Origin of the sequence: Halorhabdus sp. SVX81, from assembly GCF_029207715.1 — an archaeon.
GTDB lineage: Archaea > Halobacteriota > Halobacteria > Halobacteriales > Haloarculaceae > Halorhabdus.
In genome coordinates, this window is sequence record NZ_CP104322.1 from 901385 (window position 1) to 1122433 (window position 221049).

The 221049-nt window shown below is 63.1% G+C and carries 222 protein-coding genes, 1 tRNA gene and 5 pseudogenes (2 of these 228 only partly in view); 120 read left to right on the top strand and 108 right to left on the bottom strand.

Features of this window, described 5'->3' with window-relative positions:
• The 3 genes in view from SVXhr_RS04445 to SVXhr_RS04455 are tightly spaced (at most 60 nt apart) and all read right to left on the bottom strand, a layout consistent with a single transcriptional unit that may run on beyond the window.
• Window positions 1-694, bottom strand: the 5' portion of a protein-coding gene (locus SVXhr_RS04445; RefSeq protein WP_275739819.1) for a hypothetical protein. It extends 626 nt beyond the left edge of the window; 694 of the gene's 1320 nt are visible here — the first part of the coding sequence; the start codon lies at window positions 692-694; its stop codon lies off the left edge, out of view.
• Window positions 691-1359, bottom strand: coding sequence for a hypothetical protein (locus SVXhr_RS04450; RefSeq protein ID WP_275739820.1), 669 nt, complete (start codon window positions 1357-1359; stop codon window positions 691-693). Before SVXhr_RS04450 ends, SVXhr_RS04445 begins: the two co-directional genes overlap by 4 nt.
• 60 nt (window positions 1360-1419) lie before the next feature.
• On the bottom strand, window positions 1420-2574 hold the full coding sequence (locus SVXhr_RS04455) for a pyridoxal phosphate-dependent aminotransferase (protein ID WP_275740872.1): 1155 nt from the start codon (window positions 2572-2574) through the stop codon (window positions 1420-1422).
• 164 nt (window positions 2575-2738) lie between these two features.
• Here SVXhr_RS04455 and SVXhr_RS04460 point away from each other — a divergent pair, with 164 nt between their 5' ends.
• The 10 genes and pseudogenes from SVXhr_RS04460 (at window position 2739) to SVXhr_RS04500 (ending at window position 11608) form a co-directional block, all read left to right on the top strand.
• Window positions 2739-4610, top strand: coding sequence for a flippase activity-associated protein Agl23 (locus SVXhr_RS04460; RefSeq protein WP_275739821.1), 1872 nt, complete (start codon window positions 2739-2741; stop codon window positions 4608-4610).
• Window positions 4611-4711: 101 nt separating this feature from the next.
• Window positions 4712-5908, top strand: a complete 1197-nt coding sequence (locus SVXhr_RS04465) for a 5-(carboxyamino)imidazole ribonucleotide synthase (RefSeq protein ID WP_275739823.1) — start codon at window positions 4712-4714, stop codon at window positions 5906-5908.
• Window positions 5909-5975: 67 nt separating this feature from the next.
• The gene (gene purE / locus SVXhr_RS04470; protein WP_275739825.1) at window positions 5976-6614 is read left to right on the top strand and encodes a 5-(carboxyamino)imidazole ribonucleotide mutase; all 639 of its coding nucleotides are present in this window, start codon (window positions 5976-5978) and stop codon (window positions 6612-6614) included.
• Between the two features lie 137 nt (window positions 6615-6751).
• The gene (locus tag SVXhr_RS04475; protein ID WP_275739827.1) at window positions 6752-7159 is read left to right on the top strand and encodes an NADH-quinone oxidoreductase subunit A; all 408 of its coding nucleotides are present in this window, start codon (window positions 6752-6754) and stop codon (window positions 7157-7159) included.
• Between the two features lies 1 nt (window position 7160).
• Entirely contained in the window at window positions 7161-7856 is a 696-nt protein-coding gene (locus SVXhr_RS04480; RefSeq protein WP_275739829.1) for an NADH-quinone oxidoreductase subunit B, read from the top strand.
• On the top strand, window positions 7853-9532 hold the full coding sequence (locus SVXhr_RS04485; RefSeq protein ID WP_275739831.1) for an NADH-quinone oxidoreductase subunit D: 1680 nt from the start codon (window positions 7853-7855) through the stop codon (window positions 9530-9532). The genes SVXhr_RS04480 and SVXhr_RS04485 overlap by 4 nt, the downstream gene beginning before the upstream one ends.
• Window positions 9532-10599 carry a complex I subunit 1 family protein gene (locus tag SVXhr_RS04490; protein ID WP_275739833.1) on the top strand — a complete coding sequence of 356 codons (1068 nt, stop codon included), beginning with the start codon at window positions 9532-9534 and terminating at the stop codon, window positions 10597-10599. The genes SVXhr_RS04485 and SVXhr_RS04490 overlap by 1 nt, the downstream gene beginning before the upstream one ends.
• A 49-nt stretch (window positions 10600-10648) precedes the next feature.
• On the top strand, window positions 10649-11110 hold the full coding sequence (locus tag SVXhr_RS04495) for an NADH-quinone oxidoreductase subunit I (RefSeq protein WP_015788468.1): 462 nt from the start codon (window positions 10649-10651) through the stop codon (window positions 11108-11110).
• 130 nt (window positions 11111-11240) lie between these two features.
• Window positions 11241-11327, top strand: a pseudogene (locus SVXhr_RS14630) (NADH-quinone oxidoreductase subunit I); the annotation flags it as partial.
• A gap of 107 nt (window positions 11328-11434) precedes the next feature.
• Window positions 11435-11608 (top strand): DUF4177 domain-containing protein, encoded by a 174-nt coding sequence (locus tag SVXhr_RS04500; RefSeq protein WP_015788467.1) that lies wholly within the window; start codon window positions 11435-11437, stop codon window positions 11606-11608.
• Window positions 11609-11660: 52 nt separating this feature from the next.
• On the opposite strand, the gene SVXhr_RS04505 is transcribed toward SVXhr_RS04500, so the two are convergent.
• Window positions 11661-12146, bottom strand: a complete 486-nt coding sequence (locus tag SVXhr_RS04505) for a DUF456 domain-containing protein (RefSeq protein WP_275739836.1) — start codon at window positions 12144-12146, stop codon at window positions 11661-11663.
• Window positions 12147-12304: 158 nt separating this feature from the next.
• Between SVXhr_RS04505 and SVXhr_RS04510 the strand changes: the two genes are divergently transcribed.
• The 10 genes from SVXhr_RS04510 (at window position 12305) to SVXhr_RS04555 (ending at window position 22577) form a co-directional block, all read left to right on the top strand.
• Window positions 12305-13411 carry an ABC transporter ATP-binding protein gene (locus SVXhr_RS04510; protein WP_275739838.1) on the top strand — a complete coding sequence of 369 codons (1107 nt, stop codon included), beginning with the start codon at window positions 12305-12307 and terminating at the stop codon, window positions 13409-13411.
• Complete coding sequence (locus tag SVXhr_RS04515; protein ID WP_275739840.1) at window positions 13408-14238, top strand: ABC transporter permease; 831 nt, start codon at window positions 13408-13410, stop codon at window positions 14236-14238. Before SVXhr_RS04510 ends, SVXhr_RS04515 begins: the two co-directional genes overlap by 4 nt.
• Window positions 14239-14385: 147 nt before the next feature.
• Window positions 14386-14658, top strand: coding sequence for an NADH-quinone oxidoreductase subunit J (locus SVXhr_RS04520; RefSeq protein ID WP_275739842.1), 273 nt, complete (start codon window positions 14386-14388; stop codon window positions 14656-14658).
• Entirely contained in the window at window positions 14655-14975 is a 321-nt protein-coding gene (locus tag SVXhr_RS04525) for a hypothetical protein (protein ID WP_275739843.1), read from the top strand. Before SVXhr_RS04520 ends, SVXhr_RS04525 begins: the two co-directional genes overlap by 4 nt.
• Window positions 14975-15277 carry an NADH-quinone oxidoreductase subunit NuoK gene (nuoK, locus tag SVXhr_RS04530; protein ID WP_275739845.1) on the top strand — a complete coding sequence of 101 codons (303 nt, stop codon included), beginning with the start codon at window positions 14975-14977 and terminating at the stop codon, window positions 15275-15277. Before SVXhr_RS04525 ends, nuoK begins: the two co-directional genes overlap by 1 nt.
• Window position 15278: 1 nt before the next feature.
• Window positions 15279-17297, top strand: a complete 2019-nt coding sequence (nuoL, locus tag SVXhr_RS04535) for an NADH-quinone oxidoreductase subunit L (protein WP_275739847.1) — start codon at window positions 15279-15281, stop codon at window positions 17295-17297.
• The gene (locus tag SVXhr_RS04540) at window positions 17297-18829 is read left to right on the top strand and encodes an NADH-quinone oxidoreductase subunit M (protein WP_275739849.1); all 1533 of its coding nucleotides are present in this window, start codon (window positions 17297-17299) and stop codon (window positions 18827-18829) included. The genes nuoL and SVXhr_RS04540 overlap by 1 nt, the downstream gene beginning before the upstream one ends.
• Complete coding sequence (locus SVXhr_RS04545; protein ID WP_275739851.1) at window positions 18829-20319, top strand: NADH-quinone oxidoreductase subunit N; 1491 nt, start codon at window positions 18829-18831, stop codon at window positions 20317-20319. Before SVXhr_RS04540 ends, SVXhr_RS04545 begins: the two co-directional genes overlap by 1 nt.
• 70 nt (window positions 20320-20389) lie before the next feature.
• Entirely contained in the window at window positions 20390-21361 is a 972-nt protein-coding gene (gene mvaD / locus SVXhr_RS04550; RefSeq protein WP_275739853.1) for a phosphomevalonate decarboxylase MvaD, read from the top strand.
• Between the two features lie 52 nt (window positions 21362-21413).
• Entirely contained in the window at window positions 21414-22577 is a 1164-nt protein-coding gene (locus tag SVXhr_RS04555) for an FAD-dependent oxidoreductase (RefSeq protein WP_275739855.1), read from the top strand.
• Here the strand turns inward: SVXhr_RS04555 and SVXhr_RS04560 are convergent.
• Window positions 22564-23571 (bottom strand): chemotaxis protein CheW, encoded by a 1008-nt coding sequence (locus tag SVXhr_RS04560; protein WP_275739857.1) that lies wholly within the window; start codon window positions 23569-23571, stop codon window positions 22564-22566. The genes SVXhr_RS04555 and SVXhr_RS04560 overlap by 14 nt on opposite strands.
• On the bottom strand, window positions 23568-24479 hold the full coding sequence (locus SVXhr_RS04565; RefSeq protein ID WP_275739859.1) for a ParA family protein: 912 nt from the start codon (window positions 24477-24479) through the stop codon (window positions 23568-23570). Before SVXhr_RS04565 ends, SVXhr_RS04560 begins: the two co-directional genes overlap by 4 nt.
• Before the next feature lie 201 nt (window positions 24480-24680).
• Here SVXhr_RS04565 and SVXhr_RS04570 point away from each other — a divergent pair, with 201 nt between their 5' ends.
• Entirely contained in the window at window positions 24681-25178 is a 498-nt protein-coding gene (locus tag SVXhr_RS04570) for a FlaD/FlaE family flagellar protein (protein ID WP_275739861.1), read from the top strand.
• A 326-nt stretch (window positions 25179-25504) separates the two neighbouring features.
• Here the strand turns inward: SVXhr_RS04570 and SVXhr_RS04575 are convergent.
• Window positions 25505-25804 (bottom strand): annotated as a pseudogene (locus SVXhr_RS04575) (IS5/IS1182 family transposase); the annotation flags it as partial.
• 124 nt (window positions 25805-25928) lie between these two features.
• Between SVXhr_RS04575 and SVXhr_RS04580 the strand changes: the two are divergent.
• The gene (locus SVXhr_RS04580; RefSeq protein ID WP_275739862.1) at window positions 25929-26660 is read left to right on the top strand and encodes a hypothetical protein; all 732 of its coding nucleotides are present in this window, start codon (window positions 25929-25931) and stop codon (window positions 26658-26660) included.
• Between the two features lie 390 nt (window positions 26661-27050).
• Here the strand turns inward: SVXhr_RS04580 and SVXhr_RS04590 are convergent.
• From SVXhr_RS04590 to tenA, 4 genes and pseudogenes are all read right to left on the bottom strand, one after another.
• Window positions 27051-27499: pseudogene (locus SVXhr_RS04590) on the bottom strand (thiaminase II); the annotation flags it as partial.
• Between the two features lie 44 nt (window positions 27500-27543).
• Window positions 27544-29067 carry a sodium:solute symporter family protein gene (locus SVXhr_RS04595; RefSeq protein ID WP_275739868.1) on the bottom strand — a complete coding sequence of 508 codons (1524 nt, stop codon included), beginning with the start codon at window positions 29065-29067 and terminating at the stop codon, window positions 27544-27546.
• A complete protein-coding gene (locus SVXhr_RS04600) occupies window positions 29061-29810 on the bottom strand; it encodes a TenA family protein (protein ID WP_275739870.1) in 750 nt (249 codons plus the stop codon). The genes SVXhr_RS04595 and SVXhr_RS04600 overlap by 7 nt, the downstream gene beginning before the upstream one ends.
• Window positions 29807-30472, bottom strand: a complete 666-nt coding sequence (gene tenA, locus SVXhr_RS04605; RefSeq protein ID WP_275739872.1) for a thiaminase II — start codon at window positions 30470-30472, stop codon at window positions 29807-29809. Before tenA ends, SVXhr_RS04600 begins: the two co-directional genes overlap by 4 nt.
• A gap of 422 nt (window positions 30473-30894) precedes the next feature.
• Here tenA and SVXhr_RS04610 point away from each other — a divergent pair, with 422 nt between their 5' ends.
• The 5 genes from SVXhr_RS04610 to SVXhr_RS04630 all read left to right on the top strand — a co-directional run bounded on the left by SVXhr_RS04610 (window position 30895) and on the right by SVXhr_RS04630 (window position 35971).
• Window positions 30895-32385, top strand: a complete 1491-nt coding sequence (locus tag SVXhr_RS04610) for an NAD(P)/FAD-dependent oxidoreductase (protein ID WP_275739874.1) — start codon at window positions 30895-30897, stop codon at window positions 32383-32385.
• The gene (locus SVXhr_RS04615; RefSeq protein ID WP_275739876.1) at window positions 32378-33730 is read left to right on the top strand and encodes an FAD-dependent oxidoreductase; all 1353 of its coding nucleotides are present in this window, start codon (window positions 32378-32380) and stop codon (window positions 33728-33730) included. Before SVXhr_RS04610 ends, SVXhr_RS04615 begins: the two co-directional genes overlap by 8 nt.
• The gene (locus SVXhr_RS04620) at window positions 33731-34126 is read left to right on the top strand and encodes a DUF1667 domain-containing protein (RefSeq protein WP_015788447.1); all 396 of its coding nucleotides are present in this window, start codon (window positions 33731-33733) and stop codon (window positions 34124-34126) included.
• A 115-nt stretch (window positions 34127-34241) separates the two neighbouring features.
• Window positions 34242-34787 carry a hypothetical protein gene (locus SVXhr_RS04625; RefSeq protein WP_275739878.1) on the top strand — a complete coding sequence of 182 codons (546 nt, stop codon included), beginning with the start codon at window positions 34242-34244 and terminating at the stop codon, window positions 34785-34787.
• Window positions 34788-35503: 716 nt separating this feature from the next.
• Entirely contained in the window at window positions 35504-35971 is a 468-nt protein-coding gene (locus tag SVXhr_RS04630; RefSeq protein WP_275739880.1) for a hypothetical protein, read from the top strand.
• A 152-nt stretch (window positions 35972-36123) separates the two neighbouring features.
• On the opposite strand, the gene SVXhr_RS04635 is transcribed toward SVXhr_RS04630, so the two are convergent.
• Window positions 36124-37071, bottom strand: a complete 948-nt coding sequence (locus SVXhr_RS04635) for a zinc-dependent metalloprotease (protein WP_275739882.1) — start codon at window positions 37069-37071, stop codon at window positions 36124-36126.
• Between the two features lie 95 nt (window positions 37072-37166).
• On the opposite strand from SVXhr_RS04635, the gene SVXhr_RS04640 reads away from it, so the two are divergent.
• The 6 genes from SVXhr_RS04640 to purF all read left to right on the top strand — a co-directional run bounded on the left by SVXhr_RS04640 (window position 37167) and on the right by purF (window position 41995).
• Window positions 37167-37583, top strand: a complete 417-nt coding sequence (locus tag SVXhr_RS04640) for a cupredoxin domain-containing protein (RefSeq protein WP_275739884.1) — start codon at window positions 37167-37169, stop codon at window positions 37581-37583.
• Window positions 37576-38718: a YeeE/YedE thiosulfate transporter family protein gene (locus tag SVXhr_RS04645; protein WP_275739886.1), complete on the top strand. Its 1143-nt coding sequence runs from the start codon at window positions 37576-37578 to the stop codon at window positions 38716-38718. Before SVXhr_RS04640 ends, SVXhr_RS04645 begins: the two co-directional genes overlap by 8 nt.
• 341 nt (window positions 38719-39059) lie before the next feature.
• The gene (locus SVXhr_RS04650) at window positions 39060-40139 is read left to right on the top strand and encodes a M20/M25/M40 family metallo-hydrolase (protein ID WP_275739888.1); all 1080 of its coding nucleotides are present in this window, start codon (window positions 39060-39062) and stop codon (window positions 40137-40139) included.
• Between the two features lie 64 nt (window positions 40140-40203).
• The gene (locus SVXhr_RS04655) at window positions 40204-40389 is read left to right on the top strand and encodes an LSM domain-containing protein (RefSeq protein ID WP_275739890.1); all 186 of its coding nucleotides are present in this window, start codon (window positions 40204-40206) and stop codon (window positions 40387-40389) included.
• Entirely contained in the window at window positions 40386-40559 is a 174-nt protein-coding gene (locus tag SVXhr_RS04660; RefSeq protein ID WP_275739892.1) for a 50S ribosomal protein L37e, read from the top strand. The genes SVXhr_RS04655 and SVXhr_RS04660 overlap by 4 nt, the downstream gene beginning before the upstream one ends.
• Window positions 40560-40567: 8 nt before the next feature.
• Window positions 40568-41995 (top strand): amidophosphoribosyltransferase, encoded by a 1428-nt coding sequence (gene purF / locus SVXhr_RS04665; protein ID WP_275739894.1) that lies wholly within the window; start codon window positions 40568-40570, stop codon window positions 41993-41995.
• 49 nt (window positions 41996-42044) lie between these two features.
• Here purF and SVXhr_RS04670 read toward each other — a convergent pair whose 3' ends face one another.
• From SVXhr_RS04670 to SVXhr_RS04720, 11 genes are all read right to left on the bottom strand, one after another.
• Complete coding sequence (locus tag SVXhr_RS04670; RefSeq protein WP_275739896.1) at window positions 42045-42599, bottom strand: DUF420 domain-containing protein; 555 nt, start codon at window positions 42597-42599, stop codon at window positions 42045-42047.
• A gap of 56 nt (window positions 42600-42655) precedes the next feature.
• Window positions 42656-42805, bottom strand: a complete 150-nt coding sequence (locus tag SVXhr_RS04675) for a hypothetical protein (protein ID WP_275739898.1) — start codon at window positions 42803-42805, stop codon at window positions 42656-42658.
• Between the two features lie 113 nt (window positions 42806-42918).
• Complete coding sequence (locus tag SVXhr_RS04680; RefSeq protein WP_275739900.1) at window positions 42919-43932, bottom strand: deoxyhypusine synthase; 1014 nt, start codon at window positions 43930-43932, stop codon at window positions 42919-42921.
• A gap of 66 nt (window positions 43933-43998) precedes the next feature.
• Entirely contained in the window at window positions 43999-44568 is a 570-nt protein-coding gene (locus SVXhr_RS04685) for a SprT-like domain-containing protein (RefSeq protein WP_275739902.1), read from the bottom strand.
• Between the two features lie 106 nt (window positions 44569-44674).
• On the bottom strand, window positions 44675-47767 hold the full coding sequence (locus SVXhr_RS04690) for a glycosyl hydrolase (protein ID WP_275739904.1): 3093 nt from the start codon (window positions 47765-47767) through the stop codon (window positions 44675-44677).
• A gap of 441 nt (window positions 47768-48208) precedes the next feature.
• A complete protein-coding gene (locus tag SVXhr_RS04695; RefSeq protein ID WP_275739906.1) occupies window positions 48209-48976 on the bottom strand; it encodes a Nif3-like dinuclear metal center hexameric protein in 768 nt (255 codons plus the stop codon).
• Between the two features lie 66 nt (window positions 48977-49042).
• Window positions 49043-49801, bottom strand: coding sequence for a hypothetical protein (locus SVXhr_RS04700; protein ID WP_275739908.1), 759 nt, complete (start codon window positions 49799-49801; stop codon window positions 49043-49045).
• Window positions 49802-49860: 59 nt separating this feature from the next.
• Complete coding sequence (gene speB / locus SVXhr_RS04705) at window positions 49861-50682, bottom strand: agmatinase (RefSeq protein ID WP_275739910.1); 822 nt, start codon at window positions 50680-50682, stop codon at window positions 49861-49863.
• The gene (locus SVXhr_RS04710) at window positions 50682-51056 is read right to left on the bottom strand and encodes a translation initiation factor IF-5A (RefSeq protein ID WP_275739912.1); all 375 of its coding nucleotides are present in this window, start codon (window positions 51054-51056) and stop codon (window positions 50682-50684) included. Before SVXhr_RS04710 ends, speB begins: the two co-directional genes overlap by 1 nt.
• Window positions 51057-51131: 75 nt before the next feature.
• Window positions 51132-52874, bottom strand: a complete 1743-nt coding sequence (locus SVXhr_RS04715; RefSeq protein ID WP_275739914.1) for an AarF/ABC1/UbiB kinase family protein — start codon at window positions 52872-52874, stop codon at window positions 51132-51134.
• 16 nt (window positions 52875-52890) lie between these two features.
• A complete protein-coding gene (locus SVXhr_RS04720) occupies window positions 52891-53247 on the bottom strand; it encodes an Hsp20/alpha crystallin family protein (protein ID WP_275739916.1) in 357 nt (118 codons plus the stop codon).
• A gap of 201 nt (window positions 53248-53448) precedes the next feature.
• Between SVXhr_RS04720 and SVXhr_RS04725 the strand changes: the two genes are divergently transcribed.
• From SVXhr_RS04725 to SVXhr_RS04745, 5 genes are all read left to right on the top strand, one after another.
• On the top strand, window positions 53449-54360 hold the full coding sequence (locus SVXhr_RS04725) for a hypothetical protein (protein ID WP_275739918.1): 912 nt from the start codon (window positions 53449-53451) through the stop codon (window positions 54358-54360).
• 222 nt (window positions 54361-54582) lie between these two features.
• Window positions 54583-56430, top strand: coding sequence for an ABC transporter substrate-binding protein (locus SVXhr_RS04730; protein WP_275739919.1), 1848 nt, complete (start codon window positions 54583-54585; stop codon window positions 56428-56430).
• A 59-nt stretch (window positions 56431-56489) separates the two neighbouring features.
• Window positions 56490-57500, top strand: coding sequence for an ABC transporter permease (locus SVXhr_RS04735; RefSeq protein WP_275739921.1), 1011 nt, complete (start codon window positions 56490-56492; stop codon window positions 57498-57500).
• Entirely contained in the window at window positions 57481-58638 is a 1158-nt protein-coding gene (locus tag SVXhr_RS04740) for an ABC transporter permease (RefSeq protein ID WP_275739923.1), read from the top strand. Before SVXhr_RS04735 ends, SVXhr_RS04740 begins: the two co-directional genes overlap by 20 nt.
• Entirely contained in the window at window positions 58635-60848 is a 2214-nt protein-coding gene (locus SVXhr_RS04745) for an ABC transporter ATP-binding protein (protein WP_275739925.1), read from the top strand. The genes SVXhr_RS04740 and SVXhr_RS04745 overlap by 4 nt, the downstream gene beginning before the upstream one ends.
• Before the next feature lie 103 nt (window positions 60849-60951).
• Here the strand turns inward: SVXhr_RS04745 and SVXhr_RS04750 are convergent, their stop codons facing one another.
• Window positions 60952-61212, bottom strand: coding sequence for a hypothetical protein (locus SVXhr_RS04750; protein ID WP_275739927.1), 261 nt, complete (start codon window positions 61210-61212; stop codon window positions 60952-60954).
• Between the two features lie 128 nt (window positions 61213-61340).
• Complete coding sequence (locus tag SVXhr_RS04755) at window positions 61341-62108, bottom strand: hypothetical protein (RefSeq protein ID WP_275739929.1); 768 nt, start codon at window positions 62106-62108, stop codon at window positions 61341-61343.
• A 119-nt stretch (window positions 62109-62227) separates the two neighbouring features.
• On the opposite strand from SVXhr_RS04755, the gene SVXhr_RS04760 reads away from it, so the two are divergent.
• The gene (locus tag SVXhr_RS04760) at window positions 62228-62401 is read left to right on the top strand and encodes a hypothetical protein (RefSeq protein ID WP_275739931.1); all 174 of its coding nucleotides are present in this window, start codon (window positions 62228-62230) and stop codon (window positions 62399-62401) included.
• Window positions 62402-62470: 69 nt separating this feature from the next.
• Here the strand turns inward: SVXhr_RS04760 and SVXhr_RS04765 are convergent, their stop codons facing one another.
• Together SVXhr_RS04765 and SVXhr_RS04775 are read right to left on the bottom strand one after the other, a co-directional pair.
• Window positions 62471-62665, bottom strand: coding sequence for a cold-shock protein (locus tag SVXhr_RS04765; protein WP_008526685.1), 195 nt, complete (start codon window positions 62663-62665; stop codon window positions 62471-62473).
• Window positions 62666-62774: 109 nt separating this feature from the next.
• Complete coding sequence (locus tag SVXhr_RS04775) at window positions 62775-63947, bottom strand: lycopene cyclase domain-containing protein (protein ID WP_345799502.1); 1173 nt, start codon at window positions 63945-63947, stop codon at window positions 62775-62777.
• 137 nt (window positions 63948-64084) lie between these two features.
• Between SVXhr_RS04775 and SVXhr_RS14635 the strand changes: the two are divergent.
• The 5 genes and pseudogenes from SVXhr_RS14635 to SVXhr_RS04805 all read left to right on the top strand — a co-directional run bounded on the left by SVXhr_RS14635 (window position 64085) and on the right by SVXhr_RS04805 (window position 67662).
• Window positions 64085-65504: pseudogene (locus tag SVXhr_RS14635) on the top strand (DASH family cryptochrome).
• A gap of 111 nt (window positions 65505-65615) precedes the next feature.
• Window positions 65616-65831, top strand: coding sequence for a hypothetical protein (locus tag SVXhr_RS04790; protein WP_275739937.1), 216 nt, complete (start codon window positions 65616-65618; stop codon window positions 65829-65831).
• 125 nt (window positions 65832-65956) lie between these two features.
• Window positions 65957-66262 carry a hypothetical protein gene (locus SVXhr_RS04795; protein WP_275739939.1) on the top strand — a complete coding sequence of 102 codons (306 nt, stop codon included), beginning with the start codon at window positions 65957-65959 and terminating at the stop codon, window positions 66260-66262.
• A complete protein-coding gene (locus SVXhr_RS04800) occupies window positions 66259-66477 on the top strand; it encodes a hypothetical protein (RefSeq protein ID WP_275739941.1) in 219 nt (72 codons plus the stop codon). The genes SVXhr_RS04795 and SVXhr_RS04800 overlap by 4 nt, the downstream gene beginning before the upstream one ends.
• Before the next feature lie 243 nt (window positions 66478-66720).
• On the top strand, window positions 66721-67662 hold the full coding sequence (locus SVXhr_RS04805; protein WP_275739943.1) for an alpha/beta hydrolase: 942 nt from the start codon (window positions 66721-66723) through the stop codon (window positions 67660-67662).
• A 30-nt stretch (window positions 67663-67692) separates the two neighbouring features.
• On the opposite strand, the gene SVXhr_RS04810 is transcribed toward SVXhr_RS04805, so the two are convergent.
• On the bottom strand, window positions 67693-68049 hold the full coding sequence (locus SVXhr_RS04810) for a DUF5811 family protein (RefSeq protein WP_275739945.1): 357 nt from the start codon (window positions 68047-68049) through the stop codon (window positions 67693-67695).
• Window positions 68050-68142: 93 nt separating this feature from the next.
• Window positions 68143-68616, bottom strand: coding sequence for a pyruvoyl-dependent arginine decarboxylase (locus SVXhr_RS04815; RefSeq protein WP_275739947.1), 474 nt, complete (start codon window positions 68614-68616; stop codon window positions 68143-68145).
• A 193-nt stretch (window positions 68617-68809) separates the two neighbouring features.
• On the opposite strand from SVXhr_RS04815, the gene SVXhr_RS04820 reads away from it, so the two are divergent.
• The 6 genes from SVXhr_RS04820 (at window position 68810) to SVXhr_RS04845 (ending at window position 74531) form a co-directional block, all read left to right on the top strand.
• Window positions 68810-69847 carry a 4Fe-4S dicluster domain-containing protein gene (locus SVXhr_RS04820; protein ID WP_275739949.1) on the top strand — a complete coding sequence of 346 codons (1038 nt, stop codon included), beginning with the start codon at window positions 68810-68812 and terminating at the stop codon, window positions 69845-69847.
• Entirely contained in the window at window positions 69840-70700 is an 861-nt protein-coding gene (locus SVXhr_RS04825) for an FAD/NAD(P)-binding protein (RefSeq protein ID WP_275739951.1), read from the top strand. Before SVXhr_RS04820 ends, SVXhr_RS04825 begins: the two co-directional genes overlap by 8 nt.
• Window positions 70697-71497, top strand: coding sequence for an NADH:ubiquinone oxidoreductase (locus tag SVXhr_RS04830; RefSeq protein ID WP_275739953.1), 801 nt, complete (start codon window positions 70697-70699; stop codon window positions 71495-71497). Before SVXhr_RS04825 ends, SVXhr_RS04830 begins: the two co-directional genes overlap by 4 nt.
• A complete protein-coding gene (locus SVXhr_RS04835) occupies window positions 71494-72813 on the top strand; it encodes a Ni/Fe hydrogenase subunit alpha (RefSeq protein WP_275739955.1) in 1320 nt (439 codons plus the stop codon). Before SVXhr_RS04830 ends, SVXhr_RS04835 begins: the two co-directional genes overlap by 4 nt.
• 34 nt (window positions 72814-72847) lie before the next feature.
• Window positions 72848-73300: a hydrogenase maturation protease gene (locus SVXhr_RS04840; protein WP_275739957.1), complete on the top strand. Its 453-nt coding sequence runs from the start codon at window positions 72848-72850 to the stop codon at window positions 73298-73300.
• A gap of 88 nt (window positions 73301-73388) precedes the next feature.
• Window positions 73389-74531, top strand: coding sequence for a CBS domain-containing protein (locus SVXhr_RS04845; protein WP_275739959.1), 1143 nt, complete (start codon window positions 73389-73391; stop codon window positions 74529-74531).
• Window positions 74532-74832: 301 nt separating this feature from the next.
• On the opposite strand, the gene SVXhr_RS04850 is transcribed toward SVXhr_RS04845, so the two are convergent.
• The 3 genes from SVXhr_RS04850 to SVXhr_RS04860 all read right to left on the bottom strand — a co-directional run bounded on the left by SVXhr_RS04850 (window position 74833) and on the right by SVXhr_RS04860 (window position 77064).
• Window positions 74833-75030, bottom strand: a complete 198-nt coding sequence (locus tag SVXhr_RS04850; RefSeq protein ID WP_275739961.1) for a XapX domain-containing protein — start codon at window positions 75028-75030, stop codon at window positions 74833-74835.
• A gap of 85 nt (window positions 75031-75115) precedes the next feature.
• Window positions 75116-75829 (bottom strand): type 1 glutamine amidotransferase, encoded by a 714-nt coding sequence (locus tag SVXhr_RS04855; RefSeq protein ID WP_275739963.1) that lies wholly within the window; start codon window positions 75827-75829, stop codon window positions 75116-75118.
• 71 nt (window positions 75830-75900) lie between these two features.
• Complete coding sequence (locus SVXhr_RS04860) at window positions 75901-77064, bottom strand: glutamate-cysteine ligase family protein (protein WP_275739965.1); 1164 nt, start codon at window positions 77062-77064, stop codon at window positions 75901-75903.
• 480 nt (window positions 77065-77544) lie between these two features.
• Here SVXhr_RS04860 and SVXhr_RS04865 point away from each other — a divergent pair, with 480 nt between their 5' ends.
• On the top strand, window positions 77545-77964 hold the full coding sequence (locus tag SVXhr_RS04865) for a sterol desaturase (protein ID WP_275739967.1): 420 nt from the start codon (window positions 77545-77547) through the stop codon (window positions 77962-77964).
• A 331-nt stretch (window positions 77965-78295) separates the two neighbouring features.
• On the opposite strand, the gene SVXhr_RS04870 is transcribed toward SVXhr_RS04865, so the two are convergent.
• The 4 genes from SVXhr_RS04870 to SVXhr_RS04885 all read right to left on the bottom strand — a co-directional run bounded on the left by SVXhr_RS04870 (window position 78296) and on the right by SVXhr_RS04885 (window position 83608).
• Window positions 78296-80524 (bottom strand): CDC48 family AAA ATPase, encoded by a 2229-nt coding sequence (locus SVXhr_RS04870; RefSeq protein WP_275739969.1) that lies wholly within the window; start codon window positions 80522-80524, stop codon window positions 78296-78298.
• 147 nt (window positions 80525-80671) lie between these two features.
• Window positions 80672-80959: a rubredoxin-like domain-containing protein gene (locus SVXhr_RS04875; RefSeq protein WP_275739971.1), complete on the bottom strand. Its 288-nt coding sequence runs from the start codon at window positions 80957-80959 to the stop codon at window positions 80672-80674.
• A 130-nt stretch (window positions 80960-81089) separates the two neighbouring features.
• Window positions 81090-82316 (bottom strand): homoserine O-acetyltransferase, encoded by a 1227-nt coding sequence (gene metX, locus SVXhr_RS04880; RefSeq protein ID WP_275739973.1) that lies wholly within the window; start codon window positions 82314-82316, stop codon window positions 81090-81092.
• Window positions 82313-83608, bottom strand: a complete 1296-nt coding sequence (locus SVXhr_RS04885) for an O-acetylhomoserine aminocarboxypropyltransferase/cysteine synthase family protein (RefSeq protein WP_275739975.1) — start codon at window positions 83606-83608, stop codon at window positions 82313-82315. Before SVXhr_RS04885 ends, metX begins: the two co-directional genes overlap by 4 nt.
• A gap of 193 nt (window positions 83609-83801) precedes the next feature.
• Between SVXhr_RS04885 and SVXhr_RS04890 the strand changes: the two genes are divergently transcribed.
• From SVXhr_RS04890 to SVXhr_RS04910, 5 genes are all read left to right on the top strand, one after another.
• A complete protein-coding gene (locus SVXhr_RS04890) occupies window positions 83802-84914 on the top strand; it encodes an alanine--glyoxylate aminotransferase family protein (protein WP_275740876.1) in 1113 nt (370 codons plus the stop codon).
• A 127-nt stretch (window positions 84915-85041) separates the two neighbouring features.
• Entirely contained in the window at window positions 85042-86106 is a 1065-nt protein-coding gene (locus tag SVXhr_RS04895) for a 2,3-butanediol dehydrogenase (protein WP_275739977.1), read from the top strand.
• Window positions 86107-86483: 377 nt separating this feature from the next.
• On the top strand, window positions 86484-87638 hold the full coding sequence (locus SVXhr_RS04900) for a Fic family protein (protein ID WP_275739978.1): 1155 nt from the start codon (window positions 86484-86486) through the stop codon (window positions 87636-87638).
• Window positions 87639-87914: 276 nt separating this feature from the next.
• Window positions 87915-89996: an NAD-dependent DNA ligase LigA gene (ligA, locus tag SVXhr_RS04905; protein WP_275739980.1), complete on the top strand. Its 2082-nt coding sequence runs from the start codon at window positions 87915-87917 to the stop codon at window positions 89994-89996.
• Window positions 89997-90090: 94 nt separating this feature from the next.
• Complete coding sequence (locus SVXhr_RS04910) at window positions 90091-90843, top strand: pirin family protein (RefSeq protein ID WP_275739982.1); 753 nt, start codon at window positions 90091-90093, stop codon at window positions 90841-90843.
• Between the two features lie 38 nt (window positions 90844-90881).
• Here the strand turns inward: SVXhr_RS04910 and SVXhr_RS04915 are convergent, their stop codons facing one another.
• The gene (locus SVXhr_RS04915) at window positions 90882-91718 is read right to left on the bottom strand and encodes an ABC transporter permease subunit (RefSeq protein ID WP_275739984.1); all 837 of its coding nucleotides are present in this window, start codon (window positions 91716-91718) and stop codon (window positions 90882-90884) included.
• Window position 91719: 1 nt separating this feature from the next.
• Complete coding sequence (locus SVXhr_RS04920) at window positions 91720-92625, bottom strand: ABC transporter ATP-binding protein (RefSeq protein WP_275739987.1); 906 nt, start codon at window positions 92623-92625, stop codon at window positions 91720-91722.
• Window positions 92626-92878: 253 nt separating this feature from the next.
• Between SVXhr_RS04920 and SVXhr_RS04925 the strand changes: the two genes are divergently transcribed.
• Genes SVXhr_RS04925 through SVXhr_RS04935 form a run of 3 tightly spaced genes read left to right on the top strand, consistent with a single transcriptional unit; the run spans window position 92879 to window position 95961 of the window.
• Window positions 92879-93826, top strand: coding sequence for a hypothetical protein (locus tag SVXhr_RS04925; RefSeq protein ID WP_275739989.1), 948 nt, complete (start codon window positions 92879-92881; stop codon window positions 93824-93826).
• Between the two features lie 6 nt (window positions 93827-93832).
• Complete coding sequence (locus tag SVXhr_RS04930) at window positions 93833-95452, top strand: nickel-dependent hydrogenase large subunit (protein ID WP_275739991.1); 1620 nt, start codon at window positions 93833-93835, stop codon at window positions 95450-95452.
• Window positions 95449-95961, top strand: coding sequence for a hydrogenase maturation protease (locus tag SVXhr_RS04935; RefSeq protein WP_275739993.1), 513 nt, complete (start codon window positions 95449-95451; stop codon window positions 95959-95961). The genes SVXhr_RS04930 and SVXhr_RS04935 overlap by 4 nt, the downstream gene beginning before the upstream one ends.
• 35 nt (window positions 95962-95996) lie before the next feature.
• Here SVXhr_RS04935 and SVXhr_RS04940 read toward each other — a convergent pair whose 3' ends face one another.
• Window positions 95997-96836 carry an ABC transporter permease subunit gene (locus tag SVXhr_RS04940; protein ID WP_275739995.1) on the bottom strand — a complete coding sequence of 280 codons (840 nt, stop codon included), beginning with the start codon at window positions 96834-96836 and terminating at the stop codon, window positions 95997-95999.
• Window positions 96833-97747, bottom strand: coding sequence for an ABC transporter ATP-binding protein (locus tag SVXhr_RS04945; protein WP_275739997.1), 915 nt, complete (start codon window positions 97745-97747; stop codon window positions 96833-96835). Before SVXhr_RS04945 ends, SVXhr_RS04940 begins: the two co-directional genes overlap by 4 nt.
• Before the next feature lie 129 nt (window positions 97748-97876).
• Here SVXhr_RS04945 and SVXhr_RS04950 point away from each other — a divergent pair, with 129 nt between their 5' ends.
• Complete coding sequence (locus tag SVXhr_RS04950; RefSeq protein ID WP_275739999.1) at window positions 97877-98221, top strand: helix-turn-helix domain-containing protein; 345 nt, start codon at window positions 97877-97879, stop codon at window positions 98219-98221.
• Complete coding sequence (locus SVXhr_RS04955) at window positions 98218-98586, top strand: hypothetical protein (protein ID WP_275740001.1); 369 nt, start codon at window positions 98218-98220, stop codon at window positions 98584-98586. The genes SVXhr_RS04950 and SVXhr_RS04955 overlap by 4 nt, the downstream gene beginning before the upstream one ends.
• Window positions 98587-98897: 311 nt before the next feature.
• Here the strand turns inward: SVXhr_RS04955 and SVXhr_RS04960 are convergent, their stop codons facing one another.
• From SVXhr_RS04960 to SVXhr_RS04995, 8 genes and pseudogenes are all read right to left on the bottom strand, one after another.
• Window positions 98898-99137, bottom strand: a complete 240-nt coding sequence (locus SVXhr_RS04960) for a thioredoxin family protein (protein WP_275740003.1) — start codon at window positions 99135-99137, stop codon at window positions 98898-98900.
• 67 nt (window positions 99138-99204) lie between these two features.
• A pseudogene (locus SVXhr_RS04965) lies at window positions 99205-99852 on the bottom strand (permease); the annotation flags it as partial.
• A gap of 77 nt (window positions 99853-99929) precedes the next feature.
• Window positions 99930-101153, bottom strand: coding sequence for an ACR3 family arsenite efflux transporter (arsB, locus tag SVXhr_RS04970; RefSeq protein WP_275740005.1), 1224 nt, complete (start codon window positions 101151-101153; stop codon window positions 99930-99932).
• Window positions 101146-101571 carry a metalloregulator ArsR/SmtB family transcription factor gene (locus tag SVXhr_RS04975; protein ID WP_275740007.1) on the bottom strand — a complete coding sequence of 142 codons (426 nt, stop codon included), beginning with the start codon at window positions 101569-101571 and terminating at the stop codon, window positions 101146-101148. The genes arsB and SVXhr_RS04975 overlap by 8 nt, the downstream gene beginning before the upstream one ends.
• 422 nt (window positions 101572-101993) lie before the next feature.
• Window positions 101994-102338 carry a DUF5615 family PIN-like protein gene (locus SVXhr_RS04980; protein ID WP_275740009.1) on the bottom strand — a complete coding sequence of 115 codons (345 nt, stop codon included), beginning with the start codon at window positions 102336-102338 and terminating at the stop codon, window positions 101994-101996.
• A 1-nt stretch (window position 102339) separates the two neighbouring features.
• Window positions 102340-102633, bottom strand: coding sequence for a DUF433 domain-containing protein (locus SVXhr_RS04985; protein WP_275740011.1), 294 nt, complete (start codon window positions 102631-102633; stop codon window positions 102340-102342).
• Window positions 102634-103183: 550 nt separating this feature from the next.
• Window positions 103184-103738: a CBS domain-containing protein gene (locus SVXhr_RS04990; RefSeq protein ID WP_275740013.1), complete on the bottom strand. Its 555-nt coding sequence runs from the start codon at window positions 103736-103738 to the stop codon at window positions 103184-103186.
• A 216-nt stretch (window positions 103739-103954) separates the two neighbouring features.
• Window positions 103955-104251 (bottom strand): DUF5785 family protein, encoded by a 297-nt coding sequence (locus SVXhr_RS04995; protein WP_275740015.1) that lies wholly within the window; start codon window positions 104249-104251, stop codon window positions 103955-103957.
• Between the two features lie 181 nt (window positions 104252-104432).
• On the opposite strand from SVXhr_RS04995, the gene SVXhr_RS05000 reads away from it, so the two are divergent.
• The 3 genes from SVXhr_RS05000 to SVXhr_RS05010 all read left to right on the top strand — a co-directional run bounded on the left by SVXhr_RS05000 (window position 104433) and on the right by SVXhr_RS05010 (window position 107140).
• Window positions 104433-105491: an NAD(P)-dependent glycerol-1-phosphate dehydrogenase gene (locus SVXhr_RS05000; RefSeq protein WP_275740017.1), complete on the top strand. Its 1059-nt coding sequence runs from the start codon at window positions 104433-104435 to the stop codon at window positions 105489-105491.
• Window positions 105492-105542: 51 nt separating this feature from the next.
• Window positions 105543-106601 (top strand): glycosyltransferase family 4 protein, encoded by a 1059-nt coding sequence (locus SVXhr_RS05005; RefSeq protein WP_275740019.1) that lies wholly within the window; start codon window positions 105543-105545, stop codon window positions 106599-106601.
• A gap of 155 nt (window positions 106602-106756) precedes the next feature.
• On the top strand, window positions 106757-107140 hold the full coding sequence (locus SVXhr_RS05010) for a hypothetical protein (protein WP_275740021.1): 384 nt from the start codon (window positions 106757-106759) through the stop codon (window positions 107138-107140).
• A gap of 184 nt (window positions 107141-107324) precedes the next feature.
• Here the strand turns inward: SVXhr_RS05010 and folP are convergent, their stop codons facing one another.
• The 6 genes from folP to SVXhr_RS05040 all read right to left on the bottom strand — a co-directional run bounded on the left by folP (window position 107325) and on the right by SVXhr_RS05040 (window position 115578).
• On the bottom strand, window positions 107325-109766 hold the full coding sequence (folP, locus tag SVXhr_RS05015; protein ID WP_275740023.1) for a dihydropteroate synthase: 2442 nt from the start codon (window positions 109764-109766) through the stop codon (window positions 107325-107327).
• Between the two features lie 88 nt (window positions 109767-109854).
• On the bottom strand, window positions 109855-111228 hold the full coding sequence (locus SVXhr_RS05020) for a hypothetical protein (RefSeq protein WP_275740025.1): 1374 nt from the start codon (window positions 111226-111228) through the stop codon (window positions 109855-109857).
• A gap of 68 nt (window positions 111229-111296) precedes the next feature.
• Window positions 111297-112214 carry a hypothetical protein gene (locus SVXhr_RS05025; protein WP_275740027.1) on the bottom strand — a complete coding sequence of 306 codons (918 nt, stop codon included), beginning with the start codon at window positions 112212-112214 and terminating at the stop codon, window positions 111297-111299.
• A 139-nt stretch (window positions 112215-112353) separates the two neighbouring features.
• Window positions 112354-113934 carry a bifunctional phosphoribosylaminoimidazolecarboxamide formyltransferase/IMP cyclohydrolase gene (gene purH, locus SVXhr_RS05030; protein WP_275740029.1) on the bottom strand — a complete coding sequence of 527 codons (1581 nt, stop codon included), beginning with the start codon at window positions 113932-113934 and terminating at the stop codon, window positions 112354-112356.
• A gap of 100 nt (window positions 113935-114034) precedes the next feature.
• Window positions 114035-114418: an OB-fold domain-containing protein gene (locus tag SVXhr_RS05035; RefSeq protein WP_275740031.1), complete on the bottom strand. Its 384-nt coding sequence runs from the start codon at window positions 114416-114418 to the stop codon at window positions 114035-114037.
• Window positions 114415-115578: a thiolase domain-containing protein gene (locus SVXhr_RS05040; protein WP_275740033.1), complete on the bottom strand. Its 1164-nt coding sequence runs from the start codon at window positions 115576-115578 to the stop codon at window positions 114415-114417. Before SVXhr_RS05040 ends, SVXhr_RS05035 begins: the two co-directional genes overlap by 4 nt.
• 343 nt (window positions 115579-115921) lie before the next feature.
• Between SVXhr_RS05040 and SVXhr_RS05045 the strand changes: the two genes are divergently transcribed.
• The 3 genes from SVXhr_RS05045 (at window position 115922) to SVXhr_RS05055 (ending at window position 117976) form a co-directional block, all read left to right on the top strand.
• Complete coding sequence (locus SVXhr_RS05045; protein WP_275740035.1) at window positions 115922-116506, top strand: 2Fe-2S iron-sulfur cluster-binding protein; 585 nt, start codon at window positions 115922-115924, stop codon at window positions 116504-116506.
• An 89-nt stretch (window positions 116507-116595) separates the two neighbouring features.
• Window positions 116596-116668: transfer RNA gene (locus tag SVXhr_RS05050), tRNA-Arg, on the top strand.
• A 702-nt stretch (window positions 116669-117370) separates the two neighbouring features.
• Window positions 117371-117976 (top strand): hypothetical protein, encoded by a 606-nt coding sequence (locus SVXhr_RS05055; protein WP_275740037.1) that lies wholly within the window; start codon window positions 117371-117373, stop codon window positions 117974-117976.
• Between the two features lie 71 nt (window positions 117977-118047).
• Here SVXhr_RS05055 and SVXhr_RS05060 read toward each other — a convergent pair whose 3' ends face one another.
• A complete protein-coding gene (locus SVXhr_RS05060; protein ID WP_275740039.1) occupies window positions 118048-118245 on the bottom strand; it encodes a hypothetical protein in 198 nt (65 codons plus the stop codon).
• A 268-nt stretch (window positions 118246-118513) separates the two neighbouring features.
• A complete protein-coding gene (locus tag SVXhr_RS05065) occupies window positions 118514-119245 on the bottom strand; it encodes a DUF1028 domain-containing protein (protein WP_275740041.1) in 732 nt (243 codons plus the stop codon).
• 166 nt (window positions 119246-119411) lie between these two features.
• Here SVXhr_RS05065 and SVXhr_RS05070 point away from each other — a divergent pair, with 166 nt between their 5' ends.
• The 3 genes from SVXhr_RS05070 to SVXhr_RS05080 all read left to right on the top strand — a co-directional run bounded on the left by SVXhr_RS05070 (window position 119412) and on the right by SVXhr_RS05080 (window position 122218).
• Window positions 119412-120668, top strand: coding sequence for a Glu/Leu/Phe/Val dehydrogenase (locus tag SVXhr_RS05070; RefSeq protein ID WP_275740043.1), 1257 nt, complete (start codon window positions 119412-119414; stop codon window positions 120666-120668).
• A 77-nt stretch (window positions 120669-120745) separates the two neighbouring features.
• Window positions 120746-121237, top strand: a complete 492-nt coding sequence (locus SVXhr_RS05075; RefSeq protein ID WP_275740045.1) for an SRPBCC family protein — start codon at window positions 120746-120748, stop codon at window positions 121235-121237.
• A gap of 72 nt (window positions 121238-121309) precedes the next feature.
• The gene (locus tag SVXhr_RS05080) at window positions 121310-122218 is read left to right on the top strand and encodes a DMT family transporter (RefSeq protein WP_275740047.1); all 909 of its coding nucleotides are present in this window, start codon (window positions 121310-121312) and stop codon (window positions 122216-122218) included.
• A gap of 126 nt (window positions 122219-122344) precedes the next feature.
• On the opposite strand, the gene SVXhr_RS05085 is transcribed toward SVXhr_RS05080, so the two are convergent.
• The 3 genes from SVXhr_RS05085 to SVXhr_RS05095 are packed head-to-tail and all read right to left on the bottom strand — an operon-like array spanning window position 122345 to window position 124584.
• Window positions 122345-123175: an alpha/beta hydrolase gene (locus SVXhr_RS05085; RefSeq protein ID WP_275740049.1), complete on the bottom strand. Its 831-nt coding sequence runs from the start codon at window positions 123173-123175 to the stop codon at window positions 122345-122347.
• Between the two features lie 35 nt (window positions 123176-123210).
• Window positions 123211-124008, bottom strand: a complete 798-nt coding sequence (locus SVXhr_RS05090) for an RIO1 family regulatory kinase/ATPase (RefSeq protein ID WP_275740051.1) — start codon at window positions 124006-124008, stop codon at window positions 123211-123213.
• A gap of 39 nt (window positions 124009-124047) precedes the next feature.
• Window positions 124048-124584, bottom strand: a complete 537-nt coding sequence (locus SVXhr_RS05095; protein WP_275740053.1) for a GNAT family protein — start codon at window positions 124582-124584, stop codon at window positions 124048-124050.
• Between the two features lie 104 nt (window positions 124585-124688).
• Between SVXhr_RS05095 and nth the strand changes: the two genes are divergently transcribed.
• Entirely contained in the window at window positions 124689-125375 is a 687-nt protein-coding gene (gene nth, locus SVXhr_RS05100; RefSeq protein WP_275740055.1) for an endonuclease III, read from the top strand.
• A 30-nt stretch (window positions 125376-125405) separates the two neighbouring features.
• Here the strand turns inward: nth and SVXhr_RS05105 are convergent, their stop codons facing one another.
• A complete protein-coding gene (locus SVXhr_RS05105) occupies window positions 125406-125903 on the bottom strand; it encodes a hypothetical protein (protein ID WP_275740056.1) in 498 nt (165 codons plus the stop codon).
• 148 nt (window positions 125904-126051) lie between these two features.
• On the opposite strand from SVXhr_RS05105, the gene SVXhr_RS05110 reads away from it, so the two are divergent.
• The 8 genes from SVXhr_RS05110 (at window position 126052) to SVXhr_RS05145 (ending at window position 131183) form a co-directional block, all read left to right on the top strand.
• Entirely contained in the window at window positions 126052-126870 is an 819-nt protein-coding gene (locus tag SVXhr_RS05110; protein WP_275740058.1) for a hypothetical protein, read from the top strand.
• 127 nt (window positions 126871-126997) lie between these two features.
• On the top strand, window positions 126998-127636 hold the full coding sequence (locus SVXhr_RS05115; RefSeq protein WP_275740060.1) for a halocyanin domain-containing protein: 639 nt from the start codon (window positions 126998-127000) through the stop codon (window positions 127634-127636).
• Window positions 127636-128034, top strand: coding sequence for a hypothetical protein (locus SVXhr_RS05120; protein WP_275740062.1), 399 nt, complete (start codon window positions 127636-127638; stop codon window positions 128032-128034). The genes SVXhr_RS05115 and SVXhr_RS05120 overlap by 1 nt, the downstream gene beginning before the upstream one ends.
• Before the next feature lie 2 nt (window positions 128035-128036).
• Entirely contained in the window at window positions 128037-128906 is an 870-nt protein-coding gene (locus SVXhr_RS05125; RefSeq protein WP_275740064.1) for a ubiquinol-cytochrome c reductase iron-sulfur subunit, read from the top strand.
• A 4-nt stretch (window positions 128907-128910) separates the two neighbouring features.
• Window positions 128911-129714 carry a cytochrome bc complex cytochrome b subunit gene (locus tag SVXhr_RS05130; protein WP_275740066.1) on the top strand — a complete coding sequence of 268 codons (804 nt, stop codon included), beginning with the start codon at window positions 128911-128913 and terminating at the stop codon, window positions 129712-129714.
• Window positions 129715-129716: 2 nt separating this feature from the next.
• A complete protein-coding gene (locus tag SVXhr_RS05135; protein ID WP_275740068.1) occupies window positions 129717-130559 on the top strand; it encodes a cytochrome bc complex cytochrome b subunit in 843 nt (280 codons plus the stop codon).
• Window positions 130556-130927, top strand: coding sequence for a hypothetical protein (locus SVXhr_RS14640; RefSeq protein WP_345799503.1), 372 nt, complete (start codon window positions 130556-130558; stop codon window positions 130925-130927). Before SVXhr_RS05135 ends, SVXhr_RS14640 begins: the two co-directional genes overlap by 4 nt.
• The gene (locus SVXhr_RS05145) at window positions 130920-131183 is read left to right on the top strand and encodes a hypothetical protein (protein WP_015788343.1); all 264 of its coding nucleotides are present in this window, start codon (window positions 130920-130922) and stop codon (window positions 131181-131183) included. The genes SVXhr_RS14640 and SVXhr_RS05145 overlap by 8 nt, the downstream gene beginning before the upstream one ends.
• A 155-nt stretch (window positions 131184-131338) precedes the next feature.
• On the opposite strand, the gene SVXhr_RS05150 is transcribed toward SVXhr_RS05145, so the two are convergent.
• The 3 genes from SVXhr_RS05150 to SVXhr_RS05160 form a co-directional block, all read right to left on the bottom strand.
• Window positions 131339-131872 (bottom strand): hypothetical protein, encoded by a 534-nt coding sequence (locus tag SVXhr_RS05150; RefSeq protein ID WP_275740071.1) that lies wholly within the window; start codon window positions 131870-131872, stop codon window positions 131339-131341.
• Between the two features lie 80 nt (window positions 131873-131952).
• Entirely contained in the window at window positions 131953-132390 is a 438-nt protein-coding gene (locus SVXhr_RS05155; protein ID WP_275740073.1) for a hypothetical protein, read from the bottom strand.
• A 171-nt stretch (window positions 132391-132561) separates the two neighbouring features.
• Window positions 132562-133338 carry an NAD(+)/NADH kinase gene (locus tag SVXhr_RS05160; RefSeq protein ID WP_275740075.1) on the bottom strand — a complete coding sequence of 259 codons (777 nt, stop codon included), beginning with the start codon at window positions 133336-133338 and terminating at the stop codon, window positions 132562-132564.
• Between the two features lie 287 nt (window positions 133339-133625).
• Here SVXhr_RS05160 and SVXhr_RS05165 point away from each other — a divergent pair, with 287 nt between their 5' ends.
• From SVXhr_RS05165 to coaBC, 7 genes are all read left to right on the top strand, one after another.
• Window positions 133626-134255: a halocyanin domain-containing protein gene (locus SVXhr_RS05165; RefSeq protein WP_275740077.1), complete on the top strand. Its 630-nt coding sequence runs from the start codon at window positions 133626-133628 to the stop codon at window positions 134253-134255.
• Between the two features lie 294 nt (window positions 134256-134549).
• Window positions 134550-134927 carry a type IV pilin N-terminal domain-containing protein gene (locus SVXhr_RS05170; RefSeq protein ID WP_275740079.1) on the top strand — a complete coding sequence of 126 codons (378 nt, stop codon included), beginning with the start codon at window positions 134550-134552 and terminating at the stop codon, window positions 134925-134927.
• Between the two features lie 24 nt (window positions 134928-134951).
• Window positions 134952-135449: a type IV pilin N-terminal domain-containing protein gene (locus SVXhr_RS05175; protein ID WP_275740081.1), complete on the top strand. Its 498-nt coding sequence runs from the start codon at window positions 134952-134954 to the stop codon at window positions 135447-135449.
• A gap of 179 nt (window positions 135450-135628) precedes the next feature.
• Window positions 135629-136792 (top strand): tryptophan synthase subunit beta, encoded by a 1164-nt coding sequence (trpB, locus tag SVXhr_RS05180; RefSeq protein ID WP_275740083.1) that lies wholly within the window; start codon window positions 135629-135631, stop codon window positions 136790-136792.
• Between the two features lie 71 nt (window positions 136793-136863).
• A complete protein-coding gene (locus tag SVXhr_RS05185) occupies window positions 136864-137112 on the top strand; it encodes a hypothetical protein (protein WP_275740085.1) in 249 nt (82 codons plus the stop codon).
• Window positions 137113-137343: 231 nt separating this feature from the next.
• Window positions 137344-137553, top strand: coding sequence for a hypothetical protein (locus SVXhr_RS05190; protein WP_275740087.1), 210 nt, complete (start codon window positions 137344-137346; stop codon window positions 137551-137553).
• 88 nt (window positions 137554-137641) lie between these two features.
• Window positions 137642-138802, top strand: a complete 1161-nt coding sequence (gene coaBC / locus SVXhr_RS05195; RefSeq protein WP_275740089.1) for a bifunctional phosphopantothenoylcysteine decarboxylase/phosphopantothenate--cysteine ligase CoaBC — start codon at window positions 137642-137644, stop codon at window positions 138800-138802.
• 16 nt (window positions 138803-138818) lie between these two features.
• On the opposite strand, the gene mnhG is transcribed toward coaBC, so the two are convergent.
• From mnhG to mbhE, 7 genes are read right to left on the bottom strand one after another with little or no spacing between them, the layout of a single operon-like run.
• Window positions 138819-139178 (bottom strand): monovalent cation/H(+) antiporter subunit G, encoded by a 360-nt coding sequence (gene mnhG, locus SVXhr_RS05200; protein WP_275740091.1) that lies wholly within the window; start codon window positions 139176-139178, stop codon window positions 138819-138821.
• A complete protein-coding gene (locus tag SVXhr_RS05205) occupies window positions 139175-139465 on the bottom strand; it encodes a monovalent cation/H+ antiporter complex subunit F (RefSeq protein WP_275740093.1) in 291 nt (96 codons plus the stop codon). The genes mnhG and SVXhr_RS05205 overlap by 4 nt, the downstream gene beginning before the upstream one ends.
• A complete protein-coding gene (locus SVXhr_RS05210) occupies window positions 139455-140051 on the bottom strand; it encodes a Na+/H+ antiporter subunit E (protein WP_275740095.1) in 597 nt (198 codons plus the stop codon). The genes SVXhr_RS05205 and SVXhr_RS05210 overlap by 11 nt, the downstream gene beginning before the upstream one ends.
• Window positions 140048-141667 carry a proton-conducting transporter membrane subunit gene (locus SVXhr_RS05215; RefSeq protein WP_275740097.1) on the bottom strand — a complete coding sequence of 540 codons (1620 nt, stop codon included), beginning with the start codon at window positions 141665-141667 and terminating at the stop codon, window positions 140048-140050. The genes SVXhr_RS05210 and SVXhr_RS05215 overlap by 4 nt, the downstream gene beginning before the upstream one ends.
• Entirely contained in the window at window positions 141667-142050 is a 384-nt protein-coding gene (locus SVXhr_RS05220; protein ID WP_275740099.1) for a sodium:proton antiporter, read from the bottom strand. Before SVXhr_RS05220 ends, SVXhr_RS05215 begins: the two co-directional genes overlap by 1 nt.
• Window positions 142047-142604 carry an MnhB domain-containing protein gene (locus SVXhr_RS05225; RefSeq protein WP_275740100.1) on the bottom strand — a complete coding sequence of 186 codons (558 nt, stop codon included), beginning with the start codon at window positions 142602-142604 and terminating at the stop codon, window positions 142047-142049. Before SVXhr_RS05225 ends, SVXhr_RS05220 begins: the two co-directional genes overlap by 4 nt.
• Window positions 142601-145006 carry a hydrogen gas-evolving membrane-bound hydrogenase subunit E gene (gene mbhE / locus SVXhr_RS05230; protein ID WP_275740101.1) on the bottom strand — a complete coding sequence of 802 codons (2406 nt, stop codon included), beginning with the start codon at window positions 145004-145006 and terminating at the stop codon, window positions 142601-142603. The genes SVXhr_RS05225 and mbhE overlap by 4 nt, the downstream gene beginning before the upstream one ends.
• Before the next feature lie 219 nt (window positions 145007-145225).
• Between mbhE and hpt the strand changes: the two genes are divergently transcribed.
• Window positions 145226-145795, top strand: a complete 570-nt coding sequence (gene hpt, locus SVXhr_RS05235; protein ID WP_015788325.1) for a hypoxanthine/guanine phosphoribosyltransferase — start codon at window positions 145226-145228, stop codon at window positions 145793-145795.
• A gap of 32 nt (window positions 145796-145827) precedes the next feature.
• Here hpt and SVXhr_RS05240 read toward each other — a convergent pair whose 3' ends face one another.
• The 5 genes from SVXhr_RS05240 to SVXhr_RS05260 form a co-directional block, all read right to left on the bottom strand.
• Window positions 145828-146214: an FUN14 domain-containing protein gene (locus SVXhr_RS05240; RefSeq protein ID WP_275740102.1), complete on the bottom strand. Its 387-nt coding sequence runs from the start codon at window positions 146212-146214 to the stop codon at window positions 145828-145830.
• A 51-nt stretch (window positions 146215-146265) separates the two neighbouring features.
• Window positions 146266-147258 (bottom strand): transcription initiation factor IIB, encoded by a 993-nt coding sequence (locus SVXhr_RS05245; protein WP_275740103.1) that lies wholly within the window; start codon window positions 147256-147258, stop codon window positions 146266-146268.
• A 249-nt stretch (window positions 147259-147507) separates the two neighbouring features.
• Window positions 147508-147792: a DUF357 domain-containing protein gene (locus SVXhr_RS05250; protein WP_275740104.1), complete on the bottom strand. Its 285-nt coding sequence runs from the start codon at window positions 147790-147792 to the stop codon at window positions 147508-147510.
• Between the two features lie 54 nt (window positions 147793-147846).
• Complete coding sequence (amrA, locus tag SVXhr_RS05255; RefSeq protein ID WP_275740105.1) at window positions 147847-148482, bottom strand: AmmeMemoRadiSam system protein A; 636 nt, start codon at window positions 148480-148482, stop codon at window positions 147847-147849.
• Window positions 148483-148578: 96 nt separating this feature from the next.
• Entirely contained in the window at window positions 148579-150330 is a 1752-nt protein-coding gene (locus tag SVXhr_RS05260; protein WP_275740106.1) for a DNA mismatch repair protein, read from the bottom strand.
• Between the two features lie 126 nt (window positions 150331-150456).
• Here SVXhr_RS05260 and SVXhr_RS05265 point away from each other — a divergent pair, with 126 nt between their 5' ends.
• Window positions 150457-150825, top strand: coding sequence for a hypothetical protein (locus tag SVXhr_RS05265; RefSeq protein ID WP_275740107.1), 369 nt, complete (start codon window positions 150457-150459; stop codon window positions 150823-150825).
• A gap of 74 nt (window positions 150826-150899) precedes the next feature.
• Entirely contained in the window at window positions 150900-151508 is a 609-nt protein-coding gene (locus SVXhr_RS05270; RefSeq protein ID WP_275740108.1) for a hypothetical protein, read from the top strand.
• A 23-nt stretch (window positions 151509-151531) separates the two neighbouring features.
• Here the strand turns inward: SVXhr_RS05270 and SVXhr_RS05275 are convergent, their stop codons facing one another.
• Complete coding sequence (locus tag SVXhr_RS05275; RefSeq protein ID WP_275740109.1) at window positions 151532-154363, bottom strand: DEAD/DEAH box helicase; 2832 nt, start codon at window positions 154361-154363, stop codon at window positions 151532-151534.
• 136 nt (window positions 154364-154499) lie between these two features.
• On the opposite strand from SVXhr_RS05275, the gene SVXhr_RS05280 reads away from it, so the two are divergent.
• Complete coding sequence (locus tag SVXhr_RS05280) at window positions 154500-155270, top strand: creatininase family protein (RefSeq protein WP_275740110.1); 771 nt, start codon at window positions 154500-154502, stop codon at window positions 155268-155270.
• 31 nt (window positions 155271-155301) lie between these two features.
• Here SVXhr_RS05280 and SVXhr_RS05285 read toward each other — a convergent pair whose 3' ends face one another.
• The gene (locus tag SVXhr_RS05285; RefSeq protein ID WP_275740111.1) at window positions 155302-156699 is read right to left on the bottom strand and encodes an ATP-binding protein; all 1398 of its coding nucleotides are present in this window, start codon (window positions 156697-156699) and stop codon (window positions 155302-155304) included.
• 142 nt (window positions 156700-156841) lie between these two features.
• Between SVXhr_RS05285 and SVXhr_RS05290 the strand changes: the two genes are divergently transcribed.
• Window positions 156842-158098 carry an MgtC/SapB family protein gene (locus SVXhr_RS05290; protein ID WP_275740112.1) on the top strand — a complete coding sequence of 419 codons (1257 nt, stop codon included), beginning with the start codon at window positions 156842-156844 and terminating at the stop codon, window positions 158096-158098.
• Between the two features lie 26 nt (window positions 158099-158124).
• On the opposite strand, the gene SVXhr_RS05295 is transcribed toward SVXhr_RS05290, so the two are convergent.
• Genes SVXhr_RS05295 through SVXhr_RS05305 form a run of 3 tightly spaced genes read right to left on the bottom strand, consistent with a single transcriptional unit; the run spans window position 158125 to window position 161815 of the window.
• Window positions 158125-158880 carry a metallophosphoesterase gene (locus SVXhr_RS05295; RefSeq protein WP_275740113.1) on the bottom strand — a complete coding sequence of 252 codons (756 nt, stop codon included), beginning with the start codon at window positions 158878-158880 and terminating at the stop codon, window positions 158125-158127.
• A complete protein-coding gene (locus SVXhr_RS05300) occupies window positions 158880-160547 on the bottom strand; it encodes a hypothetical protein (RefSeq protein ID WP_275740114.1) in 1668 nt (555 codons plus the stop codon). The genes SVXhr_RS05295 and SVXhr_RS05300 overlap by 1 nt, the downstream gene beginning before the upstream one ends.
• Window positions 160544-161815, bottom strand: a complete 1272-nt coding sequence (locus tag SVXhr_RS05305) for a Single-stranded DNA binding protein (RefSeq protein ID WP_275740115.1) — start codon at window positions 161813-161815, stop codon at window positions 160544-160546. The genes SVXhr_RS05300 and SVXhr_RS05305 overlap by 4 nt, the downstream gene beginning before the upstream one ends.
• A 502-nt stretch (window positions 161816-162317) precedes the next feature.
• On the opposite strand from SVXhr_RS05305, the gene SVXhr_RS05310 reads away from it, so the two are divergent.
• Window positions 162318-162980, top strand: coding sequence for a 2,5-diamino-6-(ribosylamino)-4(3H)-pyrimidinone 5'-phosphate reductase (locus SVXhr_RS05310; RefSeq protein WP_275740116.1), 663 nt, complete (start codon window positions 162318-162320; stop codon window positions 162978-162980).
• Window positions 162981-163015: 35 nt separating this feature from the next.
• Here the strand turns inward: SVXhr_RS05310 and SVXhr_RS05315 are convergent, their stop codons facing one another.
• The gene (locus SVXhr_RS05315) at window positions 163016-163309 is read right to left on the bottom strand and encodes a hypothetical protein (protein ID WP_275740117.1); all 294 of its coding nucleotides are present in this window, start codon (window positions 163307-163309) and stop codon (window positions 163016-163018) included.
• Window positions 163310-163452: 143 nt separating this feature from the next.
• Between SVXhr_RS05315 and SVXhr_RS05320 the strand changes: the two genes are divergently transcribed.
• Both SVXhr_RS05320 and aglG read left to right on the top strand, forming a co-directional pair.
• Window positions 163453-163779, top strand: coding sequence for a ferredoxin family protein (locus SVXhr_RS05320; RefSeq protein WP_275740118.1), 327 nt, complete (start codon window positions 163453-163455; stop codon window positions 163777-163779).
• 71 nt (window positions 163780-163850) lie between these two features.
• Entirely contained in the window at window positions 163851-164813 is a 963-nt protein-coding gene (gene aglG / locus SVXhr_RS05325; RefSeq protein WP_275740119.1) for a glucosyl-dolichyl phosphate glucuronosyltransferase, read from the top strand.
• Between the two features lie 99 nt (window positions 164814-164912).
• Here the strand turns inward: aglG and SVXhr_RS05330 are convergent, their stop codons facing one another.
• Together SVXhr_RS05330 and SVXhr_RS05335 are read right to left on the bottom strand one after the other, a co-directional pair.
• Window positions 164913-166268: a sulfatase gene (locus tag SVXhr_RS05330; protein ID WP_275740120.1), complete on the bottom strand. Its 1356-nt coding sequence runs from the start codon at window positions 166266-166268 to the stop codon at window positions 164913-164915.
• Between the two features lie 61 nt (window positions 166269-166329).
• On the bottom strand, window positions 166330-167757 hold the full coding sequence (locus tag SVXhr_RS05335) for a flippase (protein ID WP_275740122.1): 1428 nt from the start codon (window positions 167755-167757) through the stop codon (window positions 166330-166332).
• Between the two features lie 219 nt (window positions 167758-167976).
• Between SVXhr_RS05335 and SVXhr_RS05340 the strand changes: the two genes are divergently transcribed.
• The gene (locus SVXhr_RS05340) at window positions 167977-168882 is read left to right on the top strand and encodes a formyltransferase family protein (protein ID WP_275740123.1); all 906 of its coding nucleotides are present in this window, start codon (window positions 167977-167979) and stop codon (window positions 168880-168882) included.
• A complete protein-coding gene (locus SVXhr_RS05345) occupies window positions 168882-169538 on the top strand; it encodes a PIG-L family deacetylase (RefSeq protein ID WP_275740125.1) in 657 nt (218 codons plus the stop codon). The genes SVXhr_RS05340 and SVXhr_RS05345 overlap by 1 nt, the downstream gene beginning before the upstream one ends.
• A 33-nt stretch (window positions 169539-169571) precedes the next feature.
• Here the strand turns inward: SVXhr_RS05345 and SVXhr_RS05350 are convergent, their stop codons facing one another.
• A complete protein-coding gene (locus SVXhr_RS05350) occupies window positions 169572-170663 on the bottom strand; it encodes a hypothetical protein (protein WP_275740128.1) in 1092 nt (363 codons plus the stop codon).
• A gap of 80 nt (window positions 170664-170743) precedes the next feature.
• Between SVXhr_RS05350 and SVXhr_RS05355 the strand changes: the two genes are divergently transcribed.
• A complete protein-coding gene (locus SVXhr_RS05355; RefSeq protein ID WP_275740130.1) occupies window positions 170744-171478 on the top strand; it encodes a formyltransferase family protein in 735 nt (244 codons plus the stop codon).
• A 96-nt stretch (window positions 171479-171574) separates the two neighbouring features.
• On the opposite strand, the gene SVXhr_RS05360 is transcribed toward SVXhr_RS05355, so the two are convergent.
• A complete protein-coding gene (locus tag SVXhr_RS05360; protein ID WP_275740132.1) occupies window positions 171575-172567 on the bottom strand; it encodes an NAD(P)-dependent oxidoreductase in 993 nt (330 codons plus the stop codon).
• A 139-nt stretch (window positions 172568-172706) separates the two neighbouring features.
• Between SVXhr_RS05360 and SVXhr_RS05365 the strand changes: the two genes are divergently transcribed.
• A complete protein-coding gene (locus SVXhr_RS05365) occupies window positions 172707-173669 on the top strand; it encodes a hypothetical protein (RefSeq protein ID WP_275740134.1) in 963 nt (320 codons plus the stop codon).
• Here the strand turns inward: SVXhr_RS05365 and SVXhr_RS05370 are convergent.
• On the bottom strand, window positions 173657-174835 hold the full coding sequence (locus SVXhr_RS05370) for a DegT/DnrJ/EryC1/StrS family aminotransferase (protein ID WP_275740137.1): 1179 nt from the start codon (window positions 174833-174835) through the stop codon (window positions 173657-173659). The two genes, SVXhr_RS05365 and SVXhr_RS05370, sit on opposite strands and share 13 nt — an antisense overlap.
• 150 nt (window positions 174836-174985) lie before the next feature.
• On the opposite strand from SVXhr_RS05370, the gene aglJ reads away from it, so the two are divergent.
• Window positions 174986-175933 carry an S-layer glycoprotein N-glycosyltransferase AglJ gene (gene aglJ / locus SVXhr_RS05375; RefSeq protein ID WP_275740139.1) on the top strand — a complete coding sequence of 316 codons (948 nt, stop codon included), beginning with the start codon at window positions 174986-174988 and terminating at the stop codon, window positions 175931-175933.
• Between the two features lie 28 nt (window positions 175934-175961).
• Here the strand turns inward: aglJ and SVXhr_RS05380 are convergent, their stop codons facing one another.
• Window positions 175962-176285 carry a hypothetical protein gene (locus SVXhr_RS05380; RefSeq protein WP_275740141.1) on the bottom strand — a complete coding sequence of 108 codons (324 nt, stop codon included), beginning with the start codon at window positions 176283-176285 and terminating at the stop codon, window positions 175962-175964.
• Between the two features lie 143 nt (window positions 176286-176428).
• Here SVXhr_RS05380 and SVXhr_RS05385 point away from each other — a divergent pair, with 143 nt between their 5' ends.
• Window positions 176429-178153 carry a rhomboid family intramembrane serine protease gene (locus tag SVXhr_RS05385; protein ID WP_275740143.1) on the top strand — a complete coding sequence of 575 codons (1725 nt, stop codon included), beginning with the start codon at window positions 176429-176431 and terminating at the stop codon, window positions 178151-178153.
• A 16-nt stretch (window positions 178154-178169) separates the two neighbouring features.
• Here the strand turns inward: SVXhr_RS05385 and SVXhr_RS05390 are convergent, their stop codons facing one another.
• Together SVXhr_RS05390 and SVXhr_RS05395 are read right to left on the bottom strand one after the other, a co-directional pair.
• Complete coding sequence (locus tag SVXhr_RS05390) at window positions 178170-178805, bottom strand: METTL5 family protein (protein ID WP_275740145.1); 636 nt, start codon at window positions 178803-178805, stop codon at window positions 178170-178172.
• A gap of 403 nt (window positions 178806-179208) precedes the next feature.
• Window positions 179209-179346, bottom strand: coding sequence for a hypothetical protein (locus SVXhr_RS05395; RefSeq protein WP_021029398.1), 138 nt, complete (start codon window positions 179344-179346; stop codon window positions 179209-179211).
• Window positions 179347-179543: 197 nt separating this feature from the next.
• On the opposite strand from SVXhr_RS05395, the gene SVXhr_RS05400 reads away from it, so the two are divergent.
• On the top strand, window positions 179544-180473 hold the full coding sequence (locus SVXhr_RS05400; protein WP_275740149.1) for a hypothetical protein: 930 nt from the start codon (window positions 179544-179546) through the stop codon (window positions 180471-180473).
• A gap of 22 nt (window positions 180474-180495) precedes the next feature.
• Here SVXhr_RS05400 and SVXhr_RS05405 read toward each other — a convergent pair whose 3' ends face one another.
• The 3 genes from SVXhr_RS05405 to SVXhr_RS05415 are packed head-to-tail and all read right to left on the bottom strand — an operon-like array spanning window position 180496 to window position 181885.
• On the bottom strand, window positions 180496-181200 hold the full coding sequence (locus SVXhr_RS05405) for an RNase P subunit p30 family protein (RefSeq protein WP_275740151.1): 705 nt from the start codon (window positions 181198-181200) through the stop codon (window positions 180496-180498).
• Window positions 181200-181631 (bottom strand): RNA-binding protein, encoded by a 432-nt coding sequence (locus tag SVXhr_RS05410; protein WP_275740152.1) that lies wholly within the window; start codon window positions 181629-181631, stop codon window positions 181200-181202. Before SVXhr_RS05410 ends, SVXhr_RS05405 begins: the two co-directional genes overlap by 1 nt.
• Window positions 181632-181636: 5 nt before the next feature.
• Window positions 181637-181885: a DUF1918 domain-containing protein gene (locus SVXhr_RS05415; RefSeq protein ID WP_275740154.1), complete on the bottom strand. Its 249-nt coding sequence runs from the start codon at window positions 181883-181885 to the stop codon at window positions 181637-181639.
• 230 nt (window positions 181886-182115) lie between these two features.
• Between SVXhr_RS05415 and SVXhr_RS05420 the strand changes: the two genes are divergently transcribed.
• Entirely contained in the window at window positions 182116-182679 is a 564-nt protein-coding gene (locus SVXhr_RS05420) for an NUDIX domain-containing protein (protein WP_275740156.1), read from the top strand.
• A gap of 255 nt (window positions 182680-182934) precedes the next feature.
• Here the strand turns inward: SVXhr_RS05420 and pyrI are convergent, their stop codons facing one another.
• Window positions 182935-183393 (bottom strand): aspartate carbamoyltransferase regulatory subunit, encoded by a 459-nt coding sequence (gene pyrI, locus SVXhr_RS05425; protein ID WP_275740158.1) that lies wholly within the window; start codon window positions 183391-183393, stop codon window positions 182935-182937.
• A complete protein-coding gene (pyrB, locus tag SVXhr_RS05430; RefSeq protein WP_275740160.1) occupies window positions 183390-184307 on the bottom strand; it encodes an aspartate carbamoyltransferase in 918 nt (305 codons plus the stop codon). The genes pyrI and pyrB overlap by 4 nt, the downstream gene beginning before the upstream one ends.
• A 211-nt stretch (window positions 184308-184518) precedes the next feature.
• On the opposite strand from pyrB, the gene SVXhr_RS05435 reads away from it, so the two are divergent.
• Entirely contained in the window at window positions 184519-185148 is a 630-nt protein-coding gene (locus tag SVXhr_RS05435; protein WP_275740162.1) for a transcriptional regulator, read from the top strand.
• Window positions 185149-185532: 384 nt separating this feature from the next.
• Here the strand turns inward: SVXhr_RS05435 and SVXhr_RS05440 are convergent, their stop codons facing one another.
• The 3 genes from SVXhr_RS05440 to SVXhr_RS05450 form a co-directional block, all read right to left on the bottom strand.
• Window positions 185533-185958, bottom strand: coding sequence for a PQQ-binding-like beta-propeller repeat protein (locus tag SVXhr_RS05440; protein WP_275740164.1), 426 nt, complete (start codon window positions 185956-185958; stop codon window positions 185533-185535).
• Between the two features lie 319 nt (window positions 185959-186277).
• A complete protein-coding gene (locus SVXhr_RS05445) occupies window positions 186278-186793 on the bottom strand; it encodes an NUDIX hydrolase (protein WP_275740166.1) in 516 nt (171 codons plus the stop codon).
• A 77-nt stretch (window positions 186794-186870) separates the two neighbouring features.
• On the bottom strand, window positions 186871-187836 hold the full coding sequence (locus tag SVXhr_RS05450) for a peptidylprolyl isomerase (RefSeq protein WP_275740169.1): 966 nt from the start codon (window positions 187834-187836) through the stop codon (window positions 186871-186873).
• Window positions 187837-187947: 111 nt separating this feature from the next.
• Here SVXhr_RS05450 and cyaB point away from each other — a divergent pair, with 111 nt between their 5' ends.
• The 4 genes from cyaB (at window position 187948) to SVXhr_RS05470 (ending at window position 191674) form a co-directional block, all read left to right on the top strand.
• The gene (gene cyaB / locus SVXhr_RS05455; protein WP_275740171.1) at window positions 187948-188490 is read left to right on the top strand and encodes a class IV adenylate cyclase; all 543 of its coding nucleotides are present in this window, start codon (window positions 187948-187950) and stop codon (window positions 188488-188490) included.
• Window positions 188491-188556: 66 nt separating this feature from the next.
• Window positions 188557-189759, top strand: coding sequence for a methionine adenosyltransferase (locus SVXhr_RS05460; protein WP_275740173.1), 1203 nt, complete (start codon window positions 188557-188559; stop codon window positions 189757-189759).
• A gap of 91 nt (window positions 189760-189850) precedes the next feature.
• Window positions 189851-191101: a tRNA sulfurtransferase gene (locus SVXhr_RS05465; protein ID WP_275740175.1), complete on the top strand. Its 1251-nt coding sequence runs from the start codon at window positions 189851-189853 to the stop codon at window positions 191099-191101.
• Window positions 191102-191140: 39 nt separating this feature from the next.
• Complete coding sequence (locus SVXhr_RS05470; protein WP_275740177.1) at window positions 191141-191674, top strand: DUF5804 family protein; 534 nt, start codon at window positions 191141-191143, stop codon at window positions 191672-191674.
• Between the two features lie 28 nt (window positions 191675-191702).
• Here SVXhr_RS05470 and SVXhr_RS05475 read toward each other — a convergent pair whose 3' ends face one another.
• Together SVXhr_RS05475 and SVXhr_RS05480 are read right to left on the bottom strand one after the other, a co-directional pair.
• Window positions 191703-192137: a response regulator gene (locus SVXhr_RS05475; protein WP_275740179.1), complete on the bottom strand. Its 435-nt coding sequence runs from the start codon at window positions 192135-192137 to the stop codon at window positions 191703-191705.
• A 70-nt stretch (window positions 192138-192207) separates the two neighbouring features.
• Window positions 192208-193116, bottom strand: a complete 909-nt coding sequence (locus SVXhr_RS05480) for a PLP-dependent cysteine synthase family protein (RefSeq protein ID WP_275740180.1) — start codon at window positions 193114-193116, stop codon at window positions 192208-192210.
• A gap of 117 nt (window positions 193117-193233) precedes the next feature.
• Here SVXhr_RS05480 and SVXhr_RS05485 point away from each other — a divergent pair, with 117 nt between their 5' ends.
• Window positions 193234-193608 (top strand): thioredoxin family protein, encoded by a 375-nt coding sequence (locus tag SVXhr_RS05485; RefSeq protein ID WP_275740182.1) that lies wholly within the window; start codon window positions 193234-193236, stop codon window positions 193606-193608.
• Between the two features lie 7 nt (window positions 193609-193615).
• Here SVXhr_RS05485 and SVXhr_RS05490 read toward each other — a convergent pair whose 3' ends face one another.
• The gene (locus tag SVXhr_RS05490) at window positions 193616-195769 is read right to left on the bottom strand and encodes a thioredoxin domain-containing protein (protein ID WP_275740184.1); all 2154 of its coding nucleotides are present in this window, start codon (window positions 195767-195769) and stop codon (window positions 193616-193618) included.
• A 122-nt stretch (window positions 195770-195891) separates the two neighbouring features.
• Here SVXhr_RS05490 and purD point away from each other — a divergent pair, with 122 nt between their 5' ends.
• The 3 genes from purD (at window position 195892) to SVXhr_RS05505 (ending at window position 198447) form a co-directional block, all read left to right on the top strand.
• Window positions 195892-197184: a phosphoribosylamine--glycine ligase gene (gene purD / locus SVXhr_RS05495; RefSeq protein WP_275740186.1), complete on the top strand. Its 1293-nt coding sequence runs from the start codon at window positions 195892-195894 to the stop codon at window positions 197182-197184.
• 149 nt (window positions 197185-197333) lie between these two features.
• A complete protein-coding gene (locus tag SVXhr_RS05500; protein ID WP_275740880.1) occupies window positions 197334-197744 on the top strand; it encodes a DUF302 domain-containing protein in 411 nt (136 codons plus the stop codon).
• A gap of 121 nt (window positions 197745-197865) precedes the next feature.
• The gene (locus SVXhr_RS05505; RefSeq protein ID WP_275740188.1) at window positions 197866-198447 is read left to right on the top strand and encodes a hypothetical protein; all 582 of its coding nucleotides are present in this window, start codon (window positions 197866-197868) and stop codon (window positions 198445-198447) included.
• A gap of 22 nt (window positions 198448-198469) precedes the next feature.
• On the opposite strand, the gene SVXhr_RS05510 is transcribed toward SVXhr_RS05505, so the two are convergent.
• Window positions 198470-200332, bottom strand: a complete 1863-nt coding sequence (locus SVXhr_RS05510; protein WP_275740190.1) for a PINc/VapC family ATPase — start codon at window positions 200330-200332, stop codon at window positions 198470-198472.
• 143 nt (window positions 200333-200475) lie between these two features.
• On the opposite strand from SVXhr_RS05510, the gene SVXhr_RS05515 reads away from it, so the two are divergent.
• On the top strand, window positions 200476-201654 hold the full coding sequence (locus SVXhr_RS05515) for an AGE family epimerase/isomerase (protein WP_275740192.1): 1179 nt from the start codon (window positions 200476-200478) through the stop codon (window positions 201652-201654).
• 69 nt (window positions 201655-201723) lie between these two features.
• The gene (locus tag SVXhr_RS05520) at window positions 201724-202686 is read left to right on the top strand and encodes a carbohydrate kinase (RefSeq protein WP_275740194.1); all 963 of its coding nucleotides are present in this window, start codon (window positions 201724-201726) and stop codon (window positions 202684-202686) included.
• 31 nt (window positions 202687-202717) lie between these two features.
• Here SVXhr_RS05520 and SVXhr_RS05525 read toward each other — a convergent pair whose 3' ends face one another.
• Both SVXhr_RS05525 and SVXhr_RS05530 read right to left on the bottom strand, forming a co-directional pair.
• Entirely contained in the window at window positions 202718-203896 is a 1179-nt protein-coding gene (locus tag SVXhr_RS05525) for a Xaa-Pro peptidase family protein (RefSeq protein ID WP_275740196.1), read from the bottom strand.
• A 31-nt stretch (window positions 203897-203927) separates the two neighbouring features.
• Window positions 203928-204533 (bottom strand): TetR family transcriptional regulator C-terminal domain-containing protein, encoded by a 606-nt coding sequence (locus tag SVXhr_RS05530; protein WP_275740198.1) that lies wholly within the window; start codon window positions 204531-204533, stop codon window positions 203928-203930.
• A gap of 193 nt (window positions 204534-204726) precedes the next feature.
• Here SVXhr_RS05530 and SVXhr_RS05535 point away from each other — a divergent pair, with 193 nt between their 5' ends.
• Together SVXhr_RS05535 and SVXhr_RS05540 are read left to right on the top strand one after the other, a co-directional pair.
• Window positions 204727-205809, top strand: coding sequence for an ATP-binding cassette domain-containing protein (locus SVXhr_RS05535; protein ID WP_275740200.1), 1083 nt, complete (start codon window positions 204727-204729; stop codon window positions 205807-205809).
• The gene (locus tag SVXhr_RS05540) at window positions 205806-206666 is read left to right on the top strand and encodes an ABC transporter permease (protein ID WP_275740202.1); all 861 of its coding nucleotides are present in this window, start codon (window positions 205806-205808) and stop codon (window positions 206664-206666) included. Before SVXhr_RS05535 ends, SVXhr_RS05540 begins: the two co-directional genes overlap by 4 nt.
• Window positions 206667-206704: 38 nt before the next feature.
• Here SVXhr_RS05540 and SVXhr_RS05545 read toward each other — a convergent pair whose 3' ends face one another.
• Window positions 206705-209032 (bottom strand): ATP-binding protein, encoded by a 2328-nt coding sequence (locus SVXhr_RS05545; protein ID WP_275740204.1) that lies wholly within the window; start codon window positions 209030-209032, stop codon window positions 206705-206707.
• A gap of 124 nt (window positions 209033-209156) precedes the next feature.
• Between SVXhr_RS05545 and aroA the strand changes: the two genes are divergently transcribed.
• Together aroA and SVXhr_RS05555 are read left to right on the top strand one after the other, a co-directional pair.
• Window positions 209157-210443, top strand: coding sequence for a 3-phosphoshikimate 1-carboxyvinyltransferase (gene aroA, locus SVXhr_RS05550; protein WP_275740206.1), 1287 nt, complete (start codon window positions 209157-209159; stop codon window positions 210441-210443).
• 91 nt (window positions 210444-210534) lie between these two features.
• Window positions 210535-211116, top strand: a complete 582-nt coding sequence (locus SVXhr_RS05555; RefSeq protein ID WP_275740208.1) for a DUF2391 domain-containing protein — start codon at window positions 210535-210537, stop codon at window positions 211114-211116.
• 15 nt (window positions 211117-211131) lie between these two features.
• Here the strand turns inward: SVXhr_RS05555 and mutS are convergent, their stop codons facing one another.
• Window positions 211132-213870, bottom strand: coding sequence for a DNA mismatch repair protein MutS (gene mutS / locus SVXhr_RS05560; RefSeq protein WP_275740210.1), 2739 nt, complete (start codon window positions 213868-213870; stop codon window positions 211132-211134).
• A gap of 119 nt (window positions 213871-213989) precedes the next feature.
• Here mutS and SVXhr_RS05565 point away from each other — a divergent pair, with 119 nt between their 5' ends.
• A complete protein-coding gene (locus SVXhr_RS05565; protein ID WP_275740212.1) occupies window positions 213990-216584 on the top strand; it encodes a CARDB domain-containing protein in 2595 nt (864 codons plus the stop codon).
• A gap of 4 nt (window positions 216585-216588) precedes the next feature.
• Here the strand turns inward: SVXhr_RS05565 and thiD are convergent, their stop codons facing one another.
• The gene (gene thiD, locus SVXhr_RS05570) at window positions 216589-217932 is read right to left on the bottom strand and encodes a bifunctional hydroxymethylpyrimidine kinase/phosphomethylpyrimidine kinase (RefSeq protein WP_275740214.1); all 1344 of its coding nucleotides are present in this window, start codon (window positions 217930-217932) and stop codon (window positions 216589-216591) included.
• 104 nt (window positions 217933-218036) lie between these two features.
• Here thiD and SVXhr_RS05575 point away from each other — a divergent pair, with 104 nt between their 5' ends.
• Complete coding sequence (locus SVXhr_RS05575; protein WP_275740216.1) at window positions 218037-218357, top strand: cupin domain-containing protein; 321 nt, start codon at window positions 218037-218039, stop codon at window positions 218355-218357.
• A gap of 14 nt (window positions 218358-218371) precedes the next feature.
• On the opposite strand, the gene SVXhr_RS05580 is transcribed toward SVXhr_RS05575, so the two are convergent.
• Window positions 218372-219409: an AIR synthase family protein gene (locus SVXhr_RS05580; RefSeq protein ID WP_275740218.1), complete on the bottom strand. Its 1038-nt coding sequence runs from the start codon at window positions 219407-219409 to the stop codon at window positions 218372-218374.
• A gap of 150 nt (window positions 219410-219559) precedes the next feature.
• Between SVXhr_RS05580 and amrS the strand changes: the two genes are divergently transcribed.
• On the top strand, window positions 219560-220600 hold the full coding sequence (gene amrS / locus SVXhr_RS05585; RefSeq protein ID WP_275740220.1) for an AmmeMemoRadiSam system radical SAM enzyme: 1041 nt from the start codon (window positions 219560-219562) through the stop codon (window positions 220598-220600).
• A 54-nt stretch (window positions 220601-220654) separates the two neighbouring features.
• Here the strand turns inward: amrS and SVXhr_RS05590 are convergent, their stop codons facing one another.
• A protein-coding gene (locus SVXhr_RS05590; RefSeq protein WP_275740222.1) for a hemolysin family protein crosses the window boundary here: on the bottom strand, window positions 220655-221049 show its 3' portion. 928 nt of this gene lie beyond the right edge of the window; the window shows 395 of its 1323 coding nt (coding positions 929-1323); its start codon lies off the right edge, out of view; it ends in the stop codon at window positions 220655-220657.

Here is a 221049-nt window from a genome sequence, read left to right on the forward strand (position 1 = left end):
CGTAGCGGTCCCGAACGAATCCGGCTGCGGTCGTCCTCGCCCAGGCGCGCTCGTTTGTCGCGGCGTATCGGCCGATGCGGAGGGGACTCGTGGTGCCCCCGGGGAGCATGTCGTGATCTGTCTCGGAGAGCCCGGACTCCAGGGCACCGTAGACGACGACCGCCGACTGGGTGTCGGCGGCCCGGCCCGGTAGCGCTTCTTCGGCCCGTTGTACCCTGTCTTCCGCCTGGGTGTTCGTGAGAACGACGTCGGCCGGCGACCGGTCGACAAGGACGGCTGCCCAGATGGCCGCCGCGCGCCCGGCGTGTGCCGCGGCATGGGCGGCGGCCTCGACAGTCCTGACAGTTCCGGACGCCGATCGCATCCCCTTGAGGGCCGATCGCGCTTCAGCCCGATGATCCACGATCGCCTCCCGGATCGTTCCGTTCGGGAGGCGTTCGGCAGTGAGCGGCTCGGGGACCGTTGCCAGCCGGCTCTCGACGCGCTCGCGGAGGTCACCACGCTGGGCCTCGGTCAGCGTCACCGGAATGACGGCGGGCCGATCCGGGACCGGTCGGTCGGTGACCGACTCGAGACCGGAGCGGTCGAAGGCCGGTGGATCGTCCCAGAAACCGTTAGTGCTACCGAGACAGCCCGCAGTGGCCCCTGCGGCGGCGAGTGCGAGAAGGCCTCTGCGCGTATACAGTCGGGTCATCGGTTCTCACCCGCGGTGTCGTCGGTTGTCGTGGTACCCCCCACTGTCGCGTTGCTCTCGATGACAGCATAGTCGGTGGTGCTCCCCTCACACGGGAAGTGGCCACTCGAGCCGCCGGAGTGTAGGTCCATGTCGACGACGGCCGGCAATCGAAAGCAAAGGGCCATGCCGACCCGGGTGTCGGCCGCACACTGCTCGTCGGGCGGCCGGAGTTCACTGCAGTACTCGTACTCGACGTCGCTGTACTGCCAGGTCACCGAGTGGATCCGGTACTGGTAGCAGGACTTGGGCCGGATGTGTGTGACGTAGACCGTCTCTTCGCTGAAGTCCGTCGCGTTCAGGAACTCCCGCGTCGCGGTCACATCTTCCGACGGCACACCCGGCTGGAACTGCAAGGCCTCAACCGTCTCCGTCGATCCCACCAGAAACCTGCCACCGGACTCGTCCTCGGGTGGGTCGAGGACGCGCCGGCCGTCGGGGTTCCGGGGTTTCACAACTGGCGGATCCGAGACGCTACCTGAGTTTTCGACCGTTGCGCGGTCGGCCTCACGACGGGAGGGGTCGGTGTCGTCGTTGCTCTCGTGGCCATCGCTGCTCACACACCCTGTCAGCCCGAAAACTGCCGGCACTGCCCCGTGGAGGACCTGGCGGCGAGTTGGGGACATACCTGTCGGTGAAACGGAACAGACTAAGTACTTTTCGTATACGATACTGAACGAAAGACGCTACAGCAAGTCGGCTTCGGCCAATCGCTCGACGCCTTCCCGAAGTCGTTCCCGACTCGCCGCATACGAGAGCCGGACGTACCCCGGCGTCCCGAATGGGCTTCCCGGGACAGTCGCGACGTGGGCTTGCTCGACGGCTTTCTCGGCCCAGTCCTGGTCATCCCCATCGACAGGGAGCATCATGTAGAATGCGCCTTCCGGCTCCGGCACCTCCTTGCCGTGTTCGGCGAACAGATCCACGAGCATGTCCCGTCGCTGCTGGAAGGCCGCACACATTTCCTCGATGGTCTCGTCGGTGTTCCGGAGGGCTTCGACGCCGGCGTGCTGGACGAAGTTGACTGCGCAAGTCACGGAATGGGAGTGGAGTTTCCCGGCCTGCTCGATCAGCGATTCCGGCCCGGCGAAGTAGCCAAGTCGCCAGCCCGTCATCGCGTAGGCCTTCGAGAAGCCGTTGAGCGTGATCGTCCGGTCTGCCATCCCCTCAAGCGTCCCCAGACTTGTCGCCTCGCGGCCGTCGTAGGTAATCTCCTTGTAGATTTCGTCGGAGATCACCGTGATATCGTGCTCGACGGCGAGATCCCGGACGCCCTCCAGTGCGGCGTCGGAGTACACCGACCCGTGGGGGTTGCCCGGCGAGTTGACGACCAGCAGTTCGGTGTCGTCGCTGACGGTTGCGGCCAGATCGTCCAGCGCGGGTTCGAGGTCGAAGTCGTGGGCGGCGGTGTCGACGCGAGTCAGGCTCCCGCCCGCGAGTTTGACCATCGCCTCGTAGGAGACCCACGCGGGATCGAGCAGACACACCTCGTCGCCGTCGTCGATCAGCGACTGGATGACCTCGTACAGCGCCTGCTTGCCGCCCGGCGTCACGAGGACGTTGTCGGTCCCGTACTGTGTGAGCCCGTCGGCCTGCAGTTTCTCGACGATGGCTTCCTTGAGTTCGGGGATACCGTTCGAGGGAGTGTAGCCCGTCGCCCCGTCGTCCATCGCCGCCTTGGCTGCCTCCTTGATGTTCTCCGGCGTATCAAAATCCGGTTCACCGACGCTCAGATCGACGACGTCGACGCCGTCGGCCTCGAGTTCGGCGGCGAGGTTGCTGATCGCGATGGTCGCGCTCGGTTCGACTCGTGTGACGCGTTCGGCGAAGTCCATGTGTATCTCTCTCCGTTCGGGTCGCCGGCGACAGTTCCTCACGAACCGGCTCCCGCGTTTCGTGGTGGGTGATGACCGCGCGGTGGGTAAAGGTGTACCGCTCGACAACCGCGTTCGGGTCACTCGTCCAACCGGAAGGATTCTAATCCCGGGGGGCCACACCAAGCGATATGCCCGAGGTTTCAGCCGCCGATTCGCCCTCCCCCGACGGACTCGCCCGGATTCGGGCAACCGTCGCCGCCCATCCCGTGGTCGTCGCCGTGCTCGCGATCACGGCCATCGGGTTGCTCGCTCGCTTTGCCATCCTGGGATCGCGGATCGCCCACTGGGACGAGGCTCGTGTCGCCTACTGGGTCGATTACACGTTCGAGACCGGCCGCTTCGCGTACAACTCTCATACGCACGGCCCGGTGATCCAGCACCTCTCGCGGTATCTCTTCGGCATTCTGGGACCCAGCGACACCACGATCCGAATCCCGGCCGCGATCATCGGCGGCCTGCTCCCCGTATCTGCCCTGCTCTATCGTGAGCACCTTCGGGACGTAGAGGTCGTCATCCTGTCCGGATTGCTGTCGGCTAACGCCGTCTTGCTGTACTATTCGCGGTTCATGCGCAGCGATCTGCTGGTCGCGACGTTCATGTTCACCGCCTTTGGCCTGTTCGTTCGCTTCCATGACACTCGCCGGATCCGGTATCTCTACGCGGCGACTGTCTGCATCGTGCTTGGATTCGGGTCCAAGGAGAACGCACTGCTATACGTTCTCACGTGGCTCGGTGCCGGGGCGATCCTCCTCGACGTCGCGCTCTACCGGCCCCGAAACTACCGCGGCGGGCTCGATCTCGTCGCGACGAAGTTCGCTCAGCTCCGAAGCCGTCTGGGGGCCGTCCGTCAGCAGCCCAAGTTCTACGCCACACACGCCCTCGGAATCGCCGTCGTGGCTATCGCGTTGTTCACCTTCCTGTTCGCACCGCGTGGCGGTGGTCTCGACGGGGTCTATCATCCGCCGGCGGGACTGAGTCTATGGGCGGTGCTCGGTAGCCCCCTCCAGATACCGGACCTCGTGATCGATACGTTCTCGTACGTTTTCTATCCCGGTGGGGAGTACTTCGCGTTCGGGGACATGCACGCAGTCCTCCTTGACCTCCCGGGCGGGCCGGCAGTCGACGCGACGGCTTCGGCTTCGTATCTCGAAACTGTCCCCTACCGGCAACGCCTGTTCGCGATGGGTGGCGGTCTACTGGCGAAGGCTCCGGTTGTCATTGCCTTCGGGCTCGTCGGCGTGTTCTACGAGCGCTATCTCGCCGAACGCAGTCGGACGCTGGTGCTGTTCATGTTCTTTGCCGCCCTGTTCTCGCTGATCGGCTATCCGCTGACGCTGTCGATCGACACGGGCTGGAAGTGGAACATCACCCACGTCGTCGTCCCGCTGGCGATCCCGGCGGCCGTCGGCCTCGGCATCGTCGGCCGGTGGGCGATCACGGCGTATCGACGGCACGACTGGATCGACCTCGGCCTGTCCACCGTCGTTCTTGTGCTTGTCACGCTGATGATCACTATCACCGCTGTCTCCGGTGCGTATCCTCCAACCGATCGCTCTCCGGACAACCCACTCGTTCAGTACTCACAACCCGCCGACGACCTCCGACCGACGACCGATCGGATCCAGCAGGTCGCCGCCACCCACGCGGGGACGGATGTCGTGATCTACGACGGTTCGAGGGCTGGCGAACCGTATCTCAGGGAGGACCCCGATGATGCCAGCAAGGATTTCCGGCCGACCTGTACCGACTGGCGGGAACCGCTCCCGATCAACTGGTATCTCGCCGCCTACGACGCTGAAGCCGAGTGTGAAGACAGCAGCGAAGATCTCCTCGACCGAATCGAAAGCGACGATCCGCCACCGATCGTAATGACTCGGGACCAGGATACTACCGTCCCCGAGGAGGCGCTCGAAAGGGACTACCAGCCCTACTCCTATCGACTCCGGACCCACGGCTCGGAAGCGACGTTTTACGTCCACGAGGACTTCCGTGAGGAGTAACCCGGGCTAGGACACTGGCAGTTCGTTCCCGGCCTGGCGTTTCCGGCTATCGGCCGGCAAGGCAACCCTTTTGCCCGCGCTGGTGAAACCGCGACTCACTAATGACTACCACGCTACCAGGCCCGACCGTCGGCGTCGTCGGCGGCGGGCAACTCGGCCGAATGCTCGGCGAGGCGGCCGCCCCGCTCGGGATCGAGGTGATCGTCGTCGATCCGACGCCCGACGCGCCCGCGTCACCGGTCGTCGCCGACCAGATCGTCGCCGAGTTTGACGATCCTGACGCGCTCGCCGAACTCGCCGAGCGCGCGGATTTCCTCACCTACGAGATCGAACTCGCCGGGACGGGCGTCCTCGAAACGGTGAGCCGGGAGACGGGGACGCCCGTTCACCCGAAGCCCGAGACGCTGTCGCTCATCGAGGACAAACTCCTCCAGAAGCGTCGCCTCGAAGACGCCGGTGTGCCGGTGCCCGAATTCCGCGGCGTCGATTCCGTCGCGGAACTCCGAACCGCACTCGATGAATTGGGCTATCCGGCCATGCTGAAAGCCAGAGAGGGTGGCTATGACGGCCGCGGCAACGTCCCGATCGAATCGCCCGACGACGTCGAAGCGTCCTTCGAGACGATCGTCGAGGCCGCGCCAGCTTCGACCCCCGAAAACCCATCCGGGGCGGCGATGGTCGAGGGATTCGTCGACTTCAAGCGCGAACTCGCCGTCATGGGTGTCCGGGGCGACGGCGAGCGCGATACCTTCCCCGTCACCGAGACGATCCACCGCGAGGAGATCCTCCGGGAAACTGTCTCACCACCCCGCGCAGGCCCGGCGGTCCGCGAACGCGCTTGCGAGGTCTCCCTGGACGTCCTGGATGTTATGGAGGGCCGGGGCGTCTTCGGCATCGAGTTGTTCCAGGGTCCCGACGACGAGATCCTGCTCAACGAGATTGCGCCGCGCCCGCACAACTCCGGCCACTGGACGATTGAAGGCGCGCTCACCTCGCAGTTCGAACAGCACCTGCGGGCCGTGGTCGGCTGGCCGCTCGGGGCGACCGATCGACGGTCGCCGACGGTAACTGCGAACGTCCTCGGCGACGTCGACGAGCGACAGGATGCGACGCTCCGGAGCGTTAATCGGGTGCTCGAAACCGACGGCGCGTCGATGCATTACTACGGGAAAGAGGCGGTCTCTCGTCTGCGGAAGATGGGCCACGTGACGCAGGTCGGGGACGACGACGCCGACCCGGGCGAGCTACTCGAACGGACGCGTGAGGTCCGCGACGAGCTGACGTTCCAGCCGAGTTGAGACGGACTGGAACGACATCTGACTCCATCCCGACACGCTTAGGCCACCCCCGCGAGCACACTCGCTCATGACGAGCGAAAGCGTCCAGTCACTGATCGACCAGCTCGAAGCAGAGGCGGAGATGGACCGTCCCACCGATGAAACCCCGGAGATCGGGATCATCATGGGTTCGGACTCGGATCTCGACGTGATGGCGGGCTCCGAATCGGGGCGACCCGGTGCCTACGACGTCCTGACGGATGAGCTGGGCTTCGCCGAGCAGACCGACTACGAGAACGCGCCCGACGCGCGCTTCACCTTCGAGACGTTCGTCGTCTCGGCCCACCGAACGCCCGAACTGATGTACGCCTACGCCGAGACCGCCGAGGATCGTGGACTCGACGTGATCGTCGCCGGCGCGGGCGGGAAGAGCGCCGACCTGCCGAACATGACCGCCTCGATCGCCTACCCGCTGCCCGTCATCGGCGTTCCCGTCCAGGAGAAGTCCCTCCCGTCGGTGATCGGGATGCCCCAGGGCGCGCCGATCGTGGCCGTCGACGCCGGGAAGTCCTTCAACGCCGCCCTCTCGGCCGTCCAGATCCTCGCCCGACACCATCCGGAGCTCCGGGAGCGGCTCGTCGAGTACCACCAGGGGCTGAAACAGGACGTCGGCGAGGTCTCGCGGAGCCTCCACGAACTGGGGACGCCCGACTTTCGGGAGAAGTGACGGCGTCGGGTCGGATCCTGGGCCGACCTCGACCGAATCTGCCGAAAACGGCAATATAGGCCGCCACCTCGCGCGTTTCCGGCTGAAACACTGAACCCTTATGTGGGACCGCCACCAAGCGATGCCAGAGTGCCCACATGAGCAATCCATGGATCGCAATCGGGGCGCTGGCGCTCGTCGGGCTGGTCGTCCTTCTGGGGATGCTGGCGACCTCGGCGTTACTCCGGCCGAGTGTGCCCGAACGAAGCAAGCGTGCCACCTACGAGAGCGGTGAGGTGCCGACCGGCGGGACCCGCATTCAGTTCAACATTCAATACTACATGGTCGCGTTGCTGTTCGTCGTCTTCGACATCGAGACCGTTCTCATCTTCCCCTGGACGGTCATCTACAGCGACGCCGTCGAGGCAGTCGGCCTCTGGCGTGCGCTCGCGCCGATGGTCGCGTTCATCGGCATTCTCGTCGTCGGTCTCGGCTGGGCGTGGCGCAACGGGGCCGTCAGATGGGTAACCAGTCAACGCGCGGGACGACAGCGGATCGAATCATAGCATGAGCCAGAACACACATCCGACAGAGAGCACCGGCACGAAATCCACACGGGAGGCCCGGATGGGCGAGGGCGTCGACGATCGGTTCAACTCCCGGCTCCGTGAGGCGCTGGGCTCGACACCGTTCATCCTCACGAAGTTCGACCAGTTCATGAACTGGGCCCGGGGCTCGTCGATGTTCATGCTCCAGTTCGGGATCGCCTGTTGCTCGATCGAGATGATGCACACCTACTCGGTGAAACACGACCTCGATCGCTTCCACGCCGGCGTGCCACGCGCCTCGCCACGGCAGGCCGACGTGATGATCGTCCCCGGGACGATCGTCTCGAAGTTCGCCCCCCGGATGAAGCGCGTCTACGATCAGGTTCCGGAGCCGAAGTTCACCATCGGGATGGGATCGTGTACGATCTCCGGCGGCCCCTTCCAGGAGGGCTACAACGTCGTGAAGGGGGCCGAGGAGGTCATCCCGATCGACATCCAGATCCCCGGCTGTCCGCCCCGTCCCGAGGCACTGATCTACGGCGTCGCCAAACTCCAGGAGCGCATCGCCAACGGCGAGTCCTCGCCCGTGGTCGTCAAGCCCTACGAACTCGAGGAGTTCGGCGACTTAGAGCAGGACGAACTCGTCGAGAAACTCACGGATCAGATCGACGAGGACGATCTCGTCATGCGGTACAACTGGGCTGATTCGCCATGAGCTTACAGGAACGCACACCGGCCGAACCGGACGTGGGCGTGACCGAGGACGGACTGGACTACGACGAACTCGCTGACTTGCTCGGCGAGCACGTCCTCGATCGCGAGGAGCACGTCAACGCCGAAGGGTTCGTGATCCGGCCCGATGAGGTCGAAGATGTCCTCTCGACGCTGAAAGACCGGGCGGGCTTCGATCACCTCTCGGCAGTCACGGCCCAGGAGTACGACGACCGCTACGAGTCGATCTACCACCTCAAGAAGTACGACGACCCGACCCAGGAACTGTCGGTCGTCGTCCCGACGAGCTCTGACGAGCCAGTGAGCCAATCGGGCGCATCGGTGTTCGATACTGCCGACTGGCACGAGCGGGAGGCCTACGACCTCGTCGGCATCGAGTACGACGACCATCCGGATTTACGGCGCATTCTCCTTCCCGAGACCTGGCAGGGCCACCCGCTCTCGAATGAGTACAACCAGACCCAGCCACAGGTCGTCACCCTTCGGGAACACGCCAATCCACTACAGGAGGACAAACAGAGCCCCCAGGACCCCGATACGATGTTCGTCAACATCGGGCCCCACCACCCGGCGACTCACGGCGTCCTCCACGTCAAGACGGTGCTCGACGGCGAGCAGATCGTCGACATCGACCCCGATATCGGGTATCTCCACCGCAGCGAGGAGCAGATGTGCCAGCAGGGCACCTACCGCCACCAGATCATGCCCTATCCCGACCGGTGGGACTACACGCCCGGTGGCCTCCTCAACGAGTGGGCCTACGCCCGTGCTGCCGAGGATCTAGCTGAGATCGACGTCCCGGAGTACGCGCAGGTCCTCCGGACGATGAGCGCCGAACTCACGCGGATCGCGGCCCACATGCTCGCGGTCGGGACCTTCGGGCTGGACCTCTATGGGGACTTCACAGTCATCTTCATGTATGCCGTCCGGGACCGCGAGGTCGTCCAGAATCTGCTGGAGGACCTCACCGGCCAGCGGCTCATGTTCAATTACTTCCGGCTGGGTGGCGTCGCCTGGGATCTGCCCGAACCCCGCCAGGAGTACCTCGACAAAGTCCGGGAGTTCATCGACGACCTTCCGGAGCGACTTGAGGAGTATCACAACCTCATCACGGGTAACGAGATCTTCCAGATGCGGTGTATCGACACGGGCGTCCTCCCGCCGGAGGTCGCCAAGTCCTACGGGGCGACCGGGCCCGTCGCGCGCGGTTCGGGCGTCGACTACGACCTCCGCCGGGACGACCCCTACGGCTACTACGACGAACTCGACTGGGACGTCGTGACCGAGGACGGGATGGACAACTACGCCCGCATCCTCGTCCGACTTCAGGAAGTCGAGGAGTCCGCGAAGATCATCCGACAGTGTCTCGATCTGCTCGAGGACTGGCCCGAGGAGGACCGCACGATCCAGTCGAACGTGCCCCGGACGCTCCGACCGGATCCGGACAAGGAGGTCTACCGGGCGGTCGAGGGCGCGAAGGGCGAACTCGGGATCTACATCCGCAGCGACGGCACTGACAAGCCCGCGCGGTTCAAGATCCGGAGTCCGTGTTTCTCGAATCTTCAGACGCTGCCGGTGATGTCGGAGGGCGAATACATCCCTGACATGGTGGCGTCGCTCGGCAGTCTCGACATCGTCCTCGGGGAGGTGGATCGGTAATGTTGCTCCAGGCAACGACGCTGACCGATACCATCGTCGACGTGCTGGGCTCGCTCGGGCTGGACGCCGCGAACCCGCTCGTGGTTTTCCTGGCAGGGCTGCTCGCAGCGGCCCTCGTCGCCGTGATCGTCTTGCTCAACGCGGCACTGGCGGGCCCGTGGGCGAAGCGGAAGATCACGGCGTCGTTCACCGACCGGATCGCGGTCAACCGGATCGGGCCGATGGGGATCGGGACGATCGTCGTCGACTCCGTCCGGCTCCTCTCGAAGGAGTTGATCATCCCCGAGGATGCCGACCGACCGGCCTACGATCTCGCGCCGCTCCTTTTGGCCTCGTCGGCGCTGCTCGGGTTCGCCGTGATCCCGATGGGATCGGGCATCCAGGTCGCCGACCCCGAGATCGGGCTGGCATACGTCTTCGCCGTCGCGTCGATCGCGTCGCTCGGCCTGCTGATGGCCGGCTACGCCTCGAACAACAAGTACTCCTTTCTCGGAGGGCTGCGCGCGGTCGCCCAGAACCTCGCCTACGAGATCCCGCTGGTGTTGACTGGCGCGTCGGTCGTCATCTTCGCGGGCTCGCTGCGTCTCAGCGAGATCGTCGCCGCCCAGGAGGGGACGCTGTTGGCTCTTGGCCCGGTGGCGATCCCGAACTGGTTTGCCTTCCTGAATCCCTTCGCGTTCGCGTTGTTCATGGCCGCAAACCTGGCGGAGGTCGGCCGCAACCCCTTCGACATTCCGGAAGCGCCGACCGAACTCGTCGCTGGCTACCAGACCGAGTACTCAAGCGTCTACTTCGTCCTGTTTTATCTCGGTGAGTTCATCCACATCTTCCTCGGCGGGGCGATCATCGCGACGCTGTTCCTCGGCGGTCCGGCTGGCCCCTTCCTGCCAGGGATTGTCTGGTTCTTGATCAAGATCTGGGGCGTGTTCCTGTTCACACAGTGGGCGCGCTCTGCCGTGCCCCGCGTCCGCATCGACCAGTTGATCGAGATCGGCTGGAAGGTGATGCTCGTACTCGCGCTGGTGAATCTCGTGCTGACGGCGGTCATCGTCGGGGTGGTCGCCTGATGTTCGCTGACGGGTCCCCGACACGCGTTCACACTGGTGGTGACATGACATGATCGGCGTCCTCAAAGGTATGGCAACGACGATGAAACACGCCCTCGACGGCAAGACGTTCACCGTCGAGTATCCCGAGACCGCACCCGAAGTCAGCCCGCGGTTCCGGGGCGTCCACAAGTACAGCCAGGAACGGTGCATCTGGTGTCGCCAATGTGAAAACGTCTGCCCGAACGACACCATCCAGATCGTGATGGACGACCAGCGCAACGGCGAGCAGTACAACCTCCACGTCGGCCAGTGCATCTACTGCCGGCTCTGTGAGGAGGTCTGTCCGACCGACGCTATCGTGCTGACACAGAACTTCGAGTTCGTCGGCGACACCAAGGACGACCTCGCGTACGACAAGGAGGAACTCAAGAACGTCCCGTGGTACAAGGACATCGACCCACTGGAGTCGCGGGAACCGGACCGTGGCAGTTGGATTGGCGAGGGCGAAGGCGAAGTCGACTATCAGTAACGACCGTACGGTGAGCGTCGAAGACGCGAACCGTTTCACGGTCCCGAACGACGCAGTCGTGAGGGAGCGTCTTTTTCGCCCACGTTTTTGCAAGGTGGGTTCGCGGAGCGAACCCGCCGCAGTAAAAAGGTGGAGGATCGTTGACCCACTGGAGTCCCGGGAGCCGGACCGTGGCAGTTGGATCGGTGAGGGCGAAGGCGAAGTCGACTATCAGTAGGAAGCATACGCGGCCGAAGGGCGCGGTTCACTCGACGGAGCGAGGTCCGCTGCTTGAAACCCGCATTCGGGTCGGTTCTTTTGGGCCTGGAGACCCTTCTGTCTAGCATGTCGGACCAGCAATACGTCTACACACTCCACGAAACGGAAGGGAACAAGCAATCGATCGGCGACCTGGACGCCATCATCAACGAGTACGCGAGCGAAGGCTGGCACCTCACGGAAACGATCGCGCGCAACGGCACGACGATTGGACTCGTCTTCGAGCGCGAGGTCTCGTGACGAACGAGATCCGAGATCACCAAGCCGATAGCTTTCGGGGCACCGACCGACCTCAGATTACGAGCACAATGAGAAACGCCACCAGCATCGACAGCGTTAGGACGAACTGCATCACGCTCGAGCCGAGCGTTCCCACCAGAGCGTAGGCCGCGGCCGTCAGACTCTCGCCCCGCGCTCTCCCCCGGTAGAGTTCGAGGACGAAGACGGTGGCCGTGATGCCGAGGATAATTCCCACCGGCCCGAGCGGGAAGAACAACAGCACGCCGACGACCGCGCCGAGCAGGCTGCTCAGCGTCGAGGCACCGCCGGCTTTTGCGGCGATCGCCCCTGCCAGGTAGTCCACCACGACGACGAGCACCCCGACGGCGAGGAAGCCAGCGAATGCAAACACTCCGGGAGTCACGTAGCCCGTACTCCACCAGTACACCACAATCCCGCCGATCGAGAGCAGGCCCGCGGGAACCATCGGCACGAAACTTCCGAGGACGCCACCGAGTAGCAACGCCAGGGCGACCAGGAGGAAGACGGTGATCTCCATGGGGCACAGTCGACGCTCGGCCTTGAAGTGCCCACCGACACGTCGAGGTCGACCACTGTGGCTGTTCGACCGTTGCGAGGCCGTGCCGAACACCGAGACGGGAGCACTCACGACAGGCAGATTTACCTGACCGCCTGGCGAACCCCGGGACTACCTCAATGTCCGGTTCCCGCCACAGTGCTGACCATCCCGCCGACGAACCGCCCGACAACACTGCTACCGGTGACGGCCAGGCGACCACTCCCGAAACAGCCGCCGGTGACGGTCAGGCTCCCACACCCGAGACGGCTGCACTCTACGTGGACGGACTTTCGAAGACCTTCGGTAGCGGGGAGGACGCAGTTACCGCGGTCGAGGACGTCTGCTTCGCGGTCGAACCCGGCGAGGTGGTCGGCCTGCTCGGGCCCAACGGGGCGGGCAAGACGACCACGATCAAGTCGATTCTCGGACTGGTGCTTCCCGACGAGGGTGACGTTCGGATCCAGGGGGTCGACGTCGCTGACCGCCCACGCCGAGCCTACGAACACGTCGACGCGATGCTCGAAGGCGCTCGCAACGACTACTGGCGACTCACCGTCCGGGAGAACCTGCGGTATTTCGCGGCGATCCGCGGCAACGATCCGGACACACTCGACGATCGCCATACCGAATTGCTGGAGGCGTTCGACATCGCCGGCGAGGCCGACACGGAGGTCCGTGACCTCTCGCGAGGCATGAAACAGAAAGTCTCGCTGGCCAGCGTCCTCGCCGGTGACGTATCGGTCGCCTTCCTCGACGAGCCCACGCTCGGACTGGACGTCGAGAGTTCGCTGACGCTGCAGCGCGAGCTGGTCAGGCTGGTCGAGGAGCGCGACCTGACGCTGGTCGTCTCCAGTCACGACATGGACGTCATCGAGGCCGTCTGCGATCGGGTGATCATCATGAACGAGGGACGGATCGTGGTCGACGACACGGTGGGCAACCTGCTCGACGGCTTCGAGACAACGGGGTACCGCATTACTGCACGCGGCCTGGACGAGCCGACGCTTGCCGATCTCCAGGATCGATTCGAGCTGTCGGCCGTCGAACGGCTGGACGGCCGTGTTCGCTTCGAAGTGGCGGCCGACTCGGCGACCTTTTATCGGCTGACCGACGCGCTGGAGGCGGCCGACGTCGAACTCGGCGGGGTCGAGACAGTCCAGCCTGACCTGGCCGAGGCATTCCTCGAAGTGACCGGGAGCGGTGATTCGCTGGCGAACTCGGTGGTGGGAGGGACGGAGCGATGACTGCTGGTGAAGGTGGTCGCCGGGGCGAGGTCGCCGGCAACGAAACCACACGATCTGGCGGGTACTACCACCTGCTGAAGGCCGTGATCTACCGGGATCTGGTGGTTTGGCTCCGATATCCCGTCAACGCCGCGACCGGCCTGCTAGTGACTCTCATCTTCTTCGGGCTGATCTTCTACGGCGGGCGGCTGGTCGCCGGCCAGGCGATCGACGACACTATCGAGGGACTGATCGTCGGGTACTTCCTGTGGACGCTCGCCCAGGGGTCGTATTACGGGATCACGAGTGCGATCCAGGCGGAGGCAAGCTGGGGCACCTTAGAGCGTCACTTCATGACACCGTTCGGGTTCGGCCCGGTGATCCTCGCGAAGTCGATTGCTGTCATTCTCCGGACGTTTCTCACGTCGGCGGTCGTGCTGGCGGCGATGCTGGTGATGACTGGCCGGAGCATAGAACTGCCGGTGGTGACGGTCATCGTCGTCGCGACGCTTGCGGTCGCCTCAGTGTTCGGTCTCGGGCTGGCGATGGGGGGGCTGAGCGTCCTGTATAAGCGGATCAATAATCTGGTGAACCTTCTGCAGTTCGTGTTCATCGCACTGATCTCCGCGCCGGTGTTCGAAATCCCCTGGACGCGGGCACTCCCACTGGTGCAGGGGAGTGCGCTCTTGCAGGTCGTCATGCGCGACGGCGTTCGACTCTGGGAGCTCGATCCGCTCGCGCTTGCGATTTTGGTGGGTACTGCCGGCCTCTATCTCGGGGCTGGCTACGCCATGTTTGTCCTGACGACCAGACGGGCGCGGCGTCTCGGCGTGCTCGGCGACTACTGACCGCCACATATCCGCAGTCTGTCAATACAGTTTGTCCTGATTTCCGATGGACTGCGGGCTCCCAGCCCATATATCGGCTGTAATTGCCGGAATCTTTGAACGATAAGGTAATCTTCAAAGGGCGTGCGGGCGCATTGGGGTAGTAGCATGGGAGTACTCGAACTGATCGCTTTTGGGCTGTTCGCACTGACGACTGTCGGTGCCAGCCTGGGAGTCGTGCTGGTACGTGACGTCTGGCATGCGGCGCTGATGCTTGGGATCGCCTTGCTCAGCGTCGCCGTCCACTACGTCATGGTCCAGGCACCGTTCGTCGCCGCGATGCAGGTACTGGTGTACGTCGGCGGCGTCCTCATCCTGATTAGCTTCGCCGTCATGTTGACGCGCCGGAGCGATCCTGACTCGGGCGAGGTGGCACAATGAGTCGACCGCGTCTCGCGGCTGACCTGCGGGCGAGCCACGGCGTGGCCGCGGTCGCGCTGTTCGCCGTCCTCGCCGCGGTGTTCGTCACCGCGAACTTCCCGGAGGCGGCGGGCTTCGAAGCCGGTCTCAGCGTCACCGAAGGCATCGGTTACGCGCTGTTCGACATGGCCGGCCAGTCCGGGCTCGTCTCCGAGGGCTTTTTGGTATCGTTCATTCTGATCGCGGTCGTCCTCGATGCGGCACTGGACGGCGCGATCATGCTTGCGCGAGACGAAAACGGGTCGGTACTTTCCGGGAACGACGGAGGTGAGGCGTGATGGTCGGTGTCGTTCCGTACCTCCTGCTGTCGGCTGCTGTCTTCGCTATCGGCGTCTTCGGCGTGTTGACGCGCCGGAACGCCCTGATCTTCCTCATGTCCGTCGAACTGCTGCTCAACGCCGCGAACATCAACTTCGTGGCGTTCTCGCTGCACTATGGCAACCTGACGGGGCAGGTGTTCGCACTGTTCGTGATGGCGCTGGCCGCCGCCGAGGTCGCGGTCGGCATCGGCATCATCCTCGTCCTGTACCGTAACTTCGGTGATATCGACGTGACCGCTCCGACGACGATGCGGTGGTAACATGACAGGAATATTTGACTTCGCTCCGGCGATCGCATTGCTCCCGCTGGCCGCCTTCGTCGTCGTGTTGCTCGGCGGCAATTACCTGCCAAAGCGCGGCGCGCTGGCCGGCATCGCCGCGCTGGGGGGCTCGCTCGTCCTCTCGGCGCTTTCGCTGGTGGCCGTGGCCAACGGCGATCCGTACCACGCGGAACTCTATACGTTCCTCTCCGGAGAGGGCGCGATCAGTCTGCACTTCGGCATCCTGATCGATCCGCTCTCGGCGCTGATGCTCACCCTCGTTTCGTTGATCGCCCTGCTGGTGTTCGTCTTCTCGCTCGGGTACATGAACGACGAAGGAGAGGGTGGCCTTCGGCGATACTACGCCGAGCTCTCGCTGTTCGCCTTCAGTATGCTCGCCTTCGTCTTCGCGGACAACCTCCTGATGGCGTTCATGTTCTTCGAACTCGTCGGGCTGTGTTCGTACCTGCTGATCGGCTTCTGGTTCCGTGAGCCGGGCCCGGCCAGCGCGGCGAAGAAGGCCTTCCTCGTGACCCGTTTCGGGGACTACTTCTTCCTTGTCGGCACCGTCGCCATCCTCTCGATGTTCGGCACCGGGCTGTTCGTCGGCGAGGAGGGCTTCCCGAAACTCGCCCAGCATGCGATCGACGGGGGCCAGACCTTCTACGGACTGGGTGCGGAGACGGCGATCACGCTCGCCGGCCTGCTGGTGCTGGGCGGCGTGATCGGCAAGTCCGCGCAGTTCCCGCTGCACACCTGGCTCCCCGACGCGATGGAGGGTCCGACCCCCGTCTCGGCGCTCATCCACGCGGCGACGATGGTCGCCGCCGGCGTCTACCTCGTCGCGCGGATGTACGGCTTCTACCTGCTTTCCCCGACCGCCCTGGGCGTGATCGCGCTCGTCGGCGGATTCACCGCGCTGTTTGCGGCGTCGATGGCGCTGGTCAAACAGGAACTCAAGCAGGTGCTCGCCTATTCGACGATCTCTCAGTACGGGTATATGATGCTCGCACTGGGCGGCGGCGGGTACGTCGCCGCGGTCTTCCATCTCACCACCCACGCGATATTCAAGGCGCTGCTGTTCCTGGGTGCCGGGTCGGTCATCATCGCCATGCACCACAACGAGAACATGTGGGACATGGGCGGCCTGAAGGAGAAGATGCCCGTGACCTACTACGCGTTCCTCTCGGGATCGCTCGCGCTTGCTGGCATTTTCCCCTTTGCCGGCTTCTGGTCGAAGGACGAGGTGCTCTACGAGACGCTGATCCACGGGCTGGGCGGCTCGCCGCTCCTGCTCGCCGGCTACGCGATGGGACTGGCCGCCGTCGCCTTCACCGGCTTTTACACCTTCCGGATGGTCCTGTTGACCTTCCACGGCGACGCCCGGACTGAACAGGCCGAGGATCCCCACCCCGTCCGGTGGAACGTCAAACTCCCGCTGGCCGTGCTCGGGATCCTCGCGGCCGTCGGCGGCGTCATCAACCTCGCGCCGGTCGAGAAGGTCACGGGCGTCCACCTGACCTTCCTCCACGACTGGCTGGGGAGCGCCACGGAACTACTCTCGGTTCATCACTACGAAGTGCTGCTCCACGATTACGCGCACTACACGGCCGAGAACCCGCTCGGCGAGGTCGGAACCGTCCTCGCGGGCGCAGCGGTTTCGCTCGGCCTCGCTCTCCTGGGGGCCGGCATCGCCTATCGACTCTATGCCGTGCCGGATCCCGAGGAACACACGGACCGGCTCGGCGGCCTCAAGACGTTGCTCATGAACAACTACTACCAGGACGAGTACCAGGTCTGGCTGGCCCGGGGCGTGACAGTGCCGATCGCCCGCGCGGCCGACACGTTCGATCAGAGTATCGTCGACGGCGTCGTCAACGCCACCAGTAGCGTGAGCCTCTTCGGCAGCGAGCGCGTCCGCCGGATCCAGTCCGGCGTCGTGACCAACTACGCCTCGCTGGTCACGCTCGGGCTGGTCGCGTTGCTGGTCGCCTTCGCACTGCTCGGGGGGTGGTTCTAATGCTGCTCGAAGCCCTCCTCGTGAGCGTGCTGGTCGGTGCCGGTGTCGTTGCGCTGGCCCCGAACCGCTACGCCGGCAAACTCGCTGCCGTCCTCAGCCTCGTGCCGCTCGGCGGGAGCCTCTACCTGTGGTCGGCCTTCGACGGCGCGAGCAACGCCCTGCTGGGCAACGACCCCGCCTTCGAGACCCAGTTCGCCTGGTTCGACCTGGGGCCGTACGCCCTCCAGTGGCACGTCGGGCTCGACGGCGTGAGCCTGCCGTTGCTCGTCCTGACGACGATCCTCACGACGGCCGCGATCGTCTCGGCCTGGACCCCGATCGACGAGCGCGAGTCGCAGTTCTACGCCTTGGTACTCCTGCTCGAGGCGGGACTGCTGGGTGTCTTCGCCGCACTGGACTTCTTCCTGTGGTTCGTCTTCTGGGAGGTCGTGCTGGTCCCGATGTACTTCCTGATCGGGATCTGGGGCGGCCCGCGCCGGAAGTACGCCGCGATCAAGTTCTTCGTCTACACGAACGTGGCGAGCCTAGTGATGTTCATCGGGTTCATCGCGCTGGTGTTCGGGCTGGGCGACAGCGTCGCCAGCCTCGACCTGCCGGTGATCGCCCAGACGCTCCAGGAGGAGGGTGCGCTCGGTAGCTTCGCCGGGTTGGAGCCGGATGCACTGAAGGCGACAGCCTTCCTCGCGATGTTCGCCGGGTTCGCGGTCAAGGTCCCGATCGTCCCGGTTCACACCTGGCTGCCCGACGCCCACGTCGAAGCGCCGACGCCGGTGTCGGTGCTGCTCGCGGGCGTCCTCCTGAAGATGGGGACCTACGCCCTGCTGCGGTTCAACTTCACAATGTTGCCCGACGTCGCGGCGGCCAACGCGACGATCATCGCGATTTTCGCCGTGGTGAGCGTCATCTACGGCGCGATGCTCGCGCTCGCCCAGCGCGACTTAAAGCGGATCGTTGCGTACTCCTCGATCTCGTCGATGGGCTACGTCCTGCTGGGGCTGATCGCCTACACCGTCCACGGCGTGGGCGGGGCGACCTTCCAGATGGTCAGCCACGGGTTCATCTCCGGGCTGATGTTCATGGTCGTCGGCGTGGTCTACAACCAGACCCACACCCGGATGGTCGGCGACATGTCCGGGCTGGCGGATCGACTCCCGGTGACTTCGGGCATCTTCGTCGCGGCGGCCTTCGGCTACATGGGGCTGCCGCTGATGAGCGGGTTCATCGGGGAGGCGCTGATCTTCATCGGCGCGTTCCCATCGGACGTACTCCCGGGCGCGCCGCTGTTCACCGCCAGCGCGATGTTCGGTATCGTGATCGTCGCCGGCTACCTCCTCTTTGCGATGCAGCGGGCGCTGTTCGGGCCGTTCGAACTCGCAACCGACTACGAACTCTCACGCGCACCAGTCCAGGACGTCGCGCCGTTGCTCGTCCTGCTTGCCTGTGTGATCATCCTCGGGATCCATCCTGACCTGTTCTACGGGATGATCCAGGACGCGGTTGCGCCGGTCGTCGAACTCGGAGGTGGTGTCTGATGGCAGCCATAGAACTTCCACAGTGGGCCGCGCTCGCCCCCGCGCTCGTGCTCGGGCTGACGGCGTTGGTCCTGTTCGTGATCGACAGCATCGAGCCGGAACCCGACACGACGAACACCGGCCTCCTCACCGCGGTGGGACTCGCAGGCGCACTCACTGCGCTCGGGTTCAACGTCTGGTACCTGGCGGCCGGAACCGGCCAACCGGGCGCGATCGAACTGTTCGGCGACCAGTTGATCGTCGACGGCATGACTCTCGTCTTCGGGACGATCGTCGCCAGCGTTCTCGCACTGGTCGTTCTCGGGAGCTACGACTACTATACTGGCGTGCCCTACCGGGCGGAGTACTTCTCGCTACTCTTCCTGGCGGCGACCGGGATGACCCTGCTCGGCGCGGTCAACAGCTTCGCGACGGCACTGCTCGCCCTCGAACTGGCGAGTCTGCCGTCCTACGCGCTGGTGGCCTCGCTCAAGGACAACAAGGGTAGCGTGGAGGGTGGACTGAAATACTTCCTCGTCGGCGCGCTGTCCTCGGCGATCTTCATCTACGGGATCAGCCTGGTCTACGCCGCGACTGGCCACCTCGCGTTCACCGAGGTCGCGGCCGCACTCGGGGACGCCCCGGCCGGCATTCTCGGCGTCGGCGTCGTGATGGTCGCCGGCGGCGTCGCCTTCAAGACCGCGAGCGTCCCCTTCCACTTCTGGGCCCCCGAGGCCTACGAGGGCGCACCGACGCCGATCTCGGCGTTCCTCTCCTCGGCGTCGAAGGCCGCCGGGTTCGTCCTCGCGTTCCGGCTCTTCACGACGGCGTTCCCCCATGACCTGATCAGCGGCACCATCGACTGGCTGCTCCTCTTCCAGATCCTGGCGGTCGCCACGATGGTGCTGGGGAACTTCGCCGCGGCGACCCAGCGGAGCGTCAAGCGGATGCTCGCGTACTCTTCGATCGGTCACGCGGGGTACGTCCTGATCTCGCTTGCGGCGCTGACCCCGGATGCTGACGGCAGCCTGGTGCTCGGAGCCGGCATGCTCCACCTGCTGGTCTACGGGTTCATGAACACCGGCGCGTTCATGTTCGTCGCGCTGGCGGAGTACTGGGACGTCGGCCGGACCTTCGAGGACTACAACGGCCTGGCGCGGGAAGCCCCGGTCGCCTCGGTGGCGATGACGATCTTCCTGTTCAGCCTCGCCGGCCTGCCCGTCGGGGCGGGCTTCCTTTCGAAGTACGTCCTCTTCGGCGCGGCCGTCAACGCGGGGCTGTGGTGGCTGGCCGCGGTCGGTGCGATCGCCAGCGCCCTCTCGCTGTTCTACTACTCGCGGGTCGTCAAGGCGCTGTGGTTCGAGGAGCCGACCCAGTCCTTCGAGATCGAATCCTACCCGATCGGGCTGTACACCGCGATCATCGTCGCGGCGGTCGTGACGGTCCTACTCCTTCCGGCCTTCGGCTTCCCGAGCGAGAAGGCGATCGCCGCCGCGGCCGCGCTGGTGTAGATCTCGGTCATTCGACGCCACGGTTTTCCGATTACGCGGCATCTAAGTGCAACCCACTGCACCCCCACGTATGCAAGCGACAGCGACGGCCCACCCGATCCAGGGGCTGGTGAAGTACCACGGGATACGCGACCCCGAACTCCGGACGCCGTATCACGACTCGATCAGCCTCTGTACCGCGCCGAGCAACTCCACGACGACCGTCGCCTTCGAACCCGAGCGTAGCGAGGACGAGTACGTCATCGACGGCGAGCGCGTCGAGGGACGCGGGGCCGAACGGATTCGGACAATCGTCGATCACGTTCGCGAGCGGGCCGATCTCGACGAACGCGTCCGCGTTGCAAGTGAGAACAACTTCCCGTCGAACGTCGGCTTTGGCTCCTCGGCGTCGGGATTCGCGGCGCTGGCGATGGCCCTTGTCGAGGCAGCCGGGCTGGACCTCTCACGCCCGGAGATCTCGACCATCGCACGCCGGGGTTCGACCTCGGCGGCGCGGGCGGTCACGGGCGGCTTTTCGGATCTGCGGGCGGGCAGTAACGACGCCGACTGCCGTTCGAAGCGACTCGACGTCCCCTTCGAGGATGACGTTCGGATCGTCGGCGCGGTGATCCCTGCATACAAGGAGACCGAGGAAGCCCACGCGGAAGCCGAAGACAGCCACATGTTCGAGGGCCGACTCGCCCACGTCCACGAGCAACTCGCGGACATGCGCGACGCGCTCGGTCGCGGGGACTTCGAGCGGACCTTCCAGATCGCCGAACACGACACGCTCTCGCTGGCGGCGACGACGATGACCGGCCCCAGCGGCTGGGTCTACTGGCAACCCGAGAGCCTCGAAGTCTTCGAGACGGTTCGGGACCTTCGCGACGACGGGGTTCCCGTCTACTTCTCCGGCGATACCGGCGCGAGTATCTACGTCAACACCACGGCCGAGTACGTCGACCGCGTCGAATCGGCGATCGAAGCACTCGGGATCGAGACGCTCACCTGGCACGTCGGTGGGCCAGCCCGCGTCCGTGATTCGGACGAAGCGTTGTTCTGAGTCGTTTTCGGCCCGTCCGTGCCTTTAGGCTGCTGGCGCGCCAACGGCCTGTATGCGCGTCGCTATCTTCGGAGCGGGATACGCCGGGCTGGGTGTCGCTCGACGGCTGGAACGATCATTACCCGACGACGTCGAGTTGGTCGTCGTCGACGAGTCGGGCGAACACGTCGTCCGCCACCTGCTTCACCGGGGCATTCGCTACCCGGACGAACTTGCACACATTCGGCTTCCGCTGGGACTCGTCCTTGAGCGCGCCACGATCAGAGAAGCCCGCGTCGAGGCCCTCGATCATACCGCGGGTGTCGCCACCCTGACCGACGGTGAGACACTGTCCTACGACTTCGGGGTTGTCACGCTCGGTGGCGATCCGGAGTTCTTCGGGCTGGAGGATGTCGCCGAGTACGCCACGCCGCTGCACCGACCGGCCGATGTCGACACTATCCGGGATGACTTTGAGGCCGTCCTTGCAGACGGTGGCCGCGTCGTCGTCGGTGGCGGTGGACTCACCGGCATCCAGACGGCGGGCGAACTCGCGGCGCTCGCCCGTGAGCGCGACGCGAGCGAGACGGTCGCGGTCACACTCCTCGAGCAGGCCGACGCGGTACCCCCGGGGTTCGACGACCGCCTGCAGGACGCCGTCGGGGATGCACTCGAATCGGCCGGCGTGGAATGCCACACGTCGACGACGATCACCGGTGCCACCGACGATGCGGTTACAGTCGCCGATGGCGACCCGATCCGGTACGATCAGTTCGTCTGGGCCGGCGGCATCCGGGGGCCAGCGGCCCAGGACGGCGACCGACCGACGGTGCCGGCGACGCTTCGACTGGGGCCGAACGCGTTCGCACTCGGTGACGCCGCAGACGTCGTCGACGCCGACGGGACACGCGTGCCGCCGACGGCTCATGCGGCGATCCGCCAGGCCGGTGTCGCGGCGACGAACGTCGCTCGCGTGGTCGAGCATCGCCTGGCACCCGGCGGGTTCGAGCCGCGGCTTGAACGATATAACGACGATGAAATGGGGTGGCTCGTTAGCGTCGGCGACGACGCGGTTGCCAGAGTCGGGCCGACGATCCTCTCAGGGGCCCCAGCAAACGCAGTCAAAACGACCGTCGGGGCAGGGTATTTGACAAGTATCGGTGCCGTCGAAGACGCCGTCGCACACGTTCAGGATGCAGTCGCACACGAATCTGCGCGCGACGTTACTCCTCAGTGACGTCCAGGGCGAGCTCCGGCGTCGTCCAGATGACGAATTCGTCCCCTCGCTCGATGACTCCGTTGATGTACGGTTTCTCGACAGGGGGTTCCTTGACGTCTGACTCCGCGATAAGCGACACCTGGTCGACGGCGTCGACGAGCCACCCGATCTCTCCGTGATCTTCGAACGTATCGGCGTCGAAGACGATGATGAGTTGGTCATCGGCGTTCGTCTCGATGTCGGCCGCGATCTTCGGATCGAGAATCGTCGTGATCTGGCCCCGCAGGTCCACGACGCCATTGACGTACTCCGGGGTGTTGGGAACTCGCGTGACGGTCTCCTCTCTGACGATCTCTTCGACGTATTCGATGTCGAGACAGTAGCGCTCCTCGCCCAGCCGGAACTCCAGGACGCGTGTCTCGGCTTCGGTCGTCTCTTCGACGTCGGCTCCGGCGATGGTTGCCCCCGCCGGCGCTGCCGCGTTGTCCCCGGCTTCCGCGTCCATCTCGCCGGCTTCGTCGCCGCCTGATTCGATGTCGGAGAGGTCGTCAGTCTCGAATTCCGCCGCCGCCTGGGCCGCCGCCTGCGCTGCTGAGAGGGCATCGTCCGCCTCGTCACTGTCCGTCCCGGCCGAGTTCGATTCTCCCGCCGGTGGCGCTTCGTCTGTGTCCCCGTCCGGCGGTGTCTCGGCCTCGTCGCTCGCAGCGGCGTCGGTTGTCGTCGCCGGGTCGTCCGTCATCTCACCCCGCTCGTCCGGTTCGGCCGGGATCTCGGCGGCTGCTCCGCCAGTGGCTCCGCTCTCCCCTTCGGAGTCCGGCACAGAGTCTGCTTTCGCGGGGGAATCGCCTGTTTCAGTCTCGGCGGGTTCATCAGCGCTCGTCTGTTCCGCGCTGGCGTCGGTTTCGTCGTCCGCCGTGTCCTCGGGCGCATCGTTAGCCTGTCCACCACGGCGACCCTGTCGCAGTTGCTTGATACGCTCCGCCCTGTCCATTCGATCGTCTTCGTCACTCATGCTGGCACCTCGGCGGCTTCGATCTCGTACTGTGTTTCGATCCCTTCGGCGATGTCGAGAAAGACCGATTCCATGTCTACCGATTGCTCGTAGGCGAAGATAGATGTGCCGGCCGAGAACGCCCGCTGGAGGGCGACCCGCTTGCGGACCTCCCAGATCGGATAGTCCTCGAACACCGTCTCGAGCCATTCGAGCATGGCCGTGTCTTCGTTGGTCTGCTCGACGCGGTTGGCGACGACGCCCACCGTATCGACGTCGATGTCGACCTGGGATTCAAGCGCGGCGATCTGATCGACGAGGAGTTCGATGGCCCGCTCGGAACTCGCCTCGGTCAGCGCCGGCACGAGCACGCTCCTGGCTGCGTAGATCGCCGTATCGGTTAGTTTCCCGTAAAACGGCGGCGAGTCGATGATAATAACGTCGTATTCCGGCTTGACTGTCGACAGCGCCAGATCAAGCAGTTCCAGTGCGTGATCGCCGGGCACTGTCTCGGGTGTTACGTTGATCGCGAGCGACGATAGCGCCGCCGGGTCGATATCGACTGTCGGATCGGTGTTTGCCCACGCCATGAGGTCGGCGATCGTCAGTTCGTGTTCGGCCTGGAGGAGATCGACGCTGCTGGGAACGACGTCCATCTCCTCGTGTTCGACGATCAGGTCATCGATGGACGATCGCATCTCTCGGTCGGTCAGGACGTCGAACAGCGTCGGCGGCTCGGCGTCATAGGAGTCGAGGAGGCCGAGTCCCTCGGTGGCGTTTCCCTGGGGATCCATGTCCACGAACAGAACGTCGTGGCCCCGCTCGTTGAGTGCTCCGGCGACGTTGATCGCGATCGTCGTCTTGCCCGTTCCGCCCTTCGCGTTGGTCACGCAAACAGTGGCGGGCCGGGCCGATGTGTCGCTGCTCATCGTCAGTTATCGGAACGCTCGGGTTCGATAGCTATAAAAATACGCTCGCGGGTATCAAATGCTGAAATCAGAATGGGCGCTGTCCCGCCTTCCTTCGAGTCTCTACTCCCCCGTGTCGCGGCGTTAGGGCCGTCTGACGCCCGTCACATCCCACTGCAAGATTTAACACTGAGTAGCGTAAATGATGGAGTATCAAAACCTATGTCGATCAACCCCCGGGATTACGACCTCGACGAACTCCGGAAGATGGCCCGCGAACGCGGCGGGGCCACGATTCCGGTCGGTGACGACGAGGAGGACGGATCCACGCCAGCCCCGGATTTGGACGCCGGCGGCCTGAGCGGTGACGTGCTCGGCGACGACGCGTATCGCTCCCAACTGTACCGCCAGTTGCTCCCACTGGAAAGTATGGCCGGCGGCGACCCTGAAAAGCCCTACTTGCGTTCCCTGCCCGAAACGTACGCGGGCGAACTCATCGTCTTCGAGTGGCTATCCTACCTGCTCGAAAAAGCCGGGTTCCGTGGCGCAAACGAGGCCATCGACTACTACGTCGAGGTCAACTGGATCACCGACGATGTCGGCGACGACCTCGATGACTACCTGCTCGGCCTCGACGAGCGTTCGGCCGACGGCGATCTGACCATCGACGACCATCTGTTGAGTCTGGTCCACATCGGCAAGCTGGCGTCGATGCAATGATCTGACGCGGTCCGTCCCGGGTCTCTGTTGTCCGTCTCTTCGTTCTTGTGGCTGTTTCCTTCGGAGCTGAGAGCTCCTCAGCAGATGACGAAGCGTTCTTGCGCTGGCCCGTCAGTCATCAGCCGGGCTCTCGGCACCGGAGCCGTCGAGGCGGCGGATGCGACGCGATAGCGCGTCGTGGTCGACGGTGGACGTCGAGAGTTGCGCGGCAACGAGCGCCAGCAGCGTCGAGAGGATGAACGCGCCGGCAAAGGACGTGAGATAGAGCCCATCGGCGGCTGGGAAGCACTTACGTCATTCGCGGCTTCACCACTCCAGCCCGCCTACGCCGCATACACGCGGAGCAGGCGGCGCAGTTCACGCAGCCGGAACTCTTTCTCTAACCGGTGGAACGAACTGTAGTCCGGTGCCTCGTCAAGAGCAAACACGGCAAGAGCACCGGGCATTTCGTTGAGGGAGTCTTCAGTCTCGCGGTAACTCTTTTCCAGTTCGACGTGGTACAGAATCGGCACTCTGCACCCACTTGGCGTACCGCCCGCGCCCTCCGGCGCGGCGGGTACCTCCGGTTCGTCAACGTAGTGGGTGACTCTCTTATTCCAGCGCCTTCCATCGGGCCAATCGATCACTCCGAACACAGTCCTCAGCTTGCATTCTAGTTTCTGATGGTTGTATTTGATTTCGATAGTGGGATATAGAAAGATATAACTTTATTGCGAATCATCATCAGGATATCTGTCCGATAAGAGTGACATGATTGGTCGCCGTAAAGTGCTAAAAACGTCTGGAAAACTCCTTGCCGGAGGCGCCGTTCTCGGGACGGCGACCTCTCCAGTGAGTGCTGGTGGTGATGATCTTCATCTCGCCGAGGATTTCGAAAAGGTTCTTCATTTGTATATTGATGAGACGCATGAAGGCGCGGTTATTGACGGAATATCGGAAGTTTATCAGCCAAAGTCAGGAACCGGTCTCGATCCGGAGTATTACCGAGTCGTGCATGTTGTCCTCGACCTCAATGCTGCGGGGTTAAATCATAATAAGGCAAGAATTCAGATAAAAGGAAAGAATGGCGCAACTATAGCCATGCTGAATAATAGAGCAGCGGTTGTTCCAAGCGGTTCTATCGGTAGCCAAAGCTATTTCATCAGTCTCGGGGCCGGGGTATCCGCTGACAGTTTAAGCGTTACGGCTTCTCAAACTATGGCCAGAAGTGATCTGCACATTAGCAATAAGACAAAACCTGAGCAGGAGCTGTGTGATATTCGGTATGATTTTGGAGGAGATATACCCAGTGACTACGTTGCCATTGACGCAACGGCTGTCTTTTACGCTAACACACTAGATATAGCGGAGGAATTCGTCGAAGTTGACTGGATAGTTGATTTAAAAGACAAAAGCCATTGCGAAATCGAACCTAGGACGAATTGCTATTATGATAAAAATATCCTAGAAGGCACCAAATCCCACCATTACTTCAATCACTAAATTGCGTGTTGAATTACTAAATATCGCCAAGATAGATCGTTAAACCGAATGCGTTGATGCGTGAGGACTTTGTTGCCAACGTCAAACCTATCGCTTCACAGAAAAACCTGTACTAGTCGGTCAAATAATCACTGGTGGGTAAGACAAATCCACCCCGTCGGAAGTGGACAGCGGATTCGCTAACTATGTCCTCGTTTCTTTGCCTCAATTTCGCATCTATCGGTAGTTATCAAATAGTTTACTTATACGAACACGAAGGATCTGAGCGAGCTACCGGCTGTTTCTGCAGCGGCGTGACTAAAACAGCTTTGAGAACGAATATTTACGCTTTTATCTATCTAAAGATACATTTGAAGTTGTCCGAAACTGCCTAATCTTGGGTGGCGTCGCTCATACAAACCTTTCCTCATCTCGCCAGGCGGCGTCCCAGAAGCGATACTCGTAGCGCGCCGAGGTCTCGAACAGCTCCCGATAGCCCTCCCGGTCCTCGGGGGTCGATTCGGCAGCGACCATGTCCATCAGGTCCAGACACCACTGGGTGAGTTCCGTGAACTCCTCGCCGGCGTAGGTTTTGATTCACTCGGCGTAACGCTCGTCGTCGGGACGGCCCTGGGCGTCAAGCCGCGTTGCGGTCTCGTTGAAGCCCCACAGGGCAACAGCGCAGCTACCGTGTCTCCAAACGTCCCGATAGCGGCCGTCCGCACAAGGAAGTCCGTATGCCCCTGGACCGTCGGCGGCTCGGTCGCTTCGAGTTCCGCCTCGCTGATCCCGAAATCGGCGGCGTACTCGCGGTGGAGATCCATCTTGGTGTTAATTGTCGCGTCGAGCAGTTCGGCGAAACGCCCCATCTGAGCGAGCGACGAAGCGCTCTTGCGCTGGCCCGTCAATCATCAGCCGGGCTCTCGGCTCCGGAGCCGTCGAGGCGGCGGATGCGGCGCGACAGCGAGTCGTGGTCGACGGTCGACGTCGAGAGTTGGGCGGCAACGAGCGCCAGGAGCGTCGAGAGGATGAACGCGCCGGCAAAGGACGTGAGATAGAGGTCATCAGCCACTGGCAGGTTGGCTCCCACGATCGGGATTGCCGTGATGTACTCGCGAAGATCCGGGAAGTACGCCAGGCCGAAAGCGAGTCCGGCGAGGCTGCTGAGGAGCGCGCCGGTTCCGGTCAGTCGGCGCGAGTAGAGGCCATACAGGAGCGGGAACGCGACGGCGGCTCCGAGCAGATCCGCGAGGAAGAACAGCCGGAGGACGCTCCTGGCCCGCAGGCTGACGTAGATGGCTGCCACGGCGATGACGACGGTAAATGCCCGTGCACCAAGCGCGAGCGTCCGGTCGTCCGGATCGTCGATCAGGCGCGGCAGGTCAGCGGTCACGAGGCTCGAAAGGGCGTTGAACAGCGTGTCGACGGAACTCATCACGAGCAGCAGCGCCAGGAGGACCACGGCCAGGACGAGCCACTCGGGGAAGGCCTCGTTCAGCAACAGGAAAAACGAGAGGTCCGCGTTGTACCCCTCGCCGGCGGTCACGACGTTCGCGTGCCCGGCGGCGATAACGCCGAAGAAAGCGGCCACGAGAACGATCAGGCCGTTTGCGAGGGACGCTCGCAGGAAGCCACGCTCGACGGTTTCACTGTCGCTGCCGGCGTAGATGCGTTGCCACCAGGTCTGGTTGATCAACTCCGCACCGAGGATCGCAAACGAGAGGGCGATCCCGAACTGTAACCCTGGCCAGAAGCCCGGATCCAGCAGCGTCGGGTTGGTGGCGACGATCCCATCGTAGACGGCACCGGGACCGCCCAGGGCGAACACCGCACCGGCCGCGGCGATGACAAGCAACGGCATGACGATGATCGCCTGGAGGGTGTCAGTGAAGATACTCGCCCGGAGGCCGCCATAGCCCGTATACAGGAGGACGAACCCGCCGACCAGGACGGCGGTCTGCCACTGCGGCACGTCGGCGACCATCGCGAGCGCCCGGGAGATGCCCGTCAGTTCGGCGGCGAGGAACACGAACATGTACAGCCCACTCACGGCGAGGACGAAGGCGTACATCGACGCCCCGTATCTGGCGTGGGCGTACTCCGTCAGCGAGTGGCCGTCAGGGATGACCGCCCGGACCCGGGGGCCGATCTTTGCGTAAGCGAGCATTGGCAGGGCTTCGCCGATCGCGTAGCCCACGACCGCGGCGATCCCGAAACTCGCACCGGCCTCGGGGGCCGACAGCAGGATCCAGACGCCCATCACCGAGGCGACGAGCGTCGCCGTCATCCGTTTCTCGCCGACCGAATCGCGGGCCGTGATCAGATCCTCGACCGAGCCGACGCGACCCCGGGAGTGCAACAGGCCGAGCCCGGAAAACGCGACCAGTGTCAGGACGGTGAGACCGAGGGCGACGCCAGTGCTCACCATGGATCCTCACCTCCGGCGTCGCTGTCCTGGCTGCCGTAGGCCGTCTCGAAGAACGCCCGCTCCAGTTCGACCGTCCGCCGGAAGAGTCGGTCGAGCCGTGCCCGGCGTCGGGGTGAGGCGTCGGCTCCCTCCCGATCGAGTTCCTCGCGCAACCACCCGACGAACGACCGGAACCCGTCGTTGGCATGGAGGTCGATCCACTCCCGCAGATAGAACGCGTCCGGGTCGGCGTCGGCCCGCGGGTCGGCCCAGGATAGGTAGACCCATTCGGCGGGAACGAGGACGGCCAGCGTCTCGGCGTAGCCACCCTCCCGGGCCGCCCGCCCGAGCAGATCCTCGAAGGCCCGGGTGGTCGCGGTCGGCTCGGGGTCGGCGTACGCTGATTCAGGGACATCCAGTGCCGCAAACGAGCGCTCGAAGTAGTCGTTCTCGTCGTCAGTCAGGACGGCGAGAAACTCGACGAGGCGCGAGCGGGCGGCCATGTCCGGCGCGTCCCCGACTGCGTGGCCGAACGTGCCGACGAGCGCATCGAGGAAGGCGTAGTCCTGCATGAGATACCGACGGAAGACGGCGTCGTCGATCGTGCCCGCTGCGAGTTCCTCCGCGAATCGGTGGTCGACGGCCGCCGAGAAGTCCGGCTCCGCGCGAGCCCGGAGCCACTCGGTGAATCGCGCGTCGCCACGATCGGCGGCATAGGCTTCGAAGCTGTCCGGGACTGCCTGCGCTGGGGTGGCGTCGCTCATATCGACCACGCCTCCTGCCGCCAGGCGGCGTCCCAGAAGCGATACTCGTAGCGCGTCGAGGTCTCGAACAGCTCCCGATAGCGTTCCCGGTCTTCGGCACTCGATTCAGCGGCGACGGCGTCCATCAGGTCCAGACACCACTCGGTGAGGTCAGTGAACTCCTCGCCGGCGTAGGTGTCGATCCACTCGGCGTATCGCTCCTCAGCCGGCCGGCCCTGGGCGTCCAGTCGCGTTGCAGTCTCGTTGAAGCCCCACATACAGGGCAACAGCGCGGCCACGGTGTCGCCGAACGTCCCGACGGCGGCCGTCCGCACCAGAAAGTCCGTGTACCCCTGCGTGGTCGGCGATGGCTCGGTCGCTTCGAGTTCGGCCTCGCTGATCCCGAACTCGGCGGCGTACTCGCGGTGGAGATCCATCTCGGTGTTGATCGTCGCGTCGAGCAACTCGGCGAAGCGCCCCATCCGGGCGAGCGAGGGGGCCTTCCCGGCCCCAAGCGCGAATACGCGCCCGTACTCGATCAGGTAGACGTAGTCCTGGCGGACCCAGTGTTTGAAGGGCTCGGGATCCAGCGTCCCCTCGCCCAGTTGGGCCACCATGGGATGGTCGACGATGGCGTCCCAGTACTGCTCGGCAGTCGGTTCCAGATCGTCGGTGAAGCTCATAGATGATGCGTGGAACTCGATCGGCTTATAACTCACTAATACTACCAAATTATACACCGAAACGAGGATTTTCGGAGTTCCGGCCTGCCAGCATAGACACGGAGATCAGATCAAAAACGACGGGAACGGGGAGATCTGTGACACGGCTTCGAGAATGGAAATCCACAGCCGTCGAAAATCTCGAAAGAGAGTTCACAGGGGCTGGGAAAGCTGAGAAAGGCTAATATGGCGTAGCACGTCCAAACGACTAGTAGTCAGTAACGAGCGGGTCATCCGTTCGTCCAACAGCCTGGATGTGGACGGATCGGAACTGAAGGCCGTTTCAGGTCCCGTCTCGTGAGCAGTCACCGACCGATCCGGGTCGCTGTTCCCGTTGACAGGGCGGCGGCTGTGCGCTGTCCAGGGCGACACGGAGTCCAACAATGAACGACCGGACTGACGTAGCAGTCATCGGCGGCGGCGTCAGTGGTACAGCTATCGCTCGCGAACTTTCCCGGTACGAACTCGATGTCACGTTGCTCGAAGCAGCGCCGGACGTCTGTACCGGGACGAGCAAGGCCAACACGGCCCTGCTACACGCCGGCTTCAACGCGAACCCGGACAAGCAGAAGGGACGGCTCAACGTCAGAGGGAACGAACTCTATCACGAGCGGATCCAGCACGAACTCGACGTCCCGATCGAGTGGCGCGGCGCGCTCGTGGTGGCAACCGAGGCAGCCGAGCGGCCGAACCTCGAATCCCTGTTGGAATGGGGGCGTGAGAACGGTATCGAGGACCTCGAAATCGTCGATGGCGAGCGCCTCCACGAACTGGAATCGCACCTCACCGACGACGCTATCGCCGCCCTCTGGGCCCCGACGGCCGGAATCGTCAATCCCTTCGAACTCACGGTCGGATTCGCCAACAACGCCGTCAGCAACGGTGTGACGTTCGAATTGAGCGCCGAGGTGACGGACATCGAGGAGGCCAGCGGGGCGTTCCGGGTTCAGACAGCGCGGGGCGACATCGAGGCCAGCATCGTCGTCAACGCGGCCGGGTTGTACGCCGACGTCATCTCGGAGATGGTCGGCGTTGACGACTTCGAGATCACGCCACGCCGCGGCGAGTACTATCTCTACGATAAGGAGACGGACGTCGACGTCCAGCGGACTGTCTTCCCTGTCCCCTCCGAGGTCAGCAAAGGGATCGTGGTCACCCCGACCGACGAGGGCAACGTGATGATCGGCCCGAACGCCGAGGAGGTCGATGACGTGACCGAGAAGGCCACGACTCGCGAGGGACTCGACGAGGTGCTTGCGGGAGCCCAGGAGACCGTCCCGGACCTCTCGAAAGACGACGTCATCCGGGAGTTCGCGGGGCTTCGGCCGGCCATTAAAGAGACCGGCGACTTCCGGATCCGGATCGAACGCCGTGACCCCGGGTTCGTCAACGTCGCCGGGATCCAGTCGCCGGGCCTCGCCTCGGCACCGGCAGTCGCCGAACTCGTCGTCGATCTCGTGGGCGACCTCGCAGGCGGGCTCACGGAGGACTCGACGTTCGATCCACAGTACTCACCGCCGCCGAAGACCCGACACATGAGCCACGCGGAGCGCGCGGCACTGATCGAGGAAGACCCAGCCTACGGACAGATCATCTGTCGGTGTGAGATGATCACCGAGGGTGAAATCCGGGACGCCATCAACGAACCGGTCGGCGCTCGGACGATCAACGCCGTCAAGCGACGGGTTCGCCCCGGGGCCGGTCGCTGTCAGGGTGGCTTTTGCCAACCTCGCGTCGTCGAGATCCTCGCCGAGGAACACGGCGTCGATGAAACTGACATCAAACTTGAAGGCGACGGCTCGGAAGTCCTGATCGGCGACACCAAAGAACTGCTGTTGGCCCAGGACAGTGAGGAGGTGCATGCCGATGACTGAAACCGAGGCTGAGGCTGAGGCAGAGCCCGCTGAATCGACCGAGTCGGCCGCCGCGGCCGAGAGTGCGATCCGACGCGAAGCACACGATCTGGTGGTCGTCGGTGGCGGCCCGGCCGGACTGGCTGCGGCCCAGGAAGCCTACGATCACGGCGTTGAGGATATCGTCATTCTCGAACGGGATTTCGAACTCGGCGGCATCCTCCAGCAGTGCATCCACAACGGCTTCGGCCTGCACTACTTCGATGAGGAGTTGACGGGGCCCGAGTACGCCCAGGAGTTCATCGAGAACGTCGCCGAGCGCGGCGTCGACATCCGGCTGAACACGATGGTTCAGGAAGTGACCGACGGGAAGACCGTCTACGCCGTCAGCGAAGACGTCGGGCTGACCGAGATCGACGCCGAGGCTGTCGTCCTGGCGATGGGCTGTCGGGAACGGACGCGAGAGGCCCTGGACATTCCGGGAGACCGCCCGGCCGGCGTCTTCAGCGCCGGAACAGCCCAGCGCTACATCAACATGGAGGGGAAGATGCCCGGCGAGAAGGCAGTCATCCTCGGCTCGGGCGACATCGGTCTCATCATGGCTCGACGGATGTACCTCGAAGGGGCTGAGGTCCCGGCAGTCCTCGAAGTAATGCCGTACTCGGGCGGACTGACCCGCAACGTCGTCCAGTGTCTGGAGGACTTCGACATTCCACTACGAACGCAACAGACCATCACCGAGATCTACGGCGACGAACGCGTCGAGGGCGTTACCGTCCAGGAGGTCGACGACGACTTCGAGCCGATCCCCGGCACTGAGTACGACATCGAGTGTGACACCGTCCTGCTGTCTGTCGGGCTGATTCCCGAAAACGAACTCTCGGAGGGTGCCGGTGTGGACATGCACCCCGTCACTGGCGGGCCGGTCGTCGACGACGGTCGGGAGACCAGCGTCGAGGACATCTACGCCTGCGGGAACGTCCTCCACGTCCACGATCTGGTCGACTGGGTGACCGAGGAGAGCATGATCGCCGGCCGATCGGTCGCCAAACAGCTCAACGACGAGATCGACATCCGCGAGGAACCGATCGAGATCGAATCCACCGGCGCGGTGAGCTACGTCGTCCCGGAGCGGATCAGCAAATCCGACGCCGACCGCGAGGAACTTCCGTTGTATCTGCGGGTCTATGCGCCCATGAACGAGGTCTTCGTCACCGTCGAGAGCGGCGACGAGCAGTTGGCTCGCGAGTTCGAGCGCCGTGCGGAACCCGGCGAGATGATCACGGTCGATCTCGACGCCGAGGCGCTCGAAGACCTCCCGGAGAATCGTCTCGTGGTTGACGTCGTTCCAAAGGAGGAGATCTAGATGAGCCCTGAAACCGTCGAGATAACCTGTATCGCCTGCCCGGTCGGCTGTGACGTCTCCATCGAGGTCGAGGGTGGGGAGATTCAATCGATCGAGGGCTTCACCTGCCCCAGAGGCAAGGAATACGCCAAAGAGGAGTACCGGAACCCGACGCGGATCCTCCCGACGACGGCACGCGTCGCGGGTGGCGTCCTCCCACGAGTGCCCGTCAAATCCGCCGAGCCGATGCCCAAACCGGAGCTGGAAGCTGCCATGCGTGAGATCGCTGCCGTCGAAGTCCAGGCCCCGGTCGAACTCGGTGACGTGATCGTCGAAAACGTCTGTGACACCGATGTCGACATTGTCGCGACCCGCGACCTCCCGGCAGCCGACGAGGGGCCGAAAGCCGCCGACTGATCGGTGGGCCAGCCGAGACTGAGACCGCAACGACTTCCTCGGACGCGGCTCCCGTGGTGGCAGTTCCATCGCGTGGACCGTCACGTTCATTCTACCCGATCGACTATCCATCTCTATGCGCGTTCGAGACTGGCAGGACATCCTCGCGGACGTGGTTGAGAACGACCGTGACCCGGATGGATGGCGCGCCGTCGGCGGCGATCGCGCCGGCGGCATCGGCGAGGACCTCTACCTGGGCCACCCCTCGGTGGGCGTCTATCAGCTCAAGACCTACGCGAAGAACCCCTTCGAGGTCCAGGGCGTCGGCGCGGAAGTCGCCCGCAGCCTCGACGACGAGATCGAGCCGCTGTTCCCCGAGAAGGGGGCCGGCCGCTTCGGCGTCCAGCAGCCGGTCGAGGACGAACGCGAGGCCAGAGAGAAGGCGAACCAACTGGAGGCAGTCGTTCAGGAACACGCCCAGTCATCGACCTCCCCTGATGCGTTGTTCGAGGACCTCATGGACGCCCTGGACAGCCCGGCCTACGGCCCAATGGAGTTCGACGCCTACGGCCGCCCCGACGCGATGGACGACCTCACGGAAACCTTCGAGGAGGCCGAGGAGTTACTCGACGCCGAACTGGAGGACTTGATCGACGAGAACGTGGGCCGCGGGTTCCAGTGAGTGATCGTTGGTCGAGTGAGTTTGTTCGGATGATCGTTGTGCGCTGAGGCGTTCTCAAGCGATACATAGAGCGATCATCCAGTTTCGGTTGGGGATCGATAGTATCTGTAGATGTGATAATCAATTCGAGGAATATATGCGGTTGGAGTGAAAAATGATTCAGCATGTCGCCCAATCCAACGAGACGACAACTACTCGCGGCCGGTGGTCTCGGGGTCGCAGCCCTCGGTGGAGGTGCGCTCGCCTATGCCGGTTCACGTGCATCGAACCAGGGTCCGACCGGGAGCGAGTCGCCCCTGCAATGGATCGGCGATGGCATGGATTCGGAAAGCGAGTCGGGCTACCAGCGAAGCTTCCTCTGCTGGTCGCAACCGCGGTATGAGTCCCGCAAAGCTGACCTCCCGGAGAGCGCAAAACAGGACTGGCAGGATGGATCGGCGTACCTTCCGAGCGATACGTTCCGCGAGGCTATTTCCGTGGAGACGGCTGTGTTTTCGAACTATTCGCCCGGTCGTGGCTTCGCGACGTCCGGCACCGTTGACGTGGATACGCTGGTGAACGCCGAATTTCCAGCGCGGGAAATCTTGCGGGGACGCGGGAACGATCTCGACGTCGCTGTCGAGCAACGAGAATCGCATCGTGGACTCGATGTCTATCGCCAGCAGTTCGTGTCTTCCGGCCTTTCCCGGGCGATCGCGGTAAACGACTCGACGTGTGTGGTTTCGAACCTTTACGAGGAGTCCTCTAAGGCTGTCGATACCGTGAAATCGATCGCGGACAACTGGTTCGATGGCTCACAGCGACTCTCCGAGACGAGCGACGCATTCGATCGGTTTACCTCGTTGCTTGATCCCGGGTTCGTGGCCAACATTTCGATTGGAGAAGCCCACACCCCGAGGGGAACCACTATCGCTTTCGACGGTGACACTGCCGTCTCCAGAGAAGTCGTCTTGGAACCGAAGATTCAATCGAACATGTGTGAGGAGCGTACCGTAGAGCAAAACATCGAGGGCGTTATGGATCAGCCGATGAGAAATCGATTCGATTCTGTCTCTAACGTGAACGTGGACATCTCCGACGGTGCCGGCGTGGTCGAACTCTCGATCCCGATCGAAGAAGTCGATCCCACCTGGGAAACTTTGGATTTCTACAGGCGAGGAGTTTTTGCCACATGTGTGGACTGAGTGGTGTCGATCGCGCTCCCCTGATCGAACATTGAGACGATCCCCGGCACGGCATCGTGGGACGGGTGGTCGATTTACATTGCACCCTCCGTCTTGCTGTTCGATCACATAGGGGCAAGACAAGAGTCCACGGCGCTACCCGGGAGACGATCTCAGGGATCGACCCGATCGAGCCACCGGGTGGGCGTATCGAGTTCGTCGTCGGTGGGGAGATTCTCCGGTTGCTCCCAGACGGCGTGAGCGCCATTGATCCCTCTCTCGGCCGCGACGGCCTCGAAGAAGGCCTTCCCGCGCTCGTATTGCTGGCGCTTCAGGCCCAGCCCGAGCAGTCGCTGGATGAGCCCGGCGACTGGCCCACGGTTGTTCCGCCGACGGTCGAGTGCGTCCCGGAGGTCCTGGTAGGGCCGATCGAACGCGTCGTCCATCACGAGTTCGGCGTACCCCTCGACGGCCGTCATCGCCGTGTTGAGTTCGGCGAAGGCGTCGCGATCAATTTGACCGTCGGCGAGGTCCCCGACAGTTTCCTCGACGCGGGTTTCGAGGTAGGTCGACAGCCACGGTGCGGCCCCGAACTCCGCGGCGTGGGTCACTTCGTGGAACGCGATCCAGCGTCGAAACCGGGGGTGGGGGACGTCGAGTTGGTCGGCAATCTCGACGATGTTGGGATGGACGAAGTACAGTTCGTGGGGGTCCTCACCGAGCAAGACGGGGTCGTACTGCCCGAGGACGTTCCGTCCGAGAAAGCCGAGCATGACGGCCATCGTCCCGGTGTTTATTGTGCGGGCGATCCCCGGAATCTCGTCCGCGCGGGCTTCGATCGGTCCCATCACGCGCTCGAAGGTCCCGATGTTCGCCTCGATCCAGTGGTTGCGGTTCAGGATCGTGACCGACTCGGGTAACTCGAAGGCGGCGTTCGTCGCCGCAGTGACCGCGTCTCTGGCTGCCCGAACGTCGGCCGCGTAGGCCTCTTCTTCGGCCGCCGTCAGGGATACCGACCCGGGATCAGTCGCAGCAGTCGCCGCCGTTGCGGCCGCCTCCCAGTCGATCGGGCCCGTTCCTGATGCCTCCCTGAGGGCCCGGGCACTTTCGAAAAGATTCATACGGTCGGTAGCCGGTCGCCGAAGATAGGGTTTCCCCCTTGGGCAGCCGTCGTAACGGTTATAGCCCGTTGCCGGCAATATTGGCCTGTTGTACGATGGCATTACATCGACGTCGTCTACTCGGGATTCTAGGGGTGGCGCTCGGGTCGGGGCTGAGTGGCTGCCTCGACGCGTCGGGAGAGGACGAATCGACGGGCACCGACAGAGACCATCGGACGACCGTCTCGATCCGCGACGGCGAGTTTTCGCCGAGTTCGTGGGAGGCTGCCGCGGGCCACGAGGTGACCGTCGTCTTCGAGAACCACGACGACCGGGACCACGTCTTGCGGGGGGACTTCGGCGACTTCGAGGTCCGCGTGCCGCCGGGCGGGACCGTCAGCCGGGCGGTGACTGTCCCGGAGAAACCCGGCGACTACGCGATCGACTGTCCCGAAACCACGGGCTCCTTCGAACTCGAGGCCGTCCCCGCCGACGTGCTGGGTGGCTGTAGCCTCGACGAGTCCAATGAGTGAACTCGTCCTCGCGCTGGTGGCTGGCGTCGGATTCGGCGTCTTCTTTCAGAAGGGCCGGATCTGCTATGCGAGCGCGCTCTCGGACTTCTTTCTGTTTCGATCGTCTCGGGGCGGCGGCGGCATCCTGCTCGCCACGCTCTTGACGACGCTCTCCTGGAGTGGTGCGTATCTCCTGGGCGGCGAAGCCGGGTTCTGGATCCCCTCGTGGGGGTTCTATGGGCTGATCGGCGGCGCTATCTTCGGCGTCGGGATGATCCTTGCGGGTGCCTGCATTACGAGTACACTCTGGCGCGTCGCCAGCGGGAGCGGCCAGTACGCGCTCGTGTTGGGTGGTGTCCTTGTGGGGTTCCTCCTCACGGGGCTGGTCCATCCCTGGCTCGCGGAGTTCTATTTCACGCCGCTGTGGCTCGGAACTGGCGGGACTGCCTTCGCCGCTCCCGTCCCCGCACCGCTCGTGGCGGTCGCATACGTCGGCGTCGTCGTTCTCGCGTACGCTGGCGTCGCTGGATCGACGACGCGCCGATTCGACGGGTCGATCGACGAAGACGAGGGGCGGATCAACGGGCTTCTCGAATCCGTACGCGTTGGATTGGCGGGCCTCGTTGCAGGCACGCGCCAGTACGTCGGGGCGCGAGCTTCGGGAATCGATGTCGCCCGCGCGTTCCGTCGCCCGTGGGATCCCCGGACCTGCGGGATCGGGATCGCGCTCACGGCGACACTCTGGATCGGCGTGTCGAGCGTCTGGACCGTTTCGGGCCCACTCGAGGACTGGGTCGCGTTCGGGTTCGGGGCGATCAGTACCGACCTGCTGGAAACTGTCCCCGGTTTCGACGCCGCATACTCCGGCAGCATCTCGCCGGGGATGGGCGTCATTGCCGGATTTCTCCTGGGTGCGTTCCTGGCGGCACTCGCCGGTGATGACTTCGAGTTTACACCGCCGTCGCGCTCGGCTGGCGTCACGCCCGTCGCTGGCGGCGTCCTGATGGGCGTCGGTGCAACCCTCGCCCCCGGCTGTAACGTGACGAACCTCTACACCGGCGTGGCATCACTGAGCATCCACGGGATCGTCGCCGGAACCGGCATCGTCCTCGGTGCGTACGCCAGTACCCGATTGCTTTTTCGTGCCCGGGGATAGCACGGCTGTTCGCCCGGTCCTCACAAGTCAGGCTTCGATTTCGATATCTTCGCCGTCGCCGGCAAGCAGTTTTCGGGCAAGAGCAATCCCGATGGCCAGGACGGCAAGTCCCAGGAGTAGAATGCCGAGGCCCGCGCCACCTGACTCGTTGTTTTCGTCCGTCCCGCTCAGTTCACCGCGGTTACTACCTCCCTCGTACTGCTTCCGGCGGGGATCGACCCGTCCTCGAAATGTAGTTCCATGAACGTGAACTCGTCCATACAGGGGGCTCGACGAGTGCTCCCAAAGAAGTTCCGCCGGGCAGGCGAGGTTTTCTTGGTGGGGCCACCCCGAATGGTCGCATGGACGACCCACAGCGGGACTTTCTCGAATCGCTCCTCGACACTGCCAGCCCATCGGGCTTCGAAACGCCCGGCCAGCGGGTCTGGATCGAGTACGTCTCACAGTTCGCCGACAACGTCAGGACTGATGACTACGGCAACGCCGTCGCGGTCCACGAGGGCGACGGGGATCGCGAGATCGCGATCGCCGGCCACGGTGACGAGATCGGCTTCATGGTCCGGGACATCACCGACGATGGGTTCCTCCAGTTGTCCCGGATCGGCGGGTCGGATCGGACGGTCACTCGTGGCCAGCACGTCACTGTTCACACCGATGCGGGGCCTGTCTCCGGCGTGGTCGGCCAGACGGCGATCCACCTGCGTGATCGCGAGGACGACAGTATCGACGACGTGGCCGAACAACACGTCGACATCGGCGTCGCCGACGGCGAGTCCGCTCGCGAGCGCGTCGAGATCGGCGATCCAGTGACATTTGCCTCGGGCCTCGAATCGCTCGCGGGGACGCGGCTGTCGGCCCGCGGCATGGACAACCGCGTGGGGATCTGGACGGCTGCCGAAGCGCTCCGAACGGCAAGCGACGCCGACGCCTCGGCGACGGTCTACGCCGTCAGCACCGTCCAGGAGGAACTCGGCCTCCAGGGCGCGAAGATGGTCGGGTTCGATCTCGATCCCGACGCCGTGGTGGCGGTGGACGTCACGCACGCGACTGATACGCCGGACGTGCCGGGGAAACGATCCAACGGCGTCGAACTCGGTGCCGGACCGGTTGTCGCGCGTGGCAGTGCGAACCACCCGCGACTCGTCGACGCACTCCGCTCCGTGGCTGACGAGGAGGGTCTCGACGTCCAGCTCGAAGCGACGGGCATCCGGACCGGCACTGATGCGGACGCCTTCTACACCCAGCGTGGGGGCGTCCCGTCGGTGAATCTGGGCCTGCCGAATCGCTACATGCACACGCCCGTCGAAGTGATCGACACGGCGGATCTGACGAACGCGGCCACGCTGCTCGGTTCCTTGGCCGTCGCCGCCGAGTCGCTTGCGCCCTTCGGCGTCGAATTCGACACCGAGTCGAGGGCCTAGTCACCAGCGAGAGGTCGTTTCGAAAGCCGACACGTTTATCAAGCCATCGCTGTCTCGTATCCGTATGAGTGATCAACCACGTGACGTTCTCGAAGAGACTGTCGGGTCGACGGTTACGGTCGATCTGAAAGGCGGCGAGGTTCTGGAAGGGGAACTTACTGGGTACGACCAGCACCTGAATCTGGTGCTGTCGGCGGGCGAAGACACAACGATTATACGCGGCGACAACGTCGTATCGATACACCTATGACCGGGAAAGGAACTCCGAGCCAGGGCAAGAAGAACAAGACGACACACGTCAAGTGTCGGCGGTGTGGCGAGAAGTCCTATCACGTCACGAAAGGCGTCTGTGCGTCGTGTGGATTCGGCAAATCCGCCAAGCGGCGTGACTATGCCTGGCAGGAGAAGGCCGGCGAATAACCCGATCGATGGACGAAAAGTGCGGTGTGGTCGGCATCTCGCTTGCGGATCGTGAGGCGGCTCGCCCGCTGTATTATTCGTTGTACGCACTCCAACATCGCGGCCAGGAGTCGGCCGGGATCGTGACCCACGACGGCTTTCAACAGCACAGCCACATCGGGATGGGGCTCGTCGGCGATGTGTTCGAACCCGACGACATCGATGGACTCGCCGGCTCAGTCGGGATCGGGCACGTCCGGTATCCGACCGCAGGCAGCGTCGATTCGAGTTGTGCCCAGCCCTTTACCGTCTCCTTCAAGAGCGGGTCGCTCGCGTTGAGTCACAACGGTAACCTCGTCAACGCCGACGACGTGCGGGACGAACTCGCGAATCTCGGCCACGCCTTCACCTCGGACGGCGACACGGAGGTCATCGCCCACGATCTCGCCCGGAACCTGCTCGAAGCCGACCTCGTCAGAGCAGTCAAACGGACGATGCGGCGAATCCACGGCTCGTATTCACTGACGATCACCCACGACGACACCGTCCTCGGCGTTCGTGATCCACAGGGCAATCGGCCGTTGTGTATCGGGGAACTCGATGATGGCTACGTCCTCGCCTCGGAATCCTCGGCTGTCGACACTCTCGATGGTGAGGTCATCCGGGACGTTCAGCCGGGTGAACTGGTCGTGTTGCAGCCCGACGGCGAGGGGTACGACACCTATCAACTCGTCGAGAACGATCGGACGGCTCACTGCTTTTTCGAACACGTCTACTTCGCCCGTCCGGACTCCGAAATCGACGGACAGCTCGTCTACGACACCCGCCGTGAACTCGGACAGAAGCTCTACGAGGAGTCGGGCATCGACACCGACGTCGTCCTGCCGGTGCCGGACTCGGGACGGGCGTTTGCCTCCGGCTACGCGGCGGCCGCCGAGGACGTCGAATTCGCCGAGGGTTTGATGAAAAACCGCTACGTCGGTCGGACGTTTATCATGCCGACGCAGGACGAGCGCGAACGCGCCGTCCGGTTGAAACTCAACCCGATCAAGAACACGATCGAGGGCAAAAGCGTCACGCTGATCGACGATTCGATCGTCCGCGGGACGACCTCGACGCAGTTGATCGACCTGTTGCGTGATGCCGGGGCCGAGGAGATCCACCTCCGGATCGGCTCACCGCCGATCGTCGCCCCCTGTTATATGGGGATCGACATGGCCAGCCGTGACGAGTTGATCGCCGGCGACCGTTCGGTCGAGGAGATCCGCGAAACGATCGGTGCCGACAGCCTCTCGTATCTCTCGATCGACGCCATCTCCGAGACGCTCGGGACGGATCGCGACGACCTCTGCCTGGGGTGTGTCACCGGCGAGTATCCCTACGACATCGACGGCGAGGCCACTGACCGGGAGATAGAACGACCGGTCATCGATGAGCCGAGTGTCGCTGACGATTGACCGTCCTTCGAGAACAGCGGTCAGTCTCGATGCTCGACCGATCGGTGGACTACCACGGAGCAACGTACAGCGCGACGTATACGACCAGGCCGAGCGTGAACGACACCGCCCAGAGCGTCGCGGCGATTCGGCCGACGCGTGGATGTGGAGTTTGGGGAAGCTCCCGGCGGTCGTACCCGTAGGCCAGTAATAACACGTAGTAGACGAGCGGCAGGCAGACGATCGCGAGCGTGACGTGGATCGCGAGGACGAGCAGATACACCGGTTCGAGCACTGATGGGCCGTCGAAGGTGGCCGTCCCTGCGACGGTAATTCGGTACAGGTAGCTGGCGAGAAACGCCACAAAGAGCCCGAACGCGGCCCCCATCCGTCGGCGGTGAGCGTCGATCGCACCCCGGTGGACCGCTCGAATGCCGGCCCCGATCGCGATGAGCGCGAGTGCGCTGAGTGCGGCGTTCAGGTGCGGGAGCGCGTCGACGGCGTCGGTTCGGGGGAGCCACGACGACGGCACCACTCCCCCAACGACGCCGAAGATCACTACCAGTGAGCTGATCGTGAGGACGGTCGTCACCGCCACCGTCCGCTCACGCACGATCGATTGCATACGTGTGACTGGCGAGGCGTTCCCAAAGGCCGTTACGATCGGCGAACTCCCCCCGCTCACCGCCAACCGGTCCGGTCGACGTGGTAATCCGACTGAATCCAGGCGTCGAAGTTCACCCGATCATAGATGATGTACAGCTGTTCGTCCGTGTGTTCGGCGTCTATTCGCGGTCGGTTCGTCCCCGACGAGTTTCCCGGTGACTCCATGCATATATCCCCCGATTTTGTATTGGTAACCCCGGTTTCCTATTCGTTCGATCCGATACACCTAGTCCTCTGAACACTATAATAAAAAACTATCGCCTGTTTCACGGGCAGCGTTATTTCCCGATCCGCTCGCGGGCCGCCGCCACGAGCAGCGGGAACGTGATCGTCGCGTCGGCGTACACCGAGGCGTTCCGGGCGGCCTTCTCCAGTTTCCCCCACGACCGCGCCTCGTCGAGCGTCGCCCCGGAGAGCCCGCCGGTCTGTGGCGGATCCATCGTCAACTGGACGGCGTAGTCGTAGGCGTCCGGACTGACCAGCATCGTCTGGAGGACGAAGTTCTTCGGGACGCCGCCGCCGACCACCAGTGCGCCGGCCTGATCCGCCTCGTAGGCGATGTCCGAGATGCCGGTCATGTCCGCCAGCGCGTCGAGCGTGAACTCGCTCGTCTGGCTGTACATCCAGGCCTGAAGTCCCAGCACGGAGTCCTGGACGGCGGGGCAGTAGATCGGCACGTCGTTCTCGTAGGCCGCGGCGGCGATGCCGGGCCCCTCCTCGACGTCCTCGCGCTCGTTGACCGCGGCGTTCGCCCGGCCGAGTTCCTCGGTCAGCCGCTGGATCGAGACGGCGCCCTCTTCCTCCAGCGTCGGGAACACCTCCGCACGGAGGTGCTCCTCGAAGGTCGTGAAGAACTCCTGGGGGAGATAGACGTTGTAGATGCGATCGACGCCCTCGTCGCGCAACTGCTCGTCGTGTTCACGGGGCGTCCGATCCTCGGCGACGGCCTCGCCGTGGTGGTGCTTGCCGCCGATGGCCTCGATGGTGTCGTGCGTGAGGTTCGCGCCCGTCGTCACCAGCGCGTCGACGTGGCCGTCCCGGATCAGGTCGGCGACGATCCGGCGCATCCCGGCGGGGACCATCGCGCCAGCCAGTCCGAGGAAGTTCGTCACCTCGTCGTCGAGCATCTCGCTGTAGATGTCGACGGCCTCGTGGAGCGTACTCGCGCCGAAGCCCCCGTTGCCGTACTCGTCGGCGAGTTCGTCGACGGTCATGCCGGCTCGCACCTCGGCGTGGCCGATCGGATCGTGATGGAACGTCTTGCGATGGTCGTCCGCGTGGTCGTCAGTCATGCTCGACTCTCGGCGGGCGAGGCGCTTGAAGCGTACGATCGCGCCCTGAGTCAGAAGCGTCCTCCTCTACTCGGGCTGGCTTCGAACCAGCCCCGCGCCACAACAGTCCGAGCGGTACGCCTCGTACTCGCGAACGAACGCACAATCGCGATATCGCCGGGCGACTTCCGTCCCACAATCGCCACACCGGAACAGCCACTCTGGGGTGGCGAACGCTCGACAGCGAACGTCCGTCTCGACTTCCTGAGCCCGGCGCTTGAATGCCGCGCCGTGGCCAGTGGTCCCATCGCGCTGGAACTGCTCGACGTGCAGCAGTTCATGGCGCAGCGTCGACTCCCACTCTGCCTGCGAAAATGCTTCGAAAGCGCCCCAGGAAAGCGAGACCGTACAGGGAAGCGGTCGACCGTCGCTGTCCGGGACGCGCTCCCAGTCGATCGGCTCGCCGACCGTCGTGTCCGGCACTTCTGGTCGTTTGACCGCTGCCGCCCGCCGGCGCGCTCGCGTCGAAACCTCCCATTCGACGAGGTCGAACCGGACATCGAGCAGCCACTCGCGACGGGCCTCACGGGCGTACTGCCGCGAGAAGGCGACCAGGTCGTCGTGGCTCTCGATCGCGTCGTATGCCAATCCCGCCATCGACGGCTGCTCGGGTGCGCTCCCTTTGAGAGATGCGATCCACTGCTCACGATACGGCCTGTCTCGATGGGACGGAAACAACGAAAACGGCGGGCGGATGGGCCGATCAGAACTCGTGGGTCCGGCGCTCGCTGACGTATTGGCCGTCGCCGCCGTCGTCCCAGACGAACCGGAAGTCGATCGTCGGTCCGTCGTCCGCCGTCTCGCGCGTGTGCACGTGGATGTCGTCGCCGTCCCGGTGATCCATCCGGTAGCCGACCCAGCTGTCGGTGCCGGGGTCAGTGAACTGGATGTCTGCCCAGTCTGCCGCGTTGGCGGGCTCGAAGGACCACTCGTGACGCTCCGCGTCGACCCGTGTCACCGTCGCGGACCAGCCGTCGCCCGCAGTACCTGCGTACTCACCGTCCCCACTCTCGCCACCGCCGTCGTCCTCGAGAGTGAACTCGACCCAGTTGACGTTGAACTCGCTGTCGTCCATCGACAGCCGCAGGACCTGCTCGCCGGCGGTGAGTTCGACGCCACTGATCGTCACCGTCGTCCAGGATTGCCAGCCACCCGTCGCCTCGAAGCTGACTGCCCCGGTCACGTCGCTGCCGCCGACTTCGGCGTGGAGTGTGCCGCCGCCGACCTGCGAGGCGACCCGGAAGTCCACGTCGTAGGTTCCGGCCTCCTCGACGTTGACAGTGTACTCCAGCCACTCACCGTCGGCGATCCAGCCGACGTTGTACTCGCCGCCCGTGGCGTCACTGACTGTCTCGATATCGACGGACTCGCCAGTGCGGACGGCACCGCCCTGGTTGGTCTCGGTCGTGTCGTTGTAGGCCACGTCCTGGCCGCCTTCGTCGTACTCCTGGGCCTGGATTCGACCGGGGATCGCGTGGGGAGCGCCCCCGTAGGGCGACTGTTCGGCCGGGTTCTCGCCGCCACCGTCGTCGCCGTCGCCCGTGCTCGTCGCCATCGAGTTCGCCGGTACGTCCAGCGTCGTCCCGTCGCTGAACGTCACCGTTGTCGCGGAGTCGTCGGCGTTGTAGGCGACGTAGGTCCGCTCGCTGCCGTCGTCGAAGACCGTATACAGCGGCGTGTCGGCGGTCACGCTCGGATCGGGCGATCCGAGTTCCCGGAGGGTGTACAGCCAGTAGCGCGTGTGCGCCGGCTCCTGGGCATCCTCCGGCGTGTAGCTGTCCGCGCGGGATTCGAAGCGGTCGATGGCGTCCTGGGGGTCCGAGAACGCGCGGTACATCCAGAGGATGTCCGGCCAGTAGGTGAACTCGCCGCCTTTGAGCGCCGCGATCTGCTCGAAGTTCCGCTCGGCCAGTGTCTCGTCCCACCCCAGGTGCATCGAGAAGCCCGACAGCGGCAGCATGTTAATCCCGTAGACGGCCTCGCTGTCAGCCGTCCACCACGTCGAGTGTGCCGCGCCCATCCCCCAGACGATGCCGGCGAAGTTCGCCTCCCAGTCGTCCGGGAAGTGCTGTTGATCGCGGTCCATCCAGTACTCCTGGATCGCCCGGGCCTGCATCGCGTACAGCGCCATCCCGAAGTCTCTGATCTCCGTGTTGCCCGTGTACTCGCCCCACTCGATCATCGCCGCGTAGGCCATCATCGCCTCCGACGAGGATTCCTGGTTGTTCCCGAGGCCGAAGCTGCCCGAGCCGTGGGCCCAAGAGTGGCCCTCGTAGACGCTGAAATTCCGGTTGAACGGGTAGCGGTCGTCGGTCCGATCCGGATTGGCGTAGTCGCGGATCAGCTCCTCGACCATGCCGCCCCAGTTCGATCGCTCGGCCCAGGCCGGATCGTGCCGGGCGACGCGTGCTGCCGCCCAGACGTAGTGGCCGAAGTGGAAGTGGTGGTCGCTGAGGTCCGTGATCGACCCGTGACTCCCCGGATATCCCTGGAGGGCCCCGACGGAATCGTCGTAGTAGAACGTCGCCTCGTCGCTGGGGCTGAACCATTCCTCGAGGCCGTCCTTGACCGTCCCCAGGAGCGCGTCCCGCTTGCCGGTCATCCCGACCTGATCGGCGACCGCGGCACACTTCGCCATCCGACTCGCGGTGTCCTTCCCGAAGCGGTAGGTGTCCTGGGTGATGCCGCCGTTGATCGACTCGCTCACCTCGTTCAGGCGCGTCTCCTGGCTCGCTCGATCATAACTCCCCTCATCCGGGAGGAACGGGAGCATGCCGTTCCACCCGTACTCGACCGAGAAGGAGTCACCGGTGAGGATTTGCATTTCGCCCCGTGCCGACGGATACGTGGCATCGAGCGTGGGCTCGGCGGAGTACTTCCAGTGATGGGGGAACAGGCCGGCGACTGTCCCCGATGTCGGGCTGTCCGGGAGCTCTTCGACCTCGAAGTTGAAGGTGGTCGTGATCGTCGCGTCGCTCTCGCTGTACTCCCACTCGAAGCGCGTGTCTCGGAGGACGTTGTACGCGTACTCCTCGTACGTTTCGAGATAGGTGCTGTCCGGCAGGACCGCGATCGAGCAGTACTCGGCCCCGGTCGTCATCGTCGTGGATCCGACGCCACTCCAGGCCGTGCCGTTCGGGGTGTACAGCCCGTAGTCGTTGCCGTTGACCGTGAGCCCGACGACGTTTTGCTTGTGGGCCCAGACGTCGACGGCGGCACCGAACTCGATCACGACCCCGCCGCTCGCGGGTTCGCAGTAGACGAACGGTGAGCCCTGTGCCATCGTGACCCGGAGGGCACTGCCGGTCCCCTCGCCGAAGACGGCACTGACTGACCAGTCCCCGTGATCGGAAAGCGCCAGGTCGGTGTAGCCGTCGCTGTCGGCGTGGCTGATCGTCATGTCCATGACGTCGTCGATCACCACGTCACCGACTTGGTCGGCGTCGTCCCAGCTGGTCGTCCAGTCGGTCGGATGCTCTACCTGGAGGCCCGCTTGCTGGGTCTTGTACGCGAGCGGATGGGCGGCGATCGTGACGTCCTCTCCGGTGATCCCTTCGAGACCAATCACCGAGTACCAGTCGTTCGTTGGAATGGGCCCGTCCCCGAAGTCTGCTGTCGTATGGCGCGTGAACTCGTGGGTATCAGCACCCGCCGGTGGTCCATCGTGATACCCACCTGTACCCACGATTGTTTCGGCACTGGCCACCCCTGCTGGCATGGTCCCAAGCGTCCCGGCCACCCCGAGGGCTTTCAACCAATTCCGCCGTGAGAGGTCGAGGTCGGGATCTTCAGCCATCAGCGGTTCCCCCCGATCGATCCCAATCGGACATCTAGCCGCGATGTGTTTCGGTTTGGTCTGGCTCTTCGTCCGTGGTTCGCTTTCCGCACCCTCGCCGTTCGGCAGTTGCGTATTGTCATTGTCTGCTCCGGTAGGCATCGACGGCCACACTACGACATTCGTCTTCAGTGAGGGGCCAGACCGAGAGGCCGCTACTCGGTCGTACTGCTATTAATGTCTCTCCCACGGCCGTCGACTCACCCCCCGACTGTGCCCCACGTCGTGGATCTCGCTCAGCGGTATCGGTGCCGTATCAAGCGCTACCGTGTTGTGTTAGTTCATAGCAATAAATAAACGTACTTGTTTTCGTCCGTGTCCCCACACCCATCTGGGCATTGGCCGGACAACGCTTTCTCGCCTGCTATCGGCCTGCCGTCCATCGGGCAGCGCCTGACTCGGCTACAGGCCGGTCGGATGGTCGACGAACGTCGTCGCTACGCCCCACTCCTCGGCGAGGCCGGCCAGCGCGCGCACGCCGAAGGTTTCGGTCGCGTAGTGACCCGCCAGGAAGACGTGGATACCGTGCTCGCGCGCCCGGTGGTAGACCTGCTGTTTGCCCTCGCCGGTCACCAGCGCGTCGACGTCCTTCGCCGCGGCCTCGTCGATCCAGTCCGTCCCGCTGCCGGTCACGACTGCCACGTCCCGTATTTCGTCGGGGCCGAAATCCAGCACCTGCACGCTTTCACCGCCGGTGTCGAGTTCGCTCGACAGTAGCTCGCGGAGCTCTCCCACCGTAAACGGCTCCCGTGCCCGGCCGCGCTGGCCGATGTACTCGCCGTCGATCTCGCCGAAGGGGGCTCGATTCCCCAGGTCGAGGACGTCGGCGAGCCCGGCGGCGTTACCGAGATCCTGGTGGCCGTCTAGCGGGAGGTGGACGGCATACAGGGCCATGTCGGCGTCGAGGAGCCGCTCGATGCGACGGTACCGCAGGTCGGTCACCCGGCCGTCGCCACCCCACAGCAGTCCGTGATGGACGACCAGCAGATCAGCGCCCGCCTCGGCTGCCCCCTCGATCGTCTCGACGGCCGCGTCGACGGCGAACGCGACCCGCTCGACGTCCCGTTCTTCGGGTCCCACCTGGAGGCCGTTCTCGCTGGCGTCGATCCCGGCGTAGGCGGCGACGTCGAGTCGGTCGTCGAAGCGCGAACACAGTTCTTGACAGTCCATACGTCGGCTTCGACGGGCCCGGCCGTAGTGATTGTGGTCGACTGGTGAATGGATGTGTCTGTCCTGTCAGTCACCGCCGTCCGGCCGGAACAGCTGATCGCCGTCGCGGTCGATCACACCGCGATCAACCAGCGCGTCGATGATCGCCTCGGTTTCGCGGCGCTCGATCTCGTAGGCACTGCCGGCGATCGTCGTGATCTCCTCAATTTCGAGCGGGAAGTCGCGGTTCTGGAGCAGTCGGACGACGCGGTTGTACGACGACCGGTCGAAGTCCTGAGCGGATGTCTCTCCAGTAGCGTCCCCAGTATCTGCAGCGTCTTCGTCATCTGTATCCTCGCTCTCTCTTGTATCGGTCGTGTCGTCGTCTCCGCTTTTGCTGTCATCAGCGTCCGGCGTCTCCTCTCGCTGATCCTCGTTGCTCACGACGTCACCTGCTGTCGGCTCGTCGGCTTCAGGTGTCCCTTCCACCTCGATGAGCGACGGCTCGTCGTCGTGGCCGAAGCCTTCGATCAGCGAGCTATCCGCTGGACGGTCATCAGTCGACTCGATTGCTTCCGTTGGTTGCTCAATATCATCGGCGGCGTCGGTGCTCTCGGACGTGACGGCATCCGGGCTGTTCCCCGCGAGCGTCGTCTGGTCAGGGTCCGTCGCCGCCGCGGCCACGCTGTCGACGATCGTCGAGAGCTTGCGCCGACACTCCGGGCACAGGACAACAGTCTGCTGGTTTTCGACGGACGGACGCAGATCGCGGGGCACGACGGGGTACTCTTCGAGCGGTGCGTCGACCGCGACGCCACAGAAGTAACACGACGCCAGTCGATCCATGTGATCTACTCGCGGCCGCGGTGGCAAAAAGCTACGCAGTTTCGACGCTGGCCGAGCACTTACTCACTGTCGTTCGCCGCGTGCTCGTAAACGAATGCTCGCAGGAGCTTCGCCGCCAGCGTGGCGGCCTGGCCCTCGTCGCGGTCGTTGACCTCGACCACGTCGAAGCCGTCAGCGTGGGGTGCGACCGACCGAACCACGTCCTGGATCTCCCGTGGCGTCAGTCCGAAGGGCTCCATCGTCCCGGTGCCGGGTGCGAACCCGGGATCGACGGCGTCGACGTCGACGCTGAGATAGATCGATTCGTTCGCGAACTCCGGCGTCCACGCGCTCACTTCCTCGGGCGGGACGACCGTCACGTCCGCAGCGTCGGCGCGCTCCCACTCGGCTTTGCTGCCGGCTCGTGCCCCGAGGATCACCGCGCGATCGGCGACCTCCAGGGCGTGGCGGGTGACCGTCGAGTGACTCAGCGGGTTGCCGGCGTAGGCTGCCCGGAGGTCCAGATGGGCGTCGAGACAGACGAAGACGTCCGGCTTGACGCTCCGAACGCCCGCGACGGTGACGGTGTGCTCGCCGCCGATCAGGACGGGAACGATTCCGTCGGCCCGCAGGTCGTCGAGTTCGCCTTCCAGAAAGGTGAGATACTCGGCAGCGTCGTCGACAGCCCCGACGGCCCCGACGTCGCCGTGATCGCTGACGGCGCAGTCGGTGAAGTGACGGTCAGTGTGGTGGTCGTAGTCCTCGAAGGTGGCCGCGAGTTCCCGGACGCGAGTGGGGCCAAACCGGGTGCCGGGCCGGAACGTCGTCGAGACGTCCAGCGGCGCACCGACGACCGCGTAGTCGGCCGGCTCCCGGTCGGCACTCGCGCCGGGGAAGGCCATTATACGATCTTTCGCTGCTCTTCGAGTTCGAGGTACTCGATCTCGTCGTCGGGCGAGAGACTCTCGTCTTCGGGGACGCGCATCGTGAACGTCTCGTAGGTTTCGAGATCCATGACCTGGGCGTCGTTGCCCGAGACCGAGACGACCTGGCCCTGTTTGCGCTCGATGATCGGGACCCAGATCTTCGCGTCGACCGGCTGGGAGAGGCTGCGCTTTTTCCCGTCGAAGACGCCCTTGCCGTCGATGCGGGCCTTCGCACTGCCGTGTTTGCCGGGTTTGGCCGTACTGTAGGACGTGATCTTACACGGCTCGTCGTCCATCATCACGTAACTCCCCTCGTCGAGTTCCCGAACCTCGGTCTGCTGTTTTGCCATGTGGCGGGATTATCCGGGGACGAGTATAAACGGTTTGGAACGCGTCGGGGTGCGTTTCGGTCGGTTTCGATCGCGTCAGGTCCAGCGATCTTCCTCGGCCACTTTCGCGTCCGCCTCGTCGATCGGTCCGTCGGCCCCGATCGGTGGTGACTCTGTCTGCTCATTCGACTCTCGCTGTCGCATCTTCTGGCGGGTGAACTGCGGCGTTGCCCGGATCGACCGGCGCTTGCGGAACGACCGATAGAGCGCAAACAACGCCACGGTTGTCACGAGCGCGGCGAGCAGCGTGGCTCGCACTGTCGAAAGTGAGTACAGCACTGACGTCGAGACGAGTCCGCCGGCCGCGATCATCCCCAGGATCAGCCGAGTCGCCAGAATATCCAGGAGATTGTCCGAGTCCTCGATGTCCGCCCGGACGTAGAAGTCGTCGCGGTCGATCCGATCGAGCGTGGTTTCGAGCTTCGGTGGCACCCTGACGGCTGACCGACCGGCGTCCCGAACCTCGGTGACGCGATCGGAGACGAACTGTCGGGCGCTCTCTTCGAGGTACCCCTCCTCGCGCAGGAAGTCAGTCGCGACCGAGATGAAGTCGAAGTCGGGGTCAAGCGTGACGGCGACCCCCTCGACGACAGTTGCGACTCGGAGGACCAGTGCCAGGTTCTCCGGCAGCCGAAGCGGGAACTCGTAGATCGTGTCCTCGACGCTCTGGATGATCTGCTGGACGCGGTACTGCTCGATTTCCTCCCCGCGGGCGTCCGCGATGGCGAGTTCCATCACGTCGGCCATGACCTGCCGATCGACCTCCGGGCTGAGCGTCCCCATCTCGATGAGCGCATCCAGGATGGCGTCGATGTCCTGCTCGGCGACGGCCATGTAGAAGTCGATGATCCGGTCCTGGAGGAACGAATCGACTCTGCCGCTCATCCCGAAGTCGTAGAATACGAGCGTCCCATCGTCTTGCACGGCGAGGTTTCCGGGATGGGGATCGGCGTGATAGACGCCGTCCTCGACGATCATCTGGAAGTACGCCCGTTCGAGCGTCTCCGCGAGTTGCGTCCGGTCGATGCCCTTCTCGTCGAGTTCCTCGACGTCGTTGATCTTCGTGCCCTCGACGTACTCCATCGTGAGCACGCGCTCGGTCGAATGGGATTCAACCACCGGGGGAATACGAACCCGGTCATCGCCGGCGAAGTTCTCCCGGATCTCGGTCAGCATCCGGGCCTCGCGTTCGTAGTCCATCTCCTGGCGGATCGTCTGGTCGAATTCGTCCGCGAGCGTCTCCAGGGAGAACGACCGGGCGTCATCGACGAAGTAAAGCAAGATCGGGAGGAGCCACCGCAGCACCCGGAGGTCGGCCTGGACTAACTCCTCGACACCCGGGCGTCGGACTTTGACGGCGGCCGGATCGCCATCGATTTCGGCGTAGTAAACCTGTCCCAGGCTCGCCCCGCTGATCGCCTCGGTGTCGAAGTCGCTGAAGCGCTCCTCAACGGGACCAAGCTCATCCTCGAGGACGACCCTCGCGTCGTCCCAGTCGGCCGGCGGAACCCGATCCTGGAGTTTCGAGAACTCGGTGACGTACTCCGGGGGCAGGACGTCCGGCCGGGTCGAGAGCATCTGCCCGAGTTTGATGAACGTCGGCCCCAGCGTCAGCAACGACTGCAACAACGTCGATGCGCGCTCGTGGCGCTGGGCCGACGACACCGACCGGCTCGATCCGAACAGGAGGAACCGGCGGCGGTCGCGGGCGTACGTCAGCGCCAGCGGCAGGAACTCGACGAGGACGGTGAGGAACCGTCGATAGGAGCGAAGGGACACCGACTCGACACCCGCCTCAGGCGTCCTCGATCGGGATCGGCTCGGTTTCGGCCTCGGACATCTTCGGGAGGGTGATCTCGAGGACGCCACGGTCGACTGCACCCGAGATCCCGTCGGCCGCCACGTCCGGCGGCAACGGAAGCTCCACGTCCAGGAACAGCGATCGATCTTCGGCGACGTACTCGAAGTCGGTCGGGACGTCCTTGGCTCGGCGCGCCTCGATGCTGAGCCGGTGGCCTTCGGTCTGTGCGTCGACCGTGTCGGCGGTCGCCCCGGGCAGGTCGATCACCAACAGGTAGGCCGACTCCGACTCCAGGAGGTCGGCAAAGACGGCGTCCGGAAGGTCCGACAGTGCATCGCGGAGTGCTGACATACCAACCCCTTTGGACGGTAGGGCCAAAAACACGGTGGTCCCGTCACTCTCGTCGATCACCACTCGCACTTTCGGCTGTCACATGTCCCCTGGGCGATACAGGGGAGTTCGGGCGGAATCGCCACGAGACAGATCGGGGAGAGCATCGAACGGTCGACATCACAAAGGTTAGAAGTCCACGCACGAAAAATCAGCCCAGTAATGACAGCCGACGCCACGGGAGACGTCGAGACCCTCGTCGAGCGCGCCGAGGAGGAGCCGACGTCTGTGACGGTCGCGGACATCCGCCCGTACCTGGAGGCCGACGAGGATATCACGCGCAAGCGGGCACTGGACGTCTGCCAGGCAGTCGCCTACGTCGACTCCGAGCGGATCGCTCCGCTGATCCCGGATCTGCTCGACTTTGTCGAGGACGACTTTCTCGCGGTCAAACACTCGGCGCTCGGTGCCATCGGCCATCTCGTCCCGGACGAGCCGGACGCCGTCGCCGAGGGGGCCGAGAAGCTCACCCGGGAACTGAGCGGGAAAACACCGCTGACACGGTTCCTTGCGGCGAAGTCCGTCGCTTTTCTCGCCTTCGAGCGCCCCGGTGCTCTCGTCGACCACGTCGACGCACTCGTGGCGGCCTTGGATCAGGATGGGCCGACACTTCCGGACGAGCCCGCGGGGTCTCAGTTCACCGGCCCTGACGATCCTGTCCGCGAGGAGATCGGGAAAAACGTCGCTCAAAACGAGAACGCCCGAGAACTCGCCGCTAAAGCACTTGTCGCGGTGGCCGAAACCGATCCCGACGCGATCGTCCCCCACCTCGAGGCGCTTGGACCGTACGTGGACGACCGAAACGAGATCGTCTCCGGCCCCCTCATCGAGATCGTCTCGACGCTGGCGGCTGATGACTACACGATCCCAGACGGCATCGCCGAGCGTGTCGAATCCACGCTCCCCGACGGCTCGACGCAACTCCGGGCGCGATCACTTCGAGCGCTTGGCTATCTCAGCGCGACTGACGCCGCCGATACCGTTCGGACAGTCGCCGAGGAAGCCGATGATGAGGAACTGGCCGCCTTCGCAGCGGACACCGCGGAGTGGCTCGAATCGGCCGACGACGGGTGACCGGTGACTGACTCGGAAACCGATCACCGCCGATGTGTCGATATAATGTTTCCGATATTATATGCATCTCACGTCACAGTCGATTAGTCGATTAGTCGATCCGTCGTGTCTATGACGGATCAATTCCCAGGTATAATTCATATAGGCCGGTAAATAAACTCTCCCTTGACATGGATAGATAACAATATTTATTATGATGCGGTATCGACTTTTCCCCGGACAATGGCTACAGAGGACTCTCCCGATAAGTTCGAGGATGTGGTGAACCGCCGTAACTTCATGCGGATAGCGGGTGTGACGGGCACCGCCATGCTCGCCGGGTGTGGTGACGGCGAAACCGACACAGATACTGGAACAGAGAACGGTGGCACCGAAAACGGTGGCACTGAGAACGGTGGCACCGAAAACGGTGGCACCGAGAACGGGGACGGACCGGATGTCTACGACGAGACAGTCGAGTCCGTCGCCGCCCGTTCGATGGACCTGCTGGACTGGAACGCCCAGTACGCTGGTTGGCCGAACATCTGGGGGCGCTGGCTCGCCTACGAGCGCTATGCCCAGTACAACATGGTGGAAAACGAGTGGATCCCGCGGCTCATTCAGGACTGGTCGATCGACGGGACGACCATCACGATCAATATCCGGGATCCGCACAACTACGCCGACGGCGACCCGGTGACGGCCGAGGACATCAAAGCCAACACCGTGATGAACCTCGCCACCGGGGCCGCGTTCGCGAACGTCTTCGAGTCGTTCAACGAACCCGACGAGAAGACCCTCGAGATCCAGACCAACAAGGAAGTCAACCCGTCGATCCTCGAGTTCACGATCCTCTCGCAGTTGCAGCAGGCGAAGATGGCAGAGCCCTACGACGAGCTCTACCAGCGCTACTGGGAGGACAACGAGGACGGCGTCTCCAGCGACATTCAGGGTCGGGAGCCCCAGGAGCCCGACTACGTCTCCGGGATCTTCTCCCAGAAGAGCAAGGACTCCGAGCAGTACATCATGGAGCGCAACCCCGAGCACCCTGACGCGGGCAATGTCAACTTCGAGGAGTACCGGTTCCCGACCTACTCTGGCAACCAGAGCAAGTGGGAGGCGATGATCGGCAACAACGTGGATACCGTGATGAGTATCTTCACCCCGTCGAACATCCGGACCCAGCTTGCCGACCACTGGCAGGAGTACAACTTCCCCGGCTACTGGGGCGTCGGCTACGTGTTCAACCACGACACGGATGCCGCGCCGCACATTTCGAAGCGAGCGGTCCGGCAGGCGATCACCCACGCTATCAACCGCGAAGAGGTCGTCACCGCCGCGGGCGCACAGGTCAAAGAGGCCTTCCCGACCCCGGCCGCCATCTCCGCGAACGTTCAGGACGAGTGGATCGACGTGGGTGGCACGTTCACCGCGATGCAGGGCGGCGCAGAGAAAGCCGCCGAGATCATGCAGGAGGCCGGCTACGAGCGCAACAACAGCGGCAACTGGGCCATGGACGGCGAGACAGTCTCGTTCACCGTCGACGTGCCAAGTAGCTGGAGTGACTGGGTCACCGCGACCCAGGCCGTGGTCCCGCAGCTCCAGAACGCCGGCTTCGACGCGGAGATCAACCGTGTCAACAACATCAACACGGTCGTCTCGAATGGCGACTTCAAGATGGCGGCCCGTCCGTGGTCGCCCGGCAACGCGCGCTCCTCGTTCCCGTACTTCCCGCTGAACTGGGTCTTCGGTCGTGCCTACAACAACGCCCACAGCTACCCAGGTGGCGAGGAAGGCGAGGAGATCACGGTTCCGGCGATGGACGGCGACGGCACCATGTCGGTCAACATCCAGCAGCGCCTCGACGACCTCTCGACAGCACAGGGCGACGAAGTCGGGGAAATCGTCGAGGAACTCGCGTGGGTTTCCCACCAGGACATCCCGTACCTGCCGGTCATCAACAAGCGAGAGCAGTCGTTCATCAGCAGGCGGCGGCTTTCGGCCCCCGACAACGACGAGCCAGCCGGTAACGTCAAGTGGCCGACGTTCTATGCCCCGCGTGTGGGGAAGATGCAGTGGCAGGGCGAATAACGCGCGACCCCGGCGTATCGGTCTGATCGAACAATCATTTATCAAATTTAGAATACCCGATGGTAAACTACTACCTCAAACGGACGGCGAAGGCGATAGTGACGATCTATATCGTCATCACCCTGAGCTTCGGCCTCACCCGAATGCTTCCGGGTAATCCGGCAAGCAGAATCAGAGGACGCCTCTCATCGATAGGGTATACCGAAGAACAGATCCAAGTCGTCCTCTCGAACCTCGGATACAATCCGAACGTACCGCTTCAAGAAAAGTTCGTCGAATACATCGCTGGGCTCCACCAGGGTAGCATGGGGTCGTCTATTCAGGTTTCGGGTGGTGGTGTTCCCGTCACGGAAATTGTCGCGTCCCACCTCCCGTGGACGATCCTGATCACCGTGGTTTCGATCGTCCTCTTTTTCGCGATATCGATCACGCTCGGCGCGGTCATGGCCTACCGGGAAGGGTCTCGCTTTGACTCGGCCAATTCGGCGCTCGCGATCTTCGCCAGTGGGATCCCCTTCTTCGTCATGGCGATCCTCCTGGTGTTCGTCTTCGGGCAGATCCTCGGTTGGTTCCCGACCGGACGGCGCTACTCGCTTGATGTGGATCCCGGATTTAATTTCGCGTTCCTCCACAGTGTGCTCTATCACGCGACGCTTCCGATCGCGGCGATCGTCCTCTCGCGATACGGCGTTCGCGCGCTCGCGATGCGTGGGAACAGTATCTCCATTCTCGGGAAGGGCTACGTCGAGGTCGCAAAGCTCAGGGGCCTTCCCGAACGCGTCATCGCGCTCCGGTACGTCGGCCGCAACGCCGTCTTGCCGATGTACACCGGGATGTTGCTGTCGTTCGGGTGGGTCCTCGGCGGGACGATCGTCCTCGAGGACGTCTTCCAGTACCAGGGACTCGGCTATCTGTTGTTCCAGGCGTACGACTACCGTGATTACCCCGTCCTGATGGGGGCGTTCCTGGTGATCACACTGTCGCTGGTGGTCGGCATCTTCCTGGCGGACCTCTCGTATGGGTTCGTCGATCCGCGGATCAAGACGGGTGATGAAAGTGAGTCATTCTGAATCGGAGACGTCGACAGACGAACTGCAATGGACCTACGACGCCGAGGACGCCGTCGAGGTGACGCTTCGCGATCGGATGCAGGAGTTCTATCGGAACCGCATCTACGAACCGGGCGTCGTGGTGTTCGACGACTGGCGGTTCATCGTCGGGGGATTTATTCTCCTCATGTACGTCCTCGTCGCGACGATCGGCGTCTGGCTGGTTCCGTATCCGAACCAGCCCAGTCCGTTTACGGCGGAAATGCGACTGGCACCCGCTTTCGACTGGCACAGCCTGCTGAACATCGGCGGCTTCAACCTCGCGTACCCGACGTTCCACGACCTCGCAAACCCGCTTGGGACGACCCAGACCGGTCGGTCGATCTTCGGGCTCGTCGTCCACTCGACGCCGAAGATGATGATCATGGTCATCTCGGGCGGTGTCTTCGCGACCGTGATCGCGACGCTCCTCGGGACGGTTGCGGGGTACAAGGGTGGCCGTGTCGACGGCGCGATCTCGATGTTCATCGACATCGCGATGACGATCCCCGGCCTGCCGCTCGTGATGGTGCTCGCGCTCGCGTTCAAGGACCTGACGGTCTTCGGGATCGGCATCGGCTTCAACCAACTCGGTGCGCTCCCGGAGCCGTTTAACGTCCTCCGACCGGCGACCATCGGGATGATCATCATGATCAACTACTGGGGCGGGCTCGGACGGGCGATCCGCTCGCAGGTGTTGACGCTGCGCCAGGAGAACTACGTCGAGGCGTCCCGGACGATGGGCGTCAGCTCCTGGAAGATCATCTTGAAGGACGTGATCCCGAATCTGATGCCGTACATCCTGATCAACTTCGTCAACGCGGCCCGGTTCGTGGTCTTTTCGGCCGTCGGGCTGTACTACCTGGGCGTCCTGCCGACGGACGTCGCCAACTGGGGCGTCATGATCAACGACGCCTACCGCCAGGGCGCAATCGCCGGGCTCAGCATCTGGAACTGGCTGTTCCCGCCTGTCGTCGCCATGTTGATCCTGGCGCTTGGGCTGATCTTGCTCTCCCAATCGCTGGACCGCGTCTTCAACCCGCGGGTCCGGACGAAACTGTCGTCGTTCGACGAAATTGATTCTGATGACGACGATATCGAGGAGGTTATGAACGAATGAGTATTGATAACGCGACTGCGGAGTCTGACGAACAGCCACTCGAAGTCGAGAAAGTCGAGAAGCCCGACCCGATCATGCGCCTCAACGACGTTCGGGTCACCTTCGAGATGGATCGGGGTATCTCGCGGGTCCTCGACGACATCAACCTGGACATCGGTCGCGGCGAAATCCTCGGCATTGTCGGCGAGAGCGGTGCGGGCAAGTCCACGTTGGTCTCGGCGATGATGGACTCCGTCGAGGAACCCGGCGTGCTCGAAGGGTCGATCGAGTACCGTCCTTCGGAGGGCGAAGCAGTCGACATCCTCGATTTCAACGACGAACAACTTCGCCAGTGGCGCTGGGAAGAGGTCGCGATGGTCTTCCAGGGGGCGATGTCTTCGTTCAACCCTGTCAAACGGGTCAAGGCCCACTTCGTCGAGACGCTGAAGGCCCACGATCAATCGGTCGAAGCGGGCATGGAGCGGGCGCGCGATCTCATCGCCGACCTCTACATGCAACCCGACCGCGTGTTGAACGCCTACCCGCACGAACTCTCGGGTGGGATGCGCCAGCGCACGCTGTTGGCCCTGGCGATGGTGCTCGATCCCGAGATGTTGATCATGGACGAGCCGACCGCCGCGCTGGACCTGCTGATGCAGCGGTCGATCCTCCAGCTCCTCCGGGAGCTGCAACAGGAGCACGACATCTCGATGGTGTTCATCACCCACGACCTGGCGCTGGTGGCCAGCCTGGCCGATCGCCTCGCGGTGATGTACGCCTTCCGGATGGCCGAGGTCGGACCCAAAGAGCAGATGCTCAGAAACCCCGGCCACCCCTATACGCGGATGCTGTTGAACTCGACGCCGGACATCGACGCGCCGATCGATCAGAACCGCTCGATCGAAGGGTCGAGTCCGGACCCGTTGAACGTCCCCCAGGGGTGTTCGTTTCATCCCCGGTGTCCGCTGGCTGAGGAGGCCTGTCTCGAGGCCGAACCCAACCAGTTCCTGCTCGAGGACGACCACGGGGCCGCGTGTTTCCGCTGGCAGGAAGCCCAGGAATCGATGCCGCTGGTGTACGAGCAGGACCTCGAAAGCGTCGAAACCAGCGAGGGGGCGGAAACTTCGACCAGCGCCAGGCGCTCGTCGGACGAGGAACCCCTGATTTCCGTCAACGATCTCGAGGTCCACTTCGAGCAGTCAGAAGGGCTCATCGAGTCGCTGTTCGGTGACGAACCGGATGTCGTCCGCGCAGTCGATGGGGTCAACCTCGACATCTACGAACAGGACGTAGTCGCGCTGGTCGGCGAGTCGGGTTGTGGGAAGACGACGCTGGGGAAGTCGATCCTCGGCCTGCAGGAACCCACCGGTGGGTCAATCGAGTACCGGGGGGTCGATCTCTGGGAGGCAAAACGGGGCAACGCCGATGTCTCCTGGGACGAGATCCGGAAATCCCTGCAGATCATCCATCAGGACCCGGGGAGTTCGCTCAATCCCAATCGTCGGTTGAAATCGATCCTGTCGGTTCCGCTCAAGCAGATCCACCCCGAGATGTCCACCGGGGAACGGCTGGATCGCATCTACACCCTGATGGAATACGTCGGGTTGACGCCGGCAGAGGAGTACGGCGAACGGTATCCCCACCAACTCAGCGGTGGAGAGAAACAGCGCGTCGCGCTGTGTCGGGCGCTGTTGATGAACCCGGACCTGATCCTTGCCGACGAGGCCATCTCGGCGCTGGACGTCTCCCTGCGCGTCGAGATGATGGATCTGATGCTCGAACTCCAGGAGGAGTTCGACACCTCGTTCCTGTTTATCTCCCATGACCTCTCGAACGCCCGGTATCTTGCCCAGAAGTCCGGCGGCCGCATCGCCGGGATGTATCTGGGTGAGTTCGTCGAGATCGGGCCGGCCGAGGCGATCACGCAAAACCCCTCCCACCCCTACACGGACGTCCTGCGGTGGGGGACGCCCAATATCGATCCCGAGAAGGCTGAGATCGGCGAGATGCCGATGCGGAAGATCGACATCCCAGATCCGATCAATCCGCCCTCGGGCTGTCGGTTCCATACCCGCTGTCCGGAGGCCCGCGAAGCGTGCATCAAGGAGAAGCCCGCCGACCAGCAGATCGACGCCGACGGGTTCCACACCGCGAGTTGCTTCCGGGAGTACGGTGAGGACCACCCTTACTGGGATAGCGATCCGGTCACCGACGAGATGATCGACGACTGATCGGCCGCCAATCTTCCGCTTTTCGCCCGTCCCGTTGGTTGTCCGGACAACCGGTTTCCAGCACCCGTTGCGCTGGAGCGTGATATCTCGATAAGACGCTTGGTTATTCGTCTGGACGGTCTTCCGGCCGCCACTCGCCACGTCGCCGTTTGTTTTTCGCACAGCGCCACTGGAGGAATACCGTAATCGAAGTTGCTACCAGTACGAGGACCAGGTCGATCAGCGCGATGTAGTACGACGGCGATCCCACAGTCGTGAACGCCAGCGAGAAGACTGTGAGGACCAGCAGGACAAACAGGGCAGCGAACAGGAACCGGAGACGAGGCATGTAATCACAGACGGTGGTCCAGAATTCCTCTTTCATACACCTACCGAGTACAGGGTCAGCGGCATAACTATTGGCTATCCCTTTCGACGGGCCCGGTGGCACGGAGGGCCACGCTCACACGCGACCACTGGCCGGCCCGACCCGTCTCGTGGGACGATTTCACGTTATACAACCACCACTGCCAGTGCCAGCAGGCCCACCCCGATCACGACCGGAACGCTGCCGATCTTTGCCACGTCCCAGGCGACGCCGCGTTCGCGGCCGTCCGCAATGAGAAACCGGCGGACACCGTCCCCGTTGATGACGACGTTTACTTCGCCACCACGATGGCCTGCCCCGGCGTCGTAGTGGGCACGGCCATAGACGTAACACTTCTCGCCAGGGTCGAGCCGTCGTTCGACGAACCGCTGGTCGTTCCCGATCTTGAGTTCCGTTACGCCGAGATCGATCGTGCCGTCCTGGGCAGCGACGTCCGGATTCTCGGCGACGAACTCGGCAAGTCGATCGGGCAACGGCGTCCCGCCGGGGACCGTGACCGTCTGTTCCTCGAGGTGACGAACCGAGCCGGCGGGTTCGACGCGACAGCTGGCCGTGTCGTCGGCAAGCCGGAACGGCCCGCCCACAAGCCCCTCGTCCAGGGTTTTCCAGTGGGTGTTCGTTCCCTCGCCTGCGTTGGTCGTCCGGTGTTCCTGTACTTCCCATTCACAGACGAGGCTCGGTGAGCCGGAGATCGGTGATTCGACCGTTCCCCCATCCGGCTTCGCGATTCCCTGGACTTCGACCGGGCCGAGTTCGTTCGGCAGCTCGAAGACGGCAAGGGGCTCACCGCGATGGATCTGCCACGCGAACCACAGTTCTCGTGCCCCAAGCGCGAGAAGGGCCACGCCAGCGACGGCGAGACCGCCGGCGAACAGGAGGGCTCCTGATACCATGCTCCGGATTTCTCAGGCCTGTCGAATCAACGTTGTGCTGTCCGGCACGCAACGGGAGTGACGACAGTCGGATTGCCAGCGGGCTGAACCTTAATATTCATGCTGTCCTGCGTTACCGTATGGAAGACGAAGCCTGGCGCTCGATCGACGTGATCCACGACAACAAGGGCGAACCTCATGTCATCCAACAGAAGGTAAAGGTGTTTACGGCTGGTGTCACCGAGGAGTCAAGCGGCTACACGAAGCCGACCGTAGACCATCGACTGGTCCCGCTGGCCGACGTCACGAAGTGACCCTCGCGACGAGCCAGGGGCTCAGTGGGATAAATAGTGTATTAGGAAATCGCGAGTCGCGTCGAAGCCTTACTGGCGGACGACGTTGGTCGCGCGGGGGCCCTTCTCGGCCTGTTCAATGTCGAATTCGACTTCCTGTCCTTCCTCGAGGTCCGGGCCGCCGACGTCTTCCATGTGGAAGAATACGTCTTCGTCCGCATCCTCAGTCTCGATGAAACCGTAACCGCCAGTGTCGTTGAAGAAATCGACCGTACCAGTTGCCATTGCAATTCTACCAATGGGAGCCCGATGTATAAGGCTTCCGAGGGATGGCGTACCACGGGTTATCGGGACACGACCCGTGGGTGTGCAAGCCATCCACGCACGGCGATTATCACTCGTCACTTTCGCGGAGCGATTCGTGGATGCCGAGTACCAGCGCGGGGACGACGAGCATGAACAAGTGTTCCTCGATCGGGATCGCCAGCAGGTCGATCCCGGTCCGTAGTTCGATGGCGAACACGCCCACTTCGAGCGTGTACCAGTCCCAGACGTACGCCAGCGGATAGACGACTGCGATTGTCCGGCCGGCCCGCGCGAGAGCGTCGGCCCGGACGAGCAACGCCAGTCCGAACGCGCCAAAGGCGATCTCGGTCGCGAGGTAGGTGTACGGGCCGAGGACGCCGATGTCGATGGGCAATGGACCGGTCATGGGCCGATACCACAGCGCGACCAGCAACAGCGCGAGGAAGACGTACGCACCACGGACGAGCAGCATCGTCGCCAGACGTGGCTCGGCGCGACGCGCGATAGCGGCCACGGCCCCGAACGCGAAGACTGCGAGAATCGTTCCCGTCGGGAACACACCTACGGCAGCGAACACGGCCACACCGAGCAATCCAGCCGCCAATAGCCCTTCCGCCAGTCGGCGTGCGCGCGTCGGACCGAGGACGACGGCTACAGTTCGTTTGTCGATAGAGCGGTCGTACCCCAGATCCTGGGCGTCGTCGATGATCTTGATCCCCAGGAGGACAGCAAGCAACACGCCAGCCAGTCCGAGGACGGTCGGGGTCACTGTGCCGGCCCCGGCGGCGTAGGCACCCACGAGCGACAGCGCGATCCCGGCCGGGTAGCCCCCGGTCGCCGTGACCGGGTTCGTGTCCAGTTGCGGCGCGTGAAAGTACCCCAGTGCCCACGTCGGCGCGGTCAGCGCGGCGGCCGCTACTCCCGCGGTCAGGAAGACGCCTGCCAGCGCCACCGCGAAGAGGATGCCGGCACCGACCAGCGCCAGTCGACACCCGCCGACCGATAGCGGGTGGTCGTCGTCCTCGCCGCGGACGAAGAAGTCGACGTAGCCATCCTTGACGTGGGCGGTGTAGACCGCTGCGAAGATCGCTATTGCGTGGGCCGCGACGACTGTCGGCGTGAACGTCCCCGTGGCTCCGGCAGCGAGTAGTGAGCCCGTCAACGAGACGGCCACCGGCGGCAGCATGAACACCGGATGGACCTGTGACGCCAGCGCACGGACTGCCGCCGCTGGACCGGGACGGTGACGGGCGATCGACATACCTGTTCCTCGGTATCGATCCGCAAAGACGTGTCGCCGCGTTCAAATGTTGCTGCGGAACCGATGGTTCACCCACCGTCGGCTCCGACACTGGTCTCGGCCCCGGTGTCCAAGTAGATCCGGCCCGATGGACGGCTATGTCCGAGACCGCCGTCGTCTGGCTGCGTCGCGACCTGCGAACGCGGGATAACGCGACGCTTGCGGCCGCCTGCGCTGCCGATCGCGTCCTGCCCGTCTACTGTTTCGAGCCGCGCCGGTACGGCCAGCGTGCCTTCGGCGGAGCAGCGTCGTTCGAATACGATGGGATCGGGGCCGGTCGCGCACGGTTCGAGCGCGAGGCCGTCAGGGACCTCCGTGACCGACTTCGCGAGACCGGCAGCGATCTGTTCGTCCGCCACGGCCGCCCCGACGCGGTGCTACCAGCGATCGTTGATCGCGTCGACGCCGACCGCCTGCACTGCCAGACCCTCGCTATCCCGGAAGAGCGCACTAGCGAACAGCAGGTCCGGGCGGCGCTACCGGAGGCGGTCACTGTCGAACGCCACTGGACGCACACGCTCCACCACGTCGAGGACCTGCCGACCCCCTACGACGAGATGCCCGACACCTTTACCCCCTGGCGACAGCAGCGTTCGCGATCCGATCGAGGCACCCGCGGTGCCGCCGGTTCCAGCGGACGCGCCACAGCCGGGGCCGATCCCGGAACTCGCCGATCTCGGCGTCGTCGGCGACGTCCCCGACGACGACCGAATGCCCCTCGACTTCGAGGGCGGGGAGACCCCGGGGCAGCGTCGGCTGGAACAGTACGTCTGGGAGACGGACTCCCTCCGGGCGTACAAGCAGACGCGTAACGGGCTGATCGGGCGGGATTTCTCCTCGAAGTTCTCGCCCTGGTTGAACCTCGGCTGTCTCTCGCCACGGGACGTTCATCAGACCGTCCAGGACTACGAGCGCGAGCGCGTCAGCAACGACTCGACGTACTGGCTGAACTTCGAGTTGCGCTGGCGGGACTTCTTCCAGTTTCAGTTCGCCAAGTACGGCGGGAAACTCTTCACGCCGGGTGGGATCCGCGAACGAACGGACCTGGACTGGCGGCGCGACGAGAGCGACTTTCGGCGCTGGCAGGAGGGGCGGACTGGGGTACCGTTTGTCGACGCTGCCATGCGGGAACTCGCGGCGACGGGGTACGTCAGCAATCGCGCCCGCCAGAACGCCGCATCGTTTCTCGTCCACGACCTGGGGATCGACTGGCGGTGGGGCGGGGCCCACTACGAGCACCACTTGCTCGACTTCGATCCCGCCTCGAACTACGGCAACTGGGCGTATATCGCGAAGGTCGGCAACGACAGCCGCGAGGGTGGCTTCGACGTGCTCAGCCAGGCCGAACGCTACGATCCCGGGGCGGAGTACGTGCAGCGCTGGTGCCCGGAACTGGACGGGCTTGTGGACGCGTACGCCCGCGAGCCCTGGCTGATGGACGAGGCCGTGCAGCGGGAGCGGGGTGTGGTGCTCGGCGAGGACTACCCCGAACCGATGGTCGATCCCGAGCGGTTGTGAGGAGGGCGACCTGACTCAGATCCGTTCGGGCCATTGTCACTTACTTGCGGCTGTTCGCCCAGCGCCGGGGCCTCACAACGAATTTATTGCTCCGCCTCAAATACTGACAGCATGGAACAAAATCCGGTTGAGGATAATTTTATCACCCGCATCATCCTCGGTTTCGTCGTGCTCTATGCGATGCTTATTGTGGGTAGTTCGGTTGGAAACATGTTTTCGACGGATAATGGATATGTAGCATTGATCGGCTTTGTCATCGGGGCCCTCTTCGTTTTCGTGATTTTTGCGGCCCTGTACAGCAGGTACGATCAATCATACAATAGTTAATTATGGGAGTACTGTCCTCTGTTGTGCATTTTTGCAACTACTGTTCGGCCCGTTACTGGAAACGGTGACTGACTGGGGGGCCGGGCGTCGAAAGCGATTACTGACGGCTGCCCGAAGACGAAAATATGACCGCACGCTTCCCCGAGAACCGCAAGCACAACCTGGCAATCGAGTTCTCCCGGTACGCCGAGTTCGGCGTTGGCGACGTCCTCGAAACCGACGATGGCGAGGAAGTGACCGTCGAGGATTTCGCCTTTCGGTTCGAGACCGACGACTTCGTCTACTGGTTCGAGCAACTCGATGGCTCCTACACCGAGAGCGAGATCGAGGAGTGGGCGCTGGTGTCGGAGGGGGAGCGCGAGGAGTACGTCGATCCCGGGTTCGAGAGCCAGCAGATCCCAGATCCGGACGGCGCTGACGGATCGTCATGACGACCGACCCTTGCGACGGGTGTGGCGACGAGGTGCGGATCGCCGGCGGGATCGGCGACATGTGGAGTTCGTCGCAGTCAGCTACCGGCGGGATGACACTCGAACTAGCCGACGGGACCGAACACTTCCTGTGTTCGGATTGCATCGAGGCGCTGCCCGACGACCGCGAGGTCGAGGCGGCAGACGTAGCCGGCCTCGAAGGTCGAGACGATTGAGCCCTGGTGCTCGGGTTTTGGCGGCTGGTCTGTGCCGAACGTAGTGCTCCGGAGGCCAATTACCGGGTATATGGGTCCGTTTCACGAGGGTATCAGGCGGTGTCTGACGCCCTCCTGTGTGATGGATTTCCACACGAACGAATGGGGTTCGAATCAAACACGCTCCCGCCGGTCTGTCCGGCCTGTTTCCCACGGGAGCCTTCGCATCACGCTTATGTCATCGCCGGTTCAAATCTGCGCCTAATGCGAGCCGACGACATACATCCCCAGGCACAGGCCGTCGTCGACCGACAACGGCGGCTCGGTATCTCGCCGATCTCCGATCACGATCGCCGCGTGTTGCGCTTTTTGCAACGGGTGGGTACCTGGTTCGGGAATCGCGATCCGCCGGCAGTCGGCTCGACGACCGACGGCTCGATCCCGGGGCCCGACGGTGACCTTCCCGTCCGCCTATACCGGCCGGACGCGCCCGGTCCCTACCCGACGATCGTGTTCTTCCACGGCGGTGGGTTCGTCCTCGGAAGCATCGGAACCCACGACTGGCTGTGTCGACAACTGACTCGGGAGACGGGCGCGGTCGTCGTCTCGGTCGAGTATCGCCTCGCCCCGGAACACCCGTTCCCGGCGGCCGTCGAGGACGCCTACGCGGCCACCCAGTGGGCCGCGGACAACCCCGACAGGCTCGCGTCGGACGGGACGCTTGCGGTGGCAGGCGACAGCGCCGGCGGGAATCTCGCAGCCGTCGTCTCGCTGATGGCCAGGGACCGAGGCGAACCGACCATTGATTACCAGACGCTGCTCTACCCTGGGATCGGCATCAGCGACGACCAGGAGTCCGTCCGGGAGAACGACGGGATCGTTCTCTCGATCGCGGACCTCGAATGGTTCGAAAACTGCTATTACGACGGCGAGATCCACCAGCGCAACCCCTACGCCGATCCGGCGGCGGCGTGTGATCTCGCGGGCGTCGCGCCCGCGACGGTCGTGACTGCGGGGTTCGATCCGCTTCGGGACGGCGGCGTTGCCTACGCGGACCAACTCGACGCCGACGGCGTCGAGGTCACGCATCGCCACTATCCGGGGATGATCCACGGGTTTGCCACGTCCCCGGGAATCGACCGTGCCGAGACGGTCGTCAGTGACGTCGCAACCGATTTCGCTGATACGATCGGCGAAACGTCCTGAACGACGGGATGACGGAGCGAGAAAGAATCCTTACTGCGCCGTCGGCGTGTCGTCGTCGCTCATCGCTTGCTTGACCTGAAGAGCCGCGCTGGCGGCGAGTCCCTGTGCGAGATCTTCACATTCCTGGTCGTCGATCCGAAGGTTCGTATCCGGTTCGGGGGTATATCCGGCACTGACCGGTGAGCCGATCGGTGGCTGAACGGCGATCATCGCTTCGGGACCGCTGGCCCCGCTTGACAGCTCCGAGCCGACCACGAACTCGCCAGGCAGCAACTCCCGCGTCTTGGAGGCGACGCGGGACAGATCACTCCGGAGCGATCGACGCTCCTCCGGCGTGAGCTCGACCGTCGTCTCAGCGGCCCCGGAATGCGACGTATTTCCATACATGAATCGTCTCCGGATGTACGCGAGGGCCCGTTATAAACTCGCCGACTCGTGTCTTCGAGACGACGTGTCGGCCCCGCGGCTTCCGGCCGTGTGTCACTGCTCGATTAGCGTGTGGCTTTCGCCGTAGACCGCCAGGACGATCGCACAGGCGTACTCCTCAGCCGCCGTCGCCGTTGTGACTTCGACGTGCTTCTCGCCAAAGTCCCACTCCCGGATCTCGCGACCGGCCGAAAGCCCTGCCCGGACGTCTTCCCGGACCCGTCGTTCACTCGACCCGGAGACTTCATAGAAGATGCCCGGGCCATCGGGCTCGCGCGTCCAGCCGATCGCCGCCGCCGCCTTGCCTTCGTCGGTCGTCTCCGCCGCCTGGACGACGTACAGCCCGCGGCCTGCCGGACCGAGATCCGGGGCCGTCCCGACGCGTTCGATCCTCGCGTCGGCGGGGATGACCGACGACAGTGTCACGAGGTTATAGTTGTGGACGCCGGCCTCGGCCAGGGCGGCGTCGTAGGCGGCCGTCGGCGTCGGCCCGTGACCTGAGCCCATGACGATCCGAATCGCTCCCATTACCGGAAATCGGGCGAGCGGCAAGTAAAGTCCGTCGTTCGGTGGCTACGAACGCCGTCCCGATATATACACAACGACCATTATAATGATAGTTTCTCACGAACTGGGAATCCTCGGTGGGACTTACTCCGGCACTGACACTCCTGTGCGCTAAGAGACGAGTGCGCGACGAGCAATCACCGTCTCCCAGAGCATGAAAGTCATTGATCGATCGGACTTCACGGCGTTGATCGAGGAGTTGATCGCATCCGATCCGCGGGAAGTAGTCGGGGTACAGGAGCGTGGCGAGCAGTACGTTTTCGATCGGCTGGAGTCGGCCGAGCAACTCGCGCTGGAACATGACCTGACGGCACTATCGCCGAAGAAGTACGTCATGCCACAGCGTGAGACGCTGTTGACCTACGAACAGACGGACGACGACTACGAGATGCGGGCCGAGGCTGATCCGACGGGGCATATCGTCGTCGGCGTCCATCCGTACGATCTCGCAGCGATCAATCAACTCGATAAGATCTTCATCGACACGCTGCAGGACGAACCGTACCGCCGCAAGCGCGAGCATTCCGTTCTCATCGGGGTGACAATGCAGGACGTGGCCGACACCTGCTTCGCCGCGAGCATGGGCACCGCGACGATCGACTCGGGGTATGATCTCATGGTGACTGACCTTGGCGATCGTTTCGCCGTCGACATCGGGACCTTCGAGGGCGATCAGTTGCTGGAGTCGGTTCCGACCCGGAACGCGAGCGCCGAGGAGGTAGAGCGCGTCGCGGAGATCGAAGCGGACCTCGAAGACGCCTTCGATCGGGAACTCGCCTTTCCGCCGGCTGCACTCCCTACATTGCTTGAAGCCAGCTACGACGACATGGACTTCTGGGAGGACTATGCCGAGCAGTGTCTCTCGTGTGGCACCTGTAACGTGGTCTGTCCGACCTGCTTCTGTTTCAGTGTCGATATGATCCGCGACCTTGAGGGCGACAGCGGTCGCCAGGAGCGCCGCTGGGACGGCTGTTTGCTGGAGGACTTCGCGACGGTCGCCCAGGGCGAGAACTTCCGTGAGGAGGTCGCTCAGCGCCATCGCCACCGGTTCATGCGCAAGGGGTGGTACATCTACGAGCGCTACGGCGACATCGCCTGCGTCGGGTGTGGCCGGTGTACGCGCCACTGCGTCGCCGGTGTGGCCGATCCCTGTGAGGTCTACAACGAACTCAGGGAGGGACAGCATGCGTAGCCAGACGCGAAAACGCTTCGAACACGGGGAAAGCGAGTACCAGCCGATCGAGGGCCAGATCGTCTGGATCGACGACCATACTGACGACGACAAGCTGTTCGTGATCGACCTGCCCGACGGCGTTGCCCTGGATCACGAGCCCGGCCAGTTCGTCCAGCTGTTCGTCCCCGGCGTCGGCGAGGCACCGTTCTCGATCGCCTCGTCACCGACTAATGAGGGCCCCTTCGAGTTATGCATCCGCGCGGTTGGCAACGTGACCAACGCGATCCACGACATGGAAGCGGGGGACGTTGTCGGCATCCGCGGTCCCTACGGCCAGGGCTTCGACGTCGACGCCATCGCCGGCGAGGACCTCCTCTTTATCGCCGGCGGGATCGGCCTCGCACCGCTGCGCTCGGTGATCAACTACGCCCTGGATCGCCCCGGGGAGTTCGGCGAGCTGACGACGCTGTACGGCTGTACCGAGCCTGCCGAACAGCTCTTCCCGGACGAACTCGAATCGTGGGCCGCCTCCGACGTGATGGCGTACCGTGAGACCGTCGACGAGGTACCCGACGGCCAGGCGTGGGACGGACCGACGGGCGTGATCACGTCGTTGATCCCGCCGCTGGAGTTCGATCCCGAAACCACGGTCGCCCTCGTCTGTGGCCCGCCCGTGATGTACCGCTTCGTCATCAAGGCCCTCCGGGAGAAGGGGCTTGCCGACGACCGCATCTACCTCTCGCTGGAGCGAAACATGCACTGTGGCCGCGGACTCTGTGGACACTGCCAGCTCAACGAACTGTACGTCTGTCTCGACGGGCCTGTCTTTCACTATCCGACCGTCCGGGACAAGGAGGAGGCCGAAGTATGACGGGAGAGGAGAAACCGCGTGTCGCCTTCTTCGATTTCACGGGCTGTGAGGGCGATCAGCTGCAGGTCATCAATCTCGAGGACCGACTGCTCGACCTCGTCGAAGTCGTCGAGGTCGTCAGCTTCCGCGAGGCGATGACCGAACACGGAGACGACTACGAGATCGCCTTCGTCGAGGGCGGCGTCGCGACGGCCCACGACGAGCGCCGGCTGACCGATGTCCGTGACAACGCCGATGTCGTCGTCGCGCTAGGCTCGTGTGCCGCCTTTGGGGGCATCAACGCCCTCCGCAACCACCAGGACTTCGAGACGGTCAAAGAGCGGGTGTACGGCGATGACGCCGATTCGATCTCGTCCTATCCCGTGGCTCGCCCGATCGACGACGTCATCGACGTCGACTACGAGATCCCGGGCTGTCCGATCGATCGCGAGGAGTTCGTCGGGGCGGTCACGGCCCTGGTCAACGGTGCCGAACCGTCGATCCCAAACTACCCCGTCTGCCTGGAGTGCAAGTTCGAGGAGAACACCTGCGCCTTCGAGCGCGGCGAGACCTGCCTTGGGCCGATCACTCGCGGCGGCTGTTCGGCGACCTGCGTCTCGGCGGGCACCCACTGCTGGGGCTGTCGGGGCATGGTCGACCATCCGAACGAGGACGCCTACACGGACGTTCTCGAAGCCAACGGACTGACGACCGAGGAAGTCATCGAGGAGTATCAACTCTACTGGGGCTGGCAACGCAATCAGGTGGCAGTCGCTGACGGCGACTCCCAGCCCGTCGCCGACGGGGGTGAGCGATGAGTCACACGATCGACGTCGAGGGCGACCTCGTCACCCGAGTCGAGGGCCACGGCTCGATCGTGGTCAACGCCGAGGACGGCGAACTCGAAACCTGCGAGTGGCAGGTCGTCGAATCCCCGCGGTATTTCGAGTCGATGCTGGTCGGCCGCTCCTTCGAGGAGTCCCACCACGTCACCTCGCGGATCTGTGCCATCTGCTCGGTCAGTCACACGATCGCCTCGCTGCAGGCAACTGAGGCGGCCCTCGGGATCTCCGTCTCCGAGCAGGACCGCCGGCTGCGAAAGCTCGCGCTCTACGGCGAGACGCTTCAGAGCCACGTCCTCCACCTGGGCTATCTCGCGTTGCCGGATCTGGTCGGCGAGAAATCCGTCCTGCCGCTTGCTGACACGCACCCGGACGAACTGGAGACCGTGATCGATCTCCACCGGCTGGGCAACGAGCTGACGGAAGTTGTCACCGGCCGATCGGTCCACGCTCAGCGCCTGCTCCCCGGCGGTTTCTCCCAGTTTCCCGACGAGAGCGAACTCGAAGCGCTGCTCGATCGGCTCGTCAACAGCTGGGATGCCGTCGCGGAACTCGCCGACCTGCTGGCCGTTCTGGCCGATGAACTCCCCGCTTTCGAGCGTGAGACCGAGTATATCTCGCTCACCCATCCCGAGGAGTACGCTTTCGCCGAGGGCACGATCTACTCATCGGATGTCGGGGAGATCCCTGTTTCCGATTATCGGGACGTCGCCAACGAGTACGTCGTCGAGCACTCGACGGCCAAATTCGCGCGGCACGAGCGCGAGTCATACATGGTTGGCGCGCTGGCCCGCTTCAACAACAACGCCGACCAGCTTGCTCCGCGGGCCCAGGAGGTCGCCGATCGCTTCGGTCTGGACGCGCCCGTCCACAATCCGTATCTGAACAACGTCGCCCAACTTGTCGAGGTCGCCCACCTCCTCGGGGAGTCCGTCCGGCTGATCGAGGCGTTGCTGGACGATGGCCTCACCCCGCAGTCGAACTACCGCGTCCCCGAGATCGACCCGACCGCGGGCCAGGGGATTGGAGCCATCGAGGTGCCCCGCGGCGTGCTCTTCCACGAGTACGCCTACGACGACACCGGCGAGGTGACCGAGGCCAACTGCGTCATTCCCACCAACCAGAACCACGGCAACATCCAACGGGACATGGAGACGCTGGTGCCGACGATCGTCGACCACCCCGAGGACGAAATCAAGCACACCCTGGAAATGCTCGTCCGGGCCTACGACCCCTGTATCTCCTGTTCGACGCACTATCTCGACGTCGAGTTCGTCGGTGGCGAGGGATGACCGGTATCGCGAACCCGACTCGTGGAAATCACGCATGACCGCCGATCGCGCCATCGTCGCACTCGGCAATCCCTATCGTCGGGACGACGGAGTCGGGCCCGCGCTGGTTGGTCGGCTCCGCGAAGAGGGACTGTCGTCGGTGGACTGTCTCGACCTCGGCGACGCGGGGTTTGAGTTAGTGCACGTCGTCGCCGATTACGACGCCGTCGTGATCGTCGACGCGGTAGATTTCGGCGGTGATCCGGGTGAGATTGTGGTGTTCGATCCGGCTGACCCTGAAACCGCAACCGGCCGAAGGGGCACCCACGGCACTGACCCGTTCGAACTCCTGGAGGTGGCATCGCGGGTGGCGGATACGAACCCGTCGATCCGCGTCGTCGGTATCCAGCCCGCAGAGACCGGCTACGGCGACGGGCTGAGTCAACCGGTTTCTGATTCCCTTCCGGCTGGGTGCCGGACACTGCGTGCGACGGTTCGATCGCTGTAGGCCGATGGGACTGTCCCGATCGACGTGCCACGTCATGTGTATTCAAACCAAGATTGATAATCCCTGCCGACGAAGTACAAATGGTACGATGGATATTGCTGATATAGCCACCCGCGACTACATCGAAGTCGATGCGGACGAACGCCTGGGCAAAGTCCGCTCGATCTTTGAGCGCGAAAATCCCAAAGGAATTATTGTCACTGAGGCGGGTGAGTACGCCGGCGTCATCACGCAAAAGGAACTGGTACAGTCTCACGTCGAGGACCAGGCAAAGGCCCGCGCGCTGATGCAACACGCGCCGAAGATCGAGCGGACGGGCGACGTCCGTGAGACGGCCCGGGTCCTGGTCGAGAGTGGGAACAAAGTCGCGCCGGTGTTCGAGGCCAACAAGCTCTGGGGAGTCATCACCGACGACGACATTCTTTCGGCGGTCATCGACAACTTGGACGCCCTCACTGTCGAGCAGATCTTCACCGGTGACGTCGTCACTGCCACTGAGGACACAGAGGTCGGCCAGGTGATCAACAAGCTTCGCGAGCACGGGATCTCCCGGGTTCCCGTCCTGAACGACGACGGGAAGCTGACGGGGATGGTGACCCGTCACGACATCGTCGACGTCGTCGTCCGGGACATGGACAAGGCGACGACCGGCGAGCGCGCCGGCGACGTCGACCGGGTCCTCGATCTGCCCGTCTACGACGTGATGAGTAGCCCCGTCGCGACGACGACGATCGACGAGTCGGTCGAGGACGCCGTTCGACGAATGCTCGAGAACGACTACGCCGGACTCGTCGTCACGCCCGAACGCGACGACTCGCTGGTCGCCGGTATCATCACGAAGACGGACGTCCTCCGGGCGCTGTCGTTCACCGAGGAGGAACACATGGACGTCCAGATTACCAACATCAAGCTCCTTGATACGATCTCCCGCCAGGACGTTCGCGTCGGGATCGAGGACGTCGCCGACAAGTACCAGGCCATGCAGGTGCAACACGCCCACGTTCGCTTCCAGGAACACAAGGAGAAACTCCGTGGGACGCCCCTGATCAACTGCCAGATCCGCCTCCGAACCAACAAGGGCCAGGTCGCGGGCACCGGCGAGGGCTACGGGGCGAAAACCGCGTTCAACGTCGCGCTCGACAAACTCCAGCGCAACGTCCTCGAACGCAAGGGCGTCCGTAGCGACGAGGAGTACCGCGGGCAGTTGCTGCGGAAACTCGGCGAGCTGTAAGGCTCTCATCTCGGACTCGACCGAACGGAGGGCTCGACCCTTTTTCATCCATGTTTTTGCGCAAGTGGTGAGCGCCGTGCGCTCACCCGCAGCGGAAAAAGATGGAGGAGTACCGCGGGCAGTTGCTGCGGAAACTCGGCGAGCTGTAAGGCTCTCATCTCGGACTCGACCGAACGGAGGGCTCGACCCTTTTTCACCACCGGGAGAGCAAGTTCTCCCGAGCCCACACTCGCTTGCTCGCGTGGACCATGTTTTTGCGTTCGTGGTGTCCCCACCGCGTTGCGTTCGATCGGCTGTTCGGTCACAGGACGTTCGTTATCAGCTCGACGATGTCGACCTGTAGGTTCAACCACTCGACACCCTTGTATCCAAGCAGGATCCCGGCGATGCCGAGGACACCTGCGAGATTGGGCGGCGCGGGTATCGGTACTTGAATGATACCGAACAGCGCACCGACGAAGATGCCTGCCAGCAGCGCCAGAGCGATCTGAACGACCATTACACCGGCGATTGACGAGGGCCGATATTGTGTCTTCCGCTCGGCATGGCCTGCGCTCGCGATTTCTCCCCTGGATCGAGGGATATCACCCCGAATTCGTCGCGTCGATCCGCTTTCGCTGTACATCTTTCACGACCGCGAGGAAATTATCGAACAGCGTCTTTGCGTGCTGTGCTGCGGCGTAATTTTCCTCGTGAATACCCGCCAGAACGGTCTCGATTCGCTCTTTCGGGATCTCGTCTGCTTTCCCCCGCGTGATCAGTTCGGCGGTCTCCATGTCATATTCCGGATGGAACTGCACGGCGAAGACGCGCCCTTTTCGGAAGCTTTGGATGCCGTACTCGTTCTCGGCGAACACCGTCGCTCCGGGCGGCTCGTCGGTGACGTGATCGGAGTGACTCATGAACACCGTCATCGTCTCATCGATCCCATCGAGCAGGCGATTTTCCCCGTCGTGGGTGACTGTTCGGTACCCGAGTTCGTACTCACCCATGCTCTTGACGTTGCCGCCCATGACGTCCGCCAGGAGCTGGTGGCCGAAACAGACGCCCAGCGCGGGCAGGCCCGCCCGGATCGCATCGCCGACCCACATTTTCAATTCGCCGATCCATTCCCGGTCCCAGTATACCGACGCGCTCGACCCCGTGATCACGAACCCGTCGTACTGGAATCCGTCGGGTAACTCCCCGGATGGACAGTGAAATACATCGAGATCGGCGTCCAGCTCCCGCTCGAAATTTCGGCGCGTGTCCGCTGCTTCCTGAGCCGCGTTCAACAGAGCGAGACGTGGACGATCCATTTATGCTCATCTTCGCTTCCCCAGGGAAATACGGTTTCGTCTCGTCATCTTTTGCCAGTGCTGGTCGACGGTCAGTCGGCAGCGACCGAACTGACACGACGGACGTCAGCTTCCAGGCGATCGGCGTACGTCAGCCGGAGCTCTCTGGCTCGTGATTCGGTAATCTCCTGTTCCGGGTCTATTTCGTGGGTCAATGGCTCGTAGGCCGCGACGCCAAATCCCATCCGGTCGAGGTAGTCCCGAACGGCGTTCGAGTCGAGGCCCTCGTTGATCGCGGCGTCGACGTACTCGGAAACAGCATCGAATTCCGGCAGGACGATTTCCCCCGACGTGATCCGCCCTCGCTCGCCCTCGATCCGGACAGGTACCTTCGGCACCCGGCTGACGACAGTGGCGAGCTCGTCAGCCAGCCGAAGGATCTGGCTCGGAAGCGCGGCATCGGGCGATCGCCACTCGACAGTCGAAAACCGCTCGCGGAGCTGGACCGGTGTCCAGACGGCACTCTCCGGCCCGAAATACGACTCCACCCGCTCGCGATCGAACCCGGTGATGATCGACTGGGTGACGAACTCGCCGTAGCGGTGTTCGAGCCGCTTGGCCCATGACTCCAGATCGTCTGCATACGACCACAGTCGACCCTGGTGTGGCAGCGTTTCGTAGGCCATCCGCCGGTAAAGTTGCGAGCGCGCACCGGTCGTCAGGCGCTCCCGACCGAAATACGGCGAGGAATTGACCAGCGCCAGGGCCGGGTCGAGCGCGATCAGCGTGTTCAACTGCTCGATGACGTGGCCCGGCTGTTGTTCGACGTGGATGTGGGTCCCTGCACAGTGACGGACGTACTCGAAGTTCGACCCGACGACCCGATCCTGGATTCTGGTCCGCTCGCCGGGACGGTCCGGGATCTCACCGTCGTGGATTGGCGTTCCGAGCGGGACGAGGTGCTTGTCCAACTCTTGGGCCTGCTGGAGTACCATCTGTAGCCGTTTGTAGAACTCCGTTTGCAGTTCCGCCGTGGACTCGCAGGGCGTGGTCTTGATCTCGAGCAGTGGCTCGATGAACTCCCGTTCGACGCCCTCGCCCGCGTCGGTGAGCTCACCCGGATCGGTCAACCGACCCTCGTCGTCGATCACCCAGTACTCCACCTCGATGCTCCGACGGAGCGGGATCGAATCGCTGTCGTTCTTGACCGATGCGCCCCGTTCCGATGTGGTACTGAGTTTGGTGGGATCAGCCATGCTCGAAAATGCGACGACAATGACTACTCATTCGCCGGTCGAGTTCCGGGGTCTCGCTTCGACCCGATGGCCACCCTGCGGGATCCTTCCCCCTGACCGCCCGATGCCCGTCTCTGAGTCGAGCTGGTTGAACACGTGCGGAGGCCGTCTGTCGAGCCGCGTTTATCGTGTGCATTGTTCACATACACTTGCTATCGAATATCATCGGTATAATAATACTTACGGGTATATGTATCAATACTCCTTATATGATACCATCAAACGATTCCGTTCACAATCACCGCGGGGCGTCTGGAAGGGCCAGTCAGGCCATCCACACCGGGACAGTCGATCACTCCCGTTCAGGGAGTCGCCTCGACGCCGGAAACTGCGATTTTGTGGGGCGGAGAAGGGTGCCCGGAGTGGGTACCAGGATATGCAGCCGTTGTATCTATGCGGGACCGCCGAATAGTTTTCAGCCAACCGTTCGTTTATCATCACATGAACCTTCCAAATCGAGCGCTCTTGGGCGCGTTCGCTGTCGGTGCGGTGATCGGGGTTGGGCTTTACTGGCTCGTCGGAGTGATCCTTCTCGCGGTCGTGACGGCTGTCACCTGGGTGACAGCGTTCGGACTCACACTTCACATCCGGCGTGCGTACCCAGCTTTCTCGTCCGGCGAATCATGGGCCGACAAGCGATGGACTGGGTTCGCTGTCGCTGTCGTCACGCTCGCTGCCCTCATCGGAGCGGGACCGGCCCTCCCCGTTTCGGCGGACGTTCGGTTCGCACTCGGCCTCCTGGTTCTCGGTGCGTCCGTTACCGCGTATTCGGCAGGAACGCTCGCCGTGCTGGTCCGCGTCGAACTTGACTCGAACACGACGGAGTCACCACGTGTTTCAGACGTAGCGGATGACGATTGAAGGGGGGAACGGGAATGCGGTTCGTGTGCATCCTCATTTCAGGGGAACTTCTACGCTCGTCCTTTGCTGATTCCCCGGTTTGATTCGAGTGGAATCGTTGTTCAGCAAAACCGGCGTTGGTTGCGATCCTGAGGAAAGTTTTCCGGCGCGCTACGCGCGCCGGTTCACCGCCGGAGTGGGACGCAGTCCCGCGACGGCGGCCTTTTTGGCCCACCGTCAGAGCAAGCTCTGACGAGCCTTGCCTCGCTTCGCTCGGCAAGAGAGCTTTTTTGGCGGGGGTCGAGTGCTCGCCGGAGGCGAGCACGAGGCCCCCGTGAAAAAAGGTCGTCTCCTACTGGAAGCCGATCCGGTCGGAGCCGCGGGGCTGGCGCGAGTCGGGGCCGCCGCCCTTGAACTGGTCTTCCATCTGCTCGAAGTATTCTCGGATGTCGTCGGTAACGGTCGGCCGGACGCCTTCCAGCGCCGACCGGAAGTGAGCCATCCCGATCGAATCGGCGTCCTCGTTCTCCCGGAGGGACTGAATGGCCGCCTCGCGGGCGATACTCTCTAGGTCGCTGCCGACGTAGCCTTCGGTGATCTCGGCGAGTTCGCGCAGCGAGACGTCGGGTGAGAGCGGCGACTCGTCAGTGTGGATCCGGAGGATCTCCTCGCGACCGTCGACATCGGGTTCGCCGATGTAGACGAGGCGATCGAACCGACCAGAGCGGATGAGTGCGGGGTCGATCATGTCCGGGCGGTTGGTCGCGCCGATGACCATGACGTCCTCCATGTCCTCTAAGCCGTCCATCTCCGTCAGCAACTGGTTGACGACGCGTTCGGAGACGTTCGACCCCGAGCCCTGGCCGCCACGGCCGGGGGCCAGCGAGTCGAGTTCGTCGAAGAACACGACCGTCGGCGCGACCTGGCGGGCCTTCCGGAAGGTCTGGCGGATGGCCTTCTCGCTTTCGCCGACCCACTTGCTCAGTAGCTGTGGCCCGCGCACCGAGATGAAGTTGGCGTCGGTCTCGTTGGCGACGGCTTTGGCCATCAGCGTCTTGCCGGTCCCCGGTGGCCCATAGAGCAACACTCCAGATGGCGGTTCGACGCCCATCCGGTGGAACTTTTCCGGGCTGGTCATCGGCCACTCGATCGACTCCTGGACCTCGTCTTTCGCCGATTCGAGCCCGCCGACGTCGTCCCAGCTGATTTTGGGTAACTCGACGAGCACTTCCCGCATCGCCGACGGTGAGACCTCGTTGAGGGCTCCCTTGAAGTCGTCACGCTTGATGATCATCCGGTCGATAAGGCTCGGCGGGATGTCTTCCTCGTCCAGATCGATCTCGGGGAGGTACCGCCGAAGGGCCTTCATCGCGGCCTCCTTCGTCAGGCTCTCGATGTCCGCGCCGACGAACCCGTGGGTGTCCTCGGCCAGCCCCGGGAGGTCGACGTCGTCCGAGAGTGGCATCCCGCGGGTGTGGATCTTGAGGATCTCCTCGCGGCCGGTTTCGTCGGGCACGCCGATCTCGATCTCGCGGTCGAAGCGACCGGGCCGCCGGAGCGCGGGATCGACCGAGTCGACGCGGTTGGTCGCGGCGATGACGACGACCTGCCCCCGGGATTCCAGGCCGTCCATCATCGTCAGGAGTTGGGCGACGACGCGGCGCTCGACCTCGCCGGTGACGTCCTCGCGTTTGGGCGCGATCGAGTCGAGTTCGTCGATGAAGATGATCGACGGGGACTCCTCGGTGGCGTCCTCGAAGATCTCCCGCAACTGCTGTTCGGACTCGCCGTAGTACTTCGAGATGATTTCCGGGCCGGCGATCGAGAAGAAACTCGCCGAGGTCTCGTTGGCGACGGCTTTCGCCAGCAACGTCTTGCCCGTCCCGGGCGGGCCGTGCAGGAGCACGCCGCTGGGCGGTTCGATCCCCAGTTTCTTGAAGATCTGGGGGTGTTTCATCGGTAGTTCGACCATCTCGCGGACGCGCTGGATCTCGTTCTCCAGGCCGCCGATGTCCTCGTAGGTGATCCCGCCCCCGGTCTTGTCGTAGCCGGAGATGGGCTCCTCCCGAAGTTCGACGTCGGTGTCCTCGGTGATGAGGACGACGCCCTCGGGTTCGGTCTCGACGGCGATCAGCGGGATGGCCTGGCCCGGCGAGCGCATGAATGGGTGGTTCGTGCTCGACATCACGGGGACGATGTCGCGCTCGACGACCGGCCGTTTGAGGATCTGCCGTTTGACCATGCCGGCCGCGTCCGAGCCGAATTGGACGCTCGCTTCCTCGGGCGGGGCAAGCACGAGCGAGTCAGCCTTTTCGGCTTCGGCCTTCCGGATCTCGACGCGCTCGCCGATACCCGCGTCGGCATTTTGCCGGGTGAAGCCGTCGATGCGGACCGTGTCGGTGTTCCAGTCCTGGCGGTCCGCCCGCCAGACCTTCGCAGCGGTGGTCTCGGCCCCTTCGATCTCGATGATGTCGCCGGGGGAGAGCTTCAGGTGCAGCAGCGTATCGGGATCGAGGCGCGCGATGCCCCGGCCCGAGTCGTTCGGGTAGGCCTTCGCGACCTCAAGTTGAACTTCGTTCATGATGGGGATGCAGTATGTCACAGTCAGGCATCCCGGGAGATATGCTTTTTGCTACCACCGGTTGTTCAGTCGGGAAGATAGTTGGACATGCCGACCGGCGGACAGTCACCTCGGTCTCTATCGTGTTGTTAGCGGTTCGAGACGGCGTTAGTCTTCCTGCCAGTAATAGATATCCTCTTTGGGCGCCCCGCACGCTGGACATTCATCGGGGAGCTTCTCGATATCACCCATCTCGCCACAGGACCAACACCGCCACATGAGTTCAGCCTCTCCCGCAACCCCGCTGGCGAGATGCTCACTCGACAGCGCGGCGATTCCGCCGTCTGTCGAGACATAAAAGCCATGTTCGTCGAACCCCCGTACTGTCCCGAGTCTGGTACCGGCCTCGTCGTAGATCTCCGTCCCGAACGTGACGTCTGTCGGATCGGGCGCCATCGTGGCTAGTCAAACGGTACCACATCCCAAAAAGTTTTGCCTCTCTGTCAGGTCTGCCGGGAGTCACTCGGCGGACGACATTCACCAGTCGGCGAATGGACCTACTGCCGTCGATTTCCACCGTCGCACGTCACTGCGAAAACAGGCTCGTATGGACGGGCGCGAAGTCGCTGTCGGCCGGTTCGTCAGCGTCATCGTTGGTGTCCGTCACGGCCGACCCGGAGACGCCCTCGCCGAGGAAGTCCGCAAGCGGTGGGCCGACGTTTTCGGGTTCGACGAGGAACGCGTCGTGGCCGTGGTCGGATTCGACGACGTGGTGGGCCGTCTTCACGTCGGCGTCTCTGAGCGATTCGGCCAGTGACTCGGCCTGGGCGACAGTGAAGTGCCAGTCCGACGTGAAAGACATCACCAGCGCTTCTCCGTCGAAGGCCGCGAGTGCGTCGGCGTCGGATTCGAAGCCGGCGGCGAGGTCGTAGTTCTCCGTCGCCCGGGTCATCGTCAGGAAGGCGTTGGCGTCGAAGCGGCCGACGAACTTCTCGGCCTGGTAGTCGAGGTAGGACTCGACATCACGGTAGGGGAAGAAGGCGGCTGCGGGCTCCTCGGGGAAGGCCCGATGGGCCTCTCGACCGGCCGACCGGCGGCCGAACTTCCGGTCCATCGAGGCCTTCGAGAGGTACATCACGTGGCCGATCTGGCGAGCCAATGCCATGCCGTTGGTCGGTTCTGGGTGATCGTCGCCGTAGTAGTCGCCGCCGTCCCAGGCGGGATCGCCGGTGATCGCCCGGCGCTTGATGCCGTGCAGCGCCAGCGACTGGGTATCGAGTCGTGCAGAGGTCGCGATCGGGGCGATCCGATCGACGTGGTCCGGGTGGCGCTTGGCCCATGCGAGAACGTTCATGCCGCCGACGCTGCCGCCGACGACGGCGTGGAGGTGCGGGATCCCGAGTTCGTCCAACAGGGCGCGCTGGGCCTCCGTCCAGTCGCTGACCGTCACCGGCGGGAAGTCCGTCCCGTAGGGCTCGCCGGTCTCGGGGTTCGTGCTCGCGGGACCGGTCGTCCCGTAACACGAGCCGGGGACGTTCGCACAGACGACGTAGTACTCGGTGGTGTCGATGGCCTTGCCCGGGCCGACGATGTCGTCCCACCACGCGCGGGCCTGGCCGCTGGTGGCGTCGTCGGCGTCGGGATGGGAGGCGACGTGGGCAGAACCAGTCAGGGCGTGACAGATCAGCACCGCGTTGTCGCCGTCGAAGTCGCCGTAGGCCTCGTAGGCGATCTCGAGTTCGGGGATCGACTCCCCACACTCGAACTCGAATTCGCCTACCGAAACCGTCTCGTGTTCGGCGGTGACCGTCATGTAGCTGTCTCGATTCCCTCTTTGAGGTCCCCAATGATGTCTCTGACGTCTTCGATCCCGACCGACAGCCGGACCATGTCCGGCGCGACGCCGCTGGCCCGCTGTTCTTCCGGTGAGAGCTTCGCGTGTGTCGTCGAGGCGGGATGGATGACCAGTGTCTTGGCGTCGCCGACGTTCGCGAGGAACTGTGCGAGGTCGGTCTCCTCACAGAGTCGCTGACCGGCTTCGTAGCCGCCCGAGAGGCCGAACGTGACCATGCCGCCGTATCCACCCTGCAGATACTCGCTGGCTTGCTCGTGGGTCTCGTGGGCTTCGAGGCCCGGATACGATACCCATTCGACATCGGGATGGTCGGTGAGGAATTCCGCGACGCGGGTGGCGTTCTCGCAGTGCCGTTCCATGCGCACGGCAAGGGTTTCGGCTCCCTGCAGCGTCGTCCAGGCGTCGAAGGGCTTCTGGCCGTCGCCGACGTTTCGGACGGCCCGCTGGCGAGTTGCGACCGCGAACGCTCGCTTGCCGAAGCGATCGACGAAGCTCTCCCCGTCCAGTGTGCTGGCGCTGTCCCCCAGCGCGGGATACGTTTCGGGATGGTCCGCCCAGGGGAAGCTTCCGCCGTCGATCACCACGCCGCCGACGGTCGTCCCGGAGCCGTGGATCCACTTCGTCGTCGACTCCCAGACGACGTCAGCGCCGTGGTCGATCGGATTGCAGAGATACGGCGTCGCGAAGGTGTTGTCGACGACCAGCGGCGCGCCGTTATCGTGGGCGATCTCGGCGATCCGCTCGATGTCCGGCGTCACGAGCGAGGGGTTGCCGATGGTTTCGAGGTGGACGTAGGCCGTCCCGTCGTCGATGGTTTCGGCGTAGGCGTCGTAGTCAAGGGTGTCGACGAAGCGCGCTTCGATCCCCCGCTCGCGGGCGGTCGTCGTCAGATAGGAGTGGGTCCCGCCGTAAATCGAGGACGCAGAGACGATGTTCTCGCCCGCGCTCGCGAGGACGGTCGTCGTCGCATCGAGAGCGGCCATTCCCGACGCGGTCCCAACGGCGTCGACGCCATCTTCCAGTGATGCGAGGCGGCGTTCGAGGGTCCGGACCGTCGGGTTGTCGAAGCGGCTGTAGATGTTGCCCTCGGCCTCCAGTGCGTAGAGATCCGCTGCGCGATCGGCGTCGTCGAAGGCATAGGAGGTCGTCTGGTATATCGGCGGTGCGACTGCGCCGGTCTCGGGATCGGGTGTCTGGCCGGCGTGCAGACACCGCGTCCCGAAGCGTCGTGGGGGGTCCTGTCCGTTCATGTTTCGTATGCATATACCTCTGGCTTCGTATAACTAAGAGTTACGGCAAATTTGGGGCGGGTGTCGCTTTCACCCGGTGGCTCATCTCGGATCATCAGGGGCCGATCAGCGACGCGCTTGGACTGGTTGCAGCGTCGTATCAAAAATACCATGCCGCCCGACTCCGAGAAACGAGATACGAACGGTGGTATCCGTGACCGAAAAACGCGAATATACCGACGACTATCCCGAAAAGACGCTGTACATCCCCGGTCCGACCGAAGTCCGCGAAGACGTCATCGCGGAGATGGCCCAGCCGATGTTCGGCCATCGGATGGACCGGATGACCGACCTCTACACCACGATCGTCGAGGACACGAAGGAGTTCCTCGACACTGACAACGAGGTCATCATTTTGACGGGGTCGGGGACGGAGTTCTGGGAGGCGTCGACGCTGAACCTCGTCGACGAGAAGATTCTCGTGCCGACCTGCGGGAGCTTCAGCGAGCGCCACGCCAACGTCGCCGAGCGCCTGGGCAAGGACGTTGACCGCCTCGAATACGACTGGGGTGAGGCCATCAAACCCGAGGACGTTCGGGAAGCCATCGAGGCTAGTGATAACGAATACGACGTGGTCGCAAGCGTCATGAACGAGTCCTCGACGGGCGTCCGCAACCCAATCGAGGAGATCGGCGATGTCGTCGCTGAATACGAGGACACCTACTTCGTCGTCGACGCAGTGAGCGCACTGGGCGGCGATTACGTCGACATCGACGAACACAACATCGACGTGATTTTCACCTCGACCCAGAAGGCCTTCGCGATGCCGCCGGGGCTGGCGATCTGTGTCGTCAGCGACGAGGCTTACGAGCGCGAAGTCGAGAAGGATTCCGCGTCGTGGTACGGCGGCTTCCAGCGTTGTCTGGACTACTACGACCGGAAGGGCCAGACCCACTCGACGCCGGCCATCCCGATCATGCTGGCCTACCGCAAGCAGATGAAACACATGCTCGAAGAGGGCCACCATGCGCGTGACCAGCGCCACCGCGAGATGACCGAGTACGTCCACGACTGGGCGCGCGAGCACTTCGATCTGTTCGCCGAGGAAGGCTATCGCTCCCGGACGGTTTCGTGCATCGAGAACACCCAGGGCATCGACGTGGCTGGGACCATCGAGGAAGTCTCGGCGGAGTACGACATGGTCTTCTCGAACGGGTATGGCTCGCAACTCGGCGAGACGACCTTCCGGATCGGCCATATGGGCGAACACGACGTCGAGAGCATCAAAGCGCTGACCGACGCGATCGAGGACGTCGCCGATCTCTGAGGGCGGTCTCCGCGATCCGAACACCCGACGGGCATCCAACACGGGTCTATTAAGGCGCAACTGGCGTTACCGGAGATTGGGAACCGATCGACCTGTTATGCCTGCCTGCGTGTAACGCTGGGAGTGTATGGACGCAGCCAGATATCACGGTCGAGAAGATATTCGCGTCGAAGATGTCGAACCGGAGTCGGTCGGCCCCGACCAGGTCCGAATAGACATCGAAGCGTGTGGCATCTGTGGGTCGGACCTCCACGAATACACTGCCGGTCCGATCTTCATCCCGGGGGACGCCCCCCATCCGGTCTCGGGGGCCCAGGCACCGCTCACAATGGGCCACGAGTTCAGCGGGACAGTCTCGGAGGTCGGCGCTGACGTCACCGACTTCTCGGAAGGAGACGCCGTCACGGCCAATCCGATCATCTACTGTGGCACGTGTTCACGGTGTGAGGCCGGGGAGTACCACCGCTGTGAATCGCTCGGGTTCACCGGACTGGCATCGAACGGCGGATTCGCCGAGAACGTCGTCGTCGACGCCGAACAGGTCGTTGCGCTCGGTGACGTCCCGGTCGAACACGGCGCACTCGTCGAACCGCTGACGGTGGCACTCCACGCGGCCCGCGTCGCCGACGTTTCGGCTGGCGATTCGGTCGCGGTCTTCGGGAGCGGCCCGATCGGCCTCTGTCAGATTCAGGCGCTGCGGGCGGCCGGTGCTGATCCCATCATCGTCTCGGAACCGCGTGACGAGCGACGGGCGCGCGCCGATGCGTCCGGGGCGGACGTACTGATCGACCCGACCGAGGATGACGCTCTCGATGTCATCCGGGCAGAAACCGGTGAGGGTGTCGACATCGCCTTCGACGTCGCCGGCGTCGAGGCGACGTACAACCAGGCGATCAACAGCACCCGGCCCGGTGGGCGCGTCGCGGAGGTCAGCATCTTCGAGGAACCCCTCGAAACCCAGCCGAACGACCTCGTCATTCCCGAACGCTCGATCGTTGGCTCGATCGCCTACCAGGGCGGCCCCCGATCCGGCGAGGAGTTCGGCATGGTCATCGACATGCTCGAGGACGGCCGACTCGACCCCGAACCGCTCATCACCGACCGGATCGGCCTCGAGGACATCGTCGAGGACGGATTCGAACAGTTACTCGATCCGGAGAGCGATCAAGTGAAGATTCTCGTGAAACCGTAGCCCGCTGTTCGATCTCGTCGGACTACTCGACGATGTGGAAGCCGAGCGTGTCCGTGAGCGGGCGGAGAAGTTTCGCGAGAACGTCGACGAACGAGTAGGCGGGGTCGACCAGTGATACTCGATTCGTGTTTCCTGATCGCCGGGATCGCGCTGGCCCGGGACGAACCTGTCGTGACGCCCAATGCCGAGGAGTTCGCCCGGACGCCGGTTCGGGTGAGTCCGTACTGAACGCGCTGGAACGCTACTGCACACACGCCATTTGAGTTAGCTCCCGTTGCCTCGACTGATTCGTCATATCTGTTGTGGTCTCTCCCTTCTCTAAATCCAAATATCGGGAAGATATTTGAGTTAAGGGAACAATTGCCTTCCTGATTCCAATGGCCAGAGACGGACTTCCAGATGAGGCACCGGGGAAATACGTCCCGTTCGGACAGCGGTCGTACTACCTCCCGGACGAACTGCCGCCAGCGGATGGGATCGAATTTAGTTCCGGGTTTCAGGAGACGCTTCAGGATGCGATCTACCAACTGGGTCGTCTGGAGGGGATCAGTGAACAAACGGACGCGAGCCCGATCGTCTATACGTCACTCGTGCGACGCGAGGCCGTCGAATCGGTCCTCATTGAGGGGGCAGATATCGAACTCGAGGACCTCTTTCGGCCCGAAGACATCGACCACGGCGAGACGACCAAAGACACCCGTGAGGGGATCAACTACGAGACGGCCGTTCGAGAGGGAGCCACTCGCGTCTCCGAGACCGGGGAGATCACGGTCGACTTGCTCCACGACCTGCACGGGACGCTCATGGCGGGTGTCCGTGACGAGGGGGATGGCGCGGGTGCATTCCGGACGGCACCGGTCCACATCCCCCCGCCCGAGCCACACCTGACGCCGTTCGTGCCACCCGCCGCCACGAAGGTCCCCAGTCTCGTCGACAACCTCGTGGCGTACATCCAGGACGGTGGTGCCTATCACGACCTCGTCGATCTGGGCCTCGTTCACTATCAGTTCGAGACGATCCACCCGTACGGCGACGGGAACGGCCGCCTGGGTCGATTGTTGATCACGCTCCAGCTCATCAAGCAGGGCTATCTGAGCGATCCGTACCTCTACCCGAGCGCGTACTTCAACGAGCACAAGATCGAGTACGTCAATCGAATGCGAGCGGTAAGCGAGGAAGGTGCCTGGGAGCCGTGGCTCCAGTTCTTCGTCGACGGCATCCGACAGCAGGCGGCCGACGCAGTCACGCGAACGGACGAATTGCGCGACCTCCGACGGGAGTACGAGGTCCGCTATGGCCACGAGAAGACTGCCAGGGATCGGCTGGCGATGCGACTCTTCCAGTATCCATACGTCACGACGAAGGAGGTCCAGAAGCTGCTCGATGTGTCCCACCAGACCGCCCGGAATGCGATCACGACCCTGGAGGACGAGGATGTACTCCAGGAGACCACCGGGAAAGAGCGCTACCAGGAATTCAAAGCAGTGGACATTTTCGACATTCTAACTCGGTCGTTCGATGGATCGGCGTGAATCTCGATTTGAGTTAGATTCGATGGCACTGACAATAACATATAAAACTACTGAATGAGTGGACACGTAACTAAATTTTTCCAAGACAATTTTGAGTCAATGCAGGTGTACGGTACGCAATTCAAATGAGTCCAGGGAGACCTCATTGTCGGACAGTGCCGGAGACGGATCGTGCCCGGACCTCGTGGGTCGGGTGACGCCGCACCCTTTCTTGTTGTAGCTGTCGTCGCCCCTTCGAACGGTAGCCTTATTCTCAGGCCGCCGCGAAACGACGGTATGACAGCGGTCGAACCGCCGGATAACCCTTACGTCGAGGACCCGTCGACGGACTTCGAGTCGGTCGAGGAACTCGACGCCGAAACCGCAAGTGAACAGGTCGCAAAACTTCGCGAGGCGATCCGGTATCACGACCACCGTTACTACGTCGAGAACGATCCCGTGATCGGCGATCGGACCTACGACGCCCTCTTTGCCCGTCTGCAGGACCTCGAAGACCACTTCAATCTCGACCGCGCGGACAGTCCGACCCAGCGCGTCGGTGGCGAGCCGCTCGACGAACTCGCGTCCGTCGAGCACGTCGCGCCCATGCAGTCGATCGACCAGGGCGGCGAGGAGAGCGACGTCCGGGAGTTCGACGACCGCGTCGCCCGTGGACTCGCCGACGCGGGCTTCGATCCAGCCGACCGCACCTACTTCTGTGAGCCGAAGTTCGACGGCCTCTCGGTCGAAATTGTCTACGAGGACGGCGTCTACCAGCGGGCGGCGACCCGCGGGGACGGCGAGGTCGGCGAGGACGTCACCGAGAACGTCCGGACGATCCCGAGCGTTCCGGGCCGCCTCCGGGGTGATTTCCCCGAGTTTCTGGCGGTCCGCGGGGAGGTCTACATCCCCACCGACGAGTTCCAGGCGTACAACCGCGAACGCATCGAGCGCGGCGACGACCCCTTCGCCAACCCCCGGAATGCGGCCGCCGGGACGCTCCGACAGCTCGATCCCTCGATCACCGCTGAACGGCCACTCGCGATCTTCTTCTTCGGCGTCCTCGATGCGAGCGTCGAGTTTGAACGGAACAGCGAGGTCTACGAACGCCTTCCGGAGTGGGGACTGCGGGTGACCGACCTCGCCGAGGAAGTCGACTCGATCGACGCTGCCATCGACTATCGCGACCGGCTGCTCGATGAGCGCGACGACCTGCCGTTCGAGATCGACGGCGTCGTGCTCAAGCTGAACGACCGGGCGGCCTGCGAAGCGCTGGGATCGACGTCGCGTGCGCCGCGGTGGGCCTTCGCCTACAAGTTCCCCGCCCGGACCGAGCGCACGACGATCCGGGACGTCGTCGTCCAGGTCGGCCGCACCGGCCGGCTGACGCCGGTCGCGCTCATGGACCCGGTCGAGGTCGGCGGCGTGACGGTCTCGCGTGCCTCGCTGCACAACCCAGCCGAGATCGAGCGCCTCGGGGTCGGAATCGGCGACGAGGTGCGCGTCCAGCGGGCCGGCGACGTGATTCCGGAGGTCGCGGAGGTCGTCGAAGCGGCGAGTGAGGGCACCGTCGAGTTCCCGGAGACGTGTCCCGTCTGTGACAGCCCGGTCGAGCGCGACGGCCCGCTCGCGTTCTGTACCGGCGGACTGGCCTGTCCAGCCCAGTTAGAGCGGGCAATCGTCCACTACGCCAGCCGCGCCGGCCTCGACATCGAGGGACTGGGTGAGGAACGCGTCCAGCAACTCCTCGATGCCGGACTGGTCGAAGAACTGGCAGACCTCTACGAACTCGGACAGCTCGACCTCACGTCACTGGAGGGCTGGGGGATGCAGTCGGTCGCCAACCTGCAGGACGAACTCGAAGCGAGTCGCGAGCCCTCGCTCGATGACTTCCTCGCGGCGCTGAACGTCCCCTCCCTCGGTGCGGCGACGGCGACTGCTCTCGCCCGGGAGTTCGGGACGTTCGAGGCCGTGATGGACGCCGACCGCGAGCAGTTGCAGGCGGTCGACGACGTCGGGCCGAAAGTCGCCGCGGAGATCCGGGACTTTTTCGAGAGCGAGCGCAACCGCGCGGCCATCGAGCGCCTCCTCGAACACGTCGAGCCCCAGCCCTACGAGGTCGAAGGCGGTGCGGAACTCGACGGGCTGACGTTCGTGTTCACCGGGTCACTGGACGGCTACACCCGGAGTGAGGCGCAGGAACTCGTCGAGACCCACGGCGGATCAGCGACGAGCAGCGTCTCGGGCAACACGGATTACCTGGTTGTTGGCGAGAATCCGGGCCAGCGCAAGCGTGACGACGCCGAGACTAACGACGTTCCAATCGTCGACGAGGACGACTTCGAGGAACTGCTTGCCGAACGTGGCGTCCTGGAGTGAGCGGGCGGAAATTCCACGGAGACAGCCTCACTGCCGCACGACGCACTTTGTCGCATCCCTCGGCCATATGTCCGTCCAGTCCCAATGGTACATAATGAGTCTCGAATCGACGGGCACGCTGTATAAAGCGCCACGTACGGACGTTTCCCAGAACCAGGGGAAGTTTCGCACCCATTTCAATTTCCCCGGGCGGAACCTTCCCGATCACGACGACCACGGGTACGGCCCGCTCGCGACTGTCGTCGAGTCGTTCATGGACCCGGACACACTCATTTCGATGCACCAGCACCGCAACGAGGAGATCATCTCATGGGTCCCTGCGGGCGTGATGCGTCACGACGACGGCGAGGGGAACAAGCTCGTGACCGATCCCGAGCACATGATGGTAATGAACGCCGGCAGCGGCTTCTGGCACGAAGAGCGCACGCTCGCCGACGACCCGCCGCTGCGGATGCTCCAGATCTTCGTCCGCCCGCACAGCCTCGACCTCGAACCGGACATCCAACACGAGCCCATCCCCGAGTCCGTCGACAACGAGTGGCGCCATCTCTTCGGCCCCGAAGGGTCCGAGGCGCCGCTTTCCGTGCGCAACGACGTCCACTTCTACGACGTTCACCTCGAAGAGGGTGCCAGTGTCGATCTGCCGACCGAGTCAGGCTGGGACACGTACTTCTACGTCTTCGACGGGGCGGTCACCACTGGGGATACACACTTCGGAAAGACGGAGAGCGGACTGCTCGTTGAGGACACCGCGACGACGGTCACGGCCGGGACTGAGACGCTGCTCGTCGCGTTCACCATCGATCCCGACGCGCCGGTCACCCGGCAGGGGACGATCGGCCGCTGAGCGGCCGATCGGTCCCGATCCGTCCCGTCGCGATGGCCCTACAGATCGGTCGTCTGGAAGCGCCAGTACCCAGCGGCGAGCGGCAGGACGATCCACGCTACCACGACGATCGCGGCGAAGACAGGCTCATGATACCAGGGGAGACTCTCGCCGACTTCGCCGGCCGCGAGCGGGACCGAACCAACGATCTCACTGAAGACTGGCTCGGCGAGGTTCCGCAGAGCGGCGAACGGCGACAGTTGGACGAAGACGGCCGCCCACTCCGGCTGTGGCCCGCTCGGCATCGTGAGGCCGTTGATCAGGTACCGGATTCCGATGGGGATGACCGTCCACAGTTGCATGACGAACAGGAGGAAGACGCCGAAGGAGCCCCCGGCCGACAGCGTCGTCGATCTGGTGAACGTCGAGATCCCGAGCGCGATCGCGGTGAACACCAGCGACAGCAGCCAGATCATCCCGAAAGCACCGGCCAGCGCGACTGGATCGACTGGTGCACCCCGCACGCTCACCACGAGCGGCGCGAGGACGAACACCGCGACGAGGACGACCGTCATGACGGCCATCCGACCGACCAGACTCCCGAGGACGATCGTCCGCCGGGAGAAGGGCAGACTCAACAATACGGAGAGTTCGCCGGTCGCCCGCTTGCCGACGATGTCGGCCTGGCTGATCGTCAGTGCGACGATCGGGGCGAGAATAGCGAACACCGACAGCAGGAACATGGCCGTTTGGCCGGGGGAGACGAACTCGGGATTGTCGCCGACGATGTAGCCGATGCCGAGGGCGAACAGCGACAGTATCCCGAGCAGGTAGTAGAGCTGTCTATCGCGACGGGCATCGTCGAAGTCCTTGCGGGCGATCTGTAACCACCGCATCTCAGGCACCCCCCGTGTAGGCGGCGAACAGATCCTCTAAGCTCGCCTCGCTGGTCTCGATGTTCTCGACAGTTGCACCTGCTTGTTGGCACGTCCGGACGACCTCGGCCTTCGCGGGATTCTCACACCCCGCGACGAGGGAATCCCCGTCGACGCGGACGGACGTGACTCCCTCGATGGCTTCGATGTCCTTGCCCAATCTGTCGGGCACGATATCGAGCGTCACGGTCATCTCGCCGGTCGTGCCGGCCGCCTCCCGGAGCCCGTCGATGGAGTCGACGGCCACGAGGTTGCCGTAATCGAGAATGCCGACCCGATCACAGACCGCCTCGACCTGCTGGAGGATGTGACTCGAGAAGAATACGGTCGCGCCGCGTTCGGCCTCGGCACGAACGATCTCGCGCATCTGGCGCGCGCCGTTGGGGTCGAGGCCGGTCGTTGGCTCGTCGAGAATGAGCAGATCGGGCTCGCCGACTAAGGCCATCCCGAGCATGAGCCGCTGGGTCATCCCCTTTGAGTAGCCGCTGGCGGGTCGATCGGCAGCGTGATCGATCCCGACGCGCTCCATGATGGCGTCCGGATCGTCGTCGGCGTTCTTGGCCTCGACGGTGAATTCGACGTGCTGGCGGCCAGTCATCTCGCCGAGCGGACCGAACCGTTCGGGTAACACGCCGGTCCGTTCCCGGACGGCGACGGTCTCGTCCTGTGCGTCCATGCCGAGTACCTCCGCGTGACCGGCCGTCGGGCGGGCGTGATCGAGCAGGATGTCGATCGTGGTCGACTTCCCCGCGCCGTTGGGGCCGAGAAAGCCGAACACCTCGCCGTCCTCGACGGTCAGGTCGACTGATTGGAGGGCTGTGACGTCACCGTACGTCTTGGTGACGTCAGTAAGGTCGATGGCGACCATGGCCGCTCGTTCCAGGGGGCTTGTTATAAATTCCGTGGTGTTGTGGTTGGCTGTTCCCGGTCGGCCCGTGACACCACAACCGGAGACGAACACGACGATTGTGGCCCTGTTATCGTGCAGGCTGGGCCCCGCTGCTGGTTTTCTCCGGGATCACAGCGGCAGTGTTTCTTCTTCGACACGAACCGTAAGATATATTATATTTATCTTTGAAATACCATATTGATAGTCAAGATCTATTGGGGGAACTAGACACATGTCGAATCCGAATCCTGAAACACAAGATGACGCGATTAGTGGGTCGACAACGCGCCGGGGCTTCCTGCAATTCGCCGGTGGGGCCTCGGCGGGAACGATCATCGCTGAACACGTCGGGGAAGTCCAAGCCGCGCTTCAGCAGGTGACCGAGGGTGATCGTGAGGTGGTCTGGCTGCAGGGCCAATCCTGCAGTGGGTGTACCATCTCCATGCTTCAGAGTCCACATCCGGCCCTAGAGGATGTCATCAGCGAGTTCCGCGTGGCAGTAACGTTCCATCCCACGCTCATGACCGAGGCGGGTGAGGCCGCCCTCGACGCATTGAGCACCGATCCGGACGTGCTGATCGTCGAGGGGGCGATTCCCGCCGGGATGCCCCAGGCCGCGACCGTCGGTCACACTGACGAGGGCCACCGCAAACCTGTCCTCGATTGGGTCGAAGAATTGGCCCCGCGGGCCGAGTATGTGATCGCCGTCGGCAACTGCGCTGCCCGTGGCGGCTGGCTAGCGGCCGGCCGCGGACGGGAGCTGTACGACAGGGAGGACAACGTGACGAATGCCCACGGGCTTCAGTTCCAGGGCCGCAACCGGGAGGGCATCCTCGATCCGGAATTCACTGCCGGAGCCGGGTTGCCGGTCTTGAACCTGCAGGGGTGCCCACCCAACCCAGACAACATTCTGTTGACCCTAACGATGATTCTTACCGGGAATCCGCCGGAACTCGACGAGTACAACCGGCCGGTGACGTTCTATGAATCGGACGGTGGCCGTCGACGGCATGGGCGTTCTAACCGCCAGGAGTCAGCCAGCAACGACAGCCGCCCACGGCATGGGCGGTCTGGACGCCAGGCGTCAGCCGGCCAGGGAACCCGTCGACGATGCGTGCATTCTGGACGTCAGGAGTCGGCTGAGCGGACAGACAACACCGACGTCACCGAAACGAGGTGACCTCATATGCCGGAGATAACGATCAATCCGACGACGCGTATCGAGGGCCATCACGCGACGACACTCGATGTCGAGGACGGCGTCGTACAGGACGCAAAGAGCCACATGGAAATGTTCCGTGGCATCGAGTCGGTCACGCTCGAACGCCCCCCGTCAGCTGTCCCGGATATCACGGGAAAGGTCTGTGGTGTCTGTTTTACCTGTCACAGACTGACCTCCTCGCGGGCGGTTGAAGACGCCGCGATGGCGGCCGGCGTCTTCGACGGCGTCCCGCGGAACGCCCATCTCCTCCGGGATGCGATGGAGGGGATCTTCTACTTGTGGAACCATACGATCCATCTCTACGCGCTGGCCGGGCCGGACTACAGCGATGCCGTCGCAGGAACTGGCCTGACGCGCCTCGATCCCATGGAAGGCGAGGGCTATCTGGAAGCGATGGACCACCAGCGCACGCTGATGCAGGCTTTCGCCGAGTTCGGCGGTCGCGTTCCGAATTCGCTGACCTACGTACCGGGTGGGATGTCCGCCAATCCCGACGCCTCGACCATTCAGTCGGTCAAAGACCACGTCGCGTCGGTCAGCGAGTGGATCGGCCCGACTGACGCTGTCCCCGAGGTGATCGAGAACGTCCGAAACGGGGAGTTTGAGCCATCGGTCGGTGCTGGACTCCATGACCTCGTCGGGCTGTTGTATGCTGCCGCCGAGGAAGGTGCGGCGGAGTACGGCGTCGGTCCCCGTCGGTACTATTCAAACGGCGTGTTCCGCCTCCCCGAACGTGAAGAGTTCCTTTTCAAGCGCGGGATCTACCGCGACGGGTCGATCGAACCACAGACCAAAGCGGAGATCCTCGACGCGATCACCGAAAGTACGGCCCACTCGTGGTACACCGATGATTCGGCTGGCCATCCCGCTTCGGCCAAACCGCCCGAGCCCGCCCCCGGGAAGGACGGGGCCTATTCGTGGGGAAAAGCACCGCGCTACGAGGGCCAGCCCATGGAAGTCGGTCCCCTGGCACGGCTCGTGATCTCGGATATCGATCCCTTCGACTTGCGGGCGGAGTTGGGCGGGGCGAGCGCGGCGAGTAATACGCTCAACCGTCTTATCGCCCGTACCCAGGAGATCCTGCTCGTTCGGGACAACGTTCTGGGACTGCTTGATGCGATCGAGCCCGGCGACCCCTTCACAGCCGAGTGGGACGACGACTTTGACGGGCAGGGCGTCAGTCTGTTCGAAGCCTCCCGGGGCGCACTCTCACACTGGGCCGATGTCCGGAACGGACAGATCAATCAGTACCAGATCGTCACGCCGACGCTGTGGAACATGGGGCCTCGCGATAGCGACGATACCCCAGGGCCGCTCGAATCGGCGCTGGTCGGCATGGAGGTCGAGGACGTGGAGACGCCCCTGGACGTGATGCGGACGATCCGATCGATGGACCCGTGTCTGGCCTGCTCCGTCCACCTTCAGACGCCGACCGGCGAGTACGAGACAGTCCTCGAACCGGCTACGCCGGGGGCCGTCGGCAAGGAGACAACCAACACGTCTGAGGACACCGACGTGATGGATAAATCCGCGAAATCGGACGCGACGAACGAATCTGGTGGCAAAATCACGGACGACCGATGACGTTGTTCGATGAGGACGAGTCGGACGTGGCGGTCGTCGGCGTCGGTAACGCGATCATGGGCGATGACGGTGTCGGCGGGCGAGTGATCCGCGCACTACAGGACCGCGCCGACGAACTGACTGATGGAGTTCGCCTGTCTGACGCTGGCACGACTGGCATGCTCGCCCTTGAAGCGATGAGCGACTGTGAGCGTGCGATCGTGGTCGACGCTATCAGCGCCGATGGCGAACCGGGCTCGATCTATCGTTATGAGTTCACAGACGGAAGTTTCGACGGCCAAGCCCCGCCGATTTCGATGCACGATGTTTCCTTCTGTGAGGGCCTCTCAGCCGGCCGGAACGCATACGAATTGCCCGCGGAGATCCTGGTGATCGGCGTTGAGCCTGCACGCATCGAGCTATCCGTCGAATTGAGCGAGACGGTCGCCGAACGGGTGCCCGAAATCGTCGACCTGATCCTTCGGGAACTGGACCGCGAGCCAGTCGACGAATCGGTGGTCCGGGCGTGACCGCAAATTGAGCGTATTCGAACACTCCCGGCCGATCAGAGGTCCGATCTCGAGAACTGCCGGTAGCCGATAGCTGCCGGGACGATGAGCCAGAACAACAGGATGAGCAGTGCCGTCACGGGCGTCCCATAGAACGCGTCGATACTGTTTGCCCCCACCATTTCCGACGGATAGTCAGTCAGCGTGGCGAGGGCCACGTTGAGAAGCTCACTAAATGCGTTGCTCGGCGGGAGTCGCAGCACGATATACATCCATTCAGGACTGCCCTCAAAGACGAACTGTTGGACAAGCGAGAATATCAGGCCCCACGTGAGTTCGAAGACGATGAAATAGCCAACAGCGACGGCCGTTGCGACTCCCGTGGAATCGGCCACCGCCGAAATCCCCACGATGAGGCTTACGTATGTCACGCTCAACAAGATCATGCCGAGGATCAACACGGCGGCCGGAACGACCGGTGCCGTCCCGGTCATGACGCCGCCAACCGCGACACCGAGTATCAGCGACGCAATGGCCGGGATGAGCAATACACCGCTTCGGCCCACGATCTTGCCGAACACGACATCGCCGCGAGTGTGCGGTAGCGACAACAGGATCCGTAGGCTGCCGCTCTCTCGCTCGCCGATGATCGACTTATGACAAATGATCACACCGACGAGCGTGACAAACAGCGAAACAGGAGAGGAGACAAACACGACCAGTCCCAGGCCCACGTCCTCTAGCATGGGTAACGTCTCCATCATCCCGTCCGTGTAGTAGCCGAAGAAACCGGCAACGGCGACGGAGAAGACGCCGAAGATTGCTGCAAGCGCCCAGAACATCCGCGATCGGATCGCGTCATGGAAGTCCTTGCGGGCGACGACCTGCCAGCTCATGCCGTCTCACCTCCCGTGTAGGACATGAACAACTGTTCGAGGTCGGCTTCCTCCGTCGAGAAGTCCGCGACGCTGACGCCCTCGGATTCGAGAGTGGTGATAACCGACGTCTTCGCACCGTCTGAAACCGACGCGATCAAGGTTTCGCCCTCGACTTGGAGGTCCGAGACGCCCTCGAGCGCACGGACTGCTTCCCGTGCATCGTCGGTCAGGCCCTGGACGGTCACCCGGAGCGTCGTCTCGGCACCGACCGAATCGCGCAATCCGTCGACAGTGTCGACGGCGACCAGTTCTCCCTGCCGGAGAATGCCGACGCGATCACAGACGGCTTCGACCTGGCTCAGAATGTGACTGGAGAAAAACACCGTCGTCCCACGATCCGCCTCCTCGTGGACGATCTCACGCACGTCTCGAACGCCTGATGGATCGAGCCCCGTCGACGGTTCGTCGAGAATGAGCAGGTCTGGATCACCGACCAGTGCCATCCCGAGTGTCAGGCGCTGTTGCATCCCTTTGGAGTAGCCGCCGGCCTTTCGATCGGCGGCGTCGGCCAGGCCGACTCGTGAGAGTATCTCGTCGGGATTGATATCGACACCTTTCGATTCGGCGACGAACTCGATGTGATATCGTCCGGTCAACCGCTCGTAAATCTGATATCCTTCCGGAAGGACACCCGTCCGGCGACGGATCTCCTGGGATTGGTCCTGTGCATCCATGCCGAGTACGCTCGCCGACCCACTCGTCGGGCGAACGAAGTCAAGCAGGATGTTGATCGTGGTGGACTTCCCTGCCCCGTTGGGTCCGAGGAAGCCGAATATCTCGCCTTCCTCGATGCGGAGATCGATTCCGTCGAGGGCGAGAATATCGTCTCCATAGCGCTTTCGTAATCCGTTCGTTTCGATGGCTGTCATAGCGACCGGCGATACACCGGACATGGTCATATAGGGACACCCCGGACTTCACCGGTTGAAGTCCATCGCATGATGAAAGGTGCGTTCAAATGATATTGATTTAAGTAATGATCCGGAGTAGCCGGGAGTGTGACCGACGAGGAGGTACTGGAGGACGTCGCATCCCTCCTCGAGGACGACTGTGCACGCGGGATCCTCGCGGCGACGAGTACGCGGCCCATGACCGCAAAGGAGCTACAGGACCAGTGTTCGGTTTCGGGGCCGACGATCTATCGCCGGATCGAGGATCTCACCGAACTGGATCTGATCGAGGCCAGCACTCGGCCCGATACTGACGGAGGTCATCACGAACAGATGTATGTTGCGACTCTCTCGGAAGTTTCGGTGCGGCTACAGGATGGATCGTACGAGGTCACCGTCGACCGTCGAGAACCGATCGCCGACCGCTTCACGCGACTGGTGGAGGAAATGTGACCGTGATCCCCACCTATCCCCCCCGTCAGACTGGCGAAGTTCCACTGCAAAGTGCAACGACGCCGTCCGGCTTGGTGGAGTTGTTACTGCTTGCCGCAAGCGTTACCACGGTCGTGATCGGTATTGCCATAGCGTACGTCGCGTTCCGTGGCTATCGACGGAACAAAAGCCGCCAGATGCTGTTCCTTGCGATCGGGTTCGTTCTCGTAATCGCGTTTCCCGGGACGGCAGATATCCTGCTGTATGTTCTTACGGTTGTCTTGGAATTCCAACTCCCGATCAACAAGCTGTACCTCGCGGGAATTATGCAAGCTAGTCAGCTTCTCGGCATGGCATCGATCCTCTACGCACTGGTAAGGCGGTGAGTTCCATTTGCAACCACCACCCGCATTTTGACTGCTGATCTGGTATATATGTCTAACCCATACACTGGAAGTGAAACTCGGCGCAAATCTGGGATTCAATAGGGAAACCACGCCACGGTGTCTGTTCAGACTAGTCGTCGCGCGAAAGTGACCTGATCTGCAACGTCTTGTTTCGATGGCGGCTCCCGGAATGGCCACGTACCCTTGCTCTTCGTTCAGGCGGGGAGTGGAACCAATCTGGCTACTGTGGTGTCTCTCTGGAATATTTTGAGACGATTTGGATATTGGAATAATCGGTTGGATTCGGTGTCCTACGCCGACCGGAAAACCTCGACCAGTCGATCGACGTCCGGGATTTCACCCTCGGTCTGGAGCTCGCCGTCAACGGCGACGGCGGACGTGTGCATGGCGCCGCGGTCGATGATTTCCATTTGTCCTTCGACTTTTTCGACGGTCGCGTCGATAGCGTCGAGTTGTTCGAGTGCCGATTCGACGTTCTGTGCGGTCTTCTTGCACCTGGCACAGCCAGGGACGATGACTTCGATTTTCATGGGTAGTGTGGTTTGGTTTGCGTTGGTTGTTTACTATCGATCCCTCAGACACCAGCCCCAAGATCAGGCCTGGCATGGTGGCCGCCACGGCGACGAGACTGACGTACAGCGCCGTCCGTTTGGTGCCGATGGTTTTCCAGATCACCAGCATGTTCGGCAGCGATAGCGATGGGCCGGCCAGCAACAGCGACAGCGCCGGCCCGTCGGCCATCAAGCCGTTGGTGTAGCCGAACAGCGAGCCGATGATTGGAACCTCCAGTAGCGTCGGCATGTACAGGATCGCGCCGATGACCGAGCCGAGACCGGCCGAAAGCACTATCGTCTCGCCGAAGATCTCCTGCGTGAGCAGACCCGGGGCGACCTGGTGGGCAACAAACGTCTCGCCACCTCGCGTGATCGTCTCCAGCGGGCCCAACCCCTGGGCGATCGCCGCGATCGCACCGATAATCCCGATGACGAACGTGCCTGCGATCAACAATGGGAATATGGTTCGCGTGAAGAACCACGTCTCCTGAAGCCACTCGTCGATCACGCCTCGATCGAATTTGGCCCACAGTAGGTAGCCCAGCACAGCGAACAGGGGCGCAAGCAACGGTGCTTTGACCGCCCATGTTAGCAACCCCGTGGCGGCGATCAACAGGATGGCGACCTGGCTGCCGAAGAAGCCGCCCGTCACCCACAGTAGACGCTCACGCTCGGCGAAGGCCGTGGACATCTGCGAGCGGCCGGCGTCTGAACGCACATGAAGGCGATTCGGGTCGAAGCTGTCGAATCCGTGAAATCTGTCATGGATCAGTCGTCCTCCGTGATTGGATCCGCGGCGCTGTCTCCCGCACTCGTCGGTTTCGTGCTATCGAGTTGTCCCGTCGTGTGGCCGCGCCAATCGACCGTCCGCTGGAGCCACAGCGCGACGTAGACCAGCGAGAGCAACACGGGCACTTCGATCAGCGGGCCGATGACGGTCGTGAAGGCAACACTCGACTCGATGCCGAAGACCGCGACAGCGACGGCGATCGCGAGTTCGAAATTGTTCGAAGCGGCGGTAAAACCGATCGCAGTTGTCGTCGAGTAGTCCGCGCCGATCCGGTGACCCATCGCGAAGCTGACGACGAACATAACGAGGAAGTAGATCGTCAGCGGAACGGCGATGAGGACCACGTTCCCTGGCTCGGCGACGATCTTCCCGCCCTGCGTGGCGAACATCACGATCACTGTAAACAACAGCGCGACCAGCGTGAGTGGATCGATTGTCGGCAAGTAGTTCTCCTCGTACCACTCGCCGCCGTGGATGCCCGTTCCGGCGTACTGCGAGTAGATGCCCACGGAGACCGGAAGGACGTATCGCGAGAGAATACCCGCGGCGAAGGGAATCCCGAGGAAGATCGCGATCGCCTCGAAGACTTCTCCGGCAGTGATTTCGAATTCGGCGATCCCGGCTGTCAGCGTCTCCAACCCGAGCGCCTCGGGCAAGACGAGCGCGAAGAAGGTAATGTAAATCCCGTAGGTCAGGATCTGGAAGACACTGTTGAACGCCACCAGGCCGGCGGCATACTCGCTTGAGCCATCGGCAAGATCGTTCCAGACCAGCACCATCGCGATACACCGGGCCATTCCGATGAAGACGAGTCCGAGGAAGAACTCGGGGCGTGCCGGCAGTCCGGGGACGATACCGCCAAAGAACACGAGCGCCAGCCCGAACATTAACGTCGGGCCGAGCAACCAGTTCTGAATCAGGCTCAGGCTCAATACGCGCCACTGGGCGAACACACGGGGCAACTGGCCGTAGTTGACTTTCGCCAGCGGCGGGTACATCATCACGATCAGCCCGATCTCGACGAGGTGGAAGTCCTGGATCGGCTGGGTGACACCAGGCACAATGTACCCCAGTCCGACGCCGATCGCCATCGCGCCGAAGATCCAGACGGTCAGGTACTTATCCAGAAAGTCCATCGACCGCGGATCGCCACAGTCCGGACAGTCACAATCCGGGCCGTGTTCGTGTTCGACGTTACTCATCGGACTCCGCCTCCATGGAGGTGGCCGCTGTCCCCACGCTCCCTTCCAGCACCGTCACGATTGCGATCGCGCGATTCGTCGCCCGGTATTTCTTCCAGCGGCCGTCTTTCCGCCCCTCGACGATCCCCGCCTCAACGAGTTCCGAGAGGGCGTGACTCAGCCCGCTCTCGCTGACCTCGACCAGCGGCTGGAGTTCACACACGCACAACTCTTCGCTGGCGGCCACCAGCGCCCGGACGAGGGTGTATCGTGTCTCGCTGGCCAGTGCCGACAGCACGTCGAGTTCAGCCGAGAGTTGCTCGTCGATGGTCCGCTCCAGCGATCCGAGTTCCTCCAGACGTGCCTGGACATCCTCGTTCCGGCACTCCCCCAGCTCGTCTTCCATATACCGCCGGAGTCGATCCGTCGCTTGACTCATCATCACGCTATTGAGCCAAAATTCAATTAACAGTTTCGATAGCAACGCCTTTGCCCCTTCAAAACCGTTATATCCTCATATTTTTGGAGAATGGGAATTTGGGATACTACTATACTTGATTGAATACTAAATTAGAATATGGAGGGTGATGGATACAGTGACTTGGATCCGGATCGGGTGAGTGCGACAACTCGAAAGCAGCGTGAGGGCACGGAGTGCATTGGCGGGTTTTTGCGCGAAGGAATGCCACCGGGAACCGCCTGGTGACGGTATCACTGTGGCCTCTGGGACAGGGGCTTGGTGAACCTGTTATCGACAGTGGGTGCGCCCGGAACACTACCGGGCGAGTTTCTACTAGTAGGGTCGCTAAAAGTGTATTAGGGCGTCTGAGTGACTCGTTCCCACAATATCAATACAATCGCTCAGATCCATGGATCGAGTTCTTCGTGGCCGCCGAACCCATCTCGGTTCGGGTACGTATCGACCATCGACATAAGACCAGCTGCAACCAGATACGCAGGCATCGTATCGTCGTAGAGCAAAACGATACCAGCGTGAGCCCCTGGCGGTAACCCACCGAAATCTTTCACATCGCTCGTCACAATAATCAGTTGGTGGTCCCGTGCGTACGGGAGAACATCTTCCTCGTCGTCAGCACCCTGCCAAAGCGCATCGCGGACGTGCTCGGCGTGAATCCCTTCCTTTTCCAGATACGTTGCAGTCTTTGGATCGATATTCTCGTCGAGGAGGAACTGCCACCCAGTCATCTCAGGCCGTGTCCGGGTCAACACCCTCGGGTCTGACGATCGACCCGCGGAAGTCTTCCATGGCGTCGTCACGTTCCTGCTCTACGGTACGCATTTCTCGCGGGTGGTCGTGATAGTACGCCAGCGCGTGATAGATGTCAGCCACATCGAGATCGTACCGATCCGCAATCGCTTCGGGATCTTCACTGCGTTCTTCGACGAGGGCGTACACCTGACGGACGCTGATTCGTCTCCCGTGGATATGAGGTTCACTCATGAGATCGCGGGCGACCCGTCGGGTGTCTCTCTCAGCCATATCTAATGGTGTGAACTACTCCCGCAAAAACGTACTGTTGATTGGAAAGAGTGTGTATCGAGTTGTCTACGGACATACCCAATGCGGATTAAGGCATTTCACTACTGGAGCCGTCGAAAACGTCGGATACGGGACCAAAGAGAGTTCGAAACATTTTGGTCGAGCTTTTGCAAGCGAGCACAGCGAGCGCTGCAAAAGGTCGTAATGTACGCCCGGAACACTAACGACCGACCTCATCCCTGGCGGCGTGCCGGGTTGGCCGGGAAACCCTCGTGCCGGGCGGGAGATCCCGCCAGGGATCTCCGAATGCGCGACCGGCGGTAGCCGGGAGCGCGGGGGACACCGTTCGGTGTCCCCGGATGCCGAGACGGCGAAGCCGTCGAGGCGGGTGATCCCGTCAGGGATCGCCGAGCGTCATGACGGCGAAGCCGTCGAAATATCACGTGCCCGGGTTCGCCGCGCTGTCATCGCACCCCTGTGGGTACACTCGGGCGGGGACTGAGGCACGTGTACTCGACTTACCACCGCATGGAGTAAAGCCCTTCGCGCTTTAGACATCTCGGCAGTCATTACAGAGTAGCTGTCCGTTAAACGACACGAGGTCGCTGGTCAGCGCCCCGCATCGTTCACAGATTCCCTGATTGGAGTAGCCGGCATCCGTTTCGGCAGTCCCTTCGGTTCTTGCGGGTTCGAGATTGCCGTTGTTGGGCTCTGCATCTCGACTGAGTGCAACGGCGCGTACCAGGTCGTCTTTGGTGATGACCCCGGCGACGTCATCACTTTCGTCGGTGGCGATCAGCAATGAGACGGAACTCGAAAGCAACTGATCGGCGGCCGATTCGATGTGATCGTCGATGTCGATACGCGGGACCGTCGCGTCCATCGCGTCCCGAACCGTGGCAGACTCCGGATCTTCCGTCTCCAGTAGCTGCTCAAGTACGTCCCCGGTAGACACTGTTCCGACGGGATCGTTCCCCCGCAGTACGACAGCACCGTCGGTGCGTTCCTGTTGTAGCAAGCGCCCGGTCTCTATTGCCCCATCGGACTCGCTGACGCCGACGTATTCTCTCGTCATCACCTCCCGCACACTGTTCGACCCATTCATACCCATCACTTTGCTACGTTGACTCTAAAAGATACCTGCGCCACGTTTAAGTCAAGAGAGACCATATGTCAGAGGTTACCACCCACACAACGCCACCGATCTTTCGGAAGCGGGGTCCTGTTCGGGCTGGATTTCGCGATCTACAATTCGATGTTTAGCGGGCCGTGCGAGGTTACAGAAGGGTACTGACCGGCGCGAATCAACTCCCTTCCCAAGTCAGGCGTGCTCACGTTCAAGGGGCCAGTAGTCGGCCTCGCGCATCGCCTCGCCGACGGCCGTGTGGAACGCGGGGAAGTCCTCGAACTCGGCGGCCTCGACGTGTTCGAAGATGTCGGCCACACTGACGACCTGTTCGTGATCGATCCGAACAGGGTGGTCGCCGTAGGTTTCGAGGAACGCGTCGGTCGAGACGGGAAAGTCCTCGGCGTCGAGTTTCTTTGCGATGATCGCCTGTCCGTACTTGCGTCGCCCCTCGCTTCCCGCGTCGCCGTCGGGATCATGCGGCCAGTCCATATGCGAACACTCGACCGGTTCGGACAAAAGGATTGTGTGGGCTCACAGTCCGGCCACAAATGCAGTGTTTACCACGCGGTAGTCCGGGGGAGTCCTGCGGGGGCGACGTTCAATCTCCGGGCGCTATCGGCATGAAGACCGACCGCAAAAGATTATCAGTCCTGCCGGCGAGGGTGGTGATATGTTCGAGAAGTCGACGTGGATCCGATTGCCCCGGAACGTCCTCGTCGGACACGATGTCCTCGATCGGACTGTCGAGGCTGTCGAGGAACTCCACCTTACGGGCAGACCGCTGATCGTGACCGGCGAGATTCCGCGCGAAGTGGCCGGCAACGCCGTTCGCGAGCAGTTCGCAAACCGCGGCCACGAACCGGCGGAGGTCCTCGTCGACGAGGCGAGTTTCGCGGCCGTCCAGCGCGTGATCGACGCCGCAGAGGACGCCGACGCGGATTACCTGATCGGCGTCGGCGGGGGCAAACCGATCGACCTCACGAAGATGGCCGCCGACGAACTGGGCGTGGGCTTCGTCTCGGTTCCGACGGCCGCCAGCCACGACGGCATCGTCAGCGGGCGCGCGTCGGTCCCCGAGGGGACCACGCGTCATAGCGTCGCCGCAAACCCGCCGGTCGCCGTCGTCGCTGACACCGGGATCATCGCCGACGCACCCTGGCGACTCACCACGGCCGGGTGTGCTGACATCATCTCGAATTACACTGCCGTCAAGGACTGGGAGCTCGCGCGTCGACTGCAGGACGTCACCTACTCGGAGTACGGCGGCGCACTCTCGCGGATGACCGCCGAACTCCTGGTCGAGCACGCCGGCTCGATCAAGCAGGGTCTCGAGGAGTCGGCCTGGATCGTCGTCAAGGCGCTGGTCTCCTCCGGGGTCGCCATGTCGATCGCCGGCAGCTCCCGGCCGGCATCGGGTGCCGAACACCTCTTCTCTCACCAACTCGACCGATTGGTTCCGGACGCGGCGCTGCACGGACACCAGGTCGGCGTCGGCTCGATCATGATCGAGTACCTCCACAGCGGCGAGCACGGCGAGTGGCGGGACATCCGTGACGCGCTGGCGGCGATCGGTGCGCCAACGACGGCAGCCGAACTCGGCATCGACGCGGCGACCGTGATCGAGGCGTTGACCACCGCTCACGAGATCCGCGACCGATATACGATCCTCGGCAACGGGATGAGCGAACCAGCTGCCCGCGAGGCGGCCGAAGTCACTGGCGTCATCTGACCCGCCGAGGAAGACGGGGCCTTTTTGACACCCCGCGTACTCATCGCGGGTATGCGGGTCGCCTTTGTCTCGATGCGGACGGTCCGTCATCGGGACACGGATGGGAACCGTCGGCTGGAACGTCTCGCAGGCAGCCTCGCCGACCGCGGCCACGACGTGACCGTCTTCTGTGCGGCCTGGTGGGACGACCCGGCCGATCGCCGGGAGGTGGACGGCGTCACCTACCGCGCGGTGACCGTCGCGCCCGCTCGCGCCTCCTTTGGTGCGCGTCTCCCCGTCTTGCTCGCGCGATATCGCCCGGACGTCATTCACGCTCGCCTGTATCCACTGGCAGGGGTGTTCGCCGCAAGCGCGGGTGGGACGCTCGCGCGTGCACCGCTGGTGATCGACTATTACGGTGACGAGGGGCTCTCGGAGTCTCGTCCTCTCAGGCAGGCGTTCCGTGAGGCAACGACGGTGATCACGCCGTCGGAACTCGTCAGGACCCGCGTCCGGGAGCAGGGAATCCCGGACGAACGAACGACGGTGATCCCGGACGCGATCGACTTCTCGCTGGTTTCCGAGACGGTACCTGCCGAGGAGACCGACGTCGCCTTCGCCCACCGACTCGACGACTCGGCCAACGTCGAGAGCCTGTTGCTCGCGCTGGCGGAATTGCGCAATCGGGACTGGAGCGCGACGATCATCGGCGATGGTCCCCAGCGAGCCGACTACGAGCGCCAGGCGGCGGACCTCCGGATCGACGACCGGATCACCTTCGCCGGCGAGTGTTCCCGTGCCGAGCGCCTCGCGATCTACCGCGGTGCCCACACGTTCGTCCAGACCGCCTATCGCGAACACTTCGCCCGCGAGTTGCTCTGGGCGCTCGCGGCAGGGTGCGTCGGCATCGTGGAATACCAGGCTGAATCGAGTGCGCACGAGTTGATCGAGAACCATCCGCGGAGTTTCCACGTGACCGATCCCCAGGAACTCGCCGATGCGATCGTCTCGGCCGGCGACATCGAGCGACGGACGATCGACGACGCCTTCGAATCCTACGACAACCGCGCCATCCTGGAGTCGTATCTCGATCTCTATCGCCGGGTGCAGGAATCACACGGGTTGTTTTGACGTCGGTTACGGTTGCTATAGGTCCGATATCGCTTGGAGAACGATCGAGCCGTTTGTTTCAGGCCGCATATCTTGTACAGGTGGTTGCTCAGACTTCCTTGGCCGAATCGTCACAGCCAGACAAAGTATTTACCGAAGGCAGATTTTGAATCAATATGGTAGGTCCCCTTTCACGAAGAGAGTACCTCCATTTATCAGGAGTAGCAGCGGTAGCCTTTTCGGGTTGTCTCGGGTTTGAGAATAACGATGTACCTGACTTAGCGATTTACAACTACCGGAATCAGGAAAGTACAATTACCACGGTGGTTACTCGACTTTCCGACAACCGGGAGATCCTAAACAATACCATCACGATACCGAAAGATGGCAATCACGCATACGAAAATCCAATCAACAGCGAAGGGCTACATCAAATTCGGGTGTCCATTGAGGACGGCCACGAAGACCAGTATGAATGGAACACCCCCTCGGATGAAGCAAATGGCCTTCATATTACGATATATGAGGGAAATATAGAATTTAGTGAGGTTGTGGCGTGATTTCACAGTCCTGACCGGAAGCTCGGCTTGAGAGTGGACAAATTTGACACCATCCTCAAACTCACTTATTGCTGAGGTAGCCGAGTGGTACGCGAGGCTCTGTACCCGCCGATTCATCGACTGTCTGGGTGAGAAAATAATGTAGGGATTTGGATACGTTTCCCTTCACAGATATCTCACCGGATCAATCCTCAAACGATCCGGGATCGTCCGCTGCCTCCACGATGTCGACCGCCGCGACGTTCGCTGCCACGTCGTGTACCCGGATCACGTCCGCGCCGCGCTCCGCGGCGAGTGCCGTCGCCGCCACCGTGGGCTCGTAACGCTCATCCGGGCCTCGATCGATCAGCCCGAACATCGACTTGTGTGAGTGACCGACCAGCACCGGACAGCCCAGCGCCTCGAACTCACCCAGGCGATCGAGAACTTCGAAGTTCTCGGCGTCGGTTTTCCCGAAGCCCAGGCCGGGATCGACGAGGATCTGTGAGCGATCGAGGCCGGCCTTCTCGGCGAGCAGGACGCGCTCGGTCAATTCCTCGATGACGTCCTCGACGACGTCGTCGTAGTGGATGTCGTGGTCCGGGTCGACCGGCGTGTCGATGGAATGCATCACGACGATGGGGACGTCGTGTTCGGCGGCGAGGTGGGCCATCGCCGGATCGTCGAGGCCGGTGACGTCGTTGAGGATGTCCGCGCCGGCTTCCAGGGCAGCCTCGGCGACGGGAACCTTCCGCGTGTCGATCGAGATAGTCACGTCCTCGCTTGCGAGGCGCTCGATCACTGGAACGACCCGATCGCGTTCCTCCTCGACTGGGACTGGATCGGCCCCGGGGCGGGTGCTCTCGCCGCCGACGTCGACGATGTCGACGCCCGCATCGATCATCTCCTCGGCGCGCTCGACCGCCTCGTCGACGGCGTTGTGCTCGCCGCCGTCGTGGAAGCTGTCGGGCGTGACGTTCAGGATGCCCATGACCGCGGTGCCATCCTCCCAGGGGTAGCCGCGCTCGTCCGGCGCGACGCCGATCTCGAGGGATTCTCTGATCTCGTCGGCAAAGGGCGAGAGGCCGTAGGGCTGGCCCTCAAGTTTCCCGGCGAGGCGCTTGAACTGCGCGAGCGTGCCCATCATGACGGCGTCGACGTGCTCGCGATCCTGGTCGCCGAGGCCGGAGACGGCACACTCCCCGCCGAGTGAGAGCAGCTCCTCCTTGAGATACTGGGCCTGCCGTGGCTGGACGCGGGTCTTGAGCACGCGATGGACGCCCTTGCCGCGCATCCGCCAGGTGCCGGCTTCGGTCACGTGGGCACCTTCGAGAACGTCCTCGGCGTCGGCAATGGATTCGACGCGCTTGGGGACGTTCGGCCGCGTCCAGCGCGTCCGGGCCTCACGGACGGCATAGAGCGATCCCGACACGAGGACGGCGTCGTCAGGGCCGGCCGCCTCGAGCGCATCTGCGAGCGCGCCGGCGACGTCCGATCGTGTCTGGACCGCCGCGGCCGTCTCAGCCTCGAAAGCGTGGGCGACCACCTGCTCGTCCTCGGCGCGGTCGACGTCTGGGTGGGTGGCGGTGACGTGATCGGGGGCCGGCAGCGCGTCCGCGATGCCGTGGTGGTCCTTGTCACACATCGCGCCGACGACCAGGTGCAACTCGTCGTACTCGAAGGTGTCGAGCGTCTCGGCGACGCGTTCGCAGCCGCCGGGATTGTGAGCGCCGTCGAGGACGACCAGCGGCTCGCGATCCAGCACCTCGAACCGGCCCGGCCAGTGGGCGCGACGCAGGCCGGAAGCGAGCGTCTCCTCGCTGATATCGGCGACCTGCCGAGCGAGGGCGGCCGCGACACCGGCGTTTCGTGCCTGGTGTTCGCCCAGCAGCGGGAGTCGCGTCTCGACGTCCAACCCCTGTCCGGACAGCGTGACCCGACTTTCCAGCCCGTCGCGTCCCCCGTGCTCGACCGTCAGGTCGGCGTCCTCGTCCGGGCTCCCTATACGAATGACGTCCTCGACTTCGTCGTGGATGGCAGCCAGCGCGTCGCCGGTCGCGGCGGTCACGAGCGGCGCGTCCGTGGGGGCGACGGCAGCCTTGTCCCGGGCGATCTCGTCGACGGTATCGCCCAGGAGGTCGGTGTGTTCGAGCGTCACGCTCGTGACGGCGCTCGCGATCGGGTCGACGACGCTCGTCGCATCGTAGCGACCGCCGATCCCCACTTCGAGGATGGCGATATCGACGTTCTGGCGGTCGAACTCCCAGAACGCCAGCGCGGTCAGCGTCTCGAAGAACGTCGGCGAGTCGCCGGCGGCGGCCCGATCGGTGGCGTAGGGCTCGACTTCCTCGATGAATTCGACGAGCGCCGCTTTCGGAACCTTCCGGCCATTCACCCGGACGCGCTCGCGGACGTCGTCGAGATGCGGCGAGGTGTACAGCCCCACGTCGAGGCCCGCCTCTCTGAGGACGGCTTCGAGCATCCGTGCGGTCGAGCCTTTGCCGTTCGACCCGGCGATCTGGACGGCCGAGATCGACTCGTGTGGATCGCCCAGTGCTGCAAGTAACTCGCGAGTGGCGTCAGTCCCCGGTCTGGGGGCAAACCGCCGCAGATCGAAGAGAAAGTTTGCGGCCTCGTGATAGTGCATATCTGTGGGAACCGGTCCGGCGCGTTTTAGGTTATCGGAGTCTGTCGGCTCTCGAAACAGCGGATTGACATCCGGGGCTCGGGGCTGCTCAGTCCTCCGCCTTCGGCAATTCGATCCGTATTTGTCCGGCGTCCGGAGACGTGACGGCCGTGTTGTCGACAAGGCTTTCGTTGCCCAACAGGAGCACGGTCGTTCGGTCGGTTGGACTGTGGAGGGTCGCCGTGGCGTTTCCGAGCGACCAGCCCTTCTCCAGTCGGTCGCCACGTTCGTCGAGGAAGTTCCGGAGCGCCCGCTCGAACTCCGTCGCGTTCGCCGCGTCGTCCCACCGGAACGTCCAGGCGTAACTCGAATCCCCGCCTGTCGTCGGCCGGAGGTAGTACAACCGATCGGTCCCCCAGCCGGCGGCCGCTTCAGCCGCCCGGTCGGGGGCGACGCCGTTCTCCAGAGCGTACCGGACGAACGCCTCGCCGAGGCGATCGGAGCCCCCGGACCGCCAGGCTCCGCTCGCATTGACGGTAACGGTCAGCTCCGCGGGTGGTTCCGCATCCGGCGCGTATCCATGGATAACCTGCTCGCTCGTCCGTGGCGGGTTCTCGAAGACACTATCGAGGTCGGCTGGATCGTCGATCCGGTCGGCCACGTACCGGTGGCCGAAGACGTACTGACTGAAGCCGTATCGGTCGATCTCACCGGGCGACACTGCCGCAAGCAGCTGGTCGTACAGCGGGGCCGTCGGCTCGGTTCGGTTGCCGTGACGGGCGAGGTATGTGTCCGTCGTCAGGACTGTCGCGCCCTCCCGGACCGCCCGCACGACGTAGCGCTCGTCAGTGGTCCGGCCAAGCTTCGACTGGAGGGTCGTGACGCGGTCCAATCTGAGGTTGATGTAGTGGCCGAACTCGTGGGCGAGGACCCACTCGGTACTGGCCGGATCGCCGTCCGGACTCTTCAGGATGTAGATGAACCCGCTGTTGAACGTGAGGCCGTTCTCCATGCGCTCGAACGCAGTCCCGTTCAGTCCCTCGCCCGGCTCGAGACCCAGAAGCTCGTAGAATCGGGGGACTCCGGCGGTACCGCCGCCGAGGACGTCCGCAAGCTCGCTCTCGTTTTCGAGGACGGTCACCTGTTCGGGCGCGGTTACGTCGCCAGCCATGACGTCCCGGACGTCAGCGAAAATACGATCGGCGGACAGCGACAGGTTCCCACCCGCAACGGCGATGGAGTTGTTCCCGTCAGTCTCGTCCGGCGGTGGAGATTCTGCCGTTTCGGCAGGCGTCGATGTCGGTGACGCGGAGTCTGTCGGCTTCGTTCGGTCGGTATCAGCTGTGTGTGTCTCTGTGGGCTCTGGTTCGGCAGTGTCGGCGTGACTGTCCGACGGCGATACGTCCGGGTTTCCGGTCCCGGTTCCGTCGGGACCGATCACGGGGGCCTGACAGCCGGCGAGGGCGACGAGTGCAGTCACCACGGCGAGGACGACCGTTCGTTTTCCCCGTCGCGGAGATATCGCTGACCGAGGCATGTTCTCTCGCTCTCTCAGCTGGCGGTGCTGTTCAACGACACGGCCGAGTCAGCTCCGTCAGGGAGTGTTACAGTCACTTCCTCATACGATAACTCGGTCGTGATCGTCCGCTCGAAGTCGACGGGCTGGCCCTGGATCGTCTGCGTGCCGATGACCGTCCGATCGACACGGAGCGGGCGTTTCGTCTCGGTATCGATCCAGAATGTCGACGTCACGTTGGTCCCTGCAGAGACAGCCTGGGAGGCGTTGGCCGACAGGTTGAGGCTGGATCGAATCGCGTCGTTTAACTTGGTGGTGTTGACGTCGGCCGCGACGCGATAGGTCTCGGTCCCGTCGACGGTTGTCGCCTCGACCGAAGAAAGCGAGGCACTGTCGAGCGTAAATTCGTACCGCCAGAGTTGATCGCGCAAGTTGAACTGTTGCGTAAAGTTCTCCGAAACGTTCTCCGTGACCCATTCGGAGCCGTACCGTTGGACGTACTGATCGCTTCGCTGATAGAGACGCTCGTCGGAGAGGTACGTATCGATCACCGTTTCCGTGCCCAACTGCGTCACTGTCCGATGGGATTCCAGTGCTTTCGCGTCTCGATTTGCCGCGTATTCGATCTCGATGTTCGTCGTCACCTCCTGGTTGTTCGTCGTCTGTACCGTGGTGACGTTCTGGGCCATTCGATAGGAGACGATGTCGCTCATCGCCTCGATCGTGTCCGCCTGTAGGGTCGCCGTATCGATCTGGACAGGCGTGCTCGTCTCTCCCGAGTCGCTCGTCGTTTCCGCCGGCTTGGATGTCGTCTTGTCTGGGGTCTGTGTCTCTGTCTCAGCCGGCGTATCGCTGCCGTCTGTTTCGATCGTCGTCTCCGTCGTCTCCCCACTACAACCGGCGAGGACCACGAGGCCGGCGAGGGCGAGCAGGGCGAGCGTTCGCTTTCGCATGTGTCTATCCGTTCCTCACCGTCAAATACCTAAAAAGGATCGCATTTCCACCGATCAGAACTGCCGCCGAACGGTCCGCAATCCGGCGATACCTGTCCCCCAACTTCGACACTGGTGACGAACGCTTTGAAAATGCCTGTCAGTCGTGCCGGAACGCTCGCGAGCCGGTGAATACCATCGCGATGTCGAGTTCGTCGGCCCGCTCGATCACGTCGTCGTCGTTGACGCTGCCCCCAGGCTGGATGACTGCCTCGATGCCCGCCTCGTCGGCTGCGTCGATCCCGTCCGGGAACGGGAAGAAGGCATCAGAAGCCATCACGGCCTCGTCGGCATCTTTGCCCTCGGCGTCACTCGCGGCCTTCATCTTCGCGATCTCGACGGCGTCGACCCGGGAGACTTGCCCGGCACCGACGCCGACGGTTTCCGTGCCCTCCGCGAAGACGATCGCATTTGATTTGACGTGTTTGATGGTCTGCCAGGCGAACAGCATCGATTCGAGCTGTTCGTCGGTCGGCTCGCGCTCGGTGACCACTTCGAGATCGTCCTCGGTGACTGTCTGGAGGTCCCGATCCTGAACCAATCGACCGCCGACGATCGGCTTCTCGGTCAGGGGGTCCGTGGGATCGTACTGGTTGCTGACATCCAACACGCGGAGATTGTCCTTCTCGAAGAGCACGTCCAGCGCGTCGTCGGTGTACCCCGGCGCGACGACGACCTCCTTGAACGACTCGATGATCTGTTCGGCCGTTGCGGCGTCACACTCACGATTGAGGGCGACGATGCCGCCGAAGGCGCTCTTGGGATCGGTCGCCAGCGCATCGGCGTAGGCCTCGCTGATCGAGTCGGCGACCGCACAGCCCGCCGGGTTGGTGTGCTTGATGACTGCGCAGGCAGGATCGTCGAATTCCTTGACGAGGTTGAGGGCCGCGTCGGTGTCGTTGTAGTTGTTGTAGCCCATCCCCTTCGCCCCGTCGTTGAGCTGGGGGGCGTCGACGACGTTCGCTTCCTCACAGGTTCGATCCGCGTACAGCGCGGCGTCCTGGTGGGGGTTCTCGCCGTAGCGCAACTCCCGGACGCGGTCGTCGCTCTCGATCCGGCGCTCGGGGTAGGCTCCGCCGTCGTCGCCTTCGACGGCGACCGTGCCTTCCTCCCAGTCGATTTCGACGCGATCCTCGGCGAACCACTGGATCGCACGCGGATAGGCTTTGAATTCCCCCTCGTAGAGGACGCGCTCCTTGAGATCATCAACGGTGTCGCCCTCCCGGACGGGGACGGGCTCCTGGGTGACGATCGGGCCGTCGTCGACGCTCTCGTCCACGACGTGGACGGTACAGCCCGTCATCCTGACACCCGCGTCGAGGACGTCTTCGTGGACGTCCATCCCTTTGAATGCGGGCAGGAGTGCGGGATGGACGTTCAGTGTCGTCGGTGTCTCCTCGAGGATCGTCTCCGTCAGGATCCGCATGTATCCGTCGAGGGCGACCAGATCGAACTCGTAATCGACGAGTGCTTCGAGGACGCGTTGCTCGTGTGCTTCACGTGACTCACTTGCCTCGTGTTCGACGACTTCCGTCGGGATACCGCGATCCTGGGCCTTCTCCAGGACGGGTGCGTCGGCGTCGTTCGTCAGGACAACGGACAACTCGGCTCCACCCGGCGTGCGGTCGGCGAGGTTCATGAGGTTGCGACCTCTGTTCGAGGCCATTCCGGCTACCTTCATGTGCGAGGAGGGGACGGCACGGAGCAAAGTAGTTGCGGAACGTCGGAGTCTTGAAAATCTGAACGCTGTCGACACGACCCAATCGAAGACCGACTCTGCGTTATTCGAGATCGAACGCGATGTAGCGCTCGCCGTTCGTCTCGCTGACGTCAGTGCCGATCGAGACGGTGTCGCCGACCTCCACGTCTTCGCTGTCGGCGCGAACCTGACCGGTCAGGCGGACGTCCCCGAACTCGGCGATCCCGAGGACGAACGGCACGTCGTCGGCGAACTCCGGCGTCGGGACGTGGGTGACGTTGTACGTCAGCAACTCGCCGGTCTCGGCCAGCGGTGCCTCGCCGAGGTCGTCGGTTGCACATTCGGGGCAGAGCCGCCGCGGCGGCAGCGAGGCGTGGCCGTTCGCACATTCGACGTAGTAGGGCTCGCCCTCCTCCAAGGCGTCCATGAAGTCGTCGTAGCCATCGTCACGGACTTCGTCGCTCATTGTTCCACCTCCAGAACGTGCACGACAGCAGAAGCCACTGTCCCACCGGCGTTGTGCGTGAGTCCGACTTCGGCGTCTTCCACGGCGTCACTGTTGACGTGATCACCGCGGAATAGCTTCGTCATCTCACTGATCTGGGCGAGTCCGGTCGCGCCGACCGGGTGCCCCTTGGCTTTCAGGCCCCCCGAGAGATTGACGGGCAACTCGCCGTCGGCGGTCGTCTCGCCCTCGCGGGCGGCGGTGATCGCTTCGCCTTCGTCGTAGAGTCCCAATCCTTCGAGCGCCAGGACTTCAGCGATCGTAAAGCAGTCGTGGACTTCGAGGAAGTCGACGTCGTCGGCGTCGATGCCGGCGTCGGTGTAGGCTTCCGCGGCGGCGTCGGCCGTCGCGGGCGTCCAGGTGATCGAGTCGCGGTGCTGGAGCGCGAGATCGTCGGTCCCCTGGCCGGTGCCCGTGATCGAGACCGGCGCGTCGAGGTCGTGCTCGGCGGCGTACTCCTCGCTGACGATGATCGCCGCGGCCGCGCCGTCGGTGATCGGACTCGCGTCAAAGAGTCCCAGCGGGTCGGCGACCGGGAACGCGTCGAGGACCTTCTCGATCGTGATCTCGGTCTGGTACTGGGCAAGCGGGTTGTTCGCGGCGTTCGCGTGGTTCTTGACCGCGATCTCGGCGAGGTCCTCGCGGTCGCCGCCGTGGGTCTCGAAGTATCGCTTCGCCATCAGGGCGTACGCGCCGGGGAAGGTGATCCCGTGTTTGATCTCCCAGAGATCGTCGGCCGCGACCGAGAGCCCGCCGGTCGCGCCGGTCGTCCCCATGTTGTGCATCCGCTCGACCCCGCCGACGAGGACGACGTCGGCAGCGCCGGCACGCACAGCCTGAATGCCCTGTCGGACGGCCATCCCGCCCGAAGCACAGGCGCTTTCGACGCGCGTTGCAGGGACGTCCAATCCGAGCATTTTGGCCATCAACGGACCCATGTGGCCCTGGCGCTCGGAGAGTTCACCCATGAAATTCCCGAGATAGAGCGCGTCGATCTCTCCGCGGTCGATTCCCGCGTCTTCGATTGCTGTCTCGCCGGCTTCGGCGAACAGATCCCGACCCGTCCGGTCGGCCATTTCGCCGAACTTCGTCATTCCGACTCCAGCGATCGGTGTGGACATATATTTGTGATCCTCCGTTCGGTCACTCGTACGTCTCAGTGATATATTTTGAGTCCGACGGTTGTCGAACATTCACCGGTAAAACCGGTAGACGACGCCTCGGTCATCCGTTCCCCGCTGGAGACGAATGGGAGTGTCCGGTCACGTCACCGGCATTTTGCCCACCCCCGACGATTGTAGTAGCCCACACGGCCGCCCGTTCACTGACGGGTCCCGAGCGCAATCTCTACATATTGCGGAACCGTCACATCCCGGGGAAAACACGTTGGGCAACGGGCTATACCGGGCCAAATTGAGCCTAACAACAGCTAATTAAACCCGTGTTCCGTACCGCCGTACATCAATGGTCGAGGTACTGGGCATCGCTCTCGGGATCGGATTCACGGTGACTGCGGTGTTATTACATTATGCGAAGGGGACCGGTTGGGAACCTGCCGAAGACATCTCTGCCGCGCTGCTGGAACGGCGTGGGGCCGCAGTCCCGGAGACGGACTTTCCGGAGCCGATGAACCGGTCGATCGGTGGTGGCGGCGCGGCAATCCCGGCGGGAGCGGGCGATGCAGACGGCGAACTCGCTGACGGCGAAGCCACGGAGGCTGATGCCGGGTTCGATCCCGAGGCCATCCCCGAAGACGAAGTCGAACACTACGAGATCGAATTTGCGAAGGAGGGTGAGACGATCGAGGTGGCCAACAACGAGACGATCCTGGAGGCCGGTGAGGACGAGGACTGGGATCTGCCGTACTCCTGTCGCCAGGGCCAGTGCCTGTCGTGTTCGGGCCACGTCGAGGACGGGGCGGCCGAGGACTTCGTCAAGCACTCGAACAACGACACGCTGAGCGAGGAGGAGATGGAAAACGGCTACTGTCTGACCTGTACGGCCCACCCGACCTCGGACTTCACGATCGAGACCAGCGAGACGCCCTGACCGCGTTCGATTGTATTTTAGTTTCGACCGATGGCTTGATCGAAGGAGTTCACAACCGTTTTATCCGTCTGTGCGGAACCATCAACTGAGGGCGCGTAGCTCAGTGGACAGAGTTCTTGGTTCCGGACCAAGATGTCGAGGGTTCAAATCCCTTCGCGCCCGTGCAGCGAGTTTTCGAACGAAGTGAGGAAACGAGCGAACCGGCACGAAGGGATTTTGAATCAGGGAGTGGGAGGTGAGCGAGCGAAGCGAGCGAACGGGAGCGACTGTGGTTCAAATCCCTTCGCGCCCGTCCACCTTGTTACGTCGTCGGGTCGCCATAGGCGACCACTCTCTGCTCACGGACGCGAAGCGTCCGAATGCTCGCGGGCCGTGCGCGGCGCTACGCGCCGCGACTTCGAGGCGGTTGAAAAACCGCCTCGCTGCCCGCTCGCACTATCCGTGGGAGCCAAGCTCCCACGCTATTCGCACGGTCAGCGGGACTTTTGGTCCCGCTCGACTCGCAAAAAGCTGGGCCAAAAACACCTCGACCTCGCTGCTCACGGCTCCCGCTGGTCGCCGTTCGCAATTCCGAGGCTCTCCCTTCGTTCGAGCCTTGCAACACTCGGTCGAGAGAAACGGCTCGCTCTGCTCGCCGTACACTAGCATCTCTTCGCGCCCGTGGCGGATTTTTGCGGTCGTAATCACCCGACAGCATCGGGGTGATTTCCGAACGAACAGAGCGCCGGGTGCTTTCGTTCGAAGGGCGAGCGGCCGAGTGGGTGTCACGAGCAAAGAACTTCCCGCGAAAGCGACACAACCTTCGCGACCGGTGTGATAATTCGATCGTAATCGATACAAGGCTCCCGGAAGGTGGGGTGACACATGTCCGAAATAGCGCGGACGTATTCGGCGGTGTTTGCCCCCGAAATCTTCGTGCTGCTCTGTAGCCTCTGTCTCATCGGATACGAGTGGCGCACGTCCGCCAGTAACTCCCTCGTGGGACTCGGCAAGCGTCTCGGAGTCCTTGGGTTTGGCTGGGTCGTGGCATTCGTCATCTATCAGGGGGTCCCGCACGTCGTGGGCCCACTCCCGGAGTGGGGGGCTGACGCAACGGGCAGTGCGGGGTTGGCCATCGGCATGCTGGCAATTTGGGCGGGGTGGCGCGTCTGGAACTGGGGGGACATCATGCCCGAGTTCGCGCTCCTTCTCGTGGCGGTGACGATCCCGCACCTTCTCATCACGCCGTTCTGGGATATTTCGAGCCACGTCCTGTATGCGATGGCACCGGCCGGCTACCTGTTGTTGGTTGATCGACGATTCCTTCCGCTCAGTCTAGTGGCACTCGGTATGGTCGTCGCTCGGCCACTCGCCGATGCACATACGTGGCTCCAGTCAATCGGCGGATTGGCGCTCGCCTTGGCGTTCTTAATTGCTCTTGCTCGAGTCGGCTCTCGGGACGGGTCGACACTTGCTCTGGTCGGGGAGTGACGCCCTACGAGCACACCGGTAGATCGTACGGATTGCTTTTCCGTGAATCATTTCGGCGTCGCATCTGCTGGTCACCTACCGTCGCTGGTGTCCCGCAAATCACGTCGATTCAGCACGTACCAGAGAGAGACACCCAGTCCGATGACCGGAAAGATCCCGGCGACTGCGAACCACCGTAGATCGCCGTTCTCGGACCGTTTGACGTCGATCTCCATGCCGACCCAGAGGAAAAACTGCAGGAGTAGCAAGACGATGAAACCCGAGGTCACGATACCATTCACCTCCGTGACTATTTTCGTTTGGATAGCTGATAAATATTCGTCACGGTGATGAGCGGTGTGCTCGGATCTGGCATGGGTGGGACAGGGCTCGCTTCGGAAAAACAACGAAGCGGAACTGACTACCACACTGATTGTTGCAAAGGGAGTATAGCCGGATATATCACTGACTGTTGTGGCAATATCTCTCTTTCTAGCCCTGAATATTCATATTCGAATATTATTCCGTTTCCCGCTGAAAATATTGCCCCTATAACATTCATCCGGCGTCCTCGGTATTGTCCCCGTCGTCAGCGTCCTCGTACCGTTCGCGGGCCATCTCGAACCCGCGTTCGGCCTGTTCGTACGTCTCCCGTAGATCCTCGATCGGTGTCTCCGTCGCGTCCACACGGAGGTCGTTGTAATAGGGCCCCATCGAGCGGTCTTCGGTCGTTTCGACGACCATCGCGGCGCTCTGGACGGGCAACTCCTCGCGTTTGTCGCCACCTTCGGCGTGACCGGCCGCCAGCGCGTCAATCAATCGTGCCGCAAGTGGACGGTCGACGTCCGCGTCGGGGCCGAGTGGCGGCGCGCTGTCTTCGTAGGCAGTCGCTACCTCCTCGATGACCGACTCGCCCGTCAGGAGGTTCCCGGCGACGGTGAAATTGTCACCGACGCGGTCGCCATACCAGGGCTTGCACTCCTCGCCCGAGAACGCGAACTCCCCCGCTGTGCCGACGCCGTGGACCTGGCGCTGTGGCCGTCCGTCGTCTGCGCTGAGCAGCGCTTCGAGCGCATCCTCGACGGCCAGCCCGTCGTCGAGATACTCGACGCCTTTCCGGCCAAGTTCGACGTTGACGTGACTTTGGGTCGCGACGGCCCCGTGTTCGCTGGCGAACGGACACAGCGTTCCGACTCCCGGGAGACGTGTCGTCACGGCCACCCCGAATCGAGTCTGGTCGCTTCCGTTCTCGTCGGTGTACCGTTCGCGAACACAGATGCTGAACGTCATGTGTGTGGACTCAAGCGGCCGCCCCCTCAGTGTTTGGGACCGCTCCAGTGTCCCCGATGGGTCATTCCGTTCGAGTGGGTGACCACCGACCGGGAAGAAGCGGCAACATATGTGAGTGCCTGATCGACAACGATGGACTTAACAGTACCCTCCCGGAAGTGGACGTATGTCAAATTCGGTCAATCCGTTCGAGAGCTTACAGTCACAGATCGACGACGCGTCGGCGTCCCTCGATGCCGGCGACGACGTCCTGGAGAGCCTGAAACACCCCCAGCGCGTCCTGGAGACGACGCTCACTGTCGAGATGGACGACGGGAGCCTCGAGACGTTCAAAGCGTTCCGATCGCAGTTCAACGACGCACGCGGTCCGTACAAAGGTGGTATCCGCTATCATCCGGGCGTCAACCGCGACGAGGTCAAGGCACTGTCGGGCTGGATGGTTTATAAGTGTGCGACGGTCGGGATCCCGCTCGGCGGCGGCAAGGGCGGCATCGTCATCGACCCGAGCGAGTACTCCGAGAGCGAACTCGAGCGCATCACGCGAGCCTTCGCGGTGGAACTTCGGCCGCTGATCGGTGAGGATCGAGACGTTCCTGCGCCGGACGTCAACACTGGCCAGCGCGAGATGAACTGGATCAAGGACACCTACGAGACACTGGAGAACACGACCGAACCCGGTGTCGTCACCGGGAAGTCCCTCGACAGTGGCGGCAGCGAGGGTCGCGTCGAGGCGACCGGTCGCTCGTCGATGCTGGTCGCCCGCGAGGCCTTTTCGTACCTCGATCGGGACATCAGCGAGGCGACTGTGGCTGTCCAGGGCTACGGCAACGCGGGCTGGATCACCGCCGATCTGCTCGAGGAGCTCGGGGCCTCGATCGTCGCCGTCTCGGACTCCTCGGGTGCGATCCGGACCGACGGCGAATTCGATGCTCGCGCGGTCAAAGACCACAAGCGAGAGACGGGCAGCGTCGTCGGCTACGCCGGTGCCGACGAGGAACTCACCAACGACGAACTCCTGACGCTGGACGTCGATATTTTGGTGCCGGCGGCACTCGAAAACGCCATCGACGAGGAGCTCGCCGCCGATGTCACGGCAGACGTCATCGTCGAAGCAGCCAACGGGCCGCTGACCCCCAAAGCTGACGAAGTGCTCGCCGACGAGGACGTCCTGGTCATTCCGGACATTCTGGCAAACGCGGGCGGTGTCACCGTCTCGTACTTCGAGTGGGTGCAGAACCGCCAGCGCAACTACTGGAGCGAGGAGCGCGTCAACGAGGAACTCGAAGACGTGATCGTCACTGCCTTCGATGATCTCGTGTCCGCTTACGAGGACGAAGACCTGCCGACGCTGCGGGTCGCAGCTTACGTCGTTGCCCTCCGTCGCGTCCTCTCGGCGAGTGAGCAGGCAGGCCACTGGGGCTAACACGGCTACTTTCACTCGCCACGGTCGATCCGCTGAGCCGCCCGTGACGTTTTGCCGATCCGCCTCCTAGCTGGTGTATGTCTGTCTACGAGCGATCAGTCCACGTCGACGCCCCGTTCGAGGACGTCTGGGAGTTTCATTCGACGATCGACGGGCTGGACGCACTGACACCGGGCTGGGTCAATCTCCGAGCCGAATCCGTCCGTGGCCCCGACGGCGAGGACGATCCCGACGAAATGATCGTCGGCACGACGGCGACCGTGTCACTTCGCCCGTTCGGCGTCGGGCCACGCCAGGAATCGACGACGCGGATCGTCGAGCGCGAACGGACGGGCGGCGATGGGCGGGAGACGGGCTACTTCGTCGACGAGATGTCCGGCGGCCCGTTCGCCCACTGGCGACACACCCACCGTTTCGAGGCCGTCGAGGGTGGGACGCGAATCACGGACCACGTGGAGTACCGACTGGCTGGTGGCGCGCTCGGCAGGCTCGCGAGCCCGCTCGCAGTGGTCGGCTTCGCGCCGATGTTCCGGTATCGCCATCGAGAGACGAAGCAGCTTCTGGAGTGAGAAGCCTCCAGCGGGCCGCCGTTGGCATCGGCAACCCGCAAGGCGTAAGCGAATTGCCCGCGATCACCCGGCGTGTCGCGTTCGTTCGTCGATCGGATCGACAGCGCCCCGCCGCTCGCGGGGCTGTCGGTCGCGGTGCTTGCGGTCTCGACCAGTGCCATTCTGATCCGCTGGAGCGCCGCCCCGTCGATCGTCGCTGCGTTCTATCGTGTGCTTTTCACCACGCTGTTGCTTGCGCCCGTGGCGATCTGGCGACAGCCATCGGCGTTCGCCCGGCTCTCGTGGCGGGACGCGGGCGGTGCGGCCCTGGCCGGGGTCGCGCTGGCGATCCACTTCGCCGCCTGGTTCGAGAGCCTGGCGTGGACGAGCGTGGCTGCCTCGGTGACGCTCGTCCAGGCCCAACCGCTGTTCGTCGCTTTCGCCGCCCCGCTCCTGCTCGATGAGCGGGTCGGCCCCAGGACCGTCGCCGGCATAGCGCTTGCCGTCGCCGGAATTGCCGTCATGTCGGCAGCGGATCTCCTCGGCGCAGGCGTCCTCGGGCCGAATCCGCTCTACGGGAACGCGCTGGCGCTGCTCGGCGCGCTCGCGATGGCGGGGTACGTCCTCGCCGGGCGATCGATCCGCCAGCGATTGCCCCTGCTCCCGTACGTGATCGTGGTCTATACAGTGGCCGCAGCCACGCTGCTTGTCATTCTCGGTGTGCAGCGTGTGCCGCTACTCGCGTATCCGCCGGCCGAGTGGGTGCTCTTTTTCGCCATGGCGGTCGGTCCGGGCGTGTTCGGTCATACGGTTCTCAACTGGGCACTGGCGCACCTCGAATCGAGCGTCGTCAGTGTGTCGCTGCTGGGGGAACCGGTCGGTTCGACGCTGTTGGCACTCGTGCTGCTCGGAGAGATACCGGGGATCGTGACGGCGCTCGGCGGTGTCGTCGTCCTTTCCGGGATCGTACTGACTGCCCGGGCGCGCCAACAGGGGGCGTGACCTCGCGTCTACATGTGGGTTGATACTGCGTCTACAAGTGGCCGCCGTGTCCGGATCGAAAATACCGGACCGTCCCTCCCGACCAGCCGGGTTTTTCGAGGGGCGGGATTCACGGACTGGAATCCGTCACACCGTCGCCAGGAACTTCCGAAGTTCCTCGGTGGCGCGCTCGCGCTCGTCCCAGAAGACGCAGTGTCCGGCGTCCTCGATGTGTACGATACGCCCGTCCGGGAGGAGGGAAGCGATCTCCTGTTCGCGCTCGCGTTCGCTCTCGTCGGCGTCGGCCTTTAGGATGAGCGTCGGTGTCTCGATGTCGCCGTAGGTCTCGGTCGGATCGACAAATTCCCCTTCGGACACGCGGCCGATCTCGGGTCGGAGTCGCTGTCTGGCTTCGGCCACGCGGCGTGCGAGATCCGGCTGTCCGCGCTCGGCGAGATCGCTGAACATGGGGTCGGCTTCGAGGAGTTCTTCGACGCTGTGATCGCGCCACCACGCGATCTGCTCGGCGATATCCGCACCCGGATCTTCCTCGATTACTTCGTTGACTCCCTCGAGCATCCAGACCGGATCTTCGAGGATGACGGCTCGCGGTCGGTCCGGTTGCTCAGCCGCCGCTTTTGTGACCGTATCGGCACCCATGGAGTGGCCGAACAGGATCGGGTCCTCGAGGGCGAGCGCCTCGAGCAGCCCGAACAGGTCCGCCGCCCGCGCAGACGGGCCGTATCCCTCATCGGGGGCGGCCGAGCGGCCGTGCCCGCGAGCGTCATACAGCACGACGTCGAACTCGTCGCCGAGTTCGCGGGCGAGGTCGAGCCGACAGTACCCGTCGTCGGTGAAGCCGTGGGAGACGACGACGGGCGGCCCTGATCCGTTCGTCCGACAGTAGTGCAACTCGATGCCGTTGGCCTCGACGAAGCCACGCTTCCAGTGAGTCGGAATCTCCCCTTGTCCACTCATCAGGGTGAATCTCACGGCCGGGGCAGAAAAATCTTCTATCCGGTGGTAATCTTCTCGATCTCGCCTTTGACGGCTGCCGCGTCGAAGTCGTGATCCGGCCGGATCGTCACGAAATCGAGGAACTCCCGGGCGGCAAGCAGCGTCTCGGCTCCGACGACCTCAATCGCGAGTTCCACCGTTTCGCCAGGACCGAGTAGCGGCGACAGGACGCCAAGCGCGCACGCGACATCGTACGCTCGGGCCTCTGCGATGTCGCCGCGGACGCTCGTCGCGTCGATGAAGTACAGTTCGCCGTCGACGACGAGGACGTTCTCGCTTCGGAGGTCGCCATGGGCGAGCCCCGCCTGATGCATCCGATCCAGCGCCACGAAGAGGTCCGGTGCGAGTTGACGGGCGGTGGCAACCTCAACCGCTTCGAACGTCCGGAATGCGGGAACGTATTCGAAGACGAGAACGCCATAGCCCTCCACCTCGAAGGCTTCCACCGGTTCGGGGACGTTGACGCCCACCGACTGCATCCGCTGGGCTGCCTCGAACTCATGTTCGGCCATCTCCACCGGTGTCCCGAAGTGTTCGAAAAAGCCTTCGGTCCCGCTGGTGAACGCGCCGAGGTTGCGGCCGGTCGTCAACAGTGCGTGAACCAGCGAGTGCTGTTGGGAGATGATCTTCACGAAATAGCGGTCGTTGACGACCAGCGGCACCGACAGCCAGTTGTTGGCGTCCAAAAACTCGATGCGGCCCGCCGGCTCGTCGTAGCGGTCCAGGACGGCCTCGACGATGGTTTCGAGCTGTGGCCAGGCGATCTGCCCGCGCAACAACCGACGGACGGCCATACTAAAACGCCGGCACCCAGGGTCAAATGCCTTCTGTCGTCACTCGGCGTCGGCCCCGAACTCCTCGGCCAACAACCCGTAGCGATACACGTCGACGCGCTCGCCCCGGACGAAAGCGTGGTCACGGAAGACGCCTTCGCGTTCGAACCCGACGGATTCAAGCACGGCTTGGGAGGCGTCGTTACCTTCGTAGACGTTCGCATACACCTTCGCCAGCCGGTGATCCTCGAAGCCGTACCGAACGAGCCGTCGGGCGGCATCACTCGCGTAACCGTTCCCCTGAGCGTCGGGGTGGAGGTAGTAGCCGAGTTCGGCCGTCCCCCAGACGTCGAACATCTCGTTGAGGCCGATCGTCCCGACTGGCTCGTCGTCCGCACAGATCAGCAAGTGGATATCGTCGCTGTCGCCGAGACTCTCGATCCATTCGCGCTCCTGCTGGTCGTTCAATGGATCGTACGCTCCAAGCGCCGGCCAGACATCGGGGTGGTTGATGGTCTCGGCGAGGAACTCGGCGTCGTCAGCTTCGATCGGTCGTAACGTGATGTCGTCACCGCGCAGGAACGTGTGGCCCGGCATGGATTTTCGATCTAGTCGATCGATCACAAAACTATCGGTTTCGGGCTCCCGGCAGTGGCCGCCGAACCCGACACCGCAAAGAGTGACCCACCGGTAACACGCATATGGGAACGCCGCTGGAACCGCGTTCGGCACAGGCCACGGAAGTCATCGACCGATTGCACGACGCCTACCCCGATACCACAATTTCGCTCACCTTCTCGAACCGGCTTGAACTGCTCGTCGCCGTTGTCCTCTCGGCACAGTGTACCGACGAGCGCGTCAACGAAACGACGCCGGACCTCTTCGAGACGTACCAGACGCCCGAAGACTACGCCGCCGCGGAGGAAGGCGAACTCGCCGAGGACATCTACGGCATCACCTTCCACAACAACAAAGCGGGGTATCTGAAGGGGATCGGCGAGCGCCTCGTCGAGGAGCACGACGGCGAGGTGCCGGACACGATGGACGCGCTGACCGACCTTCCGGGCGTCGGTCGGAAGACCGCGAACGTCGTCCTCCAGCACGGTCACGACGTTGTCGAGGGAATCGTCGTCGACACACACGTCCAGCGGCTCACCCGTCGCCTGGGGCTCACCGAGGAGGAGCGGCCCGACGCCATCGAGGACGATCTGATGGAGATCATCCCCGAAGACGAGTGGCAGGTATTCACCCACCTCATGATTAGCCACGGCCGAGCGGTCTGTACGGCGCGGAATCCTGACTGTGGGGAGTGTGAACTCGAAGATGTTTGTCCCTCCTCGAAACGCGACAGTGACGTGGATCTTGCGAGCGGCAAGGACTGGGAGTGACGTGCGGACGCTTGGGTACGATCCGGCTGGTCACCCGAGTGGCTGGTACTTGATGACGTATCGGATGATCCCCGTCAGGAAGGCAAGCAGCCAGAAGACGGTGTACCCGACGACGCCGATCCGGAGGCGAGCGCGCCAGTGACCCAGGTCCAGGGCCTCGGTCTCCGCTTCGAGGGCGTCCAGATCGAAGGACGACGACCGACGATACGCCTCGGAGGCCCACTTCGCCCGGAGAATGCGAACGATCCCGGTCGCGGCCAGCGTAAAGAAGGCGTAGGCTTGCAGGCCGAGGAACGCGTGGATGACCGCGAAGCCGGTGAACTGGCTCCAGAGCTTCGGGATCATCCAGCCCACGAGCGGGACGGTCGTCAACCCGAGGCCGAGGCCGACGACCGCAAGATGGGTTCGAAGCACGCGCCAGGTGATCGGATCGTGGACGAGCATTAGCCAGGCACCGTAGAGGAAACAGGGCAGACTCAGTGAGACGGCAAGCACCACCAGCGTGGCAGTCGTCCCATCAGTGACCATCGAGCCGTCTTTCGGCGGGCGGCCGTTAAAACGCGTCGGAGCCGGGGGGACGATGCGGTGCTTGGCAAGTCAGTCGCTCGTTCCACCGCAGGGACAGACGCTACCGTGGGCAGAAACGGTAAGCGTCCACGGGTCGTAGGCGACGGCGATGGCGCCCGCCGAGTCCACGGACGACGCTGTCGACAGCGACCCCTCGCTGTCGGACCTCCGCGAGCAGGTCGAGGAGACGTACGATTTCGAGTCGTTTGGCCCCGCGGAGATGGACGAAATGGACCGCGAGGAATGGGAGGCGGCCTTCGACGCGGAGACGTGGATTACCGGCGCGGAACTGCTCGACCGCCTGGAGGCCGACCTCCGACAACGCGTCGCCGACCGGGATGTCTTCGCCCGGATCGAGCGCGAGGACGATCGACTGCTGGCCTATTCGGACGAGAGTTACGCCGTCGTCTACCCCGACGGGACCGTCGAGGGTGAGGGGACAGTGCGCCGCGATGTCGAACCCTCCGTGGCACTCTGTTCGATGGAATCCTACGACGTGCCCGAGCCCCCTGCGGGTGACGTACTTCCTGACCCCGACGAGGTGGCGGAGGGCGATGGCGAACTCGGCAATATCATGGTCCAATTGCTCTCGGTCGTTCAACTGCTTGCCGGCGTGGTCCTGCTCGGGTACGGTTTTCTGGGCAACGGGATCGCGTTCGTGGCCGGTCTGGGACTGACCGGCATCGGCCTGTTCCTGCTGGTGGTGGTTGCCAACGCCCGACTTTCGGAAGCTTTCCGGGCCGACGCATACCGAACCCGCCTTCGGGAGATGGGGGCCGAGGGTGACGAACGGCCGGCGTTCGTTCCCGACAGCGAAACGGCTGCGGATGGCCCTGGACAGACGAACGAACGAAATCGGAGCCGTGACCGGGTACGGCCACCGGAGACGGCCGACGGCAGGGACGCCGGGCAAGCCGATGACGGGTGACGAGACCGATCGATCGGCCGTGCGGACGAACGACCGGGCCGGGGCAGTCTCGATTCGCCGGGGGCAACCGGTAAATGGCACCGTAATTGGCGGTTTTATACAAACACAACTCCGAGTGTCGGTACACATGCATAGACGGGACTTTCTCCGATCTGCCGGGACGGTGACCGGCGGGGCGGCAGCCGCGGGGGCGGTTGGCTCCGTCGCCGCCCAGGAAGACGGCTCGGGCGGTGCCCAGCCGGATTATGGCGGGTGGTTCTCGAACGTGAGCAACTTTTCATCGACAGTCGACCGCCGTGGCGAGGACGAGATTACGGTCGAAGTCGGCGTCGAGGCCAACACCAACTACTACGGGTTTGGCCCGGCGGCCGTGTGGGTCGACCCGGACACGACCGTCACCTGGGAGTGGACTGGTCGGGGGAATGCCCACAACGTCGTCGCCGAGGACGACTCGTTCACCTCGGGGTCGGCCGTTGCCGAGGCAGGCACGACTTACGAACGGACGTTCTCCGAGGCCGGCATCCACAAGTACTACTGCCAGCCACACGAACTAAGCGGCATGAAAGGGGCGATCGTCGTCGGTGACGACGTGCCGACGGTCGCTGCCGACGCATCGACACCGGTCAACCCAGAGCACATGGGCGTCCCCTTCCAGCCACACTACGTCGGGATCGCCACGTTGCTCGGGATCTCTTCGACGCTCGCGTTCACGTTTTACCTGCTGAAGTACGGCGAATCCGCACACTCGAAAGGGGGGAGCGACTGATGTCCTCCTCGGGCAGCACCTACGGCGACATCCACCGGTACGAGCCGCCACGCGAGAGTGCGGCCGCGGCCCTTGGGATCGTCCTGTTGACGCTTGTCGAGATCGTGTTGGTGGGGATGTTCACCTACGGCCTCATCAACGGCTGGGGCATCGCCGCGAACGACGGCGGGTTCGGGAACATGTTCCTCGGGACCGTTCTCGCGACGATGTTCGTCAACCTCGCCTTTATCCTGCTTTTGTACCGCAAGGAGTTTCTCCCCGATGTCATGATCGTCAAGAAGCGACGCCGCAAGTGGGAGGATCTCTACATCCGTGAGGAGGACGCCGACGGCGAGTCGCTGACTGACGGCGCAACGGAGAGTTTCAAACGCGCGATCTACCCCTATTACAAACGATAACCATGTCACACGAAGACAAGTATCCGGAAGAATCAGGCCGACGCCGCTTCGTCAAGGGCGTCGTCGGATCGGCCGTCCTCGGGACGGTTGCGACCGGCGGCGCGACCGCGATCGGGCTGACGACGGCACCGTCGGGCGTCGGCGGCGGGATCACGCCCTACATCGGCATCAAGAACACCGACGGTCCGGCCCCGCGCGGGATGCCGATCGTCCCGGTCGAGATCCAGGACGACGGCACGATCGCCGGCGTCTGGCCGGACACCGAGGAAAAGACCGTCCAGGGACAGACCGTCACCGTCGCCGAGATGGATATGGGCGGGACGACCTACAGTTCGACGTGGTTCCAGTACTGTGGCGTCCAGACGTACGCCGGCATCAGTCCCGACGCCGATCAGGACGACGCCTTTCGCTCGTCCTCGGGGACCTACGACTGGCAAAGCGACATCGAGGACGGGCAGGCGCTTACCCTGTCTGATTTCGATGATTACGAGGAATGGGGCAACGACATCGGCGAGTCGGGCCTCGGGAAGCCGGCGTCGGCGGGCTGGCGCTCGGAGGGCGACAACGTCCAGACGATCCCGGTCCAGGTGCTCCGCAGCCCTGAAGTCTCGAAGATGGTCAACGGGGAAGGCGATTACAGTGACCTCTCGTCCGGTGTCCGCTCGTTCCTCGACGCCGCGACCGAGGACGACGTGATGGCCTGGCTCAACAAGTGTACACACTTCTGCTGTGTGCCTGGGTTCAAGGCGTACGGCGGGAGCGAACGCTTCAACGCCGAGAACGAAGTCTACTGTCAATGCCACCAGTCGGTGTACGACCCGTTCCAACCAGTCCAGCGACAGTTTACGGCGCTGCCGCGCCCGGGGGAATGACCCGATGAGTCTCGAACGTCCCGACGATCACGACCACGACGCCTGGATGGAACAGCGGGACTTCTCGCGGGTCGAACGCATGTACCTGACAGTCCTCATCTGGTTCGACAAGCGACTCCGGATCGTCGATTACCTTGAGATCCTGGAGGGGCTGTACTACAAGGTCAACATGCAGATGCCAAAGAGCCACACCGAGCAGTACGGGCTCGACAACAAGTTCTGGTACTGGTATCCGCTGTACGCGCTGGGGTCGTTCTCGACGCTCGCGTACATCGTGGCGGCGATCTCAGGTGCCCTGCTCGGGTTTTACTACTCGCCGGGTGCGCTGGGCGCGTCGGGCGATCCGACGATCGCCTACGAGTCGCTCACGTTCATCATGACCGACCTGAACTTCGGGTTCATGCTCCGGAGCATCCACCGGTGGGCGGCCCAGGTCATGGTCGCCGCTGTCTTCCTCCACATGCTGCGGGTCTACTTCACCGGCGCGTACAAGGAGCCACGGGAGCTCAACTGGCTGCTCGGCATCGTCCTGATCAGCCTGACGCTGCTGTTTGGCTACTCGGGGTACCTGCTGCCGTGGGACCAACTCGCCTTCTGGGCCGGCCAGATCGGTGTCGAGATGTCATTATCGATCCCACTCATCGGTGAGTGGGTCGCCCAGCTCATCTTCGGTGGGTTCACACCGAACCCGGCGACGCTCCAGCGGATGTACATCCTCCACGTGTTCTTCCTCCCGTTCGTGGTCACCACGCTGATCGCCGTTCACATCGCAATCGTCTGGATGCAGGGCATCGCCGAACCGCACTAACCATGACCGAGCACGATTCACCCGACGACGGAGTCAGCGAGCAACCGACCGACGAGGACCCCGTCCGGACTGACGAGACGTCCGTCCGGACCGGCGAGGAGCGTGTCCGGACCGACGGCGGTGAGACGGGGATCGTCCCGCCGGACGACGAGACGCCGACCTGGAGCGAGCGCAAGGAGCGCCGACAGGGGCTCGCCAGGACGACGTACGAGTATTTCGAACGCTCACGCCGCGAAGACCAGGATCTCCGTGAGGAATCCGACTACGTCGAACGCGACGTGCTGGGCTTTCCGACCTGGCCCCACGAGGTCGTTCGGAACCTCGCGCTGACGAGCTTCTTCGTCGGCATGCTGGTGTTCCTGGCGGCGGCGCTGCCGCCACACATCGGCGCGCCGGCCAACTCCGGGGTCACGCCCCCGACGATCCTGCCCGACTGGTATCTCTACTGGTCGTTTGGCCTGCTGAAACTCGGGCCGCTGAACCCCGACCTGGCGTTGCTGGGGGGCCAGAAGCTCATGGCCGACCGGACCTTCGGCGTGATGGCCAACCTCGTCGTCGTCGGTGCGATCGCCGTCGTGCCGTTCATCAACAAGGGCAGCGCCCGTCGCCCGGTCGAACAGCCGTTCTGGGCGGCCGTCGGGGTCTTCGGCGTCATCCTCTCGGTGACGCTCGCAGCGCTGTCGATCAAGAACCTCCTTCCCCTCGACTCGCATCTCCTGTTCGACCTGACGTTCCTGCTGCCGTTCGTGGGCGCGTTCATCACCTACGCGGCGCTGAAGTCGATGCGGGAGGGCTACATGTTCGAACTCAACCGCCGGTACTACCGGCTTCGTCCACCAAAATGACAATGACGTACGCAACTCAATCCGCCGGGACGCCGACCGAATCGACGGCGACCGACGCCGGTGCCGAGACCGATCACGCCGAGAGTACTGGAAGCAGCGATGCGGGCCGCCGGGATGTCGTCGTCCCGCTACGAGTGTACAAGGCCGTGACGGTCTTCTCGACGCTGTTTGCGATTCTGGCCATCGTCGTCGGGTTCGTCGTGCTCGATACGGCGACCAACCGCGGTATGGCTGCCGTTTCGGCGATCGATCCGCTGCTGGCGCTGTTGGGGCTCGGCTCGATCCTCTTCGGTGCGGTCGTCTACGCGTTCTCGACACGGTTCCGTACCGAGGGCATGGCCGGCGAGGGAGGTGAGACGGATGGCTGACGAGTTCATGAAAGGGTTCGGTATCCTGGTGACGGCCGGGCTCGGGTGGCTGGTCGTCGCCGGCTGGTACAAGACGCCGTCCTTCCAGGGACCACAGCTCCTTGGCACCTACCCGGAGAACCCCGACTTCTACACCCAGATCGCCATGGTCGTCGGCGAAGGGCTGTTTTACTTCGCGATCCTGGGGGCACTCGCGTTCTGGGTGCTCGTTCCCGCGATCAATCAGGCCCGTGAGGCCTACGCCGATCGAAAATAAGACGGCTGTCTCCGTTTCTGGACCGGCTACCGGAGTCTCTCGATGGGTCGAAGCCACAGCCAGAGGCCAATCAGGAGGGTCGCGACGACGCCTCCGAGAAGGGGCCACGGGGAATGTAACGCCGCCCAGGCGACAACCAGCCCGAGGAGAACGAGTCAAACTAGCCGGAGGCTCCGGTCCCCCGAGCGGATTCGCAACAGCCCAATCGTTGTCACCACAATACCGAGCAGGAAGATCGGTCCAACGATCATGATGCCCCAGCCGAGCCCCGCATCGTGGGCGAGCATCGCGTAACACTCCCCCTGGTATTCGATCGGCGTTCGCATGATGGCGTCTGTCACGTACTCGAAATCCGGAGCCGACTGCACCGCATAATAGCTCCCATCGGCTTCCAGCGTACTCTTGAAGATGTCCTGCCCGGTCGCCGAAAGGTTCGAATACGTCGTGTTGTCGCCGAAGCTCATCCAGTCCTCACAGCGCGTGAGTTCATACGAATACTGTGCGGCACGGAACGTGTACCATGCTGCGGCGAGAAACAGGAGCACACCGACGGCGACAGCGGCGACCCCTGTCTTGGCTTTGCGTGCCGTTTGAATGGGATTGCGAGCCCGAGACAGGAGGCCCACCCCGGCAAGGACCGCAAGCCCGGCAGCGCCCAGACATATATACGTCAGTGTGAACGAGGGCATGAAAACTGAACGACACCAACTCGGTATAAGTTTTCTGTCTGATGAATCGCCGTCGAGAAAAATCGACACCCGCTACCGGATCAGATGACTGCGTTCCAGGCCGGCGCGACGACGAAGAACAGGCTCTGGTAGCCGACGTATCCGAGCATCAACAGCGACGCGGTGATCGCGCCTTTCGGCCGGTCGAGGTCGACCTCGCGGCGGGCTTCGGCCTTACGTGCCTCGAATTCGAAGAAGTCCGTCAGGAAGAGTCCGAGCACAAGCACCGTGGTGACGAACCCGCCGTGGTGGTGTAGCGTCAGGTAGTAAAACGACGCCAGGATGAGCAGGACGTTCGAGACGACGTGGGGCAGGAATCGCGACACTGCATCGGCTCCGCCACTCGCCGCCTGGCTGACGTGACGTCTGTGGGCTAGTATTCGCGTGACCATGTTGACGACAGCCAGCACCAGCAAAAGATACACAACGTTGTTCCCAAGGAGTGTGTCCAGTGGCCCGAACAGCGAAACGGATACCATGGTTGAGCCCACGTGCGGTGTTCATTAGAGTGTTTTCAAACCGGTACTCTTGCCGGCAAGTCGAGTGACCGCTCCCGTGAACCGTTCGACTTTCACTGCAACTGAACACGACGAACGCTCTCTAGCCGCTATCAGGACATGATTGTCTTGACGCCTTCGGCAAGTGGCTGCTCAGGTACGATCACGATCGACGTCGAACGCCGGGTCACTCTCCGGCAGCGACACCACAGAAAGCGTCTCGCCCCGGACGAGCGAGAGCTGATCCGACGGCCCGACCCGACCGTAGGTCCGATCGTCCACCAGGAGCGACACTGGTGCTTCGTCGCGCTTGATCGACATTGACAGGGCAGGGCCGCTGTCGGGGAGCGATAGCGTCCAGTGATCTTTGGTCGTCGAGAACATGCCGACTGGCACGGCAGCGAGGATCTCAGCAGCCGGATCGAGGACCGGGCCGCCCACGCGACGGGCATAGCCACGACTCCCTGTCGGTGTCGCGATCACGACGCCGTCGGCCCGGAACGTGGCGACGGATTGGGCGGGCGTCGAGAGCGAATACTCCGAGATGTGGGCCGGTTCGCTGGTCACCAGCATCACGTCAGCCAGGGCCGTCTCGACGTGTGCATCGTTGACGTACACATCGAGCGTTGTGATTTCCCGGATGGCGTAGTTTCCGTCACGAACCCGTTCGATGGCGGACTGGAGGGTGTCTGCAGGAACGCCGCCGAGTCCGCCGTCGACTGCGACCGGAAGAATCGGTGTTTCACATCCCCGCTGGGCGAGTTTGAGGATCGGTGTCTCGCCCACGGCAATCACCGCCGTCGCGTGCTCGTCGATCTCGGTGGGTGTCCCCGGCACCACCTGGATCCCGACCGATCTGACGAGTTCAGCGACCACGCCGGCGTCGTCGCCGACGACGGCGACTGGCCCGTCTCGCAGGTCCTCGCTCATCACACGAACTGTCGCCGGTCGGGGGCAAAAACCCTCCGCACCAGGGTGATCTCCCCGTTGGCCGTTCTCTGGAGAGTACACCGTCTCCCGAAGCGACGGGCGAATTTGGATACGCTGGTTGTCGAGTGCTGGGTCTCGAGAAACTGAGCGGCGATGTCTCGGGATTGTGGATGTCTCCCCCTCTGGAGCGACGCAGACCGCTCGAAGCCCCCCGATTCGACCGGGCGCCAACCGGAGACTATTGTTGGGGCCAACATATATACTACCGGTGGGACCAAACTGCCGCTATGACCGACGATAGTGTCGAATTCTCGCGTCGGGCGCTTCTTCGTGCCAGTGGAACGGCCGCCGGCGGGGCGGCGGCCATCGGCGCGGTCGGCTCCGCCGCGGCCCAGGAGAGTGGCGGCGGTCAGGTCGATTATGGCGGGTGGTTCTCGGACGTGAGTAATTTCTCGTCGACAGTCGACCGCCGTGGCGAGGACGAAATCACGGTCGAGGTTGGTGTCGAAGCCAACCAGGGCTACTACGGGTTTGGCCCGGCGGCCGTGTGGGTCGACCCGGACACGACCGTCACCTGGGAGTGGACTGGTCGGGGGAATGCCCACAACGTCGTCGCCGACGACGACTCGTTCACCTCGGGGTCGGCCGTTGCCGAGGCGGGTACCACGTACGAACGGACGTTCTCAGAGGCCGGCATCCACAAGTACTACTGCAGCCCCCACGAATTGAACGGCATGAAAGGGGCGATCGTCGTCGGTGACGACGTGCCGACTGTCGAGGTCGAAGGTCCGAGCGGCCCGGTCGTGCCCGAAAGTGCGAAGCTGTTCGGCGTGACGTCCGGATTTGTGATGACTGCCGTGTTGGGCCTGGTGTACTTCTTCATGAAGTACGGCGGCGATTACGGGGACGTCGAGTGACGGCACGAACTGTCAGTCACTGTCACCGACGCCTCCCGCGGGTCGTTTTGTGCGGTCGTCTTCGATCCACCCTTTCGGTTTACTTTTTCGTATGTTGATATTTCGTCTGTCGAAGTGAAATCTCCCCGATGGCGAGCAGATGACACATAGCTAAGAACCTCCTCGGGTGTTATCATCTTCAATAACTTGCCAGGAAGCTTTATGCCGTGATAGGGCGAATATTTGGTAAGCGCCGTCCGTTCAGCGGATCCCGACCAGCCCGCCCGGTGACGGCGACATACAAACTGATAATCCATGAAGCTCAAACCATTCCTGTTCGACGACGAATCGGGCGTCTCACCAGTCATTGGGGTGATCCTGATGGTCGCCATCACGGTTATCCTGGCGGCTGTCATCGCGACGTTCGTCCTCGGCCTGGGCGAACAGATCAGTGACACGTCACCGCAAGCGAGTTTCGAGTTGCAAGATGATGGCAATACCCTCGTTCACGCTGGTGGCCAAGAATTGCCGGGTGAGGGGACTTTGACTTGGACGGCCACCGTCAACGGATCCCTCGCGAGCGGCCAGGGACCATATAGCGCTGGCGATCCGGTTGTTACTAGTGGGACATACGGAAAACTCACCTGGAGCAACGGCGATACGTCTGCAATCCTCTACGACGGTACCAACTAACGACTCACAAAAGACGATCAAACCATGAAGCTCAAAACATTCCTGTTTGACGACGAATCGGGCGTCTCACCAGTCATCGGGGTAATCCTGATGGTCGCCATCACGGTCATCCTGGCGGCTGTCATCGCGACGTTCGTCCTCGGTCTGGGTGAACAGATCAGCGAGACATCCCCGAGTGCGACGATTTCAGTCGAGTGGGACGGTCAGACGAACCCATCAGATGATATTGTACTTACACTCTCTCACGAGGGAGGACAGGCGGTTGACCCGGCAAACGTCGAGTTCAGTGGAAACGTTACCAGCACCGGATCATGGAGTGCAAGTAGCTGGGCGAGTGGTGGAGATATCTCTGCGGGGGACACGTTAACCATTGGATTCACTAGCAGTCAGGATGTGAATATTGAAGCCGGCGGCAGTGAAGTCCCGAAGGGTGATAAACTCACGGTGACGTGGAACAAAGAAGATACGTCGGCCATCCTCAAATCGACCGAGGCTCCGCAGGCCTACGACAGTACGGCGTAATCTCACGGTCCACTATTTCGGTCGGATTTCCGTCTAACGCCCGTTCGTTTCGGTCCTGTCCAAATGGTTTCTCGCTCCTTTCTTGTAAGGCCAGTCGCACTCTTCAGTGAGCGTAAGTCGCCGGCCTGGAAGCCGCCGATTTCGGTACTCATATTATCGTCACCACGAACCACACACCAATGGTTGACGATCCCGACGATCCCGGGACGTTTGGCGACTACGGCGGTCGCCACGTACCCGAACCGTTGAAAGAACCGCTTGCTCACCTCGCCGCCGCCTTCGAGGACGTCGCGCTCAGCGACGACTTTCAGGACGAGTTTCGCGCGCATCTCGAACACTTCGCCGGGCGACCGACGCCGCTGTATCACGCCAAACGATTATCCGAGGCCTACGGCGCTGAGATCTACCTCAAGCGTGAGGACCTCCTCCACGGCGGCGCACACAAGCTGAACAACACGCTCGGGCAGGCGCTGCTGGCGAAGAAGGCCGGCAAGGACCGACTGATCGCCGAGACTGGAGCCGGGCAACACGGCACCGCGACGGCGATGGTCGGCGCAATGCTTGATCTCGATACGGAAGTCTACATGGGTGAGAAGGACGTCGCCCGCCAGCGGATGAACGTCTTCCGGATGCGACTGATGGGCGCGGAGGTCAAGGAGGTCTCCCGCGGCGGGAAAGGGTTGGCCGACGCCGTCGACGCAGCGCTTGAGGACTTCGCCCAGAACGTTGAGGATACCCACTATCTCGTCGGTTCGGTCGTGGGTCCCGATCCGTTCCCGCGGATGGTTCGGGAGTTCCAGTCAGTCATCGGCGAGGAGGCACGCGAGCAGATGCAAGCGCAGATCGGCGGGTTGCCCGACGCCGCAGTCGCCTGTGTCGGCGGCGGGTCGAACGCGATCGGGCTGTTCGACGCGTTCCGTGACGACGACGTGGCCTTTTACGGTGCGGAAGGCGGCGGTGAAGGTGCTGACTCGAACCGACACGCCGCGCCCCTGGCCGATGGGGAAGACGATGTGCTCCACGGAATGAAGACCCGCGTCATCGACGAGGAGACGGAGGTCCACTCCGTTTCGGCCGGACTGGACTACCCGGGCGTCGGTCCTGAGCACGCGATGTTCAAGGCTGTGGGGCGGTGTGACTACCGGGGTATCACTGACGATGAAGCCCTGGAAGCCTTCCGGGAGCTGAGCATGTTTGAGGGGATCATTCCGGCTCTGGAGACGAGCCACGGACTTGCCCTGGCGAAACAGATCGCCGACGAGCACGACACGATCCTGGTCAATTTGAGTGGCCGCGGCGACAAGGACATGGAGACTGCCGCCGAGCACTTCGATCTGAGCTAACGCGGCCGGTCATCGTACCGAGAGCTCCCCGTTGGGAGAAGATCTATACTTTGATGGGTGAAATTTGACCCATGGTTACGCTGACTGGAACGGATCTCTGGCGGATCGTCGTCTCGACGATCGGGTTTGCACTCGTCCTGTTCGTTCCTGCAATGGTTCTGAAGGAAATGTACCTGGCGCCGGTTAGTCCGCTGGCCAAAGTTGGGATCCAGCTCGGAATCCTCCTCAGTGCTGTTTTCCTTGCAATCTTCGTGGTGCGGTCAGACGATATCCCTTGGCCAGGCGACGAGGAGGGCATGACAGGTCGATCAGTACGGTAACCTGTGTCCGTTCTGAGCCATGATTACATCGACTCCTGGGCCTTCTGGAGTGATTTTGTGACTGTGGTAAGTCACCGAAACCGTGAATTGCAACCAGAACGGATCACTTTCGACTCTTGCTAGGGGAAGCGACTCATACCAATTCCACGTCGGGTACACCGATAACGCATCGGGCCTTTTGACAGTCTTCTGACGTCGGGATATATGCTTACAGCCCACGAGAGCCTTGGCATGAGTCTGAATGACACTGCTGATACGCCATGGACTAACTGGGCGATCATGGTGATCGGGGCGATTCTTGGTGCTGTCACCACGGCGGCCGCACTTTACTTCCTCTTTCAGCTGGATCTTCCGCGGGTGCTTGCCGTCGCCGTTGGGTTGCTGTTCGTCGGACTCGGCGTCGGTCGGTTTTACGTCGTCGCCAAGCACGAACTACGCTGAAGGGGCGGACACGTGTGTTCGATGTCCGTCGATTACGGTCGGTCCACCGTTGCGGTGGCTTCTTACACATTGCAATCGAATCCTCGCTATGCTCGAAGACACGAACGTCGTCCTGGGTGTGACGGGGTCGATCGCGGCGGTCAAGACCGTCGAGTTGGCCCACGAACTCCGCCGACGCGGGGCGACGGTTCGGGCGGTCATGACCGAGTCGGCGACGAACATCATTCACCCCTGGGCGGTCGAGTTGGCGACCAATGGCGAGGTCGTCACCGAGATCGGGGGCAGCGTCGAGCACGTCACCTTCTTCGGCGAGGATCCGTGGGGTGACGTGCTCCTGATCGCGCCCTCGACGGCCAATACTGTCGGGAAGATTGCGAGCGCAATTGACGACACGCCGGTGACCACCTGCGCGACGACAGCGTTGGGTGCCGGCATTCCGGTCGTCATCGCACCCGCGATGCACGAACCGATGTACGACCACCCGGGTGTCCTTGAGGCGATCGAGCGACTCGAATCGTGGGGTGTGGGATTTGCCGACCCGCGGATCGAAGAGTCGAAAGCCAAGATCGCCAGTGAGAAATCGATCGTTTTGGAGACAGCCCGGGCGGCCGGCGAGCGCCCCCTGGAAGGGACGGAGGTCGTCGTCACCAGCGGCGCGACGACGGAGTCGATTGACGCGATTCGAACGCTGTCGAACAGGGCGTCGGGGACGACTGGCCGGGCGATCGCGAAAGCCTGCTACGTCAACGGGGCCGATGTGACGCTCCTGCACGACGGGCCGAACGTGCCCTATGCCACAGTCGAATCAGTCGAGAGTGCGGCGGAGATGGTGGCGGCTGCCGAAGAGCATGCGCCAGCCGCAGACGCGCTTGTCTCTGCGGCCGCGATCGGTGACTACACCGTCGAGCAGCGGGCGGGGAAGATCACGTCAGGACAGGACGATCTCACACTCGATCTGAAACCGACACCGAAGCTCCTCGATCGGGTTCGAAAGCGCGCGCCGGACCTGCCGATGGTCGGGTTCAAACTGGAGGCTGACGCCGACGACGAATCGCTGACCTCGGCAGCGCGCGATCTGCTGTCGCGGGTCGATCTGTCGTTTGTGGTCGCAAACGACGCCGGGGCTGCTGGTGGTGAAGAGACGCGGGCATTGCTCGTCCGGCCGGAGACGACTGAGGAGTTCCAGGGGTCAAAAGCGTCACTCGGTGGGCGGATCGCCGAGGCACTCGCAGTCGAGCTGCAGGAATAATCGCCGCCAGCCTGCGTCAGTCTGTTTCTCCTTGTTCGTCACCGTCGTCCGGCACCGGCCAGGAGACACCCTCGACGAACGGGACGCCGATCTTCTGTGCCGACCGGGAGATCATGTGTGCGCCGGTCGGGGCCGTCAGAAACAGGAAGACGATCCCGACCAGCGAGATCAGCCCCGCTCCGCGTGGGCCGAAGTAGACGAACCCGGCGAGAAACAGCGAGGCGGCACCGAGCGTCGTCGCCTTGCTCGTCGCGTGCAACCGGTTGTACACGTTCGGGAGCCGGAGCAGGCCGATCGTCCCGATGAGGAGGAAAAACGTCCCTGTCACGACCAGTACGCCGACGACGACGGCCTGCAGTGTCTGGAGCAGCGTCATTGGATGATGTCCCCCTCTGTGATGAAGCGAGCGACAGTGATCGTGCTGATGAACCCGATGATGGCGAGTACCAGCCCGACAGTGATGAACAGCCCCGTATCGGTCGTGAGCGCGAACAGGATCGCGATGGCGACAACGTTCGTCCCGATCGTATCCAGGGCGACGACGCGGTCCGGGACGGTTGGCCCCCGGATGACGCGGTAGGCTGCCAGGAGGGTCACCGCGCTCGCGATGATCAGGGCTGCATCGAGCACTGTGGCGAGCAACGCCGGGAATTCACTTGCCATCGGATTCACCTCCGTCTGTGTCTCCATTTGGAGTCTCTTCAGTATCTGCGTCCGGATCCGGGACTGGATCGGTCGGTGATCGCTCCTCGTCGAAGATCCGGAGCGCGTACCCTTCCCACTGGCGGATCGGGGCGACCACGAGATCGCGCTCGCGGCCGGCGATCGCGTGGACGTACAGCGAGTTTCGATCCCCGTCGTAGTCCATCGTGAGCGTCCCCGGGGTCAGTGAGATGCTGTTTGCGATCGTCGTGATCGCGGCGTCGGACTCGACACGGAGCGGGATCTCGATCACGGCCGGCTCGATCGGCATCGACGGGGCGAGTACCCGATAGGCCACGTCGACGTTCGCGGTGATGAGTTCCGTCAGGAACAGGACGAGATAGATCACCGTCGCCGGGATCGACCGGAGCAATCCACCGATGGCGATCTCGCTCGCGTAGAACCGACGGAAGAGGTACGCGATCGGCATCCCGACGGCGAGGCCGGAGAGCGCCGCGCCGGCGAGTGGCATGGGGGCTGGTTCGACGCCGTTGACGAACAGCCACAGGACTGCAAGCGCCGCGCCGATGACGGGCCAGCGTCTCATTGTCCCACCTCCGGACCCACGGCATCAACGTAGCCGGCGTGGTCGATGGCGGCGTGTGCTGCTGTCTCCGCCACTCGATAGACCGGATCGAACCCGACGCCCAGCACGACGACCAGCAGCGAGAACCCGGCGACGATCGCAACGAGCGTCGTCGGCCGATAGGCGTGGGCGACTGGTTCGGTCTGGCTCCCCCAGAACACCTGACTCCAGGCCCGGGACATGTAGATGATCGTCAGGATCGCTCCGAGGAGTGCGGCCCCAAGTGCGAGTTCGGCGAACGGAACGCCCGCCTCGAGTGCCTGGCCAGCCGAATCGAACACGAGGAGTTTTCCGAAGAACCCGGTCAACGGCGGGATGCCGATCATCGCGAGTGCGCCCAGGAAGAACGACCCGGCGAGAATCGGCCGCCGAGAGGCGAGGCCACCCACCGCACTGAACCGGGTTGAGCCGACGCTCTCCTGGATCACCCCGCTGATCAGGAACAGTAGGGACTTGGCGATCGCGTGGTTCAGCGAGTAGACGAGCACGGCGATCAGCGAGACGATCCTGATCGGCCCTTCTGTCCCAGCGGCGAGCGCGATGGCCAGGACGATGAACCCGACCTGCCCGATGCTCGAATACGCGAGGACGCCATCGAGGTCATTGCGTGAGACGGCACCGAGCCCCCCGACGAAGATACTCCCGACGGCCATGATGAACAGGACGGGACCCAGGAAGTCGCTGAAGGCCGACCCCGAGAGCCCGAGTCCGAGCGCACTGTCGAGGCTGGCACCGCCAAGAACTGTAAACACCAGCCGGACGATCGCGTAGACGCCGACCTTCTTCGTGACGCCGGCGAGCATGGCCGAGATCGGAGCCGGTGCGGCCTTGTAGGCGGCCGGCACCCAGAACTGGAACGGAACGATGCCGGCCTTGAGCGCGAAGACCGCGAGCAGGATCGCACTCAACCCCAGTACCGGCGCGGGATCGATGCCGTACTGACTCGCGTGGGTGAGGCGGCGTGACATGTCCGCCATGTTGAGTGTCCCCGTCGTCGCGTAAAGCCCGCCAATCGACACCAGCATGAGCGCACTGCCCAGGAGGTTGAGCACCGTGTACTGCAGTGCCGCGCGGGTGTGCTCGCTACGTCCGTAGAACACGACGAGGACGTAACTCGGCATGAGCATGACCTCGAACCACACGAAGAGGTTGAAGATGTCGCCGGTCAGGAACGCTCCGGTGACACCCGTCAGCATGAAGTGAAACAGCGAATGGTAGGCGACGCGCTGGCCGTATTCGCTGACATACCGCGCCGAGAACACCAGCGCAGCGACCGAGACGATCGCCGCGAGCACGAGCATGAACGCCGAGAGTGCGTCGGCCACCAGCGAGATGCCGAAGGGCGCTCCCCAGTCCGACAGCTGATAGGTCAGCGTCGTCGTCTCCCCGCTTGCTCCGGTGAGCACGTCGATCGAAAAGACCCGACTGGCGATCGCCCCGACCGCCAGGAGGTAGCCACCGATGCCCAGCAGGCTGATCGCGCGCTGGAGTCTGCCGTAGCGCCTCGTCAACAGCGTCAGAATCGCCGTTACCAGCGTGATCACGAGCGGTGCCACGACGACGTGTGCAAGCGCCATTATTCACTCACCTCCGAGAGATCGATCGTCCCATGTTCCTCATAGACTCTGAGCGTCAACACGAGCGCGAAGGCGGTCGTCCCGAAGCCGATGACGATCGCCGTCAGGACGAGGGCCTGGACCAGCGGGTCCGTCGGCGTTCCGTGACTGCCACCGCCGTGGCTCACGATCGGGACGCTGCCACGGAGGCCGCCCATCGTCACCAGGTAGACGTTCGCCGCCTGGCTGATGATCGAGACGCCCCAGACGACCCGGACGACGTCGCGCCGGAGGATCAGGAACGTCCCCAGCGCGAACAGGAGGCCGAGCACGACGGCCAGAATGATCTGTGGCTCGCCACCGTTCGTCGCCCCGCCGGATGCTGAAAGCAGTGTCTCGATCATTCGTTACCCACCACCGCGAGGATCGTGAGGAGGCCACCGACGACCACGACGTAGACGCCCAGGTCGAAGACGAGCGCGCTTGCGATCTCGACCTCGCCGTAGATCGGGAGGTGTTCGAGGAACACGACAGCCTGCGTGAGGAACGGATATCCCAACGCCACCGCAGCCACGCCGCCACCGGCCGCAATAATCAGCCCGATCGTGAACACCTCGCCGAACTCCTTGGTGATCGACGCGGAACTTTCAGAGCCAGTGTCCCCAACTTCCAGCGGGAACGACCGCGGCAGTATCGTCCCCGACAACAGGTTGTCCTCGACGTAGTGCAACCCGTAGATGATGTACACGAGCGCGATCCCCGTCGTCGTCAACACGCCCGCGATGAAGCCACCACCGGGCTGGTTGTGGCCCTGGAGCAGGAGCGCGATCGCCACCAGCAGGATGATCGGGACGACGATGCGGACGACCGTCCGTGCGATGACTGTCGTATCCCCGTCGGTCACCTGCGGGACTGCTGTCTCCGCATCGGTCGTTGTTGGGGTCGACTCACCACTCATTGTGTCTCACCTCGTTGCCGCATCGCGATCATGGTAATGATCGAGAGCGCAGCCATGGCGACGACGGAGATTTCCCCCATCGTATCGAAGGCCCGGAAGTCGACGAGGATGACGTTCACGATGTTGCTTCCGCCACCCCACTCGAGCAGCCACTGGCCGTGCTCTGTGGGGACCCCACCGCGTTCGAGGAAGTACGTATAGATCGGCTTCCCCGGCGTTGCGGCCGTCGAAACGAGCACCGTCAGGAAGACGGTCACGCCGACGACTCCCGAGACGATGCTGTCCGTGAGGATCTGGCGGCGTTTCAGATCGCCGTAGAACGCCGGCAGCTTGTTCAACACGAGCAGGAACAGGACGAGTACCAGCGTCTCGATGACGAGCTGGGTCAGCGCCAGATCCGGCGCGTTCGCCAGGATGTAGAAGATGGCGACCATGAACCCGAGGATCGACAGCGTCAACACACCGGCGACGTGCGAGGGCGCACTCGTCACGGCCAGTGCCGCCACCACGGCGACGCCCAGCACGATGACGATCGGGGCAGCCAGCGTAATCGAGGAGAGCGCCGGCAGGACGACTCCGGCGGCGACGTACCCACCGATAGTCAGTGCGGCGACGCCGAGCATGAGCCAGCTCGCGTACGTCCGAATTCGGCCGGTGTGGAGCCGTTCGGCGACAACGCCCGTCCGGTCGAGCCAGTTCATGATCCCGTCGTAGTACCAGTTCGGCGACAGCGGCTTGATCGACGCCAACCGATCGACGACGGCCGCGAGGCGATCGTAGTAGGGATAGGCGACTGCGCCGACCCCGACCGTGATCGCGCTCATGCCCGCCGCTGGCGTGAGCGAGGTCGGGAGATAGTAGCCGAAGTGCGGCTTGGAAGCCCCGGCGCTTTCGAGGACCCGGTTGATGAACGCTTCGAGCGGCCAGAAGTGGATGCCGAGTGTCCCACCGATACCGCCGAGCCCGATCACGCCCGCCAGCGTGGCGAGAATGACCGGCGGCGCGAGCATCGGGAGCGGCGGCGAGTGGACGTGCTCGAGCGCGTCCGGCCGGTCGCCGAAGAACAGCGAGAGGAACTTGATCGAGTACAGGAACGTAAAGATACTCCCGAAGACCGCGACGACGGGAAGCAGCCACCACAGGCCGCCCGCGTGTTCGGCCGCGTGGAAGGTCGCCTCGAACAGCAGTTCCTTGGAGTAGAAACCGTTGAACGGCGGGAGGCCGGCCATGCCGAGGGCCGCCACGACGGCCACGGCGGCGGTGATCGGGAGGTCACGCCAGAGGCCGCCGAGTTCCGACAGCAGCCGACTGCCGGCCTCGTGGGCGACGATCCCCGCGACGAGGAACAGCGCCGCCTTGAACAGCGCGTGATTCAGGATGTGGAACGCGCCTGTCTCTGCACCGTATTTGTACTGTATGCCGAACCCGGCGACGATCAGCCCGAGATGCGAGGCCGTCGAATACGCGAGCAGTTCCTTGATATCGTCGGCTTTGATCGCGAGCATCGCGCCGACGGTCATCGTCAGCAGGCCGAGGCCGGCAAACAGGAGTTCCCACTCGGTCGAGCCAAGCAGCGGCCGGAACCGGCCGATGAGATACACGCCGGCTTTGACCATCGTCGCCGAGTGGAGAAAGGCCGAGACCGGTGTCGGGGCCTCCATGGCGTTGGGCAGCCAGATGTGCAGCGGCACCTGCGCGGATTTGGCCGCGGCACCGACCGCGAGCAGTGCCAGCACGGGCACGAACAGCCCTGCCGACCGCAGCCCCTCCCGCATCGCCCCGGCGTTTTCGATCATCGAGCCCTCGCCGGCCAGCCGGAACGTGGCCGTCCCCATCACGTCTGCTGAGACGGTATGCAACAGGAGGAAAGCGATAAGCAAGAACAGCCCGCCGGCGACCGTGATGACCATCGCCTTCCGGGCGGCATACTGCGAATCCGGGTCGTCCTGATAGTGGCCGATCAGAATGAACGACGAGACGCTCGTGAGTTCCCAGAAGACGAACAGCGCGAGCAGGTCGGCGGCGAAGGCGACTCCGAGCATCGCGCCCATGAACACGAGCAACGTCGTGTAGAACTTCGCTTTCCCCGGTTCGTCGTGCATGTACCCGCCCGAATACGTGAAAATCAGGATACCGATCCCGCTGACGACGAACCCGAGCAACAGCGAGAGGCCATCGACGTACAGGGCGAGCGAGACATCTAGCGATGGGATCCATGGTATCGAGACGACCCCCTCAGTTCCGTACTGGGTGCCGATCAGCCCAAAGGCGACTGCCGCGACCGCCGCCCCGAAGTAGGCGACGCGCTCGCCGGCCAGCCGATAAACCAGCGGCGCGATCGCTGCCGCCAGAAACGGCAACGCCAGCACGACAAGGAGGACGCTCTGACTCGGTGATTGCACATCTCAGTGTTCCCGGGAGAGTCGACTTAATCCTTCTCAAATACCCCGATCCTGTCACTCGGTACGAGGGCCATCACGAAGGGTGTCTGTGGCGGTCACGTCCGAAACACGGTTTGGATCTATGCGATCCGGACGGTCAGTACCGTTCAATAATCGGATGAGAGACCATCGGCTGGTCGATTACGTGCAGCTTTTAATTACGGGGGCAGTACCGCCGCCATGGATCGGCTCAAACAGTCGTTGCTCGACGCCCCGGTAATCGAAAAGGAGGAGTACCAGTATTTCGTCCATCCGATCAGCGACGGCGTCCCGATGCTCCGTCCCGAGCTCCTGCGTGAGATCGTCATCCGGATCATCCGGAAGGCCGAGCTGGAAGATGTCGACAAAATTGTCACGCCCGCGGCGATGGGAATCCACATCTCGACGGCTGTTTCGCTGATGACTGATATCCCGCTGGTGGTCATCCGCAAGCGTCAGTACGGGCTCGAGGGCGAGGTGTCCCTCCAGCAGGTCACCGGCTACTCCGAGAGCGAGATGTACGTCAACGACGTCTACGAGGGCGACAAGGTGCTCGTGCTGGACGACGTTCTTTCGACGGGTGGGACGCTCGCCGGCATCACTGGGGCGCTCGAAGAGATCGGCGCGGAGATCGTCGACATCGTCGCGGTCATCAAGAAAGTCGGCGGCGAGAACAAGATCGACGATTCCGATTTCGACGTCAAGACGCTGATCAACGTCGACGTCGAGGACATGGAAGTCATCATCGTCGACGAACAGGGCGACGGGTAATTCCAGCAGGAAAACAGCCCTCAGGCGTCCGACTATCCTTTCTTGAAGCCGACCAGAAAGCCACCGGTGAAGCCGGCACCGACCGGCACCGTCGAGAGGACGCTCATCACCCACGACGGGGGCTGAGCGGCTGCAGCACCACCGGCTGTCGAGTTGTTGACCGCTCCGGTCGCGTTGGTCGCAACGCCAGTCGCGTTTTCGGCGGCACCCGAAATCGCATCCCAGTTCACCTCCAGGATACCCCTGGTTTCGAGGAATTTGAACAGCGCGAGTTCCAGGCCGATAATGATCGCGATGAGTTTCGCGACTTTCTTGGCCGCGAATCCGATGACGCCGCCGATAACTGCACCACCACCAACTTCGAGCCCGAGCTGCTGTGGGTTGTCCAACCCGAGTTGGAGCGGATTTATGTCTACCATACGCGATGGGTCACAGCCGTCAGTTAAGACTCTTGTGGGAGGCCGCCCAGCTTACGCGACCTGCTGGCTACCGGCCGATTTAGCCTCGAGAAGCTCCTTGTAGCGGTTCCGGATCGTCACTTCGGAGATGTCCGCGACCTCGGAAATGTCTCCCTGGGTCACTCGCTCGTTGCTCAACAGCGCGGCCGCATAGATCGCGGCCGCGGCGATTCCGACTGGACTCTTCCCGCTGAGAATACCGGATTCACGCGCGGAATCGACGAGTTCGCGAGCCTGCCGGGAAACTTCCTCGCTCAGGTTGAGGTCGGAGACGAACCGCGGAATGTAACTTTCGGGGTCGGCGGGCTTGACCTCCAGATTCAACTCCCGGACGACGTAGCGATACGTCCGTGTGAGCTCCATCCGGTCGATCCGGGAGACGCGTTCGATCTCGTCGAGACTGCGGGGGTTGCCGGCCTGTCGGGCGGCGGCGTACAACGACGCCGTCGAGACACCCTCGATGGAGCGGCCTGGCAGGAGGTTCTCGTCCAGCGCGCGGCGATAGATGACGCTGGCGGTCTCGCGAACGTTCTCGGGGAGGCCAAGCGCCGAGGCCATGCGGTCGATCTCGCCGAGGGCCTGCTTGAGATTGCGCTCTTTGGAGTCACGCGTCCGGAAGCGCTCGTTCCAGGTGCGCAGGCGCTGCATTTTCTCGCGCTGGCGGCTGGACAGCGAATTGCCATAGGCGTCCTTGTCCTGCCAGCCGATGTTGGTCGAGAGTCCCTTGTCGTGCATCATGTTCGTCGTCGGGGCACCGACGCGGGACTTCTTGTCCTTCTCGGCGGAATCGAACGCCCGCCACTCCGGACCGGGGTCGATCTCGTCTTCCTCGACGACGAGGCCACACTCCCCACAGACGGTCTCGCCGCGTTCGGAGTCCGTTACCAGGTCGCCACCACACTCCGGACAGACCTCCGTCTTTGTTTCCTCGTGCTCGACCTGTTGGTCAGTCTTGCGTTCGCCAGTTCGTTCTGTCGGTCGTGATCGGGTTGATGTTTCACTCATGGTGGGGGTTTCGGGTAACAGCGGGAGACAAAATATTAAAGCGCTGGATTACCCGTTGTGAGAAAAAGTAAGTGACGAGAACATTTAAACCTTTGCCTAAGTCTTATATATGCCGCGTCTCCATGGCAGGAATTTGCATACCAGTATCCATTCCGAAATCTCCCCCGAATGCCCCTGCTATCCATAACCTACCCCAGCCAGACATATCTCGGTCGACGTCACCGGCAGTAATGCTCGTTGATCGAAAACTTAGACGGTGAAGAGGTGTCCATCCGTGGGGACGTCGAACAGCCCCACCCGAGCACCGGCGTCGAGCCAGGCGTGCCCGTAGGAGAACGCTGCAAGTGCGTTGACCGGATCCCCCTCGTCACGAAAGTGACGGCCGTCTTCGAGATACGACTGGGCCATCTCCTCGAACTCCGCGGCTGCCTCCCCGAGGGGTGTCCCCTCGGGTGGACGAACCGTGGCAGCCTCGAGGGCTTCGGTCAGCAATCGCTCGTAGCGGTCGGTCTTCTCGGCGAGGTCGGCTGGCATGTGTCGCTGTTCACGGTGTTGGCCCCTCAGTCTGTCGGCTGTATCGACGCTGGTTCAGTCTGTCGGCTGCCCGTCCACCGCGGCCTGCGTGTAATCCTGCACTCTAAGGCTCCCGTGGGGGGACTCCTCGGCAAACACCTGCGCCGAAAATCGCTTGACGGTCGTGTTCTCGCGTTGCCAGCCATCAGGTGGTAATCCGGCTTTCTTCGCGGCCTCCCGGAGGAACTTCTCGGCACTCCAGTCCCGATCGGCGGCGACCTGCGGGAGCAGGAGTCCGCGCTGTCGGCCCGTCGCGATCATCAAGCCGTCACGACCGACGACGATGGCCGCCGGATCGACGTCCGGAAGCGGTTCCGGTGGTGTCAACACGCTCACGGAGACCGTGATCGCATCGAGTTCGTCCGGCGAAACCGGCGGAAACCGTGGGTCCCCCGTCGCCGCCTCGGTCGCGGCAGCGTTCAGGGCCGCTTCCAGCGGTTGGTCGGGTCGCGGACGGCCGATACAGCCCCGCAGTTCGCCGTCGCTCTTCAGGGTGACGAACGTCCCCCGTTTCTCTGAGAGGACTGCCAGATCGGGAGCCGGCGGCGGGGACCCATCTGTGACGACAGCCGCCACGACCGCTCGGGCGTATTCAAGGAGTTGCTTCCCGGTTTCGGTGTCGAGACAGCCGTCTTTCTCACCCGTTGCCATCGAATTGGTGTTAGGCTTCCGTGTTCCTACGCCCCGGGCCCCAACATTGTGGGCCTTTAGACGAGCCAGTCCGGCGGAACGGTTCGGCCGAAGGCCTCAGCCGGACCATTCGGCGTCCGAAAGCGTCCGCTGGACCGCCTGCTCGCCGACGGCGGCAGCCAACGTTCGAAACCCGCCACGTTCGCTTCGATCGTCGGCATCGGCGACGAGTCGCGAGACAATGAATTCCGGCGTCGAGCGGCCGACGGTCCCAAAGCGTGGCTGGTAGTCGACTTCGAGTTCGAGATCTGTTGTCAGTCCCTCGGCGAAGATGCCGTCAGTTCGGGCTGCGGCCGGTAACGGTTCCAGATCGTCGGCCAGGTGCGTGACGAACACGCCGAGCGCCGGCTGGTCGACGGTCAGCGTGACCAGGCCGTGAAGGAGATCGGCGGCGCTGCCGGGTTCGGTGATCGCCTCGAACTCGTCGACCAGCATCAGGGTTCGGCCCTCGTCTGTCAGGGGTGGCACGACCGTCCGGAGGGTCGATTCGAGCACGCCCGCGTTAAAACTCGCGTGCCTGCGGTGGAAAACGACGGCGTCGACGACCCCGACTTCGGCGGCATCCGCTGGCACCGGCAGCCCCATCTGGGCGAGCAACTGCACCTGCGCGAGCGTCTCAAGCAGCGTCGTCTTCCCGCCGCTGTTGGCTCCTGTCAGGACCGCAACCCGATCGCCCCGTGGCGGTTCGTTCGCGCCGGCGACGGACAGTGAGTGGTCCCCGACCGCGTAGGTAACGGGCTGGACGGATACGTCCGCGCCGATCAGTTCGAGGTTGCGAGCGTTCTCGACGGCCAAGACGCGTCCCTCACGATAGGTCGGCGCGGTGAGATCAAACGCCCGTGCGAACCGGGCCAGCGAGACGTCCCGCGCGATCTCGTCGACGATCTCGACGGCGGCGTCGATGTCCTCGCGAGCCAGTTCCAGGCTCGTCTCGAGACGCTCGCGAACCTCTGCCTCGCGTTCGTCGACGGCCTCGCGTCGGTCCGCGGCAAGGTCTCGAAGCGTTTCCGAGACGAAATCAGTCACGTCCGGGGCATCGGCGACCATCGCCTCCCTGACGGCTCCCACGTCGACGCCGGTTTCGCTGACGACGTGGTCGACGAATCGCTCGCGGAACTCGTCGCCGCCCCGGACGCCAGCATCGCGGATCGTGGCGATCACCGACTCGGCGTCGGCGGCCATGTCCTCGATCGCTCCAAGCTGCATTTTGAGATCGTCGAGACGGTCGTCAGCACCGGCCGCGACGCCGTCCGCCTCGAGCGCGGCGAGCGCGTCGGCCGCGGCCTCGAGCTGTTCGACGTCGAGGTCTGCGAGCGGCGCGAACACACCGTCGGTGACACCGGTCTCCCGCAATGCCAGTGCGGTCCGGACGCCGGCGAGATCGCCGCCTTCGACGCTGTCGTAAGCCTCGAAGGCCTCGATGATGTGCTCCCGGGTCGCTTCGTCGAGGTCGTCCCAGACAGCCGCGGCGTCCATGACAGTTTCGAGGCGCGACTCCATGGCTGCCTGCGAATCGAGGGGCGTGAGCAGCCGGATGCTGTTTGCGGCGTGACGAGTTACGGCGTAGTCACTCGCCAAGTCGAGCACAGACTTATAAACCGATCGGGCGTCGCGGGTCGAAAGCACGTCCATCGCCCCGCCCTGTGCCCGGCGGAGGATCCGCGTCGCCCGTCCGCGACTCAGCCCGGCCTCGGTCAGCGTCCGGAGATCGCCGGATTCGATGGCTTCGAGCGCGGCTTCGACGCCCAGCGACTCGACGAGGAGGTCACGGGTCTTCGGCCCGACGCCCCAATAGTCCGCTACGTCCATGGTAGCATGCTCTCCCGGGCATCCTTAAGGTGTTACCCTCCAGCGGGGAACAGATCAGGAATTCGTGTAACCATGAGTTATTTCTACATCGACACTACTTTGCCACTGGATTCTATCGTCATCTGTATGAGTGGACGGACGACAGCTTCGTCTCATCGCCCCTCATCACAATCGAAAGACGACGTGCCGCTTGGGATCATTGTCATTGCGGTTCTCGGCCTGATCGTGACCGTTCTCGGCTCCCTCGGCGCGCTGGGGATGCTCGCCCAAAGCGGCGGGTCCGTCGCAGTTGGACTCCTTGTGCTCGGTATGAGCGGTGCCCAACTGCTGGTCCTCCTCGGACTGCTCGCCCTCGAACCGTGGGCGTGGACGTGGGGGCTCGTCCTCTTCGGTTTCGGGGCGCTCATGGACCTCGTCGAGTTAGACATCGTCAGCCTCATCATTTCGCTCGCGATCATCTTCTATCTCATCAGCAAGGCCGACTATTATCGGTAGCCGTCGCGAGTGAAACAGCCGCCCGTTGGTACCCAGCCGGCAGTATGAAATATCTCGATTGACAACCACGACCAATGAGCGCCCCAGACGACGGGACGTGTCCACAATGTGAAACGCCGCTTGCGGGCGCGGATGAGTGCCCCGAGTGCGGGCTCACGATCCGGACGGCCGAGGACGGACTGACCTCGGAGGCGGCCGACGCGATCGTCGAGCGGACGCTGTCGAACGCGTCGGCTCGGCGACAGCCCACCGGCCGAACGCTTCCGTACCCGCTCCGATTGGCGTCAGCGCTTGCGATCAGCATCCCCTTCGCGCCGTTGTCGGCGTTCGCTCTCACGAGTCTCATGCCGGCCCATCCGATCATCGTCATTCTTGTCGGCGTCCTCTCGTGGATGTGTCCCGCTGCCGTGCTTGCGCGAACGCCCGTTCCCTCGCTGATCGTCGGCCGGGGGCTGACCGTGATGGGGGCGGTTGTCGCCGTGACGCCGCTGGTCGTCGCCGGCGGCCGGGCGCTCGTCGGCACTGCCGCGACCACGAACCCCCCGATCGACGGGTCCCAGACCATTTACGGGTCGTTTCTACTCTTTGGCCTGATGATTCTAGCTGCCGGAATGGCCGTCTCACGGGTCGCCGGCCGGAAACGTGACGCCTGGCAGGACGCCAGCCCCCGCCATCGAGAGTGATTTCCGCCGGGAACCGCCAGCTGTCACTCCCAGAACGATCGCGTCCGGGCGTACTCGCGTTCCCGGGCGAGGATGTCCCGGTAGAAGTCGTCCTCGTTCTCCCGGAGTTTGTTGATGATGCGGGCCGCGTTCGTCGGCCCGACGCCGCGGCCTGCCAGCGCGATGATGGCCTGCTTGCCGTGGCTCTGGACGAGATCGGCGGCCTGGTGGGCGCGCTTGGTCCGACGCTCCTGTTCGTCGTCTTTCTCGTCGGCCTTGACTGCGGTGACGGTCTCCTCGTCCCAGGGGTTCAACGCGGCGATCCGGGTCGATCCACACTCCGGACACGCCGGCTGGTCGCGCACCCGCTTGACCGGTTTGGTGGTCTTATAGGACTCACAGTGTACACAGAACAGGATGACGCGGTCCTCCTGGATTCGGTCTTTCAGCGTCTGGATCACGCTTGCGTCGGCGTTCTCGGGGGCGAGGAGTTCCTTGCTGCCCGAGCGACCGCCGCGACCGATCGCCGTCCGGCCGCCGACGGTCTCGACAGCGATGTCGCCCGACTGGATGTCTCGAAGTAACTCGCTCGTTCGGCCGATGGCGAGTTTCTCGTGGATCAACTCCCGCAGGGCCTCGTCGTAGATCGGGGTGTCTTCCAGGGCCTCAAGTAGCCGATCCCGGCCGAAGCGACTGCTCCCGCGGCCACGCCAGTTCTTGAGCGCCCCGAACTTGGTGGCGATCTGCGCCAGCCGGAACTTCAGCGCGTCGGCGTTCTTCAGACTGAGCTCGATCAACCCCTCGACGTGAGCGGGATCGGTCGATTCGAGTACGTCGACGACGTCGCCGGCGGTGACGTTGCGGGGCACCTCCAGAGAGATCCGATAGGGATCGACGTCGAGGCCGACCGACGAGCCCGTCCGCTGGCCGAGCAGTGCCGAGAGGAGTCGACCGAGTGTCTCGTTGACCTTGTGGCCGAAGGCGGCATTGAGGACGACGTCCCGTCCCTCGAACTCCACGACGATCCGATTCGGGCCGGGAACCGGTCCCTCGTGGTGCTCGATCTGGTCGAGCGCGGAGCGGATCGTCGCCTCGGCGGCATCATATCTTCCAGCGAGGTGTTGGGCGACGCTTTCTGGATCCCCACCCGCGCGGAGTTGCTCGGCGGCGACCCCCCGGAGCTCGGCGACTTCCTGCGCCACGTCGTAGGGCACCGGAATCTCCTGGCCGGTCCAGGAGGGAACTTCGCCCGCTGGATCGCCGACCGGCGTGACGTGGACCGTCTCCTCATCCTCGTCGATCTCGGTGATGCGCCACATCTCGCCGGCCTGGATGAACACCTCCCCCGGCGCGGCGAAGTTCACGACGAAGCGTTCGTCCAGCGTCCCGACCTGCCGGCCGCTCGTGCCGTCGGCGACGTCGTAGGTCGCCTCGTCGGGGATCATCGAGAGGTTGTGATAGAAGTACTGCCAGGTCCCCCGGCGTTTCGAGAGCTCGTCGTCGTCCGCCTCGAGCCAAATGACGCGATTGTCGGCGAGTTCACGCACGATCTCCCGGAAGACCGCTTCGGAAATATCGCCAAAGGGGTACGCCCGCGTGACGATCTCGTAGGCCCGGCGGGCGTCGACCTCCCCCAGGTCCATGACGACGCCCGCGATCTGGTTGGCGACGGTGTCCCGACTCCCGTGGTGGATCGCTGCCGGTTCGACCTCGCCGGCCCGGGCCATTCGCGCAATGGCGAGCGCCTCGAAGGTCTCGTCGGGGCTCGTCGTGACGATCGTCCCCGCGGACGTTCGATCCCGGCGATGGCCCGCCCGCCCGATGCGCTGGAGCAACCGGGAGACTTGCCGGGGGCTGTTGTACTGGACGACGTGATCCACGCGCCCGACGTCGATCCCGAGCTCCATCGAGGAGGTACACAGCAACGCGTCCAGGTCGCCCGCCTTGAACGCGTCCTCGACCTCGACGCGAGTGTCCGAGGCCAGCGACCCGTGGTGGATGCCAACGTCCGTGCCGTACTCCTTGAGTCGCGAGCCCAACGCTTCGGCCGTCTGGCGGGTGTTGACAAACACCAGCGTCGACTCGTGGGTTTCGATCAGTTCGTCGATCTGCCTGACGTGACTGGCGACCTCGGCATCGGTGACGATTTCGCCGGCGACGTTCTCGTCGCGCTCCTCGATCGAAGGGCGGACGACGTCGATCTCGATGTCGCTGCCGGCGTCGATCTCGACGATCGAACACCCGCGATCGCCAGTCAGAAACCGCCCGACTTCCGCGGGATCGCCGACGGTCGCCGAGAGCCCGATCCGCTGGAACGGGCCGGCGAGTTCCCGGAGGCGTTCGAGGCCGACAGTCAACTGTGCGCCGCGTTTTGCGGCCGCGAGTTCGTGGACCTCGTCGACGACGACGTGAGCCACGTCTCCGAGTCCCTCCCGAAGCTTCTCACCGGTCAGGATCGCCTGCACGGTCTCGGGCGTGGTGACGAGGACGTCCGGCGGATCCTCGGCCTGTTGCTGGCGGCGGTATTGGGTGGTGTCACCGTGGCGGACGTCGATCTCGAGGTCAAGTGTCTCACCCCACCATTCCAGGCGATCCCGCATGTCGCGATTGAGTGCCCGCAGCGGCGTGACGTACAGCGCGGCGATCCCGTCGGGCGGATCCCCTTCGATGGCGTCGAAGACCGGGAGCATCGCGGTCTCGGTCTTGCCGCTGCCGGTCGGGGCGATCACCAGCGCGTCCTCACCGTCGGCGATCGGGGGGATCGCGCGACGCTGTGGCTCGGTCGGCGTCGTGAACCCGCGATCGGACAGCGCCGACCGGACGGCCTCACCGAGGTGCGCGAAGACGGCGTCACCCTCGCGCGTCGCCTCGCTCATTACAGCAGTATTGGGTGCTGAGCCGATTAAACGCGTTGGAAGGTGTGTCCACAGATGCCACTTTGGTACTCCTTGATCGTTCACGTGCAATCGCACATGGGGACACGTTCTTGCCCTCGAAACCCGTTGGAGGTGTATGTACCTCGCCGACGCCGCGTGGCCGGATCTGGAGTCGTACTTCGAGTCGGAGTCGATCGCACTCGTCCCGCTGGGTTCGACCGAGCAACACGGCCCACATCTGCCGGAGGGGACTGACCACCTCATCGCCGAGGCGTTCGCGCGTGAGGCTGCCGACCGGACTGGATTCCTGCGAACGCCGCCAGTCCGGATCGGCGTGAGTCCCCATCATCAGCAGTTCCCGGGGACGATGTCCGTCGATCCGCCCGCGTTCCGAGACTACGTCGAGAGCTTCACCCGAAGTCTCACCAACCACGGCATCGATCGGGTGATCTATGTCAACGCCCACGGCGGCAACATAACCCATCTCAGAGAGGTCGGTCGGCGACTCCGCGAGGACGGGACCGCCTTCGCTGTCGAGTGGATGTGGGACGAGAGCATTCCCGAGCAGGTCACCGATGCGTTCGAACACAACGGGCCACACGGCGGCCCCAAGGAGACCGCACTCATCCAGCACCTCCATCCTGATCTCGTCCACGAGGATCGACTCGAGGAGGCGCGTGACACCGGCCTGGTCGAAGTGAGCGAGGACGTCGGTCGCGTCCACGGCGCTCGCACGTTCTACGATTCGATCGAGAACAGCGAGAACGGGGTCTTCGGGGACCAGACTGAAGCGACCGCGGAGATCGGTGCAGAACTGTTCGACGCGGCCAGCGACGAACTCGTCGCACTCGCCGAGTGGCTTGACGAGCAACCGTTCGAGGGTCTCATGCCGAGAGAGCACGTGTGACTGGCTCGGCTTGATCCTGTCCGTGGGGTGGTCAATTATTGGCGGTACTTCGACCGTCCAAGGCGGACAGTACGTCGGCCAGGTCGTAGAGCCAAACATCGTCCCGGTGGTCAGCGACTCGCTTGAGGTCCTCCGTGTATCCCGAGCGGCTGAAAAGGGCATAGAGCGGTTTCGAATCAGTTGGCTCCTCGGACCAGCGGACCTCCGCTGTCGTTCGTTCGAGGTCCGAGAGAATACCCTCGCTCACGGGTTCTGCGGTGAACTTACACTCACCGGCCACGAGTCCGTCTGGACTCAATCCGAGCACGTCCAGTTCGTGCTGTTTGAACCACCATTGACCGATGTCGGTCAAGCGCCGGTCGACCAATTGTGGCAATGCCCGCTGACAGAGTCGTTCGAACAGTGGACTAACGTGGTCCGCGATCTCCGGGGCGACAATCTCCTCGTAGGCGTCCTCGCCAAGCAGTCGAAGTTGATCCTGATTGCCGTAGACGAACCGGAACCAGAACCGGAACAGCGGTGCCGCGATCCGATACCGGCCGTGTTTGGACGCCGTTGGTGACTCCGTCACGGGAATGTGACGCTCGACGAGGCGGATTCGTCTGAGCTTCTGCAGATACGAACTGAGTGACTGGGACTCCATCCCGGCCATCCCGGCTATCTCGTTCGGCGTCCGACGGCCGTGGGCGAGCGCACGCAGGATGCTGAAGTACGTGTTCGGCTGCTGGAGTTCCATCCGCAGTAAAAACTCGGGCTCGGAATAGAGGAGTCCGCGTTCGGAGAGGATCGACGTCTGGACGTTTTCCGAAAGCGATCGCTTGGGATCGATCGTCTGGAGATAGTGCGGCGTCCCGCCATAGATCGCCCACGCTGTGATCGCCGTTTCGGGATCGTATGCAGGATAAAAATCCCGTGCGTCGCCCGCAGTTAGTGGCTGCAGGTCGATCGTCGCTGTACGGCGACCGTACAGCGGCGCGCTGCCGGACAGCACTTTGTCTTCCATTACGCTGATGGATGACCCGACGAGGACGAGCGTCATCTCAGTGTCCTGTAGCTTCTGATCCCAGACACGCTGGATCCGCGACGGAAGTGATTCGTCTTCCTCGATCAGGAACGGGAACTCGTCGATCACGACGATCGCATCTTCGTTCCCCAGCGCTTCCAGCAGTGCTTCCCAGTCACGACGAACGTTTTGTAGTGATGGGAACTGTGCTGTCGCAGCGTCGACGAACTGTTCGAGTTGATTTTGGCCGGTCGATTCGACCGCCTGATAGTAGACTGCATTGTCACGATCAGCGACCGACTGCCGGACGAGTTCGCTCTTGCCGAGCCGTCGTCGCCCGTAGATCACGACGAAATCCGCGGTGTCCCCATCGTAACACCCCGTGAGCTGATCGAGCTCGTCGCTTCGATCGACGAATCCCTCCATATGGTATTGTTCTCGTGAGACGATATAGAACTACCGAATTCAGAAATCTGCATTTCGGAAATCTGTTTTTCAGAAATCTGTATTTCTTTATCGACTTCCACACCTAGTGGTTTGATACCGGACCACACGAAATGAGTATACGATGGTCGATCCGTCAACCGCGCCGTTCGTCGAGGTGATCGGTCACCTCGCGCTAGCGTTCGGGATCGGCGCGCTCGTCGGCCTGGAACGCGAACAGAGCGAGTCCGGCGGGACCTTCGCCGGGAGTCGGACGTTCCCGTTGATCGCACTCTACGGGGCCCTCGTGGCCGGGTTCTTTCCGGAGTTCTTTCCGCTCGCGCTCGCCGTCCTCGCTGTCCCGCTCACCGTCGCCTACGCCGGGAAGGTGTACTACGAGCGGGACATCGGGCTGACGACGCTCGTGGCGGCGCTGCTGGTCGCCGTCCTCGGCGCGATAACGATGCACTCTTCCCGGGGTGCGACCGTCGCGATCGTCGTCGGGGGTGGCGTCACCATCCTGCTGTCGGTGAAAGATCCGATCCACGAGTTCGCCGACCGGATCGAGGAGGGCGAACGGCGTGCCTCGGCGAAGTTCATCCTCGTCGTGCTGGTCGTCCTCCCTGCCCTTCCGGACCGGTCGGTCGAGGCACTCTACGGACTCAACCCCAGATTCGTCTGGCTGATGGTGGTCTTCGTCACGGGACTGGGATTTGTCGCGTACGTCCTCGGTCGCATTCTCGGCCTGGAACGGGGCATCGCCGTGACGGGCATCGTCGGCGGGTTCGTCTCCTCGACGGCGACGACGGTGTCGATGGCCGAGAAGACGGTTCAAAACGAGACCCTGTATCACGTCTGTGCCTTCGCGGTCGTGACGGCCTCGATCGTGATGTTCCCGCGGGCGCTCATCGAGATCGCCGTCGTCAATCCGGAACTGGTCCCGAGCGTCGTGTTGCCGCTCGGCGCGATGACAGTGGTGGGAGCCGTCGCCGCCGGGCTGTTGTACTGGCGGACGACGGCCGAGGAGACGGTCGAACCCGACGAACTCGACAACCCGTTTCGATTGCGACCGGCGCTGCTCTTCGGGATTATCTTCGCGGTCGTGTTGCTGGTCTCAGAGTACGCAAACCAGTGGCTAGGTGCCTCGGGTGTCTACGCGACGGCGTTTTTCTCCGGGCTGGCCGACGTCGACGCGATGACGATCACGCTGAGCCAGCTCGCCGCCGAGGGCGAAGTCACTTCATCGGTCGCGACGACGGGAATCGTCATCGCGGCGATCGCGAACACCGCCGTCAAGGCCGGACTCGCGTGGGCCCTGGGCTCGAAGCGACTCGGCAAGCTGGTGACGATCGTCCTCGCCGCAGTCGTTTTGAGCGGTGTCGTGTCGCTCGGCGTCGTGTGATCGCAGTCCTGGCAAACCCCGGTTGTCTAGATCTGATCGTACGGCCCGAGTCGCGTCCCGTCAAGCAAATAGGCCGTCCCGTCCGCGAGTCCGTCCGGAAGAAATGGGGACAGAAAGGACTGCCCCTCGACGTTGATCCAGGTGCCCCCGGAGAGGTCGTTGAACGCCGGGAAGACGACGAGTTCGCCGTCGACTTGCAGACGCGTGTCGCCGTAGTGGTCCTCGAACAGGGCTGGCTCGATCGCTCCGCGGAGCCAGACGCGTTCCTTCCGTCGGCCGCCGACCTCGTCTTCGAGCCGGACGACGGGGTGCTCGTGGCCGATACAGACCGTCTCGGCCGTGAAGACGTCAGGTGCGGGCCAGGTGTGGCCGTGGGCGAATCCGACTGATCCCAGGCGCACGCCCGATCCGTCAGTGATCGCCACGCCTTCGCGGTCGGCAAGCAGCGACTCGATCTCGCCGTCGTGGTTGCCCTTCACGAGCGTGAGCGGGACGCGCTCGGTGATCTCCGAGACGAGACGGTCAATCTCCTCGCGCTCGTCCCGCTGTGGCGTCCCGATGGCATGACCCAGGTCGCCCAGGACAACCAACCGGTCCGGATCCGTCTCGGCTACCAGCGAGAGCACGTTCTCGCGCCGCTGGTCGGCCCCGGACGCGAGTTCGACCCCTTCTCGACGCAACCCGGCTTCGATGCCGGCGTGGACGTCCGCCACAACAAGGGCGCGTCCATCCGGAACCTCGACAATCGCTGCAGGTGCGCCGGGGACCGGTTCGACCGCCATCAGATCGACTTGAGCCGGCCGTCGCTGGGTTCGTAACACCGGCCGTTCATCAGCGCATCCTGGATCGCGTCCTCGACATCGGCCGCGTCGACGCCGTGGGCGTCCTGGACGCGCTCGATGACCGCCTCACGGTCGGCCCCGTCACCGTCGTCGAGCGTCGCCATCGCGTCCATCGCCGCGTCTTCGAGGTCGATGTCCTCCGGCTCGGCCGCGGATTCGTCTGCTCCACTCGCCAGCTCTTCGGATCCCGGTTCCTCGGCAGCCGGTTCCGGTTCGCCTTCGGTCGCCGTATCCGTTTTCTCGGCTGCAGGAGCCGCTTCGTCGGCCGTCTCTTCGGTTGCAGGAGTCCCCTCGTCCCCAGCCGTCTCCGGTTCGATCGGTTCGTCGGGCGTCTCGATACCGGCTTCGCCTGGCTCGTCGACCTCCGTGCCGGACGTGAACTCGGTCCCGAACTCGTCTTTGATCTGCTCGCGCTCGTCCTCGTCGAGTTCGAACTCGCCATCGAAGTCTTCGAGGTCGGCCGTGTCCTCACTCGGCTCGTCGGTCGGGGTATCCGTCTCTGCCGCTGGGGTGTCCGTATCCGTTTCGCTCCCTTCCTCACTCGTCCCGGTCACAGATTCAGCTTCAGGGGTTTCGTCGCTGTCGAATCCATCGCCTTCGGCCGCGTCGCTCTCCCCGGACACGTCAGCCGTGGACGCAGACGCGCTCTCTTCAGACGCCGCCCCTGCGTCACTGTCCGCGGTCGTCGAAGCGGTGTCATCGGCCGATGGCGACGCGTCAGCTGTCGACGCCGATGTATCGACTGTCGATGTCGTCGCCCCGGTCGATGGCGTCTCCTCGTTCTCCGTCGCCGGACTCTCCCCCTGTTCGGCCGTCCCGGCAGGCACCCTCGCCGGTTCGCCGATCGACGCGGTCTCAGCAAGCGCGGCCAGATCAGCGTCGCCGCCCTGATCTGGGGACAGCGACAGGGATTCGACCTCGTCGCGCTCGCCCGCAACGACTTCGAGCGCCGAGGTGGCCAGCGTTCGCATCGCCGCCAGGTACCCCGATGTCGTCCCGTAGTGGTCCAGCGCCAGCGGGATCCCGGCCGCCAGCCCTGGTTCGACACCTCGTTCGTCGAGTGCCGCCCGGAGTTCGTCGCCGCGGACGTCGAGTTCCATCGCCGTCGCCATCGTCCCGACGCGTTCGAGCGTCGCCTCGGCGGCCCCGACCGTCCAGCGGTCGCGAGTCACCTCGTCGACCTCGTTGAGACTCTCCGGACGGATCGAAGTGTAGACGACGTCGCTATCGTCGGGCTGGAAGGTCCGGGCCTTGCCCGTCACGGCAACGTAGGCCGGCGGCTCGGCGCGTTCGAGGAACGTCTGGGCGTCGGGCTGGTACTGGCCGGCGTAGACGACGAACGTTCCGGTCGGGTCTGCGATCCGCGCCCGGAGGACGTCCTCGCCGGCCGGGCTGACTTCCGTCAGGACGCCCACGGCGAACAGGCGATTGACGCGCGCGCCGGTCGGCGTCACGACGTAGTTGGGCGCACGGTCGGCGTCGCTCTCGGAGTAATCGAAGTCGCTGTCGTCGAACTCGGCCGCGAACACCCGATAGGCGACCTCGCGACGGCCCGGACTGTCGTCCCCGCCGTCGTCAGCATCGCCGTTTCCGTTCTCGGCGCTCATGGTTCCACCTCCGCGAGCACCTCGCGGGCACGCTCTGCTGGGTCGTCACCGCGGGCAGCGAACTCGGTGGCGTTCAGCGTCGCGCCGAAGTCATCGACGCTCAGCGATCCGCGGACGCGGAACGCTCGCCCGACGATGGCCTCGCGGATCGCGTCGGTCACCACGTCCCGATCCATCGCGTCGCGAGCGTGGTCTCGAGCGTCCTCGAGCCCGCCGCCGTAGACCTCGGCGGTCAGTTCCTCGTCGAGGACGGCCGTGACCGTTCCCGTCCCGTCGTCGAGGATCGCCTTCGTCCGGAGGTCGTCCTCGCCCTCGACCGCGCCGTGGCTCCGACACTGGCCGTTCTGGACGACCCGGCCGCACTCGGGGCAGCGCTCGATGAGTCCCGAGCCGTCCCGCACCGCGATTGCGGTCCCGGTCACTTCCACGTCGAACAGCCCGCCACCCTCGACGGCCTCGCGGATGGCCATCCGGGGGGCGTCGTCGGTCGCCTCGACCGTCCGATCGAGTGCGGTGACGGTCGAGAACTCCGAGACGTTGATCGCCGGCGCGCCGCGGAACTCCCTGACGAAGGCGTCCTCGATCCGGATCGACGCGCCTTCCTCGATCTCGGCGTGTGGATCCCAGTCGGTGAAGGGGAGTCGGGCGGTCTCGTCGGCGAGCACGCCGCTTAAGATCTCGGTCTCGCCGTCGCGGCCGTCGATGATCTTCTGCTCGCGTTCGAGGACCTGCACCTCAGCGTTGACGCCCCGGTCTCCCGGTGCGAGTGCCGCGAGCGTGCGATCCCCGCCGATCTCGTAGGGGACGTCGATCGCGTCGTCGCTGAGGCGGACGGTCGTGCGCTCGCCGAGGTTCAACTCGGGCTCGCCGTCCCACTCACGGACTCCAGCGTTCTCGATTCGGACGACGTCACCGGGCTCGACGCCGAAGTCCTCCCAGGCAGTGTAGGAGATTTTGCCCGTTTCGTCGGCGAACTCGCCCTCGTGGATGACGTGATCCGAGCCCTGGTACCGGATCGAGCGTGTGCCGACGGTCAGGAAGACGCCGGTCACGGAGACGGCGTCGTCGCCAGTCGAGACCTCGGCGACGTCGGCTTCGGGGATTGACCCGCCACTGTCGTCGGTGTCGCCGTACTTCCGACGGAGGCTCTGTACTGCTTCCTCCAGCGGAACGCTGTAGGAGACGAGGTTCTGTAGGTCTTCTTTGACCTCCGCTTTGTCAACACCGAGGTCGGAGGCAAGCTCCTCGGCTTTGTCTTCGACGGACATGGTCGTCCGTTCGACCGCAGCGGGTAAAAAGACACCCGTCAGCTAGCTGGCGGTGTTTAGTTAATCGAGTCATGGTTGGGAACAGCCAGAAAGCCCCGAGTGGCTCCGGTCGAGGCCCTCGCTGCGCTCCTCACTGCGTTGCGGTGCTAGCGTCGGCCGTCTTCCCGGAGCCACTCGCCCCTTTCAGTCCCGCCCATGCCGGCTGACCAACCGGTCTCGGGTGGGACTGAAAGGGGCGAGGCGTGCGCGGCGGTGCAACCGCCGCGACCATTCGAGGCCGGCTCGCCGGCCTCGCGCTCGGCGACGGCGCGCACGGGCAAGCACTACAGCGAGGGAGCTCGCGACCGAGCGAAGCGCGCAGCCGGCGCACCGAGCCGACCGCCTCGGGGCTTTCTGGCTGTTGGAAGTGATTCCTGCTAAACTAAACACTACCGGCTAGCCCGCCGTCACGCTCGACGGGGCCGGCGAAAGTGGCTTTTTGCTCCCGCGAGAAGCCCCCACGATGCACGTCGTCGTCAACGCCGCGATGAGCGCGGACGGCAAACTCTCGACGCACGACCGCGAGCAGGTCGCGATCAGCGGCGAGACGGACTTCGACCGCGTCGACGGGCTCCGGGCCGACAGCGATGCCGTCATGGTCGGCGTCGGGACCGTCCTCGCTGACGATCCCTCGCTCACGGTCGACGACCCCGATCGAATCGCTCAACGGCGTGACCGTGGCGATCCATCCCAGCCCGCTCGCGTCGTCGCCGACTCCCGGGCTCGGACACCACCCGACGCTCAGATTCTCGACGACGAGGCCGAGACGTACCTGGTCGTTGGCGAACGCGCGGCGACGAAGAAGGTCGAGCGGCTCGAGTCCACGGGTGCCACAGTCATCGCCGCCGGTCACGATCGGGTCGACCTGTCTGCGGGACTCGGCGCGCTCGAATCCCATGGTATCGACCGACTCATGGTCGAGGGCGGCGGCGAACTCATCTTCTCGTTGTTCGCGTACGATCTCGTCGACGAACTCTCGGTGTTCGTCGGCCCGATGCTCATTGGCGGGCGCGATGCACCGACGCTCGCCGATGGCGACGGGTTCCTCGAAGGGTTCCCGGTCCTCGATCTACGCGACGTCGAGCAAATGGACGGCGGCGTCCTGTTGCGGTGGGACGTCGCCTGAGAAGCTGTATTGTGTTTTCGCGGTAACTCAGTCGCTCAGTGGCTGTGTTCGATCAGGTCCTCGTATCGCGTGTCGAAGCGTTCCTCGAAGCGATCCATCGTCGCGGCTTCGACTGCTTCGAGTTGCTCGTCCGGTTCGCCCTGGCTGTGATGGACGGCGGAGTGCATGCGCTGGGCGAACCCGAACATCGCGATGTCGGCGACGACGGTCGGCGTCGACTCGTCGCCTTCGGTCAGCGAGTCGATGAGTTCGACCGGTAGCTCCATCTCGTCGGTCGCGTCGTCAGTTTCGAGCGTTACTGTCGTCGTCTCCAGATCTTCGGCTGCCATGGCCCTCCGTTCGGTGACCGGCCTTAAGCCTCTATCGGGACAGACGGGCACCCCGGTCGGCCTTGGCCGTTCTGTCTCCCCAAAACCCATCACAGCCTGCCCGCTGACGTGGATTTATCCACCCCCTTGCCGAACCTCATTGCATGCCCATCGATCCGGAGTTCGCCCAGAATCGCGACGTCGTCGACGAACACGAGGGCCACCACGTCTGGGGCCCCGTCGAGGAACCTGAGACGCTCGGTATTCACGGCACGCACGTCGCCGTCGACTTCGACATCTGCCTGGCGGACGGCGCGTGTCTGGAGGACTGCCCGGTCGACGTCTTCGAGTGGGTCGAGACGCCCGGCCATCCAGTCAGCGAACGCAAGGCCGACCCGGCTAACGAGTCGTCGTGCATCGATTGTATGCTCTGTGTCGACGTCTGTCCGGTCGACGCGATCGACGTCAATCCGGCGCGTGCCGAGGAGTGAGGCTGGCTGGTCCTCTGGCGTCCCTGGTTTGAACGGAAACCGTTTTCCTGACCGCTCCCGCACGTCTCGACATGCGCGTCTCCGTCGTCATCTGTTTGCACACCCTCGACCGCTACGACGACTTCACTGAGGCGGTCGAGAGCGTCCGCGCCCAGACGTACGACGACGTCGAACTCGTCCTCGTCAGCGACGGCAGCGACGCGGTCTTCGAGCAGTTCCGGACCGACTTCGGCGAGGACGACGACGCGACGCTCGTCAAACTTGCGGAAAATCGGGGGTTGCTCGAAGCCCGCAACGCCGGTGCCGAGGCAGCTTCGGGTGAGGTGGTCGCCTTTCTCGACGACGATGCGATCGCCGCGCCCGACTGGATCGAGCGACTTGTCGAGGCCTACGAGGAGCGTGATTCGCTCGCGGTCGGAGGGAAGATGACGCCGGAGTGGGTGGCGGGCAAGCCTGACTTTCTGCCGGCGGAGTTCTACTGGCTCGTCGGCGTAACCCATCGTGGGTTCGGGCCCGACGGAGATATGGACGCTGCCGGGGAAGTTCGGAACACCTTCGGGTCGAATATTTCGTTTCGGCGGGACGTGTTTCTGGAACTTGGCGGGTTCGACACGAATATCGGAGGGCGGCAGGGCGACGCGAACCTCCAGGGCGGCGAGACGGAACTGTGTGCCCGACTCCGCGAGGAGTACACCGAGGGCGTCTGGTACGTCCCTGAAGCCGAGGTCGCCCACAAGGTGTTCGAGTACCGGACTGAGATAAGCTGGTTGCTCGATCGAGCGTTCTGGCAGGGGTACTCCAAGCGAGCGATGGAAGTGCTAGTTCCCGAATCCGGCAGTGAGGAGCGTGGATTTCTGAGTCTCCTCGCCGGCCGGTTTCTACCGATGCGTCTTCGGAAACTCGTGTCTGGGCCAAATCGCGAACGACTCCTGAAATGTATGATGCTACTTGTGTTTACAGGGGTGGTCGGTGTGGGATATCTCTATGGAGGGATCAAATACAGTCGCCTATTCATGCATGGATCCGACCGATAACTCAAGCGTCCGTGTATTTGGTAGTATTCAATCTGGTGTGGTCGTGACTGCAACCGTTTTTGCGGATCATTTTTTACCTTATCTCAGCACGCCGAAATCTCACTCTAAATATCCAAGATCTTTGAGCCGAGCTTCCGTTTCGTTGTCCATCGAAACGTTCGGAAGTGTCTCGTTGGTTTCTCGGAGCTCCTCTAAATGTTCGCGGAGTCGTTCCTGAAGGTTGTCCGCGATGTCCGGCTGGTCGTTGATCACATTCTGTGTCTCATCAGGATCTGATGCTAGATGATACAGCTCACGCACCCCTGCATCTCGATCCCATATGTATTTCCACTCGGGAGTGCGGACTGATAGCTTGTACTCGTCGTTTTGCCACGTCTCGCTGATAACGTCGACATCTTCTCCCGATCCGGCTGCAGCCAGCAACGAGCGTCCACGATATGAGTCAGGGGTCGGTACGTCGGCTAAGTCGGCGACGGTCGGGGCGATATCGAGCAGTTCGACCTGTTCGTCCTGGTGGCCTGTTTCCTTGACATCGGCACCAGATACAATGATCGGAACGTGAAGCACCTCGTCGTACATCGTCGGCGTATGACTGAACTGGCCATGTTCACGGAACTCATCGCCGTGATCTGACGTGAGAACGACGGCTGTGTCTTCGTCCCCACCGTGTTGATTCGCTACATCGATCAACCGGCCAATATGTGTGTCTGTGTACCGGATCTCGGTGTCGTAGAGGTCAACGAGGGTCTGATACTCGTCGTCCGAGATCTCCTCCGGTTCTTCGAGCATCTTCCGGCGAAGTTGGATGGCCTCGCGTTCGGAGACGCCGGGATCAATGCCTAGATCCGCACTGATCTTACCGTGTGGGACATACGGGTGATGAACGTCCATATAATGGACCCATACGAAAAAATCACCAGTCGTCGATTCGATCCACTCGATGGCTTCGTCGGTGATCGTTTCGGCGTCTTTGTAGGTCTGGCCGACGTCGACGCCCGCCTTTTCTTCGGTGACATCGTACAGGCGCTGGAGTGTGCGGTAGACGATACCGTCGTCGTCGAGGTTGAGCTTCACGAACGCCCGGAGCTTCGCCAACAGTGAGGGATCCGTTTTCGAATCATAAAACTGGTCGAACCCGCGCCCATAGTTGTAGTCCCGCGAAAGCCAGAGGTTCGAGTGGAACGCCGCAGTCTCGTAGTCACCCTCACTCACTACTGATCCGACGGTTGTCCGCTGGTCCGAGAGATATTCAAACCCGCCAAATTCCAGCGGATACGTCGAAGTGATTATTGAAGGGAACGATGCGCGTGTCCAGCTAGAATTTGCGTATGCATCAAAGGAGTGCCCATCGGCAGCGAGCGAATCGATAACCGGTGACGTTTCCCGGTCGTATCCATAGTACCCCAGGTGATCTGCCCGGAGCGAATCGATCGTCACCAGAACGATATTAGTCATACGGGATTGTCGATGGAATTCGTGTAAATACTTGCTGATTCACTACGCCATAGATGGTCACTCACCCTTTCACGGGGACCGGAATATATTGGACCACCACCTCCCGGATATCCGGGTCAACGAGAACGAGCCCACTGTAGACGACGACACCGAGAAGCACTACAACCGCTATGCGAACCATCGATGTCGGCTGAAAGACGGTGGCGAATCCGGCGATTGTCAGTCCCATTGCCACTGCGCTTCCGAGTTGCCAGGAGAGACTTTTGAGTGGAATGCGTAAGTCGAGCAGCGATCTGATCGCGATCCACTGGTATACTGTATCGACGAATTTCGAGGTGAGCGTCGCCACCGCGGCCCCGATAAGGCCGTACCGGGAAATTAATACTAGATTCAACACGATGGCTAATGTCACGCCGACAAGCCGGGAGCGAAACGGGATGTCAGCCCGGTCCATTCCTGTCAAAAGCGAATTTCCGACACGTTGGACCGACTCTACTGCCATGTACCCCGCTAGTATGACCAGTGGAATCGCCGCTTCGACGTATTCCGGCTGGTACACGACACGAAGGATGTCTTCACCGAGGACAGTCAGTCCAACCAGACCTGGAATCGGAAAGATGAGGCCGAATATGATTGCTCCCGGAACGATACGCTCGATTTCGTCAAACTCGTCGTCGTTTGCCCATCGGGACACTTTCGGGAATATCGTCATATTTATCGCAGTCGTCGCGATGATGAGTACTCTGGTCGTTTGCCAGGCGACTTCGTAGGAACTCACTGCACCGTCCGCGAGAAAGACGCCGATGAGGAACGTATCCAGCCAGAAGTAGATGAAGTTCGTCGGGCCGAAGAACATTGTATACCTCGATATGCTGAACACCCGCCGAAAGTCCGATCGTGCGGGGATGGCTACGGACAAATTCGAGAGCGGGAACGCGATGATGATCGTCGCCACGAAACCAGCGATGACACCGTACATCAGTCCTTTGGGACCGTATCCGACCGTGATGAGGGCGGCCCCGACTCCCACCCTCACGATGTCCTGAAGCAACTGGAGAAACCCGCTCGTCAGTACGCGGTCTTCGGCCTGCAGTGTTTTGATGAACAGATCTGCGACTAGCCACGTTCCCGTTGCCAGAGCCAGGAGCCCAGGGACCGATGCCCCAACGTAATTCGTGATCGGGTTCTCGAAGAAATAAAAGATAGCTGTAGCAAAAAGACTGACAACAGTGATGACGACGAGTCCAACTGTAAACAACTCAGAACGGCGCTCCCCCTCGCCAATACGCTGGACGAGCGCTTGTCCCATTCCCAGATTCCCCACCAGCGAGGACACCTGGATAACGAGGAAAAATAGGAAGTAGATGTCGAGCCTTGACTGGGGAATTACCTTCGTGAAGTAGACAAGTCCAAGAAATCCGACAATCCGTGCTGTGAACTGGATCCCGAACAACAGGATGCTCTGGCGTCCAGCATCGTTGTCAGTCATCCGGGGACCACTCCTGTGAATCTATCAGCAACGCGGTGATGGGGAAATTCACGATTGTCTCTTGTGCTTCTGGCTCTCCAACCGAGTGGTAATCACGATTTCGACTCACCGGCGGAGCGACCGATAAACGTGATTCAAAACGTCTTTACGAAAAGTGTTTGGTTCCGCCGCGCTGGAAGTCCCAATCTTGAATAGGCACTTCTGTCTTTGTTCGAAGCGATGACAGAGGACGATCTCCGGTTCGGGTATCTCGGATACAGTTCCGTAACCAGGGAGATTCTGGATGGGATCGATGTTGATCCGGAACTCGTAATCTCGTTCACCGAGTCGGTAGAAGAAGAATACGGGCGTGGCGTGTCATACGAGGAGTATCCGGCCATCGAAGTTGAAACGATCAACTCCGAGAAAGCAAAGACAGCGATCGAGAACCACGAAATCGATGTCTTGCTCGTGATGGGGTGGCCCGAACTTCTCGAACCGGAACTGATCGATGCACCCGATGTCGGGTGTGTCGGCAGGCACCTTTCGATGCTCCCGGAACGACGGGGACGCGCTCCCGTCGCGTGGGCACTGATCCACGGCCTTGAGGAGACTGGCGTCTCGTTGTTCTGGATCGATGAGGGTGTCGACTCCGGAGCGTTGATCGATCAGCGTGTCGTTCCGATCGATCCGAGCGACCACGCCGCGGATCTTCACCACAACTGTACCCAGGCGACGATCCGACTCCTCAATGAGGATGTCTTACCCCGCTTCAAAACGGGGGATTTTTCGGGCGAGCCTCAGGACGGGGAAGCGACCTACACCCATCCGAGACGACCGGATATGGGAATTATCGACTGGACAGACTCGGCATGGGACATTCACAACTTCATCCGGGGGCAATCCCATCCCTATCCCGGAGCGTTCACGTACAACCGTATGGACAAGATCACGATGTGGAAGACACAGGTCGACCATCCGACCGTGACCAAGGCCGCGCCAGGAACAGTACTCGCCACAGGCACGTGGGAGGACGAGAGCTGGCTCGTCCAGTGTGGGGAAGGAATCGTCGACGTTACAGTTGAGTATGCAGATGGGGCGGATTCGATCGAGCAGGGTGACCGACTGGGGGCGATCCCGTACTGATGAACGTTGTTTTTCTCGTCTGCCACGTCGACGACGCCGTCCTCGGTGCCGGTGGCACAGCACAGCGGATGCTGGACGCGGGTCACACTATCGATGTCGTGTACGTGACCGAGGACTACAACTACCACCCCGAGAAGAACTACGATAACCGTGAGGAGGCCCGACAGGCCTGGAGTGTGCTCGGCCTTGACGAAGATCGTATCCACTTTCTCGACTTCCCGACGATGAAACTCGATACGGAAGCGCTGATCGACGTAAATATCGCCTTCGAGGAAACTGGACTACAGCCGGACGTGATCTTCACACTGGACGAGAGCGACGTGAACCAGGACCACTGGACGGCCTACAACAGCGCGATGGTGGTCGGTCGTTCCATCGATCGCCAGATTGGGATTGTGACCATGGAAGTCCTCTCCTCGACGGAGTGGGGCGAAGGGGAGTTCCAGCCCAACTACTACGTCGACGTCGAGGGTCGCGTCGAAACAAAGATCGAAGCCATGTCGAACGTCGAGTCCGAGATGGAAGAGTGGCCTCACCCACGATCGGCGAAGGGCATCGAAACGAAAGCTCGCCAACGTGGGATGGAAGTCGGTTATGATTACGCTGAGGCATTTCGACTCGTTCGGTGGTTCGATTTTGCGGAACAGCTGGTTTAATCGCAGAACTGACACATTCTCCGAGGGTTTCGATTATCCATCATCTGCTGTCGACACCTCGTCGAGCTGGCTCGCAAACTCGGTAATAAAGCGTCTACGGCTAAACTGATCGAATATTTCAGCATTTGGAGAATACTCACTATCGCCCGTCCGGAAAGCATGGATTGCATCGGCGATTCCTCCCGGATTGTCTGGATGAACCACCGTTCCCAGGCCGTTGTCGTTTACAACATGCTGTATTCGGAAAGACGGATCGCCAATCACAAGTATCGGATTTCGTGAGGCAATGTAATCCCAGATTTTTGATGGGACGCTCAGCTTGTTTGCAGGATCAGCACTCGCGATGAATAACGTGACATCGGATCCCTTGAGAACGGGGATTATCTCTTCATGTGGGACGAATTCGTGGGTATACACGATCTCTTCCAGGTCACGTGCCTCAACAGCCCGTTGATATTCGTCGTTCCAGTCACCATAAAACTGTATCCGTAAATCCCGTCCATACTGTTCAACATATTGTTCTAAACCATCAAGGAAATTATATGGCTCTATCCATCCTTCATAAAACGAACCAGCATACGTGATGGTAAAGTCTTCGTACGCCGTCGTCTGGGCCTCCTCAAAGACACTTTTCTCGAAACCCAAAAAGGGTAGTTCGTGAAACTTTTCCTCGGAAATGTGTGGATACGTTTCGGTAAAGTACTCTTTTTTCATCTGAATTCCATCCATCCACACAACACGATCCGCAACAGAGACAGTCGTTTTTTCAACGATCTTTGCGAGTTTGGTTACCAACGATCCTGCCTCTCTGTCCGGGTTGTTCACCATCGGATCACGAAATTCCGCAACCCATGGAATCCGCGCGAGCAATGAAACAATAAGCCCGATTACCTGCAAATGCAATGGATTACTTATTGAATTTATCACATCGACATTTTCTCTCCGCGCGAGTTTCCAACACCGGAAAATACTCGGGAGAAATGAACGGAGATACGGCTTAGGTACGTGTCCGATCACTACCTCCCAGTTTTCTTCGGTGAGTAATCGCGTTCTCGTGTCAATCTTTTCGGCGCGGCCACCTGTTTCATCCGGGGCCCGGTTAGTTATTAATAGGACCTTCTTCATTTTCGTACGCCTCATCTTTGGAAATATAGAGTCGTTTCGAATCCTGAGGAGTTATATATTGAGGGAGTTATTGCTGTGGCATGGTAGATGTAGCTTTCTTAGGGATCAACGACGTAGGAGAGCGGATCTACGACTGGCTGACAGAGCGTGATGATGCGAATATCCTGGGTATATTTACCGAACGTGAGCAGCTTGATACCGTCCGAGAACTCGAACCTGAACTCATTCTCTCGGTGGGATATCGACATATCGTTCCGGAAGATGTTCTCGAAATTCCCGACCTCGGAGCGGTCAACCTGCACAAATCGTATCTACCCTACAATAGAGGGTTCAATCCAAACGTCTGGAGTATCATCGAAGATAATCCTGCGGGAACGTCCCTCCACTATATGACTGCTGAGATAGATGAGGGGCCGATTATCGATAGACAAAAAGTACCCGTAAAGCCGGATGATGACGGCCGGGACTTATATGAACGCCTCGAGGACGCACAGGTCGAGCAGTTTACGCGACACTGGGAGTCGATACGCGACGACGACGTGGACACAATCGAGCAGCAGTCCTCAGAAGGAACGTATCATTATAAACGGGAGTTTGTCGAGCAATGGGAGATCGATCCTGACGAAGAAGTGAGAATTGGTGATTTCATTGATCGACTTCGTGCATTGACGTTTCCACCATATGACAACGCATACTTCGAGAAAGACGGCAAAAAGTACTATATCGACATCTCTATACGATCTGCACAAAATGAGTCAGAGGCCTCTGTCGAAACGAAGAACGTTCCCACGTACTCGGAGGAAGACACGGAGTAGTCGGGACCCTCCCGTATGTAGACGGGAGGGCTCCAGCATGGACGATCAGGTATCCGAACGGGGTAGCAAAACCACGGGGAATTCAAACTGGATTGATTACATGTACGGGTATTCCGAGTTTCGGAAGCTGTCCCGCTCGTAGTCCGTGATATCCTCTTCTTTCATCCACTCTTTGATCTCTTGGACACCGTCCGCGATATCGTACTCCGCCTCCCAGCCCAGAATGTAGTTGATCTTGTCGAAGCTGACGCGGTAGGTGCGGTCGTCTTCCTTGTGTTCGACGAACCGGACTTCCGCATCCTCGACGTTATCTTCGACTATTTGACCGACTTTCTTGATCTGGTAGTTCAGGTCGTTGTCGCCAACGTTGAAGATCTGATGATCAACTTTCTCTTCGTCTGCTTCCAGTACGTCGACGAAGGCTCGTGCAGCATCGTGGACGTGGACGAGCGGCCGGTACTGCTCACCGCCATAGACGGGGATATCGTCTTCGAGTACTGCTTTCGCCGTGAGGAGATTTACGACGAGGTCAAAGCGCATCCGGCGTGACCATCCAAAGATTGTCCCGAGTCGGAGAATCGTCGCCGTAATCTTATTATCGGAAAATTGGTCATTCGTCTCGTGGAGAATAATCTCCTCGGAGTCGATTTTTGATTCCGCATACAGCGAGAGCGGGTTGAGATATGAGCCCTCGTTCAACTCCATCAGTTCACTTGCCCCATAGACGCTACAGGTAGAGGCAAAGATGAGTCGTTCGATGTCGTGGAGTTTTGCGACCTCAACGAGCGACTTCGTGGCTTCGACGTTGACCGATTGGGTCGCCTGTTCGTTGATGCCACAGGCAGGGTCGCCGACGATGCCGGCCATGTGGATGATCGCTTCGCAATTTTCAACCGCGTACGACAGATCCTCGATATGCCGAATATCACCTTCGTGGATTTCGAGATTCCCGTCACCTTTGAACGGATCTAGGGCGTCATCTCCCCACAACATCGAATCGAGAACGTGGACTTCGTGTCCGTTATCGAGTAATTCCTCGACGATATAATTCCCGATGTAGCCAGCCCCGCCAGTGACAAGCACGTGCATTGACGTCGTGAGATTCACGAGGAAGAGACAAAAAGCGTTCCGTTTGTAATCCAGCGTCCTTCGACTCCCCAAACAGCGATGGCCGGCAGGTGTTGCGTAATGGAAACACTCTTGATCCTTATCAAATAAGCTGGATTCAATGGATCCCTGGTATGCGTTGCGAGAAATCCGAAAACACGGGACAAATCCGCAGTGGTGGCGGAAACGATTTTTAACCCATATTGTGAGCAGGTATTATCGATTGAATCCACCATCCTCGGATCCGCTTGTGACACAGGATTGGGACAACGCACTGCTACTGGATGCGTGTCGATACGATCTATTTGAAGACGTATTATCGGACTATCCACTCCCCGGCACACTCGGGAAACGACGATCCGCGGGGTCAGGAACACCCGAATACTTAAAAAAGAATTTTGAAGGAAGACAACTCCACGATACGGTCTATATCACGGCGAACCCATATGTAAATACGAAATTATCACGTGAGACGTTCTACGATGTCGTCCCCGTATGGAAGCACGACTGGGATGAGGAACTACAAACGGTTCCGCCTGAAGCAGTCCGTGATTGTGTGCTTGAAGCCAATGACAAATATCCCAACAAACGAATCATTGCCCACTTCAATCAACCGCATGTGCCGTTTATTGGCGATGTCCGTCTGGACGGTCGAAAGGTGAGCGCAATACGACAAGAGGCACTTGGGAAAGAACGACCGGACCCGTCCGAGCGGATCCCGACTCCGTTTGATCAGCTTGCGGCTGGTGGACGCACCTACGATGAGGTTTATGAAGCATACCGGAGTAATCTCGTGCGCGTGCTACCGACGGTTACGGAATTGCTCGATGCCCTTCCTGGCCTGACAGCCGTCACGTCGGATCATGGCAACGCATTCGGTGAATTGGCCCGTCCGTTCCCTATCAAGGTCTATGGCCATCCACTCGGCATTTTAATCCCGGCGTTGACGGAAGTCCCCTGGCACGTTTCACAGAACGGAGATAGAAAACAGGTCACTGCGGGGAACCCAGCCCAGACGAGTCACAATGACGACCCCTCCGAGGATGTACAGCATCGACTTCGTCAACTCGGTTACGCAGAATGATCTGCAACGGTATTCCGAAACTCCGAGACAGTTTCGACGACGTATTCGATCTCGTCGTCCGTCAGATTCGGATGGTTGGGGAGTCCGATCATCTTCCCGACTACGTCTTCGACATTCGGCAACGTTAGTGACTCGTAGTCGTGGTCGTTCTCGTTTTCGCTCCAGGGGAATTCGCCGTTGAATCCTTTGTGGTTCCTAAACACAGGCTGTTCGTAAAGTGGTCTATTGTAACGGTGACGTGTTTCGACCCCCATGTCCCCGAGTCGGTCCCATACCTCTTTGCCAGAGAGTCCGATTACGTCCTCTTTCACCTCGAAGGGGGCCCAAAAGTACGCGTGCTCGACGTGATCAGGTACCGTCGCCGGTTCGAGCCATTCTAGATCTCCAAGTTCGTCGGCCAACCGTTCGGAGATCCGTCGACGCTTCGCGTTGAATTCGGCGAGTCTCTCGACTTGCTTTGCGCCAATCGCTGCGTGTAGTTCGCTCATCCGGTAATTGTATCCCAAATCGACGTGCGTATCTCGATCGACGAGGCCATGATTTCGGAGCCGCCGGAGTTTCTCGGCGAGCTCGTCGTCGTCGGTCGTGATTATTCCTCCCTCGCCTGAGGTGATGTTCTTGGTCGCATAGAAGGAGAAACAGCCGACATCGCCGAGTGAGCCAACGCGGTCCCCTTTGTAGCTGGCCCCGTGTGCCTGTGCTGCGTCTTCGACGACTGCAATGTCGTGTCTCTCGGCGAACGACTGGATCTCGTCCATCGCTGCCGGTTGGCCGTACAGATGGACTGGCATGATGGCAACAGTCCGATCTGAGACACAACGCTCCAAATCCCGGTAATCGAGCGTATAGAGCTCACGATCGATATCTGCGAATACTGGGATCCCTCCTTGATGTACCACTGCGGTTGCCGTTGAGCCGAACGTGAGGCTGGGGACGATGACTTCGTCGCCAGGTTCAAGCCCGAGCGCATTGAGCGAGACTTGAATCGCGACAGTGCCGTTCGCCACCGCGACTGCGTGATCAACGCCAGTATACTCCGCCCATTTCTCTTCGAATTCCTCGACGAAGGGGCCCTGAACGAACCGACCGCTGTCGAGCACCTCGGAGACGTTCTCACGCTCGACTTCCCCCAATACCGGCTCCGCAACACTCACTTGCCTGTCCATAGTTTCAAACAGAAGGAGCAGATAATCAAAGTCACGATCCACGATGGTACGAATGGTTTAGTTTCAAACGGTTCTAATCCATCCTTGTTTAGGAAACAATATCGCTGCCATCCCGTACACTTTTTCACGGAGCCATCCGACAACCAGCCAATGCCAACCCGCGACGATGTCTGCGTGCTCATCCCGACCTACAACGAGGCGGCTGCTATCGGCGACGTCATCGACGGCTTTCACGACCAAGACCTCCAGAACGTCCTCGTCATCGACGGCGGATCCGCGGACGACACCCAGGAGATAGCCGCCGAGCACGGCGCAGAGGTCGTCGAACAATCAGGCAGCGGCAAAGGCCAGGCCGTCAGGGAGGCCTTCGAGTACATCGACGCCCCATATATCCTCATGGTCGACGGAGATGGGACCTACCGCCCGGCGGACGCGGATGTCCTTCTCGATCCACTCCTCTCTGGAGAGGCCGACCACGTCATTGGCAACCGATTTGCCGACATGGAGTCGGGTGCAATGACGCGACTCAATCAGGTGGGCAACCGACTCATCAACCGTGCTTTCGCGCGGATTCACGGCCGGGATTTCGTCGACATCCTCTCGGGATACCGGGCGATGACGCGTGAGTCGATCGAGCGCTTCGATCTCTCTTCGGAGGGATTCGGTATCGAGACCGAACTCTCCGTCGAGTGCGTCAAACACAACGTCACCACCGAGGTCGTCCCGATCCGCTACGAGAGCCGGCCCGAAGACACCGAAACGAACCTCCGGCCGTTCCGTGACGGTGCTGTCATCCTTCTGACGCTGTACCGGATGGCCAAGACGAACAATCCGCTCTTTTATTTCGGCAGCGTGGGAACAGCGAGTCTCCTTGTCGGTGCGCTGCTCGGCGTCTACGTCGCCGTCGAGTGGTTCATGAAAAACATCTCACACGAAGTCATTGCCATCGTCTCCGCCGTTGGAATCATCTTCGGCGTCCAACTCCTGGTCTTTGGCGTCCTCTCGGATATGATCTTCAAACTCCACCGCGAGCAGATGCACCGGCTCGATCAGGTGCTCGAAGACACGCGATCGGTAGACGAGGAAACCAGCGAGTGACTGTACAGCTGCGTAATCGATCGAGGCGTCAAAACGGTATCAGTGATCGTATTTGACCGACAATCCCGCTTGGATTCTCGGCCCGGAGTCGCTCGAAGACGGGGTGGGTTGCGTTGAGGAGATCCTGCTCCGTCTCAAAGTTTCGCTGATCGATCTCGTCGAGCACGTCCTCTAGGGAAACGGTGTTTCCGGACGCGTTGTATGGCACTTCGAGGTCGCCGTGCTCCGCGCGCAACTCCTCGGCCGTCGCTGGAAACGAGGCATCCTCGAGACGGGCGTCCAAGGCGGGAATCCCGAACTCGATGACGTCCGGTTCCGAAAGACCGTCGTCGGCAGGTGGGCGAACTCCCATCGTGTAGTCGCACGCTCCCGATCCGGTAAAAACCTGCGGGCGAGACCCGCCACGGGGGTGGCAACTCGCGGCGGGATCAGTGACAAAACGGCTCCCCGGAAGTGGGCGTCAGGGCTAAACCTGCCTGCCCCGTTGACCGGAGTATGTCGGCGATCCCGTCAGCACTCCGTTCGGCCCCGCTGGCCGCGACTGGCTTGCGGGCGGCGATCGAGGCCGTCCCCCTGTGGAGCTGGCAACTCCTGTTGGCCGCTGGGATCATCGTTTCTGTGCTCACCCTCTATCGGACGGCCCGTCCTAATGGCCGCTGGGGCGGGCGCTTGCGTTCGCGGTTCGTCCTGGGCGTGCCCTGGGGGACCGTCCTCGGGCTTGGGTTCGTCATCTGCGTGTATCTGTTCGTTCAGGGTGGCTGGGGGAATCTCCGCGATCCGGTGAATCTGCCGTTTCAGGCCACGTCCTATGCGTATCCCCTCGGAATCCTCACCGCCGGATTCGCCCACATTGGCTGGAGCCATCTCGTTGGCAACCTCTGGGCCGGCCTCGTCTATGGCTCGATCGCCGAGTTCGCCTGGAGTCATTATCCCACGGAACGGGGCAGCGAGTCGTTTTCCTCGTGGCGGCGTAATCCATTCGCCAGAATCGGGATCGTCTTCGGGACCATCCTCGGCACCGGCCTCCTCACGGCCGCGTTTTCGTGGGGGCCGATCATCGGCTTCTCGGGCGTTACGTATGCGATGGCCGGGTTCGCGCTCGTCTTCTATCCGATCACGACGATCGTCGCCGTCGTGGGCTGGAGCCAGCTCTGGCACGTCTATAGCGGGTTCGTCTCGCCGTACTCCGTCGCGGAGGCGGGCGTCAGTTACGATACCGTCGGGTGGGCGAGTACGGCTATACAGGGCCACGCGTTCGGGTTCTTACTCGGTGTGTTCGCCGCGGCACTCCTCCTTCGACAGCGGCGTCGGAGTGGGAATCCAGCGCGGATCTGGCTCGCGGCGATGATCTACGGCATTGATGCCGAACTCTGGCGGGTCTACTGGTTTCTGGGGGAGGGCCAATACATCCAGTTCAAGGCAGTCGGGACGGCGCTTTTGTTCGCCCTCGCGGGACTTATCGTCGCTGTCGTCGCCGGGTCCGACCGGTCGGTGTTCTCCGGGCTCCCGGGCCTCGATCGGTCGCTCGATGCACCACGCTGGGAGATTGCGGCGAGCGTCCTGCTCGCCGTGCTGGTGACGATGTCGATGGTCGGTGTGACGTTGAACCTCGCTGCGCCTGCGGGCGGTGGACTGCCCGACGACGCGGTCGAAGTCGAGGATTACGAGATCGCTTACGCCGAGAACGTCACCAACCAGCAGATCGCCGTCGTGGATCTTCCGTTCTTGACCCAAGCTACCCAGATCCGGTCGAGCGGCGTGATCGTCACGAGCGAGAAGCGCCACCTCTGGCGGGTTGCAATTTCCAAACGCGCGATAGAGGCCCGCGGTAGCGGCCGCGTCCTCGTCGGGGGCGTCGGCTGGCGGTCATCGGTCTGGGTGACGCGGTCCGGGTGGTCAGTCGTCGGCGGAAACAGCACCTACCGTCTCTTCCTCGATCCCGAAGACAGCGAGAAGCGTCTCGTCCACACGTCATCACCGGCGGTCGCGGATCTTCGACTTGCCAATCGGACGATCGCGATCCGACCGGCGGCCGATGCGTTCGAGGTGGCGATCCGACGCAACGACGAGACGGTCGATGCCGTCCCGATTCCCGAGGCGGGTGAGAACGCGACTGTCGGCGGGATCACGATCAACCGGTCGGGCCGTGATCTCTATGCGAGCGCTGACGGGACCGTCATTCGGGTCGCCAACCGGCAGGTCCCACCGACACGACGGTGATCTGGGCTCCCTGTAGCTACTGAGGCCCTCGCCGCCACTCGATCCGGAACAGTTCGACGTCGATCTCCCGGGACTCGGCCTCGTGAAACGAAAACTGACGGGGCAGCGAAAGGGTCGTGCCATACGCTGCCGTCACCTCGCCGCCGTTGTCAGCGGCGAACGCCTCGACGAAGTCCACACTCCCCGCGTTGTGAATCGAGTACGAGACCGACGCGATGTCGGCTGCGGTCGCCAGAAACGCTCGGTCGGCGTGTTCGTTGTCCGACTGAGCGCCGAACGGCGGATTCATGATGGCGGTAACTGGTTCGGACGGACACACCGGCAGTTCGGTCGCGTCGGCCCGGAGCCAGGAGATCCGTGTCCGCGTTCCGACCCGGTTTTGGTTTGCCCGTGCAGTCGAGAGTGGGGCCGGATCGACGTCTACGCCGAGTACCGTTGCGGGGCCACGGAGCGCTGCACCGAGCGCGAGCATGCCCGTCCCGCACCCGAGATCGACGACAGTCCCGCCCGCGATGTCCCCGTTGAGATCCGCCAGATGGACGAGATGCGCCGCGACCGAGGGGGGCGTGCGGTACTGTTCGAGTGACGCTTCCGGATCGTCGAACCCGACGACAACCCCGAGTTGCTGGGCCAGCTCCCGTTTCGTGCTCATCGATGTAGTTCCTATCTCTGTCCCTAGTGGGCTCGCGGCGGGAAAAGCGTTCGATGCCCCAGAAGGGCAGTGTTCACATAAGCACCGATCAAAGCGCTACTTTCTGCCGGCTACTCAGCTGAATCCTGGTGGAATGAAAGGGCGAGCCAGTTTCGAGAACCCCGACGAAGTAAGCACTGCAGGGCGCGAAGCGCCCGAAGCGCGTGGTCCGAAAGAGCGAAGCTCTTTCGTCATCTCGGAAATCTCCGATTTCCGGCGACAGCGAGTCGCGGGATCGAAACTGGCGAGGGCTTTCAGAGTTGTCTCACTCTCGGCAGATCCTTATCTGAACACTACCCCCAGAAGCGTTCAGCTACCGGTCCACTGCCGTGGTACTTTCACCAACACTACGGCCGGGCGACATTCAGGAACTCCAGAGATGTCGATCCTCCATCGACTCCGGGGCCCGATACCCCAGTACAGCGTGTCCCTGTGATTCGTGCCACGACGCCATGCGCTCGTCGATGTACTCCGAGCAGTCCTTGCAGTACCATGTTGCCATGTGTGTCCTCCTGGTGGTGGCGCTTGTCCGCACTGTCGCCGGCCCACATCCAACAATTAACCATGATATAGGATAATCTTTCCGGTATTTTAACCCCGGGTTGGCTATCGCGCGGGCTGGCCAGGGGCCAACTATAGAATGGCCGGTCTCGGTGGGCCACCCGAACGCTCAATGGGCCGGTGGCCGTCTGGGGGGCCATGGAACGACGTCATCTCTACGGAGCTACGTTCGGCATCGTCGGCCTGCTCCTGGCCGGAATACAACTCGTCCACGCGGCCGAGCAGACCGACGTAGCGATCGCAATTGCTGTCGACGGGGTGCCCTTCGCGCTGCTGGGGCTGACGCTTTCGTTTACCGGGTACTGGCTCGGGTCGTCTGCGGAATACGATCCGGACCTCCCGCGAATCGCGGCGTGGGCCGTCGGCGGCACAGCCCTGTTCACGGCAGTCGCAGCGCTCATGCTGTTCAGTCAGCGCGTGGCCACCGGCACCGTACCGCGGGTGATGTACACGGCGATCGACGGTGTCACAGTCGGGGCGGTCGCCGGCACACTCATCGGCCTGTATGACGCCCGCAGTCACCACCACCGACGCCAACTCCAGCGTGAGCGCGATCGGACGGAAGCGTTTGCCCGCAAAGCCGCTGACCTCAACAATTACGGTCGGGCGCTCGCCCAGTCGTCCTCGGTCGAGGAAGTCGGTGCCTTCTGCATTCAGGCCGTCTCGTCGCTCCTCGGATACGACCAGACTGCCTACGTCGAGGTCGAACCCGACGGCGAACGGATCGTTAGCAGTACTGTCGCGGGCGTCCCCGACGGGGAAATCCGACGCCTTGCCAGACATGCCGCCGCTCAGGACGACGTCGTCCGTATCCAACGGCCGGGAGACGACACCACGGTAGCGACGCCATCTGGCTCCCCGGACCTGTCGATGGCATCACTGTCGATCGTTCTCGACGGCGCTGCCCAGACGACTGGTGTGCTCGTCACTGTCGGTGACATCGAGGCCGAACTGTCATCGGAGGACGAACAACTACTGGAACTGCTGGCCTCCCACGCGGGCATGGTACTCGAGCAACTCTATCGACACAGAGGTCCACAAACGAGTGCATCCGAACCCACCGAGTAAGCAGCACCGACAGCTACTCCGCTCACGGCGACTCGTCGTCCCGGCCCAGACGCACCCCTGGTTCGACGAACCGGTCGCTGGATCGGGTCCGGTTGCGGTCGGCGATCTCACCCCAGGCGGCCAGCCCGGTCTCGATCCACTCCGGCGAACAATCGAGGACCTCGCCGAGTGCGCGCAGTTCCCGCGGCGCGCGCACCTGGAGATGGGTGGTAGCGTCCGCGCTCACGACGTAGGGCGCGTCGTACTGCTCGATCAACTCCCGGAGTTTCCGAAGCCCGCGGATCGTCTCGACGCGACGGCCGCCGTCCGACCGGAGGACATCCCGCAGTGACCACTCGATGTGGACACTGTTTTCGGCTGCTGTCCTGGCGATGACGTGATTGACGTCGCCCTCATCGGCCATCGGATGAGCCAGCACGTCGACCGCCGGTTGCTCGACGGCAAACCGGTTCATTTCGACGGACCCGCCGTGCACAGCGACGACCGTGCGGTGGTCCCGATGGTTGCCGATGAACCCACTCGCCCTGGATGGGTCCTCGGCCCGGACTTCGACGCCATCGACCACGTCGACGCCGTACGATTCGGTGATCGCCTCCCGGTCGTACTCCGGGAGTGCGTCACCGTGATTCCGGACGACCAGGCCGTCGTATCCGTATTCGGCGGCCGTCAGCGCGAGTCGCCCGACGGTGGTTTGCCCGTCCGGCCGGGCGTGGGCCGCCTCGTACATCACAGTGTTTCGAGTGCGTCCCGGACGTGTTCGATCGCGCGATCCCGCGTCGCCGGATAGGCCTCGACTTTGCCCCGGAGCGTGATCCCGTCGCCGCGCTCGATGTCCCCGTTGAACGCGGCTTGTTTCGACAGTGTCAGGAAAAACGACGTGTTGTCGTCGATCCGGTCGTCGAGTTCAGCGAGGAGCGTCTCGCGTTGCCGCTCCTGTAGCGTCGCCAGCTTCGAAAGTACGTGTCTGATCTCGTCCGCCCGTTCCAGCCGCGCCGACAGTACGAGGATCCGGTCACCGTGATGGCCCTCGCTTTCGACGCCTTCGAGCTCGGCCTCCTCGGGCATCAGCGTCCGCAGGGCCGTCTCGACGCGCGTGCTGTCCTCGGTAGCATAACAGAACGCCCGCAGATCGACGTAGTGGAAGGGGACGGACGACATTCGAGTCAGTCGTCAGCGTCGTCGGTCTCGGCTGGATCGTCCGCTTCGTCCGCTTCAGCATCCGGTCCATCCGCGTCCGGGGCGGCTTCCAGGGCGTCTTCGGGGACGCCCTGCTCTTGGCCGTCCTCGAATTTGACTGTGTAAGTCGCGTCGCCGAACATCGTCTCCATCACTTGCTTGATCGTTCCGGTCTCGCCGTCGTAGTCGCTGTGCTCGTCGTGTAGCACGACCGTCTCGTCCTCTTCGAATGCCATGTGGGTGTGATAATCAGGTAGGGAGTAAAAAGGGACTGATTCGACTGTTGCTGTCCGGCGCCACTGCCTGGCGGTACCGGGGACCGACCGCTCGCGCGAGCGTCTCACGGGTTTGGACTGTCGAACACACTTAAGCCACCGACGGCCGAACACATCCCCATGAACCCCCTCACACATCTCTTCCCCCAACTGGATCATCTGCCAAATCCATCCGACGGCATCCGCAGGCAATGACGGTCGTCGACGATCTCTGGTACCGCGCTGACGTCGCCGAGCAGGAAGCCGAGCAGACGTATCATCGGCTCCTCGAAGACCGAGACGACGTCATGGAGTTCACTCGGACGCGGTACGTTTCTCGCCCCCGTTTCGAGACGATCACCGAGCGGATTCAGGACAACGGCCTGCCGTACGGAGCCCATACCGTAGTCTATCGCGACGACGGCGCGTTGTTGCTCGTCCGTCACGACGCTGTCGGCAAGTGGGTGCTTCCCGGCGGCGAGGTCGGCACTGACGAGACGTTTCGGGAAGCTGCACGGCGCGAACTGACGGAGGAAGCCGGGATCGAGGCTGCGTTCACCGACCTCGCGCTGCTCGGCCGGGTCCAGTTTTACTGTAACGAGTACGAAACCTGGGGCGTGCTTCCGATCTACGAGGGACGAGCCACGGAGACGACACTGACCGTCGAGGATCCCGATGGCGAGATCACCGACGCGGAGTGGTTCACGTCACTGCCCGAGGACACGCGGGATCGCGATGTGCTGGTGCGCTTTCGCGATCACGAGCTAGACGGCTAGGGTACCGAGCCAGCAGGGGTGAACGCTACCCCCAACGTGCTACAGAAGCCAATACGACGACCGCAGGCCTGTTCGTTAGCGCTTTTCCTTCAGGACGTACGCGATGACCACGAGGGTGATCAGGGCGATCAGGAGTTTCTTTTTCGACATCATGTGATATGTCGCCCCGTGCCGATAAAACAGTTCTGGGTCCGGGCTTGCAAGCCGGTTCTTTGCCTGCGCCGCTCGTTCGATCTCCGGAGCGATTCCACTGAATCAATCGATCAACTCGGCGACGTCCTCACGGACGATGGTGTCGCAGTAACAGCACCGCACTCCGTCCTCGAGTACCTCGAAGCGGGTCTCGACAGGCTCGTCTTCCGTTGTAATACACTGTGGATTCGGACACGACAGGACGCCGACGACCTCCTCGGGGCGGGCGACCCGGCGCTTTTCGATGACCTCGAAATCCCGAATGATGTTGATCGTCGCGGCCGGCGCGATCAGCGAAAGGACATCGACTTCGGCCTGGCTTAACTCCCGGTCTTCGACCTTGACGATGTCTTTCTTTCCGAGCCGATCGCTCGGGACGTTCATCACGATGCTGACGGTATCCCCATCGCCGCCCTTGATCCCGAGAATCGAGAGGACGTGCATCGAGGCGCCGCCGTTGACGTGGTCGATGACGGTCCCGCTCCGGATCTTGCTGACGCGAAGCTCCTGGTCGTCGCTCATGCCGAGTCACCCCCGAGGACGAGATCGAGCAGCGCCATCCGCACCGGGACGCCGTTGTGTGCCTGCTGGAAGTACTCCGCATGGCTGGTCGCGTCGACGTCGTGATCGATTTCGTCGACCCGTGGCAGCGGGTGTAACACAGTGAGGTCGTCGCGCGCGTCTTCGAGCGTCGCCGCGTCGATCCGGTACTCGCCGGCGACCTTCCGATACTCGCTTTCCTCCGGGAAGCGCTCCTCCTGAATCCGGGTTACGTACAGCACGTCCAGGCTGTCGAGGACGGTCGACAGTTCCGTGTGCTCCCGGATCGTGGCCCCCTCCTCGTGGAGGTCGTATCGGACGTTCCGTGGCAGTCTGAGACTCTCCGGGCTGATGAAGTGCTGGTTCGCGTCGAAGTTCGTCAACGCGTGGGCCATCGAATGGACGGTTCGCCCGTATTTCAAATCGCCCATGATTCCGATCGAGAGGTCATCGAGGCCGGCGTTCTCCCGGATCGTATAGAGGTCCAGCAGCGTCTGGGTCGGGTGTTGGCCCGCCCCGTCGCCGCCGTTGATCAGCGGCACGTCGACGAATTCGCTGGCCATCTTTGCCGATCCTTCCATCGGGTGGCGCAATACCAGCGCGTCGGCGTATCCCTCGACGACCCGGATCGTATCGGCGAGGCTTTCGCCCTTCTTGACGCTCGAGTACTCGACTGGCCCCATGTCGACGATGTCACCGCCGAGGCGCTTGATCGACGCGCTGAAACTCATTTTCGTCCGCGTACTCGGCTCGAAGAACAACAGCCCGAGCAACGCGCCGGGATGGCGCTGGCGGAACGCGGCCGGATCGTCCGCGATCTCGGCCGCCCGGTCCAGCACCTCCTCGATGTCGGCCCGGGAGAGCTGTTTGGCATTGATAATGTGGTCGTGACGCATTGGTTTCACTCCTGATCCCCGGGCTATTGAATCCCCCGACACACCGGATTGGCTTCGAGCAACGACGACTTGTACAGTCGATTGACCGGCCGATGGCTGTCGAGTCTCCGGGTTCTAACTCTCTCAAACGGCGGTCTAAACCCCCTGCGACCGCCATGGTTCATATATCCGGAATCTTTAATCAGGTGGGGATAATAGGTCCTGTTGATCTATGTCCGACCGGCTCCGGACCGGGATCGACGTACTCGATCGGAAACTCGACGGGGGCATCCCGGCCGGTAGCATCGTCGTGTTGAACGCCACGCCTGCGAGTCAGGCCGAGCTGTTCCTCTATGAGCTGACAGCTACGCGGGGGACGCTGTACCTTTCGCTTGATCGTTCCGAGCAGGCGATCAGCGACAGCTTAGAACAGTCGCCGACCGCAACTGGCCAGCCGACGATCAGACACGTCTCGGGTGAAGCCCCGCTCGACAACGCGGGCAAACTCGTGAGCGCGCTCCCCGAGACGTCGAACCTCATCATCGACCCACTGGATGTCCTCGAAGCACAGGAACCACCGTCTCGATTCCGTTCGTTCATGAACGACCTGCAGAATCACATCTTCAACACTGGCAGCCTCGCCGTCTTGCACTGCTTGAGCGGTCGATCGGTCCCGCCGCTCCGGGACACGACGGAACACTTCGCCGACGTCGTCTTCGACCTCAACACGACCATCTCGAACGACGAGGTCGAAAATCGACTCGCGATCCCGAAGTTCCGCGGCGGCCGCGCGCCGACGAACGTCATCAAGCTCGACCTGGTCGAGGAAGTCAGCATCGACACCAGCCGCGACATCGCGTAGCGACGACCTTTTTTCCGCTCGGGTATCCTCGCGCCGCCGGTGGCGGCACTGCGGGTACCTCTCGCGCAAAAAAAGCTCGGTCAAAAAAGCGAACGCTCCCTCTGGTCGCGTTCGGAGTGTACTATATCTCGCTTGGCTTGCGGTAACACCGCTCGCCCTACCGAGATTCCTCCATGATTTCGCTTCGCTCGCCAAACATTCAGTCGTGGTAACGTATCTATCGACCTGTCCGGTGAATTACTTACTGCCTAGCAAGAATGCCATGCGAGATACAGAGGGTGTATCGGTCACTGGATTTTCGGGAGTTGGTGAAGAGCTAACTCGGTAGCGACAGATGAGTAAGCGACCAATATGATTCTCCGAGACAGGAAGCTCCCGTGTGAGTTAGTCCTTGCCCTCGGTTGTACGTGAAGAGAGTAGATAGCCTGCACCACCGAGGCTGGTCAGCGTGGACACGATGCCAAATCCTGGCCCAGACGTATTTGTTGTCTCCGTTGGTGTCGAAATACCGATAGACTGACCTGCATACCGCCAGTCGCCGTGATGACCCAGCGTCCCGAGCATCGCCCGTGGCCCCTCACTTGACCCCGTAACGCCCGCATCCACCGCGTAGAGATTGTTATCGCGACTCCCGACGAAGACGGTACCGTCCACCACCGTCGGCGATGCGGATACGTCGTCGCCCGTCTCGAAGGCCCATTCTTGCTCGCCGGGCGCGGCCCGCACGCTGCTGGTCGTCGTGAGGGCGAGACAGCCAGCACCTACTGCCACGCCGCTCTGCAGCACGTCACGTCGATGCCAGTTGTCCATGCATCGACAGAACACTCGAATGTGACGAAAACCTTCTGATTTGTAAGGGGAATTGCAGGTAATGTTCCGACGACCGTGTAGATGCAGACGCACCGAACAACTATAACGCGGCCGAATCTCCGCAAAATGACGATCGTGATTGTGTGCTACACTCCCCACGACATCTGGCACGGCTACTGAAACATATCCTTGAATTGTTAGAAACCGGGCGATAAGTTCGAAGAGACAGTGATCCACTCATGGAGGACAGACTTATCGTACGAATCCTCTTTGGAAGATTCAATCGCAGTCTACAGCGGACCCCGAAATCAGCCCCTTGTCACGGCCCGTTCACGCACTCCTCGTAGGCGGATACCATCAAGTCCGGGTTGAAGACGTTCTCGGGCAGGCCCTCGAACCAGCGAATATCGGTGATCTCCTCGTCGTCGACGGACGGATCGCGGTCGATTGTCGGGTCGTCGGCGATGGCCTCGAAGCAAACCAGCGTCCAGCCGACCGTCTCACCAGTCCCTTCGTGCTCAAAGGTGAACTCGTCGACTGCGCGGGGTGCGACGGGCGTTGCCTCGACGCCGGTTTCCTCGCCGATCTCCCTGGCGACTGCCGTTTCGAGTGATTCGCCGGGCTGCCGTGCGCCGCCGGGGGCGAGCCAGCCGTCGGCCCACGGTTCCTCGATCAACAACACGCGACCGGCCGCGTCGAACGTCAAGGCCACCACGACCCAGCCCGCCTGTACTGGCTCCGATTCGCGTGCGTCCGCGAACGCGTCCGCATCGATCTGCTCACGGGTCTCGGTCGTACGGATGTCGTCTCGGTCGCGGGGATCGACGATCGTCATGCAAGAGATACTGAATCGTCAGCGTGAGATCGTGTCGATCTCCAGCCGTTCGGGCGAACCAACCGTGGTCCGTCGGCTTACTCTTCGACGTCGAGCTCTTCGGCCAGTTCGTCGGCGTCGACGTCGGCGTCCTCCAGGGCGTCCTCGAGGTCGCCGCCACCGCCGCCCATGCCGGGCATCATGCCGCCCATGCCGCCCATCATGCCGCCGCCCTCGCCGAGGGTCTCCTGAACGATAACACGATCGACGCCGAGCAGTTCGACGAACTGCTGGGCGATCTGCTGTTTCTGGAACATCCACTGCTGGTTCATCGAGAGCTGCGGCGTGGCCTCGATGTACAGCGTGTCCTTCTCGACTTCAACGGTCTCGGTGACCGGGCCGTCATCCTCGTCGTCCCCTTCCTCCGCAGCTTCTTCGAGGTCGTCGGCCTCCTCGACGATCTCCTCTTCCTCCTCGACGTCGGTCTCGAACCAGACGTCGAGGTCCATGCCGAGCATGGTGTCGAGCAGGCTCGATGCCTGTTCTTCGCGGTCGTCGACCGTGTCGAGGATCTCGTACTCGTACTCGATGTCCTCGCCGGCCAGCGGGTGGTTGAAGTCGACGCGGGCCCGTCCGCCGATGATCGTCTCGACGTAGCCCTGTTCGCCATCGATGGTGACGGCCGCACCGGGATAGCGGTCGTCTTCCTCGATCTTGTTGGCGCTGATGGTCCGAACCTCCTCGTCGTCGTACTCGCCGAACGCGTCGGCAGCCGGGACGACGACGGATCCCTCGTCGCCTACTTCGCTGCCGACGATGTCGTCTTCGACGTCCGGGAAGATGTGGCCCTCGCCGAGGACGACCGTCCGTGGTTCGAACTCCTGGTCCTCGCCAACGCCCTCTTCGTCGGCGACTTCCTGGCTGGTCGTGTCGACCAGGTCGCCCCCGTCGACGGTCCGGGCCGTGTAGGCGACTGTGACGAAGTCCCCGTCCTGGAGGCCGGTCGATTCGGCGTCGTGCTCAGCTTCGGTGTCGGCCTCGTCGGCCGCTGTATCGTCGCTCATACCCCAACCGACAGTCGTTTCGCTCTTAAGGACAACGTTTCCGACTCGTACCCGCGAGACAGTACATGCCGAGTCGAGTCGTTTTTGCCGGATGGAATCCTTCCCGGTGTCATGTACGAGGTCGAACTCAAGGTCCCTGCCGACCACGGGAAAGTCAAGGAGCGACTTCTCGACGCCGAAGCCGATCCCCTCGGCACGATCCGACAGGTCGACACCTACTACAACGCCCCCCACCGGGACTTTGCGGCCACCGACGAGGCGCTCCGTATCCGCCGCGAGCACGCCCACGGCGAGGTGACGGCGAAGATCACTTACAAGGGGCCGAAGGTCGACGGGGCGTCCAAGACTCGCGAAGAACACGAGACGAGTGTCGGCGACGGTGAGACGGCCGACGCCATCTTCCGCGGTCTCGGGTTCGAACCGGCCGCCACCGTCGAGAAACAACGACACCGATACGCCCTCCGAAATTCTACCGTTACACTCGACGACGTGACCGATCTCGGCGAGTTCCTCGAAGTCGAAAGGGCTGTCGAGACGGACGCCGAAATCGAGGCGGCACGCGAGTCGGTAACGTCGTTGCTGTCGGATCTCGGTCTCGATCCTGCGGATAGCATCCGAACGTCGTACCTCGGTCTTCTGCTTGAGAATAACTAGAAGTAATCGTTTGGGGTCCAAAGGTTTCCGTAAGTTATAGACGATGGGGATGCCTACCCTCCACTAATGAGTGAACGGAATATTCGGGTCACGCAGGCACGCGGGCAAGCGGTCGAAGATCAGCGGATCGAAGTCGTCGAACGAAAGGGGATCGGGCATCCCGACTCGATCTGTGACGGTCTCGCCGAGGCCGTTTCCCAGGCACTCGCGGGGGCGTATCTCGACCGCGTCGGGAAAGTACTGCACTACAACACCGACGAGACGCAACTCGTGGCCGGGACATCTGCCCCAGCGTTCGGCGGCGGCGAAGTCATCGAGCCCATCTATCTGCTGCTCGTCGGCCGTGCGACCAAGGAGTACCAGGGAACGCGCATTCCGACGGATACGATCGCGCTCGAAGCCGCCCGCGAGTACCTCGACGAGACGTTCCCACACCTCGATGTCGGCTCGGACGTGATCGTCGATGTCCGGCTGGGCGAGGGCAGCGGCGACTTACAGGAGGTCTTCGGCGAGGACGGCGCAGTCCCGATGGCCAACGACACCTCGTACGGCGTGGGTCACGCCCCACTCACTGAAACAGAGCGGATCGTCCTCAACACCGAACGTCGCATCAACGGCGAGTACACCGACGAGCACCCCGAGATCGGGCAGGACATCAAGGTCATGGGCAAGCGCGAGGGCGACGAGATCGACGTGACTGTCGCCGCCGCGACCGTCGACGCCCACGTCGACAACATCCACGAGTACCGCGACGCCGTCGAGGGTGTCCGGGAGTTCGTCGCCGACCTCGCGACGGAGTACACGGACCGGGACGTCAGGGTCCAGGTCAACACCGCCGACGACTACGAGGAGGGCGCGATCTACCTGACGACGACCGGGACCAGCGCCGAACAGGGCGATGACGGCTCGGTCGGCCGTGGCAACCGTGCGAACGGCCTCATCACGCCGAACCGGCCGATGAGCATGGAGGCGACCAGCGGGAAAAACCCCGTCAACCACATCGGGAAGATCTACAACCTTCTCAGCACGGAGATCGCCGAGTCGGTCGTCGCGGAGGTCGAGGGCATCAGACAGTTGCAGGTCCGGCTGCTCAGCCAGATCGGCTCGCCGATCGACGACCCCCACGTCGCCGACGCCACGATCGTCACCGAGGACGGCGTAGCTGTTAGCGAGGTCGAAGACGATGTGGCGGCGATCATCGACGACGAACTCGAAGACATCACGAGCGTCACCGAGCGCGTCATCGACGGCGAACTCTCGACGTTCTGAGCGCAGGTTTGTCCCGTCAGACGGCTGGCGTCGGCTCACCCTCAACCGTGTCGAAGCCTGTTTATCCCCCCATCGAGTAGCCGGAAGCCAGATGCATCCGCCAGGAGCCGATGTCGTCGTTGTGCGCCACGGCGAAGTCGGCGTCAAGAGCGATCAGGTTCGGATGAAAATGGAGTTTCAACTCCAGGAAAACCTGAACGCCCTGCTCGCGGATCGCGACCTGCCGGGCGACACCGGCTGTGAGCGCAACCGGCTGTACATTCGGACCGAGGAATCCGCCGTCGAGGCCGCGACAGCAGCCGCTGTCGAGGCTCCCGGTGTCGTCTCCGCGAGCCCAGCCGTCTCGGTCGAGCCGACGATGGATGGGATCACTGACGCGCTTGCGGCGGCTGCGCGGGCCTGCCACGACGGCGGTCCATTCGCCGTCCGCGCTCGCCGGGCCGGCAACGCGGACACTCACGACTTCTCCAGTCGCGACCTCGAATCCGAAGGTGGCCAGGCGATCTGGGACGCGATCGCCGAGACGGGCGGGACACCCGAAGTCGACCTCGACGATCCAGCGTTCACTGCCTTTGTCGACTGTAGGCCCGACGAGGCGTTCGTCTTCGTGGAAAAACGGGTTGGTCCGGGTGGCCTGCCGCTGGGGACCCAGAAACCGCTGGTGGCGCTGGTCAGCGGCGGGATCGACTCGCCGGTCGCCGCCTGGCAGGCCATGACTCGCGGCGCACCGATCGTCCCCGTCTACGTCGATCTCGGTGCCTACGGCGGTGTCGACCACCGCGCCCGGGCAGAGGCGACCGTCGGGGCGTTGGCCCGGCGCGCGCCGAACTTCGATCTCCGGCTCAGAGTGGTAGACGGCGGCGCGGCCGTCGAACAACTGGTCGAGGCGACCGACGACACCAGAATGCTATCCCTCCGGCGGTTCATGTACCGGGCCGCCGAGACGGTCGCCCGCGAGCACGACGCTGTCGGGATCGTCTCCGGCGAGGCGATCGGCCAGAAGTCGAGTCAAACGACCGCCAACCTCGCGGCGACCGACGGCGTCACCGACTTGCCGATCCATCGACCCTTGCTCACGATGGACAAGACCGACATCATCGAGGCCGCTCGCGACCTCGGGACCTATGATGACGCGACCGTCCCGGCCGGCTGTAACCGTGTCGCTCCCTCGCGCCCGGAGACGGCAGGAACGCCCGAGTCCGTGGCGTCGGCCGAACCCGAAGGGTTCCTGGCGATGGTTGAGTCCGCCGCTCGTGATCCGGCTGTCGTCGACGTTGTCAGCCAGTCCACCAACTCGTCATCGACCACGCAGTCCGGCGAGCCGTCGGCGGCCGACCGGTGACGAAACCGCTTTGAGTCGCCCCATCGTTGTCCCGAGCGAATGACTCGCGTCTGCCTCCTCGGGAGCGAGGACGTTTCACTCCGGCAGACGTTACTCGGCCACGAGACGGCCCGGGAGGCGCTCGCGACCTACGACCTCGCGGAGCCGTACCACGACGCCATCGAACTCGAGACGGTGAGTCTTGGCGCGGCCGTCGCGCTGTTGAACGATCTCAACTGGTATCTGGTCCGGTACGCCGATGCTGCGCTGGTCCGGGAGCCGAGCGTCAGCGAGAGGGAATGGCTCTCGCGGGAGCTCGCCACGGCGATTCGGGATGGGGATGTCGATCCCGACGCATCCGGACGATATCTCAAAGTGTACGGCGTCGAGGAACCGTCGTCGACCACTGCCAGGACAGCGGCTGAACCCGATGGAAGCGACAGCGGCGACGAACAACAGCCAGACGACCCCTCACCACGACTCGTCGAACCGATGTACGTCACACGGACTGATGGGTCGATTCCGAGGTACGATCTTCGGGATGTCGAGGAAACTGTCGTCGTCCGTGTCTCCGAGCGGGAGTTCTCACGGTGAGACGCGGTGCCCCTTCCGGGAGGGGCCCTCAGTTCGACGTGTATATTTCCGGCTGCCCCGTTCGGCCCTGGGTCGCGGTCGCAATTCGCTCCGCCAGCCGACTGTATTGTCCGCTTTCGGCCCCTTTCAGGAAATAGTCGGTCACGTCTTGGGCCATCGCTGCGCTGGCGACTTCATCGTCCCCCTTCCCAGTGAACAGGATGAACGGAAGTTCGGGATAGTCGTTCCGAACCGACTCCAGCAGCTCCAGGCCGTTCATCTCGGGCATGTCGTAATCGCTGACGATGCAGTCGATCGATCCCGTTTTCAGACGCTCGATGGCCGCACGTGGATTCGTTTCCGCAACTGTCTCGAATCGCTCGTTTGTCTCTTCCAGTAGCGATGCCGTAAGCGTCACAAGATCCGGATCGTCGTCGACACATAGAACGGTGATCTGGCCCATCCCTATCTCGACGAATGTCACATTCCCCCATAAACTCTGGCGCGGATTTACACGGCGAGAAAACGCAGACGGCGACGCGATTATTTGATAGTTAGTCGAACAGACCGGTTGAAAGATATCGTTCGCCACTGTCCCAGAAGACGGTCACGACCAGGGGCGGTTCAGCGGCGTCAGGTTCGGCCCGTTCCGCGGCGACTTCCCGGGCGATGACGCCCATCGCGCCGCTGGACTGGCCGACGAGCAATCCTTCCGCACGGGCAAGGCGTCGACATTCCGCTTCTGCATCCGCGAGTTCGATCGTCCGGACCTCGTCGATCACGTCACGATCCAGGTTGTCGCTGACGAACCCCGGCCCCATGCCCTGGAAGTCGTCCGAGCCCGATTCGCCCGTCGAGAGGACCGCGTTCTCGGCGGGTTCGACGCCGATCACGTCCACATCCGGGAATGCCTCACGAAGCCGCCGGGCCGTCCCGCTGATCGTCCCGCCAGTGCCCACGCCGGCGACGAACGCGTCGATTTCCCGATCACCAACCTGTTCGAGAATTTCGGGCCCCGTCGTCTCGTAATGGGCCTGGGGGTTCGCGGGGTTCTCGAACTGCCGGAGTTGGACCATCCCCTCATCGGCTTCGAGTGCATCAGCCCGATCCCGGGCGTCGGTCATGTCGCCCTCGATCAGTTCCAGATCCGCGCCGTAGGCTTCCATCAGCCGGCGGCGCTCGACGGACATGTCCGCTGGCATGACGATGGTCACGTCGTACCCCTTCGCGGCCGCGACCAGCGAGATGCCGATCCCGGTGTTCCCGCTGGTCGGCTCGACGATCCGGTCTCCTGGAGAGAGGACACCGTCGCGTTCGGCGGCCTCGATCATCCCGAGTGCGGGGCGGTCCTTTGCCGACCCCCCGGGGTTGAACGATTCGACTTTGGCGGCGACGGTCGCCCCCGGTGGCGAGTCGATCTCGACCAGCGGCGAGCCGATCGTCTCGAGAATGCTATCGTCCATTGGGCCCGGATTCGACGCCCGGGAGTAAACACCCGGCGGTCACCGGCAGGTCGTGCCGGTGTCGACACTGGCTCCCCAAGCGGTGCTGTTATTCAGCCTCGACCCCTGGATCGAACAATGATACTCGAAACGATGGAACCCAACCCGGTCTGGAACGCCGACGCCCACGCCGACACGGTCGAGACGCTCGGCGATTTCGCGGACGCGACGTTCAAAATCTGGGGCGCGGACTGGTGTGGCGACTGCCGCTCGCAGCTCCCCGACTTTGCCGCTGCACTGGACGCGGCGGAGATTCCCGATGATCACGTCGAGCACTATCCCGTCGACCGCGACAAACAGGGCGACGGCGTCGATGCATACGGGATCGAGTACATCCCGACTGTTGTCGTCGAGCGCGACGGCGAGGAACTCGCCCGCTTCGTCGAGGCGGAGCGTGAACCGATCGCCGTCTATCTGGCAACTCAGCTCGAATCGGCCGAATCGACCGCCTGAATCGCACTCAGGGCCCACTGTCGAACCACGCCAGGGCGTCCTCGACGTCCTGCAGCGGTTGCGAGCACGTGAACTCCCGGCAGGCGTAGATCGTCGGTCCGCCGTCGGCCGCCCGCCCGGCGAAGATCGGCGGCGCGTCCTCGAGCCCGAACTGGTCTAGCCACTCCGCTAGCCCGGCTTCGGTCGCCGGCCGTCGAGCGAGTACGCGAGCGGGGAGGTACACCTCTCCGACGCGTTCGCGCCATTCTGCCGGGATTTCGTCCGCAGCGATCGTCAGTTCGGTCGAGCCGTGCTGGTCGCGATCACTTCCCAGCACCAGCGACGCGTGCTGGAGCGCGTCAGCGGCGATAGCACTGTGGTGTGTTTCCAGGACCGCACCCGCGACCGCACCGAACCGATCGTGCGGGACAAATTCGTCGAGCGTGACGAGCACGTCGACAGCCACGCCGGCGCTGGAGGGTGTCGAGCGGTCCGTCAGCTCCTGGGGGCGAGCAAGCAGGTCCGTCCCGGCGTCGCTTCCAGCTTCCTCGGTGAAATATAGCGTTCCGGCATCCTCGTCGAAGAATCGCGTCGCTATCTCTTCGGCGAGATCCAGCGCGAACGCGAGCTGATCGGGATCGCCGCTCGCCTGATAGCAGTCGAGTGCGCCCCGAGCGAGGAAGGCGTAATCTTCGAGGTACCCCTCAACGCGGACGTCTCCGTCGATATATCGACGCTTGAGGAGGCCGCTATCCTCGTCCCAGAGCGTCTCCCGGACGAATTCCAGGGCATCGACGGCGCGATCGAGGTGATCCGCTTCGAGCGCGAGCGATCCTTCGGCGAGCGCGGAGATGGCCAGCCCGTTCCACCCCGCGAGGATCTTCTCGTCGCGCGGTGGTCTGGTGCGTTCCGACCGCGCGTCGAACAGCTGCTCGCGTGCTCGCTTAAGTCGGTCCCGGACTTCCTCGGCCTCGAGGTCCGACTGGGCGGCCAGTTCGTCCACGCTCGCGGCGATCGTCAGGACAGTTTGTCCGTCCTCGAAGTTGCCATCTTCGGTGATCCCATAGCGTTCGAGGACGAGCGAGACGTCGGTTTCGTCCGCGACAGCCGCCCGGACCTCCTCGGGTGTCCAGACGTAGAACTTCCCCTCCTCGCCCTCGCTGCGGGCGTCGAGCGTGCTGTAGAACCCGCCTTCGGGATGGCCGAGTTCGCGGTCGAGGAACTCGAAGGTCTCGCGAGCGACGCGGGCGTAGCGCTCGTCGCCGGTCACCCGATAGCCCTCGATGAGCGCTCGCGGGATCTCGGCGTTGTCATAGAGCATCTTCTCGAAGTGCGGCACAGTCCAGGATCGATCGGTCGCGTAGCGATGGAACCCGCCGCCGACGTGATCGTAGAGGCCGCCGTCGACCATCGCGTCCAGACTCTCGGTGAGGACGGCCCGGTATTCGCCGGGGTCAGCGCCGTCGCCGTCAGCACTGCGTTCACTGCCGAATCGGACGTCGGCGCGCAACAACAGCTGCAGGCGGCCGGGCTGGGGGAACTTCGGCCCACCGGAGCCAAAGCCGCCCTGTTCCCGATCGGCGGTGCGGACGGCCGCGTCAGCGCCCGCACGGAGTAGTTCGTCGCTCCGAACGTCGCTGGGATCGGCTGGCGTTGGCGTCCCTTCGAGTTCGCCACTGATGGCATCAGCCCACTGATCGGCCCGCTGTTCGATTCCGTCGCGATCGTTCTCCCAGGTTTCCTTGAGGTCTTCGAGCAGGTCGGCGAATCCGGGACGGCCACCGCGGGAATCCGGCGGGAAGTAGGTGCCGACGTAGAACGGGCGACCATCGGGCGTCAGCCACACCGAGAGGGGCCAGCCGCCCTGCTGGCCGAGTAGCTGGGCCAGCGTCTGGTAGATCCGGTCGACGTCCGGCCGCTCCTCGCGGTCGACCTTGATCGGGACGAAGTTCTCGTTGAGGACGGCTGCCGTCGCCTCGTCCTCGAAACTCTCCTCGGCCATGACGTGACACCAGTGACAGGCGGCGTAGCCGATCGACAGGAAGATGGGCTTGTCCTCGTCCTCGGCGGTCGAGAGTGCTGTCTCGTCCCAGGGTTGCCAGTGAACCGGATTGTCGGCGTGTGCCTGCAGATACGGGCTCCCCTCCGTGGCAAGTCGGTTACGATCGGTCGGATCGGTCATACCGGGGTTGGGAGTCCCGGCGGTAAAACCGTCGTGCAGGCGGCGATATGGACGCCATCTCCGTCCGGCGGGCTGTCCGGCAAAGAGCAACCTTTACACTCCCCTGGCGTGGCGATTCTCCCATGACAGAGACGGTACTACTGGTCGGGGGTGGCGGTCGAGAGCATGCGGTCGCCCGTGCGCTCGCCGACTCGGACTGTTCGCTGTACGCCGCCGCCGGCAACCGCAATCCAGGCATTGCCAGTCTCGCCGACGGGTTCGAGACGCTGGATACCACCAACCCGACGGCAGTCAGGACCTATGCCGAGGAAACCGACGCGACACTTGCGGTCGTCGGCCCGGAGAGTCCGCTCGAAGCGGGCGTCGCCGACGCGCTCGACGACGCCGGCGTCTACGCCTTCGGTCCCCAACAGAACGAAGCGCGCATCGAGACGGACAAGGGCTTCCAGCGCCGGTTCATGGAGCGAAACGACATCCCCGGCCTCCCGGATTTCGAGGAGTTCACCGACAGCGAGGCCGCCTGTGCGTTCATCGACGAGTACGACGGCGACCTCGTCGTCAAGCCCGCCGGACTGACCGGCGGGAAGGGCGTCCGCGTCATCGGCGATCAGGTGACTGCCGCGGAGGCCAAAGAATACATCCGCGAGTCCGATCACGACCGACTCGTCCTCGAAGAGCGACTCGTCGGCGAGGAGTTCACGGTCCAGGCGCTCGTCGCGAACGGCGACGTCCGGGTGACGCCCGCCGTCCAGGATCACAAACGGGCCTACGAGGGCGACGAGGGGCCCAACACCGGCGGCATGGGGAGTTACAGCGACGCCACCCTCGAACTACCGTTCATGGATCGGGCGGACTACATGGAGGCCGTCGACATCCTCGAAGCGACGGTCGACGCGCTGGAGGGGTACAAGGGCGTCCTCTACGGCCAGTTCATGCTCACCGCCGAGGGTGTGAAAGTCGTCGAGTTCAACGCCCGCTTTGGCGATCCCGAAGCGATGAACACCCTGCCCGTGATGGAGACTGACCTGCTCGACGTCCTCGTCGCCGCCCGTGATGGCGAGGCGCTGCCGCAACTCCAGTTCCAGTCGGCAGCCACCGTCTGTAAGTACGCCGTCCCCGACGGCTATCCGGCGGACCCGGAAGCCGGAGCAAAGGTGCAGATCGACCCCGAAAGCGCCGGCGCGGCCACACTGTTCTACGCGAGCGTCGACGAACGCGAGGACGGGATCTACACCACCACCTCACGTTCCTTTGCGGTCGTCGGCGTCGCGGATTCGATCACCGACGCCGAGGCGATCACGACCGAAGCTTTAGAGCGGGCCGGCACCGATGGCCTGCGTGTGCGCTGGGACATTGGCAAAGCCGACCTTGTGCAGTCCCGGATCGATCACATGGCCGAATTGCACGGGGAGTAGCACGTCGCACGCGCTGGGGGTTGGCTTACTCGACTGTCCGCTGTGGTTTGGCGGTCCGTCTGTTCTATAGTCTTGTTTGATGTCCCCACTAACGGGCAACAGTTGTCACGAGGGGTGGTATTACCATGTCGGACGCCGTTGGCTGGAGTATGGCAACGTATACGAACCGCTATCGCGTCGACGCATCGTTCGAAGAGACGATCGAAGCCGTGACGGCGGCGCTGGGTGACGAAGGATTTGGTGTCCTTGCGGACATTGACATCCAGGGAGCCTTCCGGACAAAACTCGACGAGGAGTTCGGGCAGTATCGGATTCTGGGGGCGTGCAACCCCGCATTGGCGTACGACGCGCTTGGCGAGGAGTTCGAACTCGGCGCGCTGTTGCCCTGCAACGTCGTCGTGTACGATGACGGCGACGCCACGGGCGTCAGTGTCGTCGATCCGACCCAGCTGTTCTCCGTCGTCGACAACGACGACCTCGAACCACTCGTCGCCGATGTCGCCAGCCGACTCGAAACGGCGCTTGCGGCGGTTCCCGATGCCGAACCCATCGAGGAGTGAGGTAACGACCTGTCACCACGACCACGTCTCGAACCCTCTCCCTGGGAATCGAGCGTCGATAGAGCAGCCAGTGCTGCCTTCTATCCCAAAGGATTTCACCACGCTGGGCGGAACAGTACGTATGAATCAACAACAGACAGACGCCCTGGTTGACCTCGTTTATGGGGCGTTGATCTTCGTCTCGGTTGTGCTGATTGTCGTCGTTGACAACGATGTGGGGATCGCGTTCGGCATCGGCGTGCTGGTATCGTACTTCGTTCACGTCGCCTGGAAGATGTCACAGTACGATCCGGAGTGGATGGTTTCGGCCGTCGAACAGACCGTCGAAGAAACGGTCGACGAGACGGTCGAAAAGCAAGTGGGTGATACCGTCGAGTCCACCGTCAAGGAAACGGTCGACCAGCAAGTCGGCGAGACTGTCGAGGAAACGATCGGCGAAACGGTCGGCGAGTCAGTCAACGAGACCGTCGAGGAGACCGTCGAAGAAACCGTCGGTGAAACCGTCGAAGAGACAGTCGAAGCGGCAGTCGACGAGTCGGTCGAAGAGACGGTTGGCAAGACAGTCGAGGAGAAAGTCGAGGAAACGGTCGAGAAAACGGTCGAGGAGAAAGTCGAGGAAACGGTCGAGGAGAAGGTCGACGAATCCGTCGTGGACACGGACGAAGACGACTCGGCCGACGGCTCGGATTCAAACGACAACTGAGCGAACGACCGGTATCGACCGTTTACGAGGGCGACACGACGATTTGTTGCCCTCGGTCGATCGCCAGTTCGAGTTCTTCGGCGATCGCACTCCCCCGGGAGACCTGAATCTCGCCGCCCCGACTCACGGTCGCGGTGAAGAGGTACTCGCCGTCGGCCTGGACCTCGACGGTCTCACCGGCGTGACCATCGGCCGGAACGATGACGTGCCGTGAGGTGATCTCCGGCGTGACTGCGACGCCCGCCGAGCTACTGCTCGAACCGCCCCCGGAGTTTCCGGATGTCGATCCGCGACGCTTCCCGCCCGGTCGTTCGTCGAACGTCCGCACGTCGATGTCGATCCCGAGGCGGTTCTCCACGTCGCTGATCCGGCCGCCACCCTTGCCGATGACCTGGGAGATGTCCCGATCCTCGACCCAGACGATCGCGCGGTCGCGGCCGCGAACCTCGACTTCGACGTGGCCGTCGGCGATCGACCGGATCTCGCGTTCGACCTCCTGGCGGGCGATCCGATCGACGCCGCTCTCGCTCTCCTCGCTTTCGCCGATCGGCACCGTCACGACCTGGCGGTTGAAGGTGTAGATCTCGTACTCGGGCCTTCCGGTCTCGAAGTCCTCGATGACGATCACCGGCCGTGCGAGGTCCTCCTCCATCAGTCCCTCGGGAACCTTGACCTCAGTGGTGACGTCGTAGACGGTGTCGATCTCGCCGGCCTCGATGTAGACGACGGTGTCGACGACCTGGGGGATCATGCCCAACTCGACGCGCCCGACCAGCCGCTGGAGCGCGTCGATGGCCCGCGTCGCGTGGACGACGCCGATCATGCCGACGCCGGCCAGGCGCATGTCCGCGAACACCTCGAAGTCGTCGGTCTTGCGGACCTCGTCGTAGATGGTGTAGTCCGGTCGGACCATCAGCAACGAGTCCGCGGTCCGCTCCATCGAGCCCGCGAGTTCGGTGTACTGGGTGACTTCCGGGCCGACCTGAAGGTCCCGGGGTTTCTCCATGGTCTTGACCGAGTAGTCGGCGTCGGTCAGGAACTCGGCGACTGCCTGAGCGAAGGTGGACTTGCCGGCCCCCGGCGCGCCCGAGATGAGGACGCCGCGCTGGCGTTCGACCAGCCGATCCCGGAGCTCGTCGGCGTATTCGTAATCCTCGAGGTCCGTCTTGACGATCGGCCGGACGGCCGTGATCTCCAGGCCGTCGGCAAACGGCGGGCGGGCGATCGCGATCCGGTATTCGCGGAACTGGACGATACGCATTCCGGGTTCGTCGATCTCGATGAACCCGTCGGGAGAGGCACGAGCACTCTCCTCGATGTCGTGGGCGAACTCCTTGAGCTGTTCCTCGGTCGAGACGTCCTCCCGGATCCGCTCGTAGTGCATGTCGCCGATCGCCCCGCGTTTGGCCATCGGCGCGACACCGACCTTCAGATGGACGCTCATCGTCGTCTCGTCGAAGAACTGTTCGATTTCGAGTGATTCGACGTCTCTGCCGACCGGTTCGATAAAGACGACGTCGAGTCCCTTCGCTTGAGCGACCTCGCTCTGGACGACGTCACTGGTGACCAATGTCGCGCCCCGATCGTCGGCCAGATCGCGGATCAACGCGTCGACGTCGCCCTCCTCGGCGGCTCGTCGCTCGCTGGTTTCGGGACGCCGGCCGATGTATTCGACGTCGATTTCGCCGTCGTCGGCCAGATCGGCCAGTCGCTGGAGTTCCGCCAATCCGTCCCAGCCGGTTTGTCTCCCCTCGTTGGCCTGGGCTTCGAGCTCGCCCACGACAGCCTCGGGGACCGCGACCGTCGCGTCGGCGAATTCGCCATCGCTGATGCGATCGGACACACGCCCGTCGATAATGACGCTCGTGTCCGGTACAATGTTCATACCCGTTGGTGGGGCCGCGCCGGTGATAAACGCCAGCATCCCGGCGCGGGAGGGGTCAGGCCGGCAGTCAACGCTCCTCCTTCTCGTCCGCACTTGCTCGTCCCGTCGAAGCCTATTTGCTTTCCTCGTCCGACCCTCTCAGTATGGCCGATCAGTACCGGCGGGCCGATTGGCTCGTCGATCGCCTTCGGGACGTTCTCACGTTCTACTATCCGACCGGGATCGACGAGGAGAAGGGTGGATACATCGTCCAACTCGACGAGGAGACCGGGGAGATCTACGACGCGGAGTCGAAACACCTGGTCGCCACGACGCGCTACGTCGTGAACTGCTGTCTCGGCGCTCGGTTCGAGGACCAACAGCCGTGGCTCGATGCCGCCGAGCACGGCGTCGAATTCCTTCGGGAGGGGCACTACGATCCCGAGACCGGCGGTTACGACTGGCTGCTCGAAGGGGCCGAAACTGTTGATCGAAAGCGCGTCTGCTACGGGCACGCGTTCGTCCTGCTCGCGTATGCTCGGGCGCATGAGGCCGGCATCGATGGGGCCCGCGAGGGGATCGAAGCGACGTACGATCTGCTGATGGAGCACTTCTGGGAACCAGCCCATCACCTCTGTCAGAGTGAGTTCGACGGCGACTTCGCCGAGGCGTCGGAGTACCGTGGACAGAACGCTAACATGCATACCTGCGAGGCGATGCTCGCCGCCCACGAGGCGACCGGCGAGGCTCGGTATCTCGACCGCGCTCGTGAGATCGCCCATGCACTCACCGTCGACCTGGCTGGCGAACACGACGGTCGTCTGTGGGAACACTACACCGAATCGTGGGACCACGACATGGAATACAACCGCGAGAAGCCGAAGGATCTCTTCCGTCCGTGGGGCTACCAGCCTGGCCATCACATCGAGTGGGCGAAACTGCTGGCGATTCTCGACCGCGACGCCGAGGTCGAGTGGGCGATCGACCGCGCCGAGGAACTGTTCGAGATGGCCATCGAGCACGGCTGGGACGACGAGTTCGGCGGGTTCTACTATACGTTCGATCGTGATGGCCAGCCGATCGTCGAGGACAAATACGGCTGGCCGGTCGCCGAGGGCATCGGTGCGGCCGCGGCGCTGTCCGAGCGGACCGGCGACGACGCCTATCTGGACTGGTACGACCGGTTCTGGGAGTACGCCCAGACCCACCTGACCGCGCCCGGCGGAAACTTCTACACCAAGCTGACGCGGGCAAACGAGCCGATCGACACCGACGAGGGCCCCGCCGTCGAGCCAGGGTATCACCCGATCGGAGCCTGTTTCGAGGGACTCCGGTCGCTGTGAGCTCGGGTTGCATCCGTCCCTCGCTCTCGAAGGCAAGGAACGATAGGCCGTCGTGACGAATCGCTCGATATGACCGATCCAGACGTGCTGATCGCGGGCGAGACACTCATCGACCTGTTCCCGACCACCCCCGGCCCGCTCGCCGACGCCGAGACGTTCGAACGCCGGGCCGGCGGCGCACCGGCGAACCTCGCGGTCGCGATGACCCGCCTCGGAACGGCCCCGTATCTCTGGACGCGACTCGGGGCCGATCCGTTCGGCGAGCATCTCGCTGACGTCCTCGAAACCCAGGGCGTGCCCGACCGCTTTGTCGAGGTCGACGCCGACCGGAAGACCGCCCACACGCTCGTCGGCGACGATCCGGCGGCCGACCAGTCGTTCGTCTTCTACAAGGAGGCGACTGCGACGATGGCGATGGAGCCCGGAACCGTCCCTGACGAGACGCTCGCGAACCTGGAGTGGGTCCACTTCGGTGGCGTCATGCTCTGTGAAGCGCCGGTTCGAACCGCGATGCTCGATCTCGCCGAGCGCGCACAGGCTCAGGACTGCACGGTCTCGTTCGATCCCAACACCCGCGAGGACCTCTGGCCCGATCCCGCCGACCTCGAACCGACGATGCGGCGGGCGCTCGAACTCGCCGACGTCGTCAAGACCGATCGCGAGGATCTTTCGATCCTGCTGGAGACGATCGACCAGGATATCGCGTCAGTCGCCGAGGAACTGCTCGCGTCCGGCCCGCACACGGTGTTTCTCACCCGCGGCGCTGACGGAACGTACGGGATGGCGACCGCAGACGCTCCGTGGGGGCCGGCCGAGACCGATCAGCCGACTTTCGATGTCGACGCCGTCGATACGACAGGGGCCGGTGACGCGTTCACGGCGGGGACGATCACGGCCTTGCTGGCGGGGCGATCGCTTCCGGACGCAGTCACGTTTGGCAACGCCGTCGGCGCACTGGCGACGACTGAGACGGGGGCGATGGAACCGCTACCGGACCGTGAGGCCGTGGAACGATTGATCGCCGCACAATAACAGTCGATTCGGTGGCCCGGCTGTCGTCGTGTTACTCCCCGGTGAGTGCCACCGGGTACTCGGTCAGGTTCTCCGCACCGTCGTCGGTCACGACCAGGAAGTCTTCGATCCGAACGCCGCCGACGTCGGGATCGTAGAGCCCGGGCTCGATCGTGATCACGTGGCCGGGTTCGAGTTCGCCCCCGCGCTGGCTCACGCTCGGCTGCTCGTGGACCGCCAGCCCGACGCCGTGACCCGTCGAATGGATGAATCCCGTCTCGGCGCTCCCGTCGCTCCGGAGCGTCGGCAGGCCGGCGTCCTCGTAGACGTCACAGACGACGTCGTGAACTTCGGCTCCGGTGACACCTGGTTCGACTGCATCGATGGCCGCCTTTCGAGCCTGATCGGTCAGTTCGAACCATTCTTGAACTGTCTCAGATGGCTCACCGACCAGGAACGTCCGTGTCATGTCGGCGTGGTACTTCGAGTCCTTGTCCTGGGGGAAGATGTCGACGATGATAGGCTCGTCGGCCACGAGCGGGCCGCTTCCGCGATCGTGGGGATCGGCGGCGTCCGCGCCACAGGCGACGATCGTCTCGTCGAGCGCACACCCGTTCCGGAGCAGCGTCACTTCGATCTCCTCGCGGACGCGCTCGCTGGTCAACACTTCGCCCTCGGCGAGCAGTCGACCCTCGTCGTCGACAGCGGCTCCCCTGATGAGGTCTTCGGCGGCGGCCATCGCGGCCTCGTTGGCCCGCTGGGCGGATCGGACGTGGTCGACTTCCTCGTCGGTCTTTATAGCCCTGGCTTGCTCGATGGCGTCGTCGTGATCGACCGTGACCTCGATGCCCTGCTCGCGCAACGCGTCTGCCGTTCCCGTCGGGAAGCGTGGCGGGACGGCGACGCTCTCGACGCCGTGCTCGCGGAGGAACGCGGCTCGAACACGGCCAGCGGCCTCGCGACGGTCGTGCCGTTCCCGAAGTCGATCGTAGTCGTAGTCGACGAACCGCTCGACGGTGTCGGCACGCGCCTCCCGCTTTGCACGGCCGAACTCCAGGCTCCGGACGAACAAGAGATGGGTGCCGTCCGCGTACAGGGTCACGAACGGGTCGGGGGCGTCGAACCCGGAGAGGTACTGCTGGTTCGGGTCAGTGCTGTCAGCGTCGAGGAGATAGCCATCGGCGTCTACCGCTTCGAGTCGGGCGTCGACGGCGGAGAGATCCGGTTCCATGCTGTCGGTTCTGGCCGCCGAAGCCAAAGGGTTACCGACCCGCTGGCAGGAGCCGTTCCTCGATGTAAGCATCGACCTCCGATCGCATCGTTGAGAGGTCGAGATCGGACGTCACCTGCTCAGCCATTGCGCCGGACAACACCGTGTGCAGCATCGTCGCCGCCTGTTCCGGGTCGACCTCACGGAAGGTGCCTGCCTCGATGCCGTCGCGGATGATGTCGGCGAGCCGATCCCGGAAGAATCGATCGTGTTGGGTGAAGTGGTCACGGTACTCCTCGTCGGTCGTGGCCTGAGCACGCATCCAGGCCATCGCCTGCTGGAACGCTGCCTCCTCCGGGGTTTCGCTTCCAGAGAGCGTCCGATCGAATATGGTCCGAAGTCGCTCATCAGCGTCGGCAGTTTCGTCGGTGCCCAGGCTCGTTTCGGCATCTTCGAGCAGATACGATAGGAAGTCAAGTAGCAGGTCGTCTTTGCCCTCGTAGTGGTGATACACCAGTGACGTGCTTTTCGGGAAATGCTGACCGATTCGCTCGATGGTCAGATCCGCATACCCGTGTTCGCACAACGCCGCATACGTCGCTTTCAGGATCTCGATGCGCGTCTCGTCCGGATCGTCCGGAAACAGTCTCGCTGTCATCCTTGGTGGTGGTCTGTGTGCCGTGTCGATTAGTCTCCCGGTTTGCATCGCCTCTCAGTTTCGGTTCCCCTCACATGGCACCGCACTCTCGAACTCGAGCTGATGCGCACTGAGAGACGTGCATCGCCTGTGAGGGTGTGATTGAACATTCAATCAAAGTGCTTATGTGTGCTACGATATTTCCCGGAAGTAGATGAGTACGAACCAGACTGACGCCACTGACGAACACCCGCCCGTCGATCGTCGGTACGCGATCGAGGCCGAGGCTCTCGGACTTACCTACGCCGATGGGACCGAAGCGGTCTCGGGTGTGTCGATGGCCGTTCCTTCGGGTGAGTTCTTCGGGTTTCTCGGACCGAACGGTGCCGGGAAGACGACGACGATCAAGGTGCTTGCCACGCTGTTGTCCCCGACGACCGGAACAGTCGAAGTCAACGGGTTCGACGTCGAGACCGAACAACAGGCGGTCCGTGAGTCGATCGGGTACATGGCCCAGGAGACGAGTGTCATCACGGAGATGACCGCCCGTGAGAACCTCCGGTTTGCCTGTGATGCGTACGGTGTGCCCACGGCCGACCGGGCCGAGCGGATCGAGGAACTGTTGGACCTCGTGGATCTGGCTGACGTCGCTGACAAACAGGCCGAGGGGTTCTCCGGCGGGATGAAAAAGCGGCTGGACGCCGCGATGGCGCTGGTCCACCAGCCGCCGCTGGTCTTTCTCGACGAACCGACGACGGGGCTGGATCCGAAGGCCCGGAATCGCCTCTGGGACTATTTCGAGGAGATCAACGACCGCGGGACAACTATTTTCCTCACGACACAGTACTTAGAGGAAGCCGACCATCTCTGTGATCGGCTTTCGGTCATCCTCGACGGTGAGATCGTCGCGGAGGGGGCCCCCGAAACGCTCAAACGTGAGGTCGGCGGCGAGATTCTCGATGTCGAACTCGATGATGGATCCGATGCGCGCCAGCGTGCCGCGGAGATCGTGCGGGAGGACGGGCTGTTTTCCGACGATCCGACCGTCGACATCACTGATGACGGCATTACAGTCACGTCCCGTGAATCCAGAAAGCGTGGTCCCGACCTGCTCGTTGCGCTCCGTGACGCCGAGATCACCGTCACCGGATTCAACGTCCGGTCACCGACGCTCGATGACGTGTTCCTCGCGATCACCGGCGAGCATCTCGACGACGAGGATCCGGCCGAGTCGGACGCTGACGCGGTCGAGTCGGCGGCAGGTTCGACCACCGCTGCCGACGGAGGTGACCGATGAGTACTGACACGGCCCCGGATCGCGAGGTCGCTCGCACCTCGAACTCGTTCCTGCGTGACGTCTGGACGAACTTCATGCGCTGGAACATCAACGCGATCCGCAACCCCTTCGTGGTGGTCTCCTCGCTCCTCCAGCCGATCATCTTTCTCGTGTTGTTCACCCAGGTGTTCGGCAACATCGCCGGGGGTGCCCTCCAGACGGGCATTAACTACGAAACCTATCTCCTGCCGGCGATCGCCGTCCAGATCGCACTGATCGTCGCCTCCTCCTCTGGCATTGGGCTCGTCGATGACATCGAAAGCGGCGTCTTCCAGAAGACCCTGGTCACGCCGATGAATCGGGCGGCGGTCTTCCTCGGCAAGACGCTCTCGGAGCTGGTCCGGATCGTCGTCCAGGTTGTCATCATCCTCGTGCTGGGCGTCGTCCTCGGTGCGGAGGTGGCGACGGGGATCCCCGGCGCGCTGGCGATCGTCGGCATCGCCGTCCTCTTTTCGCTGTGGTTTCTGGCGTTCTCGAATACGGTCGCGCTCATCACGCGGGATCAGGAGTCGACGATCATCGCCGCCAACATGGTCCAGCTTCCCCTGTTGTTCGTCTCGAGTGCGTTCCTCCCCGTTTCGGAGATGAAGCCCTGGATTCAGACGGTCGCGACTTACAATCCGATCACCTACGGCGTCGATGCCGCGCGGGCGATCATGCTCGACGCCGACGTGATGGAAGTGCTCGACGTGACTGCCTTCGGTGGGATCTGGAACACGCTCGTCCCCTCGATCGCAATCCTGCTCGTCCTCGACGTGATCCTGGGTGCAATCGCCGTCTACATGATCAACCGCGCTTCGAGCGCCAGCGTCCAGTGATCGGTCGACCCGACGCTTACGGAAGCTCCAGCAGCTGACTACACGATGTCGACGCCGGTGAACTCGAAACGCGCGCCGCCCTCCCGGCTCTCGGTCACCGAGACGTCCCAGTCGTGGGCCTCGGCGATCCGCTCGACGATCGTGAGGCCGAGTCCCGTCCCGTCGACGGTGGTCGTGTAGCCCGACTCGAAGATGTCGTCCCGTTCCTCGGCCGGGATTCCCGGCCCGTCGTCGGCGACGTAGAAGCCACGATCGTCGATGCGGTCGATGCGGACCGTGACGCCTGCCCGCTCAGTCGCTTGTTCGTCCGTCGGCGTCGTCGCGTGATCGACGGCGTTCGAGAGCAGATTCTCGAAGACGTGTCTGATCCGGTCGGGATCACCCCGGATCCCGAATTCCTCGGGAACCTCGACCGTCTCGGCCTCGCTGTCGATCATCTCCGCACACTCCGCGACGACCGACTTGACCGGGACGGGGTCGGTCTCGCCGACAGTGTCGCCCTGGCGGGCCAGCGTCAGCGTGTTGCCGACGATGTCGTCCATCCGGTCGAGCGCGTCAAGCAACGGTCGCGTGTGGTCGCTTTCGCAGTTCTCCGCGAGTAATTCCGCCCGGCCGAAGGCGACGTTCAACGGGTTCCGCAGGTCGTGGGAGATGACCTCCGCGAACTCGTCTAAGCGCTCGTTCTGGCGTTCGAGCCGGCGCTCGTAGGCCTTGAGTTCGGTCACGTCGGTCACCGTCCCGACGACGCGGGGGCCATCCTCGTCGTCCATGACCTCGGCTTGTTCGCGAACCCAGAGTTGCTCGTCGTGTGGTTGAACCGGATATGTGAGATCGTAGTCGGTCCCGCCATCGATCGCCGCCTCGATGGCGGATCTGACCCGTTCGCGATGGTCCGGCGGGATGAGCTCGAAGTAGGCGTCGAAAATCGGTTCGACGTCCGTCGCATCGATGCCGAAGACGTCCTCGAAGGTCGGGTACCACTGGATCTCGCTTTCCCCCGGACGCCAGTCGAAGGTGCAGGCGCTGGTCGTCTCCAGGGCGAGTTCGAGTTGATCGCGGACCGTCTCGAGGCGGTCGTTCATCGCCTCGAGTTCCCGTTCGCGCTCGTGCCGGTCGGTCACGTCGAAGAACGTCGTCACGAACTGCCCGTCGCCCAGCGGGAACGCGGTGATCGAATACCGGCGACCGAGTGACTCCGCGTAATGTTCGAACTCGACCGGTTCGCCCGACAGGGCGACCGTCCCGTAGGTCTCGATGAACGTCGGATCCAGGTCCGGCAAGATGTCGGTCGCCCGCTCGCCGACGATCGCCTCGCGATCCAACCCGGTCGCGTCCTCGAAGGCCCCGTTGGCCTCCAGAAACACGTAATCGATCGGTTCGCCTTCCTCGTCGGTCACGATCTCGTGGACGGCGATCGCGTTGAGCGACCGCTCGAAGAGTTGTCGATACCGGCGCTCCTGTTCGAAGCGACGGAATGCGTGGCCGAGGTCGCCGGCGAGTTCGCGGAGCAAGTCCCGCTCGGCCCCGTCGAACGGTTCCCGCTCGCCACTGTAGACGGTCAACACGCCGTACTGTCGGTCTTCGAAGGAGAGCGGGACGGCCGCACTGGCGGCAAAGCCCCGTTCGAGCGCCTGTTCGCGCCAGGGGTCGACGGGCTCCTCGTCGGCGATCGATTGGGTCACGACGAGATCGTTCGTCCTGAGTGCCCTGGCCGTCGGGGGCTGGTCCGTCTGACTCTCGTCGAGCGTGATCGTGATCGCCGCCGGATAGTCGTCATCGGCCCCCGCACTCGCCTGCGGGACGACGGTCCCCGCGTCCGGATCGGCCTCGCCGATCCAAGCGAACGCGTAGGGCGGGCCGTCCGTGACGATCTCACAGACCCGACGTTCGAGGTCGGCCCGGTCGCGCGACCGGACGAGTTCCTGATTGACGTCCCGGACGGTGCTTCTGATCCGGTCGAGCCGGTCGGCGCGTTGCCGGGCCCGATACTGCTCGACGGCGTTCTCGATCCGGTTCGCGAGAACGGCGTACTGTTCGGTCCCGCCGGCCTTTTCGAGGTAGTCGGTGACGCCCGCGGAGATCGCATCGCTCGCGATCGACTCGGATCCCCGCGCAGTGTAAAGGATGAAGGGCAGCTCCGGGTACTCCTCACGGACGGCAGCCAGCAGTTCGAGCCCGTCCAGCCCGGGCATCTCGTAGTCGCTGACGACGCAATCGATCGTCTCGTCGAGCCGTCCGAGCCCCTCGCTGGCGGTGGTCGCCCGTTTGACGACGAACTGATCGTCCTCCGCTTCGAGCATCGTCGCGACGAGGTCGAGGAAGTCGGGTTCGTCCTCAACGTGGAGCACCCGGATTGGCTCCCCCATACGTGAACCTCTCGCGTGTCGAGGAGAAAAATGTGTGGTATTGCCACCCAATAGTTCGGGGGAGCGTGCGATCCGGGACGATGACACCGGTATCCTCATATCGCCCCCTCACAACCATTGGCACATGGACATCCACGTCACACCGTCGACCCTCGCGGGCCGGGTTCAGGCCCCGCCGTCGAAGAGTTACACGCACCGTGCGATCCTCGCCGCCGGATACGCCGACGGCGCGACCGTCCGGGATCCCCTGGTCAGCGCCGACACCGAGGCGACGATGGGTGCCGTCGAAGCCTACGGCGGCAGCGTCGAACGCGGCGTCGATGCGCTCGAAGTCACCGGATTCGACGGGCGGCCGGCTGTCCCGGGGACCGTTGTCGACTGTGCGAACAGCGGCACGACGATGCGACTGGTGACGGCGACCGCTGCTCTCGCGGACGGGATCACCGTTCTCACCGGCGACGACTCGCTTCGGTCGCGCCCGCAGGGACCCCTGCTCGACGCGATCGGGCAACTCGGCGGTCGCGCCGAGAGTTCGCGGGCGAACGGCCAGGCTCCGCTCGTGGTGAAAGGCCCGGTCGACGGTGGGACGGTCTCGATTCCCGGCGACGTCTCCTCGCAGTACATCACGGCCCTGTTGATGGCCGGCGCGGTCACCGACGAGGGAATCGAGATCGACCTCGAAACCGAACTCAAGTCCGCGCCGTACGTCGATATCACGATCGAAGTGCTCGACGCCTTCGGCGTCGATGTCGAGTCGACGGCTGCGGGATTCGACGTTGCCGGCGGACAGACCTACGATCCCGCTGGCGGCGAGTACGCCGTCCCGGGGGACTTCTCGTCGATGTCCTATTTGTTGGCTGCTGGCGCGCTCGCTGCGCCTGATGGCCTTACCGTCACCAGCGCCCACCCGAGTGCACAGGGCGATTCGGCGATCGTCGACGTCCTCGAACGGATGGGCGCGGACATCGACTGGGATCGCGACGCCGGCGAGATCACCGTCAGCCAGTCCTCGCTGTCGGGCGTCGAGGTCAGCGTCGCCGACACGCCCGACCTCCTCCCCACGATCTCGGTCCTGGGCGCGGTCGCCGACGGCGACACCCGGATCGTCGACTGCGAACACGTCCGCTACAAGGAGACCGACCGCGTCGCGGCGATGGCCGAGGAACTCACGGCGATGGGTGCAAGCGTCACCGAGGAGCCCGAAACCCTGACGATCCACGGTGACGACACCGACCTCTCGGGAGCGGTCGTCGATGGCCGCGCGGACCACCGGATCGTGATGTCACTGGCCGTCGCCGGCCTGGTCGCCGACGGCGAAACGACCGTCAAAGGCGGCGAGCACGTCGACGTCTCGTTCCCGAACTTCTTCGACGTCTTCGAGTCGATGGGTGCGTCAGTCCAACGGGACTGATCGGCTGTCGATCGGCGGGTCCGTTCATCGGGACTGAGCGATCGCCGATCGGCGGGTCACGTTCATGTACCGGGCGACGGAACGTCGGTCCATGAGCATCTTCGACGGCTTCGACTCTGAGGAGCCATCCAAAGAGCCAAACGTCGCGGACCTGGTCGAGGAACTCGACGAACTGGAAGCGACCGTCGATTCCCCCGCGGAGCGTGCAAAGGTCGAGACTGTCAGGGAGACCGCGCTCTCGGTGAGCCAACAGGGGTCGTTCGGCCGCGTCATCTCCGGATTCGACCGTGCGGACGCCTCCGAGGCGCTGCTGGGAAGCGTTCTGTTCGGGATCCCGATGTTCGTCGAGGGTGGGACGAGCGAGGTCGGCGAGTATCTCGCGACACACCCGCCCTTCCTGGTCGGGACCGCCGGGTTCACGTTCGCGCTCGTCTTCGGTATCCTCTACGTTGCCGAAATCCAGGACGTCCGCGTCGTCGATCCGTACCTCGGGTTCATCCCGCAGCGCTTCGCCGGCGTACTGGTCATCGCGTCGGTGACCGCATTCGTCCTGATGGCGATGTGGGGGCGTCTCACGTGGGCCCACCCGCTTGTCGCCGTCGGCGAACTCGCCGCCGCTATCCTGCCGATGTCAGTCGGTGGCGCGCTGGGTGACATCCTCCCTGGGTCGTGAGCGTCGCCTGGGCGATCACTCCAGTCGTCGCTGCCACTCCTGAACCTCGGCGAGGAGGTCGACCGGCGACGTCTCCTCGACATCGAGATCGGCGAGTGTTTCGAGGACGTCCGGAGCGTCCTCGCCGAAGCGGTCGACGATCACCTCGCCGTCCGAATCCGCGGGTTCGCTGGTTGTCCCGTTCCCTTCCGGGTTGCCCGCCCGCCGCTGGTCGGTATTCGACTCCCGCATCTGCCCGGAATCGAGATCGAAGACGACCTGCCGGGTCTCGTCGGTCGAGCGGCCGTTCTGGACGTCGATCGCCTCGTCAGCCCGGAGTTTTCGGAGGACCTCCCGGGCCCGGGAGACGACCGGATCAGGGACGCCGGCCAACTCGGCGACGTGGACGCCGTAGGAGCGATCCGCCGGCCCGTCCCGTACTGTCCGCAGGAACGCCACCTCGTTGTCGGTCCCGCTGGCTGGGCCAGCACCACTCCCGCTTTCGGCCGCATCCGGTTCGCCGTCGACGGCGACGTGGACGTTTTCGACCCCCGAAATGTGGTCGGCCAGCGCCGTGAGTTCGTGGTAGTGGGTCGCAAAGAGCGTCTTCGGCGACGGCGATGCCGACTGGGCCGAAGAGAGGTATTCGGTCGCCGCCCATGCGATCGAGATGCCGTCGTAGGTTGCCGTCCCGCGGCCGACCTCGTCTAGGATGACCAGCGAATCCTCGGTGGCCGAGTGGAGGATGTTCGAGAGTTCCTGCATCTCGACCATGAACGTCGAGCGGCCCTGGGCGAGCTCGTCGAGCGCACCGACACGAGTGTAAATCCCGTCGACGAGGCCGACCGCTGCTGACCGAGCGGGCACGAACGACCCGATCTGAGCCAGCAGGACGATCAGCGCCGCCTGGCGCATGTAGGTGGATTTCCCGCTCATGTTGGGGCCGGTCACGATCAGGAACCGCCGGTCGTCGTCCATTCGGAGGTCGTTGGGGACGAACTCGGTAGTCTGCTCGACGACCGGGTGGCGACCTGCTTCGACGGATAGCGCCCGCGAGTCGCGCAACCTCGGTCGGGTCCAGTCGTTTCGGACGGCGTGGGTCGCCAGTGCCGCCAACACGTCGACTGCCGCGAGGGCCTGGCCGACGCGCTGGAGGAGGTCGGCATGCTCGGCGACGTGCTCACGAAGCGCCGTGAAGCGCTCGTGTTCGAGGTTGTGGCGACGCTCCTCAAGTCGGAAGATCTGCCGTTCGCGCTCGGTCAACTCCGGGATGGTGTATCGCTCGGAGTTTTTCAGCGTCTTGACGTTCTCGTAGTGCTCCGGGACTTTCCCGGTCTCGCTGTTGCCGACCTGGATGTAGTAGCCGTCCGTCTTGTTCCGGTCGACCGAGAGGTGCGTGATACCGTGTTCGCGCTGCTCGCGCTCGGGCAACGTTTCGATCCACTCTAAGGCTGCCTCGTGTTCCTCGATAACCTCGTCGAGTTCGTCGTCGTAGCCCGGTTTGATGATGCCACCTTCCGTGATCGTCCCCGGCGGATCCTCCACGATCGCCGCGTCGAGTTCGGCGGCGAGTTCCGCGACGGCGTCGGGATCGGGTTCGTCGAGCCACGTCGAAAGCGGCGATTCGGCCAGCGCCGGCGTCTCGGTGATGATCCCACGGACAGTCCCGAACAGCTCCAGGGTGTCGACGGCCGCCCGGAGGTCGCGGGCGTCGGCGCTGCCGGAGGCGGCCTTGCTCGCGAGTCGTTCGAGGTCGTACGCGTCCCCGAGGACGTCACGGAGTCGTTCACGCGCCATTGCCTCACTCGCGAGCGCCTCGACGCTGTCCTGCCGACGGGTCAGTGTCTCCCGCGATCGGCGGGGACGCTGGAGCCATGCGCGCAACGTCCGGGTGCCCGCGCTTGTGACGGTGTGATCGATCGTCTCGAGGAGCGATCCGCTCTCTTCCCCCCGCATCGTCTCGGTGAGTTCGAGGTTGCGTTGGGTCGTGGCGTCGAGTTCGACGTGATCGCTCGCGCCGTAGCGCTGGAGGCGTGTCATCGACGCAAGCACGCCCTGGCCGGTCTCCTCGACGTAGCTGAGGACGGCCCCGGCGGCCGCGATGGCCGATTCGGCCTCGGCGATCCCCACGCTTTTGATCGTCTCGCCACCGAACTGTTCACGGAGTCGGTGGCGGGCACGGCCGGGCGCGAACGATTCGGTCGCGTGCAGCGAGACCGCGGCGTCAGTCCGTTCGCGGAGCCGCTCGATCGTCTCGTCATCAGCGCGTACGGTGGGGCCAGGCAGCACCTCGGCCGGGTCAAAGCGGTAGAGTTCGCTGAAGACCGCGTCCCGATCGCCCACCTCCGTCACGAAGAATTCGCCGGTCGTCACGTCGGCGAACGCAAGCCCCCACGTCTCGCCCTCGACGATTGCCGCGAGATACCGGGCCTGTGGGTCAGTCGTCGACAGCAGCGTCCCCGGCGTGACGACCCGGCTCACCTCCCGAGCGTGGCCGTCTTCGGTCTCGTGTTGGTCGGCGACGGCAACATCGTAGCCACGCTCGACGAGCGCCGTCAGGTACGGCGTGAGTTCGCCGACCGGAACGCCAGCCATCGGATACGACGAGCCATGACTCGATTTCTGGGAGACCTGAAGGTCGAGTTCGTCGGCGACCGTCTCGGCATCGTCGCCGAAGAACTCGTAGAAATCCCCCACTTGCATCGCCAGTAGATCCGCGTCAGCCCCGTCTCTCAGCGAGAAGAACTCGCCGACGATCCCCGTCGCTTCGGTCATGTCCCTTCCTGGGTGCGAAGTGGGTTAAAACGCTACGGGATGCGTTCGATCGGCGGGCCGTCGCACTCAAATACTCGGGCCTGCAATGTGTTATCATGCACAGGCGGCACGTCGGTGCTGTGGCTGTTCTTATCGCACTCGTGATTGGTACGGCCGCGGGCGTCGGCGTGGCCGGAGCGGCCACCGATGACGATCCCGCGCTGGCGACGACCGAGTGGAACAACGTCACCATCACCCAAGAGTACCGACTGCAACCCGATACCCCGGGCCACATCGAAGTGACGGCGACGGTCACGTTTCCGGAGGCCGCAACCGAGTTTGAGGTCGCAGTCCCCTGGCAAGGCACGGTCACGGACACCGACGGGTTCGAATCCACTGTGGGCCGTCGGTACGAATGGACCGGCGAGCGTGACGAAGCGACGATTACCTACGATCTTGACGCCAACGAGACGGCTCGGGGAGGCGGTCCGGAGCGTGGCAGCGGTCGATATCTGTACGCCGATACGGGTTCGTGGGCGCTGGTAAAGCCACCTTCCATCGGTTTCGTCAGCGGGACCTTCCGATCGGTCGACGACGACGTCCAGGTCGGCGTCGATCGAAAACGAACCGTTGCTGGCGAGGGTGCCGCCGGCGACTACGTCGCGTTTCTCGGTCCACACGAGACCTACCGCCGCACAGCCCACGGTCAATCCTTCACCCTTATTGTCCCCGAGGCCGCCTCGATGAGGGCTGAACCTGAGGCGATCCTTGCTGCGTTTACAAACGCCTCCGACGAACTCCGAGTCGGCGATCGGGACGAGCAGGTCTTCACCGTGGCGGCTCCAACCTCGGTCGACTGGGCCGTCCTGGGATTACAGACCTGGGAGAGTGACATGTGGGTGCGGGCCGACGAGCCGATAGCGACCGCCGACAACACCTGGCTCCACGAGTACGTCCATTCGAGACAACAACTCAATACGACGAACGCGACCGAGTGGTTGATCGAGGCGACGGCGACGTACCACGCCGCCGAACTCGCACTCGAAGACGACCTCACTGATTTCGACAGTTTCGAGGAAGTCCTGGCCCGTGGAAGCCGCGACCGATACGACGAGGTGGTTCTCGCTGAGCAGGCGACCTGGACCAGCCTGGCCGAATACGACAAGGGCGCGCTGGTAGCCGGCGAACTCGATAGACAGATCCGACTCGCCACGGACCGATCGAAGCGCTTCGAGACTGTGTTCGGCGACCTCAACGACGACATTGCTATCGACCACGACCGGTTTATCGAGGCGGTCGAAACGGCCGCCAACAAGACAGTCGCGGCGACAGCGGACCGATACGTCACGAGCGACGCGACGCCCGCGACGTGGACCCGTCGCCAGCACGAGGATGCGTTCGGGTCGGCGCCGGCCGAGTTCACGCACGAACTCGCGTCGGATGCAGCGCCCTATCGCATCGAGGGGCCGTACCGGAACGTCTCGACCGACGACATCGACCGATTGGCCGTCAACGAAACGGTGGTCGTTCCACTCACGGTCTCGAACGTCGGCGGGTCGACTGGGACCTACGACATCGGGCTGACGGTCGAGGGGACTGTCGTCTCGCGGGTCTCGGGAACACTCGCGGCGAACGAATCGGCCACTATCGAGTTGGCACACACGTTTGAGGACCCTGGCACGTACTCGGTTGCTATCGAGTCCAGCAAGACGACGATTCGGGTCACCGAGCCGGCGAGTGCTTCGGTTGAATCGGTTGCGGTCGATCGGGAGACCCTGGAAGCGCCGGGGAACGTGACGCTTTCGGCAACGCTCGTCAACGGCCGGGACGAGCCAGCGAGGACAACGGTGACGTTCACCCGAAACGGGACAACCGTCGCGGAGCGAACCGTCTCGCTGGCTCCCGGCGCGTCGAAACCCGTCGAGGCGACGGTCATACTGTCGGACGCCGGCCGGTACGAACTGGGCGTGAACGGCCGAACCACGACGGTCGTCGTCGATCCGGCACGGTTCACCTACGCCGTCGACGAGACTGCGGATATCACCGTCGACGGTGAGTATCGGACCGTCACAGGAGCCGAGATTCCGCCCCTTGTCGTCGGTGAGACGGTGACGATCCCGGTCACCGTCACGAACGACGGCGGGGTGGCCGGGACCTACAGGGCGACCCTTTCGATCGACGGTGCGGTTGCGACCCAGTCGACGGGAACCCTCGCTGCCGGCGAATCGACCACACTCACCCTTTCAGCGACGTTCGAGCGACCTGGCTCCTATCGGCTCACGACCGGCCATCAGGAGAGGCGAGTCCAGGTGAGCGAGCGGGCGACACCCACCGTCCGGTCAGTCGCAGTCGATCGATCGACGCTCCCGGAACCGGGGAACGTGACGATTTCAGCCGCCATCGTGAACGATTCACCGATTCCAGCTGCGGGAAAAATTAACTTTACGCGAAACGGAACCGTATTCGCGGTCGAATCGGTTTCCCTGGACGTCAACGAAACGCTGTCCGTTGCGGCCACGGTTACGCTACCACGATCGGGGACGTTCGCGCTCGCAGCGGGTGACCAGTCGACGACGGTGACTGTAACGACTCCGACAGGATCGGAGACCCAAGCGAACCGATTCGGAACGGCGGATGGTACCGAGACGACGACGGCGACCGGGCCGGGATTTACCGCACTGGGCGGACTACTCGTGGTCGTCGTGACCGCTCTCGCGGTCATTCAGCGGTACTAACAGGTCAGGCCATCACTTCGAGCAGTTGTTCGGTTCGCTCCCGGAGTGTGTCGGGATCGTGTGCAAGCAGGATCGTGGTCGGAACGCGTCCTTCGCCACCCGGATCGACGACGGCGACTGGATCGTCCACGGTAGCGAATTCGGTCCCGAACCCGGATTCGAGCGTTGGTCGGCCATCGAGTTCGACGACCTCGCCGTCCAGGGTATCGAGCGCCTCGGCCACCCTCTCGTCGTATCGCCAATTGACCGCGAAGCGGCAGTCCGCATCGCCCTCGCGGGCGTCCAGCAGGTATCGGGCGACGTGACTCGACGCGCCGAAGCGGACGCCGCGGTTCGGACGGGGACCCGCCAGCGTCCGGGTAATTCGGCCGTCGACGGCTGCCACCTCCCCGGGCCGCTCGGCGAACGGCGTCGCGCCGGCCACGTTCGTCCCGACTTTGGGAATCAATGCGGAGATGTCACCCTGGATGGCCTCGTCGCCCTCGCCCACGAAGTCTGCGACGAGTGCTTCGACCGCCTCGGCAGTCGCAGTACGCTCAGCGCGCTCGCGCGTCTCGACGAGGTGGTGGACGGCACCCGGTCCTTCGCCCACGTCGAGGTTGTACCGGACGGCTCGCGTGAGCAGGTCGATCCCCGCGCCCACGCTGTCGGCCAGCGATTCTCCCTGCCCACGGTGAGTGGCGATCGCCGCCGAGAGTGTACACCCCGAGCCGTGGGTCGCGTCGGTGTCGATCCGTTCGTGCCGAAACGTCCGGACTGATTCAGGGGTGACCAGCACGTCGACGATGTCCTCACCGGCGATGTGGCCTCCCTTGACCAGGGCGGCGTCGGCACCCATCCCGACGATTGCCTCGCCGGCCTCGATCGCCGTCGACTCGTCGACCGGCTCGATCCCGGTCAGGACGGCCGCCTCGTCGGCGTTGGGCGTTACCAACGTGGCCTCGGCGATAAGTCGCTCGTAGGCGTCCTCGGCCTCGGGTTCGAGCAGCCGATCACCCGACGCCGCCACCATCACCGGGTCGACGACGAGTTCGGGCAACGCGTCGGCGTATTCGACGACCGTCTCGATGACCTCGGCGGTCGCCAGCATACCGGTCTTTGTCGCCTGGACGTCGAAATCGTCGATCACGGCGTCGATCTGGGCCGCGATGTGGTCGATCGGCAGGAGGTGACTCCCCCGGACGCCAGTCGTATTCTGGGCCGTGACGCTCGTGATCGCGCTCGTTCCGAATCCACCCGCTGCCTCGATGGCCTTGAGATCCGCCTGAATCCCTGCGCCGCCGCCGGAGTCGCTGCCGGCGATCGTCAACACGGTCGGCGGGTCGTGTGGTGCCTCGTTGCGCGTCATAGCCATGCCTATTCGGCGGTTGTACAAATCCGTGATGCTCCCGGGTCGGCGACCGCCCGGTTCGAAACAGCTTTTTCCGGCCGGCGATCCAACATTGTGGCGGGATGACATACACCAAAGTCAACTACGAGGACGTCGAGCCGGTTGCGGAGTCGATGCACTTCCTGCGGGACGCCTTAGCGTGTGAGACAGTCGGAGTGACGGTGCTCGATTGTGAGCCCGGCTGGTCGGGGAAAGCACACGATCACGCCGCGGAGGAGCACGAAGAGGTGTACCTACTCGTGGACGGAGAAGCCACGGTCACGATCGAGGGCGAAGAAGTCGAGATGGAGTCCGGCGACGCAGTCCGCGTTCCGTCCGAGGCAACCCGCGAGATCCGGAACGGCGAAACAGAGAGTACGTTCGTGCTGACGGGTGCGCCCTGAGGCGGCGACGCGGCTTACTCCTCGGCCGCCTGGAGTTTCCCCATGTACTCCTCGAAGGCTGCCCAGTAGGGATCTTTGCCGGGATGATCGACACGTTCTCCGTCGACGGTGAGTCCCGATCCCTCGACGACCCGGCCGGCGTCCGCTGCCGGGATTCCCTCGCGTTCCAGCGCGGAGAGGACATCGCTTGCCCCATCGGGATCGACCGTCGCCAGTAGCGTCCCCTCGCTGATCGAGATCCACGGGTCGATGTCGAAAAAGTCACAGGCGGCCTCGACGCCGGGTTGAATCGGGATGCGATCCTTCTCGATTTCGAAGCCGACGCCCGCCGACCGGGCCATCTCGAAGAGGCCGCCGTAGACGCCGCCCTCAGTGGCGTCGTGCATCGCCGTGACCGGGCCGGCCGAGGAAGCCACCATCGCCTCCTTGATCGGACTCATGTCGAAAAAGCGGTCCTTCGCGGCCTGGATCTCCCCGTCCGGAACGTCACCATCCATCAGGGAATCGAAGTGAACGGAAAGTAGCCCCGTCGCCTCGATCGCCGGCCCTTTCGTGACGATCACGCGGTCGCCCGGCCGACCGCCGTCGGGCGTGACCAGCTCCTCGAAGTCACCGGTTGCCAGTGAGGTGCCGCCCCCGACCATCGGGTAGTTACACCCCGCGTAGCGACCGGTGTGGCCGGTGACGATCGAGACGCCGAGGTCTTTGGCCTCCCGGTCGAAGGTCTCCCAGACGGTCTCGAACTGCTCGTCGGTGATCTCCGGCGGGAGATTGAAGTCGACGCTGAGATACGCCGGATCGAGCCCCGAGACCGCTACGTCACTGATGAGGATGTGGAAGGCGAACCACGCCGCCCGCTCGAAGCCCGCCGCCGGCACGATGAACACGGGGTCGGTCGCCATCGCCAGTGCCTGGCCGCCCACGTCGGCGACGCCGAAGTCGACGCCGTGCTGTGGCTGGAGGCGGACGTCGTCGCGGTCGGCCCCGAGCCGTGGGTAGATGTACTCGTCGAAGAATTCGCGATCGGCTTTACCGAGTTCGGGTTCGCTCATACACCCGGTGGTACTTTTCGGTGGTACTTAGACTCCTCGTCATGGCTCGCGGAGTTGACGCCGACTGTCCCGATCGGCGGGGTTCACCTGTCGACCCGGGACTACTTTCTGCGGGGCAGGCTTTTGATCATCAGGACCCTATGATCGGACATGTCCACGTTCGACGACGCGGCGGGCGTCCCTGCCGAGCTGGTCGTCGAAACCGACGACGGCCTGCAGTGTACGGCCTGTGCCCACCGGTGTACGCTCTCGCCCGGCCAGGCCGGTATCTGTGACGTGCGAAAGAACGTCGACGGCGAGTTGCGCCTGCTGACCTACGGGCAGGTGTTCGACCGACCGACCGGTCCGCCGGGGACGGCCGATCCGATCGAGAAGAAACCGCTCTATCACTTCCACCCGACGAGTCGCGTGCTGAGTTTCGGCGGCGTCTCCTGTAACTTCGCCTGTGAGTTCTGTCAGAACAACCACATTTCCTTTGCCGGCCCTGAGGATCTCGAACTGCGGGAGGTCTCCCCTGAGGAGGCGGTCGAGAGTGCACGAACACAGGACTGTGCGGGCGTCGCCTGGACGTACAACGAGCCGACGATCTACGCCGAGTACGTTCGGGACGGGGCCGAACTGGCGAAAGCGGACGGTCGCTACACGGTGATCGTCACAAACGGCTACTTCACCGAGGAGTTCATTGACGAAGTGGGTCCGTATCTCGATGCAGCCAACGTCGACGTCAAGGGGTTCCGGGATCGCCCGCACGTCAAGCACATGGGCGCGAAGCTGGAGCCCACTCTCAGGGGGGCGGAGCTGGCACACGACGCCGGTATCCACGTCGAGATCACCTATCTCACCATTCCGGACCTCAACGACGAGCCTAGGGAGATCCGCGAGTTCGCCGAGTGGGTGCGGGACGAACTCGATCAGTCGGTTCCGATCCACTTCACCCGCTTCCATCCCGATCACGAGATGCGCGATCGGCCCGCGACGCCGGTCGAGACGCTCGAACGCGCGGCGGAGATCGCCCGCGAGGTGGGCCTGGAATTCGTCTACGTCGGCAACGTTCCCGGCCACGCCGACAACGACACGCGCTGTCCCGATTGCGGGACAACGTGGATCAGGCGCAACGGGTTCCGGGCGAGTGTCGAGGGAGATCTCGACGGCACGTGTGACTGTGGTCGCAAGATAGACGTGGTGGTCTGAAAAACGACCGTGTCACACTGCCACAAACATCTGTCCGCTGGCGATTCGTGACTCTCAGGTGTCTCCAGGTTCGATCTCGTTTCTCCCGTGGTTCGACAGATCGACCCGGACTTCCAGGAGGCGGTTGTTCGCCACCGTTTCGGCGGTCAGGTCGACCCCGCCGTAGGTCACCTGATCACCCTCGTCGACGAGACGCCCGGTCTGACTCATGATCAGCCCCGCGACTGATTCGAACGTCCCGGTTTCGGGGAGATCAGTGCCGAGTGCTTCGTTCGCTTCGTGGATGTTGAGTTCGCCTCGGACGATCGCTGTCTCGTCGTCGAGCCAGCGGACCGGGGCCGTTTCGCTCTCCGCCAGTACTTCCCCGATGATCTCCTCGATGATGTCCTCGATGGTCACGATCCCCGACGTCGTTCCGTACTCGTCGACGACGATCGCCATCCGGCCCC

Excerpts from the sequence above, each read along its gene's own strand:
- SVXhr_RS05245 (WP_275740103.1), bottom strand. The coding sequence starts at position 147,258 with ATGAGTGAAACATCAACCCGATCACGACCGACAGAACGAACTGGCGAA.
- SVXhr_RS05385 (WP_275740143.1), top strand. The coding sequence starts at position 176,429 with ATGTCGGCGATCCCGTCAGCACTCCGTTCGGCCCCGCTGGCCGCGACT.
- SVXhr_RS05040 (WP_275740033.1), bottom strand. The coding sequence starts at position 115,578 with ATGTCCACACCGATCGCTGGAGTCGGAATGACGAAGTTCGGCGAAATG.
- SVXhr_RS05075 (WP_275740045.1), top strand. The coding sequence starts at position 120,746 with ATGTCTGTCTACGAGCGATCAGTCCACGTCGACGCCCCGTTCGAGGAC.
- SVXhr_RS05320 (WP_275740118.1), top strand. The coding sequence starts at position 163,453 with ATGCCCATCGATCCGGAGTTCGCCCAGAATCGCGACGTCGTCGACGAA.
- purD (WP_275740186.1), top strand. The coding sequence starts at position 195,892 with ATGACAGAGACGGTACTACTGGTCGGGGGTGGCGGTCGAGAGCATGCG.
- SVXhr_RS04865 (WP_275739967.1), top strand. The coding sequence starts at position 77,545 with ATGAACCTTCCAAATCGAGCGCTCTTGGGCGCGTTCGCTGTCGGTGCG.
- SVXhr_RS04485 (WP_275739831.1), top strand. The coding sequence starts at position 7,853 with ATGAGCTTACAGGAACGCACACCGGCCGAACCGGACGTGGGCGTGACC.
- aroA (WP_275740206.1), top strand. The coding sequence starts at position 209,157 with ATGGACATCCACGTCACACCGTCGACCCTCGCGGGCCGGGTTCAGGCC.
- SVXhr_RS05115 (WP_275740060.1), top strand. The coding sequence starts at position 126,998 with ATGCATAGACGGGACTTTCTCCGATCTGCCGGGACGGTGACCGGCGGG.
- SVXhr_RS05535 (WP_275740200.1), top strand. The coding sequence starts at position 204,727 with ATGAGTACGAACCAGACTGACGCCACTGACGAACACCCGCCCGTCGAT.
- SVXhr_RS04490 (WP_275739833.1), top strand. The coding sequence starts at position 9,532 with ATGTTGCTCCAGGCAACGACGCTGACCGATACCATCGTCGACGTGCTG.
- metX (WP_275739973.1), bottom strand. The coding sequence starts at position 82,316 with ATGACGGTCACCGCCGAACACGAGACGGTTTCGGTAGGCGAATTCGAG.
- trpB (WP_275740083.1), top strand. The coding sequence starts at position 135,629 with ATGGTTGACGATCCCGACGATCCCGGGACGTTTGGCGACTACGGCGGT.
- SVXhr_RS05515 (WP_275740192.1), top strand. The coding sequence starts at position 200,476 with ATGGCCGATCAGTACCGGCGGGCCGATTGGCTCGTCGATCGCCTTCGG.
- SVXhr_RS05110 (WP_275740058.1), top strand. The coding sequence starts at position 126,052 with ATGGCGCCCGCCGAGTCCACGGACGACGCTGTCGACAGCGACCCCTCG.
- SVXhr_RS04710 (WP_275739912.1), bottom strand. The coding sequence starts at position 51,056 with ATGGCAAAACAGCAGACCGAGGTTCGGGAACTCGACGAGGGGAGTTAC.
- SVXhr_RS05330 (WP_275740120.1), bottom strand. The coding sequence starts at position 166,268 with ATGACTAATATCGTTCTGGTGACGATCGATTCGCTCCGGGCAGATCAC.
- speB (WP_275739910.1), bottom strand. The coding sequence starts at position 50,682 with ATGGCCTTCCCCGGCGCGAGTGCCGACCGGGAGCCGGCCGACTACGCG.
- SVXhr_RS04855 (WP_275739963.1), bottom strand. The coding sequence starts at position 75,829 with ATGGATCGTCCACGTCTCGCTCTGTTGAACGCGGCTCAGGAAGCAGCG.
- SVXhr_RS04460 (WP_275739821.1), top strand. The coding sequence starts at position 2,739 with ATGCCCGAGGTTTCAGCCGCCGATTCGCCCTCCCCCGACGGACTCGCC.
- nth (WP_275740055.1), top strand. The coding sequence starts at position 124,689 with ATGGGAACGCCGCTGGAACCGCGTTCGGCACAGGCCACGGAAGTCATC.
- SVXhr_RS04735 (WP_275739921.1), top strand. The coding sequence starts at position 56,490 with ATGGTAAACTACTACCTCAAACGGACGGCGAAGGCGATAGTGACGATC.
- SVXhr_RS04825 (WP_275739951.1), top strand. The coding sequence starts at position 69,840 with ATGCGTAGCCAGACGCGAAAACGCTTCGAACACGGGGAAAGCGAGTAC.
- SVXhr_RS05445 (WP_275740166.1), bottom strand. The coding sequence starts at position 186,793 with ATGACGATCGTCGATCCCCGCGACCGAGACGACATCCGTACGACCGAG.
- SVXhr_RS05450 (WP_275740169.1), bottom strand. The coding sequence starts at position 187,836 with ATGAGCGACGATACAGCGGCCGACGAGGCCGACACCGAAGCTGAGCAC.
- SVXhr_RS05575 (WP_275740216.1), top strand. The coding sequence starts at position 218,037 with ATGACATACACCAAAGTCAACTACGAGGACGTCGAGCCGGTTGCGGAG.
- SVXhr_RS14640 (WP_345799503.1), top strand. The coding sequence starts at position 130,556 with ATGACAATGACGTACGCAACTCAATCCGCCGGGACGCCGACCGAATCG.
- SVXhr_RS04475 (WP_275739827.1), top strand. The coding sequence starts at position 6,752 with ATGAGCAATCCATGGATCGCAATCGGGGCGCTGGCGCTCGTCGGGCTG.
- SVXhr_RS05120 (WP_275740062.1), top strand. The coding sequence starts at position 127,636 with ATGTCCTCCTCGGGCAGCACCTACGGCGACATCCACCGGTACGAGCCG.
- SVXhr_RS04750 (WP_275739927.1), bottom strand. The coding sequence starts at position 61,212 with ATGAAAGAGGAATTCTGGACCACCGTCTGTGATTACATGCCTCGTCTC.
- SVXhr_RS05010 (WP_275740021.1), top strand. The coding sequence starts at position 106,757 with ATGGTAGGTCCCCTTTCACGAAGAGAGTACCTCCATTTATCAGGAGTA.
- SVXhr_RS05400 (WP_275740149.1), top strand. The coding sequence starts at position 179,544 with ATGGAACGACGTCATCTCTACGGAGCTACGTTCGGCATCGTCGGCCTG.
- SVXhr_RS05250 (WP_275740104.1), bottom strand. The coding sequence starts at position 147,792 with ATGCCAGCCGACCTCGCCGAGAAGACCGACCGCTACGAGCGATTGCTG.
- SVXhr_RS05305 (WP_275740115.1), bottom strand. The coding sequence starts at position 161,815 with ATGTCCGTCGAAGACAAAGCCGAGGAGCTTGCCTCCGACCTCGGTGTT.
- SVXhr_RS04775 (WP_345799502.1), bottom strand. The coding sequence starts at position 63,947 with ATGTCGATCGCCCGTCACCGTCCCGGTCCAGCGGCGGCAGTCCGTGCG.
- SVXhr_RS04790 (WP_275739937.1), top strand. The coding sequence starts at position 65,616 with ATGGAACAAAATCCGGTTGAGGATAATTTTATCACCCGCATCATCCTC.
- SVXhr_RS04655 (WP_275739890.1), top strand. The coding sequence starts at position 40,204 with ATGAGTGATCAACCACGTGACGTTCTCGAAGAGACTGTCGGGTCGACG.
- SVXhr_RS05225 (WP_275740100.1), bottom strand. The coding sequence starts at position 142,604 with ATGAGTGGTGAGTCGACCCCAACAACGACCGATGCGGAGACAGCAGTC.
- tenA (WP_275739872.1), bottom strand. The coding sequence starts at position 30,472 with ATGAGCTTCACCGACGATCTGGAACCGACTGCCGAGCAGTACTGGGAC.
- SVXhr_RS04495 (WP_015788468.1), top strand. The coding sequence starts at position 10,649 with ATGATCGGCGTCCTCAAAGGTATGGCAACGACGATGAAACACGCCCTC.
- SVXhr_RS05380 (WP_275740141.1), bottom strand. The coding sequence starts at position 176,285 with ATGGGAGTTCGCCCACCTGCCGACGACGGTCTTTCGGAACCGGACGTC.
- SVXhr_RS04505 (WP_275739836.1), bottom strand. The coding sequence starts at position 12,146 with ATGGAGATCACCGTCTTCCTCCTGGTCGCCCTGGCGTTGCTACTCGGT.
- SVXhr_RS04835 (WP_275739955.1), top strand. The coding sequence starts at position 71,494 with ATGAGTCACACGATCGACGTCGAGGGCGACCTCGTCACCCGAGTCGAG.
- SVXhr_RS04545 (WP_275739851.1), top strand. The coding sequence starts at position 18,829 with ATGGCAGCCATAGAACTTCCACAGTGGGCCGCGCTCGCCCCCGCGCTC.
- SVXhr_RS04520 (WP_275739842.1), top strand. The coding sequence starts at position 14,386 with ATGGGAGTACTCGAACTGATCGCTTTTGGGCTGTTCGCACTGACGACT.
- SVXhr_RS04720 (WP_275739916.1), bottom strand. The coding sequence starts at position 53,247 with ATGTCAGCACTCCGCGATGCACTGTCGGACCTTCCGGACGCCGTCTTT.
- SVXhr_RS04800 (WP_275739941.1), top strand. The coding sequence starts at position 66,259 with ATGACGACCGACCCTTGCGACGGGTGTGGCGACGAGGTGCGGATCGCC.
- SVXhr_RS04510 (WP_275739838.1), top strand. The coding sequence starts at position 12,305 with ATGTCCGGTTCCCGCCACAGTGCTGACCATCCCGCCGACGAACCGCCC.
- hpt (WP_015788325.1), top strand. The coding sequence starts at position 145,226 with ATGGATCGGCTCAAACAGTCGTTGCTCGACGCCCCGGTAATCGAAAAG.
- SVXhr_RS05175 (WP_275740081.1), top strand. The coding sequence starts at position 134,952 with ATGAAGCTCAAAACATTCCTGTTTGACGACGAATCGGGCGTCTCACCA.
- SVXhr_RS04600 (WP_275739870.1), bottom strand. The coding sequence starts at position 29,810 with ATGAGCGACGCCACCCCAGCGCAGGCAGTCCCGGACAGCTTCGAAGCC.
- SVXhr_RS04885 (WP_275739975.1), bottom strand. The coding sequence starts at position 83,608 with ATGAACGGACAGGACCCCCCACGACGCTTCGGGACGCGGTGTCTGCAC.
- SVXhr_RS05270 (WP_275740108.1), top strand. The coding sequence starts at position 150,900 with ATGAGCGCCCCAGACGACGGGACGTGTCCACAATGTGAAACGCCGCTT.
- arsB (WP_275740005.1), bottom strand. The coding sequence starts at position 101,153 with ATGAGTAACGTCGAACACGAACACGGCCCGGATTGTGACTGTCCGGAC.
- SVXhr_RS04725 (WP_275739918.1), top strand. The coding sequence starts at position 53,449 with ATGACAGCCGACGCCACGGGAGACGTCGAGACCCTCGTCGAGCGCGCC.
- SVXhr_RS04755 (WP_275739929.1), bottom strand. The coding sequence starts at position 62,108 with ATGGTATCAGGAGCCCTCCTGTTCGCCGGCGGTCTCGCCGTCGCTGGC.
- SVXhr_RS04925 (WP_275739989.1), top strand. The coding sequence starts at position 92,879 with ATGTCGAATCCGAATCCTGAAACACAAGATGACGCGATTAGTGGGTCG.
- SVXhr_RS04990 (WP_275740013.1), bottom strand. The coding sequence starts at position 103,738 with ATGAATGGGTCGAACAGTGTGCGGGAGGTGATGACGAGAGAATACGTC.
- SVXhr_RS04650 (WP_275739888.1), top strand. The coding sequence starts at position 39,060 with ATGGACGACCCACAGCGGGACTTTCTCGAATCGCTCCTCGACACTGCC.
- SVXhr_RS05310 (WP_275740116.1), top strand. The coding sequence starts at position 162,318 with ATGCACGTCGTCGTCAACGCCGCGATGAGCGCGGACGGCAAACTCTCG.
- SVXhr_RS05265 (WP_275740107.1), top strand. The coding sequence starts at position 150,457 with ATGAGTGGACGGACGACAGCTTCGTCTCATCGCCCCTCATCACAATCG.
- aglJ (WP_275740139.1), top strand. The coding sequence starts at position 174,986 with ATGCCAACCCGCGACGATGTCTGCGTGCTCATCCCGACCTACAACGAG.
- SVXhr_RS05410 (WP_275740152.1), bottom strand. The coding sequence starts at position 181,631 with ATGTCGTCCGTCCCCTTCCACTACGTCGATCTGCGGGCGTTCTGTTAT.
- SVXhr_RS04450 (WP_275739820.1), bottom strand. The coding sequence starts at position 1,359 with ATGTCCCCAACTCGCCGCCAGGTCCTCCACGGGGCAGTGCCGGCAGTT.
- amrA (WP_275740105.1), bottom strand. The coding sequence starts at position 148,482 with ATGGCAACGGGTGAGAAAGACGGCTGTCTCGACACCGAAACCGGGAAG.
- SVXhr_RS05125 (WP_275740064.1), top strand. The coding sequence starts at position 128,037 with ATGTCACACGAAGACAAGTATCCGGAAGAATCAGGCCGACGCCGCTTC.
- SVXhr_RS05185 (WP_275740085.1), top strand. The coding sequence starts at position 136,864 with ATGGTTACGCTGACTGGAACGGATCTCTGGCGGATCGTCGTCTCGACG.
- SVXhr_RS05155 (WP_275740073.1), bottom strand. The coding sequence starts at position 132,390 with ATGGTATCCGTTTCGCTGTTCGGGCCACTGGACACACTCCTTGGGAAC.
- SVXhr_RS04610 (WP_275739874.1), top strand. The coding sequence starts at position 30,895 with ATGAACGACCGGACTGACGTAGCAGTCATCGGCGGCGGCGTCAGTGGT.
- SVXhr_RS05205 (WP_275740093.1), bottom strand. The coding sequence starts at position 139,465 with ATGGCAAGTGAATTCCCGGCGTTGCTCGCCACAGTGCTCGATGCAGCC.
- SVXhr_RS05395 (WP_021029398.1), bottom strand. The coding sequence starts at position 179,346 with ATGGCAACATGGTACTGCAAGGACTGCTCGGAGTACATCGACGAGCGC.
- SVXhr_RS05150 (WP_275740071.1), bottom strand. The coding sequence starts at position 131,872 with ATGCCCTCGTTCACACTGACGTATATATGTCTGGGCGCTGCCGGGCTT.
- SVXhr_RS04595 (WP_275739868.1), bottom strand. The coding sequence starts at position 29,067 with ATGGTGAGCACTGGCGTCGCCCTCGGTCTCACCGTCCTGACACTGGTC.
- SVXhr_RS04840 (WP_275739957.1), top strand. The coding sequence starts at position 72,848 with ATGACCGCCGATCGCGCCATCGTCGCACTCGGCAATCCCTATCGTCGG.
- SVXhr_RS04935 (WP_275739993.1), top strand. The coding sequence starts at position 95,449 with ATGACGTTGTTCGATGAGGACGAGTCGGACGTGGCGGTCGTCGGCGTC.
- SVXhr_RS04500 (WP_015788467.1), top strand. The coding sequence starts at position 11,435 with ATGTCGGACCAGCAATACGTCTACACACTCCACGAAACGGAAGGGAAC.
- SVXhr_RS04525 (WP_275739843.1), top strand. The coding sequence starts at position 14,655 with ATGAGTCGACCGCGTCTCGCGGCTGACCTGCGGGCGAGCCACGGCGTG.
- mvaD (WP_275739853.1), top strand. The coding sequence starts at position 20,390 with ATGCAAGCGACAGCGACGGCCCACCCGATCCAGGGGCTGGTGAAGTAC.
- SVXhr_RS04845 (WP_275739959.1), top strand. The coding sequence starts at position 73,389 with ATGGATATTGCTGATATAGCCACCCGCGACTACATCGAAGTCGATGCG.
- SVXhr_RS04975 (WP_275740007.1), bottom strand. The coding sequence starts at position 101,571 with ATGAGTCAAGCGACGGATCGACTCCGGCGGTATATGGAAGACGAGCTG.
- SVXhr_RS05530 (WP_275740198.1), bottom strand. The coding sequence starts at position 204,533 with ATGACAGCGAGACTGTTTCCGGACGATCCGGACGAGACGCGCATCGAG.
- SVXhr_RS05045 (WP_275740035.1), top strand. The coding sequence starts at position 115,922 with ATGGTCGAGGTACTGGGCATCGCTCTCGGGATCGGATTCACGGTGACT.
- SVXhr_RS05415 (WP_275740154.1), bottom strand. The coding sequence starts at position 181,885 with ATGGCATTCGAAGAGGACGAGACGGTCGTGCTACACGACGAGCACAGC.
- SVXhr_RS04615 (WP_275739876.1), top strand. The coding sequence starts at position 32,378 with ATGACTGAAACCGAGGCTGAGGCTGAGGCAGAGCCCGCTGAATCGACC.
- SVXhr_RS05510 (WP_275740190.1), bottom strand. The coding sequence starts at position 200,332 with ATGAACATTGTACCGGACACGAGCGTCATTATCGACGGGCGTGTGTCC.
- SVXhr_RS04805 (WP_275739943.1), top strand. The coding sequence starts at position 66,721 with ATGCGAGCCGACGACATACATCCCCAGGCACAGGCCGTCGTCGACCGA.
- SVXhr_RS05490 (WP_275740184.1), bottom strand. The coding sequence starts at position 195,769 with ATGACCGATCCGACCGATCGTAACCGACTTGCCACGGAGGGGAGCCCG.
- SVXhr_RS05580 (WP_275740218.1), bottom strand. The coding sequence starts at position 219,409 with ATGAGCGAACCCGAACTCGGTAAAGCCGATCGCGAATTCTTCGACGAG.
- mnhG (WP_275740091.1), bottom strand. The coding sequence starts at position 139,178 with ATGACGCTGCTCCAGACACTGCAGGCCGTCGTCGTCGGCGTACTGGTC.
- SVXhr_RS04555 (WP_275739855.1), top strand. The coding sequence starts at position 21,414 with ATGCGCGTCGCTATCTTCGGAGCGGGATACGCCGGGCTGGGTGTCGCT.
- aglG (WP_275740119.1), top strand. The coding sequence starts at position 163,851 with ATGCGCGTCTCCGTCGTCATCTGTTTGCACACCCTCGACCGCTACGAC.
- SVXhr_RS04910 (WP_275739982.1), top strand. The coding sequence starts at position 90,091 with ATGAGTCTCGAATCGACGGGCACGCTGTATAAAGCGCCACGTACGGAC.
- SVXhr_RS04765 (WP_008526685.1), bottom strand. The coding sequence starts at position 62,665 with ATGGCAACTGGTACGGTCGATTTCTTCAACGACACTGGCGGTTACGGT.
- SVXhr_RS05135 (WP_275740068.1), top strand. The coding sequence starts at position 129,717 with ATGACCGAGCACGATTCACCCGACGACGGAGTCAGCGAGCAACCGACC.
- SVXhr_RS05315 (WP_275740117.1), bottom strand. The coding sequence starts at position 163,309 with ATGGCAGCCGAAGATCTGGAGACGACGACAGTAACGCTCGAAACTGAC.
- ligA (WP_275739980.1), top strand. The coding sequence starts at position 87,915 with ATGACAGCGGTCGAACCGCCGGATAACCCTTACGTCGAGGACCCGTCG.
- SVXhr_RS04620 (WP_015788447.1), top strand. The coding sequence starts at position 33,731 with ATGAGCCCTGAAACCGTCGAGATAACCTGTATCGCCTGCCCGGTCGGC.
- SVXhr_RS05300 (WP_275740114.1), bottom strand. The coding sequence starts at position 160,547 with ATGAGCGCCGAGAACGGAAACGGCGATGCTGACGACGGCGGGGACGAC.
- SVXhr_RS04850 (WP_275739961.1), bottom strand. The coding sequence starts at position 75,030 with ATGGTCGTTCAGATCGCTCTGGCGCTGCTGGCAGGCATCTTCGTCGGT.
- SVXhr_RS04625 (WP_275739878.1), top strand. The coding sequence starts at position 34,242 with ATGCGCGTTCGAGACTGGCAGGACATCCTCGCGGACGTGGTTGAGAAC.
- cyaB (WP_275740171.1), top strand. The coding sequence starts at position 187,948 with ATGTACGAGGTCGAACTCAAGGTCCCTGCCGACCACGGGAAAGTCAAG.
- SVXhr_RS04860 (WP_275739965.1), bottom strand. The coding sequence starts at position 77,064 with ATGGCTGATCCCACCAAACTCAGTACCACATCGGAACGGGGCGCATCG.
- SVXhr_RS04830 (WP_275739953.1), top strand. The coding sequence starts at position 70,697 with ATGACGGGAGAGGAGAAACCGCGTGTCGCCTTCTTCGATTTCACGGGC.
- SVXhr_RS05335 (WP_275740122.1), bottom strand. The coding sequence starts at position 167,757 with ATGACTGACAACGATGCTGGACGCCAGAGCATCCTGTTGTTCGGGATC.
- SVXhr_RS04560 (WP_275739857.1), bottom strand. The coding sequence starts at position 23,571 with ATGAGTGACGAAGACGATCGAATGGACAGGGCGGAGCGTATCAAGCAA.
- SVXhr_RS05420 (WP_275740156.1), top strand. The coding sequence starts at position 182,116 with ATGACGGTCGTCGACGATCTCTGGTACCGCGCTGACGTCGCCGAGCAG.
- SVXhr_RS05360 (WP_275740132.1), bottom strand. The coding sequence starts at position 172,567 with ATGCACGTGCTTGTCACTGGCGGGGCTGGCTACATCGGGAATTATATC.
- SVXhr_RS05070 (WP_275740043.1), top strand. The coding sequence starts at position 119,412 with ATGTCAAATTCGGTCAATCCGTTCGAGAGCTTACAGTCACAGATCGAC.
- SVXhr_RS05085 (WP_275740049.1), bottom strand. The coding sequence starts at position 123,175 with ATGAGTGGACAAGGGGAGATTCCGACTCACTGGAAGCGTGGCTTCGTC.
- SVXhr_RS04540 (WP_275739849.1), top strand. The coding sequence starts at position 17,297 with ATGCTGCTCGAAGCCCTCCTCGTGAGCGTGCTGGTCGGTGCCGGTGTC.
- amrS (WP_275740220.1), top strand. The coding sequence starts at position 219,560 with ATGTCCACGTTCGACGACGCGGCGGGCGTCCCTGCCGAGCTGGTCGTC.
- SVXhr_RS05170 (WP_275740079.1), top strand. The coding sequence starts at position 134,550 with ATGAAGCTCAAACCATTCCTGTTCGACGACGAATCGGGCGTCTCACCA.
- SVXhr_RS04635 (WP_275739882.1), bottom strand. The coding sequence starts at position 37,071 with ATGAATCTTTTCGAAAGTGCCCGGGCCCTCAGGGAGGCATCAGGAACG.
- SVXhr_RS05160 (WP_275740075.1), bottom strand. The coding sequence starts at position 133,338 with ATGAGCGAGGACCTGCGAGACGGGCCAGTCGCCGTCGTCGGCGACGAC.
- SVXhr_RS04820 (WP_275739949.1), top strand. The coding sequence starts at position 68,810 with ATGAAAGTCATTGATCGATCGGACTTCACGGCGTTGATCGAGGAGTTG.
- SVXhr_RS05470 (WP_275740177.1), top strand. The coding sequence starts at position 191,141 with ATGACTCGCGTCTGCCTCCTCGGGAGCGAGGACGTTTCACTCCGGCAG.
- SVXhr_RS04645 (WP_275739886.1), top strand. The coding sequence starts at position 37,576 with ATGAGTGAACTCGTCCTCGCGCTGGTGGCTGGCGTCGGATTCGGCGTC.
- SVXhr_RS04930 (WP_275739991.1), top strand. The coding sequence starts at position 93,833 with ATGCCGGAGATAACGATCAATCCGACGACGCGTATCGAGGGCCATCAC.
- SVXhr_RS05055 (WP_275740037.1), top strand. The coding sequence starts at position 117,371 with ATGTCCGAAATAGCGCGGACGTATTCGGCGGTGTTTGCCCCCGAAATC.
- SVXhr_RS04675 (WP_275739898.1), bottom strand. The coding sequence starts at position 42,805 with ATGGAGTCACCGGGAAACTCGTCGGGGACGAACCGACCGCGAATAGAC.
- pyrB (WP_275740160.1), bottom strand. The coding sequence starts at position 184,307 with ATGCGTCACGACCACATTATCAATGCCAAACAGCTCTCCCGGGCCGAC.
- SVXhr_RS05500 (WP_275740880.1), top strand. The coding sequence starts at position 197,334 with ATGGCAACGTATACGAACCGCTATCGCGTCGACGCATCGTTCGAAGAG.
- SVXhr_RS05440 (WP_275740164.1), bottom strand. The coding sequence starts at position 185,958 with ATGGACAACTGGCATCGACGTGACGTGCTGCAGAGCGGCGTGGCAGTA.
- SVXhr_RS04570 (WP_275739861.1), top strand. The coding sequence starts at position 24,681 with ATGTCGATCAACCCCCGGGATTACGACCTCGACGAACTCCGGAAGATG.
- SVXhr_RS04760 (WP_275739931.1), top strand. The coding sequence starts at position 62,228 with ATGGAAGACGAAGCCTGGCGCTCGATCGACGTGATCCACGACAACAAG.
- SVXhr_RS05240 (WP_275740102.1), bottom strand. The coding sequence starts at position 146,214 with ATGGTAGACATAAATCCGCTCCAACTCGGGTTGGACAACCCACAGCAG.
- SVXhr_RS04810 (WP_275739945.1), bottom strand. The coding sequence starts at position 68,049 with ATGTATGGAAATACGTCGCATTCCGGGGCCGCTGAGACGACGGTCGAG.
- SVXhr_RS05145 (WP_015788343.1), top strand. The coding sequence starts at position 130,920 with ATGGCTGACGAGTTCATGAAAGGGTTCGGTATCCTGGTGACGGCCGGG.
- SVXhr_RS05000 (WP_275740017.1), top strand. The coding sequence starts at position 104,433 with ATGTTCGAGAAGTCGACGTGGATCCGATTGCCCCGGAACGTCCTCGTC.
- SVXhr_RS05275 (WP_275740109.1), bottom strand. The coding sequence starts at position 154,363 with ATGAGCGAGGCGACGCGCGAGGGTGACGCCGTCTTCGCGCACCTCGGT.
- SVXhr_RS05370 (WP_275740137.1), bottom strand. The coding sequence starts at position 174,835 with ATGGACAGGCAAGTGAGTGTTGCGGAGCCGGTATTGGGGGAAGTCGAG.
- SVXhr_RS05095 (WP_275740053.1), bottom strand. The coding sequence starts at position 124,584 with ATGCCGGGCCACACGTTCCTGCGCGGTGACGACATCACGTTACGACCG.
- SVXhr_RS05035 (WP_275740031.1), bottom strand. The coding sequence starts at position 114,418 with ATGAGCGACGAAGTCCGTGACGATGGCTACGACGACTTCATGGACGCC.
- SVXhr_RS04695 (WP_275739906.1), bottom strand. The coding sequence starts at position 48,976 with ATGGACTGTCAAGAACTGTGTTCGCGCTTCGACGACCGACTCGACGTC.
- SVXhr_RS05285 (WP_275740111.1), bottom strand. The coding sequence starts at position 156,699 with ATGGAGGGATTCGTCGATCGAAGCGACGAGCTCGATCAGCTCACGGGG.
- SVXhr_RS04700 (WP_275739908.1), bottom strand. The coding sequence starts at position 49,801 with ATGGATCGACTGGCGTCGTGTTACTTCTGTGGCGTCGCGGTCGACGCA.
- SVXhr_RS04670 (WP_275739896.1), bottom strand. The coding sequence starts at position 42,599 with ATGCAATCGATCGTGCGTGAGCGGACGGTGGCGGTGACGACCGTCCTC.
- SVXhr_RS05485 (WP_275740182.1), top strand. The coding sequence starts at position 193,234 with ATGATACTCGAAACGATGGAACCCAACCCGGTCTGGAACGCCGACGCC.
- SVXhr_RS05210 (WP_275740095.1), bottom strand. The coding sequence starts at position 140,051 with ATGAGACGCTGGCCCGTCATCGGCGCGGCGCTTGCAGTCCTGTGGCTG.
- mutS (WP_275740210.1), bottom strand. The coding sequence starts at position 213,870 with ATGACCGAAGCGACGGGGATCGTCGGCGAGTTCTTCTCGCTGAGAGAC.
- SVXhr_RS04980 (WP_275740009.1), bottom strand. The coding sequence starts at position 102,338 with ATGACTGGGTGGCAGTTCCTCCTCGACGAGAATATCGATCCAAAGACT.
- SVXhr_RS04660 (WP_275739892.1), top strand. The coding sequence starts at position 40,386 with ATGACCGGGAAAGGAACTCCGAGCCAGGGCAAGAAGAACAAGACGACA.
- SVXhr_RS04640 (WP_275739884.1), top strand. The coding sequence starts at position 37,167 with ATGGCATTACATCGACGTCGTCTACTCGGGATTCTAGGGGTGGCGCTC.
- SVXhr_RS05065 (WP_275740041.1), bottom strand. The coding sequence starts at position 119,245 with ATGACGTTCAGCATCTGTGTTCGCGAACGGTACACCGACGAGAACGGA.
- SVXhr_RS05165 (WP_275740077.1), top strand. The coding sequence starts at position 133,626 with ATGACCGACGATAGTGTCGAATTCTCGCGTCGGGCGCTTCTTCGTGCC.
- SVXhr_RS04995 (WP_275740015.1), bottom strand. The coding sequence starts at position 104,251 with ATGGACTGGCCGCATGATCCCGACGGCGACGCGGGAAGCGAGGGGCGA.
- SVXhr_RS04945 (WP_275739997.1), bottom strand. The coding sequence starts at position 97,747 with ATGACAGCCATCGAAACGAACGGATTACGAAAGCGCTATGGAGACGAT.
- SVXhr_RS04740 (WP_275739923.1), top strand. The coding sequence starts at position 57,481 with ATGAAAGTGAGTCATTCTGAATCGGAGACGTCGACAGACGAACTGCAA.
- purE (WP_275739825.1), top strand. The coding sequence starts at position 5,976 with ATGACGAGCGAAAGCGTCCAGTCACTGATCGACCAGCTCGAAGCAGAG.
- SVXhr_RS05480 (WP_275740180.1), bottom strand. The coding sequence starts at position 193,116 with ATGGACGATAGCATTCTCGAGACGATCGGCTCGCCGCTGGTCGAGATC.
- SVXhr_RS04895 (WP_275739977.1), top strand. The coding sequence starts at position 85,042 with ATGGACGCAGCCAGATATCACGGTCGAGAAGATATTCGCGTCGAAGAT.
- SVXhr_RS05290 (WP_275740112.1), top strand. The coding sequence starts at position 156,842 with ATGGTCGATCCGTCAACCGCGCCGTTCGTCGAGGTGATCGGTCACCTC.
- SVXhr_RS04960 (WP_275740003.1), bottom strand. The coding sequence starts at position 99,137 with ATGAAAATCGAAGTCATCGTCCCTGGCTGTGCCAGGTGCAAGAAGACC.
- SVXhr_RS04815 (WP_275739947.1), bottom strand. The coding sequence starts at position 68,616 with ATGGGAGCGATTCGGATCGTCATGGGCTCAGGTCACGGGCCGACGCCG.
- SVXhr_RS04680 (WP_275739900.1), bottom strand. The coding sequence starts at position 43,932 with ATGACTGACGACCACGCGGACGACCATCGCAAGACGTTCCATCACGAT.
- SVXhr_RS05345 (WP_275740125.1), top strand. The coding sequence starts at position 168,882 with ATGAACGTTGTTTTTCTCGTCTGCCACGTCGACGACGCCGTCCTCGGT.
- SVXhr_RS04940 (WP_275739995.1), bottom strand. The coding sequence starts at position 96,836 with ATGAGCTGGCAGGTCGTCGCCCGCAAGGACTTCCATGACGCGATCCGA.
- SVXhr_RS05090 (WP_275740051.1), bottom strand. The coding sequence starts at position 124,008 with ATGGCCGTCCGTCGGTTGTTGCGCGGGCAGATCGCCTGGCCACAGCTC.
- SVXhr_RS04515 (WP_275739840.1), top strand. The coding sequence starts at position 13,408 with ATGACTGCTGGTGAAGGTGGTCGCCGGGGCGAGGTCGCCGGCAACGAA.
- SVXhr_RS05555 (WP_275740208.1), top strand. The coding sequence starts at position 210,535 with ATGAGCATCTTCGACGGCTTCGACTCTGAGGAGCCATCCAAAGAGCCA.
- SVXhr_RS04480 (WP_275739829.1), top strand. The coding sequence starts at position 7,161 with ATGAGCCAGAACACACATCCGACAGAGAGCACCGGCACGAAATCCACA.
- purH (WP_275740029.1), bottom strand. The coding sequence starts at position 113,934 with ATGAAGGTAGCCGGAATGGCCTCGAACAGAGGTCGCAACCTCATGAAC.
- SVXhr_RS04745 (WP_275739925.1), top strand. The coding sequence starts at position 58,635 with ATGAGTATTGATAACGCGACTGCGGAGTCTGACGAACAGCCACTCGAA.
- SVXhr_RS05220 (WP_275740099.1), bottom strand. The coding sequence starts at position 142,050 with ATGATCGAGACACTGCTTTCAGCATCCGGCGGGGCGACGAACGGTGGC.
- SVXhr_RS05005 (WP_275740019.1), top strand. The coding sequence starts at position 105,543 with ATGCGGGTCGCCTTTGTCTCGATGCGGACGGTCCGTCATCGGGACACG.
- folP (WP_275740023.1), bottom strand. The coding sequence starts at position 109,766 with ATGCACTATCACGAGGCCGCAAACTTTCTCTTCGATCTGCGGCGGTTT.
- SVXhr_RS05280 (WP_275740110.1), top strand. The coding sequence starts at position 154,500 with ATGTACCTCGCCGACGCCGCGTGGCCGGATCTGGAGTCGTACTTCGAG.
- SVXhr_RS05505 (WP_275740188.1), top strand. The coding sequence starts at position 197,866 with ATGAATCAACAACAGACAGACGCCCTGGTTGACCTCGTTTATGGGGCG.
- SVXhr_RS05215 (WP_275740097.1), bottom strand. The coding sequence starts at position 141,667 with ATGGCGCTTGCACACGTCGTCGTGGCACCGCTCGTGATCACGCTGGTA.
- SVXhr_RS05340 (WP_275740123.1), top strand. The coding sequence starts at position 167,977 with ATGACAGAGGACGATCTCCGGTTCGGGTATCTCGGATACAGTTCCGTA.
- SVXhr_RS05460 (WP_275740173.1), top strand. The coding sequence starts at position 188,557 with ATGAGTGAACGGAATATTCGGGTCACGCAGGCACGCGGGCAAGCGGTC.
- SVXhr_RS05025 (WP_275740027.1), bottom strand. The coding sequence starts at position 112,214 with ATGCGAAAGCGAACGCTCGCCCTGCTCGCCCTCGCCGGCCTCGTGGTC.
- SVXhr_RS04915 (WP_275739984.1), bottom strand. The coding sequence starts at position 91,718 with ATGCGGTGGTTACAGATCGCCCGCAAGGACTTCGACGATGCCCGTCGC.
- SVXhr_RS05435 (WP_275740162.1), top strand. The coding sequence starts at position 184,519 with ATGTCCGACCGGCTCCGGACCGGGATCGACGTACTCGATCGGAAACTC.
- pyrI (WP_275740158.1), bottom strand. The coding sequence starts at position 183,393 with ATGAGCGACGACCAGGAGCTTCGCGTCAGCAAGATCCGGAGCGGGACC.
- nuoL (WP_275739847.1), top strand. The coding sequence starts at position 15,279 with ATGACAGGAATATTTGACTTCGCTCCGGCGATCGCATTGCTCCCGCTG.
- SVXhr_RS04690 (WP_275739904.1), bottom strand. The coding sequence starts at position 47,767 with ATGGCTGAAGATCCCGACCTCGACCTCTCACGGCGGAATTGGTTGAAA.
- SVXhr_RS05405 (WP_275740151.1), bottom strand. The coding sequence starts at position 181,200 with ATGTACGAGGCGGCCCACGCCCGGCCGGACGGGCAAACCACCGTCGGG.
- SVXhr_RS05130 (WP_275740066.1), top strand. The coding sequence starts at position 128,911 with ATGAGTCTCGAACGTCCCGACGATCACGACCACGACGCCTGGATGGAA.
- SVXhr_RS05520 (WP_275740194.1), top strand. The coding sequence starts at position 201,724 with ATGACCGATCCAGACGTGCTGATCGCGGGCGAGACACTCATCGACCTG.
- thiD (WP_275740214.1), bottom strand. The coding sequence starts at position 217,932 with ATGACGCGCAACGAGGCACCACACGACCCGCCGACCGTGTTGACGATC.
- SVXhr_RS05390 (WP_275740145.1), bottom strand. The coding sequence starts at position 178,805 with ATGAGCACGAAACGGGAGCTGGCCCAGCAACTCGGGGTTGTCGTCGGG.
- SVXhr_RS04730 (WP_275739919.1), top strand. The coding sequence starts at position 54,583 with ATGGCTACAGAGGACTCTCCCGATAAGTTCGAGGATGTGGTGAACCGC.
- SVXhr_RS05525 (WP_275740196.1), bottom strand. The coding sequence starts at position 203,896 with ATGGAACCGGATCTCTCCGCCGTCGACGCCCGACTCGAAGCGGTAGAC.
- purF (WP_275739894.1), top strand. The coding sequence starts at position 40,568 with ATGGACGAAAAGTGCGGTGTGGTCGGCATCTCGCTTGCGGATCGTGAG.
- SVXhr_RS05355 (WP_275740130.1), top strand. The coding sequence starts at position 170,744 with ATGGTAGATGTAGCTTTCTTAGGGATCAACGACGTAGGAGAGCGGATC.
- SVXhr_RS05465 (WP_275740175.1), top strand. The coding sequence starts at position 189,851 with ATGCATCCGCCAGGAGCCGATGTCGTCGTTGTGCGCCACGGCGAAGTC.
- SVXhr_RS04920 (WP_275739987.1), bottom strand. The coding sequence starts at position 92,625 with ATGGTCGCCATCGACCTTACTGACGTCACCAAGACGTACGGTGACGTC.
- SVXhr_RS05365 (WP_275740134.1), top strand. The coding sequence starts at position 172,707 with ATGGATCCCTGGTATGCGTTGCGAGAAATCCGAAAACACGGGACAAAT.
- SVXhr_RS05295 (WP_275740113.1), bottom strand. The coding sequence starts at position 158,880 with ATGGCGGTCGAACCGGTCCCCGGCGCACCTGCAGCGATTGTCGAGGTT.
- SVXhr_RS05545 (WP_275740204.1), bottom strand. The coding sequence starts at position 209,032 with ATGGGGGAGCCAATCCGGGTGCTCCACGTTGAGGACGAACCCGACTTC.
- SVXhr_RS04795 (WP_275739939.1), top strand. The coding sequence starts at position 65,957 with ATGACCGCACGCTTCCCCGAGAACCGCAAGCACAACCTGGCAATCGAG.
- nuoK (WP_275739845.1), top strand. The coding sequence starts at position 14,975 with ATGGTCGGTGTCGTTCCGTACCTCCTGCTGTCGGCTGCTGTCTTCGCT.
- SVXhr_RS04900 (WP_275739978.1), top strand. The coding sequence starts at position 86,484 with ATGGCCAGAGACGGACTTCCAGATGAGGCACCGGGGAAATACGTCCCG.
- SVXhr_RS04685 (WP_275739902.1), bottom strand. The coding sequence starts at position 44,568 with ATGGCGGGATTGGCATACGACGCGATCGAGAGCCACGACGACCTGGTC.
- SVXhr_RS04565 (WP_275739859.1), bottom strand. The coding sequence starts at position 24,479 with ATGAGCAGCGACACATCGGCCCGGCCCGCCACTGTTTGCGTGACCAAC.
- coaBC (WP_275740089.1), top strand. The coding sequence starts at position 137,642 with ATGCTCGAAGACACGAACGTCGTCCTGGGTGTGACGGGGTCGATCGCG.
- SVXhr_RS05260 (WP_275740106.1), bottom strand. The coding sequence starts at position 150,330 with ATGGACGTAGCGGACTATTGGGGCGTCGGGCCGAAGACCCGTGACCTC.
- SVXhr_RS05105 (WP_275740056.1), bottom strand. The coding sequence starts at position 125,903 with ATGGTCACTGATGGGACGACTGCCACGCTGGTGGTGCTTGCCGTCTCA.
- SVXhr_RS04465 (WP_275739823.1), top strand. The coding sequence starts at position 4,712 with ATGACTACCACGCTACCAGGCCCGACCGTCGGCGTCGTCGGCGGCGGG.
- SVXhr_RS05350 (WP_275740128.1), bottom strand. The coding sequence starts at position 170,663 with ATGAAGAAGGTCCTATTAATAACTAACCGGGCCCCGGATGAAACAGGT.
- SVXhr_RS05540 (WP_275740202.1), top strand. The coding sequence starts at position 205,806 with ATGAGTACTGACACGGCCCCGGATCGCGAGGTCGCTCGCACCTCGAAC.
- SVXhr_RS04580 (WP_275739862.1), top strand. The coding sequence starts at position 25,929 with ATGATTGGTCGCCGTAAAGTGCTAAAAACGTCTGGAAAACTCCTTGCC.
- SVXhr_RS04985 (WP_275740011.1), bottom strand. The coding sequence starts at position 102,633 with ATGGCTGAGAGAGACACCCGACGGGTCGCCCGCGATCTCATGAGTGAA.
- SVXhr_RS05190 (WP_275740087.1), top strand. The coding sequence starts at position 137,344 with ATGAGTCTGAATGACACTGCTGATACGCCATGGACTAACTGGGCGATC.
- SVXhr_RS04870 (WP_275739969.1), bottom strand. The coding sequence starts at position 80,524 with ATGAACGAAGTTCAACTTGAGGTCGCGAAGGCCTACCCGAACGACTCG.
- SVXhr_RS04875 (WP_275739971.1), bottom strand. The coding sequence starts at position 80,959 with ATGGCGCCCGATCCGACAGACGTCACGTTCGGGACGGAGATCTACGAC.